At 72.7% G+C, this 230,686-nt stretch carries 203 protein-coding genes, 2 tRNA genes, 1 pseudogene and 1 riboswitch (1 of these 207 cut by a window edge); of the genes and pseudogenes, 75 read left to right on the forward strand and 131 right to left on the reverse strand.

Features of this window, described 5'->3' with window-relative positions; translation table 11 throughout:
- From ACXJKF_RS04800 to ACXJKF_RS04830, 7 genes are all read left to right on the forward strand, one after another.
- Positions 1-1,323 (forward strand): hypothetical protein (locus ACXJKF_RS04800; RefSeq protein ID WP_456786597.1); only part of this gene is annotated, 1,323 nt, incomplete at its 5' end.
- Positions 1,323-1,586 (forward strand): hypothetical protein, encoded by a 264-nt coding sequence (locus ACXJKF_RS04805; protein ID WP_456786598.1) that lies wholly within the window; start codon positions 1,323-1,325, stop codon positions 1,584-1,586. The genes ACXJKF_RS04800 and ACXJKF_RS04805, both read left to right, overlap by 1 nt.
- The gene (locus ACXJKF_RS04810) at positions 1,583-2,026 is read left to right on the forward strand and encodes an HD domain-containing protein (protein WP_456786599.1); all 444 of its coding nucleotides are present in this window, start codon (positions 1,583-1,585) and stop codon (positions 2,024-2,026) included. The genes ACXJKF_RS04805 and ACXJKF_RS04810 overlap by 4 nt, the downstream gene beginning before the upstream one ends.
- Before the next feature lie 221 nt (positions 2,027-2,247).
- Entirely contained in the window at positions 2,248-2,742 is a 495-nt protein-coding gene (locus ACXJKF_RS04815) for a TNT domain-containing protein (protein ID WP_456786600.1), read from the forward strand.
- Positions 2,739-3,236, forward strand: a complete 498-nt coding sequence (locus ACXJKF_RS04820) for a hypothetical protein (RefSeq protein WP_456786601.1) — start codon at positions 2,739-2,741, stop codon at positions 3,234-3,236. Before ACXJKF_RS04815 ends, ACXJKF_RS04820 begins: the two co-directional genes overlap by 4 nt.
- Positions 3,237-3,366: 130 nt before the next feature.
- Entirely contained in the window at positions 3,367-5,805 is a 2,439-nt protein-coding gene (locus tag ACXJKF_RS04825; protein ID WP_456786602.1) for a cutinase family protein, read from the forward strand.
- Between the two features lie 234 nt (positions 5,806-6,039).
- Entirely contained in the window at positions 6,040-6,636 is a 597-nt protein-coding gene (locus tag ACXJKF_RS04830) for a hypothetical protein (protein ID WP_456786603.1), read from the forward strand.
- A gap of 296 nt (positions 6,637-6,932) precedes the next feature.
- On the opposite strand, the gene ACXJKF_RS04835 is transcribed toward ACXJKF_RS04830, so the two are convergent.
- The 4 genes from ACXJKF_RS04835 to ACXJKF_RS04850 form a co-directional block, all read right to left on the reverse strand.
- On the reverse strand, positions 6,933-8,528 hold the full coding sequence (locus tag ACXJKF_RS04835; RefSeq protein ID WP_456786604.1) for an AlbA family DNA-binding domain-containing protein: 1,596 nt from the start codon (positions 8,526-8,528) through the stop codon (positions 6,933-6,935).
- Positions 8,529-9,363: 835 nt separating this feature from the next.
- On the reverse strand, positions 9,364-9,600 hold the full coding sequence (locus ACXJKF_RS04840) for a helix-turn-helix domain-containing protein (RefSeq protein WP_456786605.1): 237 nt from the start codon (positions 9,598-9,600) through the stop codon (positions 9,364-9,366).
- A 118-nt stretch (positions 9,601-9,718) separates the two neighbouring features.
- Positions 9,719-10,942, reverse strand: coding sequence for a Fic family protein (locus ACXJKF_RS04845; RefSeq protein ID WP_456786606.1), 1,224 nt, complete (start codon positions 10,940-10,942; stop codon positions 9,719-9,721).
- A gap of 750 nt (positions 10,943-11,692) precedes the next feature.
- Positions 11,693-11,765 (reverse strand) — tRNA-Arg (locus ACXJKF_RS04850).
- 209 nt (positions 11,766-11,974) lie between these two features.
- On the opposite strand from ACXJKF_RS04850, the gene ACXJKF_RS04855 reads away from it, so the two are divergent.
- From ACXJKF_RS04855 to ACXJKF_RS04870, 4 genes are all read left to right on the forward strand, one after another.
- The gene (locus ACXJKF_RS04855) at positions 11,975-13,297 is read left to right on the forward strand and encodes an FAD-binding oxidoreductase (protein WP_456786607.1); all 1,323 of its coding nucleotides are present in this window, start codon (positions 11,975-11,977) and stop codon (positions 13,295-13,297) included.
- 187 nt (positions 13,298-13,484) lie between these two features.
- A complete protein-coding gene (locus tag ACXJKF_RS04860) occupies positions 13,485-13,988 on the forward strand; it encodes a hypothetical protein (RefSeq protein ID WP_456786608.1) in 504 nt (167 codons plus the stop codon).
- A 136-nt stretch (positions 13,989-14,124) separates the two neighbouring features.
- On the forward strand, positions 14,125-14,808 hold the full coding sequence (locus tag ACXJKF_RS04865) for a hypothetical protein (protein ID WP_456786609.1): 684 nt from the start codon (positions 14,125-14,127) through the stop codon (positions 14,806-14,808).
- Entirely contained in the window at positions 14,805-15,638 is an 834-nt protein-coding gene (locus ACXJKF_RS04870; protein WP_456786610.1) for a hypothetical protein, read from the forward strand. Before ACXJKF_RS04865 ends, ACXJKF_RS04870 begins: the two co-directional genes overlap by 4 nt.
- Before the next feature lie 112 nt (positions 15,639-15,750).
- On the opposite strand, the gene ACXJKF_RS04875 is transcribed toward ACXJKF_RS04870, so the two are convergent.
- The 3 genes from ACXJKF_RS04875 to ACXJKF_RS04885 form a co-directional block, all read right to left on the reverse strand.
- Positions 15,751-16,857 (reverse strand): right-handed parallel beta-helix repeat-containing protein, encoded by a 1,107-nt coding sequence (locus ACXJKF_RS04875; protein WP_456786611.1) that lies wholly within the window; start codon positions 16,855-16,857, stop codon positions 15,751-15,753.
- A gap of 115 nt (positions 16,858-16,972) precedes the next feature.
- A complete protein-coding gene (locus ACXJKF_RS04880) occupies positions 16,973-17,161 on the reverse strand; it encodes a hypothetical protein (RefSeq protein ID WP_307489296.1) in 189 nt (62 codons plus the stop codon).
- Positions 17,162-17,171: 10 nt separating this feature from the next.
- Positions 17,172-19,784: a LuxR C-terminal-related transcriptional regulator gene (locus tag ACXJKF_RS04885; RefSeq protein ID WP_456786612.1), complete on the reverse strand. Its 2,613-nt coding sequence runs from the start codon at positions 19,782-19,784 to the stop codon at positions 17,172-17,174.
- A 281-nt stretch (positions 19,785-20,065) separates the two neighbouring features.
- Here ACXJKF_RS04885 and ACXJKF_RS04890 point away from each other — a divergent pair, with 281 nt between their 5' ends.
- The 5 genes from ACXJKF_RS04890 to ACXJKF_RS04910 are packed head-to-tail and all read left to right on the forward strand — an operon-like array spanning position 20,066 to position 23,249.
- Positions 20,066-21,634, forward strand: coding sequence for a phage tail sheath family protein (locus ACXJKF_RS04890; protein WP_456786613.1), 1,569 nt, complete (start codon positions 20,066-20,068; stop codon positions 21,632-21,634).
- 32 nt (positions 21,635-21,666) lie between these two features.
- Positions 21,667-22,146: a phage tail protein gene (locus ACXJKF_RS04895; protein WP_055917234.1), complete on the forward strand. Its 480-nt coding sequence runs from the start codon at positions 21,667-21,669 to the stop codon at positions 22,144-22,146.
- Positions 22,143-22,613, forward strand: coding sequence for a hypothetical protein (locus ACXJKF_RS04900; protein WP_082570802.1), 471 nt, complete (start codon positions 22,143-22,145; stop codon positions 22,611-22,613). Before ACXJKF_RS04895 ends, ACXJKF_RS04900 begins: the two co-directional genes overlap by 4 nt.
- Before the next feature lie 5 nt (positions 22,614-22,618).
- On the forward strand, positions 22,619-22,792 hold the full coding sequence (locus tag ACXJKF_RS04905) for a DUF6760 family protein (protein WP_186813355.1): 174 nt from the start codon (positions 22,619-22,621) through the stop codon (positions 22,790-22,792).
- Positions 22,785-23,249 (forward strand): phage tail protein, encoded by a 465-nt coding sequence (locus tag ACXJKF_RS04910; protein ID WP_456786614.1) that lies wholly within the window; start codon positions 22,785-22,787, stop codon positions 23,247-23,249. The genes ACXJKF_RS04905 and ACXJKF_RS04910 overlap by 8 nt, the downstream gene beginning before the upstream one ends.
- A 403-nt stretch (positions 23,250-23,652) precedes the next feature.
- On the opposite strand, the gene ACXJKF_RS04915 is transcribed toward ACXJKF_RS04910, so the two are convergent.
- From ACXJKF_RS04915 to ACXJKF_RS04925, 3 genes are all read right to left on the reverse strand, one after another.
- Positions 23,653-24,696 (reverse strand): hypothetical protein, encoded by a 1,044-nt coding sequence (locus ACXJKF_RS04915; protein ID WP_456786615.1) that lies wholly within the window; start codon positions 24,694-24,696, stop codon positions 23,653-23,655.
- A 720-nt stretch (positions 24,697-25,416) separates the two neighbouring features.
- Positions 25,417-25,902 carry a hypothetical protein gene (locus ACXJKF_RS04920; protein WP_456786616.1) on the reverse strand — a complete coding sequence of 162 codons (486 nt, stop codon included), beginning with the start codon at positions 25,900-25,902 and terminating at the stop codon, positions 25,417-25,419.
- 132 nt (positions 25,903-26,034) lie between these two features.
- Entirely contained in the window at positions 26,035-26,574 is a 540-nt protein-coding gene (locus ACXJKF_RS04925) for a hypothetical protein (protein WP_456786617.1), read from the reverse strand.
- A 268-nt stretch (positions 26,575-26,842) separates the two neighbouring features.
- On the opposite strand from ACXJKF_RS04925, the gene ACXJKF_RS04930 reads away from it, so the two are divergent.
- The 8 genes from ACXJKF_RS04930 (at position 26,843) to ACXJKF_RS04965 (ending at position 33,802) form a co-directional block, all read left to right on the forward strand.
- Positions 26,843-27,283 carry a hypothetical protein gene (locus ACXJKF_RS04930; RefSeq protein WP_456786618.1) on the forward strand — a complete coding sequence of 147 codons (441 nt, stop codon included), beginning with the start codon at positions 26,843-26,845 and terminating at the stop codon, positions 27,281-27,283.
- Positions 27,283-27,996 carry a CIS tube protein gene (locus ACXJKF_RS04935; protein WP_456786619.1) on the forward strand — a complete coding sequence of 238 codons (714 nt, stop codon included), beginning with the start codon at positions 27,283-27,285 and terminating at the stop codon, positions 27,994-27,996. Before ACXJKF_RS04930 ends, ACXJKF_RS04935 begins: the two co-directional genes overlap by 1 nt.
- On the forward strand, positions 27,993-29,753 hold the full coding sequence (locus tag ACXJKF_RS04940) for a phage baseplate assembly protein V (protein WP_456786620.1): 1,761 nt from the start codon (positions 27,993-27,995) through the stop codon (positions 29,751-29,753). Before ACXJKF_RS04935 ends, ACXJKF_RS04940 begins: the two co-directional genes overlap by 4 nt.
- On the forward strand, positions 29,750-30,172 hold the full coding sequence (locus ACXJKF_RS04945) for a GPW/gp25 family protein (RefSeq protein ID WP_456786621.1): 423 nt from the start codon (positions 29,750-29,752) through the stop codon (positions 30,170-30,172). Before ACXJKF_RS04940 ends, ACXJKF_RS04945 begins: the two co-directional genes overlap by 4 nt.
- Positions 30,172-32,118 (forward strand): putative baseplate assembly protein, encoded by a 1,947-nt coding sequence (locus ACXJKF_RS04950; RefSeq protein WP_456786622.1) that lies wholly within the window; start codon positions 30,172-30,174, stop codon positions 32,116-32,118. Before ACXJKF_RS04945 ends, ACXJKF_RS04950 begins: the two co-directional genes overlap by 1 nt.
- Positions 32,115-32,663: a phage tail protein gene (locus tag ACXJKF_RS04955; protein ID WP_456786623.1), complete on the forward strand. Its 549-nt coding sequence runs from the start codon at positions 32,115-32,117 to the stop codon at positions 32,661-32,663. The genes ACXJKF_RS04950 and ACXJKF_RS04955 overlap by 4 nt, the downstream gene beginning before the upstream one ends.
- Complete coding sequence (locus tag ACXJKF_RS04960; RefSeq protein WP_456786624.1) at positions 32,660-33,136, forward strand: hypothetical protein; 477 nt, start codon at positions 32,660-32,662, stop codon at positions 33,134-33,136. Before ACXJKF_RS04955 ends, ACXJKF_RS04960 begins: the two co-directional genes overlap by 4 nt.
- 186 nt (positions 33,137-33,322) lie before the next feature.
- Positions 33,323-33,802 (forward strand): hypothetical protein, encoded by a 480-nt coding sequence (locus ACXJKF_RS04965; RefSeq protein ID WP_456786625.1) that lies wholly within the window; start codon positions 33,323-33,325, stop codon positions 33,800-33,802.
- Here ACXJKF_RS04965 and ACXJKF_RS04970 read toward each other — a convergent pair.
- The 9 genes from ACXJKF_RS04970 to ACXJKF_RS05010 all read right to left on the reverse strand — a co-directional run bounded on the left by ACXJKF_RS04970 (position 33,777) and on the right by ACXJKF_RS05010 (position 49,518).
- Positions 33,777-35,099 carry a type II toxin-antitoxin system HipA family toxin gene (locus tag ACXJKF_RS04970; RefSeq protein WP_456786626.1) on the reverse strand — a complete coding sequence of 441 codons (1,323 nt, stop codon included), beginning with the start codon at positions 35,097-35,099 and terminating at the stop codon, positions 33,777-33,779. The genes ACXJKF_RS04965 and ACXJKF_RS04970 overlap by 26 nt on opposite strands.
- A complete protein-coding gene (locus ACXJKF_RS04975; RefSeq protein WP_456786827.1) occupies positions 35,086-35,376 on the reverse strand; it encodes a helix-turn-helix transcriptional regulator in 291 nt (96 codons plus the stop codon). Before ACXJKF_RS04975 ends, ACXJKF_RS04970 begins: the two co-directional genes overlap by 14 nt.
- Positions 35,377-35,637: 261 nt before the next feature.
- Positions 35,638-36,936: an ABC transporter substrate-binding protein gene (locus tag ACXJKF_RS04980; protein WP_456786627.1), complete on the reverse strand. Its 1,299-nt coding sequence runs from the start codon at positions 36,934-36,936 to the stop codon at positions 35,638-35,640.
- Positions 36,937-37,225: 289 nt separating this feature from the next.
- Complete coding sequence (locus ACXJKF_RS04985) at positions 37,226-43,213, reverse strand: carboxypeptidase regulatory-like domain-containing protein (protein WP_456786628.1); 5,988 nt, start codon at positions 43,211-43,213, stop codon at positions 37,226-37,228.
- 12 nt (positions 43,214-43,225) lie between these two features.
- Positions 43,226-45,748 carry a carboxypeptidase regulatory-like domain-containing protein gene (locus tag ACXJKF_RS04990; RefSeq protein WP_456786629.1) on the reverse strand — a complete coding sequence of 841 codons (2,523 nt, stop codon included), beginning with the start codon at positions 45,746-45,748 and terminating at the stop codon, positions 43,226-43,228.
- A 1-nt stretch (position 45,749) separates the two neighbouring features.
- Entirely contained in the window at positions 45,750-47,960 is a 2,211-nt protein-coding gene (locus ACXJKF_RS04995; protein ID WP_456786630.1) for a carboxypeptidase regulatory-like domain-containing protein, read from the reverse strand.
- The gene (locus tag ACXJKF_RS05000) at positions 47,957-48,529 is read right to left on the reverse strand and encodes a DUF4255 domain-containing protein (RefSeq protein WP_456786631.1); all 573 of its coding nucleotides are present in this window, start codon (positions 48,527-48,529) and stop codon (positions 47,957-47,959) included. Before ACXJKF_RS05000 ends, ACXJKF_RS04995 begins: the two co-directional genes overlap by 4 nt.
- Positions 48,530-48,647: 118 nt before the next feature.
- Complete coding sequence (locus ACXJKF_RS05005) at positions 48,648-49,040, reverse strand: DUF4280 domain-containing protein (protein ID WP_456786632.1); 393 nt, start codon at positions 49,038-49,040, stop codon at positions 48,648-48,650.
- Positions 49,041-49,044: 4 nt separating this feature from the next.
- Positions 49,045-49,518 (reverse strand): septum formation family protein, encoded by a 474-nt coding sequence (locus ACXJKF_RS05010; RefSeq protein ID WP_456786633.1) that lies wholly within the window; start codon positions 49,516-49,518, stop codon positions 49,045-49,047.
- A gap of 119 nt (positions 49,519-49,637) precedes the next feature.
- On the opposite strand from ACXJKF_RS05010, the gene ACXJKF_RS05015 reads away from it, so the two are divergent.
- Both ACXJKF_RS05015 and ACXJKF_RS05020 read left to right on the forward strand, forming a co-directional pair.
- Positions 49,638-50,096, forward strand: a complete 459-nt coding sequence (locus tag ACXJKF_RS05015; protein ID WP_456786634.1) for an OsmC family protein — start codon at positions 49,638-49,640, stop codon at positions 50,094-50,096.
- Positions 50,096-50,848: a hypothetical protein gene (locus ACXJKF_RS05020; RefSeq protein ID WP_456786635.1), complete on the forward strand. Its 753-nt coding sequence runs from the start codon at positions 50,096-50,098 to the stop codon at positions 50,846-50,848. Before ACXJKF_RS05015 ends, ACXJKF_RS05020 begins: the two co-directional genes overlap by 1 nt.
- A gap of 3 nt (positions 50,849-50,851) precedes the next feature.
- Here the strand turns inward: ACXJKF_RS05020 and ACXJKF_RS05025 are convergent, their stop codons facing one another.
- Positions 50,852-51,841 (reverse strand): aldo/keto reductase, encoded by a 990-nt coding sequence (locus ACXJKF_RS05025; RefSeq protein ID WP_456786636.1) that lies wholly within the window; start codon positions 51,839-51,841, stop codon positions 50,852-50,854.
- A gap of 35 nt (positions 51,842-51,876) precedes the next feature.
- Here ACXJKF_RS05025 and ACXJKF_RS05030 point away from each other — a divergent pair, with 35 nt between their 5' ends.
- The 3 genes from ACXJKF_RS05030 to rocD all read left to right on the forward strand — a co-directional run bounded on the left by ACXJKF_RS05030 (position 51,877) and on the right by rocD (position 54,509).
- The gene (locus tag ACXJKF_RS05030) at positions 51,877-52,359 is read left to right on the forward strand and encodes an SRPBCC family protein (protein ID WP_456786637.1); all 483 of its coding nucleotides are present in this window, start codon (positions 51,877-51,879) and stop codon (positions 52,357-52,359) included.
- A gap of 105 nt (positions 52,360-52,464) precedes the next feature.
- The gene (ddaH, locus tag ACXJKF_RS05035) at positions 52,465-53,310 is read left to right on the forward strand and encodes a dimethylargininase (protein ID WP_456786638.1); all 846 of its coding nucleotides are present in this window, start codon (positions 52,465-52,467) and stop codon (positions 53,308-53,310) included.
- The gene (rocD, locus tag ACXJKF_RS05040; RefSeq protein WP_456786639.1) at positions 53,307-54,509 is read left to right on the forward strand and encodes an ornithine--oxo-acid transaminase; all 1,203 of its coding nucleotides are present in this window, start codon (positions 53,307-53,309) and stop codon (positions 54,507-54,509) included. Before ddaH ends, rocD begins: the two co-directional genes overlap by 4 nt.
- Before the next feature lie 158 nt (positions 54,510-54,667).
- Here rocD and ACXJKF_RS05045 read toward each other — a convergent pair whose 3' ends face one another.
- The gene (locus ACXJKF_RS05045; protein ID WP_456786640.1) at positions 54,668-55,825 is read right to left on the reverse strand and encodes a CAP domain-containing protein; all 1,158 of its coding nucleotides are present in this window, start codon (positions 55,823-55,825) and stop codon (positions 54,668-54,670) included.
- 192 nt (positions 55,826-56,017) lie between these two features.
- On the opposite strand from ACXJKF_RS05045, the gene ACXJKF_RS05050 reads away from it, so the two are divergent.
- The gene (locus ACXJKF_RS05050; protein WP_146845954.1) at positions 56,018-56,500 is read left to right on the forward strand and encodes an Lrp/AsnC family transcriptional regulator; all 483 of its coding nucleotides are present in this window, start codon (positions 56,018-56,020) and stop codon (positions 56,498-56,500) included.
- Here ACXJKF_RS05050 and ACXJKF_RS05055 read toward each other — a convergent pair whose 3' ends face one another.
- From ACXJKF_RS05055 to ACXJKF_RS05070, 4 genes are all read right to left on the reverse strand, one after another.
- Entirely contained in the window at positions 56,501-57,439 is a 939-nt protein-coding gene (locus tag ACXJKF_RS05055; RefSeq protein WP_456786641.1) for a universal stress protein, read from the reverse strand. It abuts the gene before it with no gap.
- A 128-nt stretch (positions 57,440-57,567) separates the two neighbouring features.
- Positions 57,568-58,029, reverse strand: a complete 462-nt coding sequence (locus tag ACXJKF_RS05060) for an HNH endonuclease (RefSeq protein ID WP_456786828.1) — start codon at positions 58,027-58,029, stop codon at positions 57,568-57,570.
- A gap of 291 nt (positions 58,030-58,320) precedes the next feature.
- Positions 58,321-59,091, reverse strand: a complete 771-nt coding sequence (locus ACXJKF_RS05065) for a C40 family peptidase (RefSeq protein ID WP_456786642.1) — start codon at positions 59,089-59,091, stop codon at positions 58,321-58,323.
- A gap of 2 nt (positions 59,092-59,093) precedes the next feature.
- Positions 59,094-59,259, reverse strand: a riboswitch (cyclic di-AMP (ydaO/yuaA leader).
- A 324-nt stretch (positions 59,260-59,583) separates the two neighbouring features.
- A complete protein-coding gene (locus tag ACXJKF_RS05070) occupies positions 59,584-60,288 on the reverse strand; it encodes a metal-dependent transcriptional regulator (protein WP_456786643.1) in 705 nt (234 codons plus the stop codon).
- Positions 60,289-60,443: 155 nt separating this feature from the next.
- Here ACXJKF_RS05070 and serC point away from each other — a divergent pair, with 155 nt between their 5' ends.
- The gene (gene serC, locus ACXJKF_RS05075; RefSeq protein ID WP_456786829.1) at positions 60,444-61,559 is read left to right on the forward strand and encodes a phosphoserine transaminase; all 1,116 of its coding nucleotides are present in this window, start codon (positions 60,444-60,446) and stop codon (positions 61,557-61,559) included.
- Between the two features lie 76 nt (positions 61,560-61,635).
- On the opposite strand, the gene ACXJKF_RS05080 is transcribed toward serC, so the two are convergent.
- The 4 genes from ACXJKF_RS05080 to ACXJKF_RS05095 all read right to left on the reverse strand — a co-directional run bounded on the left by ACXJKF_RS05080 (position 61,636) and on the right by ACXJKF_RS05095 (position 66,077).
- Positions 61,636-62,316, reverse strand: a complete 681-nt coding sequence (locus ACXJKF_RS05080) for a peptidase (RefSeq protein ID WP_456786644.1) — start codon at positions 62,314-62,316, stop codon at positions 61,636-61,638.
- A 117-nt stretch (positions 62,317-62,433) separates the two neighbouring features.
- Positions 62,434-64,248: a DUF4012 domain-containing protein gene (locus ACXJKF_RS05085; RefSeq protein WP_456786645.1), complete on the reverse strand. Its 1,815-nt coding sequence runs from the start codon at positions 64,246-64,248 to the stop codon at positions 62,434-62,436.
- A 78-nt stretch (positions 64,249-64,326) separates the two neighbouring features.
- Entirely contained in the window at positions 64,327-65,658 is a 1,332-nt protein-coding gene (locus ACXJKF_RS05090) for an MFS transporter (RefSeq protein WP_456786646.1), read from the reverse strand.
- Positions 65,655-66,077 carry a MarR family winged helix-turn-helix transcriptional regulator gene (locus tag ACXJKF_RS05095; protein WP_456786647.1) on the reverse strand — a complete coding sequence of 141 codons (423 nt, stop codon included), beginning with the start codon at positions 66,075-66,077 and terminating at the stop codon, positions 65,655-65,657. Before ACXJKF_RS05095 ends, ACXJKF_RS05090 begins: the two co-directional genes overlap by 4 nt.
- A gap of 59 nt (positions 66,078-66,136) precedes the next feature.
- On the opposite strand from ACXJKF_RS05095, the gene ACXJKF_RS05100 reads away from it, so the two are divergent.
- Positions 66,137-66,547: a VanZ family protein gene (locus ACXJKF_RS05100; RefSeq protein WP_456786648.1), complete on the forward strand. Its 411-nt coding sequence runs from the start codon at positions 66,137-66,139 to the stop codon at positions 66,545-66,547.
- A complete protein-coding gene (locus tag ACXJKF_RS05105; RefSeq protein WP_456786649.1) occupies positions 66,544-66,984 on the forward strand; it encodes a VanZ family protein in 441 nt (146 codons plus the stop codon). Before ACXJKF_RS05100 ends, ACXJKF_RS05105 begins: the two co-directional genes overlap by 4 nt.
- Here ACXJKF_RS05105 and ACXJKF_RS05110 read toward each other — a convergent pair whose 3' ends face one another.
- The 10 genes from ACXJKF_RS05110 to ACXJKF_RS05155 form a co-directional block, all read right to left on the reverse strand.
- A complete protein-coding gene (locus ACXJKF_RS05110; RefSeq protein ID WP_456786650.1) occupies positions 66,985-67,479 on the reverse strand; it encodes a CAP domain-containing protein in 495 nt (164 codons plus the stop codon).
- 2 nt (positions 67,480-67,481) lie between these two features.
- Positions 67,482-68,807 (reverse strand): UDP-glucose dehydrogenase family protein, encoded by a 1,326-nt coding sequence (locus tag ACXJKF_RS05115; protein ID WP_456786651.1) that lies wholly within the window; start codon positions 68,805-68,807, stop codon positions 67,482-67,484.
- An 89-nt stretch (positions 68,808-68,896) separates the two neighbouring features.
- Positions 68,897-69,766: a hypothetical protein gene (locus ACXJKF_RS05120; RefSeq protein ID WP_456786652.1), complete on the reverse strand. Its 870-nt coding sequence runs from the start codon at positions 69,764-69,766 to the stop codon at positions 68,897-68,899.
- Positions 69,763-71,022, reverse strand: coding sequence for a lipopolysaccharide biosynthesis protein (locus tag ACXJKF_RS05125; RefSeq protein ID WP_456786653.1), 1,260 nt, complete (start codon positions 71,020-71,022; stop codon positions 69,763-69,765). Before ACXJKF_RS05125 ends, ACXJKF_RS05120 begins: the two co-directional genes overlap by 4 nt.
- On the reverse strand, positions 71,019-72,317 hold the full coding sequence (locus tag ACXJKF_RS05130) for an O-antigen ligase family protein (protein WP_456786654.1): 1,299 nt from the start codon (positions 72,315-72,317) through the stop codon (positions 71,019-71,021). Before ACXJKF_RS05130 ends, ACXJKF_RS05125 begins: the two co-directional genes overlap by 4 nt.
- 129 nt (positions 72,318-72,446) lie before the next feature.
- The gene (locus ACXJKF_RS05135) at positions 72,447-73,562 is read right to left on the reverse strand and encodes a glycosyltransferase family 4 protein (protein WP_456786655.1); all 1,116 of its coding nucleotides are present in this window, start codon (positions 73,560-73,562) and stop codon (positions 72,447-72,449) included.
- 23 nt (positions 73,563-73,585) lie between these two features.
- Complete coding sequence (locus tag ACXJKF_RS05140) at positions 73,586-74,542, reverse strand: glycosyltransferase family protein (protein WP_456786656.1); 957 nt, start codon at positions 74,540-74,542, stop codon at positions 73,586-73,588.
- Between the two features lie 101 nt (positions 74,543-74,643).
- Positions 74,644-75,522, reverse strand: a complete 879-nt coding sequence (locus tag ACXJKF_RS05145) for a glycosyltransferase family 4 protein (protein WP_456786657.1) — start codon at positions 75,520-75,522, stop codon at positions 74,644-74,646.
- A 146-nt stretch (positions 75,523-75,668) separates the two neighbouring features.
- Positions 75,669-76,820: a glycosyltransferase gene (locus ACXJKF_RS05150; protein ID WP_456786658.1), complete on the reverse strand. Its 1,152-nt coding sequence runs from the start codon at positions 76,818-76,820 to the stop codon at positions 75,669-75,671.
- Positions 76,821-76,874: 54 nt separating this feature from the next.
- Positions 76,875-78,344, reverse strand: coding sequence for a sugar transferase (locus ACXJKF_RS05155; protein WP_456786660.1), 1,470 nt, complete (start codon positions 78,342-78,344; stop codon positions 76,875-76,877).
- A 251-nt stretch (positions 78,345-78,595) separates the two neighbouring features.
- On the opposite strand from ACXJKF_RS05155, the gene ACXJKF_RS05160 reads away from it, so the two are divergent.
- Positions 78,596-80,116: a polysaccharide biosynthesis tyrosine autokinase gene (locus ACXJKF_RS05160; RefSeq protein WP_456786661.1), complete on the forward strand. Its 1,521-nt coding sequence runs from the start codon at positions 78,596-78,598 to the stop codon at positions 80,114-80,116.
- A 620-nt stretch (positions 80,117-80,736) separates the two neighbouring features.
- On the opposite strand, the gene ACXJKF_RS05165 is transcribed toward ACXJKF_RS05160, so the two are convergent.
- The 4 genes from ACXJKF_RS05165 to ACXJKF_RS05180 all read right to left on the reverse strand — a co-directional run bounded on the left by ACXJKF_RS05165 (position 80,737) and on the right by ACXJKF_RS05180 (position 86,103).
- Entirely contained in the window at positions 80,737-81,240 is a 504-nt protein-coding gene (locus ACXJKF_RS05165; RefSeq protein WP_456786662.1) for an LPXTG cell wall anchor domain-containing protein, read from the reverse strand.
- 62 nt (positions 81,241-81,302) lie between these two features.
- Complete coding sequence (locus tag ACXJKF_RS05170) at positions 81,303-83,102, reverse strand: DUF4012 domain-containing protein (RefSeq protein ID WP_456786830.1); 1,800 nt, start codon at positions 83,100-83,102, stop codon at positions 81,303-81,305.
- Between the two features lie 244 nt (positions 83,103-83,346).
- A complete protein-coding gene (locus tag ACXJKF_RS05175; protein WP_456786663.1) occupies positions 83,347-84,426 on the reverse strand; it encodes an NAD-dependent epimerase/dehydratase family protein in 1,080 nt (359 codons plus the stop codon).
- A 138-nt stretch (positions 84,427-84,564) separates the two neighbouring features.
- Positions 84,565-86,103 (reverse strand): sugar transferase, encoded by a 1,539-nt coding sequence (locus ACXJKF_RS05180; protein ID WP_456786664.1) that lies wholly within the window; start codon positions 86,101-86,103, stop codon positions 84,565-84,567.
- Positions 86,104-86,225: 122 nt separating this feature from the next.
- On the opposite strand from ACXJKF_RS05180, the gene ACXJKF_RS05185 reads away from it, so the two are divergent.
- A complete protein-coding gene (locus ACXJKF_RS05185; protein WP_456786665.1) occupies positions 86,226-87,749 on the forward strand; it encodes a polysaccharide biosynthesis tyrosine autokinase in 1,524 nt (507 codons plus the stop codon).
- Between the two features lie 63 nt (positions 87,750-87,812).
- Here the strand turns inward: ACXJKF_RS05185 and ACXJKF_RS05190 are convergent, their stop codons facing one another.
- Both ACXJKF_RS05190 and ACXJKF_RS05195 read right to left on the reverse strand, forming a co-directional pair.
- Complete coding sequence (locus ACXJKF_RS05190; RefSeq protein WP_456786666.1) at positions 87,813-88,349, reverse strand: peptidase; 537 nt, start codon at positions 88,347-88,349, stop codon at positions 87,813-87,815.
- A gap of 58 nt (positions 88,350-88,407) precedes the next feature.
- Complete coding sequence (locus ACXJKF_RS05195) at positions 88,408-90,294, reverse strand: DUF4012 domain-containing protein (protein WP_456786667.1); 1,887 nt, start codon at positions 90,292-90,294, stop codon at positions 88,408-88,410.
- Positions 90,295-90,443: 149 nt separating this feature from the next.
- Between ACXJKF_RS05195 and ACXJKF_RS05200 the strand changes: the two genes are divergently transcribed.
- On the forward strand, positions 90,444-91,070 hold the full coding sequence (locus tag ACXJKF_RS05200; protein WP_456786831.1) for an arsenate reductase/protein-tyrosine-phosphatase family protein: 627 nt from the start codon (positions 90,444-90,446) through the stop codon (positions 91,068-91,070).
- 59 nt (positions 91,071-91,129) lie between these two features.
- On the opposite strand, the gene ACXJKF_RS05205 is transcribed toward ACXJKF_RS05200, so the two are convergent.
- Positions 91,130-92,629 carry an NCS2 family permease gene (locus ACXJKF_RS05205; RefSeq protein ID WP_456786668.1) on the reverse strand — a complete coding sequence of 500 codons (1,500 nt, stop codon included), beginning with the start codon at positions 92,627-92,629 and terminating at the stop codon, positions 91,130-91,132.
- Positions 92,630-93,030: 401 nt separating this feature from the next.
- On the opposite strand from ACXJKF_RS05205, the gene ACXJKF_RS05210 reads away from it, so the two are divergent.
- The 4 genes from ACXJKF_RS05210 to ACXJKF_RS05225 all read left to right on the forward strand — a co-directional run bounded on the left by ACXJKF_RS05210 (position 93,031) and on the right by ACXJKF_RS05225 (position 96,801).
- Positions 93,031-93,576, forward strand: coding sequence for a hypothetical protein (locus ACXJKF_RS05210; RefSeq protein ID WP_456786669.1), 546 nt, complete (start codon positions 93,031-93,033; stop codon positions 93,574-93,576).
- Positions 93,577-93,586: 10 nt separating this feature from the next.
- Positions 93,587-94,306, forward strand: coding sequence for an IspD/TarI family cytidylyltransferase (locus tag ACXJKF_RS05215; protein ID WP_456786670.1), 720 nt, complete (start codon positions 93,587-93,589; stop codon positions 94,304-94,306).
- Positions 94,290-95,516, forward strand: coding sequence for a CDP-glycerol glycerophosphotransferase family protein (locus ACXJKF_RS05220; RefSeq protein WP_456786671.1), 1,227 nt, complete (start codon positions 94,290-94,292; stop codon positions 95,514-95,516). Before ACXJKF_RS05215 ends, ACXJKF_RS05220 begins: the two co-directional genes overlap by 17 nt.
- 112 nt (positions 95,517-95,628) lie before the next feature.
- Complete coding sequence (locus ACXJKF_RS05225; protein WP_456786672.1) at positions 95,629-96,801, forward strand: hypothetical protein; 1,173 nt, start codon at positions 95,629-95,631, stop codon at positions 96,799-96,801.
- On the opposite strand, the gene ACXJKF_RS05230 is transcribed toward ACXJKF_RS05225, so the two are convergent.
- From ACXJKF_RS05230 to ACXJKF_RS05240, 3 genes are read right to left on the reverse strand one after another with little or no spacing between them, the layout of a single operon-like run.
- The gene (locus ACXJKF_RS05230) at positions 96,713-98,122 is read right to left on the reverse strand and encodes a hypothetical protein (protein WP_456786673.1); all 1,410 of its coding nucleotides are present in this window, start codon (positions 98,120-98,122) and stop codon (positions 96,713-96,715) included. The genes ACXJKF_RS05225 and ACXJKF_RS05230 overlap by 89 nt on opposite strands.
- On the reverse strand, positions 98,115-99,248 hold the full coding sequence (locus ACXJKF_RS05235) for a glycosyltransferase (protein ID WP_456786674.1): 1,134 nt from the start codon (positions 99,246-99,248) through the stop codon (positions 98,115-98,117). The genes ACXJKF_RS05230 and ACXJKF_RS05235 overlap by 8 nt, the downstream gene beginning before the upstream one ends.
- A 2-nt stretch (positions 99,249-99,250) precedes the next feature.
- The gene (locus ACXJKF_RS05240) at positions 99,251-100,285 is read right to left on the reverse strand and encodes a glycosyltransferase family protein (protein ID WP_456786675.1); all 1,035 of its coding nucleotides are present in this window, start codon (positions 100,283-100,285) and stop codon (positions 99,251-99,253) included.
- Between the two features lie 159 nt (positions 100,286-100,444).
- Between ACXJKF_RS05240 and ACXJKF_RS05245 the strand changes: the two genes are divergently transcribed.
- On the forward strand, positions 100,445-100,690 hold the full coding sequence (locus tag ACXJKF_RS05245; RefSeq protein ID WP_456786676.1) for a DUF2530 domain-containing protein: 246 nt from the start codon (positions 100,445-100,447) through the stop codon (positions 100,688-100,690).
- Between the two features lie 10 nt (positions 100,691-100,700).
- Here ACXJKF_RS05245 and ACXJKF_RS05250 read toward each other — a convergent pair whose 3' ends face one another.
- Genes ACXJKF_RS05250 through ACXJKF_RS05265 form a run of 4 tightly spaced genes read right to left on the reverse strand, consistent with a single transcriptional unit; the run spans position 100,701 to position 106,105 of the window.
- Positions 100,701-101,456, reverse strand: coding sequence for a CAP domain-containing protein (locus ACXJKF_RS05250; RefSeq protein WP_456786677.1), 756 nt, complete (start codon positions 101,454-101,456; stop codon positions 100,701-100,703).
- A 37-nt stretch (positions 101,457-101,493) separates the two neighbouring features.
- A complete protein-coding gene (locus ACXJKF_RS05255; protein WP_456786678.1) occupies positions 101,494-104,496 on the reverse strand; it encodes a sacsin N-terminal ATP-binding-like domain-containing protein in 3,003 nt (1,000 codons plus the stop codon).
- Complete coding sequence (locus tag ACXJKF_RS05260; protein WP_456786679.1) at positions 104,493-105,719, reverse strand: DUF3027 domain-containing protein; 1,227 nt, start codon at positions 105,717-105,719, stop codon at positions 104,493-104,495. The genes ACXJKF_RS05255 and ACXJKF_RS05260 overlap by 4 nt, the downstream gene beginning before the upstream one ends.
- Before the next feature lie 2 nt (positions 105,720-105,721).
- A complete protein-coding gene (locus tag ACXJKF_RS05265; protein ID WP_056019542.1) occupies positions 105,722-106,105 on the reverse strand; it encodes a cold-shock protein in 384 nt (127 codons plus the stop codon).
- Positions 106,106-106,229: 124 nt separating this feature from the next.
- On the opposite strand from ACXJKF_RS05265, the gene ACXJKF_RS05270 reads away from it, so the two are divergent.
- A complete protein-coding gene (locus ACXJKF_RS05270) occupies positions 106,230-106,577 on the forward strand; it encodes a TraR/DksA family transcriptional regulator (protein WP_456786680.1) in 348 nt (115 codons plus the stop codon).
- Positions 106,578-106,633: 56 nt separating this feature from the next.
- On the opposite strand, the gene ACXJKF_RS05275 is transcribed toward ACXJKF_RS05270, so the two are convergent.
- Positions 106,634-107,854, reverse strand: a complete 1,221-nt coding sequence (locus ACXJKF_RS05275; protein WP_456786681.1) for a M20 metallopeptidase family protein — start codon at positions 107,852-107,854, stop codon at positions 106,634-106,636.
- Positions 107,855-107,971: 117 nt separating this feature from the next.
- Between ACXJKF_RS05275 and ACXJKF_RS05280 the strand changes: the two genes are divergently transcribed.
- Positions 107,972-110,377, forward strand: coding sequence for a helicase-associated domain-containing protein (locus ACXJKF_RS05280; RefSeq protein WP_456786682.1), 2,406 nt, complete (start codon positions 107,972-107,974; stop codon positions 110,375-110,377).
- On the forward strand, positions 110,374-112,035 hold the full coding sequence (locus tag ACXJKF_RS05285; RefSeq protein WP_456786683.1) for a DNA repair helicase XPB: 1,662 nt from the start codon (positions 110,374-110,376) through the stop codon (positions 112,033-112,035). Before ACXJKF_RS05280 ends, ACXJKF_RS05285 begins: the two co-directional genes overlap by 4 nt.
- 54 nt (positions 112,036-112,089) lie before the next feature.
- Here ACXJKF_RS05285 and ACXJKF_RS05290 read toward each other — a convergent pair whose 3' ends face one another.
- Positions 112,090-112,851: a type 1 glutamine amidotransferase gene (locus ACXJKF_RS05290; protein ID WP_456786684.1), complete on the reverse strand. Its 762-nt coding sequence runs from the start codon at positions 112,849-112,851 to the stop codon at positions 112,090-112,092.
- 180 nt (positions 112,852-113,031) lie between these two features.
- On the opposite strand from ACXJKF_RS05290, the gene ACXJKF_RS05295 reads away from it, so the two are divergent.
- From ACXJKF_RS05295 to ACXJKF_RS05305, 3 genes are read left to right on the forward strand one after another with little or no spacing between them, the layout of a single operon-like run.
- Entirely contained in the window at positions 113,032-113,766 is a 735-nt protein-coding gene (locus ACXJKF_RS05295; protein WP_456786685.1) for a response regulator transcription factor, read from the forward strand.
- Positions 113,763-115,271, forward strand: a complete 1,509-nt coding sequence (locus ACXJKF_RS05300) for a sensor histidine kinase (protein ID WP_456786686.1) — start codon at positions 113,763-113,765, stop codon at positions 115,269-115,271. Before ACXJKF_RS05295 ends, ACXJKF_RS05300 begins: the two co-directional genes overlap by 4 nt.
- 43 nt (positions 115,272-115,314) lie before the next feature.
- On the forward strand, positions 115,315-116,082 hold the full coding sequence (locus ACXJKF_RS05305; protein WP_456786687.1) for an HD domain-containing protein: 768 nt from the start codon (positions 115,315-115,317) through the stop codon (positions 116,080-116,082).
- Positions 116,083-116,098: 16 nt separating this feature from the next.
- Here the strand turns inward: ACXJKF_RS05305 and ACXJKF_RS05310 are convergent, their stop codons facing one another.
- Positions 116,099-116,539, reverse strand: coding sequence for a hypothetical protein (locus ACXJKF_RS05310; protein WP_456786688.1), 441 nt, complete (start codon positions 116,537-116,539; stop codon positions 116,099-116,101).
- A 152-nt stretch (positions 116,540-116,691) separates the two neighbouring features.
- Between ACXJKF_RS05310 and ACXJKF_RS05315 the strand changes: the two genes are divergently transcribed.
- Both ACXJKF_RS05315 and ACXJKF_RS05320 read left to right on the forward strand, forming a co-directional pair.
- The gene (locus tag ACXJKF_RS05315) at positions 116,692-116,982 is read left to right on the forward strand and encodes a WXG100 family type VII secretion target (RefSeq protein ID WP_456786689.1); all 291 of its coding nucleotides are present in this window, start codon (positions 116,692-116,694) and stop codon (positions 116,980-116,982) included.
- Between the two features lie 29 nt (positions 116,983-117,011).
- Entirely contained in the window at positions 117,012-117,287 is a 276-nt protein-coding gene (locus ACXJKF_RS05320; RefSeq protein WP_456786690.1) for a DUF4031 domain-containing protein, read from the forward strand.
- A 91-nt stretch (positions 117,288-117,378) separates the two neighbouring features.
- Here ACXJKF_RS05320 and ACXJKF_RS05325 read toward each other — a convergent pair whose 3' ends face one another.
- From ACXJKF_RS05325 to urtA, 9 genes are all read right to left on the reverse strand, one after another.
- The gene (locus ACXJKF_RS05325; RefSeq protein WP_456786691.1) at positions 117,379-117,891 is read right to left on the reverse strand and encodes an SRPBCC family protein; all 513 of its coding nucleotides are present in this window, start codon (positions 117,889-117,891) and stop codon (positions 117,379-117,381) included.
- A 180-nt stretch (positions 117,892-118,071) separates the two neighbouring features.
- A complete protein-coding gene (gene atzF / locus ACXJKF_RS05330; protein WP_456786692.1) occupies positions 118,072-119,934 on the reverse strand; it encodes an allophanate hydrolase in 1,863 nt (620 codons plus the stop codon).
- A gap of 20 nt (positions 119,935-119,954) precedes the next feature.
- Complete coding sequence (gene uca, locus ACXJKF_RS05335; protein ID WP_456786693.1) at positions 119,955-123,560, reverse strand: urea carboxylase; 3,606 nt, start codon at positions 123,558-123,560, stop codon at positions 119,955-119,957.
- A 380-nt stretch (positions 123,561-123,940) separates the two neighbouring features.
- A complete protein-coding gene (locus tag ACXJKF_RS05340) occupies positions 123,941-124,645 on the reverse strand; it encodes a GntR family transcriptional regulator (RefSeq protein WP_456786694.1) in 705 nt (234 codons plus the stop codon).
- 25 nt (positions 124,646-124,670) lie between these two features.
- Complete coding sequence (gene urtE / locus ACXJKF_RS05345; RefSeq protein ID WP_456786695.1) at positions 124,671-125,363, reverse strand: urea ABC transporter ATP-binding subunit UrtE; 693 nt, start codon at positions 125,361-125,363, stop codon at positions 124,671-124,673.
- On the reverse strand, positions 125,356-126,222 hold the full coding sequence (urtD, locus tag ACXJKF_RS05350; RefSeq protein ID WP_456786696.1) for an urea ABC transporter ATP-binding protein UrtD: 867 nt from the start codon (positions 126,220-126,222) through the stop codon (positions 125,356-125,358). The genes urtE and urtD overlap by 8 nt, the downstream gene beginning before the upstream one ends.
- Positions 126,219-127,322, reverse strand: a complete 1,104-nt coding sequence (urtC, locus tag ACXJKF_RS05355; RefSeq protein ID WP_456786697.1) for an urea ABC transporter permease subunit UrtC — start codon at positions 127,320-127,322, stop codon at positions 126,219-126,221. The genes urtD and urtC overlap by 4 nt, the downstream gene beginning before the upstream one ends.
- Positions 127,319-128,203, reverse strand: a complete 885-nt coding sequence (urtB, locus tag ACXJKF_RS05360) for an urea ABC transporter permease subunit UrtB (protein ID WP_456786698.1) — start codon at positions 128,201-128,203, stop codon at positions 127,319-127,321. The genes urtC and urtB overlap by 4 nt, the downstream gene beginning before the upstream one ends.
- 69 nt (positions 128,204-128,272) lie before the next feature.
- A complete protein-coding gene (gene urtA / locus ACXJKF_RS05365) occupies positions 128,273-129,532 on the reverse strand; it encodes an urea ABC transporter substrate-binding protein (protein WP_456786699.1) in 1,260 nt (419 codons plus the stop codon).
- Positions 129,533-129,757: 225 nt separating this feature from the next.
- On the opposite strand from urtA, the gene ACXJKF_RS05370 reads away from it, so the two are divergent.
- On the forward strand, positions 129,758-130,984 hold the full coding sequence (locus ACXJKF_RS05370; protein WP_456786700.1) for a pyridoxal phosphate-dependent aminotransferase: 1,227 nt from the start codon (positions 129,758-129,760) through the stop codon (positions 130,982-130,984).
- A gap of 225 nt (positions 130,985-131,209) precedes the next feature.
- Here the strand turns inward: ACXJKF_RS05370 and groL are convergent, their stop codons facing one another.
- Positions 131,210-132,835 carry a chaperonin GroEL gene (gene groL / locus ACXJKF_RS05375; protein WP_456786701.1) on the reverse strand — a complete coding sequence of 542 codons (1,626 nt, stop codon included), beginning with the start codon at positions 132,833-132,835 and terminating at the stop codon, positions 131,210-131,212.
- 273 nt (positions 132,836-133,108) lie between these two features.
- Between groL and ACXJKF_RS05380 the strand changes: the two genes are divergently transcribed.
- Positions 133,109-134,599 carry a glycoside hydrolase family 15 gene (locus ACXJKF_RS05380; RefSeq protein WP_456786702.1) on the forward strand — a complete coding sequence of 497 codons (1,491 nt, stop codon included), beginning with the start codon at positions 133,109-133,111 and terminating at the stop codon, positions 134,597-134,599.
- 52 nt (positions 134,600-134,651) lie between these two features.
- Here the strand turns inward: ACXJKF_RS05380 and ACXJKF_RS05385 are convergent, their stop codons facing one another.
- The 3 genes from ACXJKF_RS05385 to ACXJKF_RS05395 all read right to left on the reverse strand — a co-directional run bounded on the left by ACXJKF_RS05385 (position 134,652) and on the right by ACXJKF_RS05395 (position 135,958).
- Complete coding sequence (locus ACXJKF_RS05385; RefSeq protein WP_456786703.1) at positions 134,652-134,855, reverse strand: cold-shock protein; 204 nt, start codon at positions 134,853-134,855, stop codon at positions 134,652-134,654.
- Positions 134,856-134,956: 101 nt separating this feature from the next.
- Positions 134,957-135,547 carry a LytR C-terminal domain-containing protein gene (locus tag ACXJKF_RS05390; protein ID WP_456786704.1) on the reverse strand — a complete coding sequence of 197 codons (591 nt, stop codon included), beginning with the start codon at positions 135,545-135,547 and terminating at the stop codon, positions 134,957-134,959.
- A 105-nt stretch (positions 135,548-135,652) separates the two neighbouring features.
- Positions 135,653-135,958 carry a DUF3263 domain-containing protein gene (locus ACXJKF_RS05395; protein ID WP_456786705.1) on the reverse strand — a complete coding sequence of 102 codons (306 nt, stop codon included), beginning with the start codon at positions 135,956-135,958 and terminating at the stop codon, positions 135,653-135,655.
- 182 nt (positions 135,959-136,140) lie between these two features.
- Between ACXJKF_RS05395 and ACXJKF_RS05400 the strand changes: the two genes are divergently transcribed.
- Together ACXJKF_RS05400 and ACXJKF_RS05405 are read left to right on the forward strand one after the other, a co-directional pair.
- Complete coding sequence (locus ACXJKF_RS05400) at positions 136,141-136,818, forward strand: uracil-DNA glycosylase (protein WP_456786706.1); 678 nt, start codon at positions 136,141-136,143, stop codon at positions 136,816-136,818.
- Between the two features lie 15 nt (positions 136,819-136,833).
- Positions 136,834-137,643, forward strand: coding sequence for an SGNH/GDSL hydrolase family protein (locus ACXJKF_RS05405; protein WP_456786707.1), 810 nt, complete (start codon positions 136,834-136,836; stop codon positions 137,641-137,643).
- 58 nt (positions 137,644-137,701) lie between these two features.
- On the opposite strand, the gene ACXJKF_RS05410 is transcribed toward ACXJKF_RS05405, so the two are convergent.
- From ACXJKF_RS05410 to ACXJKF_RS05425, 4 genes are all read right to left on the reverse strand, one after another.
- Positions 137,702-138,523, reverse strand: a complete 822-nt coding sequence (locus tag ACXJKF_RS05410) for a hypothetical protein (protein WP_456786708.1) — start codon at positions 138,521-138,523, stop codon at positions 137,702-137,704.
- A complete protein-coding gene (locus ACXJKF_RS05415) occupies positions 138,520-139,068 on the reverse strand; it encodes a S24/S26 family peptidase (protein WP_456786709.1) in 549 nt (182 codons plus the stop codon). The genes ACXJKF_RS05410 and ACXJKF_RS05415 overlap by 4 nt, the downstream gene beginning before the upstream one ends.
- A gap of 43 nt (positions 139,069-139,111) precedes the next feature.
- Entirely contained in the window at positions 139,112-139,522 is a 411-nt protein-coding gene (locus tag ACXJKF_RS05420) for a hypothetical protein (protein ID WP_456786710.1), read from the reverse strand.
- A gap of 240 nt (positions 139,523-139,762) precedes the next feature.
- Positions 139,763-140,923 carry a sensor histidine kinase gene (locus ACXJKF_RS05425; protein WP_456786711.1) on the reverse strand — a complete coding sequence of 387 codons (1,161 nt, stop codon included), beginning with the start codon at positions 140,921-140,923 and terminating at the stop codon, positions 139,763-139,765.
- 79 nt (positions 140,924-141,002) lie between these two features.
- Between ACXJKF_RS05425 and ACXJKF_RS05430 the strand changes: the two genes are divergently transcribed.
- The 4 genes from ACXJKF_RS05430 to ACXJKF_RS05445 all read left to right on the forward strand — a co-directional run bounded on the left by ACXJKF_RS05430 (position 141,003) and on the right by ACXJKF_RS05445 (position 144,985).
- Positions 141,003-141,674, forward strand: a complete 672-nt coding sequence (locus ACXJKF_RS05430; protein WP_456786712.1) for a response regulator — start codon at positions 141,003-141,005, stop codon at positions 141,672-141,674.
- Between the two features lie 52 nt (positions 141,675-141,726).
- Positions 141,727-142,332 (forward strand): pentapeptide repeat-containing protein, encoded by a 606-nt coding sequence (locus tag ACXJKF_RS05435; RefSeq protein WP_456786713.1) that lies wholly within the window; start codon positions 141,727-141,729, stop codon positions 142,330-142,332.
- A gap of 65 nt (positions 142,333-142,397) precedes the next feature.
- The gene (locus tag ACXJKF_RS05440) at positions 142,398-143,315 is read left to right on the forward strand and encodes a hypothetical protein (RefSeq protein WP_456786714.1); all 918 of its coding nucleotides are present in this window, start codon (positions 142,398-142,400) and stop codon (positions 143,313-143,315) included.
- 50 nt (positions 143,316-143,365) lie between these two features.
- Positions 143,366-144,985: a protein kinase domain-containing protein gene (locus ACXJKF_RS05445; RefSeq protein WP_456786715.1), complete on the forward strand. Its 1,620-nt coding sequence runs from the start codon at positions 143,366-143,368 to the stop codon at positions 144,983-144,985.
- A gap of 25 nt (positions 144,986-145,010) precedes the next feature.
- On the opposite strand, the gene ACXJKF_RS05450 is transcribed toward ACXJKF_RS05445, so the two are convergent.
- From ACXJKF_RS05450 to ACXJKF_RS05540, 19 genes are all read right to left on the reverse strand, one after another.
- Positions 145,011-146,903 (reverse strand): hypothetical protein, encoded by a 1,893-nt coding sequence (locus ACXJKF_RS05450; RefSeq protein WP_456786716.1) that lies wholly within the window; start codon positions 146,901-146,903, stop codon positions 145,011-145,013.
- A gap of 37 nt (positions 146,904-146,940) precedes the next feature.
- On the reverse strand, positions 146,941-147,429 hold the full coding sequence (locus ACXJKF_RS05455; RefSeq protein WP_456786717.1) for a hypothetical protein: 489 nt from the start codon (positions 147,427-147,429) through the stop codon (positions 146,941-146,943).
- 168 nt (positions 147,430-147,597) lie between these two features.
- On the reverse strand, positions 147,598-149,832 hold the full coding sequence (locus ACXJKF_RS05460; RefSeq protein ID WP_456786832.1) for a transglutaminaseTgpA domain-containing protein: 2,235 nt from the start codon (positions 149,830-149,832) through the stop codon (positions 147,598-147,600).
- Positions 149,832-151,013 (reverse strand): DUF58 domain-containing protein, encoded by a 1,182-nt coding sequence (locus ACXJKF_RS05465; RefSeq protein ID WP_456786718.1) that lies wholly within the window; start codon positions 151,011-151,013, stop codon positions 149,832-149,834. Before ACXJKF_RS05465 ends, ACXJKF_RS05460 begins: the two co-directional genes overlap by 1 nt.
- Before the next feature lie 21 nt (positions 151,014-151,034).
- Positions 151,035-152,003 carry an AAA family ATPase gene (locus tag ACXJKF_RS05470; RefSeq protein ID WP_456786719.1) on the reverse strand — a complete coding sequence of 323 codons (969 nt, stop codon included), beginning with the start codon at positions 152,001-152,003 and terminating at the stop codon, positions 151,035-151,037.
- Positions 152,000-154,858 carry a fibronectin type III domain-containing protein gene (locus tag ACXJKF_RS05475; protein ID WP_456786720.1) on the reverse strand — a complete coding sequence of 953 codons (2,859 nt, stop codon included), beginning with the start codon at positions 154,856-154,858 and terminating at the stop codon, positions 152,000-152,002. Before ACXJKF_RS05475 ends, ACXJKF_RS05470 begins: the two co-directional genes overlap by 4 nt.
- Positions 154,855-159,225, reverse strand: a complete 4,371-nt coding sequence (locus ACXJKF_RS05480; RefSeq protein ID WP_456786721.1) for an FtsK/SpoIIIE domain-containing protein — start codon at positions 159,223-159,225, stop codon at positions 154,855-154,857. Before ACXJKF_RS05480 ends, ACXJKF_RS05475 begins: the two co-directional genes overlap by 4 nt.
- A gap of 64 nt (positions 159,226-159,289) precedes the next feature.
- Positions 159,290-159,556 carry a hypothetical protein gene (locus tag ACXJKF_RS05485; RefSeq protein WP_056589673.1) on the reverse strand — a complete coding sequence of 89 codons (267 nt, stop codon included), beginning with the start codon at positions 159,554-159,556 and terminating at the stop codon, positions 159,290-159,292.
- A 55-nt stretch (positions 159,557-159,611) separates the two neighbouring features.
- Positions 159,612-160,079 (reverse strand): hypothetical protein, encoded by a 468-nt coding sequence (locus ACXJKF_RS05490; protein WP_456786722.1) that lies wholly within the window; start codon positions 160,077-160,079, stop codon positions 159,612-159,614.
- Positions 160,076-161,155 (reverse strand): hypothetical protein, encoded by a 1,080-nt coding sequence (locus tag ACXJKF_RS05495; RefSeq protein ID WP_456786723.1) that lies wholly within the window; start codon positions 161,153-161,155, stop codon positions 160,076-160,078. Before ACXJKF_RS05495 ends, ACXJKF_RS05490 begins: the two co-directional genes overlap by 4 nt.
- 132 nt (positions 161,156-161,287) lie before the next feature.
- Positions 161,288-161,563, reverse strand: a complete 276-nt coding sequence (locus ACXJKF_RS05500) for a WXG100 family type VII secretion target (RefSeq protein WP_456786724.1) — start codon at positions 161,561-161,563, stop codon at positions 161,288-161,290.
- 58 nt (positions 161,564-161,621) lie between these two features.
- Positions 161,622-162,494, reverse strand: a complete 873-nt coding sequence (locus ACXJKF_RS05505) for a hypothetical protein (protein ID WP_456786725.1) — start codon at positions 162,492-162,494, stop codon at positions 161,622-161,624.
- 135 nt (positions 162,495-162,629) lie between these two features.
- Positions 162,630-163,979, reverse strand: a complete 1,350-nt coding sequence (gene hisS / locus ACXJKF_RS05510) for a histidine--tRNA ligase (RefSeq protein ID WP_456786726.1) — start codon at positions 163,977-163,979, stop codon at positions 162,630-162,632.
- Positions 163,980-164,029: 50 nt separating this feature from the next.
- Positions 164,030-164,106 (reverse strand) — tRNA-Thr (locus ACXJKF_RS05515).
- A 56-nt stretch (positions 164,107-164,162) separates the two neighbouring features.
- On the reverse strand, positions 164,163-165,068 hold the full coding sequence (locus tag ACXJKF_RS05520) for a DsbA family protein (protein WP_456786727.1): 906 nt from the start codon (positions 165,066-165,068) through the stop codon (positions 164,163-164,165).
- A gap of 43 nt (positions 165,069-165,111) precedes the next feature.
- Positions 165,112-165,615, reverse strand: a complete 504-nt coding sequence (locus ACXJKF_RS05525) for a hypothetical protein (RefSeq protein ID WP_456786728.1) — start codon at positions 165,613-165,615, stop codon at positions 165,112-165,114.
- Positions 165,616-165,656: 41 nt separating this feature from the next.
- Positions 165,657-166,073 carry a hypothetical protein gene (locus tag ACXJKF_RS05530; protein WP_456786729.1) on the reverse strand — a complete coding sequence of 139 codons (417 nt, stop codon included), beginning with the start codon at positions 166,071-166,073 and terminating at the stop codon, positions 165,657-165,659.
- Positions 166,070-166,240: a hypothetical protein gene (locus ACXJKF_RS05535; RefSeq protein ID WP_456786730.1), complete on the reverse strand. Its 171-nt coding sequence runs from the start codon at positions 166,238-166,240 to the stop codon at positions 166,070-166,072. Before ACXJKF_RS05535 ends, ACXJKF_RS05530 begins: the two co-directional genes overlap by 4 nt.
- A gap of 105 nt (positions 166,241-166,345) precedes the next feature.
- The gene (locus ACXJKF_RS05540) at positions 166,346-168,043 is read right to left on the reverse strand and encodes a protein kinase domain-containing protein (RefSeq protein WP_456786731.1); all 1,698 of its coding nucleotides are present in this window, start codon (positions 168,041-168,043) and stop codon (positions 166,346-166,348) included.
- Positions 168,044-168,137: 94 nt separating this feature from the next.
- Here ACXJKF_RS05540 and ACXJKF_RS05545 point away from each other — a divergent pair, with 94 nt between their 5' ends.
- From ACXJKF_RS05545 to ACXJKF_RS05570, 6 genes are all read left to right on the forward strand, one after another.
- A complete protein-coding gene (locus ACXJKF_RS05545; RefSeq protein WP_055916982.1) occupies positions 168,138-169,586 on the forward strand; it encodes an alpha,alpha-trehalose-phosphate synthase (UDP-forming) in 1,449 nt (482 codons plus the stop codon).
- Positions 169,579-170,352, forward strand: coding sequence for a trehalose-phosphatase (gene otsB / locus ACXJKF_RS05550; RefSeq protein WP_456786732.1), 774 nt, complete (start codon positions 169,579-169,581; stop codon positions 170,350-170,352). Before ACXJKF_RS05545 ends, otsB begins: the two co-directional genes overlap by 8 nt.
- Before the next feature lie 55 nt (positions 170,353-170,407).
- Positions 170,408-171,997: an outer membrane protein assembly factor BamB family protein gene (locus tag ACXJKF_RS05555; protein ID WP_456786733.1), complete on the forward strand. Its 1,590-nt coding sequence runs from the start codon at positions 170,408-170,410 to the stop codon at positions 171,995-171,997.
- A gap of 2 nt (positions 171,998-171,999) precedes the next feature.
- Positions 172,000-173,493, forward strand: a complete 1,494-nt coding sequence (locus ACXJKF_RS05560; protein WP_456786734.1) for an outer membrane protein assembly factor BamB family protein — start codon at positions 172,000-172,002, stop codon at positions 173,491-173,493.
- 190 nt (positions 173,494-173,683) lie between these two features.
- A complete protein-coding gene (locus tag ACXJKF_RS05565; protein ID WP_456786735.1) occupies positions 173,684-174,811 on the forward strand; it encodes an ABC transporter ATP-binding protein in 1,128 nt (375 codons plus the stop codon).
- 121 nt (positions 174,812-174,932) lie between these two features.
- The gene (locus ACXJKF_RS05570) at positions 174,933-176,219 is read left to right on the forward strand and encodes a DUF4032 domain-containing protein (RefSeq protein WP_456786736.1); all 1,287 of its coding nucleotides are present in this window, start codon (positions 174,933-174,935) and stop codon (positions 176,217-176,219) included.
- Positions 176,220-176,270: 51 nt separating this feature from the next.
- Here the strand turns inward: ACXJKF_RS05570 and rlmB are convergent, their stop codons facing one another.
- From rlmB to ACXJKF_RS05595, 5 genes are all read right to left on the reverse strand, one after another.
- A complete protein-coding gene (rlmB, locus tag ACXJKF_RS05575; RefSeq protein ID WP_456786737.1) occupies positions 176,271-177,278 on the reverse strand; it encodes a 23S rRNA (guanosine(2251)-2'-O)-methyltransferase RlmB in 1,008 nt (335 codons plus the stop codon).
- Positions 177,279-177,416: 138 nt separating this feature from the next.
- Entirely contained in the window at positions 177,417-178,850 is a 1,434-nt protein-coding gene (gene cysS, locus ACXJKF_RS05580; protein WP_456786738.1) for a cysteine--tRNA ligase, read from the reverse strand.
- Positions 178,851-179,157: 307 nt separating this feature from the next.
- Positions 179,158-180,342 carry an alanine racemase gene (locus ACXJKF_RS05585; RefSeq protein WP_456786739.1) on the reverse strand — a complete coding sequence of 395 codons (1,185 nt, stop codon included), beginning with the start codon at positions 180,340-180,342 and terminating at the stop codon, positions 179,158-179,160.
- Positions 180,339-181,580 (reverse strand): MFS transporter, encoded by a 1,242-nt coding sequence (locus ACXJKF_RS05590; protein ID WP_456786740.1) that lies wholly within the window; start codon positions 181,578-181,580, stop codon positions 180,339-180,341. The genes ACXJKF_RS05585 and ACXJKF_RS05590 overlap by 4 nt, the downstream gene beginning before the upstream one ends.
- Positions 181,577-182,209 (reverse strand): TetR/AcrR family transcriptional regulator, encoded by a 633-nt coding sequence (locus ACXJKF_RS05595; RefSeq protein WP_456786741.1) that lies wholly within the window; start codon positions 182,207-182,209, stop codon positions 181,577-181,579. The genes ACXJKF_RS05590 and ACXJKF_RS05595 overlap by 4 nt, the downstream gene beginning before the upstream one ends.
- A gap of 162 nt (positions 182,210-182,371) precedes the next feature.
- On the opposite strand from ACXJKF_RS05595, the gene ACXJKF_RS05600 reads away from it, so the two are divergent.
- Positions 182,372-183,724, forward strand: a complete 1,353-nt coding sequence (locus ACXJKF_RS05600; RefSeq protein ID WP_456786742.1) for a D-arabinono-1,4-lactone oxidase — start codon at positions 182,372-182,374, stop codon at positions 183,722-183,724.
- Positions 183,725-183,787: 63 nt separating this feature from the next.
- On the opposite strand, the gene ACXJKF_RS05605 is transcribed toward ACXJKF_RS05600, so the two are convergent.
- A complete protein-coding gene (locus ACXJKF_RS05605) occupies positions 183,788-184,783 on the reverse strand; it encodes a LacI family DNA-binding transcriptional regulator (protein ID WP_456786743.1) in 996 nt (331 codons plus the stop codon).
- Between the two features lie 325 nt (positions 184,784-185,108).
- Here ACXJKF_RS05605 and ACXJKF_RS05610 point away from each other — a divergent pair, with 325 nt between their 5' ends.
- The 5 genes from ACXJKF_RS05610 (at position 185,109) to ACXJKF_RS05630 (ending at position 191,254) form a co-directional block, all read left to right on the forward strand.
- Positions 185,109-186,422, forward strand: coding sequence for an ABC transporter substrate-binding protein (locus ACXJKF_RS05610; protein ID WP_456786744.1), 1,314 nt, complete (start codon positions 185,109-185,111; stop codon positions 186,420-186,422).
- A gap of 74 nt (positions 186,423-186,496) precedes the next feature.
- Positions 186,497-187,399, forward strand: a complete 903-nt coding sequence (locus ACXJKF_RS05615; protein WP_456786745.1) for a carbohydrate ABC transporter permease — start codon at positions 186,497-186,499, stop codon at positions 187,397-187,399.
- A gap of 10 nt (positions 187,400-187,409) precedes the next feature.
- Positions 187,410-188,312: a carbohydrate ABC transporter permease gene (locus tag ACXJKF_RS05620; RefSeq protein ID WP_456786746.1), complete on the forward strand. Its 903-nt coding sequence runs from the start codon at positions 187,410-187,412 to the stop codon at positions 188,310-188,312.
- Entirely contained in the window at positions 188,309-190,222 is a 1,914-nt protein-coding gene (locus tag ACXJKF_RS05625) for a glycoside hydrolase family 127 protein (protein WP_456786747.1), read from the forward strand. The genes ACXJKF_RS05620 and ACXJKF_RS05625 overlap by 4 nt, the downstream gene beginning before the upstream one ends.
- 81 nt (positions 190,223-190,303) lie before the next feature.
- Entirely contained in the window at positions 190,304-191,254 is a 951-nt protein-coding gene (locus tag ACXJKF_RS05630) for an NADP-dependent oxidoreductase (protein ID WP_456786748.1), read from the forward strand.
- 57 nt (positions 191,255-191,311) lie between these two features.
- Here the strand turns inward: ACXJKF_RS05630 and ACXJKF_RS05635 are convergent, their stop codons facing one another.
- On the reverse strand, positions 191,312-191,527 hold the full coding sequence (locus tag ACXJKF_RS05635; RefSeq protein WP_456786749.1) for a hypothetical protein: 216 nt from the start codon (positions 191,525-191,527) through the stop codon (positions 191,312-191,314).
- Positions 191,528-191,609: 82 nt separating this feature from the next.
- The gene (locus ACXJKF_RS05640) at positions 191,610-192,515 is read right to left on the reverse strand and encodes a LysR family transcriptional regulator (RefSeq protein ID WP_456786750.1); all 906 of its coding nucleotides are present in this window, start codon (positions 192,513-192,515) and stop codon (positions 191,610-191,612) included.
- A gap of 73 nt (positions 192,516-192,588) precedes the next feature.
- On the opposite strand from ACXJKF_RS05640, the gene ACXJKF_RS05645 reads away from it, so the two are divergent.
- Positions 192,589-193,620 (forward strand): EamA family transporter, encoded by a 1,032-nt coding sequence (locus ACXJKF_RS05645; protein ID WP_456786751.1) that lies wholly within the window; start codon positions 192,589-192,591, stop codon positions 193,618-193,620.
- Here the strand turns inward: ACXJKF_RS05645 and ACXJKF_RS05650 are convergent.
- The 3 genes and pseudogenes from ACXJKF_RS05650 to ACXJKF_RS05660 form a co-directional block, all read right to left on the reverse strand.
- Positions 193,542-193,961 (reverse strand): annotated as a pseudogene (locus ACXJKF_RS05650) (2-C-methyl-D-erythritol 2,4-cyclodiphosphate synthase); the annotation flags it as partial. The gene ACXJKF_RS05645 and the pseudogene ACXJKF_RS05650 overlap by 79 nt on opposite strands.
- On the reverse strand, positions 193,958-194,704 hold the full coding sequence (ispD, locus tag ACXJKF_RS05655) for a 2-C-methyl-D-erythritol 4-phosphate cytidylyltransferase (RefSeq protein ID WP_456786752.1): 747 nt from the start codon (positions 194,702-194,704) through the stop codon (positions 193,958-193,960). The pseudogene ACXJKF_RS05650 and the gene ispD, both read right to left, overlap by 4 nt.
- A gap of 13 nt (positions 194,705-194,717) precedes the next feature.
- Positions 194,718-195,200 (reverse strand): CarD family transcriptional regulator, encoded by a 483-nt coding sequence (locus tag ACXJKF_RS05660; RefSeq protein ID WP_055916922.1) that lies wholly within the window; start codon positions 195,198-195,200, stop codon positions 194,718-194,720.
- Between the two features lie 243 nt (positions 195,201-195,443).
- On the opposite strand from ACXJKF_RS05660, the gene ACXJKF_RS05665 reads away from it, so the two are divergent.
- Entirely contained in the window at positions 195,444-195,953 is a 510-nt protein-coding gene (locus ACXJKF_RS05665) for a hypothetical protein (RefSeq protein WP_456786753.1), read from the forward strand.
- Positions 195,954-196,015: 62 nt separating this feature from the next.
- On the opposite strand, the gene pstB is transcribed toward ACXJKF_RS05665, so the two are convergent.
- From pstB to ACXJKF_RS05705, 8 genes are all read right to left on the reverse strand, one after another.
- Entirely contained in the window at positions 196,016-196,795 is a 780-nt protein-coding gene (pstB, locus tag ACXJKF_RS05670) for a phosphate ABC transporter ATP-binding protein PstB (protein ID WP_146931095.1), read from the reverse strand.
- 11 nt (positions 196,796-196,806) lie between these two features.
- Entirely contained in the window at positions 196,807-197,757 is a 951-nt protein-coding gene (gene pstA / locus ACXJKF_RS05675) for a phosphate ABC transporter permease PstA (protein ID WP_456786754.1), read from the reverse strand.
- Entirely contained in the window at positions 197,757-198,779 is a 1,023-nt protein-coding gene (gene pstC / locus ACXJKF_RS05680) for a phosphate ABC transporter permease subunit PstC (protein ID WP_456786755.1), read from the reverse strand. The genes pstA and pstC overlap by 1 nt, the downstream gene beginning before the upstream one ends.
- 92 nt (positions 198,780-198,871) lie before the next feature.
- Entirely contained in the window at positions 198,872-199,987 is a 1,116-nt protein-coding gene (gene pstS, locus ACXJKF_RS05685; RefSeq protein WP_456786756.1) for a phosphate ABC transporter substrate-binding protein PstS, read from the reverse strand.
- A gap of 185 nt (positions 199,988-200,172) precedes the next feature.
- Positions 200,173-200,895: a response regulator gene (locus ACXJKF_RS05690; RefSeq protein ID WP_456786757.1), complete on the reverse strand. Its 723-nt coding sequence runs from the start codon at positions 200,893-200,895 to the stop codon at positions 200,173-200,175.
- The gene (locus ACXJKF_RS05695; protein ID WP_456786758.1) at positions 200,892-202,094 is read right to left on the reverse strand and encodes a sensor histidine kinase; all 1,203 of its coding nucleotides are present in this window, start codon (positions 202,092-202,094) and stop codon (positions 200,892-200,894) included. Before ACXJKF_RS05695 ends, ACXJKF_RS05690 begins: the two co-directional genes overlap by 4 nt.
- Positions 202,095-202,226: 132 nt before the next feature.
- The gene (locus ACXJKF_RS05700) at positions 202,227-202,709 is read right to left on the reverse strand and encodes a DUF1269 domain-containing protein (RefSeq protein WP_456786759.1); all 483 of its coding nucleotides are present in this window, start codon (positions 202,707-202,709) and stop codon (positions 202,227-202,229) included.
- A 27-nt stretch (positions 202,710-202,736) separates the two neighbouring features.
- A complete protein-coding gene (locus ACXJKF_RS05705) occupies positions 202,737-203,138 on the reverse strand; it encodes a DUF7144 family membrane protein (protein WP_456786760.1) in 402 nt (133 codons plus the stop codon).
- Positions 203,139-203,642: 504 nt separating this feature from the next.
- Here ACXJKF_RS05705 and phoU point away from each other — a divergent pair.
- On the forward strand, positions 203,643-204,308 hold the full coding sequence (phoU, locus tag ACXJKF_RS05710; RefSeq protein WP_456786761.1) for a phosphate signaling complex protein PhoU: 666 nt from the start codon (positions 203,643-203,645) through the stop codon (positions 204,306-204,308).
- 127 nt (positions 204,309-204,435) lie between these two features.
- Here phoU and ACXJKF_RS05715 read toward each other — a convergent pair whose 3' ends face one another.
- From ACXJKF_RS05715 to ACXJKF_RS05750, 8 genes are all read right to left on the reverse strand, one after another.
- A complete protein-coding gene (locus ACXJKF_RS05715) occupies positions 204,436-206,247 on the reverse strand; it encodes an alkyl/aryl-sulfatase (RefSeq protein WP_456786762.1) in 1,812 nt (603 codons plus the stop codon).
- Positions 206,248-206,366: 119 nt separating this feature from the next.
- The gene (locus ACXJKF_RS05720) at positions 206,367-207,107 is read right to left on the reverse strand and encodes a phosphoglyceromutase (protein ID WP_456786763.1); all 741 of its coding nucleotides are present in this window, start codon (positions 207,105-207,107) and stop codon (positions 206,367-206,369) included.
- A 56-nt stretch (positions 207,108-207,163) separates the two neighbouring features.
- Positions 207,164-208,504, reverse strand: a complete 1,341-nt coding sequence (locus ACXJKF_RS05725) for a glycosyltransferase (RefSeq protein ID WP_456786764.1) — start codon at positions 208,502-208,504, stop codon at positions 207,164-207,166.
- A 62-nt stretch (positions 208,505-208,566) separates the two neighbouring features.
- Positions 208,567-208,950, reverse strand: a complete 384-nt coding sequence (locus tag ACXJKF_RS05730; RefSeq protein WP_456786765.1) for a hypothetical protein — start codon at positions 208,948-208,950, stop codon at positions 208,567-208,569.
- A 91-nt stretch (positions 208,951-209,041) separates the two neighbouring features.
- Positions 209,042-214,072, reverse strand: coding sequence for a glycoside hydrolase family 3 N-terminal domain-containing protein (locus tag ACXJKF_RS05735; protein ID WP_456786766.1), 5,031 nt, complete (start codon positions 214,070-214,072; stop codon positions 209,042-209,044).
- Between the two features lie 141 nt (positions 214,073-214,213).
- Positions 214,214-214,393, reverse strand: a complete 180-nt coding sequence (locus tag ACXJKF_RS05740; protein WP_456786767.1) for a hypothetical protein — start codon at positions 214,391-214,393, stop codon at positions 214,214-214,216.
- Between the two features lie 238 nt (positions 214,394-214,631).
- Positions 214,632-215,123 (reverse strand): hypothetical protein, encoded by a 492-nt coding sequence (locus ACXJKF_RS05745; protein ID WP_456786768.1) that lies wholly within the window; start codon positions 215,121-215,123, stop codon positions 214,632-214,634.
- A 145-nt stretch (positions 215,124-215,268) separates the two neighbouring features.
- Complete coding sequence (locus tag ACXJKF_RS05750; RefSeq protein ID WP_456786769.1) at positions 215,269-216,294, reverse strand: lactonase family protein; 1,026 nt, start codon at positions 216,292-216,294, stop codon at positions 215,269-215,271.
- 170 nt (positions 216,295-216,464) lie between these two features.
- Between ACXJKF_RS05750 and ACXJKF_RS05755 the strand changes: the two genes are divergently transcribed.
- Positions 216,465-216,623 carry a heme biosynthesis protein HemY gene (locus ACXJKF_RS05755; protein ID WP_456786770.1) on the forward strand — a complete coding sequence of 53 codons (159 nt, stop codon included), beginning with the start codon at positions 216,465-216,467 and terminating at the stop codon, positions 216,621-216,623.
- Positions 216,624-216,873: 250 nt separating this feature from the next.
- Here the strand turns inward: ACXJKF_RS05755 and ACXJKF_RS05760 are convergent, their stop codons facing one another.
- The gene (locus ACXJKF_RS05760; protein ID WP_456786771.1) at positions 216,874-218,079 is read right to left on the reverse strand and encodes an ROK family protein; all 1,206 of its coding nucleotides are present in this window, start codon (positions 218,077-218,079) and stop codon (positions 216,874-216,876) included.
- A gap of 89 nt (positions 218,080-218,168) precedes the next feature.
- Here ACXJKF_RS05760 and xylA point away from each other — a divergent pair, with 89 nt between their 5' ends.
- Both xylA and xylB read left to right on the forward strand, forming a co-directional pair.
- On the forward strand, positions 218,169-219,356 hold the full coding sequence (xylA, locus tag ACXJKF_RS05765; RefSeq protein ID WP_456786772.1) for a xylose isomerase: 1,188 nt from the start codon (positions 218,169-218,171) through the stop codon (positions 219,354-219,356).
- Positions 219,357-219,504: 148 nt separating this feature from the next.
- Positions 219,505-220,908 (forward strand): xylulokinase, encoded by a 1,404-nt coding sequence (gene xylB / locus ACXJKF_RS05770; RefSeq protein WP_456786773.1) that lies wholly within the window; start codon positions 219,505-219,507, stop codon positions 220,906-220,908.
- 73 nt (positions 220,909-220,981) lie between these two features.
- Here xylB and ACXJKF_RS05775 read toward each other — a convergent pair whose 3' ends face one another.
- From ACXJKF_RS05775 to ACXJKF_RS05825, 11 genes are all read right to left on the reverse strand, one after another.
- Positions 220,982-221,314, reverse strand: coding sequence for a histone-like nucleoid-structuring protein Lsr2 (locus ACXJKF_RS05775; RefSeq protein WP_456786774.1), 333 nt, complete (start codon positions 221,312-221,314; stop codon positions 220,982-220,984).
- 70 nt (positions 221,315-221,384) lie between these two features.
- Positions 221,385-221,573: a hypothetical protein gene (locus ACXJKF_RS05780; protein WP_456786775.1), complete on the reverse strand. Its 189-nt coding sequence runs from the start codon at positions 221,571-221,573 to the stop codon at positions 221,385-221,387.
- Positions 221,570-223,090: a lysine--tRNA ligase gene (gene lysS / locus ACXJKF_RS05785; protein ID WP_456786776.1), complete on the reverse strand. Its 1,521-nt coding sequence runs from the start codon at positions 223,088-223,090 to the stop codon at positions 221,570-221,572. Before lysS ends, ACXJKF_RS05780 begins: the two co-directional genes overlap by 4 nt.
- 47 nt (positions 223,091-223,137) lie before the next feature.
- Positions 223,138-224,025, reverse strand: a complete 888-nt coding sequence (gene nadC / locus ACXJKF_RS05790; RefSeq protein ID WP_456786833.1) for a carboxylating nicotinate-nucleotide diphosphorylase — start codon at positions 224,023-224,025, stop codon at positions 223,138-223,140.
- Positions 224,026-224,057: 32 nt separating this feature from the next.
- Positions 224,058-225,752 (reverse strand): L-aspartate oxidase, encoded by a 1,695-nt coding sequence (locus ACXJKF_RS05795; RefSeq protein WP_456786777.1) that lies wholly within the window; start codon positions 225,750-225,752, stop codon positions 224,058-224,060.
- Positions 225,749-226,192: an aspartate 1-decarboxylase gene (gene panD / locus ACXJKF_RS05800; RefSeq protein ID WP_456786778.1), complete on the reverse strand. Its 444-nt coding sequence runs from the start codon at positions 226,190-226,192 to the stop codon at positions 225,749-225,751. Before panD ends, ACXJKF_RS05795 begins: the two co-directional genes overlap by 4 nt.
- The gene (gene panC / locus ACXJKF_RS05805) at positions 226,189-227,094 is read right to left on the reverse strand and encodes a pantoate--beta-alanine ligase (protein ID WP_456786779.1); all 906 of its coding nucleotides are present in this window, start codon (positions 227,092-227,094) and stop codon (positions 226,189-226,191) included. The genes panD and panC overlap by 4 nt, the downstream gene beginning before the upstream one ends.
- On the reverse strand, positions 227,091-228,068 hold the full coding sequence (locus tag ACXJKF_RS05810) for a Rossmann-like and DUF2520 domain-containing protein (RefSeq protein WP_456786780.1): 978 nt from the start codon (positions 228,066-228,068) through the stop codon (positions 227,091-227,093). The genes panC and ACXJKF_RS05810 overlap by 4 nt, the downstream gene beginning before the upstream one ends.
- Positions 228,065-229,813: a PH domain-containing protein gene (locus tag ACXJKF_RS05815; protein ID WP_456786781.1), complete on the reverse strand. Its 1,749-nt coding sequence runs from the start codon at positions 229,811-229,813 to the stop codon at positions 228,065-228,067. Before ACXJKF_RS05815 ends, ACXJKF_RS05810 begins: the two co-directional genes overlap by 4 nt.
- Complete coding sequence (locus ACXJKF_RS05820) at positions 229,810-230,319, reverse strand: PH domain-containing protein (protein WP_456786782.1); 510 nt, start codon at positions 230,317-230,319, stop codon at positions 229,810-229,812. The genes ACXJKF_RS05815 and ACXJKF_RS05820 overlap by 4 nt, the downstream gene beginning before the upstream one ends.
- Before the next feature lie 20 nt (positions 230,320-230,339).
- A protein-coding gene (locus tag ACXJKF_RS05825; RefSeq protein WP_456786783.1) for a DUF3180 domain-containing protein crosses the window boundary here: on the reverse strand, positions 230,340-230,686 show its 3' portion. It continues 145 nt past the right edge of the window; 347 of the gene's 492 nt are visible here — the last part of the coding sequence; its start codon lies off the right edge, out of view; it ends in the stop codon at positions 230,340-230,342.

Consider the following 230,686-nt stretch of genomic DNA (forward strand, 5'->3'; position numbering starts at 1 on the left):
GAGGACCGTTTCGACGACCTCGGCGCAGCGGTCCAGGACGGCACCGACTGGCTCGCTGACACCTGGGACCAGGCCGTGGACACCGGCGCCCGGATCGGCGACTGGTGGGAGCAGACCAGCGCGGACCTGGGCGGCTGGATCGACGAGAACCTCGGTGACGTCCGAGAGTTCATCGGCAAGCACGTCGCAGTCTTCCGGTTCCTGGCCGACGCCTGCCGGGTCGTCGCGTGGGTCGTGATGGCCTTCGGGGTCGTCCTGACCGTCGCCCTGGCCGTCATCGGCGCGATGGGCGGCTCCGCGCTCGGAGCCGTGTTCGGACTCGGGGTCGGAGCCGTGCCCGGTGGCGGCGCCGGCGCGATCGCCGGCGCCTCGATCGGCCTGAAGATCCTCGGCGCCGGGGCCGCCCTGTACTCGGTCGGGGACTTCCTGGACGTAGCCGCGGACTGGGGCGAGGGCACGATCGACGGCCAGGACCTCGTCAAGGAGGGCAGCCTCCAGATCGCCCTCACCCTCGGCTCCCTGGTCGGCGTCGGTGCCATCGGCAAGCTCCTGCAGAAGACCTGGACACACCTGCCCGAGTCCTGGGTGACGGCCATCGACAATCTGCTCGAGCCCCGCACGTCGGTGCCGAGCACGACCAAGGACGTCTACAGCGACCTCAGCGACACAAAGAACCTCCGGCCCCCTGTATTTCGCCCGTGGCACGGGCCAGGCGGGCTCTATCTGTCGCCCGACGAGACCGCCGCGGTGGACCACCTCCTGCTTTCGGCTGCTCGGTCGGAGCCTGCGATCACCGCGGAGCTGCAAACGATCCTCGGACGCGTGGACGGCGCGACGATGCCCGGACTCGAGTTCCGGTTGAAGGGAGACGACTCGCTATACCGCAAGATCGCCACCGACCTTGCGGAAGACATCGATCGGCCACGTGACATCGCGTCCGCGATCTCCAAGATCAAGGACTCGGTCCGGTACACAGCACAAGTGCCAGACGTCGCGTTCACGGATGGAGTGGAGTCCGTGACCCGGAAGCTGACCGAGGCGGGATATCAGCCGGTCTCGTGGAAGAACTCCTTCGGTCAGCCTGGTTACCAAGGCATCAACAGCGCGTGGCGGTCGCCCGACGGCCAAGTGTTCGAGCTGCAGTTCCACACACCGGAAAGCTTCGAGACGAAAATGAGCGGACATGACCTTTACGAGGAGGCCCGCCTACCAAGTACTACTCCCGAGGAGAAGGATCGGCTCAGGGCTGAGATGGCACGTCTCTTCGGCGAAGTCCCGACACCGCCAGGTGTCCAATCGATCAAGGCACCGGAGGTGAACTGATGGCCGAGACTGAGTACTTCGCCCTCTTGTGGGACGGTGACGACGTTTCCCGACCTCGCACCGTCGTCAGGCGGCGCCCAACGCCTGAAGGCACGGCCGAAGAGATCCTCCGCGCGGACGGTGCGTGGGATTCCACGAACGTCCTCATGCTTGCGGAGTTGAACATGTACGAGAAGGAGCTCCGGCCCATCAGCGCCACCGCCGCGCTGGAATTCGAACGACGGATCGCAGCCCGCCGTTCGAGCGAGGAAGGTCGCGCGTGAGCGAGCCTGTGTTCGATCTCGATGCAGCGGTGGCGCTTGCGACGACGGCGCACGAGGGTCAGACCGACAAGGCCGGCGCGGCGTACATCGGGCACCCGCTGCGGGTGATGGCGCGTGTTGACGGCGACGAGGCGCGCAAGGTCGCAGTGCTGCACGACGTCATCGAGGACACCCCGGTGACCGCGGCGGACCTGCTTGCTCTCGGCTGCCCGGCGGCTGTCGTCGATGCCGTGGAGGCTCTGAGCAAGCGACCCGGCGAGACCCTCGAAGCAAGCACGCGCAGGGTGGCCGACCATCCCCTTGCGGTCGTCGTCAAGCATGCCGACCTCGACGACAACTCCGATCCTCAGCGACTCGCGCTCCTGCCGCCCGACGTGGCCGACCGCTTGCGGGACAAGTACCGCCGGAGCCGCGAGCTTCTGGAGGCATTCGCGCGGTGACGTCGGCGTAGCTCGTCCCGACGCGTGTGCAACCTCGGCGGCACGGATATCCAAGCCGGCGGGACCGACCGGACGGACCATGACGAGAGAACGTCATGCGGGGGCCCTTGCGGAACGGATTCCCAGCCGGACCGGGCTGGTCCCGGCACCCAGACATCGAACCGGACGCGGCCTACGGTCAGGCCCGACCCGACTTCGGACCGCTCAACGCGAGGAACCAGGTGCCGACGACGATCAGCCCCGACATCCAACGCATCGGTGGCGATCTGTTCGACCCGTGGGGCATCAACCCCGACACCGGCCGGCCGTTCAGCCAGACCGAATGGACCGAGCGATTCACCACGGCCACCGGCGGAGTGCGCTGGCCACCCAACCGAGGCGCCGTGCCGGGATCGCGCGTGGAGTTCACCGACGCCCGACGCTTCCTGGAGATCTATGGGGAGATGTTCGACCGGGTCGGACCTCCAGACGGTGCGTTCCTCGGTATCCCGCCAGGTGCGTCGTTAGGCAGCAGAGCTCTCCCCCCGGGCAACATGGCCCACTCGGTGTCCAACTACACGTTCAACCGCCGATCCCTTCCCGAGGGTATGACGATCGAGGTGTCCGAGATCGCCCCCGCGTTTGGTCGACCTGGCGGCCCCATACAGGCTCGCTTCATCCAGAACGGCAAAGCAGTCACCGTTCAGAAGCTCGTGGATTGGGGAGTGCTCAGGTGACGATGCGTATCGATCCAGCAGTCGTGGCATTGATCGAGGAGGGCGGTCGATGGCTGGAGCAGCCTCAGCCGGGTGAGGCATTCCGGATCAGCGACATCCAGGTGCAGGACGTCGGTTACGAGGAGGCCGGTGTGGTCACGGTCGAGTCGATCGAGCGTGGGGCATCGAATGGCGTGCAGCTCGTGACGTCAGATGTGCGTGTGATTGAGACGTTCCTGGCCCTTGAGGCGGCGCACGCCTGGCGAATGCCGCGGGGTCTGGCGGCGCTGACGAACGACCGTCTGACCAGCCCTGCCGGCTACGTGGTAGTCGACGAAGGCCGCGGCGGGGCGAGCGTTCGACACCCGAACGGGACCATCGTCGCGAGAGGGCTGTGGCCGGGAGATGCCAAGAAGCTCGCTGTCGCCCTGTCCTACTCGCTGGACGTCGTCGTAGCAGCGATCAAGCACCCGACCGGGGATCCCATCTGGGCACCCGGCTCGAGCCGACGGTGAGCGGACGTTCGTCCGTCGGGAGTCCGACCTGAAGCGGCATACGGAGAGCCGCCTCGTAGCGCCGAATGCCCACCGTTCGGGTGACCCAGAGCCCCACCGAGCAGCAGCACCACGCCGATAGGCTGACGCCGTGCCGGCCCCGCGCTCAGGTATCGCCTCGGTCCTCGCAACGCTGTTGCTCGTCGGCATCCTGCTCGTGGTGCCGACGGCACCCTCGTCCGCGCTCGAGGCCACCGCGCCTACGGTCGCCGCTGAGCCCGCGGCACCTCAGGGCGCCTGCACCGACCTCCTCGTCGTGAGCGTGCGGGGCTCGGGTGAGAGCGTCTCCGAGTCGCTGACCAACGCCGTTCGCGACGCGGTGCTGGCTGGCGTCGGTGACGATCGCACCGTGACGTCCGAGTCGCTTCCCTATACCGCCGCAGCCATGGACGTCCTGGGCGCCGACTTCCAGCACCTGGTCGACTTCGGCTGGCCGCTCACCAGCGACTGGGACTACTTCGCCTCGGTCAACGACGGAGCCGCGGCCCTGCTCGACCGCCTCCTCGACGCCGAGGCCGACTGCCCCGACCAGAAGTGGGTGCTGATCGGGTACTCGCAGGGATCGATGGTCATCAGCCAGGTGCTCCAGTACTTCCTCGACCCGGAGCGCTTCGCGGGCATCGCGCTCGTCGCCAACCCCTCGCGCCAGAGTTCCGACGAGCAGACCAACCTCGGCACGGCCCGCGTCGGCAACGGGCTCAACTTCTGGGTGCCCGGCGACCTCGGTTATGGCGCCCTCCCCCGCGAGCTGGCCTCCGTCACGACCGACCTCTGCAACACGGAGGACCTGGTCTGCGACAGCACCCACACGTTCCAGGACCTTGCACTGGCCGCTCCGGGGCTGCCGTGGGTCGCGCCGCTCGGCCTCCCGCTCGCCATCGAGCACGGATTGTCCGTCCACACGACGTACGACCCCGCTGCACTCGCAGCACTGGCCCAGCCGTCGGTTCAGCGCGCACTGACCTTCGCGGTTCCCAAGCATGCGACGACGACCGTCCTAGTCTGCGGCGCGGCCGGCACGGTCACCGGTACGGCCGAGATCAAACCACTCACCGCGACGAGCGCCGGTGCCCAGGCCTGGCGGCTGAACCAGACCCTGCTGGGGGGCACCCTGTCGGGCGCCGTCTTCACCGCTCGTGGCTTCACCAAAGGCACGTACTGGCTGAACGTCGACGAGCGCGGCGTCCTGACGGGCGCCCTGCCCGCCGGCCGGTGGGAGCTCGACGTCACCGTGACCACCGGGCTGGAACCCGCCCGCACGATCCACCTCGTCGTGCGGGTCATCACGAGCGGCACCTGCGGCGCCGTCACCGGCTACATCACCGACCGCGACGGCGAACCCGTCAAGGACGTCGAGGTCTGGCTCGAGAAGACGACCCTGAACTGGGACGGCGAGAGCGATCGCCGCCTCGCCATGAACCGCACCGACACGCACGGCTACTTCTCGATCGCCGGTGCCTATTCGGGCAACTTCCTCCTCTACTTCACCGACGGCCCCGCCGCCGCGTCGGCGCAGGAGGGTGCGGCAGAGGGGTATCTCGACTACTTCGACCAGTACTACTCGACCGCCGCGACCGCTCGCGACTCGGACCTGCCGGAACGAGGCTCCGTGGTCGCCCTGGGATCCGGCGTCACGCGCATCGACCAGGCTCTGCAGCAGTCAGCGACGCAGGTCATGCACATGCGCGACGCCGCGACGGGTGCGCCGCTCGCGGGGATCCACGCCACGGGCTACCACTGGGACGCAACGACGGGTACGGACGGTGCGCTGTGGCACGCCGGACGCTTCACCTATCTCGGCTGCCTGTCGTACTACGACCCGGCTCAGGTCTACGTGGAGCGCGGTTGGTACTTTCTCGACTGGCCCGGCGAGGACAGCGTCCGGATGTACCGCGGCAGCTCGATCTCCGGCACGGTGACGGACGCCGCGGGCAAGCCGCTCGCGAACGCCGAGGTCAGCTACGACCGTGACACCCTGCCCACCTGGCCGGTCTACGACTTCGGCGGCGGGAGCGGCTGCTACGGCCAGCTGGGGCTCACCGACGCCGGCCGGACGTTCACCGACGCGAACGGCCACTACCGCCTCGGTGCGCTCTACGGAGGCGAGAACTACCGCGTCTACGCAGCGAACGTGCGGTCCCAGGCGGTCTCGCTGCCCACGGCCCGGAACGGCTACGCCGATGTCGTCATCGACGTGCGCGGAGCGCCGCTCACGCTGACGACGGCGACCCCGACCATCAAGGGCACCGTCCGCGCCGGACAGACCCTCTCCGCCACACCGGGCGCCTGGACGAGCGGCRCGACGTTCACCTACCAGTGGCTCGTCGCCGGGAAGGCCGTGCCAGGTGCGACGAAGAAGACGTTCCTGCTGACCACGACGTCCGTCGGCAATACCGTGACCGTCAAGGTCACCGGAGCGAAATCCGGCTATACGACTGCATCGACGACCTCGAAGGCAACGGCCGCGGTGGCCCCGGGTTCCGTGCTGAGGAAGTCGACGCGGCCCTTCGGCGGCACCGGCGGACGCTGACAGCAGCATCCCTGCTTACTTACAGTTATGAAGAAACTGTTGGTAGACGGAACGACCCGGCAGCAGCGCAGAGAGGMAAGAAGAGTCGGGGCTGTGATCCTTCGCTAGCGAGTTGCCCGTCGCCGAGTAGCCGCTTGAGACTGCGCGGCCCCACGAAGCTCGGCTCTAGCGATGGCAGACAGTCCAGGACGAAAGACGTTGACCACCTCCGGGATGCGGACGAGGGTCGGCCTCATGCACTCGACCCTGGCTGTCTCCAGCGACGCGGACGACGTCGCGCAGGCGAGATCGCGGTTCGAACCGCCGGACAACCGAGCCCGCTCCGCTCTCGGCGTGAGCGGCGTCATCCGGCGGCCCGCGGACGTGTTGAACGTTCTCGTCGGCTTCACTCGCTACACCGCCGGACTGCAGATCGAGCTGGCAATCCGGTGTCGTCTCGATCCCGACCTCGGCGCTCGCGTGCACTCGGCTGTCGACGCGGGGCTCTTCGCCGGAGTGGAGAACGCCGATGGACGTTCCGCCGCCGTGGCCGGGCGCCACATCCGGAGCAACTGGCCGGCACCAGACCAGCCGGTGCTCACCAACTGGGCCGGCGGCGGAGAGTGGTCGAGCGCCCTGTGGCTGACCCCAGCGCCGGTACTCGTCGTCGCCGACCCGGCCTCGGCGTGGACGAGGCAAGGCTCACCGTGGATGTCGAAGCATTTCGAGCCGCGGCCGAAACGGTGGAGATCGTGTGGCCGAGCGAGCCTGACCAGGCGTATGCGGCCGCTCAGCCACCGCCGCTCGACGTACCGCCCGGGGGCTATCTCGCACGGGTACTTCCGGCGGTAAGTACCAACGAGACTGGCTGACCCTGCGGCGGAGTGGGGTCGGTCTCGACGCGGCTAGATCGGCGTACACGCTGAGAGAGCCTGCTGACCACGAGGCCCTGCAAGCCCGCAGCAGACTCAGCCGCGCTGGAGCCACCAAGCCGCTGACCTCTAACAACACACTGTGCGCCTGGGCAGATTCGAACTGCCGACACCCACTTTAGGAGAGCGGCTCATTCGCCATGTTTATGCGGGTCAGCCCGTTAGACCTTCGCTCTGGCGTCCCTGTGGCGTCTCGCGGCCTCCCGGACGACGCCCCTACGCATGCGTGTGCGCCTGCACGAACGCCTGCACCGGACCGTGGATCACCGACCACGGCCGCCAGCCACCAGCCTCCGACGAGGCGGCCCGGTTCACGATGACGAGCGACGCCGCGACCGTCCCATCCGGCCCGCCGGCAACCTCTCGACGCATCGGCTCGTCGCGAGTCATGAGGACCGCGAACGGGTACACCCGGTGGTCGAAGAACGCGCCGCACGAGGGGTAGAACTCCTTCGTGTCGTCCTCCGCCCCGCTCGCCACCGACGCGATGACGCACCACGCCCAGTCCGCCTGGCACAGGGAGTCGAGGAGCGCGTCTTGATCCGGCGGCGTTTCATCGAACCCCTGTGTCACCAGCTCGAACGGCACATCCTCATGGAGAGCCGGCACGCCGGCGACGGCCTGACGGGCGAATCGGATGACGGCGCCACGCGACGGCTTCCCTGTCTCGGCGGATACCAGGACGCCAGCTCTCGCGGCCTCCGTGATGCCGTGCCGCAGCCACGACAGGTAGACCCAGTCGCCGCCGATCGGCCGGAGCACCGCCGGGCGCATGAACGACCACGCCTGCTCCCGGATGGCCAGCGCGAGGAGCCCGAGCACGCGGGCGGCTACGTCGCGCCAGAACGTGGTGACGGCCAGCCGGTGGCCGTACTTCGCCTCGGTGGTCGACGGCGACGCGAGGCCGTCGGTGTACGAGCGGTAGAGCACCTCGAACGCGAGCTCGTAGGCGTCCATGTTCCGTTGAAGGAGAGCGATTGCGGCGACGGACGTCACCCGGTCCAGAGTTTCGGCCACGTCCTCGGACGGGGTGTCGCTCCAGACCGTCGACAGGACGCCACGCACGGGCCGCAGGGCCCGGCGAACGGCCGCGACGTTCCCGGCCGTCAGTGCGGCGTCGATCGCCTCCTCGAAGTCGCTGGCGCTCATGCCGAGGTCGATCACGGCCGGCTTGCCACCCGCGCCGAGTGCGCCGTCTTCCCGCAGCGCGGCCGCCACCCGGGCGATGACCTCTTGGGTGTCGGCGGCAACCTGGCCGCGCACGAGCTGCCGGTATCCGGCGAGCACGTCGCCCCAGCCGTCGTGGGTGATCCGCTCGACGGACGTACCGACCCGACGGAAGACGTCACCGCGCCTGAACACGCTCCGGGGCGGCCCCTCAGCGGCCTTGTACGAGCCCTCCCGGGTCATGACGGGCGGAAGCCCGTCGAGGGCCGCAGCGACGTACAGGACGACGACGACGCGGCCGCCAGCGAGCGTGTGGGCCTTCGACGTGAGGGCGATCTTGCCGTCCATGTAGCTCGCGGCGATCTGCCGCAGCGTCGCTTCGTCGAAGTGGGCCGGGTTCGGGTTGGCGAGTTCCGTCTCGACGCGGCCGTGCCCATCGACGCCGATCACTATGTACCCGCCGGACGGCAGGGTCGAGAACCCGGCGATGTCCTTGACCAGCTCGACCCGGTCCTTCTCGACGCCCTTCGACAGGTCGAGCGTCCGCTTGTAGTCGAGGACCGTCAGCTCGGTGCCGACAGCGAGAAGCTCGTCGAGTTTCTCCTGGTCGACGGCGCCGTCCACGGCGAAGGGCTCCTCGGGCATGCACGGAGCATGGCAGGCCGGTCACGTGGCTGCCGGGCGTGCCCGCATGGATGCGGCAGGGCGGGGACGTCGACTTGGCGTGGGTGCCGGCGMGTGGATCGTACGCTGCCCCCGCGGATCGGCCGCGCGTGTTGGCGTCGAGGTTCGTGCCGTTCGCTGCGTGTGCGCGAGGTTTGACGGCTCGCGCCTGCCGGCCGCTAGGGCGGAGCATCACGATGAGCGCGATGATGACGATGGAGAGCACGACGATGTGCATGATGAAGAGCATGAAGATCAAGAGGATGACGAAGAGGTAGGAGAAGGCGCGCGCACGGTCCGCCCTTCGCCCGCACGTCAGCCGGCCGCCCGCGAGCTCACGCACTTCGCACAAGCGACCACCGGCCGCCCACCGGCTTCCATGCCCTCTGCTGTAGCGCTCCCCCTGCACCAAGCCTCACGAGCCGACGGCATCCGCCACGGGCACCGCCCCGCACGCCGCTCAACGGAACTCGAGCCCTCCGAACCGCCCCGCGAGCATTACAACCTGGCCCGCCAGCGAAGCGGTCGACGTCGACCACACGCCACTGCCCCGCCGAGGAACGCCGCACCCGACAGCCGGAAGCCCCCGAGCGCAGCGCCACCACCAAGACCACATTGAAGAGGCGCCATCGCGCGCCGTTCCCAGACGGCCGGAATACGGGTAGCAGATTCGGCTCGCTGAGACCTCCCGCATCCGGCCATGTGCGCACGCCCGGGAGCGTTCAAAGTCAGGGCTGTGGAACGCGACAAGGCCCCGCCCGCACCCCGGTAGGGGCTTCGGGCGAGTCCGGTGTGACACCTGAACAGACCGCGATCGTCAGGCGGCGAACCTCCGCGCGGTGCGCTGTTCAGCCGCTGCAACGAACGCGTCCGGTGCGGAGCGCCGGAACAGCATCTTCGCGTTCCGTGACGTTCCGAGCTGCACGCAACGCAGGTAGCCGAGGTGGACCTCCTTGCGGACGGTCGCCTTGCAGATGCCGAGGTACAGGGCCGCCTCCCCGACGCTGAGCAGGTGGCCAGCGGGTGCGGCTGGGGCCGGGTGGACGGTGGACATGTTCGGTGCTCCTGGTGGCATGGACGGGTTGGTTCGACTCGTCCAGCGTCCAGCGTGCGGGTGTCTCGCCTCATCGTCCGGTCAGGCAGGCTGGCATCTCTGACCGGCTAGTTGCGCGTCAGGCGCGTCGGCCGGCCCTGGTTGCGAACGCGTCCATCGCCGCGAGGACGGACGGTGCCTGCCACACCTTGTAGCGGAGTGCTGACGTCGACGCGTTCAGGATCCCCGCGCTTTCGAGGACCTCGATCGCGTTGCGGGCGCCACGGTCGGAGACGCCGAGGGCTGTCGCGACGTACTCGGCGTTGACGACCGGCTGGGCGAATAGTGCGTCGGCAAGCCGCCACGCGGCGGAGTCGGATCGAGCCTTGATCTGGTCGCGCCATTTTGTGCGGAGTCCCATGACGTCGTCGGCGAGGTGGCGACCGTTGATGGTCGCTGCGACGGCCGCGTAGGCGACCTGTTCGGCAATGTCGTTGAGGTCTCCTTCCCGGTAGGTCTTGAGGGCGGCGAAGTACCGGTCGGGGTCGCGCAGTAGGCCCGCCGAGACTGGGACGGTCGTATGCCGGGTGAGGCCGCGTCGCCTGAGTACCTGGTGCAGGACGACACGGCCGGTGCGCCCGTTGCCGTCAACGAACGGGTGGATGGTCTCGAACTGGGCGTGGACGAGCGCAGCGTGTGTGAGTGCGGGGATGTCGTCGCGCGCAGCGAACGTAACGAGGTCGTCGATCGCCGCCTGGACGTGTTCGTGGTGCGGCGGGATGAAGTCTGCGCCGTGCGGGCTGACCGCTGAGCTGCCGACCCACACCTGTTCGGTGCGCCATTTGCCGGCGACGTCGGGGTCCGATTCGGAGAGCAACGCGTAGTGGACGGCGAGGATGGTGGGGGCGGTGATGTGGTCGCCGACGGCGAGTGCTTCGTTCATGGCGCGTACGTTCGCGGCGACGAGTTCGGCGTTCTGTTTCGCTCCGACACCGAGGCTTGCCATGGCGAGGTTGCGTGCGTTGGTGGTCAGGTGCTCGATCTGTGAGCTGGACGCTGACTCGGTGCGTAGCAGGACGGCGGGCATGGGGACTGGCATGGAGGCGACGCTGCTGTCGAAGCGTGCGACGTCGGATGTGGCGTCGTCGACGAGGCCTTGGACGCGGCTGCTGATGGTCGGTGTGCGCTTGGCGATCGGTGGGAGTACGGACGCGTGGTAGGGCCGCGAGATGCGTTGGCGTTCCCAGATGGTGAGGCGTCCGTCGTCGACGTTGGATGTCCACTCGCGCGGTTCGCTTCCGAGTGCGGGCCAGGCGTCGTTGCTACTGGCGGCGGGGACGGTGGCCGCTTGCTGGTCGGTCATTAGGCTTCAACACCTCCGGGTCTTATTGAAGCCTAGCCATTTAAACTTCACCAAGAGCCACGCGGGTTGAAGGCTCCGTAATCGGAGACAGGCGTTACGCCCCACATAACACGAACCTCACACTAGCTCGCTGGGATGCTCGTAACCGGCGGCCACCGTTACCGCTCGCGCGCACGACTGGTCGCAGCGTCGCGCACCTCGGCATCCGGATCGGCTCGCAGGACGTCGAGGGCCGTGCCCGAGCACGACGGATGTTTAGCAGTGATTAGCCGGATGGACCGGTCGCGTGCCGTGGCGTAGCGAGCGACGACACCTTCGGGTACGGCCGGGTGCGCCAACACCGCCCGCACGAGCTCGATGTTCGGAGACGGCTCCTGGTAGCCCGTGCTGATCGCGGCCAGAGAGCCTCCGCCGTCGACGCCGGGTCGAGCGCGATCGCCATCCGGTCTGCGTCCGTGCCCGAGAGCGAGATTGCCCAGACCGCCCGGCTGGCCTGGCGTGCCCGCGTCCATCCCATGGCTCGCACGGTAGGCATCGCCACCGACAGCCCGCACCTGCGCGAGCGGCGACCTTTCGCGAGCCGGCCGAGGCGAGCCCTGGCGACCCGTTGGCGTCCCACAGGATTGAACGCTTTGCATCGTTCCTGGTCACGGCGTTGCGATCTGGGACGCCATCCGGAYGCCAGAAGGCGGCGGCCAGACGCCCTCGGCCGGGGCCGAAAACAGTGCCTGAACTGCACTTTCATCTGTGTGCGCCTGGGCAGATTCGAACTGCCGACACCCGCTTTAGGAGAGCGGTGCTCTATCCCCTGAGCTACAGGCGCGCAGGACGTGACAGAGAGAGGGGCAGTAACCGGAGCATCGCTCCGACGGCTGCCGTGTCCTGCCATCGCGTCCTGGCGAGCGCCGCGCGGTCCTCGAAAGCGAGGGCCTCACGGACGCAGGCAGCCTACCGGAGACGATGTCGAGGTGACCGCAAAGAGCAGCGTCAGGACCCTTGGCAGACTCGCCCGGAAGCCGTCAGAGTCGTGTGATGCCGATCGCCGGAGCACTGCCCGCCAGATTCGAGGGCGAGGTCCTCGTCCCTGACTCCCCCGAGTACGACGCTGCGCGCGTCGTCTGGAACGGTGCCGTCGATCGTCGCCCGAAGTACGTCGTGCGGTGCGCCGGGACCGAGGACGTGCGCTCGGCGGTCCGGGTCGCGCGTGAGCTGGGTCTGCCGATCGGTGTCCGAGGCGGTGGGCACAGCGCGGCGGGCTGGGCGGTGCCCGACGGCGGGCTCATGATCGACCTGTCGCGGATGCGGGGCGTCGTCGTCGACCCACAGGAACGCACGGCGCAGGTGCAGGGGGGCGCGTTGCTGGGGTCGCTCGATGCGGCGACGCAACCGTTCGGGCTGGCGACGACGGCGGGGATCGTGTCGCACACCGGCATCGGTGGGCTGGCGCTCGGTGGCGGTGTTGGCTGGCTGGGTCGGCAGGTGGGTCTGACCTGCGACAACGCGGTCGGCTACGAGGTGGTGACCGCCGACGGCGAGCTGGTCCGTGCGACGGCCGACGAGAACCCCGACCTGTTCTGGGGGTTGCGGGGTGGTGGCGGGAACTTCGGGGTGGTGACGCGCTTCGACCTGACCCTGCACGACGTCGGCACGCAGGCTCTCGTAGCCGAGGTGGATCTCGACCCGAAGCAGGGTCTCGGCCCGCTCCAGGAATGGCTGGCGGCGTCGGACGACGCTCCGCGGCGCGCGACCTTCATCGCCGAGGTGCGCGCCGGGGGTCCGCTCACGCTGGGATTCGTCTGGGTCGGGCCGCCCGACGACGCCGCACCGCTGATCGCGCAGCTCGACGGGCTCGGCGACGTCCTGGCTCGACGGATCGCGCCGATCAGCTACCTCGACCTGCCGCGTCAGTCGGACGTCGGCGCGGCGTACGGCTACCGGCGCTACGCCAAGAGCCACTACGTCCAGGACCTGCCCGACGCGGCGCTCGAGGCGTTCCTCGCCCACACGGAGGCGGAGGTGGGGGCGGCGAGCCTCGTCGCGTACGGCGGCGCCATCGCAGACGTCGACCCGGGGGCGACGGCGTTCGCGCACCGTGGCACGCGGTTCGAGTACGACGTCGGCGCCAAGTGGGCGGACCCCGCCGACGACGAGCGCCACACGGCGACGTGCCGACGGCTCGCGGCGACGATCGCGCCGTGGAGCGTCGGGGTGTACGTGAACGCGCTCGGGGTCGAGGGTGCCGCCGGGGTCCACCGGGCGTACGGGGAGGAGACGTACGCGCGCCTGCAGGGGCTGAAGTCGGCGTGGGACCCCGACAACACTTTCCGGCTCAACCAGAACATCCCGCCTGCGTAGGCGGTCGCGAGCCGGTGCGGTGACGGCCGTGCCCTTCGGCGTTTTGCGGTCGTGGGCTGGGTGACTCCCTCCTCCCCATCCTCAGCAAGGACATCAAGGCCTCGGCTGTGGATGGACCGTCTGGTGAATCTCCCGTGAGCGATACGGTCCACCCCGATCAGCCGGATCGAGCGAGGGTGGTGAGCGAGTGCCGCAGCTGGTGGAGATCAGCGCGGAGGCGGTCGCCGGCGTGCGCGCGGACCTCGAGGCGACGCGGAGCGCGATCGAGGACGGGATGGGGCCGCTGCGCTGGCGGGCCTCGGGGCTCGGCGTCTCGACGGCGGGTTTCGACGAGGCTCTGGCGATCGCGGACCGTCTGGGCACAACTGTTCTGCCGGTGGTCGACGCTCATCTGGCGCGCGCTCGAGACCTCGCCAACCTGCGGTACGGAGGCGCACTGGGGCCGGCGATCCCTGTCGTGGACGACGACTCGTACCCGTTCACGCAGGAGCCTCTCTTCGGGCAGTCTCGCCTCGGTGACGGCTCCACTGCACTGAGCTGGCCAGCGGCCCCCACGCTGGAGCGACATGCCGACGAGGCCGCGACCCGGGAGTCGCAGAGCATCGGAGCGTGGTTCTCCGACCGCTGGGACGACGTCACCGAGGGACGACCGGCTCGTGGCACGACCCCTGCACCGGGAACGGATTCCTGAAGTCTGCCGACCTCATCCCGGAGTATCGGTTGCCCGACCGTGACCTCACGGACGCGGGCGAGATCTGGGAAGTAGGCGCTGACGGGGCCCAAAAACTGATCGCGATATTCAAGAATGGAACGTGGGTGAAAGTCGAATGACCGAGGAACCTGATGAGCGGTTGCACACCTACGGTCAGTGGGCGCGGATCGGTGAGGTCGTCATGCGTGCAGGCGGGTCGTCGTTCGGGATGGTCCTTCTCTACCCACGCAGCGACGCGGAACGTGAAGCGGCGCTTCGGAGCAAATTCATCGAGGTCAGCCCTCCGGATCGTCATCCGCCGTGGTTCAAGGTCAGTGCCGATGACGTCGACGCCTGGTACTACAACGAGGTCGTCGTGACATGGCGCGGCCAGACGATGCACGTCATCGAGGATCCGGATGAGTTCACGGGTCTGGTCGAGATTGACTATTCGTCCGACCCGAACTTTGCGGCTGCGCAGGGCTGGCTCGGCGATCGCTACTCCGGCTGGCGCGCAAAGATCCCGTTCGCCGAGATCACGGACATCGAGGTGAAGTCGCACGACCACATAGCCCGGCGCGACGAGATCCGGGAACGCGAACGACAGGCGGCGAACGGCAAGTCACGCACGTCTCGATCGTCGACCACCGGCTCGGCTGGTGTCCGGCGCGCCGTCGGTGCACAGGGAACGACAGAGCCACCCTCGCCTGAGGGTCGAGGATCGCGTCTCCGCAGGTGGACGCGTACATGGCGGTCCGACGACGCGACGCCGGAGTCAACGACGGAAGGCGAGGCGGATGCCTCGGAGAGGGAGTCATGACGGTTCTGCAGAAGCTGCTCGTCGGCGCCGCGTCGGAGGACGTGCGGACGAACGGTCGGGGGGACGTGGGCGGTGTGGTTGCCCCGTTGCCTGATGCGTTCGCTCTGGGCACGCCGGCGCAGGTGAGGGCGGTGTATCAGCTCGATGACAGCGCGGACACCGCAGGTGCACCGGCCGACGTGGTGCGGTTCCCGCTGCTGCCCCTCATGACCCTCGACGCGGTCCCTCCGGCCGACGACCTCCCGTGGCCGACGTACCCCTCGGGCTTCTTGCGCTCGGAGCAGCTCGTCCGTGTGTGGGTCCTTCAGAGGACTCGGTGGCCGCGGGGCGCGGAGCTGTGGCGCATCGAGGCGGACGGGTCCCAACGCCCGCTGACGGTCTACGACGGCGCTGCGCGCGGGTGGCGGGGGGCTACCGCGTACCGCCCCCCGAACCGGTTCGTCGGGCCGACGGCGACCTGGAACGGCACGGAGTACCCGGCGGACCTGCTCGACGAGAGCGGCTCCGCGCTGGAGCTCGTTGCGGTGGGTCCGACCCCGCCGGCGGGGTTCGAGGCGGTGCGCCCGATGGTGTCGGTCCGGACCGTCGACAGGGCCGACTGCGAGGAGGTCCAGGCCCTGGTCGTGACCGCGAGCTGGCGAGGGCTGCCGTGCCGGGTCGTGGACAGCGACGGGACTCAGGCGCGCATTCTCATCGAGCCGACGCGTCGCGAGGACGTTGCGGCACTGCGGGACGGGGCCCAGATCGAACCGGGGATCTTCGAGCTGACCGTCCCTGTGGGTGAGCTCGCGGACGGCGGCGGCCGAGCGGACGTCCTGCCGCGTAGCTGAGCCCGACMGGGCGGCGCGGCCGGGCTGACGTCCTGCCGCGCGGCTGAGCACGACCGGACGCGGCGGTCGCGCGGACGCGCTGCCGGGCGACTGCTCCGGGCGGCAGCGTGACTCACGACCCCGGGCTGCACACCACGCCGACGCACTGGGGCTCGCTGCCGTTGTTTCGGGCGACGTTCCCGCCGAGGTCGAGCGCGCCGGGGGCGTAGATGCCCCACCCGGTGCTGCGGCGGACGTCGTTCCCGCCGACCTGGACGTACTCGGGTGCCACCGGCGGCAGCGTGACGATTCCCTCGCCGTTGAGGCGCAACGTGTTGTTGGTGATGATCACGCCGCCGTACGCGTCGTCGAGCTGCACGATGGCGACGCCGTTGGAGCGGAAGGTGTTGCCGTCGAGGGTCGCGGGTGCTCCTCGCTGCAGCAGGACGCCGATGTCCGCGCCGGTGACGACGCTGGACCGCAGGGTGACGCCGGCGTTGTCGAACAGGGAGATGCCGACCTCGCCTCCGGTGATCTTGATGTCCGTGGCGTCGATGCTGCCGATGTCGAGGGTCCGCATGCCGTTGGTGTTGTCGACGAACCGGGAGCGCTCGACCGTCGCGGTGCCGCTGTTGACCCGCAGGCCCGCGGTGTTGCGCAGGAAGTCGCTGTCCGTGATCGTCGCGCACGCTTCGTCGACCCAGACGCCGACCACGTTGTCCGCGAACGTCGTGCGGACGACGGTGAGGTTGCAGCGGAACCAGGCCTGCGTGATGCCGATGTCGTTGCCCGTGAACGTCGACCGGCTGATGGTCGTCGTCTTGGGGAAGCGCCCGGTGGTGCTCTCACCGGACGTGTCGATGCCGACGCGCATGTCCCGGAACGCCACCCTGTCGACCTTGAGCGTGCCCTCCCCCGTCAGGTCCTCCGGGTAGTTGTACGTGTCGACGCCCAGCCCCCAGCCGGTCAGGGTGCCGTTGATGATCACGTTCGCGCCGGCGGCGTCGACCTCGATCCCCACGTTGCCGGGGGTGCCGGTGAGGGTGTGGCCCTTCAGGTTGAGCGTGACGCCGGGCGCGAGCCGGAGGCCCGGGCCGGGGCAGGTGAGGTCCTGCGTGAGGGCGGTGCTGACCAGCAGCGTCGTGTCGCAGGTGACCGCGACGGGGCCGGCCGACGCGGACGTGGGGACGACGAGCGCGGCCAGCACGGCCGTCACGGTGAGAAGGACTCGAGCTCGCACGATGGTCTCCGGTCGGACGTCGGGACACGCCTGCGACATCGAGCCTGCCGGGCAGATGCGTCCGCTATCAACCTTTTCGTCCGATTTCGCCCGATGAGGCCGTGAACGCCGCGGACTACCCGTAGAAGCTCTTCAGCGCCTCGAAGACGAGGATCGCCGGCCAGACGATCGCCTTCGGGATGGCCAGGACGAAGTCCCAGAAGTTGTCACCGGCCGAGAAGTAGTAGATCGCGGCACCGAAGAACCCGATGCCGTAGACCGCCCCACCTCCGGCAGCGCCGCCGGCTGAGCTCTTCGACGTCATCTCGATCCCCTCATCGGAGCACCGCCGACAGTCCCTCGCGCGAGTGGACGCCGGTCTTGGCGAACACCCTAGCCAGGTGCGAGTCGACGGTGCGGACGGACAGGGTCAGGCGCGACGCGATGGCGCGGCTGGTCAGCCCGCCGGCGGCGAGGGAGGCGATCTCCTGCTCGCGGCGGGTGAGGGACACGTTGGACTCGACGGGCGGCAGCCACAGGCCGCAGCGGTTCAGCTCGCGCTCGGCGATGCGGACGAGGTCGTCGTCTCCGGCGTGCTGGGCCTCCACGTGCCGGACGATCGCGGCGGCGCGGGGGCCGTCGACGAGCGGGGCGAGCTCCCGGACGCGGCGCAGGACCTCGGGGTCGACGCCGCGGGGGCGGGTGCCCGGGCGGCGGCGGTCGGCGGAGCGGTGCAGGGCTTCGAGCTCGACGCGCAGGAGCCCGCGGTCGCGGGCCCAGCCGGCGAGCGCGCGGGCCTCGTCGACGGCGCGAGGGTCCCGGAGCCAGGCGAGGGTGTCGGCGCGCAGGAGCTGCACCTCCCCGTCGACACCGGCCATGGCGCGGGCGGTGGCGTCGGCGTGCTCGGCGAGGAGGGCGCGCGCGGTGGCGGCGTCGCCGGTGGCGGCTGCGGCGAGGGCCTCGGCGGCGAGGTTGTAGACGGCGACGCCACCCGGGTCGGCGTGACCGCGGCGGGCGCTCGCGGCGTGCAGGTCGGCCTGCGCCTGCATCCAGGAGCCGCGCGCGACGCCGATGAGGCCGCGCGCCACGTGGACGGCGACCCAGTCGACGGCGGCGTTGCCCTCCTGGTCGAGGGCGTCGACGACACGTTCGGCGGCGGGGACGTCGCCGGACCAGAGCGTGGACAGGAACGCGGCGACGGCGACCTCGCCGCGGCCCCACCGGTACCGGTCGTGGTGGGCGCCGGCCAGCTGGGCGCAGCGGGTGGACAGGTGGGCGGCGTCTGCGAACCGGCCGGACTGGGCGAGGCCGACGATCGTGGGGGCTGCCAGCGGGATCGCGGCGCTGCCGGCGGACGAGTCGAGCAGCACGGCGAGGGCGTCGTCGAGCCGCGGCCGTCCCCCGTACCCCAGCCGGGCCAGCCGTGCGCTCTCGAGCTCCTGGAGCCCGCGGGCGGCGTGCTCGCCGCCGCGCTCGAAGATCCACCGCGCGGCGATGTCGAACGGGACGAGCGCCTGGTCGAGGTCGCCGTCGCGGTGGTACGCGATCCTGGCGCGCAGGGCCGACGCCGCGACCATGAGCCCCACGGTGGGCGCGTCGGGCCGGGCGGTCGCCCAGAGGGTCTCGAAGACGTCGGTGAGGTCCCGTGCCGCCCGCCCGGCGTCGTCCAGGTGCCACCACGCGTCGGCGCGCTGGAGCGCCAGCGTCGCGTGGCGCAGCTCGCCGGGTCGGGTCTGGCGCAGGGCCGAGGTCAGCAGGCGGGTGGCGGTGTCGGGCTGCTGGAGCTCGAACGCGGCGTCGACGGCGGCGTCGAGCCGGGCGGGTTCCACCGCGAGGTCGCAGTCGAGCGCGAGCGCCACGGAGCGGACCAGCGCGGCGCCGGTCCGGTGGCCCCTGTTGGCCAGGCCGGCGACGCGTTCCAGCACCTCACGACGACGCGCCCGAGGCACCCCGGATCGGACGGCCTCGGCGTACAGCGCGTGCGCGAGGTCGACGGTGACGTCCCCCTCGCCCGCGACCGTCAGCCGGGGAGACAGGGAGATCAGCCCGACGCGGGACAGCTCCTCGACGACCGGCCGGGACACGAGGTCGAGCAGGACGCTCAGCGAGACGGGGCAGACGAGGGCCGCGATCTCCAGGGCCACGCGCGCGTCCCCGCTGAGCCGGGACATGTCGTGCGCGACGACGTCGAGGAGCCGTCGGCCCGGCGTCGCGCCCCCGACCCACACCCACGCCCCGCCCTGCTGCTCGAGGGCACCCACCACCTCACCGAGGTGGAACACGTTGCCGGCGGTCTCGGACCAGACGCGGCGGACCGTGTCGAGGCTGACCTGCCCGCCCATCTCGCCGACGAGCCACTGCTGCACCTCGGCGAGCGTGAAGGGCGGCACGTCGATGCGCTCGACGACGTCGTCCTTCCACAGCTCCAGCCACGGCGACTGCGACACGGCCGACGACCGGGCCGTCGCCACCAGCTGCACCTCGTGCTGCTGGACCATCCACGCGAGCGCCTGGCTGCTGGCCCGGTCGAGCAGGTGCGCGTCCTCGACCCGCAGGATCACCGGGCCGCCACGGGAGCGCGCACGCAACGAGTCGGCCAGGGCGTCGACGGCCCGCGCGAAGCTCCCCAGCGAGCTGATGGCGACGTCGCCCAGCAGCGGCTCGAGCGCACCCAGCGGGATGCCCGCCGGGCAGGCGGCGCCGGAGACGCTCACGACCGTCGGCATCGGCGACGTCGGCGTGCCGATCCACAGGTGAGCCAGGGCGGCCGTCACCAGGTGCGTCTTGCCCACGCCGGCATCGCCGACGACGAGCACGCTGCGGCCCGACTGCACCTCGGCACGGACCTGGTCGGTCAGGGGTCGGACGACCAGCGTCCGTCGCGACACGACGGTGGGGCTCTCGGTCGGAGCCGACGTCGTCAACGGGACGTCAGTGTCAGCCGCCACAGCCACTCCACTCAGCGATGAGCACCCGGACCCGTCGCCCCCTGCCATGGGTGGTGGCATTGCGTGGGTCACCTTTGAGGCTTGTTCGGTTCGCACCTTATGCGCGGTTTGCGTCCAGTTTCAAACCTCGGTCCGACCCCGAGCAAACCTGGGTAGCGATTACCGATGCCGCACGGTCACCGGCGTTCGTACCGTGGCGATCGACACACCCGCGTCGCAGCGTTCCCGCGCAGGTCAGGTGCAGGTCAGGCCGGCGGGGCGCACCGAGCAGAGGATGGCCAGTGCCTACTTACACCGCGCCCGGCGTCTACGTCGAAGAGATCCCCTCGACCCAGAAGGTGCTGGCATCCGCCCCCACCGCTGTGGCCGCGTTCGTGGGGTTCACGGAGCGAGCGCCGCTGGATGACCCGAACGACCCGCAGGGCCTCGCCCCGCGCCTCGTCACCAGCTGGAACCAGTTCGAGAGCCTGTACGGCGGGTTCGTCGAGGGTGCAGTGCTGCCCCTCTCCGTCTACGGCTACTTCCTGAACGGCGGAAGCCTCGCCTACATCGTCCGCGTGCCCAACGCCGAGCCGTCGGGTGAGCCCGCTCGCCTCGCGCTGCCGGCGGCGGACCGCTCGCTCGGTCTGCCCATCGCGGTGGAGTCCGTGGAGCCTGACGCCCACCTCACGGTGGTCGTCGAGACCTCCGACGTCGCCGACGACCACGACGGGCCTGCCCCGTTCAGCATCACGATCGTCGACGGCGGTGAGGCCGTGGAGAGCTACGACGACCTCACGCTCGGTGGCCCGCGCGACGCTGCGACGGTCATCAACAAGACGTCCACGCGCGTCAAGGTCGAGGTCAAGCTCGCCGACGACGTGGACCTGAAGAGCCAGCTCGAGCTGCTCAAGCCCGGCGCCTACAGCCTGGAGCAGGCGGCCGCCAAGCCGGTCCCGGTCAACGGCCGCAAGTTCGCCGGGTCCGAGTCCGCCCGCACCGGCATCGCCGGCCTCGCGATCGCCGACGACGTGACGATCGTGCTGGTCCCGGACCTGGTCACCGCCGCGACGAAGGAGGACGGGTCCCTCGACCTCGGCCTCTGGAAGGCGGTGCAGACGAGCCTGATCGCGCACTGCGAGCTGCACGCCAACCGCGTCGCCATCCTCGATGCCCCTCCCGGGCTCTCGCCGCAGGCGGTCAAGGAGTGGCGTACGGACACCGCGCAGTTCGACTCCGCGTTCGCCACGCTCTACTACCCGTGGATCAAGGTGGAGAACCCCACCGGCTCCAACGGCAACTCCGAGGTCCTCATCCCGCCGTCGGGCCACGTGGCCGGCGTCTGGGCCCGGACCGACGAGACCCGCGGCGTCTGGAAGGCCCCGGCCAACGACACCATCCGCGGTGTGCTGGACGTGGAGCGGCCCATCACGCAGGCGGAGCAGGGCGTGCTCAATCCGCTGGGCATCAACGCGATCCGACCGTTCGGCCAGCGCGGCATCCGCATCTGGGGCGCCCGGACGCTCACCTCGGACACCGACTGGACGTACATCAACGTCCGCCGGCTGTTCAACATGATCGAGGCGACCATCCTCGAGGGCACCCAGTGGGCCGTGTTCGAGCCCAACGACGTGGCCCTCTGGGAGGGCGTGAAGCGCACGCTCAACGCGTACCTGCGCGGGCTGTGGTCGGCCGGTGCGCTGTTCGGCGCGAGCGCGGACCAGGCGTTCTTCGTCCGCTGCGACGAGACGACCAACCCGCCCGAGTCCGTCGACGCGGGCAAGCTCGTCGTCGAGGTGGGCATCGCGCCCGTCAAGCCGGCCGAGTTCGTGATCTTCCGCATCAGCCAGAACAAGCAGATCGCGTCCTGAGCGCGCCCCCTCACCGACCAAGGAGCACGTAGATGCCGAACGACCTGATCGCCGTCGATCCGATCATCGCCCAGAACTTCTTCCTGGAGATCGACGGTTCCGTCGTCACCATCCTCGCCTCGGTGTCCGGACTGGACGTCGAGATGGAGGTGGCCACCACCCAGCAGGTGGGCAAGGACGGGAAGTCCCAGACCGTCAAGACGCTGGCCGGCCGCAACAAGGCGCCCGACCTCTCGCTGGTCCGCATGGCACCGCCGGACTCCACGCAGGACAAGATGTGGGGCTGGTTCAACGACATCATGAGCAAGGGCATCCTGCAGTCGGACCGGACCAACAACCGCAAGAACGGGTCGATCGTCATGTACGACTCGACCCACGTCGAGGTGGCCCGGTTCAACTTCACCAACGGCTGGCCCAGCAAGATCTCGACCGACCAGCTGAGCGTCGACTCGAACGACCCGGTGAAGGAGACCATCACCCTCACCATCGAGTCGCTCGCCCGGATCAAGTGAGCCTCAAGACCCGCTACGAGTTCACGCTCCCCCGGGGGTACGTGGACCGCGACGGCGGACTCCACCGGGACGGTGTCATGCGCCTGGCGACGGCGCGCGACGAGCTGGAGCCCCTGCGCGACCCCACGATCAGCGGCCCGGACGACCCGCGGCTGACGATCGTGGTGCTCGCGCGGGTGGTGGAGACGCTGGGGTCGCTCGACCTGGTCACGCCGCACGACATCGAGGGTCTCTTCGCGGCGGACCTGGCGTACCTGCAGGACTTCTACGGCGTGATCAACTTCGGGTCGCAGGAGGAGTTCGACGAGTTCGTCGCCGCGCAGCAGGAGGCAGGGCCGCTGCCGGGGTCGGAGCCTCCCGCTCCGGCTCCGGCGCCGCCGCCCTTCGTCTCCGACGAGGTCCCRACCCCGGTGCTCAGCCGTCCCGGCCGGGCATCGATCGAGGAGATCCGGACCGAGGCCCGGTAGGACCCATGCTGCGCTACCCCACCGAGGCGCTCTGGCAGGAGATCGCGTTCCTCGCGTACCACCTGCACTGGCCCATGGACGAGCTGCTCGACCTGGAGCACCTGGACCGTGTCCGCATGGTGCGCGCCGTGTCGGCCATGAACGCCCGAGCGTGGGAGGCGGTGAGGGACAGTGCCTGAGGAGCCTCTGGGTGGCGACGTGCCCGTCGCCGCCAACTTCGTGTTCGAGGTGGACGGGGTCGAGATCGGCGCTTTCAAGGAGATCACCGGCCTCCAGATGACCGTGTCCACCCACGAGTACGTCGAGGGCGGCCAGAACCAGTACGTGCAGCAGTTCCCCGGGGTCATCCGGTGGCCGCACCTGGTGTTCAAGCGCGGGCTGGTGAACTCCGACGCCCTGTTCACCTGGGTGGGCAAGTCTTCCGGCGAGGGGTTCGCCGGCAACCAGAACAAGCTCACGCGCTCGACCGGCGCCGTCACCGTCCTCGGCAACAACGGCGAGCGGTTGCGCTCCTGGGAGTTCGAGGGCGTGTTCGCGGTCTCGTGGAGCGGGCCGACGCTCAGCGCCGACGTCGCCGACTCCCTCACCGAGACCCTCGAGGTCGCGCACAACGGCTTCCGGGCGACGACGCTGTGAGCGCCGACATGCTGTCCTCGTCGAGCTCGTCGCCTCCGGGCTCGTCGGCTCGGTCGCTTCCGTCACCGACGCCCGGCTCGCCCGCCGACGACCCTCGCACCCGGCTGGGCCGGGCCATCGGGGTGCGGCTGCGTCGGCCCGGACCCGTGCTCGGTCACGCACGCCCGTCGCCCATCGGGTCGCTCGCGTCGTCGTCCTCACGGTTCTCCGCCGGGTGGGGGCGGTCGGTCGCGGTCCGCCGGTCGCTGGTCGGCCCCGCCGCCTCGGTGTCGGTCGGCTCCGGACCCGACAACGTGCAGCCGCCGCGCTGGTGGTCGGACGTGTCGGTCGTGCGGTCAGCCGAGGTCGACCCCTCGCCGCGCGGCCTGCCGCGGATGCTCGCGCGAGTCCCCGACCAGGCCAGCTACCGGCCCGGCGGCAGCACCACGCGCCTGGCGCCCACGACCATCCCCGTCCGCGTCTCCGAGGACGTGCGCGCCGCCGGGAAGATGACCATGACGTCCGACGCCCGCGTCATGCGCACCCCCGCGACGCGCGCCGGGCCACCCGCACGACCGGGGAACGACGGGGGGCCCGGACGAGCGTCGTCCGCCGTGACAGGTGACCGGGCTCCCTCCGCTGCGACGCTCCCGCCCAGCCCCGCCACCCGCCCCGCACCCTCCGGCCGCCTGCTGCGCCGACGTGCCCTCGCGACCGCGACGGCCGACTCCCGTCGCGCCGCCACGTCCGTGCGCCCGGCGGCCGGAGGGGCCGCGGCGCGCGCTCGCCCCGTCCCACCGGTCGGTCCGACCGGTCCTGTGGACGCGATCCGACGGTCGCCCTCCCCCGCGGCCGACGTCACTCCGCGCCCAGCGGTGGCACCGGGCACGACGACAGGACCGCGACCGGCCTCCTCAGCGAGCGCCGGGGTCCTGCCGACGGCGCCCTCGGCCGCCGCACGCACTCCATCGTCGACCGCCGCCGTCGACGTCCGGCGATCGACCGCCGACGCGGCCGGGACGGCTCCGGGTGCCCCCGGCTCCTCCGGCACGCCCCGAACCACGGGTACCTCGGATGCGTCCGGCGGCGCCGTTGGTGCGTCGGGCCGATCCACCACCTCGGGCACGACGGGTGCGTCCGGCACCTCGGGTCCGCTTCGCGTGCCGGCCACGGTCGACGCCTCGGGAGTGTCGACCACCTTGGGCGCGTCCGGCGCCGCCAGCGCGCCCGCTCCCGTGAACGCGTCCGGTCCCGCGAGCGCGTCCGGTCCTGTGAACGCGTCCGGTCCAGCGAGCGCGTCCGGTCCTGTGAACGCGTCCGGTCCCGTGAGCGCGTCGGGTCCTGTGAACGCGTCCGGTCTCGTGAGCGCGTCGGGGACGTCTACCGCCTCCGTCCCGCCGGATGCGCGTCGCTCGGCCGCCACGGTCGACGACTTAGGCACCTCGGGCGCGACGGGCACCTCGGGCACGACGGGCACCTCGGGCGTACCCGGTGACACGGGCCCGCACAGCATCTCCGCTGGGGCCTCGAGCGACCCGGCTGACCTGCGACGTTCGGCGAATGGACCGTCAACGGCGTCGGCGTCGGGGGCGTCAGCGGCGTCAGCGGCGTCAGCGGCGTCGGCGGCGTCGGTCGATGGGGGCTCGTCTGCCGGCTCCGACGGATCGACGACGGCCCGCGCCGAGGCTGCCGGGGCCGCCGGGGCGACGATGTCGCTGTTCGCCGGGCCGCCCGTCGGATCGTCGACCGACCCCACGCTGCCCTCCCCCGCCCACCGGCCGCTGGCCAGCGCCGTCCGGCGCACGCTCGCGCGACTGATGTTCCAGTCGCACGGCACTCTGGCTGACCCGACCGCGCGGGTTCGACGTTCGGTCGCACCGACCTCCGCCGCGGTCGCGGCTGTCGCGGCGGACGCGGCCGCATCGACCGCCGCGCCTGCCGGTGCCGGGTCTGGCGGTGCCGGGTCTGGCGGTGCCGGGTCTGGCGGTGCCGGGTCTGCCGGTGCCGGGTCGGGCGGTGCCGGGTCTGCCGGTGCCGGGTCGGGCGGTGCCGGGTCTGCCGGTGCCGGGTCTGGCGGTGTCGGGTCTGGTGCGCGGGACGCGGGATCKGCCAGGTCGGGCCATGCAGACCTGGGCACGTCGGCGACCGGCCGCGCGGACGGTCACGCGGGGCCGTCCTCGACCACCGCTCACGCGGCGACCGCGACCTCGTCCTCGTCCTCGTCCTCGTCCTCGAACGGTGCGTCGCGAACCACCGCGGCGCGTGTGCCGGCGGCGGGCACCTCGTCGCCCGCCGGCGGCACCGCGCCGACGGCATCGGGGAACGTCGCCGGCCCCTCGACCACCCGACCGACCGCGTCGACGTCCGGCACGGGGAGCACGGGGAGCGCGTCGGCCCCGGGCGGGACACCGACGGGGTCCGGGGTCGACGGGACCCGTCCGGTCGACGCGACCGCGGGAACGAGCAGCAGGTCGACCGCCGCACCGGACGCCTCCCGCTCACCGTCCGACGCAGCATCGGCGGGTGCACCTTCCGGTCTCTCCGCGGCGCCGGGGCACGGGGCCGGGGCGTCGGCGGTGCGCCGACGGGCGAGCGGCTCGCGGACGAGCGCGGACGGCTGGTCGAGCGACGGTCTCGCGAGCGCTCCCGTCGCGGAGGGGCGGTTGCCCGGCACCGGTCACCGTCGTGCGAGTCATCGCCGGACGCGCCCGTCGGGGGTCGGGCTGGGCATCGAGGGGGTCGATGTGAGCCGGTCGGCGGGGCCCGTCGGTCCGGGAGCGGCACCCGTCCGTGACCACCGGGGCAGCTACGCACCGCCCACGAGTGCCGCGTCGGCGAACCGTGCTGGGCCTGGTGGGCAGGGCCCGACGAACCCGCCGGTGACCGGCGCGCGGAACGCCGCCACGTCATCGTCAACAGGCACACGGAACTCCGCCACCTCGTCGGCAACCGGCACTCCCACCCTCGCCACCCCGTCGGCGACGGGCGCGCGGAACCCCGCCACCTCGTCGGCGACGGGTACGCGCAACCCCGCCACCTCGCCGACCGCTGGCGCGTGGAGCCCGACGGACGCGCGGGGTGTGGCCGGTGGCGAGCCGCAGCGGCTGCTCGCGGGGCCGGGCCACGCGTTGCGTCTCATGTCTCCGACCGTCGTCGCCGCTGCCGGCGGGGCGTCGGTCGCGGGGGCGTCGATCCTCTCGGCGGCATCGCCGGTCCGCCGCCGGGTGGGATCCCCGTCCGTCAGCACGCCGGGCGCCGACGCCGGGACCTCCAGGGCGAGAAGCGCCGCCGGAGCGACGGCGTCGGCTGCTGTCGGCGCCACGGCGAGCACGACGGCGAGTGCCACCGCCTGGACAGGAGCGACCATGAGGGAGAGAACGGGCTGGGCGTCGAGTCCGGCCGGCTCCGGAGGACGGGCACCTACGGACGCTCCGTGGAACGGCCGTGCGGGAGCCAGCGCGACGAAAGTCGGCACTCCGACGGTCGGCCTCCCCCCGGGCACCGCGGTGCGTCGGTCGACATCAGCACCCGCGACGCGCACGGCCTGGTCGCCGGGCGGCTCTGGGCAGGCGTGGTCCCCGACAGCTGCCGGACGGAACACCTCGCCACCGAAGGTGCCCGCGAGTGGGGCGAACCCGCCGCAGCTGCCGTCGTCGTGGAACGTGCTGCCGCCGCGCACGGTGGTGCGACGCTCGCCGTCCCCCGACGGTCCGGCGGTGGTGACGTCGGCCGTCGCGGACGCGCTCGGCACCGGCACAGCAGCACCCCTGACCTTCGGCGCTCCCGCCGGCTCGCCGCACGTGGTGCGGCGCTTCCACCCACCCGGTGAGGGGAATCCGGACATGAGCATCGACGACGCGTGGCGTGCGAGCTTCGCCGCGTTCGACAACTCGGGCGTCGACAAGAGCATCGAGGGCCTCCACACACCGACGGGATCGGGGTTGGGCTCCTACGACGACCCGGAGTTCCGGGAGGCGGTGCTGCGGATCGTCGAGGAGCGGCTCGAGGAAGAGACCGAGCGCCGGGCGTGGCGTCGCGGGTCGGAGGTGTTCTGATGGCTCCCCCACCAAGCCCTCCGGCAAGTCCCCCAGCGAGCCCGCCCGCGGGCAACCCGCCGTCGAGCCAGAAGGCGTTCCTGGAGACGGAGGACGGCACCAAGGTCCCGTGCCTGTTCAACCCGGCACAGCTGAAGATCACGCGCAGCAACACGTGGGCGGGCGCGGCGCTGCCGGGGCGTGGCGTGACGCGGCTGCGGTACACGGGGGCGAACTCGGGCGTGCTGCGCGTCGACCTGTTCTTCGACACCACCGACACGGGCACGGACGTCAGCGCGCACACGGGCAAGATCGTCGACCTCATGGAGGTGGACCCGACCCTGCCGGGCACGGACGAGACCAAGCACAGCGTCCGGCCGCCGTACGTGACGTTCCACTGGGGCGACCTGCACTCGTTCAAGGCGGTCATCGCGCACCTGGACCTGACGTTCACGTACTTCTCCAGCACCGGCACGCCGCTGCGCGCCCTGATGGGGCTGGTGCTGCGGCAGTACGAGGAGTCGCAGGCGTTCGGCAAGCAGAACCCGACGTCGGGGACTCCGCGGCCGCACCGGGTGCACCGGGTGCAGGCGGGCGAGACCCTCGACCGGATCTCCGCGCAGTACTACGGGGACGCGACGAAGTGGCGTCTGCTGGCGTCCGCCAACGCGATCTCCGACCCGCTCGCGCTGCGGCCCGGGTCGATGCTGACGATCCCGAAGCTCGAGTCATGACGAGCCCCGCGGTCGCCTACGAGGCGGTGAATCTCAAGATCACGGCCGAGGGTGTCGAGCTCCCCGACGCCTACCAGCTGCTGCAGGTGCGGGTGCAGCTGGGGCTGCGTGCGGTCGGGCGCTGCACGCTGGTGTTCGTCGACGACGACTACGCGATCGTGGGGTCGGGCAAGCTGAACATCGGGAAGGCGGTGTCGGTGGCCGCCGGCTACGACGACCTCCTGGGCACCGTCTTCGACGGCACGGTCACCTCGGTGGCCAGCGAGGTGGACGGGTACCGCGGCGCCACCCTGACGGTGACCGTCCAGGACCGCGGGTACGACCTGCTGCGGGACACGAACATCGAGTCGTTCACCAACATCTCCTACAAGGACATCGTGTCGCGCCTGGTCCAGGAGGCGGGGCTCTCGCTCGGGACGATCGACCTGCCGACGGCGCCGGTGAAGTACGCGCTGCGCAACGACACGGCCCTGGGCCTCATCGACGAGATCGCGCAGCGCACCGGCCGGGACTGGTGCATCGCGGGGCACACGTTCTCGATGTGGTCGGCGGTCTCGGGCAGCGCACCCGGCGCCCAGCCCGTCTCGATCACGGTGGGCATGGACGTCATCTCGTTCTCCGCCCGGCAAGTGGGCGACGGCGACACCAAGGTCACCGTGCGCGGCTGGGACCCGGTGGCGCAGTCCGCGGTGGTGGGCACGTCGACCACGCCCACCTCGCGCGCAGGATTCGACGTGAGTACCGCCGGTGCGCCGAAGTACACGCGCGTGGACGCCCGTGCGGCGACGCGCTCCCAGAGCGACGCGACGACGGCCGCCGTGGCGATCGCCGCCCGCACCGGCCGCGTCGTGGCCACCGGGAAGGTGCAGTACACCGCGCTGATGGTCCCGGGCGGTCGCGTGACGGTCGGCGGGGCCGGGCCGTCGAACGGCAACTACTACGTCCGGGAGGTCACCAACACCTGGATGGACGGCAACGCGGTGACCCGGTTCGTGGCCGGCGACCGCGACCCCGTGCAGCTGTCGGACCCGTGGGACACCACTGCGCCCGTGTCGAGCTTCCGGCGCAGCGGTCTCGCCGTCGGCATCGTCGACAACGTCAAGGACCCCGACGGGATGGGCCGCGTCAGCGTCTCGCTGGCCACCGCGTCCGACGAGGCCACCACCACGTGGGCGCGGGTCCTCGGGCTGGGCGCCGGAGCGGGACGCGGCCAGGTGGTGCTGCCGGAGGTCGGCGACGAGGTACTGATCGGCTTCGAGGACGACGACGTGACGCGACCCGTGGTGCTGGGCGGCCTGTACGGGAGCAAGTCGACCACCCCGACGGCCGCCGTGGACCAGAACGGCGCCGTGATCACGCGCGCGCTCACCAGCCGGCTCGGGCACGTCCTGGAGATGAGCGACGGCACCGCCCCGGCGACGCAGCACGTGCTGCTCGCGGCGGCCGGGCTCAAGCACAGCCTGCGCATCGGGAAGGACCGGGCGGACCTCAAGGTGCCCGACGGCATCCCGCTGAAGATCACGGCCGGCTCGTCGTTCATCGAGTTCGACGGCAAGGGCGGCATCACGATCGACGCGACGACGGTGACGATCAAGGCGAAGGCGAAGCTAGAAAGCACAGCGGCAGAGATCAGCAGCACCGCCACGGGTGCGCTGAAGCTGCAGGGCACGCAGGCGTCGCTCAAGGGCACCGGCATGGCGGCCGTCGAGGCGGGCGGCATCCTCGAGGTCAAGGGAGCGATGGTGAAGATCAATTGAGCGAGCTCTCCCCGACGCCGACGTCGGACTTCGTCGGCCGCGGGTTCACCTGGCCGCTGGGCGTCGACCACACCGGCGCCATCGCGCTGACCCGCGCGGGCGGCGACCTCGAGGACTCGATCCGGGTGGTCCTGCTGACCGCCCCGGGCGAGCGGCTCATGCGGCCGCAGTTCGGGTGCCGCATCTGGGACCTCATGTTCGAGCCCGTCAACGCCAACCTGCTGGGCCTGATCAGCGAGGCGGTCCGCGACGCGCTCGCGCAGTGGGAGCCGCGGATCGAGGTGCTGGACGTGACGCCGGTGCAGGACGCGGAGTCCTCCGGGACGGTCCAGATCACCATCGCCTACCGCGTCCGCGCCACCAACGACCGCCGCAACCTGGTCTACCCCTTCTACGTGATCCCCCGCGAGGACACCTGATGCCGCTCGACCCGCCGAACCTCGACGACCGCACCTTCCAGGACATCGTCGACGAGACCAAGCGCCTGATCCCGCGCTTCACGCCGGAGTGGACCAACCACAACGTGTCCGACCCGGGCGTCGCGCTCATCGAGCTGTTCGCGTGGGTGAGCGAGATGGTGCTCTACCGCGTCAACCAGGTGCCGGACCGCATGTACGTGCACTTCCTCAACCTGGTGGGCATCGAGCCGTTCCCGCCGAGCGTCGCGCGCGCGAACCTCACGTTCTGGCTGTCGTCCCCCGCCGACCGGGTGGTCCGGATCCCGGAGGGCACGGAGGTCTCGACGGCCCTCGACGACGCCGACGCGACCGTGTTCTCCACGGCGGGCGAGGCCGTCGTCRGCCCGCCGACGCTGACCACCGCGCACACGTCGGACGCGGCGCACCTCGCCTCGACGGACGTCTGGGACGACCTGACGCTGCCGGGCCAGTCGGCCGTGTGCTTCCCGTCGTCCCCGCTGGCCGAGGGGGACGCCCTGTACCTGGGCACCAAGGAGTCGCTCGCCGGGTTCGCGGTCCGGCTCGACCTGGCCGCCGACGCGCAGGGCATCGGCGTCGACCCCCGCAACCCGCCGCTGGCCTGGGAGGCGTGGAACGGGGAGGCATGGGTGCGGACGCTGGTGGAGTCCGACGGGACCGGCGGCCTGAACAAGGCCGGCTCCGTGGTGCTCCTGGTCCCGCAGAGGCACGAGCCGCTGGTGCTCGGCGGCACGCTCGCGCACTGGCTGCGCGTCCGCCTGCTGCGGCCGCAGCCCGGCCAGCCCACCTACCAGGCGTCGCCGCGCATCGCGTCGATCGCGCTGCAGGCCATCGGCATCACCGTCCCGGCGGAGCACGCCAGCGCGCAGCCGGCCGAGCTGCTCGGACGCTCCACGGGCGTCACCGGGCAGTCGTTCCTCGTCTCGACGACCCCCGTCGCGGCACGTCGCGACGACGAGCACGTCGTGGTCGTCGACCGCCGTGGCACGCACGCGTGGCAGGAGGTGCCGGACTTCTCCGCGTCCGGCCCGGACGACCTGCACGTCGTGTGGGACTCGAACACCGGCGAGGTGCAGTTCGGGCCCGCGATCCGGCACCCCGACGGCGTGGTCCGCCAGCACGGAGCGATCCCGCAGGACGGCGCCGAGATCCGCGTCACGGGGTACCGCTCGGGCGGCGGCGCGCACGGCAACCTGGGTACCCGGACGCTCACCGCGCTGCGCACCGCGCTGCCGTTCGTGGCGTCGGTGACCAACCTGGAGCCGGCGACGGGCGGGGTCGACGCCGAGACGCCGCAGGAGGCCAAGGCGCGCGGTCCCCTGACGCTGCGCACCGGGCAGCGGGCGGTCACCGCGTCGGACTTCGAGGCGATCGCCCGGCAGGCGTCCGTCGAGGTGGCCCGCGCGCGCTGCCTGCCGGCCGCGGAGTCGGGCTCGTCGGTGGTGCGGGTGCTCGTCGTGCCGCAGCTGCGCACCGACCCGCGCCTGCACAAGATCGACGACTTCGCCCTGTCCGACGCGCTGCGCGCGGCCGTCGGGGCGGCCCTCGACGTGCGGCGGATGGTCGGCGTGCCCATCGAGCTGGGCACCCCGTACTACCAGGGCGTCAGCGTCGCTGCGCTGGTCCGCACGCTGCCGGGCCGGCCGGCCGCGATGGTGCGGCAGCGGATCGTCGACGCCCTCACCCGCTTCGTGCACCCGCTGACGGGCGGCGCCGACCGGACCGGCTGGCCGTTCGACACCACCCTGACCGCGACCGCCGTCACGCAGGTGATCGAGGCCGTCGAGGGCGTGCTGTCCGTCGACGAGCTCCAGCTCTTCGAGTACGACCTGCGGACCGGCCGCCGCATCGGCGGCGGGCGCGAGTCGATCGTCCTCGAACCGCACACCCTGTTCCTGTCCGCCGAGCACCGGGTGGTCGTCCGATGAGCCGCGACCAGGACTGGCTGCTGCGTCAGCTCCCGCTGGGGATGGTGTCGGAGGACTTCTTCGTGCGGTTCGTGTCCATCTTCCAGGAGCAGGCCGGCACGCTCGTCGCGCACGCGGACAACCTCGCCCACCTGGCGGACCTCAGGCTCACCCCGCCGGAGATGGTCCGGTGGATGGCCCAGTGGCTGGGGCTGCCCGGGATCGACCCGGAGTACAGCGAGGCCGCGCAGCGCCGCATCCTGGCGACCGCCGCGGCGACCCTCCAGCTGCGCGGCACCACCGCGGGCCTGACCCGGCTGCTCGAGCTGTACTCGGGAGGTCCCGTGATCGTCAGCGAGGGCGGCGGCATCTTCGAGCAGGGCGAGGCCCCCGTCGGACCTGCCTGGGTGGTCATGGAGGTCCCGTCGACCGGGCTCCTGGAGGAGGCGGACTTCCTGTCCCTGGTGCTCGACGAGGTGCCCGCGCACGTCCACGCGGAGATCTGGGTGGCGCAGCGCCGCATCTGGCCGACCCCTGAGCGACTGGCCGAGCGGGAGGCGTCATGACGGACCTCGTCGATCCCCAGACAGACGGMACGATCGTCATCCCGTGCCCCGAGTGCGGCACCCCGTCGCCCGTGCACACCGACCAGCGGCTGGCCACCGACTTCTGCCCGACGTGCGACTACCCGCTGTTCTGGGCCCGCCCGTCGGTCGCGCCGGCGGGGGTGGAGGGCCGTACCGACGACGCCCTGCGCCGCGCACCCGGCGCCTCGGGGACCGCGACGCCCGCGACGCTCGCGTGCCCGGTGTGCGCCGAGCTGAACGTGCCGAACGCCGCGCTGTGCGTCCGGTGCGGCGCGGACATGAACCCGCCCGCGCCCCCGCCGCCTCCGCCGCCACCCGCGCCGCAGCCCGTCATCATCGTGCAGCCCCCGCCACCGCCCGAGCCGTGCGGGCACCCGCGCACGTGGGTCGTGGTGCTGGTCACGGCGTGGATCGTCGTCCCGCTGACGCTGCTGGTGGTCTGGCTCTTCTGAGATGCCGGCGGCGGTTGCTGGTCCCACTCAAGTCGGCGACGTGCGTGCCGATGCCTGCTGGTGACGCGCCCCTGCTCTCCGACCTGGATGTGCCGCGCCGCCGACATCTGGAGTGAACCCATGGTCGACAAGCCGGCCTACACAGAGATCACCGCGAGGGACTGGTCAGATTCGCGCCGAGTCGCGATGGGCGTGCACCCCTACGCGACCTCGTACCTGCTCGACGACGGTGGACACCTTGACGAAGTTCCGCAGCTGGAATGGACCTGGGCGAGCCCCGAACGGGTCGACGACCTGGTGACGACAGCCGACGCCATCCGACTGGTCAGTCCTCGGATGCGGGAGATCTTCGACGCACACCTCGGACCCGACGACGAGATCCAATGGCTGCCGGGCACCGTGACCCGCTCCGACGGGACCACGCTGGCGTACTGGGTCCCGCACTTCCCCGTGCACCACGACCTGCTCAACCGCGAGCACTCCACCTTTGGACCTAGCGGTCTGCCCATCGTCTACGTGCTCTCCCGCGCCAAGCTCGCCGGCCACGCCATCACGGCACTTCCCGGCAACCCGTTGACCACCGTCATCTCCGCGACCGTCGCCGACGCCCTCATCGCACTCGACGTCGTCGGCGTCGACTTCATGAACGTGCCGATCGGACCGTGAGCCGTCGTCGGGCGGGCGAACGGAACCTTMAGGCGGTGCCGTACCCCTCGAACGCGTACGGGTTCAGGATCTGGCGACCCCACAGGTAGCTGCGGTCGTCGAGGGTCAGGTCGGCTTCGTCGGCTGCGTCCGCCCACTGTTCCCGAATGGCCGCGACCTGCGAGTCGATGATCTCGCGCGCCTGTGCACCCGTCAGCCCGTACTCGGGTGCTGCCTGGACCAGGAGCGCGAACTGACTCGCACGACGCCCGTCGGCGRTGATGTCCATGGCCTGGCGTGCCTCGGTCCCCGAGCGCAGCTGTGGGCACAGGTCGTAGGCCGGGGTCAGCTCGAGCTCGGACCCGTCCCAGAACGCTGCGTGGTTGCGTGCGTGGTCGTCGATGTTGCTGATCGCGACGTTGAAGACGATCCGTTCGAACAGGGACCGCCCCGCTCTGTCGCCGTCGCGTCCGAACCGGCGTAGTACGTCGAGCACCTCGACGTAGGAGGAGTACCGCGCGCCCAGGAAGTCGTCGAACCCGAGCATCGTCAGCGCTGAGAGCATCATGCGCCGCCGCCCACCACCGGGCCGGTCGAATCGTTCGACCAGCAGGACGTCGCGCTCGAGCGAGCGGATGACCTTCGTCGCCGGCACGGGGATGCCGACGCGCCGGGCCAGCGACATCGCCACGGCTTCGGCCTTGACCACCGAGTACGTGTCGCTCGACGTCGACAGTTTCGCGATCCACTGACGTTGGCCGTCACGCAGGAGCACCTTCGGCCGAGCCCCGCCGACCGCGGTCCCGTTCACGAACGCGTCACCCAGGACTCCGGTGAGCTCACCGCGGTCCATCGCCTGCGCAGCAGCGTGCAGCTCATCCAGCGTGGCGTCCGCGACGCGCGGCACGTACTCGGTGGCGCTGCGCTGGAAGTCCAGTGCGCCGATGCGGTCCGAGCCGGACTCGAGCAGGTAGGTCAGCTTCGTCGCGTGACTCTGGTCGGCGGCGTCGCCGAATCGTCCACCGGCCAGACGCACGTTGATGACTCGTTGCCCMCACGAGTCCGGGCTGGAGTCCCACAGGCAGCCGGCCATGCCCATGGCCTCACGAGGGTCCTGCCAGCCTGCGGTCAGGGGAAGCTCCGGCCGGTACAGGCTGATCGCGTCCGCGCGATCGAGGTAGCTCCGGCCGTAGATGAACTGGTGCCGTTCGCCGACCTGGCGAACCTGACCGGCCACGACGGGTTCCTTGGCCCCGGGGAGCCACACCCACACGAAGGCGTTCGTCGGTGGTGTCGTGAGGATGTCAGAAGTCGTCATCGGCGTCGCTCCTCACCGCCGCCGCGCGGACCTGCCGAGGGAGCAGGGCAAGGGTCTCCTCGCCGCGGCGCCGCGCCAGGGCCAGGTCGTCCCCGTCCAGCCCGAACAGGTCGACCCCGACCGTGAACGCAGCGTTGAACGCCGTGCCGATCGCGCTGTGGGGTTCGCCGCGCTCCACCGCCGCGAGCGTCCGTGCATCGACACCGATGCGGCCGGCCAGGTCTGCCTGCGTCCAGCCACGCGCCAAGCGCGCGGTCTTGATCTGGGCACCGAGCACGGCCAAGGCGTCACGGGACGCACGGGATACGGCGATCGGGCGCCTCGGCACTGTCATCACCCACAATAGACTGCATCTAAGACCATCTTGGATACATTTTATTGTAGGCGGGGATACCGAAACGTCAACTGTCGCCCCTGACGGATCCTGTCGGAGGAGAGGGAGCCGGCGCCGAGGACGGGATCATCGGCATCGCGCGCGCCGAGTGCGCCGGCAGGGCCGGGCCGACGGATGTCCCTCGGCCCGGCCCTGTGGCGTGCGTCAGCCGAGTGCGTCGACCGCAGAGACGAAGGTGTCCCACTGCGCGGCGGGGTCACCCCCGTTGACGTCGACCTCCGTGATGGACGACTGGATCGCGTCGTGGATCGCGAAGTAGTTCGGGCCCTTGAACGGGGCGACGATGCCCTTGGCGCGGTTGGCCAGGATCTGGCCGGCCGGGGCGTCGTTGAAGAACGCGTTCGTGGAGCTGAGCAGCTCGTCCGAGCCCAGCGCCTCGGTCTGGCTCGGGAACGTGCCCTTGTTCTTGTAGGCCTGGAGCTGCTGCTCCGGGGCCGTGAGCCACGCGGCGAACTTCTTCGCCTCCTCGGGGTGCTTGCTCTGCGCGGGGACCGTCATGAACGAGCCGCCCCAGTTGCCGGCGCCGCCGGGGAAGACGTCCGCGATGTCCCAGCCGGTCACGCCGGCCGAGTTCTGCTCGATGACGCCGAGCATCCAGCCCGGAGCCAGCATSGTCGCGAAGCCGTCCGTCTGGAAGGACGCGGTCCAGTCCTCGCTCCACTGGCCSAGGTGWGCCGASAGGTTGTCGGTSACSGMKGCCGTGGTCAACCTCTCGTAGATGTCCTTCACCTCGGGGTTGGTGGYGGCGATGATCGTGCCGTCSTCCTCCTCGTAGGCGTTCTTGACCTGGTTGATCATGCCCTGGTAGATGSCRYYRGCAGCGTCGAAGAACGGCTTGCCCGTGGCCTCGGTGTARCGCTTGCCGAAGGCGAAGTAGTCGTCCCACGTGGCGTCGGCGCCACCGAGCTCGGCAGCGACCTCCTCACGCGTGGAGGGCAGGCCGGCGGCGGCGAGCAGGTCACCGCGGAACGCGATGGCCTCCGGGCCGATGTCGGTGCCGTAGCCSAGCAGGAYGCCGTCRGGCGTCGTGGCCTGCTGGACCTTCCAGTCGAGCCAGCGGCCGTCGAGGGCCGGGTCCGTCAGGTCGACGAACTTGTCCGGGTACTGCATGAGCTCGGGGAGGAAGTCGATCTCGATCATCTCGACGTCGGAGGTACCGGAACCCGACGCGAGGCGCGTGTTCAGGTTGTCCCGGGCCTCCTGGGCGGTGGCCGCCTTCTTGTTCTGGATCGTGATGCCCGGGTTCTCGGCCTCGTACTGCGCGAACATCTCGTCCGTGTAGCCGGGCTCGTTGAACGTGCCGAGCGTCAGCGTGATGTTGCCGCTGTCCTCGGAGCTCTCGTCGCTCGGCGTGTCGGCGTCGMCGGAGCACGCGGTGGCGAGGAGGGCGATACCCGCCACCCCCGCTGCGGTCGCCCAGATCTTGCTGCTGGTCCTGCGCACAGTGTGACTTCCTTGTCTGTCGTACGGCGTCGTCGCCGCACCCCAAGGGCACCCGACGTCCGCACGCCGACAGGGCGTGCAKACCATCGGGGTCGGGTCGTGTGACCCGGTGCCGTCACGATCTCGTCCGCAGCAAGGCGTGAACGTCCTCCCGCTGCACCTTCGGTCGCGCGCGGGGAGAAGTTGAGGATTGTGGAGGGCTGAACCGGGACGAGTTGCCGACGAGCCGGCTCCCCGCCGGGGGTGCGGCGGACTCAGCCGCCGGCGTCGTCACGCCCCGCCGGTCTCGTCACGGCGTGACGGGCGGCCCGGAGATCGAGACGTTCCCGCTCTGGGAGGCGACGAACGTCGTCGCGCCGGGGTACCGGGCCCGTACGTTCTCGGTGACCCCCGCCGCGGGCGTGTAGGTGCAGGTGGCGACGCCGGCCGTCAGCGCGACCGCCGCGCAGGTGGGGATCGCCACCGCGGCACCGGTCGCCGGGACGACCTCGAACACGACGGTCCCGGTCGCGGCCGCCGGGCTGACGGTCGCGGTCAGGACGCCGGCGGCGGCCGTGAGCCCGGTGGTCGTCGCCCGCTGGACCGTCACGCCGAGGTCCAGGCTGGCCGAGGCCGCCCACGACCCCGCGCCGGAGTACGCGACGCGCAGCGTGACGGCGCCCGTGCCCCAGCCGGCGTCGGCGGTCGCGGTGAGCGTCTGGTCGGCGCCGGTGGCCACCACGTCGGACCCGACGTCGGCCCAGGTGTTGGGGGCTGTCCGTCGCTGGAGCTGGAGCGCACCCGTGCTCACGGTGCCGCTGCCGGACGCCGGCTGGACGCGGGCGGTCACCGAGACGGTCCCACCCACGACGACCGTGGCGGCGGCGACGGTCGCGGTCGTCGTGGTCGGCCGCGCGGCGACGTCCATGGTGACCGCGCGGAACGTGGTGCCCGCGGGGATGGTGCCGCCGGTCACCGTGACCACCCAGCCGCCCGTGACGGCCGCGGTGACCGTGGCGGCGGTGTCCGGCAGGAACAGGACCGAGTCGCCGCCGCCGACGGCCACCGTCACCGGCGTCGCGGTGCCGCCCTGCGTCACGGTCGCCAGCACGGTGGCGGGCGCCCCGCTCACGCTCGACGTGGCGCGCAGCGCGAGCTGCGTCTCGCGCACGGTCACCGCGGCGGGCACCGCCCCCGTGCCGGTCGCGGGGACGTCGACGGTGCCGGTGTGCGTGCCGAGGTGCCCGGACGGGCCGGAGACCGTCACGGTCCAGGGGCCTGTGGGCACCTGGTTGAACGTCGTCGTGTAGGTGCTCGCGCCCGCGCCCGTCCGGACCACCGGCTGCGCGGCCGGTCCCGCCACGGTGGCGCTCGTCAGGCTGACCAGCGCTCCGGTGAGGTCCGTGCCGTTCGCCGACGTCACTGTCACCTGCACCTGGCGGGTCACGTCCTGGAGCACGAGGTCGACGACGATGCCCTGGCCGGGTTGCACCGCGACGGTCCGGGTGGCGCCGAGCCCGTCGACGGTCGTCGACACGGTGTAGGTGCCCGCCACCACGACGGGGAACGCGTACTGGCCGTTGGCGTCGGTGGTCGTGGTCCGGGCGTCACCGGTCTGCGGGGTCAGGGTCACGACGGCGCCCTCGACGAGGTCGAGCCGCCCGCCCGCGCGCTGGTGCTGGACCAGACCCTGGATCGACCCGGACGGCGTCGTCATCGGCACGCTGATGGACGGCGTCTCCCCCGGCGGGATCGTCACGGGCAGCGAGAGCGGCGAGTACGTGGGGCCGGAGATGTTCAGGTTGTAGGTCAGGGGTGGCACGTTGAAGAACACGTAGAGCCCGCCGGGGCAGGGGTCCGTGTTGTTGTCCGGGCCGCAGGTGGGCGTGATGGTCCGCGGACCGGTGGAGTCCAGGTAGCTGAGCTGCATCGTCAGGCCCGGCACCACGGTGGTGCCGTCGTACGCGCGGACCTGGAGCCCTCCGTTCTTCGCCGGGAGCAGGATCAGCGGCACGTCGACATCGAGGCTGCCGAGCGGTCCAACGAGCGGGTCGGGGACGGTGACCGCGGTCGCGGGCACGCTGTCGTGGCCCGGAGCCGTCGCCTCGACCTGCCAGCCACCCCCGACCAGGCCGTCCGTCACGGTGTTGCCGGTGAGGCGGTACGTGCCCGTCGAGCCGGTGGTGCCGACGAACGGCGTCCCGGCGACGCCCTGGCGCACGGCCATCTGGGCGCCCGGTAGGTCCTGCTCGAGCCCTGTGGTCAGCACGGACCTCACGACGCCCTGCACGAGGCCGAGCCGCCGCACGGTCACCAGCTTGTCGTCGTCGGGACCGTCCCCGGCGTCGAGCCGCACCGACGTGGTGACGCGCGCGTGCCCGGGCGCCCGGACCTCGACCGTGTAGTCGTCGGTGGGCAGGTCGCCGAAGTCGACGTGCGTGTCACCCGGGTGGGCCTCGCGCTGCTGCGTCGTCCCGTCCTGCAGCGTGATCGTCACGATCGAGCCCTGCACGAGCAGGGCCGGGTCCTGGGTGGTCCCGACGGTCACCCGCAGGAACCCGAACTTGCGCAGCTCGAAGACGAGGGCCTCCGGATCCGGTGCGCGAGGCATCGCGACGCCCGGGTCGACCGTGAAGGTCTGGGGCTCCAGGTCGTACCCGGGCAGCGTGGCCGTGACCGTGTAGGTCCCCGGCCGGATCAGGCGGCTGCCGGTGGGGCCGGTCGGGTCCGCGCCCTGGGCGGAGTCCGACCACACGACCGTCGGCGTCGAGCCCACCATCACGGCGGTCAGCGACAGCTGGCCGGTCCCGGGCGGCGCCGACTGGACGGCGAACCGCACGTTGCGCACGGCCTCGTCCATGCCGAGGGCGTCGAGACCCGGCACGAACGCGAGGGTCCCCGAGAAGGGCACGCCCGCGGGCGACAGGGTGATCGTCGCCAGCGCGGACGTGGGCACGTCGGCGGCCGAGAACGACTGGAAGCCGGCCGCGGTGACCGTCACGTCCACGCGCGGCTGCACCAGGGGCAGCACCATCGTGCTGTCCGGGCTGGTGGCCTCCTCGGGGCAGGCGCCACCGTCGGTGCAGATGGTGAACGCGCCCTCGATCGGCGTCGTGGCGGTGGCCGACTCGCGGACCGGGGTCAGCCCGTTGAACCGCGTGGTCCCCGTGACCGTGACGACCGCACCCCGCACGGGGGTCTGCTCGCCCGCGACGAGCTGGGTCACCACGCTGCCGGTCAGCTTGGCGACGGGCAGCGTCAGGACGATCTGGACGGGCACCTCCTGGTTGAGGCCGACGGTGACCGGGCTGGACAGCGAGCCGGTGCTGACGCCCGTCGCCGTCACCTGGTAGTCGCCCGGCTCCAGCCCGATGACCTGCGTGAGCCCGTGGACGTCCGTGTCGGGCGTGGGGGTGGGGAGCACGGACGCCGGGTCGGTCTCCACGGACGCACCGACCGCGGGCACGAGCGCGGAGCTGCCGTCCGACCGCATCACGGTGACGTTGAGCCGCCCCAGGCGGTCGAGCACCGCGTCGAACCGTTGCGACGACCCGGGCACGAGAGCGACGGCGCCCGGCGCGGCCGGCAGGTACTCGTCGTCGGCCGGCGGGACCACGAACACGGTGTACGCGCCGGCGGTCAGGCGGTTGATCTCGTACGACCCGTTGAGCCCGAGGAAGCTGCACGCCGCGCCGGTGATCTCGCACGTCGTCACACCCTTGGTGCACGGGGCGGCCGGGACGACGACATCGGGCGTGGTCGGCACGGCGATCACGCAGGTGCCGGTGGGCACGGCATCGACCCGCGCCTGGACGGTCCCGATGATCGACGGGGACCGCTCCAGCGCGACGGGGGTCGCCTCGACCACACGCCCCATCGCCACGGTGACGTTGACGTGACCGTCCTCGTACCCGGGTGCCGCGATGGTCAGCCGGTAGAGGCCGGGCAGCAGGCCCGGGTCGGTGGACGCCGGGAACGTGTAGTCCCGGTCCGGGTCCGTGTACGCGACGTACGAGCGGGTCACGCCCGCAGCGTCGGTGACGTCGCCCGTCACGGTGATCCGGCACTCCTCGCCGGGGCGGATGTTCGGGCAGTCGACCTGGCCGCCGTCGCTGGCGTCGCGCACGCCGCCGCGGATGCGGGAGGTCGCGATGAGCCCGTCGCCGGGGATCGGCGCCAGCACCAGATCCGCCCGCGCGGTGCTCCCGCTGGTCACGGTGACCTGCGCGGACCCCGGCTCGTGCCCGAAGACCGTCGCGGTGAGCACGTACTGGCCGGGGTCGATCCCGGACAGCCGGAAGGTGCCGGACCCGTCGGACGCGGCCATCGTCTTGTAGGTGCCGGTCGGTCCGTCGAGCGTGAGGCCCGCCCCCGCCAGGCCCTCTCCCCCGGTGGACGTGACGGTGCCCTCGACCACCCCGCCGACGGACGTCATCACGATGTCGAGCGGGTCGACGCCCTCGGGCCCGACGTCGACCTGCCGCGTCTGCGTCGCGTACCCGGCCCCGGAGACGGTCACCGTGTACGACGCCGGGACGGGCAGGTCCGGCAGCACGACGGTGCCCGCGCGGTCGCCCGTGACGGTGGTCGCGGTGCGCGTCACCTCGCCCGCCGACGCGGTCACCGTCAGCCCGCCCAGCCCGCCGAAGCCACCGAGCGAGTCGGTGCCGCGCACCGTCCCGGACAGGGTCGCGACCCCGCTGCGCAGCCCGAGGTTCACCGTCCGCGCGCCGTCGGCCTCCAGGCGCAGGAGCACGGACTGGGCACCCAGGCGCTCGGCCGACGCGGTGACCAGGTAGGTGCTCGGCGTGGACAGCCCGTCGACCTCCCAGTACCCCACACGCCCGCTGGTGGCGGTCCGGGTGGTCACCGTCGTCGTGCCGTCGGAGAGCGTGATCTCGACGCCGCCCGCCGCGCCGTCCGGGCCGGTGACCGTCCCGGACATCCGGCCGTTCCCGGGGACCATCTCGAGCGTGAGCGGGGCGACGGCCGCCTCCGCGCCGGTGACCAGGAAGCGCTGCGTCTGGTACCCGGGCTTCGACAGCACGATGAGGTAGCGGCCCGTCGCGGACAGGTCGGCGAACGCCCAGGTGCCCTTCTCGTCCGTCGTCGTGCTGCGGCGCTGCGAGGCCTCGTCCGTGAGCTCGACGGGCAGCGCGGTGCCCAGGACCTTGCCCGCGCCGCTCGACGGCTCCGCGGTCGCCAGAGCCATCGCGGCGGCGCGCCCCGGGGACGTCAGGGCCGCGAGCGCGACGAGCCGCCGGTCGGCGCCCGCGGCGGTCGGCGGCGGCGTCGCGGTCCCCTCGGGGGCGAACGCCGACGCGGGCGACACCTGCACCTGAACGCCCGCAGGCTCCGACCCCGTGACCTGCCCGGCGACGCGGACCCCGGGGACCAGCGGAGCCGGTGCCGGGACGGCGGGGGCCTCCTCCTCGGTCCCGCCGTCGGTCCCGCCCTCCGTCCCCCCGCCCCCCGGCTCGTCGCCGGGCTCCTTCGCCGGCTCCTTCGCCTGCTCCTGCGACCGGTCCGCGACCACCTGCGACACCAGCGGCAGCGCGGCGAGCACGGCCCCGATCCACAGCAGCGACACCATCGTGATCGCGACGGCCTTGAGCGCGGTCGACGTGAGCAGGGGCCGCAGAGCGACGGAGCCGTCGAACCGCTGCGGCGCCCGCGCCCCCGTGGCGACGACGTGGAACGGTGACCGCCGCGTGCTGCCGACCAGGCGCGGCCGCAGCGCCCGGACCTGCCCGGGGATGCGGATGGTCTGGTGCGCGGCCAGGTCCACGTCCGCGGCGTTGAGATCGACGGCGAGGTCGGCGTCGCCGAGCGCGTCGAGCCGCACCCGCACGGGCTGCTCGCCCGTGTTGGCCAGGACCACCTGGATCGGCTTCCTGCGGACCGCCCGGGAGTCCGCCGGCTCCACGCTGAGCACCAGGTCGCTGACGCCGTCGACGCGCAGGACGACGTCGACCAGGGTCGTCGCGCGTGCGGCCCCGGGGCCGCGGGCCTCGACCGCGACGACGAACGGGTAGTCGCCGGGGGCAGCACCGACGGGCGGCATCAGCGGCAGCTCGACCGTGACCGTGGCGTCCGCGGGCACGGCGGGGACGGCGACGGGCGCCGGCAGCCAGCCGCCCTCGAGGCCGATGGCGGAGAACGTGAGCTCCTGTGCCTGCGTCGTGAGGTTGCGCGCGTGCACCCGCAGGACCGCGAGCTGGCCCGGCGACGCGTGCGCGCCGGGTTCGGCGAGGACGCTGGGGGCGCCCTTCGTGGTGCGCTGCGGTGCGACGGCCACGTCGATCCTCGCTCAGTTCGTCGGGATGGACAGGTCGACCGTGAGCTGCTGGCTCGCGCTGACGGTCTGCGGGGTGGAGGTCACCAGCACGGTGCCCGACGGCGTGGTGCGGACCTCGACGATGTACTGCTCGGGGGCGGCGACGTCGCCGAACGTGTAGGTCCCGTCGGCGGCGGTGGTCGTGGTCGCGACCGGTCCCGCGGCCGTCCCGTACTGCGCCGCGAGGTACAGCAGCACGGCGCGCCCGTCCTGCACGGCGCCGCCGGCCTGCGACACCGTGCCGGAGATCGACGCGGGCGCGACGAGGACGGGGCTGAGATCCCGGTTCTGCGCCGCCGCGAGCACGACGATCGTCGAGGTCGGGCGGGTCCCGGCCCGGGAGAACGTCACCGTGTACGTCCCGGGCGGCAGCGAGTCGACGACGTACCGCCCGATCTCGGAGACCGGTGTGGACGCGGTGGTGACCACCCGCTGGGTGGTCCCGGAGCTCACCGTCACGGTCACGTTCCCGACCGGGTTGGTCACCCCGGCGGTCGTGCTCTGCCGGACGACGCCCGAGATCGTGCCGTCGGCTGCCCGCAGCGTGGCGTTCACCTGGGTCGCGCTCGGCGCGCCGGACGTCACGTTCCCGAACCCGTCGATGCTCACGGAGAGCACCTGCGACTCCAGGTCGGCGCGGGAGAACGTCACCGTGTACGTGGACGGGACGCGCAGGCCCGTCACCTGCCAGCCCCCCGCCGGCGCCGACGACTGCGTGACCGTCTGCGCCGTCACGGCCCCGTCGGTCACCGTCACGACGACGCCGCTCGGGTCGCCGCCCGGCACCGTGACCTGACCCCCGAGGCTCGACTGGTCCTGACCGAGCAGCACGGAGACCCCGGTGAGCTCCTGGGCGGGGGTCAGCGTGAGGTTGAGCGTCGCGGGCGCGAACCCTTCGGCGGTCACGACGACGGTGTACGTGCCCGGCGTCGGCAGCCCGCGCAGCGTGAACGAGCCGACGGGGTCCTCGGTGAGCGTCACCGTCTCGACGACCACCTGCCCGGCGCTCGCGACGAYCGTGGCCCCACCGACCGGGCCTGCGGCGCCGCCGACGGAGCCGGCGATGGACCCGTCGCCGGTCAGGAGCGAGAGCTGGATCCCGCTGCGGTCCTCCCCGGCGGCGACATCCACGCGCTGCACCGCGCTGGCGAACCCGGCCTTGGAGACCACCAGGTCGTACACCGCGGGCGACGGCAGGTCGGCCACCTCGAACGTGCCGTCCGCACCGATCGGGACGGTCCGCACGACGGCACCCGTGCTGCCGGTCGCGGTCGCCTCGCCCGCCTCCGGCTCGACGACGTCCGCGAGCGGCGGGATGTCGAGCGGCAGCTCCACGGTGAGCTGGGCGCCGCCGACGTCGGCCCCCGTCACGGTGCCCGACAGGGTGGCCGGGACGCCACCGACCACGACGTTCAGTCCCCCGACGGTCTGCCCGGTGGTCAGCTCGACCGGCTGCGCGTCGGGCTGGGCGACCGCCGACGGGTACCAGACGGGGGCGAACCCGGCCCCGGTCACCTGGATCGTGTACTCCCCGGCGGGCAGGTCCGACATCGCGAACGTGCCGTCCGTGCCCGTGGCCTGCGTCTTCACGGGCTGCGACGGGTCCTCCGCGCCGAACAGCAGGACCGTCACGTCCTGCGCGGGCACCCCCGTGCTCAGCTGGATCACCGTGCCCTCGACGGTCGACGTCCCCGTCTGGGCAGCCGCCTGCCGGGCCTGCGCCACCTGGATCGCCAGGTCGCGGTCGGCGGCCGACCGGCCCACCACGGAGCTCAGCGCGATGGTGATGATGAGGGCGAACGTGGAGATGGCCAGCAGGAGCCCGAGCAGCCCGAGCATGCCGCGGGACAGCAGCGGCTTCTGCACGAAGACGCCCGAGGCGGCCGGGGGTGCGTCCGCTGGTGGCGCCGCGGGACCGTCGAGCCGCAGCTCGAACGGCCGCAGCAGCGGGTCCCCCACGAACGGCCGCTTCGCGCTCGCGGCCAGTGCCACCGACGTGCTCTGGCCCGGCGCCAGGCTGAACCCGTCGGGGTCGAACGTGTACGTCGTGGCGGCCTCGGGGTCCCGCGCGACCAGCCGGGCGTGCTGGACGGTGTTGCCGTCGTTGCGCACCACCGCGGCGAACGCGGCGACCTTGCCGGCCGTCACGGTCGCGGGTTCGAGGCTCACGGTCGTGCGCGGCACGGCGGGGACGTCGATGGTGACGTCCTCGATCGCGATGGCCGACTGGTCCGTGACGTCGCGGACCTGCACGGACACGCGGCGCTCACCGGCCGGGATCCCCTCCGGCAGCGTGAGGATGATGCCGACCGACACCGACTCCCCGGGGAACAGCCGCGGAGACGGGTCCTCGATCTCCACCCACGACGGGTCGGCACCGAGCACCCGCAGCACGTACCCGGAGATGACGTCGGAGCCGTTGGTGACGACGACGCCGAGGGTCGTGGGGGTGCCGGGGGTGGCGACGGCGCGCCGCGGCTCGACCGACAGGCGCATGTCAGCCGCTCCCGGCGATCGGGAGGTCCTGCGACGTCGCCGACCCGGGCCGCACGACGACGACGGCCGTGGCCAGCACCGCCCCACCGTTGGACACCGACACCGTGTAGGTCCCGGCGGGCAGGTCCGGCAGCAGGTACGTACCGGACCCGAACGCGCCGGACGCCGTGGTGGTCGTCGAGCGGGTGATCGTCCCGTCGGTGGCCTGGACCGTCGCTCCCGCCATCCCGGCGCCGTCCTGCGTCACGCGGCCGGTCACGTCGCCCAGCGCCGAGCTGAGCGTCACGGTCACCGGCGCCGGCGGGCCCGAGTCGGTGAGCGTCACCGGCACGCTCGCCGAGGTGTACCCGTCCTTGGTGAAGGTGAGCGTCACCGACCCCGTCGTCAGGCCCGTGAGCGTGAACGACCCGACCGCCCCGGCCGTCAGGGTCGTGGTGGTCACCGTGTTCGCGGACCCGCCCGCGGTCACCGTCACGCCACCGATCCCGGCGCCGCTCGCGTCGACGACGCTGCCCGTGACCGTCCCCGCCCCGCCGGAGAGCACCACCCGCAGGTCGCTGCGCTGCTCGCCCGGACCGAGGTCGACGACGACCGTCTGCGTGCTGAAGCCCTGCTTGGTGAACGTCAGGACGTAGGTGCCGGGCGTCTTGAGGTTCGGCACGACGAACTGGCCGACCTGCCCGATCGTCGGCGTGCCGACCACCACGGGCTTGCCGTCCATCGTCGTACGCACCTCGACCCCGCCGACGGGCGCCGACCCGTCCGTCACGGTCCCCGAGATCTGACCGGCACCCGCCCCGAGCGTCACGTCGAGCGCGAACCGCGACTGCCCGCCCAGGACGCGCTCGGACAGGCTGCTCGGCTGGTAGCCCTCCGCGACGAACGCCAGCTCGTACGTGCCCGGCGCGGGCAGGCCCGCGAACGTGTACGCACCGGCGCCGTCGGTCGAGGTGACGTACTCCGTCGCGGGGTCCGCTCCGGTCCAGGCGGGCTTCGCGGTCACCTGCACCACGACGGTGCCGGGGGCCTCACCCGTCTCGACGTTCCCGCTGATCGACGCGGGCAGGCCGGTCACCGCCAGGTCCACCCCCGTGGTGACCTGCTGGGCGAGGGCGTCGACCTGCGTCCCTGTACCGAACGAGGTGCCCGACTCGTACCACGCGGTGTCGTACCCCTCCGCGGCGACCTCGAGCAGGTACGGCCCGGGGAACAGCCCGGCCAGCGCGTAGCTGCCGTCGGCCTGCGTGGCCGCCGAGGACACCTCCACGGGTGCGTCCCGGCCCTGCCGCCAGGCCGTGACGGTGACCCGACCGACGCCCTGCTGGTCGGTCGCGCCGAGCACCAGCCCTGTGACCGTCGCGCCGGTGCCCGCCGGGACGGGCCCGTCCTTCGGCATCGCGCCCGCGGGCATCCCCTCGGGCAGCGTCCCCTCCGCCGTCTCCGTGTTCACGAAGAACGACGGCGGCGCCACCTTGGCGTACGGGTCGGCGCCGAGCACCTCGCGCATGCCGAGCACGAACGCCAGTGCCCACGCCGCGAGGATCGACAGCAGGACGAGCGCCGTGAGCAGCCCCCGGCTGAACGTCGACTTCTGCCGGAGCACCAGCTCGACGTCGGCGGTCGTGTCGGTCGCCTGCGCCACGACGCGCAGGGGGCGGTCGCGGTCCGAGCCCAGGAGCTGGCGCGGGCCACGCACGAGCACCGTGGTGGTCGCGACCTCGCCCGCCGGCACCGCGAGCGTCGACGGCGTCAGCGACGTGCGCAGGGTCCGGTCGGTGTCGACCGCCCGCAGCGCGACGTCGAGCGGCACGTTCCCCTCGTTGCGCACCTCCACGGTGAACGCCGCCCGCCCGCGGGTGCGCACGCGCGACGGCGTCGCGGTCAGCGCGAGGCGCGGGTGCGGCGGCACCACCAGGTCGAGGTCGTGGAAGGCCTCCGTCGCGCCCGGGGCGCTGCCCGCGATCACGAACGTCAGCGGGTACGTGCCCGCCGGGAACGCGTCCGGCAGGTCCAGGGTCAGGGTCAGCGCGCCGGACGCCTCCGGGAACAGCGCGAGCGCCCKGGGCTCGGACCGCACGAGCGCCTCCGGCAGGCCGATCGCGCGCACCGACAACGACTCGATGACCTCGGAGGTGTTGATGACCTCGAGCGGGACCACCCCGGAGCTGCCCGGCGACACGTCCAGCCGTTCGACCGTGCTGCTGACCCTCACGGGCTGACGCCCGCCCTGATCGGGACCGTCGAGCCGGAGACGGAGGTGACCTCGGGGGCCGCCGTCTCCCAGTCGTACGCGTCGGCGGCGACCGTGACCAGCAGCGTGAACGACGCCTTGAGCGAGCCGCCCAGCCCGGACCACACGTCGCGCGGCCGGTTGTGGTCGTCGGGGGCGAGCGCCAGCTGGACGGTCGACGACAGCGGCCGCGGGAGGTGGTGGCCGGGGAGCACCTGGTGCGCGAGCAGCCGGGTCAGCGCGTCCCCGAGCAGCAGGTGCTCGTCGCGCGACGAGCCCGCCCACGCGCTGACCAGGTAGGACAGCTGCACCATCGGCAGCGCGTGCCGCCGTTCCGTGGACCCGCCGGCTGCAGGCCTGGTCGACGGCCCGCGCGACGGCTGGTTGCTGCGGGACACACCGTACAGGAAGAGGTTGACGGTCAGCCGGTTGACCTGCGCCGACCACGTGCTCGACGGCGCCTCGAACGAGATGTCGCCCTGCTCGGTGGACAGCGGCAGCGTGGTGCGCAGGAGACGCTCCAGACCGTCCTCGACCACCGGGATCAGCACGGCTCCCCCTGCCCTCGGCGCCACCTCGAATTCCGGCGTGACCAGGCACGACGGGACATCCGCAGGCTATGCAGCGGCCCTCCGCGGGAGCATCGGTAATCGCTACCGAAGTTGCCCGTCAGCCTTCGAGGGTCTTCATCGCCCCCGGGTTGAGGATCTGGATGACGCCGCCGTACGCGCACTGGCAGGTGGCGCCCATCGTGAGCGCGGGCTTGCCGCCGATGAGGGTCTGCGTCGCCCCGTTCATCCACGGCGCGACGGTGGCGGGGATGCACGGCATGGGGGTCAGGACGCCGAGCGCGGCAGCTGTCGCCGCCGCGACCATCGGGTTGGCCAGGCTGGTGCACATGCCGAAGGGCGGGATGTTCGCCCCGGGCATCATGTCGGTGATCGCCGCCGCGGGCTTGCCCTCCACGAGGACGCGCGCCAGCGGCAGCACGACGAGGGTCGACGGTGCGACGCCGAAGCTGCACTGCAGCATCGCCGTCGCCGTCGCAGCGGGCTTGCCCATCAGGTCACCACTGCGTCCCCTCGACGGACTGCGTGAGCTGCACCCCGTCGGTCGTCGTGACGAAGCACAGCGTCGTGCGGTCCTCGTCCTGCTCCCAGCTGCGCGGCGACGGCAGCAGGTACGTGAAGAAGAGCTCCGAGTCCCGGTAGTCGACGCCCACGTAGTCCGCGTACTCCTGCGCGCACGCCCCGTCCGCGAACGACTTCAGTGCGGCCTCGCCGGGGAACGTCTCGGGCGTCGAGTCCGTCCCGGGCTCGGTGTACGTCGCCAGCGCGTACGCCTCCTGCTCGTGCGGCACCTCGCACCCCACCCGGTCCAGCGTCGTGAACGTCGTCGTGATCTCCTTCGGCGCCGTGAAGCAGTCGCCCACCTCGACGTCGAACACCGAGACCTGGTCGGTGTCGTCGCGGTCGAACAGCGAGCACCCGGGGAGCAGCAGCACGACCCCCACCCCCAGCACCCCGTGCCACACCCGCATGGAACCCCCTCGTCGCCGCCGTTCGCAGCCTAGGAGCGGCGCCCGGGCCGTCCATCCGTAGTCATTGCGTAACTTGCGTCCGACAAGAGACCTGCGGCGCCCCGTGGCAGGATCGCGGGATGACGACGGAGCAGACGACAGCGCCCGACATCACCAAGAACGCCGGCGACACCGAGCTGTGGGTGGAGCGCACGGGCACGCGCCTGTACACCGGCCGCAACTCGCGCGGCGCCGAGGTGAGCATCGGCGGGGTCGAGGTCGACGGGGCGTTCAGCCCGGGCGAGCTCCTGAAGATCGCGCTGGCCGGCTGCAGCGGGCTGTCCGCCGACTCCAAGCTCGCGCATCGCTTGGGCGACGACGTCGACGTGGTCATCAAGGTCACGGGCATGGCCGACGGGGGCGAGGACCGCTACCCCGCGTTCGCCGAGGAGCTGGTGGTCGACCTCAGTTCGCTCGACGCCGAGGCCCGCGAGCGCCTGATCACCGTCGTGCACCGGGCCATCGACTCGCACTGCACCGTCGGCCGCACCCTCGACGCCGGCGCCCAGGTCCAGCTGACCGTCACCGGGGAGCGCTGATGCCCGCCCTCATCGAGGCGGCCCTCGCGAAGGCCGTCACCATCCCGTCCTCCACCATCCACGCGCACGTCGAGTCGCTGCGCCGCAAGCACCCGGAGGCGACCCCGGACCAGCTGATCCGCCTCCTGGAGAAGGAGTACCTGCTCGTCGTGCAGAGCACGGGCGGCGCGGTCGGTGCGACGGCGGCGGCCCCGGCGGTCGGCACCGGTGTCGCGCTGGCGCTGACCGCGAGCGACATCGCCACGTTCTTCGGGGCGTCGGCGGCGTTCGCGCTCGCGGTGGCCAGCGTGCACGGCATCGAGGTCGAGGACGCGGACCGCCGTCGCGCGCTCCTGCTGACCACGATCCTCGGCGAGTCCGGGACCAAGATCGTCACCGACGGTGCGGAGCTGACCACCGTCAGCGTCGCCCGCGCGCTGCTGACGCGGATGCCGATGGCCACGGTCCGCAAGGTGAACACCACGATGACCCGGCGCTTCGTCCGCACGCAGGTCACCAAGCAGACCGGGCTGGCCATCGGGCGCATCATCCCGTTCGGCATCGGCCTGGTGGTCGGTGTCGCCGGCGCACGCGCGCTCGGCAAGAACGTGATCGAGGGCGCCCGCCGGGCGTTCGGTCCGCCGCCGCTCACGTTCCCGCGGGTCATCGAGGTGGCGGGGCCGGGCGACAAGCCGGTCGTCCTGCCGGCCGAGGAGCCGAAGCGGCTGCCCGGCCGGTTCAAGGCCATCGGGTCCCGGAAGAAGGCGTCCTAGCTCCTACCAGCGGGCGTGCACGTGCTGGCGGATCCGCCCGTCGTACACCCCGCGCAGCCCGTCGAGGGTCTCCTCGTCGACGGGCGGCAACGACGCCGCCTCCGCGTTGGCGACGGCCTGGGCCGCGGAGCGTGCGCCGGGGATGACGACGGACACCCCGGGCTGGTCGATGATCCACCGCAGGGCGAGCTGGGCCGTCGTGGCACCCGTCGGGGTCAGGTCGGCGACCTCCCGGGCGGCCGCGACACCGACCTCGAACGGAACCCCGGCGAACGTCTCTCCGACGTCGAACGCGCTGCCGTCGCGGTTGTAGGACCGGTGGTCGTCGTCGGCGAACTGCGTGTCCTCGTCGTACTTGCCGGACAGCAGGCCGGACGCCAGCGGGACGCGCGCGATGATCCCGACGCCCTCGGCCGCCGCCAGGGGCAGCACCTGCTCCAGCGGCTTGCGGCGGAACACGTTGAGGATGATCTGCACCGTGGCGACGTGCGGCCGGATGATCGCCTCCAGGGCCTCGTCGACGGTCTCGACGGACACCCCGTACGCGGCGATGCGGCCCTCGTCGACGAGCACGTCGAGGGCGTCGTACGTCGACTCGCGACGGTAGACCTCCGACGGCGGGCAGTGCAGCTGCACCAGGTCGAGGGTGTCGACGTCGAGGTTCTCCCGCGAGCGGTCCGTCCAGGCGCGGAACCACGAGAGCGTGTACGCGTCGGCGACGTGCGGGTCCGCGCGGCGGCCCATCTTCGTCGCGACGGTCAGGCCGTGGTTCGGGCCGCGGGCGGCCAGGAACGAGCCGATGAGCTTCTCGGAGCGGCCGTCGCCGTACACGTCGGCGGTGTCCAGGAACGTCACGCCCGAGTCCACCGCGGCGCCCAGCACCTCCAGCGCCGCCTCGTCGGACACCGAGCCCCAGTCCGCACCGAGCTGCCAGCACCCCAGCCCCACGACCCCGACCGACCGACCCGTACGCCCCAGCAGCCTGCTCTCCATGGACAGGGACGCTACCCGCGCGGACGATGGGGCGCGTGACGAGCCTCCCGATCGACGCCGTGGTCCGGTCCTTCCCGGTCGATGCCACCACGGCGTGGTCGCTGGTGGCCGACCTGCGCAACCACGAGCGCTGGATCCCGCTGACGCGGGTGTCGCTCGACGGGCCTGCTGCCGCGGGCGCGACGGTCACCGCCGTGTCGGGACCGTTCGCGCGGCGCGGGTTCCCCGGGCTCGCTGACGTGATGACCGTCGACCGCTACGACCCGCCGGTCGGCGCGGAGCCCGGGATCGCCACGTTCACCAAGATCGGGCACGTGCTCAAGGGCCACGCGAGCATCGTCGTCGTCCCCGCCGGACCGTCCTCCAGCCGCGTGTTCTGGAGCGAGAACGTCTACCTGGCGGGCCCGCTCCCCCGCCGACTCACCGAGGCGGCGCTCAAGCCGTTCCTCGGCGGGATGGTCCGATACGCGCTGATGAAAGCCCGCCACGAGGCTCGCGCAACGAATCGCCACGTCTAGGTTCATCGACGCAACGGATCGTGCCCCAGCGCGCAACCTGAGTTGCACGGTCCGGACCGTACCGACTCGTAGCCTTGTCGCAACGACACGCCACGAGGAGCACTCATGACCCCGATCGCCCCCGGACGTACCGATCGCCGCTACCTCATGTGCGAACCGGTCCACTACACGGTGTCCTACGAGATCAACCCGTGGATGGACAAGACCAAGTACACCGACGCCGACCTGGCCGTCCGCCAGTGGCGCACGCTGCGCGACGTGTACCTCGACCTCGGCCACACCGTCGAGACGATCGACCCGATCCCCGGCCTGCCGGACATGGTCTACGCCGCCAACGGCGCGACCGTCCTGGACGGCGTCGTCTACTCCGCCAGGTTCCGCTACGCCGAGCGCCAGCCCGAGGGCCCCGCGTACCAGAAGTGGTTCGCCGACCGCGGCTACGTCACGCACACCGCCGGCGAGACCAATGAGGGCGAGGGCGACCTGCTGGTCGTCGGGAACCTGATCCTGGCCGGCACCGGCTTCCGCACCGACCGCGCCGCGCACGCCGAGCTGCAGGAGCTGTTCGGCCGCCCGGTCATCTCGCTCGACCTGGTCAGCCCGCACTACTACCACCTCGACACCGCGCTGGCCGTGCTGTCGAGCGACCCGGCGGACCCGCAGATCGCGTACTACCCGCCGGCGTTCTCGGCCGGCTCGCGTGCCGTCCTGCGCCAGCTCTTCCCCGACGCGGTCGAGGCCACCGAGCGCGACGCGGTCGCCCTCGGGCTCAACGCGGTCTCCGACGGCCTGAACGTCGTCGTCGCCCCCGGCGCCGTCGACCTGGCCGCGGCCATCGCCGAGCGCGGCTACAACCCCATCCCGGTGGACACCAGCGAGCTGCTCAAGGGCGGCGGCGGCGCCAAGTGCTGCACGCTGGAGATCCGGCCCGCAGCCGGCTCAGGACGATGACCCTCTCCGAGGTGCATACCTCCGTCCTCGCCCAGAACTACCACCCGCTGCCGGTCACCCTGGTCGAGGGCCTCGGCTCGTGGGTCACCGACGACGAGGGTCGGCGCTACCTGGACCTGCTGTCCGGGTACTCGGCGCTGAACTTCGGCCACCGGCACCCGGTGCTGACGGCCGCGGCGCACGCGCAGCTCGACAGGCTCACGCTCACGTCCCGCGCGTTCGACCACGAGCTGCTGCTGCCGTTCGCCGAGCGCCTGGCCGCCCTGATCGGCCCGCTGGTCGCGGGCCCGCCCATGGTGCTGCCGATGAACACCGGCGCCGAGGCCGTCGAGACCGCCATCAAGGCCGCCCGCAAGTGGGGCTACGACGTCAAGGGCGTGCCCGCCGACCGCGCGACGATCGTCGTGGTCGACGGCAACTTCCACGGCCGCACCACGACGATCGTGTCGTTCTCCACCGACCCGGACGCGCGGAGCGGCTTCGGCCCGTACACGCCAGGGTTCCGGGTCGTCCCCTACGGCTCCGTCGACGCCGTCCGCGAGGCCATCGACGAGACGACCGTGGCCGTGCTCGTCGAGCCGATCCAGGGCGAGCAGGGCGTCGTCATCCCGCCCGAGTCCTATCTGCCCGGTCTCCGCGTGCTCTGCACCGAGCACGACGTCCTGCTCGTCGCCGACGAGATCCAGTCCGGCCTCGGCCGCACCGGCACCACGCTCGCGTCCGAGGTCTGGGGCGTGAAGCCCGACCTGGTCACCCTGGGCAAGGCGCTCGGCGGCGGGATCATGCCCGTGTCCGCCGTCGTCGGTCGCGCCGACGTCCTCGGCGTGCTCACCGCGGGCACCCACGGCTCCACGTTCGGCGGCAACCCGCTGGCGTGCGCGGTGGGCCTCGCGGTCGTCGGCCTGCTGGAGACGGGCGAGCTGCAGGCCCGCGCCACGACGCTGGGCCTGCACTGGGGCGCCCGCCTCGACGCGCTCGTCGACGAGGGTCTGCTCGCGTCGTCGCGCCGCGTGGGCCTGTGGGCCGGTCTCGACGTCACGCCGCCGACGACCGGCCGTCAGCTCTGCGAGCGCCTCCTGGCGCGCGGCGTGCTGGCCAAGGACACCCACGGCAGCACCATCCGCCTGGCCCCGCCGCTCACGATCACGCTCGAGGACCTCGACCTGGCCACCGACCGCCTGACGGAAGCCCTCCGCTGACCCGAACAGCGTCCGCACATTCGCGCAACCGAACGCGCGCACGTCCGCACTCGTGAGGGCTGGGACCTGCACGAGTGCGGACGTTGCGCCACGGCACAGCGCGACGTCCGCACTCGTGGGGGTGGGAGCCCACTCGAGTGCGGACGTCGTGGTGCGTGCTAGCTGAACTTCACTGCGCCGAACAGCCAGCCGTTCAGGCCGGCGCCGCCGACCGCCATGCTCGACACGTCGGTGCGGCGCATCTGGGCGTCGTGACCCGGGGACTGGGACCACGCGGAGACCATCGACGACGCCGAGCCGTTGCTCACGCAGGCCACGATGTTGTCACCGCCGGAGTGCCAGATCCCGCCGGTGTTCGCCATGGTGATCGCGTGCGACACGAGGCTGCCGCTGCGGGAGACCGACAGCTCCGGGAGCCCGAGCGACGACCGGTAGGCGTTGATCGCGGAACCGATCGCGGAGACGCTCGACTCGCCCGCGCCGGATCCGCCGGACCCGTTGCAGACCTTCCCGCCGGCCGGGATGCCGCCGGCCGACTGGACGGGCGCGGAGCCCGGAGCGGCGTTGGAGGCGGGCGGCCGGGCGGTGGACCGGGTCGGCGCCTTGGTGCTGGCGCGTGCAGCGGCTGCGGCCTGCGCGGCGGCCGCGGCGGCGGCCTGCTCGGCGGCGATGCGGGCGTTCTCGGCTGCCTGCCACGCGGCCTGCGCGTCGAGGGCGGCCTGCTCGGGACCGGCGACGCCCGTCACGAGCGTGAGCAACGACCGCACGCTGACGTCCGGGGCGGCCAGAGCGGCGGCGACAGCCGCGGCCGCGGCGGAGAGGGCCGCCCGGGGGGCGTCGCCCGCGTTCGGGACGGCGGCGAGGGTGGCGTTCGCGTGGTCGACGGCCGCCTGTGCCGCGGACGTCGCGGCGGAACGGGTGCCCTTGTACGCCGCCTGGGCGACGACGAGGTCGGTGCTGCGCCGGACGGCGGTGTCGAGCGACGMGGCGAGCACGTGCTCGTCCACGCGTGCCCCGGCGGCGAGCGCCTCGGCCTCGGCCCGCTGGGCCCGCTGGTCGGCCGCGTAGACGCCACCGCCTGCCGCGACGGCGAGCACGACACCCGCGGCCAGGCCGACCCAGACAGCCCTACGGGCCCGGATCGACCGCGGAGCGGCGGGAGCCTGCTCGGGCTCGACGAGAGGGGAGGGTGGAGCGTGCGGTGTCGGGACGTCGAGGACGGCCGGTGGATCCGCGATCACCGGTGTCGGTGCACTGATCACCGACGGCCGCTGGCTCGGCACCAGATCGAGCCTCTTCTTGGTCTCCTTGACCACGTCGCCTCCCCCTCATCAGACCCCGCTGCTTGGGGCCTCCCCTGATGTCGGCACGTGCGGCGCCCGCCTTGAGGCAAGATGCCGCATTTGTTGAATCCCCCGTTCGGCGTATTGCGTGCACATTGTCATTGTTTGGACCACCCCACCAATCGAGAGCATGTCGAGCGTGCGAGGGCGACGGGGTCCGCGATGATGAGGGACGTGACGGACGACTCCGGGCTCGACGCCCTCGACACCGCGATCCTGCGGGTCCTCGCGCTCGACGCCCGGGCGACGTTCGCGCAGGTCGGGGAGCAGGTCTCTCTGTCCGCGCCGGCCGTCAAGCGGCGCGTCGACCGGCTCCGCGAGCGCGGGGTCATCCGCGGGTTCACCGTCCGGCTGGATCCCGCGGCGATGGGCTGGCAGACCGAGGCGTTCGTCGAGCTCTTCTGCCAGGGCTCCACCAGCCCGGCGACCATGCGTGCGGCCGTCGAGCACTACCCGGAGGTCGTGGCGGCGAGCACCGTGACGGGCGACGTGGACCTCATGGTGCAGGTGCGTGCGCGGGACATGCGGCACCTGGAGCGGGTGGTCGAGCGGCTCGCCGCCGAACCGTTCGTCGCCCGGACCCGCTCGACCGTGGTGCTCTCGGCTCTGGTCCGCCGCCCGGACGTCCCCCCGGCGCCGGCAGGCTGACTACCCCGCGACAGCCTCCGCGGTGGCGCACCGGTTGGTGACCACCATGACCGGGCAGTCGGAATGGTGCAGGACGGCCTGGCTGGTGGAACCCAGCAGCAGTCCCGCGAACCCGCCGCGGCCGCGCGAGCCGACGACGATCAGGTCCGTCGCGACGGAGAACTCCGTGAGCAGCTCCGCGCCCGTGCCGTCGAGCGCGATGCGTCGCACCGTCAGGTCCGAGACGTCGGCCAGGGCGCGGTCCACGACGACGTTCAGGCCCTCGGTGACGTCCCGCAGCACCTGCTCGTGGTCGACGGCGGCCGGCAGCCACGCCAGGACGCCCGACATCGAGCCCACGGGAACCCCCGCGACCGCGGTCAGCTCGGCACCCCACGCCCGGGCCTCACCGATGGCGTACCGCAGCGCGTGCTCCGCCTGCACGGACCCGTCGACGCCCACGACGATCCGCTTCACGGGCCGCGGAGCCGGGATGGGCGCGTCGTCGGGCAACGTCTTGCCGGCCTCCCGCAGGGGCACGACGACCGTCGGGCAGTACGCGTGCGCAGGCAGGGCCGACGACACCGTGCCCAGCAGCCGGTCCGCGAACCCGCCACGCCCCCGCGTCCCGACGACCGCGAGCCGCACGGAGTGCGACATCTCGACGAGGACCCCCGCGGCGTCGCCCGTGAGCACCTTGGCGCTGACGGCGACTCCCATCGAGGACACCCGTTGCGTCGCCTCGGCCAGGACCGCCTTGGCGCCCTCCTGGATCGCCGTGTCGTCCAGCGCCGCGTACCCGCCGTCGAGCGAGGCGGCCGTGAAGGACGGGAGCGAGTAGCTGCAGACCAGCCGGACCGCCCACCCGTGGGTCCGGGCCTGCGCCGCCGCCCAGTCGAGCGCGTGCAGGCTCGCCGCCGAACCGTCCACCCCGACGAGGACCACATCGTCACGCGTCATCCGGAGCCTCCGTGCTCGTACCGAGCCCGCCGTGCGCTCGTCCCAGTGTCCCCCCACGGGCGCGGCTGCGCACCCATGAGTAGCCGGAATGATGCCATACGTTGGTGGATCCTTGACGAAGACGAGAGTCAGGCGACCACGTACGTCGACCACAGGGGCTCGGAGCGCACCGATGTGGTCCCGAACGCCACCGACCACCGCGGAGCACGGGGGACGAACGGCAGCTCCCAGCCGATCTCGTGCAGGAGCCGGTCGGCCTTGCGGTGGTTGCACCGCACGCAGGCCGCGACGACGTTGGTCCACTCGTGCCGGCCGCCGCGCGAGCGCGGGTGCACGTGGTCGACGGTGTCGGCACCGCCCCCGCAGTACGCGCACCGGTGGTCGTCGCGCTGGAGCACCGTGCGACGCGTGGGGGGCACCGGACGGCGCACGGGGACGTGCACGTAGCGGGTCAGGCACAGGACGACCGGCAGGGGCACGGCGACGTGCTCGGAGTGCAGCACGCGGCCGTCGGTCTCCAGCACGGTCGCCTTGCCGGTCATCACGAGCACCACGGCACGCCGCAGGCTCACGATGCACAGCGGCTCCATGCTGGCGTTGAGCAGCAGGGTGCGTGCTCCGGACGCGATCAGCCCTGGTGAGCCGACCTCGGACACTGCCCCACCGACGGCCTCGGTGGACAGCTTCGACGCATTCATGAGCACGGCGTTCTCCCGACCTCGGGGGTCGGACCGGCTGGCTGCCGGCCCGGCGAAGCGAAGCAACTCACGTGGTGCACGGCCAGAGTACGCGCCGCCCCCGACGGAGGGCCGCACCCCGGCCGGAATGCGACGAGGCCCCGACGACCGGTGTCGTCGGGGCCTCGTCAGCGGAAGGCTKGGTCAGCCGATCCGGATGAAGACGGGAGAGCTCTGCCAGATGGCGCGGAACTGGACCGTCTTGCCCGGGCGGGGCGAGTCGATCTGGTCGTTGCCACCGGCGTAGATCGAGATGTGGCCGGGGCTCCAGATGAGGTCCCCAGGCTGGGCGTCCGCCCGCGAGATGACGGTGCCGGCGGCCTTGATCCCGCTCGACGTGCGCGGCAGCGAGATGCCCAGCTGGCCGTACACGTAGGAGACGAAGCCCGAGCAGTCGAAGCCGTCGGGCGACGAGCCACCGGACACGTACGGGGTGCCCACGTAGCGGGCGGCGATCTCCAGGACCGCGTTGCCGGCGACCGACTGCGGCACAGCGGCGCTGGTGGCCTCCGCGGCGACCGGGGTGGTGGCGGCACGTGCGGCGCTGCGCGACGTCACGGTCGCCGTCCGGACCGGCGGCGGCGGCGGCGGCGTCTCAGCCGTGACCACGGGGGCGTCGAACGTCCACGCGGCGTCGACCGGAGCGGTCACCACCGGGGAGGTGTTCAGGACGGCCCGCGCCGAGGCGGTCAGCGCGGCGGTGTCGACGGCAGGCAGGGCTCCGGCGTCACCCCCCGTCGCTGCGCTGGCGGACGAGCCGAGCATCGAGACGACGAGTCCCGACGTGCCGACGACGACAGCAGTACGGCGTCCGACGGTTCCCATCTGGTCCGAGGCAGCCGAAGCGAACTCAGTCAGTGGCGTCGAAGGACGGCGCGCCGCACGATGGCGGGCGCGAGGGGTGCTCACGGTCACGCGTTGCCTCTCCTGATGCCTACGAGGTCAGCTGTCGGGTTCGGGTGGGAGAACACCCGGCCGTGTCCCCGATCGAGATCGGTTCTCCGGCTTCACCCCAAGGACACCGAACTTCCGGTGCCCGCAATTGGGTCCCCCGCCCCTGCCGGCGGTTAGAACGAACCTCGTGGCGGCGGCAGGGTTAGGCGTTCCGCTCGAGGGCTTTCCTGGAGGAGGGTTCCGGGTAAGCAGGTCGAACGTACAGGACGGTCGCAGCGATTGTCACGTTCCGATCACGAGGAATCCGCCTCTTGTTGGACGGCCGTCCTGCACCGGCGCGCGGATCGCCGACGTGACCTGCAAAGACGCCGATCACAGCCGTGGGAGCGCGCGCACGACCCGATCGCGTGGGTCGCCGGAAAGATCACGGTGGGTGCGTCCAGGAGGCTCTCAGGTGGCGGGCAGGTGGCGCACAGACGGACCACGAGGCCCCTCGACAGGGTCCGAACGGGCTCAGCGCGTCCCGACGAAGATGTGCCGCGCGACGTCCTCCGGCAGGTCCAGGAGCGTCTCCGAGCCTGGGCGCGACACCGTCACGGTGCCGTCGCTGCGCTCGATCGCGATCTCCTGGTGCGGCAGCACGCCCGCCTCCGCCAACCGCGTCAGCAGCTCGACGTCGACCTGCAGCGGCTCGGCGATGCGCGCGACCACGGCACGCTCGGAACCGTCGGCCGCCACCTCGCCGCGGTAGACCACCAGGGACGTGACGCCGTCGAGGAACGTCTCCCGCGTGGTCTCCTCGCCGATCTCCCCGAGCCCCGGGATCGGGTTGCCGTACGGGTCGAAGTGCGGGTGGTCGAGCAGCGACGCGAGCCGCTTCTCCACGCGCTCGCTCATGACGTGCTCCCAGCGGCAGGCCTCCTCGTGCACGTACGGCCACTCCAGGCCGATGACGTCCGTCAGGAGGCGCTCGGCCAGGCGGTGCTTGCGCATCACGCGCACCGCCTTGCCCTCGCCCACCGCGGTGAGCTCGAGGTGACGGTCGCCGGTGACCACGACGAGCCCGTCGCGCTCCATGCGGGCGACCGTCTGGGAGACCGTGGGGCCCGAGTGCCCGAGGCGCTCCGCGATCCGGGCGCGCAGGGGGGTGATGCCTTCCTCGGTGAGCTCGTAGATCGTCTTGAGGTACATCTCCGTCGTGTCGATCAGGTCGCTCACTGCTCAGGCCTCCCGCGTCGCGTCATCGTCGCGCGCCGGCACCGCTCAGGTGCAGAACTCAGGCGGGCGGCCGCGCTGTGCACAGGTTAGTTGGTCGCACCGACGGCCGGGGCCCCGCACGGCCTATCCTCGGCCTCGTKCCCGCTGCTCACGACATCACGATCCCCGCGCACCTGCTGCCCGCGGACGGCCGCTTCGGCTCCGGCCCCTCCAAGATCCGGCAGGCCCAGGTCGACGCGCTGGCCGGCCCTGCCGCCGCGCTGCTGGGCACCTCCCACCGTCAGGCGCCGGTGCGGGCCCTCGTKGGCCGCGTGCGGGCGGGCATCGCCGCGCTGCTCGACCTGCCCGACGGGTACGAGGTCGTCCTGGGCAACGGCGGGTCCACGCTCTTCTGGGACGTCGCCACGCTCTGCCTGATCGAGGACCGGGCCGCGTTCGGCACGTTCGGCGAGTTCGGCGCCAAGTTCGCCGCCGCCGCGACGCGCGCGCCGTTCGTCGGCGAGCCCGTGGTCACCTCCGCGGCACCGGGGGGCGTGGCGGTGCCGGGCTTCGCGGACGGCGTCGACACCTACGCCTGGCCGCACAACGAGACCTCCACCGGCGTCGTCGCACCCGTGCGCCGGGTCGCCGGCTCGCGCGAGCAGGGTGCGCTCGTGCTGGTCGACGGCACGTCGGGTGCGGGCGGCCTCGCGGTCGACGTCGCACAGACCGACGTCTACTACTTCGCGCCGCAGAAGTCCTTCGCGTCCGACGGTGGCCTCTGGCTCGCCGTCGCATCGCCCGCGGCGATCGAGCGGGCGGCCCGGGTCGAGTCGAGCGGCCGCTGGGTCCCGGAGTCGCTGTCGTTCACCACCGCGCTGACCAACTCGCGGCTGGACCAGACGCTCAACACCCCGGCCATCGCGACCCTGGTCCTGCTGGCGGAGCAGCTCGACTGGATCCTCGGCAACGGCGGCCTGGCCTGGGCGACGCAGCGCACCGCGACCTCGTCGGGCCACCTGTACGGCTGGGCGGAGTCGCGGGACTGGGCGACGCCGTTCGTCACGGACCCGGCGCTGCGCTCGGACGTCGTCGGCACCATCGACCTCGACCCGGAGATCGAGGCGGCCACGGTCGCCCGGGTGCTGCGCGCCCACGGCGTCGTCGACGTGGAGCCGTACCGCAAGCTGGGCCGCAACCAGCTGCGGATCGCCATGTACCCGGCGGTCGAGCCCGACGACGTGCTCGCGCTCACCGCCTGCGTCGACCACGTGGTGGACCAGCTCCTCTGACGCCTTCCCGGACATGACAGACGCCCGCCCCCCGTGGTCAGCACGGGGGGCGGGCGTCTGTCGTCGGAGCGGCGGCTCAGGACACCGTGCGTCGACGGCGGGCGATCGCCACCAGCGCGACGGCCAGAGCACCGATGACGACGAGTCCAGCGCCGATGGCCGCGAGCGGGCCGGCCTCAGAGCCCGTGGCGGACAGCACGGCCGACGTCGGGTTCGAGGCGAGGGTCTCGTTGCCCGGGGGGTTCGTGTTGCAGCTGGGGCTCGACGGCGGGTAGGCCACCGTCACGGTGTCCTCCGGGTTGACCTTGAAGTTCACGACCACGCTGGGACGGACCCAGTCGAACTCGTCACCCTCGACCCAGGAGCCGTCGGCCAGCTGGCGCCAGCCCGGCCAGTCGATGCCGCGGCCGGTGGAGTCCTCGACGGCGCCCGGCCAGTTGACCGTGCCCTCGAGCGGGAGGTCGGCGTAGACGACGTTGGCACCGGACGGGTTGATCCACGTGATCGTGACCGTGTCCTTCGTGGTGCCCTCAGGAATGACCTTGTACCGGAGCTTCGGGACCTCGTTGTCGCAGATCGGCGAGAGGACCTGGATGTTGAGCGTGCACTCGCGGGGCACCGGGTAGCCGTCGACGATGTCGGAGCAGGTCGCCGGGCTGGGAGACGGTGCCACGGCGGCCTGCGACGGCAGTGCGCCGCCCAGGCCCACGAGGACCGCGATGAGAGCGACGATGGCGCCGCGGAAGAGTCTGGCCATGATGGGATCGCCCCCGTCTAGGAATCGGACATTTCGCTCATTGTTGCCCGCCGGACGACGGAATCAGCACGATCGGTCGGGTGATTTCGTCCGATCTGTCCGTTTCACCCATTTGCCTCAGCAGGTCGCGGTGACGAATCCCGGGCTGGTGAGCGTGGGGGTGGCCCAGACCGAGAGCACKCCGTTCCGCACGGGGACCGTCATGCGGTAGGTCTCGGACTCCCCGGGCTCCAGGAGGGACGTGACCACCTCGACGTCGCGCCCCGCCATCGTGGCGGTCTTGCCTCCGACGTACCCGTCGCCGAGCCGCAGGTCCTGCCGCGGGGATCCGACCGGCAGGTACACGGTGACGTTCGTCGCCAGCACCCCGACGGGCAGGCCCGTGGCTGCGGAGCCGGTCACGTACAGCGGGAGGGACGCGACGTTGTCGGGCGGGTCGTAGGACAGGTCGAGGCGGACCGTGGCGGTCGGGTCGGCACCGCTGCAGCCCAGCTCCTCGACCGTCACCTTCGTCGTCAGGTAGTAGCCGAGCTTGCCTGCCGTGCCGTCGTTGAGGAACACCCCGACGGCGTCGGGGAAGTCGCCCGAGAGGAACGCCGCGCCGATGGTCGTCTCGGCCAGCGTCGCCTGCTCGTCGGGGTGCGCCGACCAGAGCCGGATCCGCCCCTCGCTGCCGGCGCGGGCCAGCGCGGTGACCAGTCCCTGCTGGTCCCCCTGCCCGGCGCCCACCGCGCGGAAGATGGAGACCGCCACGCCCGCGTAGAACGCGTCCGCGGCCGCCGGGTCGGCGATGTCGCGGTAGGCGTCGCGCAGCAGGACCTGGAGCACGTCGACCGCGGTGATCGTGCTGCCGCCGGGCTCCGTCACCGGTCCGGTGGCCTCCAGCACGTAGCGGGCGCCCACGGGGTCGGCGGCGATCACGCCGTCCACCGTCTGCCCCATGTCCTGCGCCCAGCGCGCGGCGAGCAGCTGCGCGCTGCGCGGGAAGTCGGGCGTGATCACCGCGTCCTGCACCCAGCGGCCCAGCCGGTCCGTGTCGACCGCCAGCTCCTCGTCCGTGAGCGGCAGGATCGGCGCGTCGATGCTCTTCAGGTCGATGGTCGAGCGCTGGTCGGTCAGCGACACGGCGCCGTCCTGCGCGTGCAGCACCGCGAACGCGCCGACGATGCCGCCCGCGCTGCGCAGCTCGGCGGAGTTCAGCGAGACCAGCAGGTACGTCCGCGGCCCGTCGGCACCCAGCATCGGCGGCAGCAGCGTCRCCACCTGCGCGCCGGCGTCGAGGGCGCCCGTCACCTGGCTCATCCCGTCCTTCAGCTGCTCGACGGGCCCGACCAGCTGCGGGACCAGCGCGTCGGTGTCGATCGCGGCCACCGCCGCCTGCGCCCGGTGCGCCCCGGCCGCCGCCGAGACGATGTCCGGACCGGCCGCCACCAGCGGCGCCAGGTCGATGCGACCGTCGGAGTCCGGGGCCTCCCGCTCCGCGAGCACGTCGTCGACTCGCTGGAGCGCCGGCAGCGCGTCCCGCACGACGTCGTCGAGCGACACCGTCACCACCCGGACGGCCTCGAGGTTGGCCCCGGCCCAGGGCAGCTGCTCCGCGACGCGCCAGACCGGGTCCGCGCTCGCGGTGCGCGCCGTCGTGAGGTCCGCCCGGAGCTCCGGGAGGCGCGCCTCGAGCTGGTCGGTGTCCCCGCCCACGACGTCGCCCTGGAGCTCGACGGCGACGTCCTTCGCGGACATCAGGGCGGTGCCCGCCTGGTAGACGCGGAAGGCGAGCCACCCCGCGGCGACGAGCACCAGGGCCAGGACGGCCAGCAGGGCGAACGCGACCCGGCGGCCCGTCACCCGGCGCGCGGCCGGTGCGACGGCCGGCGGCTCGACGTCAGGAGCGCTCGCCTCGGGCGCGCGCGGCTCGTCGACGGAAGCGCTCACCCCCCGAGGGTGACATCTCGGACATCCCGGGCGGGATGCTCGGGGCGCACTTCACCCGGACATCCACCCGGTCGGCCGTCAGGCCGCGGTCTGGCGGTCCGCCGCCTCCTGCGCACCGAGCCGCGYCGCGGTCTGCGCGCGCTGCTGGGGCAGGGCCGGGTACAGCACCTCCAGGTGGGGCCGGGTCCGCACGTGGTAGCGCACGGTGACGTCCMACTTCTTCCACGCCCACAGCGCCGCACCGGTGGCGACGAGGAGGGCGGAGATCGACCCGACGCCGATGGCCCAGCGCGCGCCGTACGTCTGGCCGATCCAGCCGACGATGGGCGACCCGATGGGCGTCGCGCCCAGGAACACCATCATGTACAGCGCCATCACCCGGCCTCGTACGACGGGGTCGGTGCTCATCTGGATGGTCGCGTTGGCGGCCGTCATCATGGTCAGCGACGCGAGCCCGACGGGGATGCAGGCGATCGCGAACGTCAGGTACGTGGGCATGAGGGCCATCACGCCGGTGGCGATGCCGAACCCGAACGCGGCGCCGATGACCAGGCGGACGCGGGGCCGTTCCCGTCGTGCCGCGAGCAGCGCCCCGGTGAGGGAGCCGATGGCCAGCACCGAGCCGAGGATCCCGTACTCCCCCGCCCCCATGCCGAACTCGGTGCGCGCCATCATGGCGCTGGTCAGCTGGAAGTTCAGGCCGAACGTGGACACGACGCCGACGACGACCATGATCACGAGGATGTCGCTGCGGCCGCGGACGTAGGCGATGCCCTCGCGCAGCTGCCCCTTGGCGCGGGCCGTGGTCGGCATCGGGCTCAGCTCGGACTTCGTCATCCGGGTCAGCGAGAAGATCGTCGCGCCGAACGTCACCGCGTTGATGACGAACACCCACCCGGTGCCGACGGCCGCGATGAGCAGACCGGCGACGCCCGGACCGATGAGGCGGGCCGCGTTGAACGACGCGCTGTTCAGACCCACCGCGTTCGACAGCTTGTGCGCGGGCACCAGCTCCGCGACGAACGTCTGCCGCACCGGGCCGTCGATCGCCGTCACGCACCCGAGGGCCAGCGCGAACACGTACACCTGCCACAGCTGCGCGTGCCCGCTGAGCACCAGGATGCCCAGCCCGGCGGCGAGGATCCCCTGACCGACCTGCGTGGCGATCAGCAGCTTGCGCCGGTCCACCCGGTCCGCCAGCAGCCCCGCATACGGGGACAGCAGGAGCACGGGGGCGAACTGCAGGGCCGTCGTGATGCCGACCGCGACGCCGGACTCGTCGGTGAGCTCGGTGAGGACAAGCCAGTCCTGGGCGACGCGCTGCATCCAGGTGCCCACGTTCGCCACCAGAGCCCCGGCGAACCACAGCCGGTAGTTCCGGAACTTCAGCGAGGAGAACGTGGGACTCATGAAGCGGCGATCCTCCGCAGGAGCTCGGCGGCGTCGACGAGCAGGGTGCGCTCGTCCTTGGTCATCTGTCGGAGGCGTTCGGCCAGCCACGCGTCCCGACGGCGGCGGGTCTCGTCGACCTCCGCCACACCGGCGTCCGTGAGGCTGACGACGACCAGCCGGCCGTCCGTCGGGTGCTCAGCCTTCGCGACGAGGCCGATCTCCACCAGCGAATTGACCGTGCGGGTCATGCTCGGCGGCTGGATGCGCTCGCGCTCGGCCAGCTGGCCCGGCGTCAGCGGGCCCTCCTTGGTGAGCCAGGCGAGGACGGTGAACTGCGGGTCGGTCAGACCGGCCACGCCCCGCTCCGCCCGGATCCGTCGTGAGGCCCGGCCGATGGCGATGCGGAGCTCGCCGGCGAGGTCACGGGAGGAAGGCATGTGGTTACTCTAGATCATTACCTTGCGTAAGGAAAATGAGTTTCGCGTACGCTGGCCCGATGAGCGGACGCAAGCGGGTGGTGGTGGCGCTGCTCGCCGCCGTCGGCGTCGCCGCCGCGGTGCTGGTGCTCAACCCGTGGGCGCTGCAGGACCGCGCCATCGTCTCCCTCGCCGGCCTGACCTCCGTCGACCTTCCTCCCGTGCTCACCTTCCGCACCGCGGAGGTGGCCGCGAACGTCGCCCTCTTCGTGCCGCTCGGCCTGCTCAGCGCGCTGCTCGTCCCGCGGAACCGGTGGTGGGCCGTGCTCCTCGCCCTGGTGACGCTCTCCGTCGGCATCGAGACGCTCCAGGCGCTCGGCCTCCCCTACCGGACCGCATCGGGCATGGACGTCGTCACCAACTCGCTCGGCGCCGCCATCGGGGTGGGGCTCGCGACGCTCGTCCGTCGGGTGGACGTCGCGCGCGCATGAGCGTCCGGTCGCGACGGGTCACCGTCGCCGCGCTCGTGGTCTACCTGGCCCTCGTCGCCCGGATCACCCTCTGGCCCGAGCCCGCGCCCGACGAGACGTTCGACCTGGTGCGCGCCGCCCTCGACTTGCTCCGGTCGCTCGGGCTCCCGCTGACCTACTCCGGGCTCGAGTTCGCCGCCAACATCGCGATGTTCGTCCCGTTCGGCGTCCTCGTCGGACTGCTGACGCCGCCCCGGCGAGTCTGGCTCGTGATCGGCGCCGGCGCCGCCACCTCGGTCGCCATCGAGCTCGCCCAGCTCGCCTTCCTGCCCGAGCGGGTGTCCGACCCGCGGGACGTGGTCGCCAACACGCTCGGCACCGCGATCGGGGTGGGCCTGCTCACGCTCACGCGGCTCGCGCGGGTGCGTGCCGAGCCGGTGGGCGCGGCCGCGTCGTAGCTACGGGCCGAGGAACACCTGCGAGCAGAGCATCTCCCCGTCGTCGAGCAGGCAGCCGATCCCCACCTGGTCGAGGCTCGGGTCCAACAGGTTGGCGCGGTGGCCCGGCGACCCGAGCCAGGCCTGCACCACGTCGTGCGGGGTCGCCGCCGCCCGCGCCAGGTTCTCCGCCGCCGTCGTCGAGGGCGCGCAGTCCCGCAGCACGGCCGTCATCGGGGCATGCTCCAGCTCCTCGCCCACCAGGTCCTCGGCGCGCTGGGCCCCCGCGGTCGTCGCGCACGACGAGACGGTCAGCGCCGGGAGGTCCTCGTCGGCACGCACCTTGTTGGTCTCCGCGATCAGGTCAGCCGCGTACGCGGCCGGGTCCGCACCGTCGGCGGACCAGGGCTGACGCGACGCCGACCCGTCCGGCCGCAGCACCAGCAGCACGGCGACGACGGCCAGAGCCGCACCGACCGCGACCAGCACCCAGCCGAGCCGCGCCCTGCGGGCCACCGTCAGGGACGGCCCAGCGCGCGGTACGTCCAGCCGGCCGCGCGCCACACCGCCGGCTCGAGGACGTTGCGACCGTCGAGGATCCGCTTGTGCGCGACGACCTCCGCCAGGGCGTCCGGGTCGATCTCCCGGTACTCCGCCCACTCCGTCGACAGCAGCACCACGTCGGCGTCCTGCGCAGCCTCCAGCGCCGTCGCAGCGAAGTGCAGGTCCGGCCACTTGGCCTCCGCGTTCGCCACGGCCTGCGGGTCCGTCACCGTGACATGAGCGCCCTGCAGCTGCATCTGCGCCGCCACCGACAGCGACGGCGAGTCCCGCACGTCGTCCGAGTCCGGCTTGAACGCCGCCCCGAGCACCGCGACCTTCTTGCCGACGATCGAGCCCTCGCACACCTCTCGCGCCAGGTCGACCATCCGCACCCGACGACGCATGTTGATCGAGTCGACCTCCCGCAGGAACGACAGCGCGTCACTGACCCCGAGCTCACCGGCCCGCGCCATGAACGCCCGGATGTCCTTGGGCAGGCACCCACCACCGAACCCGAGACCCGCGTTCAGGAAGCGGCGACCGATGCGCGCGTCGTACCCGATCGCGTCCGCCAGGCGCGTCACGTCCGCACCCGTCGCCTCGCACAGCTCTGCCATCGCGTTGATGAACGAGATCTTCGTCGCCAGGAACGAGTTCGCCGCGACCTTCACCAGCTGCGCCGTCGCGTAGTCCGTCACCACCAGCGGGGTGCGCTCCGACAACGGCGTCGCGTACACCTCGTCCAGCACCTCCTTGGCCCGCGCGCCCTCCGCGGTCGGCTCGCCGTCGGCATCCGTCGGCACGCCGTAGACCAGCCGGTCCGGGTGCAGCGTGTCCTTCACCGCGAACCCCTCCCGCAGGAACTCCGGGTTCCAGACGAGGACCGCGCCCGTGCCCTCGAGCTGCTCGGCGATCGCCTCAGCCGTCCCGACGGGGACCGTCGACTTCCCCGCGACCACGTCACCCGGGCGCAGGTGCGGTTTCAGCTCCGCGGTCGCCGCGTTGACGTACGTCAGGTCCGCGCGGAACTCACCGTGCACCTGCGGGGTCCCCACGCAGATGAAGTGGACGTCCGCACCCGCCGCGTCCGCCATGTCCGTGCTGAAGCTCAGCCGGCCCGTCGCACCCGCCTCCGTCAGCAGCTCCGGGAGGCCCGGCTCGTAGAACGGCGCGCGGCCCGCACGGAGGGCGTCGATCTTCTTGGCGTCGACGTCGATGCCGATGACGTCGTGGCCCAGCTGGGCCATGCTCGCGGCGTGGACGGCACCGAGGTAGCCGCAACCGATGACAGAGAGACGCACAGGCTCGCTCCTTGGGTACTCGGGAAACGCCGACTCTATCGGCCGGGGTAGGTCAGATCTCCGTCCGATGTGGGCGAAGATGCGTGCCGTCAGCGCAGCCGCTCCCACAGGTCGAAGTGGTCCATGACCGCCGAGAACTGTGTGTCGTTCGCCCCGGACTCGACGTTCACCGACCGCAGGCTTACGCGCTGGGCTGAGCGATCAGAGGGGAAGTCTCTCGCGCCCAGCGTGATGCATCGCGAACCCGTCCCGTGCAGAAGTCCCATCGCCTTGAACCAGATGTCGTCGGCGGTCGGGCACAGCTCGGTCGCCAGTTCCTGGTCCGTCACGACGGACGACAACGACCCGACCGGGTACAGGATCCCGCCGACGCCCGTGAGGAAAACTCGATGTGGCTCCGTCGCGAGCGCGGCCCTGGGCCAGTCGACATACGGCGCCGCTGCGCGATCCCCGTCTAGGAGGATCTCCGTCCCACGATGCCCGACGATCATCTCCGGAGTGCTGCGGTGGGCAGACACGAGCCTGTCCAGCCACCACCGCGGATAGAGCACGTCGTCATCTGCGGTGACGATGACCTCGTCGGGGTAGGCGTCGAGCACAGGGACGAGCTTCTTGTAGCTCCTCGCGTTGCCCTCGACGAAACGGATCTCCAGGCCTCGCGACTGGAGGCGCTGGAGGCGTCTCGGAAGGTCATCGGTCGGGAACTCGGGTCGTGACAGCACCAGGACGACCTTCTGGGGGCGCTCCGTCTGGTCGAGGAGGCTGCACACGGTCAGCCACACCCGCCCGACGCGAGCTGGAAACGACGTGAGGCTAACGACGACGCCTTCCTCGATCGTCGTCCCCGCCGAAGTGCGACCGAAGTAGAAGAAACGCACCGCGCGTAGGTGTCCGACGGCTCGGTCCAGTCGATCGCGCAACGACCCCATGATCCGGCGCGATACCGCAAGAAGTGTCATAGCCGTGAACTCTCGCTTCGCTCGAGGAGGCCGGGCGCCAGGGTCGCCTCGTCCCGACTCCCCCGCCGGTACGCGCGGATCTGCACGACCAACGCGGATGCCTCCGCGACAAGCTCACCGCACATCGCGCCGAGCGCTCCCCCTGCAGAACCCAGGAGCAGGATCGCAGGCACTCCTGCGATCAGGCCCACCGTCGCACTCCGGCTCAGGTCACCGAGTCGGCGAAGCACCACGAGACCGATGCCGCCAACGCCCCGCGACACGCACGAGAGCGCGATGACCAGGCCGGCGACTGCCGTCAACGGGTAGGAGAGGTGCACCGAGTCGGAGAACAGCACGCCACTGACCCACGGCGCCAGGAGGGCGAACGCGACACCGGCGGCGACGCCCATGCACAGGCAGATCAGGATGGCACGACGAGATCGCTGGATCCGGTCCGACCGCCCTACCGGTAGGCCGACCCAGCTCTGGAGCGCGCTCGGCACGGACTGAAGAATGGTGTGAACGATCCGCTGGAGGCGATCGGTCGCAGCAAATGCGGCTACGGCTCCCGGGGCGACGACTCCTAGGAGGATCGTCGGAAACGCCAGGTAGATCGCGCCTGCAACCCTTCCTCGGGTGGGAACCGATTGGGCGAGCAGCACCGTGATGACACGACGTCGCCCCATTGACAACACGAACCGGAAGTCGGCGCGCACCAGTGCGGCGCCGAGCAGAGGCGACACCAGGCTCGACAGCAGCAGTGCGGCTCCGTAGCTGGCCAGGCCGCCGCCGTCACGGATCCAGATGGCAGAGAGCGAGACCAGCACGAGCCTGGGGAGCGCGTCCGTGGCAAGAAGGACGTGCGGCCGTCCGCGACCGACGAAGAACCACGTCGAACTGAGGCCTGCCGCCACGGACGCGGACGCGCAGAGGAAGGCAGTCCCCTGGTGGTCGACCACGACGATCAAGGCGAGAGCCCCTGCCACCAGCATCAACGGCAGTGCGACGAGTGCTCGCGTGATGACGGCGAGGCCGAAGGTCCTCCGCGCACTGGCAGCGCCCGACCGCGCAACTGCTTGCGGCCCGTTCACACCCCATCCGAGCTCCGCAATGACGCCGAACGCGCTCCCGACTGCCTGTGCGATGGCGATCGACGCCCACGCCGTAGCCCCATAGCTCGCCGTGACCGCGGGGAGCGCGATGAGCGGCGAGACACCGGCGACGGCTGAGACCAGGATCAGGCTCGCAACCCGCTTGTGCCCTCGGAAGTTCACAGTCGACCGCCCATCGTCAGGGCGGTCTGGCGAAGCACCGGTGCGGGTGCAGTCTCCGCGGTGTCCACGGTCGCGGCGGGCGCCCGCAGACCTCTCGACGTCAACCCCAGTCCGACGAGTATCCAGAAGAGTGCAGCGGCGAAATGCCACCAGAGGGTGTCGTAGAAAAGGAAGGAGCAAGCGCTTGCGGCGATGGCTCCACGTAGCTGGGGCGTCGCGACGACGAGCGCGCGGACGATCACAGTCACGAGCGCCGCAAGTCCGACCAGACCGCCCGTGATGAGCGACATGACGTACGCGTTGTCCGGTGCACTGGTACCCGTCGTGACAAGCACACCGGCCGCGAAGAGCGAGTTGTGCGCGTCGTAGCCGGATCCCAGGAGAACCTGCAGCACAGGCAGGCGGGCCATCCCAAACACCGACTCGACGACCTCCAAGCGGTGCACGAGCGAGAAGTCGGAGCTCGACTGCGACGCCCGGAAGAACGCATAGCCCATCCAGCCCAGTGCGACAGCGATCCCTGTAACGATCAGAGCGCGCGCGGCCGAGCTTCGACGGAGTTGCATCCCGACGACGACCCCGACAGCGGCGGTGATCATCGCCGACCGCGAACCGGTGCACAGCATGCCCAGCAGCAGGACCGGAACGGCGACGGCCTTGAGCCCGGGCCGAAGGTCCCGGTCGTGTACTGCCAGGGCGGCGAGGATGGCCAGGATATGGCCGAGCGGCAGTGGGTAGCCAAGGGTTCCCTGGCCGCGGTTGCCCGCCATCGGCAGCACGGTGTTGTCCCGCAGGCTGTAGATACCGTCGACGTCTGCCGAGACGCGCGTGCGCAGGGCGTCCAGCGCACCGATCGTCTCGGCGACGCAGATCACAGCCTCGGCAACCCCGAGAGCGATGAGGAACACGAGGAGCCTTCGCCGGTCCTCGCGGCCGAGGGACGCCGCGGCGACGACCATGACGACCCACGCCGAGCAGATACCGATCATCCTGGCGAACCGGATGCCGTCACCCGTGAGCGCTGTCGCGACGACCAGGCTCGAGCACAGGACGAGGATGGCGACGAAGCCTCGCGGGATGACCAGTCGGCCGCGGTCGAGCACCATGCCGCCGAGGACGACGAGCGTCGCCACGACGGGGGCGTTGCTCACCAGCAGGTCGGGCGCTATGACCGAGCGGGAGACAGCCAGCAGACCCATGGCCAGGATCAAGCCACCGAGCGCGAAGTTGACCGAGGCGCGCAGCGCGCACGCAGCGACGACCACGCCGACGACGACGATCGCGACCTCGGTCATGCGCGCTCCCGTCACGCCGACGAGGACGAGCGCGACGAGGGCGATCAGCCCGCCGAACACGGCCGACGCATCGCGGAGAGCGAACCGATCACCCATGGCGCACCGCGCTCGAGGACCCGGTCAACGGCGTCACTGGTCGACTCCGAATGCCCGACGCAGGCCATCGAGCCAGCGCCGGAGGCTGTACCCCTCGACCCATTCGACAGCAGCGTCGCGATACTCGTGCCCACCGTCGACGACTCGCTGGATCGCGGCCGCGAAGTCGACCGCTGTCGCGCCGGCGACGACGCCGCACCCCTCCTCAGCCGTCTCCTTCGACCCAGAGTCGGCGGCCACGACACTCGGGACCCCATGCAGGGCTGCCTCCAGGAGAACCGTCGGGAAGCCTTCGCCCCGACCGTCGGAGGGGAACAGATGGACGTCCGACGCCTGGTAGACGACGCTCGCGTCCGGGAGTTGTCCGAGGAACATCACCGGACGGCCAGCGAATGCGGCCTCGAGGTCGCCGCGGAGCGCTCCCTCGCCGGCGACCAGCACGGTTGCGCCCGCGAGCAGCGCACCCTCGATCGCCGTGGCGGGCCGCTTTCCCGGCTCGAGACGACCGACGTACGCGGCGACAAGGCCGTCCGGAGCACCGAGCAGAGCGCGAGCCGCCGCACGGGTGGGCGGATCGGTCACCGCGCGGCGCGAGACGTCGAGCCCTGTCGGGACGACGACCACGGGGCCGCGATCGCCGACGACGGCCCGGATGCTCGTCGCGGTGCGCTCCGACACGCACACGATGACGTGGGCATGTCGGGCTGCCCGCCGATAGAACGGGGTGAGGAACGTTCCGAAGAGCCCGGCCGGGAAGGTCCCGTGCTCGACCCACGCCACCTTCGCGCTCCGGGCGAGCGCCCGGGTGAAGAGGACCTGCTCACGCTTGAAGTGCACGTTGTAGGCCTGCGTCGTCGTGGTGGCGGCGAGGCGGTGGACTCGACGCAGCTCCATCGGCGCACGGGCGAGGCCACCGAGCATCGCTCGGAGTCGCCACTTGGGCCCGAGCTCGAGGGGAAGCTGGACGACGGCGCCCGACACGTGAGGAACCAGCGAGCCGGCCAGGGCAGCGTCCGCCCCGATGGCGGCCATGCCCTCGAGCATGCGGACGATGTAGCGCTCCGCGCCCCCGTCGAACTCGGTGGCGGCGACGACGACGAGATCTGCGCCGCTGCGCGACGACGACGGCTCGGCGCGGGCTGACGTCATACCGACGTGGTGCTGACTGCTCATCAGGACAGCCCTTCCAGGAAGTCGACCAGTCGGCCCGCGACCCGCGACCAGTCCTGCTCTCGTGCGGCCAGGACGTTGTCGCTGCTGGGTTCGGCGCGATCTAGCGCTGCCAGGACGTGCCGCGCCGCGTCGGAAGGGCTCTCGTAGGTCGCCACGTCGTGGGCACTGCGGGTGCCGAGCTCTGCCGTGCTGCGAGCGACGATGTGCAGCCCCGCCGCGCAGTACTCGTAGAACTTCATCGGACTGCGACCGCGGTTGACGTCGGAGTCGTTAAAGGGCAGCAGACCCACGCGTGCGCCGGCCAGCAAGGACGGGACGTTCGCATAGTCCACCGCTCCGAGCAGCTCCACATTGTCCGGGAGTCGCGGTACCGGACCCACGACGGGGCCTGCGAGACGGACTGCGTGCTGCTGCGAGGCGTTCGCGATGGCCACGACCGCGTCCCAGTCGAACCTGTGGTCGATGGCGCCCACGTAGACCGACCCTGTGCGCTGCTCAGCGGAGGCCGCGACGAACGGCTCCAGCTCCACGCCGTTCGGCAGCACCAGCGTGGGGACGCGGGCGGGAATCGTTCCCAGGCTGGTCAGGACATGCTGCGAGGTCGCGACGATCCCGTCCGCAGAGTCGCGCAGGATCGACTGACGTCGGAGCTGAGGGTCCCCGTGGTAGGTGTCCGTCGGGCGGTAGACGAGCTTGGCGGTCGGCGCGGCCGACGTCGCGGCCGCCATGAGCGGCTGGTCGACGAGCAGGACGTCCGCGTCGCGGAACCCGATGTGCGCGACCGCACGCTTGAGCGCCGATCTTCCGCTCGACATCGTCAGGGGCACCGCGATCCGCGGCACGTACTGGAGCACGCCATCCTCGTCGCGCAGGGGCCCCTGGAAGGCGAGGCGCAACCGTGCGACGTCCTCCTCCCGGCCGCGCGCGCGGTGCACCGGCGAGACAGGCGTCGACATGTGTCCCACCTCGTGCCCCGCCCGAGCGAGCTCGCGGGAGAGATGGTGGCTCCCGACGCGAAAGATCCCGCCAGAGGCCGTGTGGCTCACGAAGAGGACCTTCATCGATTGAGCCCGCTCTCGATCGCAGAGCCGACCCGTGCGGCAACCCTGTCCCAGTCGAACGTGAGTGCGCGGGCGGTCAGCCGGGATCCCAGGTCGTCCCGCGCACCGATCGCGCGGGTGACGGCGCCCGCGAGCGCGGCGGCGTCCGGCTCGGCCCGGAACCCGAGGTCGCCGACGACTTCGCCGACAGCGGTGCAGCAGTAGACCACCGCCGTTCGACGAGCCATCGCCTCGAGTGCTGGCAGACCGAACCCCTCGAAGTCCGACGGGAACAGCAAGCAGTCCGCCGCGTCGTAGACATCGCGCAACTCGCGGTCCGTCAGCCCCGACCGAAGTTCGAACCTCGACGTGCTCACCCCGACGGCCGAGCAGTGCTCCGCGAGCGCTCGCTCGCTGACCCCGACCACGACCATCCGCACGTCAGCGGGTAGCAGGCTTCCGACGGCGACCAGGAGGTCGACCCGCTTGTGCGGACGATCGTTGCCGACGAAGAGCACCGTCGGCCGGGCCGCCGAACGGTTCGAGGACGCCGCGTCGTCGACGGCGACGGGCATCGAGCAGCCATTCCCGACGTTCACGACCTGGGCCGGGTCCAGACCTGTCCAGTCGAGGATGTCTGCCCGTGACGTTTCCGAGACCGTCATCACCAGCCCGGCGCGCACGACGGCGGGCCGGACAATGCGCTCGTAGTACGTCGCCTTGAGCTTGCCGGACTCGTCGGCGTACCGGACATGGATCAGGTCGTGCAGTGTGAGGATCTGTCGGACACCGGCCCCGGGGACGGCGTTGAACCCCGGCGTGACGAACAGGTCGTGGCCGAGTCTCGCGGTGGCAAGCCGAAGATAGACAGGGTCGAACGGGCTCGCGGGCCGCACGCGCTCCGAGGTGAGCCTGCGAGCGGGCTGGAGCCGACTCGCGACCTCGGTGCTGAATCGGGCGATGCCATGGTGACCTCTCCACCTGTCGTCCCAGAGGTACGTGCCTGAAAGGACGCCGACGGGACGCACCTCGTCAACGGCCGTCACGCGGCAGCCCCGCTCAGCGCCGTCGCACGGTCGACGTCGATGACCCCGCCGGCGAGCCAACGTCCGAGCTCGGCGTCGAACCGCGCCGCCGAGAAGCGGCGTGCGTGCGCAGCGACGAGACGGCGGTCGAGGCCGGCCGCAGCAGACACGGCGCGGGACAGCTCGGCCGGGGAGAACGACTCCACCACGGCACCGCCGAGTGGTGCCGAGACGCTCTCGGGCGCACCGCCGAGTGCGTTGGCGACGACGGGCGTGCCGGTGGCCATGGCCTCGACAGGGATGATCCCGAAGTCCTCGACGGCCGGGAAGACGAAAGCGACGGCCTGCTGGAGCAGCGCGAACAGGAGCGCGTCGGACGGGCGGTGGACGAACACGACCGGCACGGTCGACCCGGCGGCACGCTCACGGAGACGCGCCTCCTCCGGTCCRGAGCCGGCGATGACCACCGGGAGCCCGGACGCCTCTCCCGCGGCGATCACGAGGTCGAGCCGCTTGTAGGCAACGAACCGCGACGCCCCGACGAGGTACACGTCAKGCAGCGAGTCCAGCACGGCGAGGTCGTCGGCGCCGAGCTCGTCGCGCCAGTCGGCGACGGCCTGGATCCGCTCGACGTCGACGGGCGGGTAGATGACGTCGGCGTCGCGGTCCCAGGCGTCGCGGATGCGATCCCGCACATAACGGCTGTTCGCGGCGATGGAGCTGGGCTCGCTCGCCCGGCGTCGGTCGATACCGCGCAGCAGGGGTGAGACCGCACGCACAGCGGTGCCCGAGCCTCGCACGTCGAGCTCGGGCGCCCACAGGTAGCGCGCAGGGGTGTGCACGTACACGAACTTCTGCGCGCCGGCCGCGCGCCGCAGGGGACGGGCATGATGCGCGAAGGCGTGCGAGCTGACGACGATCCGGTCGACCTCACCGACGTCCAGCGTGCGCCAGGCTGCGAGCGACGCCGGGATGGAGAGCGCCTTGCGCCCGCGCAGCGGCGTCTTGGCTACCCACGACTCGGCGACGTCCCTGCCGGGGTAACGGCCCGGGTCGTCGTCCCAGAGGCACACCACCTGGGCATCGGGAAGGACGCCCACCATCCGGTCCAGAACCTTCTCCGAACCGCCGGTCGGCGAGATCCACTCGTGCACGATCAGGTCACGCATCTGCTGGCTGTCTTCCTTGCTGAGGGGTTGGGGGCGTGTCGTCCGCGGGGCGGATCAGAACGCGCCGTCGCCGCGGACGATGGCCTTCGCGGTGCGCGCGAGGATCGTGAGGTCGCCGACGAGGGTCCAGTTCTCGACGTAGCTGACGTCGAGGCGGATGCCGTCCTCGGGGGTGAGGCCGGACCGGCCGGAGACCTGCCACAGCCCGGTCAGGCCGGGCTTGACCAGGAGTCGCCGGTGCGCGGTGCGGTCGTACGTGGCGACCTCGGCGTCGATCTGCGGGCGAGGGCCGACGAGGCTCATGTCACCGAGGAGGACGTTGAACAGCTGCGGGAGCTCGTCGAGGGACGTGCGGCGCAGGAACTTGCCGACGGGGGTCACGCGGGGGTCGTTCTTCGGCTTGTAGAACATGCCGACGGAGGTGACGCCTTGGTCGGCCAGCACCTGGGCGAGGCGCTTGTCGGCGCCGACGACCATGGTGCGGAACTTGAAGATCCGGAACCGCTTGCCGTCCTTGCCGATGCGCTCCTGCCGGTAGAGCACCGGCCCGGGGCTGGTGGCGCGGACGCAGATCGCGACGCCGGCGAGCACGGGGAGCAGGACGAGGGTGATCAGCACGGCCATCACCCCGTCGAACAGCGACTTGGCGATGTACTTGCCGCCGGTGAAGCGCGCCTCGTCGACGTACATCAGCGGGAGCCCGCTGACGGGCCGCATCAGGACGCGCGGTCCGGCGACGTCGACGAGGGCCAGGGTCAGCGCGAGGTCGATGCCCTTGCCCTCGAGGTCCCAGCCGAGCTGGCGGACCGTGTCGGCGGTGATCGCGTCGGAGCCGGTGACGGCGACCGCGGACGCACCGATGGTCGCCGCGACGTCGGCGGCACGGTCCATCGAGCCGAGCACGGGGACGCCACCGATGAGCTCGCCGGGGACGATCTCCCCGCTCGGCACGCAGACGCCGAGGACGGCGTACCCGGCGCTCGGGTTCTGGTGCAGCTGGCCGATCAGGCGGGCGGCCTGGTCCCGGTGGCCGATGACGAGGATGCCGGACTGGTACGACCCGGCCTCGCGCTGCTGGTGCAGCCACCGCCGCCAGAACGCGCGCCCGGCGAGCAGGAGGCCGAGGCCGAGCGGGGCGGCGAAGCCGAGGTAGCCGCGGCCGATCTCCATGCGGAGCAGGTAGGCGATCACGGCGACGGTCGCGAACAGGCGCCAGGTCACGTCGAAGACGCGGGCGAACTCCGTGGAGCCGCTCCCGAGCACCCGGCGGTCGCGGGTGCGGCCCAGCGCCAGCGCGGCGAGCCACGCGACGGCGAGCGTCACGGACACGGACAGGTACGACGGCGAGAAGGAGCCGGAGACGGAGGGCAGGCCCTGGACGTCGAACCGGACGAGGTAGGCGACGGCTACGGAGACCGTGACCGCGGCGAGGTCGGTGACCCAGAGGCGTCCCGCGACCTCATGCCAGCGGGGATTTGTGACGATAGTCGGGGGGACGGTCGAACGGGTCAGCTGCTGGGGCACGAATGCCAGCGTGCTGGCGCGCGTGTCTGATTCCGTCACGTAATTCCCCCGATGTCCGTTTTACCGACGTCAGGCGCCGTGAGAAGACTGCGCCCGAGAATACATCGGCGCGCCGGACCGATAACTGAGCGCTCAGCGCTTATACGTGCGTCACGCACGACGGCCGGCTCAAAATTCACCCGGAGCATGCGGGTGATCATGCGCATGAGACACTGTTTTACCGGGTAAAGCAAAGCAGGGAGAAAAGGGCCGTGGAGCTACAGGACTATTGGGGCATTCTGCGCAAGCGCTGGCTGTCCATCGCCGTATTCGCTGTGCTGGGCACTGCGCTCGCCGTGGCGGCCTCGCTGGTGACCAAGCCGCTGTACGAGGCCACGACACAGCTCTACGTCTCTGTCAAGGCGGGCGAATCGTCGGGCGACCTCCTCCAGGGCTCCAACTTCACCCGCCAGCAGGTCAGCTCCTACACGCAGCTGGTCACCAGCCCGCTCGTCCTGCAGCCCGTGATCGAGGAGCTCGCCCTCGCGCCCCGGACCGAGGCCCTGGCGTCCCGGGTCAGCGCGAGCTCCCCGCTCAACACCTCCCTCATCAACGTCACGGTGAGCGACGAGAGCCCGGCGATGGCAGCCGCGACCGCCGACGCGATCGCGCGGCAGTTCAAGGACGTCATCGCCGAGCTGGAGACCCCGAGCACCGGTGAGCCCTCCGCGGTCAAGATCTCGGTCGTCCGCGACGCCGTCTCCCCGGAGGCCCCGTCGTCGCCGAACCTCAAGCTCAACATCGCGCTCGGCCTGCTGGTCGGGCTCGCGCTCGGCGTGGGCGTCGCCGTGCTCCGTGCCGTGCTGGACACCCGGGTCCGGTCCGACGTGGACGTCGCGCGGGTCACCGACACCTCCGTGATCGGCACGATCCCCGACGACCAGGACGCCGCCCTGCAGCCGCTCATCGTGCAGAGCAGCCCCCACAGCCAGCGGTCCGAGGCGTTCCGACGCCTCCGCACCAACCTGCAGTTCCTCGACATCGCCGACCGTCCGCAGTCGATCGTGGTCACGTCGTCGCTGCCCGGTGAGGGCAAGTCCACGACCTCGATCAACGTCGCGATCAGCCTCGCCGACGCCGGGACGCGCGTGGCCCTCGTCGACGCCGACCTGCGTCGCCCGTCGGTCGCCAAGTACATGGGGCTCGAGGGCAACGTCGGCCTCACGACGGTGCTCATCGGCCGCGCGAGCGTGGAGGACGTCATCCAGCCCTGGGGCAACGGCTACCTGCACGTGCTCCCGTCGGGTCAGGTGCCGCCCAACCCGAGCGAGCTGCTCGGGTCGCTGGCCATGGCCCGCCTGCTCGAGAAGCTCACGGAGCTGTACGACGTCGTCATCGTCGACACCGCTCCGCTGCTGCCCGTCACCGACGCGGCGATCCTGTCCAAGCTGACCGGCGGCGCCCTGCTCGTGGTCGGCGCCAACAAGCTGCACCGCAACCAGCTGGCGGAGTCGGTCGGTGCGCTGGAGACCGTCGGCGCCCGGATCCTCGGCATCGTCGTGAACCGTCAGAAGCGCAAGCAGAGCGACCAGTACGCCTACTACGACTACTCCCCCACGCCTGCGACCTCGGCAGATGCCGGTCGTGGCGGCGGCAGGCGACGCAAGCCGGCGCCCCGGACGCCCAAGGCCCTGGAGGGCACGCAGGCGGGTCCGACGACGGCCCTGTGGCCGGGCGACTCGCTCAGCGAGACCCAGCTGCGCGAGTTCCAGCAGCAGCAGCCCCGCGTCTGAGCTCCACGAGACAGCAGCCCCGGACCCTCCACGGGTCCGGGGCTGCTGTCGTTTCTCCGGGCCGTCCTCGTTCGCTGGGCTGACCAGGAACGGCGGCTGAGGGTGCCGTGACGTCCGCGGCGGTCCGGCTGCACGACGTCAGGGTGCGGCCCCGCACGGGCCGTCCGGAGCGCTCGGCGGACGGTGCGCACGCGGCTGCTCGGAGCGACCACCACGGTGCGGTCCAGCGCGGGGCAATCCCCCGGGTGCGCCGCCGGCCGCTCGGAGCGGTCCTCACGGTGCGGTCCCTGCACGCGGTGGTCCCCCTGGCTCAGCGCCGGGTGACGGGGGTCGGCCAGGCTTCTCGGGCACCCAGCGGCACGGCGCCGAGACCCGGCTAGCGGTTGTGCGGGCGGCGTCACGCCGGCGCTGTCCGCAGCATCCCTGCCGGCCTCGCCTGTCGACCGCCCGGTAGACCCGTGGGGATCCGCAGGACCGACCKGGGCCTGTGCCCCCTGCGGTCCGCAGCCGCCGGGCTGGGCCGCACGTAGCTTCCGGGTCGGGTGGCCACCTGGACCGCCCCGGACAGCAACGAGCCCCGCACCCAGAAGGGTGCGGGGCTCGTCGAGGAGCTGGGTCGGTCAGGCGGCCTGGACGGCCCCACGACGACGCGCCAGGACGACGCCACCGGCGCCGACGAGGACGAGCGCACCGGCGCCGAGGGCGATCGGGAGCGCGTTGCTCCCGGTCGAGCTCAGCTGGCCGGCCGTGCCCGTGGAGGTGCCGGCCTGCACGGTCTGCGAGCTGAGGATCGCTCCGGCCGGGTCGGTGGCGACGACGGTGTAGGTGCCCGCGGCGCCGACCGTGACCTGGAACGACACGTTGCCCGCAGCATCGGTCGTCTTGGTCAGCGTCTTCGAGCCGGCGATGTTGATGTCGGCGCTGGCCACGGTCTCGCTGCGAACCTCGAGCGCGACCGGGGCGTTGGCCGGGCCCTTCAGGGAGACCGTGAAGCCGCCGGACGACGCGTTCGACACGGTGCCGGTGTTCGAGTAGTCACCTGCGCCGTACGCCTGCGCGGCGGTCGGGGCAAGGACGAGTGCAACGGCAGCGACAGCAACCAGAGCGGTGCGACGGATATTCATGGGTGTCCCCCTGGAAGTGGTGTGACTGGAGTTGCACAAGGTGCTGGGGGAAACCATAAGGCCTAGTCAATGCACGCGGAAGCAACGACTGCGTCACCCGATTGCCGGGCGGTCGGCGTCGATCGAATATGCACGGAACCCGGCTGTCGCATTCCTGTGGTGATCTCCATCTCCAGGGTGGCGCTCTCGCCCGGTTTCAGCGTGAATGTCCGAGCACCTAATGCCAGACCGTCGTGCACCTGCGAGAACAGCCCTTGAGTCTCTGAATTCACCCGCACGCCCGAGAAGGCACCCGCGAAAGGCGCGTAGATCATCACGTTCGTCCGAATATCTCCGAGCGGGACGAGGTCGTCGAGCCCGACGAGGTAGGCCGGAAGGGTGGCCGCGTCGGCGGGTGCGGTCGACGTCAGCGACACCGACAGGTGCACCACCTGCGACCCGTCGGGACGGCACTCGGTCGCCTCCGCGGCCACGTCGAGGTCGAGGTAGTAGCCGAGCTTGGCCTGCGTCCCGTCGTTCAGGTAGACGCCGATCACGGGCGAGTCACCGTCGACACCACGCAGCTCGCCGCTGAGGACCGTGCCGCGCAGCCGCTCCTGCTCGCCCTCGTCGGCCGACCACACCAGGAGCCGCCCCTGGCGGGCGGCCTCCGCGAGCGCGTCCATGACYGCGGTGGGCGACCCCTGGCCGGACACGAGGGCACCGAACGCGGCCTGCGCAGCATCGGCGAAATACGCGTCCTGGTCCGCCGGGTCGGGCTTGTCGAGGTAGACGGTGTTGAGCAGCGTCGCCACGGCGTCCTCGCCCGAGAGCGTCGAGCCGTCGGAGAGCGTCACGGGTCCGGTCGCCGAGAGCATCAGCGCGAGCGCCCCGGGGTCCACGGACAGCACACCGTCGATGTGCCCACCGACCTCGGCCTCCCAGATGCCCTTGGCCAGCGCCCCCGACCGCGGGAAGTCCGGCGTGAAGTTCACGTCGCGCATGTCGGTGCCGAGCTCCGGGCCGTACACGGCACCCTCGGCCTCGCTGAGCGGCAGCACCGGCTCCGCCAGCCCGCTGAGGCTCCCCGCCGCGCGGGCGTCGACGACCTGGACCGCCCCGTTGTCAGTCCGCAGGTGGAGCACCGATCCGGGCATGCCGCCCGTCGCCCGCTGCTCCGCGTTGTTCTGCACGAGCACCAGGTAGTCGCGCGGGCCGTCGGCACCCAGCATCGCCGGCACCAGCTGCGCCGCGCGAGCCGCGGTGGCCGTCGTCGAGGCCACGTCCGCGAGCTGGTCCCGGAGCAGCTCGACGGGCTGTGCCACCACCCCGAGGAGGGTCGAGGTGTCGATGGCGTCCAGCTGGTCCGTCGCGCCTCGCACCGCGTGGTCCGCGGCCACGACCGCGGGGGCCGCCGCCGCCAGCGGTGCGATGTCGATCCGACCGTCCACGGGCGCGAGCGCCGAGGGGTCGACCATCGACGTCGCCTCCATGAGGGCGGGCAGCGCGTCCTGGGCGAGGTCGTCGACCGCGTCCGCGACCGACTGGACCGCGCGCGAGTTCACACCCACCCAGGGCAGGACCCCGGCGACGCTCCACGCCGGCCCGGTCGTCGCACGGGCCGCCCGCGCGGCGTTGCTCTGCAGTCGCACGAGCGAGGCGTCGGCGGCCGCGCGATCGCCGGCCGTGACCTCGGCCTGGAGCTGCTGCACGTCGCCCTTGGCCGCCTGGAGCGCGTCGGCGGCCTGCACGGCGTCGACCGCGAGCCACCCGCCGAGCCCGAGGACGGTGACGCCTGCGGCTGCGCACACGAGGCCCGCCGTCCGGGCGGCACCACGATCGCCGCGGGCGATCCGGCGGTGGCGGGGCAGGGCAGGGTGCATCACGACACCACCCCCAGACGTCCGGCCATCCGGACGGACGACTGCGGATCGGCATGCTACGCGCCGAACTTGAGGCCGGATGCCTTCCCTGAGAGTCAGGGTGGCTGCTCGCACGATTACGCCGCGACACCTTCACCGACGGCGCACGCGGTGACCCGTGCACCTCCAGCGCGACGAGACTTCAAGTCGGCCTCTCGACTTCGCGCACACACGCAGCCCTCGGCCCCACGGCGTTGATCAGCTATCACGCGGGGGTGTCGCCGCCATCGCCCGTCTGACTGTCGATCCAGGCGACGAGCCGCGCCACACCGGCCTCGAGGTCGAACTGCGGGGTCCATCCCAGAACCTGGTCGGCACGAGAGACGTCCGCCCACGCGTGACGCACGTCGCCCTGGCGGAACTGGCCCGTGACATGTGGGGCGGGCGCACCGTAGTGCGCTGCGATGAGCTCGGCGGCTCTCGCGATCGTCTGCTGCTCGCCCGAGCCGATGTCGATCGGACAGGCCCCGGGCGCATCGGCAAGCACCGCGGAGACGACCGCGCGCGCGACATCGTCGATGAGGACGAAGTCGCGTCGAACCTGACCGTCTTCGTACAGCGAGATGGATAGGCCGCGCTTCGCCTGACGGCAGAAGAGCGACAAGATGCCGGTGTACGGGTTGCTCAGCGACTGCCCGGGCCCGTAGACGTTCTGCAGCCTCAGGATGACGGGCTCGACTTCCACCGCCTTCGCCCAGGCGGTGAGGATGTGCTCCTGCGCGAGCTTGGTGGCGCCGTAGACGCTGACCGGCGCCGGATCGACGTCGGAGGCCGACATGGCGATCGGCTGGGCGTCGTGAAAATCCCACCGCCCGGCCTCGAGGGCGGGGGCCATGCGCTGACCTGGGTAGAAGAGCTGCCCTCCTCGTCGCCGCCAGGCGCCTTCGCCGTAGACCGCGCGGCTGCTCGTCAGGACGATCCGGGCAGGCATCGCGTCAAGGCGCACAAGCGCGTCGAGCATCTGGGTGGTGCCGACGACGTTGACAAGCGCGTGCCGCGAAGCCTCCGTCAGGGACTGCGCAGTCCCTGTCTCTGCCGCGAGATGCACCACGACGTCGGGGCGCACGTCGGCCAGGACTTCGTCCCAGCACGACGGGTCGGTCACGTCTGCAACGTGCAGGTCGACGCGTAAGTCCAGGCCCTGTGGCCGCGCGCTGCTCGCGTGCACCTGCGGGTGGAGACTGTCGACCGCCACCACGCGCTCGAAGCTGTCGGCGAGCGCCGGTGAGATCGCCGAACCTATGAACCCGGCGCCTCCGCTGACGAGCACCGTGTTTCGTCGCATCCGCACGCCTTCCTGGCTCGATTATCCACAGGCGAGATCAGAGCTCCGGAAGCCCCGGACTAGAGCTGCGCGACCCTCGCTGGACACCCGGCGCCGAGACCGCGCAGCGGCAGTCTTCTGGAGACGGCGCTGATCAGGTCAGTACGCCCCTCGACCCGCAAGCACTGCGCGCGCAGTGCGCGCCACGATCAGCACGTCCCCAAAGAGGGTCCAGTTCTCTACGTAGTAGACGTCCTTGCGAATTGACTCGTCTGGCGAGAGCTCAGACCTGCCAGAGACCTGCCAGAGCCCGGTCAGGCCCGGCTTCACCAGAAGCCTCCGGTGCGCCGTCCGGTCGTAGAGCGCAACCTCGCTGTTCACCTGCGGGCGCGGTCCAACCAGGCTCATCTCCCCCTTCAGCACGTTGAACAGCTGGGGGAGCTCGTCCAATGAGTACCGACGCAGGACAAGTCCGACACGAGTCACACGAGGGTCGTCGCGACGTTTGTAGTACAGCCCGGAACGCCCGCCCTCCATCGCCTCCTCGACGTGGAACGACGCGTCCTCGACCATCGTGCGGAACTTGAGCATCCGGAATGTGCCACCAGCTCGACCGACGCGATCTTGACGGAAGAGGACGGGACCGGGACCGCTGAGCCGCACGGCCAACGCGACCCCGAGCAGGACGGGGCTCAGCACGATCGTCAGGATCAGGGCGCCGATCCAGTCGGACGTCGTCTTCACGACGTACTTGGGACCCGTGAACCGAGGTGCGTCGATCTGCATGAGTGGCAGGCCGGCGACGGGTGTCACATGGATGCGCGGCCCGGCGATGTCGGTCAGGGCGCCCCCGACCAGGAGATCGGCGCCGCTGTCCTCCAGGTCCCAACCCAGCTGGCGGACGACACCTGCCGTGAGCTCGTCTGCGCCGGTGACGGCCACGACGCGCGCGCCGACCGCAGCCGCGCTCTCGGCCGCGTGCTCGAGGTCACCGACCACCGGCACACCTAGCAGCTCCTCGCCCGGCCGCGACTCACCCCCAGGCACGCAGACGCCGACAACTCCCAGGCCGGCTCCGGCATCCGCATCGAGCTCTCGGATGAGCACCTCGGCCTGCCGACGGTGGCCGATCACGAGAACAGGGGTGAGACACCGGCCGCGCGCACGCTGCACGTGCAGCCATCGCCGCGAGGCCAACCGCTCGAGCAGGAGCAGCGAGAGCCCGAGCGGGAAGGCGATGGCGAGGAAGGCGCGGCCGACCTCCATCTTGGCGAGGTAGGCCACGATCGCGACGACCGCGAACAAGCGCCACGTCGCTCCGAAGACCGCCGAGAACTCAGCCGACCCGACCCCGAGCAGCCGCCGGTCCCAGGCATGGGATGCCGCGAGCGCAAGGAACCACAGCCCGATCAGGACGACGGAGACGACCAGGTAGCTCGGCGAAAAGTCGCCATCGACGGTCGGCGATCTCGCACCCATCTCGTACCGGACGAGGTACGCCACCGCGATGGCGACGGAGATCGCCAGAAGGTCGGCCAGCCGCAGTCGCCGGACGTACCGATGGATCCACCCGCGCCCGGCCGCGTCCCCGCGTCTCACCACGGTGACAGGCGTGTTCTGGATACCGACCATCGACGTGCCCCCGAACGGCTGCGTTTCCCCCGACGAACAGCGCGAGCCCATGGTCAGGCTAGCCATGATGCTCTGAATGCGACACCAGAGTCGCTCGATCGTGACCGGGACACGCCCGACGGCCCGTGAGACAGTGGGCCGACCAACGGGGCTGGTCGGTGTCGACCACGGGGGCGGGGAGCGACCGAGTGGAGCTGCACGAGTACCTGGCGATCTTGCGCAAGCGCTGGCTCACCATCGCCCTCCTCACAGCGGTCACGTTCGCCTTCGCAGTGCTCGCGACAGCCCTGGCGACGCCTCTGTACACGGCGACCGCGAAGACATTCGTCTCCGTCCAGCTCGGGGACTCTGCGGGAGATCTCGTGCAGGGCTCGGCGTACTCGCAGAGCCAGGTTCGCTCCTACGCGCAGCTCGCCACCATGCCGGCGGTCCTCGACCCGGTGATCGAGGATCTGGGACTTGACGTCAGTGCAAGCACGTTGGGAGCGAGCGTCACCGCCACTGCGCCCCAGAGCACCGTCATCATCGAGATCGCTGCGACCGACCCCGACCCCGAGCAAGCCGCCACGATCGCAAACAGCGTCGCTGACCAGCTCTCGGCAACAGTCACAGGCCTGTCGCCGGCTCGCACGGATGGCGCGGACCCGATTCGCATCTCCACCGTCGCCGAGGCAGAGGTGCCGTCTGCGCCCAGCTCCCCCAATGTCACGGTTGCTCTCATCATCGGCCTCATCGTGGGAATGACGGCGGGGGTCGCGGCCGCGATCGGTCGAGAGATGCTCGACACGAAGGTGCGCAGCGAGGACGACGTCCGGCGCCTGACAGAGGCCTCTGTCATCGGGTCGATCCCGCTCGACGGGGACGCAGAAGCCCACCCACTCATCGTCCAGTCGAGCCCGCACAGCCCTCGCTCTGAGGMGTTCCGCCGACTGCGGACCAACCTGCAGTTCCTCGACGTGGGCAACCGGCCGCGAGCGATCGTCGTGGTGTCGGCGCTGCCCGCCGAGGGCAAGTCGACGACCGCCATCAACCTCGCGATCACCCTCGCCGACGCGGGCTCGCGCGTGGTCCTGGTCGATGCCGACCTGCGCCGGCCGAGTGTCGCCAAGTACCTCGGGCTCGAGGGAGCGGTCGGGCTGACGACCGTGCTCATCGGGCAGGCCCAGCTCGAGGACGTCGTCCAGCCCTGGGGGAACGGCAACCTCGACATCCTGACCTCGGGTCAGGTCCCGCCGAACCCGAGCGAGCTCCTGGGCTCCCAGGTGATGTCGTCGCTGCTCAAGGAGCTCACTGACTCTTACGACTGGGTGCTCCTGGACACGGCACCGCTCCTGCCCGTCACGGACGGGGCCGTCCTGGCCAAGCTGGCTGGCGGCGCGCTTCTCGTCGTCGGAGCGGGGAAAGTCCACCGCCAGGAGCTGCACAGCGCGATCGGCTCGTTGGAGTCGGTCGGTGCGAGCACCCTCGGGATCGTGGTGAACCGGCTGGAGCGCAAGCCTGGCGAGCAGTACCCGTACTACCAGTACGGCGGCCCGCCGTCGGGCGACGAGAACGTCTCACGGGAACGCGCGACGACCGCCCCTCGGCGGCACGCACGTGACTTCGGCGGATCGCCGAGCAGCTCGTGGCCCGGTGCGCGGATCTCCGACGAGAAGCCATCGAGCGCCGAGATGACATCGAGCGCCGACGCCTCGCGGAGCGCCGAGGTCTGACGCGCCGAACGGCGCCCTCCGTGATGCTGGAGTGCGCCGCTCGGGCCTGGCGAGCTGGACGGATCAGGCTGTGTTCTTGCGACGGACCAGCACGACGGTGCCGATCCCGGCCGCGAGCAGCGCACCTGCGCCGAGTGCGATCGGCAGCACGTCGGTCCCCGTGGAGACCAGGCCGGCTGCTGCGGGTGCGGCCGCTGCCGGCTGCACCGTGACGGTCTGGCTGGCGAGGGTGGCCCCCGCCGCGTCCGTGACCGCGATGGTGTACGTCCCGGCCGCCGAGAAGCTGACGTTGCCGGCGACTGACCCGTCGGCAGCGACTGTCTTCTCGGCAGACTTCGTGCCGGAGATCGTGATCGCGCCGTCGGGGATCGCCGGGTCCACCGACGTGACGACGATGATGACGATCGTGCCCGGGGGGAGCCCCGTGCAGCTGACCGTGATGGTCTGCCCGACCGTGGTCGTCGTGACGGACACGGTGCAGGTGAACGGCGGTGGCGGGTATGGGCTGGCTGCCGCGAAAGCCGCGGGCACCGCGACCGGCGCGAGCGCAAGAACCGCGGCTGCGGCGCCCGTGGTCAACGTGCGTGTGACGATGTTCATTGGCAATCCCCCGATGGAAGTCCGTGCTGTGAGAGCCGGTTCGTCCCTGCCAGAACACTCACGATAGCGACGAATCCCCGCATCGCCCACCCCGAGAAGTCGGCGGTTCCCCGAGGGTGGTCGGCGTCGTCCGCAGGATCGACGGGCCGCTGAGACCTGGACCTGTGACCAGGTCGAGGTTCAGTGTGACTTCCGCACCCGGCTCGAGCTTCACCGTGCGGGCAGCGACAGCCAGCCCGTCGTGGGTGTGCGACGCCAGACCGACGACGCCGTCGCTCGCGCTGTGCTCGGCGACCCACCCTCCGCTCGGCGCGTAGACCAGCACGTTCGTCCAGATCTCGCCCGGCGGGAGGATCCCGTTCATCGTCCCGATGAGATAGCTCGGCAGGTCCCCCGCGTTCTCGGGCGCGGTCGACCGGAGGGTGATGTCGAGCGCGAGCTCCTGCGAGCCGTCGGGGCGGCACGTCGTCTGGGTCAGCTCGATCGTCGGCTCCAGGTAGTAGCCGATCTTCGCTCCCCCGGCGTCCTCGAGGTAGACGCCGACCACGGGCGAGGTGCCCTGCCGGCCGCGCAGCTCGCCGCTCAGCACCGTGCCGGAGAGCAGGGCCTGCTCCTGCGGGTCCGCCGCCCACACGAGCAGCCGACCCTGGCGCGCGGCCTCGGCGAAGGCGTCCAGCACCGCCGCCGGCTCGGCGCCCCCCGCCAGGAGCGAGTCGAACACCGCGTGCGTCGCCGAGACGAAGAACTGGTCGTGCACCAGGTTGTCGTCGGAGTCCAGGTACACCTGGTTCATCAGGCGCTGCTCGGCGTTGTCCGCGGTGAGCTCCGTGTCGTCGTCGAGCCCGACCGGCCCGATCTCGGCGAGCACGAGCGCGAGCGTCCCCGGGTCGACGGAGAGGACCCCGTCGATCTGCGTGGGTCCGACCTTCCGGTTCCACAGTGCGGCAGCAAGCTGCGCGGTGCGGGGGAAGTCGGGGGTGAACGTCACGTCGAGCATGGTCTGACCGAGGTTGTCCCCGAAGAGCGTCTGCTCGTCCGTCGTGAGCGGGAGCACCGGGTCGGTCAGCCCGCCGAGCGCGTTGCCGGCGTGCTGGTCGACGATCGACACCCGACCGTCCTCGGTGCGCAGCAGGAGCACGGACCCGGGGATCCCGCCCGTCGCCCGCTGCTCCGCGTTGTTCTGCACCAGCAGGAGGAACTGCTGGGGACCGTCGGCGCCGAGCATCGCGGGGAGCAGCTGGGCGGCGCGCGCCGCGGTCGCGGTCGTCATGGCGACGGTGCCGACCTGCTCGCGGAGCTGCTCGACCGGACCTGCCACCACGGGCAGGAGCTCGGTGGTGTCGAGGCGCTGCAGCCGGGCGGAGGCCGTCGCGACGGAGGCGTCCGCGGTGACGACCTGGGGTGCGACCGCGCGCAGCGGTGCGGGGTCGACGCGGCCGTTGACGGGCGCGAGGGTGGACGGGTCGAGGACCTGCGTCGCGTCGACGAGCGACGGCAGCGCGTGGGTGGACAGGTCGTCGACGACGTCGGTGACCGTCTGCAGCGCGCGGATGTTCGGCCCGACCCACGGGAGGGCGGCCGCCAGCGCCCAGTGGGGTCCGGTCGTGGCCGCGGCCGCGGCGCCGGCGTGCTGCTGCAGCGTGGCGACGGTCGCATCGGCGTCGGCGGCGTCCCCGTCGGCCACCTGCGCGCGCAGGGTGTCGACCGCCGCGGCCGACGCCTCCATCTCGTCGCGGGCCGTCAGCGCGTCGGCAGCCACCCAGACMCCGGCGCCGACCAGGACGAKGAGCGCACCGGCCACCCCGAGCACCGTGAGCCGGATCGTCCGGCGCCGGCGACCCCGCCGGCGCTCGACCTCACGGACGTCCTCGGCGACCGGGTGCGTCMTGGGCCGCTCGGGCACCGTGACGGTCGACCACTGCGAACCCCACCCCGGATGCGTCATCGCGCCCCCTCTGCGCCCAGTACGGCGATGCTATCTGCACCTTTCGTCCGATCGGGGGGTGGCCGGACGCGCGACGGGGCGGCCGTCGGGTGACGCTGCTGCGCCGATCGGGTCACCCGATGCTCCGTTCGGGCATCCTTGACGCCAAGATGAACCCCGTGAACCCCACCGACCTGGCCGAGCCMTTCCGCGTCCTCGTCGTCTGCACCGGCAACATCTGCCGGTCGCCGGCGGCGGAGCGGCTGCTGGCTGCCGGCCTGGGCGCGGCGTACCGGGGTCGGGACGCCGCCGGAGGGCTGGCGCCCGCGATCGAGGTGGGCTCGGCCGGCACCGGCGCGGTCGCCGGCTACCCGATGACCGACGAGATGGCACGGCTGGTCGCAGGGCAGGGTGTCGACCCGCAGAACTTCGAGGCCCGGCAGCTGATGCCCGACATGGTGAAGCAGGCGGACCTGGTGCTCGCCCTGACGCGCAAGCACCGCTCGGCGATCGTCGAGCTGGTCCCTGCGGCGGTGCGTCGCACGTTCACCCTGCGGGAGCTCGCCCGCCTGATCGCGGACGTCGACCCCGCGACGCTGCCCGGCGCCAACGCCACCACGGCCGACCGCCTCCGCGCGCTGGTGCCCCTCGCCGCGAGCCGGCGCGGGCTCGTGTCGCACCGGCCGGTGGACGACGACGTGGTGGACCCCTACGGCGGTGGCCAGTCGCTCTACGACAAGTCGTTCGGCCTGATGCTCCCCGCCATCGAGACGATCGTCACGGCTGCCCGCCGCTGACGGACGAGCGCACGAGAKGCCGGGTCCCGTGAKGGACCCGGMCTCCGTCGTGTGCGGCGCTAGATGCCCAGCACGCTCTTGATGGGGCCGATGAGGAAGTAGACGACGAACATCGCCGACGCCACCCACATGAACGCGTGGATGTCGCGGACCTTGCCGAGGCCGAGCTTGATGACCACGAACGTGATGATGCCTGCGCCGATGCCCGCGGTGATCGAGTACGTGAACGGCATCAGGATGATGGTGAGGAACGCCGGGATGGCGAGCTCCCAGTTCTTCCAGTCGATGCCGGTGATCTGCGTGACCATGAGGAAGCCGACGACGACGAGCGCCGGGGTGGCCGCCTCGAACGGGACCATGGAGACCAGCGGGGCCAGGAACGTGGCCAGCAGGAACGCGATGCCGGTCACCACGGAGGMCAGACCGGTGCGCGCACCGTCGCCGACGCCCGACGCGGACTCGATGTAGCTGGTGTTGGAGGAGACGCTGCCCGCGCCACCGRCCGCCGCCGCGATCGAGTCGACGACGAGGATCTTCTGCGTGCCGATCGGGTTGCCGTCMTCGTCGAGCAGCTTCGCCTCCGAGCCGACGGCGACCATCGTGCCCATCGTGTCGAAGAAGTCGGCGAGCAGGAGCGAGAACACCAGCAGCAGGACGGCGACGATCCCGATCGACTCGATGGAGCCGAAGAGGGAGAACTGGCCGACCAGCGAGAAGTCGGGCGTCGCGAAGATCCCGCCCTCGGGCCAGGCGGGGACGTCCAGGGCCCACCCGGCGGGGTTGACCACGGCACCGGTCTCGTCGGTCTTGCTGCCGATGTTGCCGACGAGCTCGATGATGAGCGCGAGGATCGTGGACGAGACGATGGAGATGAGGATCGCGCCCTTGACGTTGCGGACCATCAGGACGATCGCCAGGAGCAGGCCGAACACGAACACCAGCAGCGGCCAGCTGCCCAGCGACCCGGCGATGCCCAGCTCGACGGGCGTCGCCATGCTGGCGGGGATGCGCACGAAGCCCGCGTCGACCAGACCGATGAACGCGATGAACAAGCCGATGCCGACGCTGATCGCGGTCTTCAGCTCGACGGGGACCGCGCGGAACACCGCCGCCCGGAAGCCGGTGAGGACCAGGACCAGGATGATCAGGCCCTCGAGCACGACGATGCCCATGGCGTCCTGCCACGACATGTCGGGCAGCGCAGCGATCGAGTAGGCGACGACGGCGTTGAGGCCGAGGCCCGCGGCGAGCGCCAGGGGGAAGTTCGCGACGACGCCCATGAGGATGGTCAGCACGCCCGCGACGAGCGCGGTGGTGGCTGCGACGGCGGTGAGGTTGGGGACGTCCCCGCCGCCGAGGAAGAGGCCGTCGCCGGAGCGGACGGTGCCGATGATCAGGGGGTTGAGCACGATGATGTAGCTCATCGTGAAGAAGGTGACGAGACCACCGCGGATCTCGGTACCGATGGTCGAGCCGCGCTCGGTGATCTTGAAGTAGCGGTCGACAGCGTTCGTCGGGGGCGCAGGACGCTCCGTCTGCGCAGTGGGGGTCGTAGACATGCGCGCAGTGTTGCAGACGCATGTTGCACGCCGGTGACCGGCGCAGGAGGGTGGAGTCCGAGGTGACGCATGCCATTGCGACGACGCGAGCCGAAGGCCTGCGGCCGTGGACCTGACGGCACGCCTTGCGCTCCGCAGACGATGCCGGAGAGGATTCGCGTGGCCGGGCGTGCACCGACCAACCGAGAGCTGGCCGGGGGGCGCGCTTGCTGAGAATTCTGCTGACGGCCGCCGTCACGCCCCAGAGCACCGACAGGCTCCACCTCGTCGACCCGACTGAGCGCCGCCTGCAGTATGTGACCTCCCTCCGGAGCTGGTGGGCCTGGGCTGCACCGAGGCGCGTCCGCGTCACGTTCGCAGAGAACAGCGGGGAGGACCTCGATCAGCTCGCACACGATGCCTTGGGGCTCGTCCCGTCCGGGCTCGACCTGCTGGCGCTTCCCGTCCCGCCGCAGGGCATCGTCACGCGGGGCAAGGGTGCCAGCGAGGCGCTCATGATGGACGCGTTCGCCGCTGCGCACCCCGATGACGAGGGCCTCTGGCTCAAGGCGACCGGCCGGCTCTTCGTCCGGAACGCCAGCCGCATCGTGCCCGACGTCGGCAGCTCGGCCGCGGTCGTCGCGCGGCTCTCGCTCGATCTGCGGCACATGGACACGCGGTTCTTCGGGGCGTCCCCGGCAGTGTGGCTGCGCCACCTCGTCGGGGCGGCGAGCGAGGTCGACGAGGCATCGGGCACGCGGATCGAGCACGTGCTGTGCCGTCGCGTCCTCCGCTCCCTCGGCGACGGCGCKACCCTCGTGCGCATGCGAGGGCAGCCGGCGTTCGTCGGGCGGTCGGGCACGTGGTCGCGTCGCCGGTACGACGGGACGCTCGCGGACGGTCGTCGGCTCGCAGCCGACTCGGTCGACGCCCTGCTCCGTGGGCCTCTGCGAAACAAGCACTTCTAGGAGGTGGCACATGGGCGGGTCTGGCGCGGTCGCGGTGGTCCTGGCTGGCGGGATGGGGTCGCGCATGCGCGGCCCGCTCCCGAAGCAGCTGATCGAGCTGGGCGGGGAGCCGATCCTGCTCCACACGCTGCGCAGGTTTGCGGATCCCGGCACCTTCACACGGGTGGTCGTGGTCGCGAACCCGTCGTGGCGTGCCGAGATCGAGGAGCTCGCGACGTCGGCGACAGGAGCGCGGGACCGGTTCCTCGTCGTGGCCGGAGGCAGCAGCCGAAACGCCTCGATCTGGTCGGCGGTCCGCGCTCTCGACGAACCCGACCAGACCCGGTGCCTGATCCACGACGGCGTCCGTCCGCTGGCTACCGGTGAGCTCTTCCAGCGCGTGCTCGAGGCCCTCGACGTCGCCCGGAGCGTCGTCCCGGTGATCGACTCGATCGACCCGCTGTTCCGGGTGTCCGGCGACGATGTGCTCGAGGTCGAACTGCGGTCCACGGTGCTTCGCGGACAGTCGCCGCAAGGATTCTGGCTCGGAGATCTTCGACGCGGGCTCGCATCCGTCGGGTCACCGGGGATCGACTCCTACGCCACGGTCTACGAGGTGATGCGTCGGGCGTTCGGCGAGTTCGAGATCCGCACGGTTCCCGGCGAACGGAACAACCTCAAGATCACCGAGCCCGTCGATCACGCGACCGCGGCCCTCATCCTGGGGGACCTGCGTGAAGCGCGCACTTAGGTCGGCGGCCTCCCGGCTTCTCGAACGGCTCGCCGCGGCCGTGCGGGCACAGCCGGTCGTCGTCGTGCACGGTTTCCCGGCGGACGAGGGGAACGCGGTCGAGGTGGTGCGAGGTCTGCTCGAGCGGTACCGAGGAACGGTGTGCTGGCTCGTCGACGACCCGACCGCGTGGCGACCCACGACACAGGACCTGCGGCTCGAGGTTCGCGCCAAGAGCTCGCTCGGCGGCGTTCGCCGGTACCTGCACGCCGAGTGCGTGCTGTTCACCCACGGCCTGTACGGCGACGCACGGCCCGCGTCGGGCCGGACGTTCGTCAACCTGTGGCACGGCGACGGGTTCAAGATCAAGCGCGACGCCGAGGCCTCGCGGACGTCGCTCTACCCCGCCCACTTCGTCGTGGGCAGCACCCGACTGTTGACCGAGCGCAAGGCGCGCGACTTCAAGATGCCGGCGAGCGCGGCAGTCGTCACCGGGAACCCACGGGTCGACCAGTTCGCGCACCCGATCCCGTCGTCGGTGCGCTCCGTGCTGGTCGGCAGCGACGCCCCGTTCGTCGTCTGGCTCCCGACCTTCAGGCACGCGGTCGGCATCGGGACCACCAGGTCCTGGTCCGACGTGGACCCGCTGGTGGACGACGGACTGACCAGCTCGATCGCCCTGGTGGTCCGCACGCTCAACGCTCGCGGCATCGAGGTGCTGATCAAGCCACACCCCCTGGACGCGCAGATGCGCTCCGCGCCCGGGGCGCGACTGATCGACGACGCGATGCTGGACCGGGAGTCGACGACCCTCTACTCCTTGCTGGGCACCGCCGCGGGGATCATCACCGACTACTCGAGCGTCTGGACGGACTACCTCCTCCTCGACCGGCCCATCGGATTCGTGACGCCGGACCGGGACGCCTACCGCGCGGGCCGAGGGTTGTACCCGGCGGACGTGCTCGACTGGCTCCCGGGCCCCGAGCTGTGCGACGAGGTGGCACTCGGCTCCTTCGCCGACGAGCTCGTCGGGGCGACGACCACGTCCGCACCCCTCCGGGCGGCCGCCGCCGAGCGGCTCGGGCTCGCCGCCGTCCCCCGCGCGACGGATGCGCTCCTGGATCGCCTCGAGGCCGAGGGGGCCTTCGCCCGCTCCGGTCGGCTGCTGCCGCGGCCGCAGCGGTCCGTCGCGCCTCCCCGACTCATCGAGCGGTCCGCCGGTGCACCCTGACGACCGCGGGCCGGCACGCGGCCCAGGCAACGCGTGGCGCTCCGGCGCTATGCGTGGAGCACGGGGGCTAGGGGGATTCGCCGGGTCCGCAGCGATCGCGGGCGCGGCGAGCGTGCTGACCATCCCCTTCGTCACGAGCGCGGTCGGCGCCTACTCGTGGTCCGCCATGGCGACCGGGCAGGCGGTCGGAGGCATCGGGAGCCTCGTCGTCGCCCTCGGCTGGGGAGTGACCGGTCCTGCGGAGATCGCCGCCGAACGAGATGCCCGGGCTCGTCGCCGGACGTACCGCGAGTCGCTCGTGGTACGCGCCGTCGTGGCCGTACCCATCGTGCTGATCTGCGCGGTCGTCGCCGGCCTGACCGTCCCGGCGACGTACGCGGCCGAGACGATCGTCTCGGCGATCGGTGCGGCGCTCACCGGGATGAGTGCAGCGTGGTACTTCGTCGGGACACGCGATCCGCGTGGGCTGATGCTGGCCGAGACGCTTCCGCGGGCGGTGATCCTCATCGCATCGGCAGCCCTGCTGCAGATGGTTCCTCAGCCGGTGCTCTTCGCCGCCGCCGGCGTGCTCAGCGCGTTGGTGGCCCCCCTGCTCGCCAGCCGTCGGGTGCTCGGCTCGCACCCGGGCGACGAACCCTCGGCGCGGCTCGATCTCCGCACGGTCGCTGCGACCGCGAGGCGCCAAGGCGCGGCGGTGACGACGTCGCTGGTGGCCGGCAGCTACAAGTACGCGCCGCTGATCGTCCTGGCGATCATCGCGCCGGCGGCGACCCCCGCGTACGCGCTCGCCGACAGGTTGTTCAAGTTCGCGAACGCCGCGATGCGCCCTGTCGCGCAGGTGCTGCAGGGATGGGTTCCGGCCGCGCCCGACGGCGAGCTGGGCCGTCGGATCTGGACCGCGGTCCGCATCGCCATCGGCTTCGGTGTGATGGCGGGCCTCGCGTTCGCTGTGCTGGCCCCGCTGGTGAGCGAGCTTTTCGGGGCCGGCGCGCTCGCCATCCCGCTCGCCMTCTCCGTKCCCATGGGTCTGACGATGCTGTTCTCGACGGTCTCCCAGACCACAGGGCTCGCCTGTCTCGTGGCGCTCGATCGCGTCCGGGTGGTCGCCGTCAGCGCCGTCCTCGGCGCGGTCACCTGCCTCGCCCTGCTGTGGCCCGCGATCACGGCCTTCCAGGCCCTCGGCGCGGCGTGGAGCGTCACGGCCGCTGAGCTCGCTGTCCTGTCGTTGCAGTGCGTGGTCCTGCTCCGCGTGGTGCGGCGTCGACCGCGTCCCACCGCTGGGTAGGCGTCATGGGCGCCCATCGACCTCCGCCGCGTCGGCCGGCGCCTGCGCGGGGGGCCCGGTGCCTGCCGCCCGCTGCGATCGCGAAGGTGAGGGCGATGTAGAAGTAGATCTCGTTGTGGCTGCTGTACAGCGTCGTGGCGGCGAGAAAAGGAAGGAAGAAGAGCATCGTGGTCACGTCCCGGCGGCGCACGAGAGCCCGGAGGATGCCGACCAGGAGTGCGACGTAGAAGACGGCGACGAGGACGGAGAACTCGACGAGCACCGAGACGTGGCTCGAGTGCATCGGTGCCGTGCCGTCGACCAGCTGCGCGTAGCCGTGCGGATCGATCGCCGCGTAGTCCAGTGTGTCGACCCTGCTCCGCATGACGACGCTGGCGAAGCCACCCGGGGTGATGCCGAAGACGACGTTCGCCCAGCTCTCGGCCTTGAGCTGAAGGGCGTAGTCGATGAGCCGAAGGTGCGCTTCCGTCGACGCGTCCGAACCTAGTGGACCGGTCGCGAAGCGAGCGAAGACCGTGAACAGTGCGCCCGCCCGCGCGGCGACCAGGAACGGGAGCGCGACGATGATGGCGAGCAGCAGGTGGCAGGTGAACACGTCCCACGCGGTCCGCGCTGCGCGGCGGGCCTGGACGTACTCCGCAAGCAGGGCCACGACGAGGAACGGCGCGAAGATCAGCGGCAGCCGCGAGATGGTCAGCAGCGCGACGGCATAGAAGGCCAGCGCGACGAGCATCCGTGCCCTGCCACTCATCAGCCGGAGCGCGAGAAACGCGTAGATGCAGCACACGAGGGCGGCGTGCGACTTGTCGTCAAACCCGAGGGCCGAGCTCGACTGGTCGAGCATGACTAGATCGAGGGCCAGACGCACCACGACGTACGCCAGCACCGGGAAGACGGTGGCACGGAGCGCAGCGAAGATCGTGTCAGCGGCCGTGGCGACGTTCTGCACGATCCTGACGATCACGACGATGTACAGACCTGCGACCGCGAAGAACGCGGCGTGCTCGATACGCATGACGTAGCCGTAGCCGAGCGCGACGTTCACCGCCCCGACGAGCACGGACGCGCAGCAGACGATGTACCACGTGACGTCGCGGGCGCGGAGCACGCGGGGGAAGCCGACCAAGAGGATCGCGAGCGCCACGACGAAGAACACGTTGGAGAGCGCGAACCKGCCGGTCAGCTTCACGCTGAAGAACATGCCGACGGCGGCGAGCAGCACCGCCCGGAAGAGTGCTTTGCGCTCCGCACCCGACAACTCGTGGGCGCCGAGATCCGCGTCTGCGTCCGGCGCCGCCCGTCGTGTCTCCAGGTCAGTCATCGTCCGGCCTCGTAGCGCCAAGGGCGACGTGCTGGCCCTCGGTCCGTACGCTCTTCGCGCCACGACGCACCACGGAACCGGACAGCACCACGTCGCGCAGCTCACGGGCGACGCTCGTCCACGGCCGGGCAGCGGTCGGAGGCACGTGCCGACGCGCGCATAGCCCGGTCTCGATGGCCTGCGCGAGTGCTGCCGGCGTGGGCTCGCTCTCGATGAGGCTGTCACCGTGGACGGCCGAGAGGCCACTGTCGGACGTCACGACGACCGGGATGCCGAAGAATGTCGCCTCCGCGACCGGGAGTCCGAACCCCTCGTCGGTCGAGGCCATGACCACGACTGCGGCCCCGGCGACCGTGGTCTGGTAGTCCTCGGCCGATACGAATCCGGGAAGCTCGACCCGGCCCAGGTCGGCAGCACCCCCTGCCCGGCTTCGGAGCGAGTCCGCGTACTGGCCGCTCGCGCCCAGCACGACGAGCCGTACACCGTCCAGCACGTCGGGTGGGAGGAGCGCGAGCGCGTCGATCACGAGCTCGGGCCGCTTGTGGGATAGGTGGCCGAACGTGACGACCGACCGAAGTCCTGAGCTGTCGCCCGGCGGCGCGACTTTCCAGCGCCGTGCATGATCGCCCCCGTTCGCGACGACGACGATCCGACCTGCCGCCGCCGGCACGATCTTCCTCGTCTCTGCAGCCGTCTTCTCCGAGATGGCCACCACGTGACCGGCCCGCCGCACCGACCACCGCCATAAACGCCTGTAGGCGCGCTGCCACACGGGAAACTCGTGCGGGACTCTGACGTGACGCCAGTCGTGGACGACGCACGTCCGCGCCGACCGCGCGACGAAGGGCGTGACGATGGGGCTGACGGAGACGACGGCATCTGCGTGTTCACGCCGGAACAGCGCCGCGGAGAGCACGAGCTGTCCCAGCGCGCGGCCGGCAACCGCGTCATCTCGCGCAACGTGGACGGACACATGATCGAGGTCCGCGAAGGCTGCTTTCGCCCACGGACCAGCCAGGATGACCAGCTCGTCCTCGGCTGTGCGCGACCATGCTCGCACGAGCTCGAGAGCGTAGAGGTGCATCCCACCGGACCCGGAAGGTGCGCCGAGCAGGTCGAGAACCACCCTCACGGCGCCCTCATGTCGGGCTGCCGTGCAGAGACGGTTCGGTCATCGGCCGGGACCGCGTCGTCACGGCTCAGCAGGAGCAGTTCCTCGACCCACGCACCGACCGAGAACCGGTCGAAGCCCGGTGGTCGCCGGCCGTCGAGGTCTCGGCCCAATAGCTCGCGCACCGCGGCAACCGCGCCCTCGACGTCGTCGACCGTGATCACCGCGACGCGGTCGTCCGCGCTCAGGTCCTCGTCCAGCGTCCTTCGGTTCGTCGTGACGAGCGCCGCACCTGAGGCGAGAGCCTCGAACGTCCTCATGGTGAGCCCGGACTGACCTGGCTTCTGGTGGTCGAGGACAACCCGCGCGGACCGGAACCGCTCCGCCACCTGTGCTCGGCTGAGCTTCTCCGTCCGGACGTCCGCGACGTCGACATAGCGGTACTCGGGGCTCACCGCGCGCCGGAGTCGGAGGTACCAACGAGCGGGCACGTAGAAGTAGGTGTGCGCGCGGGGAAAGTGCGACGCGATCGCCCGCAGGACCGCGTATCGCGTCGGGCTCACCGTCCCGACGAACGCCACGTCGAGCGTCCGCTCGGCGTGCGGGGCGCCAGGCTCGAACTCCGCCGTGAAGAACAGCGGCTTGTAGCGGAGGCCCGGGTAGGCCTCCACATCGTCGCGGTCGAACGAGTAGGCGTGATCGAAGAGGTCTGCCTGTTGGGGATACACGGCCGAGGTTCGTACCGAGTCGTAGGCGTAGAAGACCAGCAGCGCGTCGGGGTGATCACGGACGATGCTGCGAAGGAATGCCACGGGGATCGCCTCGCCCTTGACGACTAGAACCAAGTCGACGCCCGTTCTGCGGAAGCGAGCTGCGACCCGTCGGAAGTGGAGGCTGGTGAACATGTGCAGGAGCGTGGGTGACACCCGCGCCACCGCTCGGACGAACGAGCGGTTCCAGACCCGTTCGTCGATGAACTTCGCCTGTGCACCCGCCGCACGGAATGCGTCGACGATGGCGTCCTCGTATCCGAAGAATGCCGGTCCGATCACCAGGACACGACGACTCCCCCGCGCATCTGCCACTAGCCCCCCCAGGATCGGCACTCAGAGCGAGAGTACCCACCTTCCGAACGCCCGGTTCGTCTCGAGGATGGCCTCGGCGGGGCGAGCGCGGTCCAGCGCTACGGCCTCGGGCCTTAGGCTCGTCGCGTGCCGTCCGTGATAACCCGCCTGCTGCACCCGACCCGGACCCCGCCGCCACCGGTGGACGTCGACCTGGGACGGGTCATGCTCGTCGGCACGGGCGTCTGGGCCGTCGCGTTCGTGGTCGCCGCCGTGCTGGCCTGGGGCGAGGACGACGCGTCGTGGATGCCCGCGTGGGTGTGCGCGACCGGGGTGCTCCTCGGGCTGCTCGGCGTGCTGTGGGCCCGTCGGAACACCGCGCGCCGACGCTGACCGACGCGGGTCAGGCCACGAACACCTGAGCGCACAGGAAGCCCCGCGGTCCCTTGGTGCACCCGACGCCGATCTGGGTGTACCGAGCGTTGAGGATGTTCGCGCGGTGCCCCTCGGACCCCATCCAGCCGGCCACGACGGCGTCGGCCGTCGGGTAGCCCAGGGCGATGTTCTCGCCCACCGCGCGCGCGGCGCACGCCTCCAGGATCGGCTCCAGCGGGTCGTGCTCGAACCGGCCCTCGGCGACGAGCAGCGCCGTGCGCGCGACCGCCTGCTGGGCGGCGCAGTCCGAGACGGCCAGGGCGGGCAGGCCGGCCGCGGCCCGCTCCTCGTTGGTGCGGGTGACGATCTGCTCGACCATCGTCGGCTCGGTGGGCACCGGGTCCGGCGCGGGCTCGGGGGCCGGTTCCGGGACGACAGGTGCGGCGGCGGCCGGGGCTGACGGCTCCTGGGCCGGGACGCTCGGGGCCGCTGTCGTGGACGGGTCCGCCGTCGGCTCTGCCGGGGTGGGGCTGGTGGTCGCCTCCGCCGCCCGGTCGCCCGAGCGCGACGCGGGGTCGCCGACGCGCGGTCCGGCGAGCTCCAGGGCGTCCGGCGCGTGGAACGGGATGACCACCGACGGCCCCAGCACGAACGGGGCTGCGACCAGCAGGAACGTGGCGGCGAGCGCCAGGCTGACCGTGCGGAGCCGGTGCGGTCGAGGCCTGCCGACCCTCCCGGCACGACGTCGTGGACGAGTGTCCGGGACGGCGGGGAACGGGTGCACCTCCGGGACGCTATCGGGTTCCGGACAGATCGGACAGTCAGCCGTCGGCGCGGACACCCTCGACGACGTCCAGGGCGATCTCCGCGGCCCGGTCCGGAGCGGTGAGCAGGACCTCGACGGCGTAGCGCAGGTCCCACCGGCCGGCCGCCTGCGCGAGACCTGCGGCGAGCCCTGCGAGGTGGACCGCGTGCACGACGGAGTCCTGCACCCACCAGTCGACGGGGGCGCCGTCCACCAGCAGGTCGTCGTGCTGCACCCAGGTGTCCGGGGCGTCCGGGAGCAGCGCGCGCACGCCTGCGGGGACGTCGTCGACCTCGCCGCCCGGGTCCACGGAACCGTCGGCGAGGTCGCTGGCGAACGGCAGGTCGAGCAGGGCCGCGGTCGCCTCCGTGCCCGGCACCAGCGCGGCGACGTCGGTGCGCTGGTACCACATCGGGTGGTCGGCGACGGCGGCGTCCTCCGCGTGCACGACGGCCACGCGACCGGGCCCGACGACCGCGGGCAGCCGCTCCGGCGGCTCGTCGGGAGCCATCGACCGCCACACGCGCACGGCGAGCTCCGGGTCGACCGGAACCCCGACCGGCCCCCAGGCGTCGAGCAGCTGCGTCCAGCCGGGTCCGTCGAGCTCCTCGAACGAGGCCACCCCGCCGAGTGCGCGCTGCACCGAGGCGTCCAGGGGCGCGACGGCGTCCGGCGCGGCGGGCAGGAGAGCGCCCAGCAGGTCCCCGACCGCGAACGGTCGCCCGAGGCCCAGCTCCGAGCGCTCGCGCAGCCACCACGACGTGTACGACGACGCGAGGGCCGACGACTCGTCGCGTACCGGGTCGACGAGCGCGCGACGCAGGGACGGCTCCCCGGCGATGCGCCCGAGCACCCGCGGCCACGCCTCCGGGTCGACGGCGTCCAGGTCCGCGACGGCGACGACCTCCCCGACGTACGCGCCGCGACCGAGCCGCTCGCCCAGGTGCACGAGGTAGTCGTCCCAGCCGTCCAGCGACTGCGCGGCCAGCGTCGCCGAGTCGGTCGCGCCGTCGCGCACGGAGGTCGGGTCCGCCATCACGTCCGGGACGCGGACCAGCACCAGGTCGGCGCGCACCCCGACCGCGGTGAGCGTCTGCGCACCCCACCGGTCCACCGCCTCGGCGGACACCGTGCCGAGCACCCGGTCGTCGAGCAGCTGCGCCGCGGGCGAGCCGGGCAGGACGAGGCTGTCCGCCGGGGTGCGGTCGCCGTCCGCGGCCGGGAGCGGGAGGAGACCGAGCCACGGCAGCGCGTCGCTCGGCAGCGCCGTGCCCTGGGCGGCGTCGACGAGCGCGAGGACCGTCTCGACGACGTCGTCCGTCTCGCTCTCGTCGTCGGCGAGGTCCACGACGGCCCGCCGGACCGCGTCCTGCGCGAGGAGGCCCACGGCGTCGGGCGCCTGCGCTCCGAGGCGCTCCAGCACGGGGTGCGCCGCGTCGGGGCCGACCACACGCAGACCCCACCGGCCCAGCGTCTCCAGCGCCCGCTCGCCGAGGCGCTCCGCGAGGTCGGGGTCCAGGACGACCGTGCCGCGCGCACCCCGCACCACCCGGCCGTCGGCCAGCGGCACCGGCACCGCGCCGAGCGCCTCGCGCGACTGCGGGTCGTCCGCCAGGAGCGCGAGGGCGTCGTAGAGCTCGACCCAGCCGCCGTCGCTCGCGGCGGGCAGGTCCTCGACCACATCCGCCAGCGAGCGGATCTCGACGCCGACCGCGCGCGCCTGCGACTCCCGGCCGGTCGGCAGGACCACCAGCGCCGCGACCCGTCGGCCCAGGGCGGCGAGCGCACCCGTGTCGTGCACCGACGAGCCCGCAAGAGCCACKGCCCGCTCGGGGACGACGAGAGCGCCGTCGTCGGCGGGCGCCGCCGGGGCGAGCAACGGGGTGCGGGTCAGACGGTCGACGATCCGCTCCCGCAGCGCGGCGTCCAGGGCCCCGGCCGCCAACCCCGTCGGGACGAGCGCCAGCGCGTCGTGCCCCGCCGCCGCGCGGCCGTGCGCGAGGCGCGCGTAGACGTCCGCCGCGTGGTCCAGCACGGCCTCGGTGAGCGCCCCCGGCGCGACGTGGCGACGGGACGGGTCCAGCGGGAAGGTCGCGACGAGAAGCGCGGGCACCGTGCACGGCTCGTCCGTCGGCGTCGGCGCGTGCACCACCTGGTCCGCGCGGACCAGCCCGGCACCGCCGCGCGGCAGCGCCCACGTGACCCGCCACGCCCGGGCCGAGCGCTCCTCCACCGGGCGGTCCGCCATCAGCGCCAGCGGCAGCTCGCCCTCCCCCGTCGCGACCGTCCACCGCTCCGCGACGTCCGCCAGCCGACGGGGCGGACCCGTGTCGTCGTCGACCACGATCTCGACCAGACCCGGCAGGGCGAGCAGCAACGGGTCGCCCACGTCGTGCAGCAGCGAGCGCACCTCGTCGGCAGCCACCTCGTCGCGCAGCTCCAGGACCACCGCGGTGTCGTAGCCGGTCGGCGGGGTGCCCTCCGTCGAGAACGGCAGACGCAGCGCCGGCAGCGAACGGTCGCGACGGCGCACCTCGTCCGCGAGCGCCGGGGCGTCCTGGGCCGTCTGCGCGAGCAGCTCGGCCGCGTCGGCCACGCTGAACCGCAGGCCGCCCGTGGTGGACAGCACCGAGATCTCGTCGGACACCGACCGCACCGCGGCGAACCCGACGCCGAACCGGCCCACCGCCCGGGCGTCGTCACGCTTGGCCGACGCCCGCATCGACACCAGCGACGCGACGCCGTCCGCGTCCAGGGGTGCGCCGGTGTTCGCGGCGACCAGCACCAGCCGGTCACCGTCGGTGCGCGCCAGCCGCAGCAGCAGCCGACCGGGCACGCCCGCGCGGGTGGCCGCGTCCGCGGCGTTCTGCGCGAGCTCGACGACCACGCGGTCGCGGTAGTAGCCGCGGGCGTGGTCCTCCTCCGTGTTGGCGTCCTCCCGCAGCCTCGCCGGGGAGACCCGCCACGCCCCCAGGACGGCCGCGCGCAGGGCGGCCGTCCCGAAGGCGTCGACGGTCACGGCTCCGGGTCGGGGCGCGCCGGCGACTCGTCGGCGGAGTCGGAGGGGGTGATGCCGTCCGGGACGTCGGGGATGTTCGTCGGGTCGTGCGACACGTCGGAGATCTCGACGGACACGACCTCGGCCACGGCGTCCGCCGTCGGAACCTCGTCGGACACGACCTCGTCCGTCGCAACCTCGTCAGCCGTCGCCACCTCGTCGGACACGACCTCGTCGGACGCGACCTCGTCGGTCGCGACCTCGTCCGGCGCAACCTCGTCCGTCGCGACCTCGTCAGGCGTCGCTACCTCGTCGGACACGGCCTCGTCAGTCGCAGCCTCGTCGGACACGATCTCGTCGGTCGTCGCGACCTCGTCGGTCGGAGCCACGTCGGTCGTCGCCACGTCAGCCGTGACCTCGTCCGTCGTCGCGACCACGTCGGTCGCAGCGTCGTCGGCCGGGGCCTCGGCCGTCGCGACCTCTGCCACGGGCTGGGTCAGCTGGACCAGCTCGAGGCTGAGCTCGTCGATGAGCGGGTCCGGGGCGGGCCAGTCGGTCGGCGGGGCCTCGGCCTCGGTCTCGGAGTGGGCGCCGCAGCCGTGGTCGACGCTGACGACGACCCCGTCGTCGGGCGACCACTGGTTGGCGCAGACGCCGAAGACCGTGCCGAGCGACCCCTGCAGCGGCACCAGGAACCCGCAGCTGCCGCACGCGGCGGCGGAGGCGAGCGAGCCGGCGCTCGTCGGACCGTGCGGGCCGCGGTACCAGCGCTCGGCGGCCTCGTCGCGACCCTCCGGCGACAGCACCCGCAYGCGGGCCAGGGCGAGCTCGTCGATGGCGACGTCGTCGAGCTCGGGGTCCCCGGTCGGGGTCCAGCCGGGCTCGAGACGCGGGTCGTCGGCCTTGAAGGGCAGGACGTCGCCGGGGCCGATGTCGCCGGGGCGGATGCGCTCGGACCACGGCAGCCACGCCTGGCCGAGCACCGCGTCGGGACCGGGCAGCAGCTCGGCCTCGCAGACGGTGGCGGTGCGGCCGCGCGGCACGCGGGCGACGGTGACCGTCCACTCCCAGCCGCGGTAGCCGCGGGCGGCGGAGGCGAACCGGTGGGACACCAGCCGCTCGCCCTCGACGACGAGACCGAGGTACTCGCCGACGTCAGAGGGGTCCTCGGCCAGGCCGACCGCGACCTCGCGGGCGAGGTCGACGGCCGATCCGAGGACCGCGTCCTTGGTTGCTGCAGGCATGCTCAGGCCTCGATGTCGTCCGCGACGGCGCGCAGCAGGGCGGCGTACTGCACCCCACGGGCCTTCTCGGGGTAGCGGCCACGACGCAGGTCGTTGCCGACGCGGTCGAGGACCTTGATGAGGTCCTCGATGATGACGGCCATGTCGTCGGCGGGCTTGCGCGCCGCCTTCGCGACAGAGGGCACGGGGTCCAGCAGCTTGACGGACAGCGCCTGGGGGCCGCGACGGCCGTCCGCGACGCCGTAGTCGACCTTGGCGCCGGGCTTGGGCGCGTTGACGCCCTCCGGCAGCGCCGACGCGTGCAGGAAGACCTCGCCGCCGTCGTCGCCGGCGATGAACCCGAAGCCGCGCTCGGTGTCGAACCACTTGACCTTGCCGGTAGGCACGGTGAACCCCGTTCATGAGAAGAAGACGTACTGGCCACCAGGTTACCGGCCGCGGCCCGCGAAAATCCCCGCGGCACCCGCACCCGTCGGGAAGGCTCACCGGCCGACCCGCGTTGTCCTGGTCATGACCGCGACCGCAGACGCACGGTCCCGCCTGGAGGACCTGCGTGCGCAGACCCTGGAGCGCCTGTCCGCGCTGCAGGGCGAGCACCGCGCGGTCGTCGACGCGTCCCGGGACAGCAACGCCGACGACGAGCACGACCCCGAGGGCGCGACGATCGCGTTCGAGCGGGCGCAGGTGGACGCGCTGGCCCGCGACGCGGAGGCGCGGCTGCAGTCGGTCGACGACGCGCTGGCCCGGATCGACGACGGCACGTACGGGACCTGCACCCGTTGCGGCCACCCGATAGCGGCAGGCCGCCTGGAGGCCCGCCCCACAGCAACGACCTGCGTGCCCTGCACACAACCCTGACCCACCCCGGACCGCCCCCGGCCCGCCCTCGGTTCCGCGCCCGGTCCGGGAGGTTGTTAGGGGGCCTCCGTCAGGCGGTCCAGGGCCAGTGCCGCGAGGACCGCCGGGCCGACGGCGAGCGACTCCTCCGCAAAACGGGCCTGCGCGGAATGGTTGTACGCGGCGGTCGCAGGGTCCTCGCCGGGGGGCGTCGCGCCGAGCCCGAAGTACGTGCCGGGCACCTCCTGCAGGACGTAGGAGAAGTCCTCGGCGCCGGACAGCGGTTGCGGGGCGGTCAGGAACGCCTGCTCGCCGAGCATTCCCCGGACCAGGCCGGACAGGCGGTCCACCTCGGCGGGCGTGTTCGAGGTGACCGGGTAGCCGCGCCGGTAGTTCACGGTCGCGGTGAGCCCGTGCGCCGCCGCGATGCCGTCGACCACGCGGGCCAGCCGCTCCGGGACGATCGCGTGCGTCGCCTCGGAGAACGACCGGACGGTCGCCTCCAGCACGGCGGTCGACGGGATGACGTTGTTCGTCGTGCCGGCCTCGATCTTGCCGACGGTGACGACGACAGGGTCGAACACGTCGAACTGGCGCGTGACCATGGCCTGCAGCGCGAGGACGATCTCCGCGGCGACCGGTACCGGGTCGGCGGCGAGGTGCGGCATGGACCCGTGGCCGCCGCGGCCGTGCACGGTGACGACGACGGAGTCGGCGGCGGCCAGCATGGTGCCGGCCTTCGACGCGACGAGACCGGTGGGCAGCACGGACGACATCACGTGCAGCCCGTACGCGGCGACGACGCGGGAGCCCGCCGCGTCGAGGACGCCCTCCTCGATCATCAGGCGCGCCCCGTGGTCACCCTCCTCGCCGGGCTGGAACATGAGGACGACGTCGCCGGCGAGCTGGTCGCGACGGTCCGCCAGCAGCCGCGCGGCGCCGACGAGCCCGGCGACGTGCAGGTCGTGGCCGCACGCGTGCATGACGCCGTCGCGCTCGGACGTGAACGGCTCGCCCGAGTCCTCCGTGACGGGGAGGGCGTCCATGTCCCCGCGCAGCAGGACCGCGGGGCCGGGTCGGCCACCGCGCAGCACCGCCACGACCGAGCTCAGCCCGGTGCCGGTGCGGACCTCCAGGTCGAGCGGCGCGAGCGCGTCGAGCACGAGCTGCTGGGTGGCCGGCAGGTGCAGACCGATCTCCGGGGTGCGGTGCAGGGCGCGGCGCAGCTCGACCAACGAGGGCAGCTGCGCGGCGGCATCGGACCGCAGGGCGGCGAGGGTGTCGGGCGAGAGGGTCACGCGGCTGACCTCCGGGGTGATCGGGGCGGGTGCTCGCGTCGAGCGTGCCAGAGCCGACCTGTTACTGATCGGTAGCCAGCCCCCCGTGCGCGTCCCGCGCCGCGTAGGGTTGTGCGGATGCCCACGTTCACCGGTTACCTGCGCGAACGGAGCGACGACGAGCTCGTCGCGCTCCTGCGCAGCCGACCGGACCTGGCGTCACCGTCGCCCGCGACCCTGTCGTCGCTCGCGGTCCGCGCCACGAGCCGGTCCAGCCTCGAGCGCGCGCTCGCCGGTGTCGACGCGAGCGTGCTGCAGGTCCTGGAGGCGGTCGTCGCGCTCTCGGACCCCGGCCCGGTGACCGCGGCGGACCTGCCCGGAGCGGTCGGCGCGACCGACGAGGCCGGGGTCGAGCTGGTCGAGCGCGCGCTGCGGCTCGCGGTCGTCGGCACCCTCGTCTACCCGGACTCCGACGCCGCCGACGCACCGCTGCTGCCGTCGCCCGGCCTCGCCGAGATCCTGGGGCCCTACCCGGCGGGCCTGGCGTCGGCCGACGCGGGCATCCGCCGCGGCACCCCGCCGGAGCCGGTCGACCTCGACGACCTGCCGGCCCTGCTCGCCACGGCACCCACCGGTGCGCAGCCGGTGCTGGACGCCCTGCTGTGGGGTCCGCCGATCGGCCTCGCACCGTCCAACAACACCGCGGCCGCCGCGGCCGTCGACTGGCTGGTCCGGCGTCAGCTGCTCCTGCCCGGCGACTCGCGCCACGTCGTCCTGCCCCGCGCGGTCGCCCTGGCGCTGCGCGGTGGACGCACCCACCTGGCCCCCGCGTTCCCGCCGCCGCTCCCCGACGACGTCCCGCACCGCAGCCACGCGCTGGTCGCTGCGGAGTCGGCGGCCGCGGGCGAGCGGATCGTGCTCCTCGTCGCCCGGCTGGTCCGCCTCTGGGAGCACACCCCGCCCGGTGTCCTGCGCGGCGGCGGCCTGGGCGTGCGCGAGCTGCGGCGGGTCGCCGCCGCGCTGGAGACGGACGAGGCGGAGGCGGCCTTCGTCATCGAGCTCGCCGGTGCTGCGGCGTTCGTGGCCGACGACGGCGAGGACAGCCCGTCGTTCGCCCCGACGGTCGCGGTCGACGAGTGGGCCGTGCGCGACGTGCCCGACCGCTGGGCGGCCCTGGCCCGGACGTGGCGCTCGACGATCCGCACGCCGTGGCTCGTCGGCAGCCGCGACGACCGCGGCGGGGTGCGCGCGGCGCTGGACCCCGAGCTGCAGCGCACCTGGGCACCGCGACTGCGTCGGGCCGTGCTCGACGTGCTCGCGGAGACCCCGCCGGGGACCGCCCTGGACGCCGCGCACGTCGTCGCGGTGCTGCGCTGGCGGAGCCCGCGGTCCGTGCCACCGCCCGCCGCCGTCCACGCGATGCTCCTCGAGGCCGGCCGCCTCGGCATCCTCGGCGCGGGCGCCCTGTCCGACGCGGGCCGCGCCCTGCTCCTGGAGACCGCGCCGCTGGTCGGCGCCGTCGCCGCGGACCCGGCCGACGCGCTCGCCGCCGCCCTGCCGCCGGCGGTGGACGAGATCCTGCTCCAGGGAGACCTCACGGGCGTCGTCCCCGGGCGCCCCAGCCCCGAGCTGGAGGACCTGCTGGACCGGACCGCCCACATCGAGTCCCGCGGCGGCGCGCTCACGGTCCGGTTCACGCCGGAGTCCGTCCGCCGCGCCCTCGACGTGGGCTCCACCGCCGACGGGCTGCTCGCGGAGCTGGCCGCGCACAGCCGCGCGGGCGTGCCGCAGCCGCTCGAGTACCTGGTGCGCGACGCCGCACGCCGCCACGGTCGGCTGCGCGTCGGGTCGGCCTCGGGCTACGTCCGCGCCGACGACCCGTCGCTGCTGGCGGGGCTGGTCGAGGACCCGCGGCTCGCGGCGCTCGGTCTGATCCGGCTCGCGCCGACCGTGCTGGCGGCGCAGGCACCGGCACGGGAGCTGGTCGAGGCCCTGCGCACCCACGGCCTCGCGCCCGTCGCGGAGGGGCCCGACGGGCAGGTCGTGCACGTGGTGTCGTCGATCCGGCGGGTCGGCCGTCGCGCCACCGCGGGTGCCCGGCGCCGGGCGTCCGACGCGACTCCCCCGGGCACGCGGGAGGCCGCCACCGACGACCGGCTGCTCGCGCTGGTGCCGCAGCTGCGGCGGGCGGAGGCGGAGCGCAAGGCCGACGAGGCCGAGCGGGTGCCGGGCACGATCCTGCCGCCGCCGACGCGTCGTGCCCCGGCCGCGGCGAGCGCGCCGGCGCCGAGCGCGGGAACAGCCGACCCCGTCGACGCGTTGGTGCTCCTGCGTGAGGCGGCGGCCGAGAAGGCCGAGGTGTGGGTCGAGCTGGTCGGCTCGCACGGCGTCCCGCAGCGGCGGCTGCTGCGACCCCTGCGGGTCGAGGGTGGCCGGTTGCGGGCCATCGACACCGCTCGGGAGTCCGAGCTGACCGTGGCGGTGCACCGGATCGCCACCGTCACCCGTGCGACACCGTCAGACGAGCATCAGGAGACTTCGTGACCAACGGCCCCCTCATCGTGCAGAGCGACAAGACGCTCCTGCTCGAGGTCGACCATGACCAGGCGGAGGCCTGCCGTCGCGCGATCGCCCCGTTCGCGGAGCTGGAGCGCGCCCCGGAGCACGTGCACACGTACCGGCTGACGCCGCTCGGCCTGTGGAACGCGCGCGCCGCGGGTCACGACGCCGAGCAGGTGGTCGACGTCCTGCTCGAGTACTCGCGCTACCCCGTGCCGCACGCCCTGCTGGTCGACGTCGCCGACACGATGTCCCGCTACGGCCGCCTGCAGCTCATCCAGGACCCGGTGCACGGCCTGATCCTGCACGCGCTGGACCCGGCGGTGCTGGTCGAGGTGGTCCGCTCCAAGCGCACCGCCGGCCTGCTCGGCGCGCGCATCGACGCGACCGACGTCATCGTCCACCCGTCCGAGCGCGGCCACCTCAAGCAGGTGCTGCTCAAGCTGGGCTGGCCCGCGGAGGACCTCGCCGGGTACGTCAACGGCGAGGCGCACCAGATCGACCTGCTCGAGGACGGCTGGGCGCTGCGCCCGTACCAGCAGCAGGCCGTCGACGGCTTCTTCCACGGCGGCTCCGGCGTCGTGGTCCTGCCCTGTGGCGCCGGCAAGACGCTGGTCGGTGCGGGGGCGATGGCGCGCTCGTCGACGACGACCCTGATCCTGGTGACCAACACCGTCAGCGCCCGGCAGTGGCGCGACGAGCTGGTCAAGCGCACGTCGCTCACCGAGGACGAGATCGGCGAGTACTCCGGTGCGCGCAAGGAGATCCGACCGGTCACCATCGCGACCTACCAGGTGCTGACGACCAAGCGGAAGGGCGTCTACACGCACCTCGAGCTGCTCGACGCGCGCGACTGGGGCCTCGTGGTCTACGACGAGGTCCACCTGCTCCCGGCGCCGATCTTCCGCATGACCGCGGACCTGCAGGCGCGGCGACGGCTCGGCCTGACCGCGACCCTGGTGCGCGAGGACGGCCGCGAGGACGAGGTGTTCAGCCTCATCGGCCCCAAGCGGTTCGACGCGCCCTGGAAGGACATCGAGGCCCAGGGGTACATCGCGCCGGCGGACTGCGTCGAGGTCCGCCTCACGCTCCCCGACGCCGACCGCATGGCCTACGCGACCGCCGAGCCGGAGGAGCGGTACCGGCTGGCCGCGACCGCTCGCGGGAAGAACCGGGTGGTGGAGCAGCTCGTCGCCAAGCACGAGGGCGACCCGACGCTCGTGATCGGTCAGTACCTGGACCAGCTGCACACGCTCGCGGAGCACCTGGACGCGGACCTCATCACCGGCGAGACGACCGTGCACGAGCGCCAGCGGCTGTTCGACGCGTTCCGGTCCGGGGAGATCACCAAGCTCGTCGTCTCCAAGGTCGCCAACTTCTCGATCGACCTGCCCGAGGCGTCCGTCGCCATCCAGGTGTCCGGCTCGTTCGGCTCCCGCCAGGAGGAGGCGCAGCGGCTCGGCCGGATCATGCGCCCCAAGGGTGACGGGCGGACCGCGCACTTCTACACCGTCGTCGCGCGGGACACCGTCGACCAGGACTTCGCCGCCCACCGGCAGCGGTTCCTGGCCGAGCAGGGGTACGCGTACTCGATCGTGGACGCGGAGGACCTGGGGCTCGACCCCGCGGCCGAACCCTCCTGACATGACGAGAGCGCCCGTTCCCTGCGACAGGGGACGGGCGCTCTCGTGCGTGCGTCAGACGGAGACGGCCTCGGGCTCGTCGGCGCTCGCGCGCACGTGGGCCGCGAACGACTCGGCCAGCGCGCGACCGACGGCTACGACCTCGTCCTCGCGGGCGGCGTAGGCGGCCAGCACGGCGTCGGTGTCGACGTCGTCGTGGCTGTCGGCCCAGCCGCGCAGGGTCTCCGCGCCCGCCTCGGGGTGGAACTGCACGCCCCACGCCGAGCCGATGCGGAACGCCTGGTACGGGTACATGGCAGACGAGGCCAGCCAGACCGCGCCGCGGGGCAGGTCGACGACGGCGTCCGCGTGCATGCTCGGCTGGGGGGTGCTGTGGCGGCTGTCCGCGAGCGCGGCGACCGCGCCGACGACGGCGTCGCCGGCGGCCTCGGGGCGCCAGCGCACGTCGACGATCCCGGACTCGCGCCCGGGAGGGGCCGCGATCTGCACGCGTCCACCGCGCGCGGCGGCGAGCAGCTGGGCGCCGAGGCAGATGCCGAGCGTGGGGACGCCCTGGGTGCTCGCGTCGGCGAGCAGCGCGCGCAGCTCCGGCAGCCACGGCGCTCCTGCGTCGTCGTACGTCGACATGTGTCCGCCGAGGACGACGAGGCCGTCGCCGACCTCGCCCGCGACGGGGACGCTCTCACCGGCGAACGCCGCGACGATGCGCAGCTCGACGTCGCCGAGCCACTCGCCGAAGCGGTCGAGGGGGACGTCGGGAGAGCTCTGGATGACGGTGACGACCGGGCGACGGTCGCCGTGCAGGGGGGTGGTCACGCGGAGACGGTACCCCCGCCGGGAGGTCGGTTGACAAGGAACGGCGGACCGATCTGTCACCTTGCAGGTCAGTCGTCCATATTTGCGGCCAGGTGAAATCTGTCACGCGTGCGCGTCACGACGCGTCGCCGTCCGGCATTCATCCAGCGAACTCCCAGTGTCCAGGTGGACACTCGACCCATGTCGACCTCCCACCCGTCCGGCACGCCCGAGGCGCGTCTGCTCGTCGTCGACGACGAGCCGAACATCCGCGAGCTCCTGGCGACCTCCCTGCGCTTCGCCGGCTTCGAGGTCTACGCCGCCGCCGACGGGGGCTCCGCGCTGCGCCTCGCGCGCGAGGTCGAGCCGGACCTCGTGGTGCTCGACGTGATGCTCCCCGACATGGACGGGTTCACCGTCACCCGGCGGCTGCGGGAGAAGGGCCAGCACGTCCCCGTGCTCTTCCTCACCGCGCGCGACGACACCGCCGACAAGGTCCAGGGCCTCACCGTCGGCGGCGACGACTACGTCACCAAGCCGTTCAGCCTCGAAGAGGTGGTGGCCCGGATCCGTGCGGTCCTGCGCAGGACCCGGCCGGGTCTCGACGACGACAGCAGCGTGCTGCGGTACGCCGACCTGGAGCTCGACGAGGACTCCCACGAGGTCGTCCGCGCCGGTCACCCCGTCGACCTGTCCCCCACCGAGTTCAAGCTCCTGCGCTACCTCATGCTCAACCCCGGCCGCGTGCTGTCGAAGTCGCAGATCCTCGACCACGTCTGGCAGTACGACTGGGGCGGCGACGCGAACATCGTCGAGTCCTACATCTCCTACCTCCGGCGCAAGATCGACCACCTCGACGACCCCGACGGCCGGCGCCTGCCCCCGCTCATCCACACCAAGCGCGGGGTGGGCTACCTGCTGCGCGAGTCGTCGTGACGGCTGAGGTCACCGTCGAGGAGGACCAGCCCGCCCCCCGCCGCGTCGGTGCGCTCCGCGGCTGGTGGGCGGGCACGACGCTCGTCTCCCGGCTCGTCGGCATCGTCACGGTGCTGCTGGCCGTCGGCCTCGTGCTGGCGGGGGCGATCAGCGCCGCGCTGCTCTGGGGCACGCTCGTCGGGCAGGTCGACACCAAGCTCCAGACCGAGGGCTCGGAGCTGGCCGAGAGCACGGTGAACTCCCTCAGCCGCGGCTTCGGCAGCAGCATGACGCCGAGCGACTACTACGTGCGTCTCGAGGTCGGCTCCGTCGACCAGGAGACCATCTCCCCGTCCGCGGCCGACCGGTACGGCACCCCCACGGTCCCCGACCTGACCACCGCGCAGCTCGAGGCCAGCGAGGGCGAGCCGTTCACGGTCGACTCCACGCGCCCCGGCTCCACCTGGCGGGCCGTCGCCTACCCGATCTACACCGGGGACGGCACGCCGGCCGGCTCGATCGTCGTGGCCCTCCCTCTGGGAGACATCGAGCGCACCGTCCGGCACATGAGCCTCGTCCTGCTCCTCAGCGGCCTGGGCATCGTGCTCCTCGGCGCCGCCGCCGGCACCTGGGCGGTCCGCCGGTCCCTGAAGCCGCTGCGCGAGATCGAGACCACCGCCGCCGCGATCGCCGACGGCGACCTGTCCCAGCGCGTGCCCGCCGCGTCCGAGCACACCGAGGTCGGCCGGCTGTCCGCCGCGCTGAACGGGATGCTCGCGCAGATCGAGCAGGCGTTCGGCGCGCAGACCGCGTCCGAGGCCCGCATGCGCCGGTTCGTCGCCGACGCCTCGCACGAGCTGCGCACCCCGCTGGCCACCATCCGCGGCTACGGCGAGCTGTACCGGATGGGGGCGCTCACCACGACCGACCAGGTCGACGACACGATGCGCCGCATCGAGCAGTCCGCCACCCGCATGGGCGCGCTCGTCGAGGACCTGCTCGCGCTGGCGCGGCTCGACGAGGGCCGTCCGATGAGCACCGCTCCCGTCGACCTCACCGTGCTCGCCGCCGACGCGGTCAGCGACCTGCACGCCCTCGACCCGTCCCGTGCCACCCGGCTGGTCCCCCTCGTGGACGGCGTCCCGTCCGGCCCGTGCATCGTCGTCGGCCAGGAGTCGCGACTGCGTCAGGTGCTGGCGAACCTCGTCGGGAACGCCGTCCAGCACACGCCGCCCGGCACCCCCGTCGAGATCGCCGTCGGGTACCTGCCCTCCGGCGAGGGGGCGATCGAGGTGCGCGACCACGGTCCCGGGATCGACCCGGAGCACGCCGCGCGGGTGTTCGAGCGGTTCTACCGGGTCGACGCCAGCCGCGGACGCGACTCCGGTGGCGCCGGCCTGGGCATGGCGATCGTCGCCGCGATCGTCGACGCGCACGACGGCACGGTGCGTCTCGCGCAGACACCCGGGGGCGGGACGACCGTCCAGATCGCACTCCCCGTTCCGGCCCACGACCCTCAGGCCTGAGGGCTACCATGGCGGGTTCCTGCCGTCGGAGTAAGGCTGATCCATGGGCGTCCATGACGCACCGCAGTGGTTGTTGTCCGCGTTCGTGCGCAGCGCAGTCGGGGCCGGTGCCACCGCCCCGACCGAGCAGATCCGCGACGCCGGTCAGGCGCTCGTGGACCGCTGGGGCTCGCCCGGGCGCTCGTTCCACAACCTGAAGCACCTGGTCGACGTGCTCATCCGCGTCGACGAGCTGGTCGAGGAGACCCACCAGCCCGACGTCGTGCGGCTCGCGGCCTGGTACCACGGCGCGATCTTCGACGCCGCCGACCGCAAGGCCTACGCCAACCGCGGCGGCGAGGACGAGATCGCCAGCGCACGCCTCGCCTTCGACGAGCTGATCGCGCTCGGCGTCCCCGAGGCCCGCGCCCAGCGCGTCCACGACCTCGTCGTCGCCCTCGTCCGGCACGCCCCGAACCCCTCGGACTTCGACTGCGCGGTGCTGTGCGACGCCGACCTCGCGATGCTCGCCACCGAGCCGCAGAAGTACAAGGCGTACGTGCAGGACATCCGCACCGAGTACGCGCACCTGCCGCTCGAGGACTACGTGCGCGCACGCGTCCGCATCATCCACAAGCTCCTCGCCCGGCCGTCGCTCTTCGTCAGCCCGCTCGGGTCGGCGTGGGAGGAGCCCGCGCGGCAGAACCTGTCGGGCGAGCTGCAGCGGCTGGAGAAGGAGCTGCGCGGCATCGACGCGGCCGCCGCCGAGGCCGCCGCGACGAACACCTCACGCGGGAACGCCGACGAGGGGTCGAACGCCGCCCGCACCTGACGGTTCCGGGCCGCCGTCAGGCCGCGTCGAGCAGGTGACGGGACGGCACGTAGTCGATCTTCCAGTCGGTGTAGACGCCGAGCCGACCGTCCGCGTGACAGCGCAGGGCGACGCTCACCCACCTGACCTCGCCGTCGTCCAGGAGCGAGTAGCCGACCGCGACGTCGAACAGGTCCCCGCCGCACGGACAGGTCGCCTCACCGAACTCGCAGTCCTCGACGTGGTCCGCGGTGTCGAGCATGTCGACCTCGTCCCCGCAGCCCGGGCAGGCGCGCGCCGCTGCGCCCTCGTCGTCGTCGACGAGCACGTGGAACCCGAGCGCCTCACCRCACGACCCGCACACGGGGTGGACCGTGACCGAGACCGGGTAGCCGCCCGCCGCGTACTCGCCGAGATAGGTGTCCAGATCAGCGGCCTCGGTACCCCGCCAGACCGCCCCTCGTCGCCTGATCGTCACGCGCGCACCGTAGCGGACCCCGAGCCGCCCACAGCCTTCCGACGCGTGCCGGCCGTCCACCGCGCGACCGTCCGGTGGTCGCGCCCACCGCCGCTCCCCCTAGCGTCCTCGGACATCAGCCGGGACCACCCGGCCCCAGCGACGGAGGTCCCATGAGCAGGTACGAGGTCGACAGTGCGCAGGTCGCGGCGGCGGCGGCGAGCGTGCAGGCGCGCGCCGGCACGATCCGCAGCGAGGTCGCGGCGATGCACCGGCAGCTCGCCGAGCTGCAGGGATCGTGGCGCGGCGCGGCCGCCACGGCGTTCACCGGGGTGCTCGCCGACTGGACCGCCACCGAGACCCGGCTCGACGCGTCGCTCGGGCAGATCGTCGCGGCCATGCAGTCGGCCGCTCAGACGTACGCCGAGGCCGAGACACAGGCCTCCCGCCTGTTCACCGTGTAGCCGGGCGTCGGCGTGCCTACGCTCGGGCGGTGACCGTGCTCGTGGACCCCCCGATGTGGCCGAACCACGGCATGCTCTGGGGGCACCTAATCAGCGACTCCTCGCTGGAGGAGCTGCACGCGTTCGCCGCCCGGGCGGGGATCCCGGAGCGCGGGTTCGACCGGGACCACTACGACGTGCCGGACCAGCGGATCGAGGAGCTGGTCGCGCTCGGCGCGGAGCTGGTGAGCGCCAAGGAGCTGATCCGCCGGCTGCGGGCCTCAGGACTGCGGGTGCCTGCGCGGGACCGCGTGCGGCGCCGGTAGGCGCGCGGGTCCGGCCCGCCGCCGCTCTCGTCCCGGGCTCGTGACGGCGCCGACCCGCAGGTCGTGCCGTCACGGAGGTGGGAGGCACGCCCTAGGTGCGCTGCGCGATCTCTTCAGCCACCCGGGCGGAGCTCTTGACGCCACGGATCATGTAGCGGCGCCACAGGGGTGCGACGACGTAGCGCACCACGACGTGCCTGCGCGGGAGCGGTGCGAACTCGTACGTCCACCGGATCACCGTGCCATCGCCGTCGGGTGTGAACGTCCACTCGCCGCGGACACCGGAGACCAGGTGCCTGACGGCGTTGGTGAACCCTGTGAGCTCGTACGCGAACGAGTGCGGCGCGGTGCACTCGGTGAGCTGTTCGCTCGCCGTGCTGCCGTCGCTGAGGGCGGGGCTGCGGGACTGACCCGCCGCGTCCCACGCGCCGGTCTGGTTGCTCACTCCGCGCACCGCGGGAAAGGGACCCCACCCGGTGAACACGAGTGAGAGGTCGATCGGCAGGATGATGCGAAAGGCGTCGTCGGGGGACAGTGCCGTGCGCGTCTGGACGGTGACGGGCACCGTGACGGCCGCGCTGCCGATGAGCGGCGTCGCCGTCACCACCGAGCCATGGCGATCCGGTCGACGACGTGTCCGGTGCAGGCGACGTCCCGTCTCGCCTCGTCGTACCCGTGGGCGCCAGTGGGGAGCGTGATCATGGCTCGAGTCTGGTGGAAACCACAGGCCGACGTCTCAGGGCACGACACCCAGTCGTGCCCGTCGGGCTGTCCGACCCGGTACTCAGAGCCCCTGCCGCAACGCCGCCACCCAGCCGCCCGTCGAGGTGATGTCGGCCCCCGCGGCCCCCGACTCGGCCGTGCAGCCGAAGCCGACCACCCAGGTGCCGTCGGCGAGCTCCACCTGGCCCAGCGACATCGGGGCGGGCAGGTCGGCGAGCAACCGGCCGAGCGCACCGGGCGAGAGCCGCCAGACCTCGCCGGCGATCGGAGCGCCCCCACCCGGGCCGACGCGCACCAGCCCTGGCTTGCGGGGCTGGGTGTCGAGCGCGACCAGGCGGTACGCGTCGGACGTCCGGACCTCGCGGAGGAACCGTGCACCGAGCTCGTCGAGCTGGCCGTTGAGCGGCTGCCCGCGCAGGTGGGCGCCGACGACGAGGACGTCGACTCCCGCCTCGACGAGCAGGAGGTCGGAGTCGGCCGGCTCGTCGGCGTGCACGGTCGTTGCGTCGGGCTGCGCCCGGAGCAGGCGGGCTGCGAGGTCGAGGGCCAGCTGGTCGTCGAACGCGCGGGACAGGACGGTGATCCCGAACGGGCCGCCGTCGGCCTCCCCGGCGGGGACCGCGACGGCCGCCATGTCGAGGAGGTTCACGAAGTTCGTGTAGGTGCCCAGCCGGCGGTTGATCGCCACCGGGTCGGCCTGGACGGCGGAGATCGTCGGGTGCTCGGTGGTGGTCGGCAACAGGAGCAGGTCGCAGCCGTCCAGGACCGCGGCAGCCTCGACCTTGGCGACCGCCAGCCGTGCGCGGTCGGCGACGTACTCGTGGGCGGTGGTGTCGCGACCCGCGAGGATGATCGAGCGGACCGTGGGGTCGGCGTCGGCGGCTCCGGCGAGGAACGCGCCGACGGCCTCGTACCGCTCGGCGACGATCGCGCCGTCGTAGAGCAGCCGCGCAGCGTCGAGCATGCCGGAGATGTCGACCGTCCTGACCTGCGCACCCGTCGCACGGACGGCCTGCACCGCGGTGTCGAACGCCGTGCGCCACCCGGGCGAGAGCAGCCCGAGGTCCTCGTCACGTGGCACCGCGACGACGGGGACGGACCGCAGCCCGACGCGCACGTCGACGGGCCAGGACCGGCCGGCGGGGTCCGTCGGGTCGGCGCCGATCATCGTGCGGGTGGCGGCGACCCCGAGGTCGAGGTCGCGCGTGAAGGTCGTGACGACGTCGTAGTTGCGGCAGGCGGGGACGACGCCGGTGGTCGGGACGAGGCCGAGGGTCGTCTTGATGCCGACGAGCGCCCCGAACGCCGCCGGGACGCGACCGGAGCCGGCCGTGTCGGTGCCGATGCCGATGTCCGCGATGCCGAGGGCGACGGCGACCGCCGACCCGGAGCTGGACCCGCCGGAGACACGCTCCGGGAGCGTGGCGTGCCGGACCGCGCCGAACGGGCTGCGGACGCCGACGAGCCCTGTGGCGAACTGGTCGAGGTTGGTCTTGCCGAGGACCACGGCCCCGGCGTCGACCAGCGCCTGGACAGCCGGCGCGCTGACCGGAGCCGGCCCGGGTCGGCCCGCGGGGTCGGTGGCGAACGACGGGCACGCGGCCGTCGTCGGCAGCCCGGCGACGTCGACGTTGTCCTTCACGGCGAGGGTCAGCCCTGCCAACGGGAGCACCGCCCCGGCGGCGAGCCGGGCGTCGACCTCCCGGGCGGCGGCGATCGCCGAGGCCTCGGGCAGGAGGGTGATCCAGACCTCGGGTCGGTCGACCTCGGCGATCCGGGCGTAGGCGCGACTCACGCGGGTCTCCGCGACACCGACGGAGGTGGGCGACGAGGCACTCACCGGAGCACCGGCCACCAGGTCGTCACCCGCGTCGGGCATCGTCGGGATCATCGCCTCACCGGTCACGCCGTCCTTGCTCGTCACGTCGCTCATCGTCGCCCGGTTCACGCGCCCACCGCCAGGATCGCCAGCGGCGCGCCGGGTGCGACGTGCTGCCCCGGTTCGACGAGGACCTTCAGGACGGTGCCGTCGGCCGGCGCGGTGACGCCGAGCTCGAGCTTCATGGCCTCGAGCGCGATCAGCAGGTCACCCTCCCGGACCTGCTCGCCGGCCTGCGCCTCGATCCGCCAGACGCTCCCGACCATCGGCGCCTCGACCAGGATGCAGCCGTCGAGCAGCTCGATCTCGCCCGGACCGGAGCCCAGGTCGCCCGCGTGTGCGGGTTCCGCCTMGTCGGCGGAGTCGAGCTCGCCCGCGAGCGCCCAGGCGGCGCGCTCGTCGGCGAAGGCGGCGGCCTGCCGGTACTGGAACTCGGCGATGTCGTCGGCGTGCTCGGCCAGCATGTCGAGGTGCTCGCGGTAGGAGAACGTGCCGTGCTCGACCTCGACGTCCAGGCGTCCGGACGCGAAGGCGTCGCGCTGGGCGAGCAGCTCGTCGGCGGAGACGGGGCGCCAGACGACGCGGTCGAAGAACCGGAGCAGCCAGGGCTTGCCGGGTTCGAACACCCCGCGCTGCCGGTGCCCGGACCAGATGGGCACGGTGCGGCCGACCAGCTGGTAGCCGCCGGGCGAGTCCATGCCGTAGACGCACAGGTACTGGCCGCCGAGGCCGACGGTGTCCGCGGCGGTCCAGGTGCGGGCCGGATTGTACTTGGTGGTCATCAGCCGGTGCCGGGGGTCGAGCGGGACGGCCAGCGGGGCGCCGAGGTAGACGTCGCCGAGGCCGAGCACCAGGTACTCGGCGGCCATCATCGTGTCGAACACGTCGTCGGTGGACGGCAGGCCGTTGATGCGTCGGACGAACTCGATGTTCGACGGCAGCCAGGGCGCGTCCGGGCGGACCCCGGCCTGGTAGCGCGCGACGGCCTCGGCGATCACGGGGTCGTCGAACGAGAGCGGCAGGTGGATACGTCGGCTCGGCACCACGAGGTCCTCGGTGGCGGGCAACGACGCCTCCAGGCCCACCAGCACGTCGACGAGCGCGCGCACGGAGATGACCGCCGGGTCGACGTGCACGTGCAGGCTGCGGACACCGGGCGTGATGTCGATGACGCCGCGGGTGCCCTTCAGCGCCTCACCCAGGGCGTGCACCCGCATCCGCAGTCCGAGATCGAGCACCATCGGGCCGTACTCGACGAGCACGTTGTCGTCGCCGCCGCGCAGGTAGACGACGTCGGGCGTGCCGGCGACCCGGGCGAGCACGCCGTCGTCGCCGTCGGGGCCGGTGAGCACGTCCGGGCCGAGGTGCGACGACGCGCGCAGGGCGTCGTCGGTGCGCAGGGCGTCGGCGGTCGCGTCGGGCACCGGCACCAGCCGCACGGTGTCACCGGGGCGGATCTGGCCCATCTTCCAGCGGTGGCCGACGACGACGGTCAGCGGGCAGGCGAACCCGCCGAGGCTCGGACCGTCGGGGCCGAGCAGGATCGGGGTGTCGCCGGAGACGTTGAGCGCGCCGACGGAGTACGGGTTGTCGTGCAGGTTCGACGGGTGCAGCCCCGCCTCGCCGCCGTCCGGCCGGGCCCACTGCGGCTTCGGTCCGGTCAGCCGGATGCCGGTGCGGTTGGCGTGCGTCTGCACCTGCCACGTCGCGGCGTAGAACATCTCCATGTCCGCGGGCGTGAAGTACGACGGCGCCGGCTGCGGTCCCTCCTGGACCGCGACCTCCCACTCGTGGACCAGCTGCGGGCGCACGTCCTCGGGCACCGCGACCGGCGGCGGGCCGAGCGGGACGCCGGGCACCAGGGTGTCGCCGACGACGAGCGCGCGGCCGGTGTACCCGCCGAAGCCACCCATCGAGAAGGTCGACGCCGACCCGAGGTAGAGCGGGACGTCCAGTCCGCCGCGCAGCAGGACGTAGGTGCGCAGCCCGGCGTCGTGCGGTGCGCCGACATCGAGGACTCCCCCGGCGGGCACGGTCACGGGCTCCCACTGCGGCACTGCAGCACCGTCGACGGTCACCGGCGCGGGTGCACCCGTCACGCAGACGACCGTCTCGTGGCTGAACCGCAGGCGCGGTCCGGTCAGCGTGCACTCCAGCCCGGGAGCGCCCTCGGCGTTGCCCAGCGCGCGGTTGCCGAGGCGGAACGAGAGGTCGTCCATCGGCCCCGACGGGGAGATGCCGACGTCCCAGAACCCGAGGCGGCCCGGCCAGTCCTGCACGGTCGTCATCACGCCCGGGCGGACGACGTCGATGTAGGGCTCGTCGTCGGTGACGCCCGAGAGCGTCCCGGTGGTGTGCGTCGCGGCGAGCACGTCGGGCAGGGCGACGGCCTCGCGCAGCAGCGGGAGGTTCGTCTGCACCCCGGTGAACCGGGTGGCCGCGAGCGCCCGGCGCGACGCCGCGAACGCCTCGGTGCGGCCCGTCGCGTGCACGATGACCTTGGCGAGCATCGGGTCGTAGTGGCTGGTCACCTGCTGCCCGGTCTCGGCCCACGCGTCGACGCGGACGCTCGGGTCCTCGGGGTAGACGACCTCGGTGAGCAGCCCCGCGCTGGGCTGGTAGTCCTTGCGGGGGTCCTCGGCGTACACGCGCACCTCGACGGCGTGCCCCTCGATGGCGGGTCCCTCGTCGGGAACCTCGTCGAGGAACGACGAGTCGCCCTGCGCCAGCTGGAGCATCCAGGCCACCAGGTCGACGCGCGTCACGGCCTCGGTCACGGGGTGCTCGACCTGCAGGCGGGTGTTGACCTCGAGGAACGACGCCTCGCCGCGGTCGACGTCGTACACGTACTCGACCGTGCCGGCCGACCGGTAGGACACCGAGGCGGTGAGCGCCCGGGCGGACTCGTGGAGCATCGCGCGGACGTCGTCGGGAAGCGCGGGAGCCGGGGCCTCCTCGACGACCTTCTGGTTGCGCCGCTGCAACGAGCAGTCGCGGTCGCCCAGGCTCACCACGCGACCGGCACCGTCACCGAACACCTGCACCTCCAGGTGCCGCGCGCGGGACACGAACCGCTCCAGGAACACCCCGGCGCTGCCGAAGCTCGCCGCCGCGAGCCGCTGCACGCGGTCGAACGCCGCCACCAGCTCGTCGGCGTCGGCACACGCCTGCATCCCGATGCCCCCACCGCCGCCGACGGCCTTGACCATGACGGGGTAGCCGACGACGGACGCGGCCGCGAGCGCCTCCTCGACGGACTCCAGCAGCCCGCTGCCGGCCACCAGCGGGACACCCGCCGCCTGGGCCGCCTCGCGCGCCTGGTGCTTGTCGCCGAACACCGACAGGTGCGCGGCCGTCGGCCCGACGAACGCGATGCCCGCCGCCTCGACCTCGCGGGCGAACTGCGCGTTCTCGGACAGGAACCCGTACCCGGGGTGGATGGCGCCGGCGCCGGTCTCCGCCGCCGCGTGCAGCACGAGCTCGGGCCGCAGGTAGCTCTCGCTCGCGGCGGAGGGACCGAGCCGCACGGCGACGTCGGCCAGCCGCACGTGCGGGGCTGCGGCGTCGGCGTCGGAGTACACGGCGACGGTCTTGAGGCCGAGCTCGCGCGCGGTGCGCAGGATGCGGACGGCGATCTCGCCGCGGTTGGCCACGAGCAGGGTGTCGAACACGGCGTCCCCCGGATGCGGTCGTGCGTGGGCCGGGCTCGTCGTCTGGGCCGCCCGGCGCGGGATGTATACACCCCGGTATCCGGCACGCTACGGAGGCCGTGTTTCCCACCCCGCGCGCTCGCGTAAACGGTGCGTTACGCCTGCCTGTGCCGCAGCAGTCCCCGCCCAACCCCCGCCCGAGCGCCCCCGTCGGACAGGACCCAGCGTCCGAACGTCCCGACGACCGAATCTGCGGACGTCGCCACCGACGGGTGCATGCGTCCGAGGAAGAGGTCGCCCCGGCAACCAGATGCTCGGACGCTGCGGATCACCTCACCAGGACGTCCGACGAAGTGGTCGCCCAGGCAACCAGATGCTCGGACGCTGCGGGATGGGGCTAGTCAGCCTGCGAGCGCCATGCGGGTCATCGACTGCGTCGCGCGCTCCATGACGACCTCGAGCGACTCCCCCACGTGCTTGTGCAGCGCGGTCAGGGCCGACGGCAGCTCCCGCGCGAGCACGAGGGTGAGGATCTCGAGGTGCTCGTCGATGGTCGCGGTGATGCGGTCGGTCTCTACGAAGTCGTGCATGCGCACGGCCCGGATCTTCTGGTTCACGGTGACCAGGGCGCCGGTGAGCTGGGTGTTCCCCGACGACCGCGACAGCACCTGGTGGAACCCCTCGTCGAACAGCACGAAGCTGGCGTCGGGCTCGGGCGGGGCGTCGCGGAGCTCTGCCCACTTCTCCTGCTCCGTGCGCAGGAGCTCCTCGTCGTGCCGGACCTGCGGGTTCTCGATGGCCCGCGCGATACCGCGCAGCTCGAGGGTGATCCGCAGCTCGTAGAGGTTGCGCAGGTCCTCCAGGCTCGGCACGACGACGGCGTACCCGAAGTCGGTCCGCTCCACGAGCCCGTCGGACAGCAGCCGGGACAGGGCCTCCCGGACGGGGGTGCGGGACACGTCGAAGAGCTTGCCCAGCTTGGGCTCCGTGAGCCGTTCCCGCGGGGAGATGCGTCCGTTGAGGATCTCGTCGCGCAGCTGCTGATAGACCACGTCACGCAGCGATCGCGGATCCTCGGACAGCCCGGTCGTCCCACCCGTGCTCATGGTCACGAAGCGTAGACCTCCCACGTCATAGGGCCATCGCGGCGCGCACGTCGGCCTCCTGGTCTGCGCCACCAGCGCCCGACTGCGTCACCCGCCCGGACTCGAGCACGTAGTACTGCCCGGCCGCGCCGAGCGCGAACMCGACGTGCTGCTCGACCAGCAGCACCGACAGCCCCCCGGCGCTGAGCGTGCCGATGGCGTCCTCGATCTCCTGGACGACGGACGGCTGGATGCCTTCGGTGGGCTCGTCGAGGATGAGCACCTTCGGCCCGGTCAGCAGGGCACGCGCGATGGCGAGCTGCTGGCGCTGGCCGCCGGACAGGAGCCCGGCGCGCCGGCCGAGCAGGTCACGCAGGGCAGGGAACAGGTCGAGCGCGTCGGCTATCCGCGAGGCACCCGCGGACCCGGCACCGTCGGCCACGAGCTGGAGGTTCTCCCGCGCGGTGAGCTGCCCGAACGACTGCTGGCCCTGGGGGACGTAGGCCAGCCCCCGGCGCACGCGCTGGTGCGGCCGGAGCTTCGACACGTCCTCACCGAACAGGGTCACCCGTCCGCTGCGCACCGGAAGCAGCCCGACGGCCGCGCGCAGCAGGGTCGTCTTGCCGGCACCGTTGTGGCCCATGATCGCGGTCACGCCGCCGTCGGCCACCTCGATGTCGACCCCGTGCACCACGGACGTGCGGCCGTAGCCGACGTGGACCCCGGTCAGCTCAAGCATCCGCGTCACCCTTCGTTCCTCGTGCACCCGCGCCGCGGCCCAGATACACCTCGACCACCTTCGGGTCCGCCTGCACCTGCGCGACCGTCCCCTCGCTGAGCACAGACCCCTGGTGGAGCACGGTCACCGACKAGGCGAAGCTGCGCAGGAACTCCATGTCGTGCTCGACGACGACCACCGTGCGCTGCGCGCCGATCCGCTGGAGCAGCTGCCCGGTCTCCTCCCGCTCGGCCTGGCTCATGCCCGCCACAGGCTCGTCGAGCAGCAGGAGCCGCGCGTCCTGCACCAGCAGCATCCCGATCTCCAGCCACTGCTTCTGCCCGTGCGCCAGGACGCCGGCCAGCGAGTCGCGCGCGTGCGTCAGGCCGACGGTCTCCAGCGCGGCCTCGACCGCGTCCGGGATCCCGTTCCGCCGCCGCAGCATGACGCGGGCCTTCCGACGGGAGCCAGCCGCGATGTCGAGGTTCTGCAGCACGGTCAGCTCGTCGAACACGCTGGCCGTCTGGAACGTCCGACCGACCCCGGCGCGGGCCACCTTGTGCGACGGCTTGCCCACCAGCTCGACCCCACCGAACCGGATCGAGCCGGTGGCCGGCGCCAGCCCCGTGATGGCGTCGACGATCGTGGTCTTGCCGGCGCCGTTGGGTCCGATGAGGAACCGCAGGTCGCCCTGCGTCACGGTCAGGTCGACGCCCGCCACGGCGACGAACCCGTCGAACACCACGCGCAGGTCCCGGATCTCCAGGTAGTCGTGCTTGAACCGGGCGTCGTCGGCGGCGATCACCTGCTCGAGCGCGTCGGGGTCCAGCGACCCCTCGCCGATCAGGGGGGCGGCGGTCGTGGGCATCTCGTCGCTCATGAGGGTGTCCCGGTGGGTTCGAGGGCGGCGGGTTCKGGGACCGGAACAGGGTCCGGTTCCTTCTTCCGGCGACGGAACAGACGACCGACCGTCGCCAGCCCGTTGGGCAGGAACGCGACGACGAGGATGAACAGCGCGCCCTGGAAGTAGATCCAGAACGACGGGAACGACTCCGAGAGCGAGGTCTCCGCCCAGGACACCCCGATCGCGCCGAGCACCGGCCCGAGGAGGGTGGCCCGGCCGCCGATCGCGACACCGACCAGGAACCCGATGGACGGCACCACGCCGACGTCGGCCGGGGAGATGATCCCGACGATGGGGGTGAACAGGGCGCCGCCGATGGCCGCGAAGCACGCCGCGATCGCGTACGCGACGGTCTTGACGATCGCGGGGTCGTAGCCGAGGAACCGGACGCGGTTCTCCTGGTCGCGCACGGCCACGAGCAGCTCGCCGTAGCGGGAGTTCATGACCAGCCGCACGATCGCGACCATGGCCAGCAGCACGCCCGCGGCGATGAAGTAGAGCATCCGCTTGTTCACCGGGTCCGACAGCGTGAACCCGAAGAACGACTGGAACCCGTTGAGCCCGTTGGTCCCGCCGGTGACCTTCTGCTGGCCGACGAGCAGGATGGCGAACGCCGCCGCGAGCGCCTGCGACAGGATCGCGAAGTAGGCGCCCCGGACCCGCCGCTTGAACACCGCGAGCCCGAGCAGGGTGGCGACGAGGGCGGGCAGGACGAGGATCGCCAGGATGGTGACGACGGGGTCCCGGAACGGCTCCCACCAGGCGGGCACCGTGCCGTCGCCGTAGAGCAGCATGAAGTCGGGAACCCCGCCGGGGCCGGCGTCGGACAGCTTGAGGTGCATCGCCATGAGGTAGCCGCCGAGGCCGAAGAACACGCCCTGGCCGAGCACGAGCATCCCGCCGCGCCCCCAGGCCAGGCCGATGCCGACCGCGACCATGGCGAGGCAGCAGAACTTGGCCAGCAGGTTGAGCCGGAAGTCCGACAGGAGCGCGGGGGCGACCCCGAAGAGCAGTGCGGCGGCGATCGCGAGGCCGCCCCAGAGGCGGACCCGCCGACTCGTCAAGAGGCCGCTCATGCGAGGCTCCGCGTGCGCACCGAGACGAGGCCCTGAGGTCTGACCTGCAGGAACGCGACGATGACGACAAACAGCAGGACCTTGGCGATGCTGGCCGTCGTCGAGTACTCGAAGCCCGCCTGGAGCAGCCCGAGCGCGAACGCCGCGATCACCGCGCCCTTGAGCTGCCCGATGCCGCCGACGACCACGACGAGGAACGCGTCGACGATGTAGTTGGTGCCCAGCGTCGGACCGACCGACCCGAGCAGGGTGAGCGCGACGCCCGCGACCCCGGCCACGCCGGAGCCGACGAAGAACGTCAGCCGGTCGGTGGCGCGCGTCGAGATGCCCGACGTCTCGGCCAGGTCCCGGTTCTGCACGGTGGCCCGGATGCGCCGGCCGAGCGGGCTGAGCTTGAGCACGAGGGACAGCGCCAGCACGCACAGCAGCGCGAGCGCGAGGATGAACAGCCGCGTCTTGGGGATCCCGACGCCGAGGATGTCGACCGCGCCGGACAGCCAGGCGGGTGCGCGGACGTCCACGTTGGGGGCGCCGAACACGTCGCGCGCCAGCTGCTGGAGCACGAGGGCGACGCCGAACGTGACCAGGAGCGTGTCCAGCGGCCGCTTGTACATCCGGGAGATGAGCGTGACCTCCAGGAGCAGCCCGAGCAGGCCGCCGACGAGGAACCCGATGACCAGCGAGACCAGCAGGGAGACGCCCGCGTCGGCAATCACGCCCTGCACCACGAACGCGGTGTACGCGCCCGCCATCATGAACTCGCCGTGCGCCATGTTGATGACGCCCATCTGACCGAACGTCAGCGCCAGGCCGAGCGCCGCGAGCAGCAGCACCGACCCCAGGCTGAGGCCCGCGAAGAGCTGTGAGACGAGGGCGTCCATCCGACCCGTCCTTCCTGTGGAGATGGGGGTGACCCGGCGCCCGTGGAGGGGCGCCGGGTCACCTGGAGGTCAGGACAGGCCCTCGGCCCAGTCGTAGCCCTCGAGGAACGGGTCCGGCTCGATGGGACCGTCCGACGACCACTCGGTGTAGATGAGACCGTCGGGGCCGATCTTCCCGATGAGTGCGGTCTTCGCGATGTGGTGGTTGTCGCCGTTCACGGTGACGGTGCCCTCGGGCGCCTCGAACGTGGTGCCGTCGGCCGCCTCCTGGACCGCCGCGACGTCGAACGACTCGGCCTTCTCGACCATCAGCTTCCACAGGTACAGCGACGTGTACGCGGCCTCCATCGGGTCCGACGTCACGCGGTCGTCGCCGAACTTGGCCTTGAACGCCTCGACGAACGTGGTGTTCTCGGGGCTGTCGACCGTCTGGTAGTAGTTCCAGGCGGTGAGCTGGCCGACGATGTTGTCGATGCCGATGCCACCGACCTCTTCCTCGGCGATGGACACCGAGACGACCGGGAGCGTGTCGGCGGCCAGGCCGACGTTCTTGTACTCCTTGAAGAACGCGACGTTCGAGTCACCGTTGAGGGTGTTGAACACCGCGTCCGCGCCGGAGCCCTTGAGCTTGTTCACGATGGTCGCGAAGTCGGTGTGGCCCAGCGGGGCGTACTCCTCGCCGACGATCTCCACGTCGTTGGCGCCGGCCCAGGCGACGATCTCCTTGTTGGCCGTGCGCGGGAAGACGTAGTCGGAGCCGACCAGGAAGATCTTCGACTTGCCCTGCTCCTTGAGGTAGTCCATGCCGGGCAGGATCTGCTGGTTGGTCGTCGCGCCCGTGTAGAAGATGTTCGGCGACGCCTCCAGGCCCTCGTACTGGACCGGGTAGAACAGCAGGGAGTCCTTGGCCTCGAACACGGGGAGCATGGCCTTGCGCGACGAGGACGTCCAGCCGCCGAACACCGCGGCGACGCAGTCGGACGAGATGAGCTTCTCGGCCTTCTCCGCGAAGACCGTCGGCTCGGAGGCGCCGTCCTCGGCGACGATCTCGAGCTGCTTGCCGAGGACCCCGCCGTCGGCGTTGATCTCCTCGGCGGCCAGGTCGAGGGAGTCCCGGACGGTCTGCTCGGAGATGGCCATCGTGCCGGACAGGGAGTTGAGGAACCCGATCTTGACGGTGTCGCCGGAGGTGTCGACGCAGGACGTCGACGACGCGGTGCCGCCGGCCTCGGGATCGTCGGACGTGCGGGCGCCACAGCCCGCCACCCCGAGGGCGACGGCCAGGGCAGCCGCCGGGAGGGCGAGTGCGCGCGTGCTGAATCTGGTCAACGGAGAGGCCTTTCGCTGAAGAGGAGCTCGGGGGCAGTTCCGGACTCGGGCTGGGGCAGCTCACGACACCGCGCTGTGTCCCGCGCTGTATACATCCCTGTGCCCATGGGTGATGAACCTAGGGACGGGGTGTTTCGGGCAGGGACCGGCCCGCGTAAACGGTCTGTTTCGGGTCGGGCTCAGTTCCGTCACAAGTCGAGTCACAGCGCCGGATACTCTCGACAGATGCCGCTGCACCGTCCGCTGGACCAGTCGTCGAAGCTCAAGAACGTGCTCTACGAGATCCGCGGGTCCGCCCTGGACGAGGTCGTCCGCCTCGAGGCCGAGGGCCACACGATCCTGCGGCTGAACACCGGCAACCCCGCCGCGTTCGGGTTCGAGGCCCCCCACCAGATCGTGCGCGACGTCATCGCGGCCATCCCCCACGCGCACGGGTACACCGACTCGCGCGGCATCCTGTCCGCCCGTCGCGCCGTCGTCACCCGGTACGAGACCGAGCCCGGCTTCCCCGAGATCGACGTCGACGACGTCTACCTGGGCAACGGCGTCTCCGAGCTGATCACGATGGTCATGCAGGCACTCCTCGACGAGGGCGACGAGGTGCTCATCCCGTCGCCGGACTACCCGCTGTGGACCGCCATGACGTCCCTGTCCGACGGCGTCCCCGTGCACTACCGCTGCGACGAGACCGCCAGCTGGGAGCCCGACCTGGAGAACATCCGGTCGCTGGTGACCCCTCGGACCAAGGCGATCGTCGTCATCAACCCGAACAACCCGACCGGCGCGGTCTACTCACGCACCGTCCTGGAGGGGATCGCCGCGATCGCCCGCGAGCACAGCCTCCTGGTGCTCTCCGACGAGATCTACGACCGCATCCTGTTCGACGGCGCCGAGCACATCCCCATGGCGTCCGTCGCGCCGGACCTGCTGTGCCTCACGTTCAACGGCCTGTCCAAGACGTACCGCGTGGCCGGCTACCGCTCCGGCTGGATGGTCGTCACCGGCCCCCGCGAGCACGCGACCGGGTTCCTCGAGGGCATCACCCTGCTGGCGTCCACGCGCCTGTGCCCCAACGTCCCCGCCCAGCACGCCGTCCAGGCCGCCCTCGGCGGGATCCAGAGCATCGAGGCCCTGATCGCCCCCGGCGGCCGGCTGCACGAGCAGCGCGACGTCGCCTACCGCGGCCTGACCTCGATCCCCGGCGTCGACTGCGTCCGGCCCGACGGCGCCCTCTACCTGTTCCCGCGCCTCGACCCGGAGGTGCACGAGATCCGCGACGACGCGCGCCTCGTCTACGACCTGCTCGTCAGCGAGCACATCCTGCTGGTCCAGGGCACCGGCTTCCACTGGCCCACCCCGGACCACCTGCGCATCGTCACGCTCCCGGAGGCCCGCGTCCTGGCCGAGGCGATCGAGCGCATGGGCAACTTCCTGTCCAGCTACCGCCAGTAGCTCCATCGCCCGCCGCCGAGAACGTCATTTCTCCGCGAGAACGGCAGTTCAAAGTGCCGTTCTCGCGGGGAAGTGACGTTTTCGGCGCTGCGGTGTTGGGAGGGGGGTGGGGGAGGTTGAGGGTGGAGAGTGGCGCCTGATGCGGGGTCTGCCGGGACGGCGAACGGGCCGGTCACCCGAAGGTGACCGGCCCGCTCAGTAGCTGCTCAGCGCATCAGCTGCGGATCAGAACCCGCCGCCGAAGTCCTCGCCGCCGCCACCGGCCGGCGCGGGGTTGCGCTCCGGCTTGTCGGCCACGACGGCCTCGGTGGTGAGGAAGAGCGCGGCGATGGACGCCGCGTTCTGCAGCGCGGAACGCGTGACCTTCACCGGGTCGTTGACGCCCGCGGCGAGCAGGTCCTCGTACGTGTTGGTCGCGGCGTTGAGGCCGTGACCCACGGGGAGGTTGCGCACCTTCTCGACGACGACGCCACCCTCGAGACCGGCGTTGATCGCGATCTGCTTGAGCGGGGCCTCGATCGCGAGCTTCACGATCTGCGCACCGGTCGCCTCGTCGCCCTCGAGCTTGAGGCCCTCGAACGCCGTCTTGCCGGCCTGGATGAGCGCCACGCCACCACCGGCGACGATGCCCTCCTCGACGGCCGCCTTCGCGTTGCGAACGGCGTCCTCGATGCGGTGCTTGCGCTCCTTGAGCTCGACCTCGGTGGCCGCGCCCGCCTTGATGACGGCGACGCCACCGGCGAGCTTGGCAAGGCGCTCCTGGAGCTTCTCGCGGTCGTAGTCCGAGTCGGAGTTGTCGATCTCGGCGCGGATCTGCGAGACGCGGCCCTGGATCTGGGCGGCGTCGCCGGAGCCCTCGACGATGGTGGTCTCGTCCTTGGTGACGACGATCTTGCGCGCCGTACCGAGGACCTCGAGGCCCACCGTGTCGAGCTTGAGACCGACGGTCTCGGAGACGACCTGGCCACCGGTGAGGATGGCCATGTCCTGCAGCATCGCCTTGCGGCGGTCGCCGAAGCCGGGAGCCTTGACGGCGACCGACTTGAACAGGCCACGGATCTTGTTGACGACGAGCGTGGCCAGGGCCTCGCCCTCGACGTCCTCGGCGACGATGAACAGCGGCTTGCCGGCCTGGATGACCTTCTCCAGGAGGGGCAGCAGGTCCTTGACGTTCGAGATCTTCGACTCGACGAGCAGGACGTACGCGTCCTCGAGGACGGCCTCCTGACGCTCCGGGTCGGTCACGAAGTACGCCGACAGGAAGCCCTTGTCGAAGCGCATGCCCTCGGTGAGCTCGAGCTCGAGGCCCAGCGCGCTGGACTCCTCGACGGTGATGACGCCTTCCTTGCCGACCTTGTCGAGCGCCTCGGCGATCAGGTCGCCGATCGCCTGGTCGCCGGCGGAGATGGCGGCCGTGGCGGCGATCTCCTCCTTGGTCTCGACGTCCTTCGCCTGCGCGAGCAGGGCAGCGGTGACGGCCTCGACGGCCTTCTCGATGCCCTTCTTCAGCGCGATCGGGTTGGCGCCGGCCGCGACGTTGCGCAGGCCCTCGCGCACGAGCGCCTGGGCGAGCACGGTGGCGGTGGTGGTGCCGTCGCCAGCGACGTCGTCCGTCTTCTTGGCGACCTCCTTGACGAGCTCCGCACCGATCTTCTCGAAGGGGTCCTCGAGGTCGATCTCCTTGGCGAYGGASACGCCGTCSTTGGTGATCGTGGGGGCGCCCCACTTCTTGTCCAGGACGACGTTGCGGCCCTTCGGGCCGAGGGTGACCTTGACGGTGTCGGCGAGGATGTTGAGTCCCCGCTCGATGCCGCGGCGGGCCTCCTCGTTGAAGGCAATGATCTTGGCCATGGGGCTGTGATCCTTCACTGGGTTCGGGTCGGCCGAGGGTGCCCGCGACGGACGAGCACGTCACCCGCGGTCTTGTCCCGCGTGCGACGGCCCTCACCGGACGGCCGTGGTGGTTCTGTCACTCTCCACCGGAGAGTGCTAAGTCCAATGGTTAGCACTCGACCCCCGAGAGTGCAAGCAGCGTTCGCCCAGAGCGCGTCCTGACGGGCCCTTCCCGAGCGTGATCCTCGGCACCCGCGTCCGGCCCGTGCGCGTCGCGACTATCGTGCGCGTGTGCACGATCACGACGAGGACGTCGAGAACCGCGGCAGCCACGCCGCGGTTCCGGTCGTGCACGCGCACCGCCCCCGCCACGCCCGCCGCAGCCGCCGTGCGGGCGCCCTCGCCGCCACCGCGCTCGTCGCCGCCGGGACGGTCCTGCTCGTGACGACCGCACCCACCGGGGCGCTCGCCACCGACGCGACCGCCGAGCCGGTCGTGGTCGACGCGCCGCCGGCCCCCGTCTACGCGACCATCCCGCTGTACCTGGAGGGCCTCACCACGATGCCCGGCGGCCGGCGCGTCCCGCTCGCGGTCGGCACCGACGCGACGTTCCTGGCCGGCACCCACGTCGTCGACCCCGCGGCGTCGACCCTCGCGCGCGTCGTCGCGGGGCCGACGACCGGCGAGCGCGGCGCGACCGTGCGGGCGGCCGCCTMCGTCGCGAGCAAGCAGCGGGCGTGGCTCGCCGACGGCACGGTCCCGGGCGTCGGCGGACCGTACGAGGACATGGCGCGGGCCGCGCTGCTCGACCTGCACGCGCTCCAGCTCCCCGACGGCGCGGCCGTGGCGGCCTGGTCGGAGAAGTGGCGGTACGTGTGGCCGCGGGACGCGTCGTTCGTCGCCGTCGCCCTGGCGCGTACCGGGCACGTCGACGACGCGCTGGAGATCCTCGACTTCCTCGACCGCGTCCAGTCGCCCGACGGGTCGTTCCAGGCCCGGTACCTGCCCGACGGCTCCGGCCCGCCCGACGACCGGGGGGTGCAGACCGACGGCACCGGCTGGGCGCTGTGGGCCTCCGGGCTCGTGCTGGCCGAGGTCGACGACGCCGACGAGCGCGCGGACGCGGCCGAGCGGCTCCTGCCCCTGGTGCAGCGATCCGCCCGGCACGCGATCGCGCTGGTCGCGCGCGACGGTCTGCCGCCGGCGTCACCCGACTACTGGGAGGTGCCCGAGGACGCGCTGACCCTCGGCACGGTCGCCCCGCTGGTCGCCGGGCTGCAGCAGGCCGCCGTCGTCCTGGACCTCGCCGGCGACCACGCGCTGGCGCAGTCGGCGTTCGACGCCTCGATCCGCTCCAAGGTCGCCGTCATCCGCGCGTTCGGCGCCACCGGCTTCGCGCGGTACGCGAGCGGGGGCCACGCGGACGCCGCCAGCGCCTTCCTCATGCCGCCGTTCCTGACCACCGCCGTGCCGGGGGTCGAGGACTCGTGGCGGGCGTCGGCGTCGACGATGGCCCGGCCGGCGAACGGGCTCGCGCCGGGCGCCGGGTGGCGCGACGACGGGGTCTCCTGGACGCCGCAGACCTCGCTCTACGCCTGGGTGGCGGCCGAGAACGGCGACGCCGAGCTCGCCGACGGGTGGCTCGCGTTCCTCGACTCCCATCGCACCCCGTCCGGGTCGCTGCCGGAGAAGGTGCTCGCCGACGGCTCCCCCGCCGCCGTGGCGCCGCTCGGCTGGAGCGCGGCGTGCGTGCTGCTCGCGCTCGACGCGCTCGACTCCTGACGCGCCGACGGGCCGCGCACCGGGGGGTGCACGGCCCGTGCGGACCACGGGGTCAGATGCCGCGGACCTGCTCGGCCTGCGGTCCCTTGGTGCCCTGGCCGACCTCGAACTCGACGTCCTGGCCTTCCTCKAGGGACCGGTAACCGTCCGACTGGATGGCGCTGAAGTGCACGAAGAGGTCCTGGCCTCCCCCGACCGGGGTGATGAAGCCGTACCCCTTCTCCGCGTTGAACCACTTGACGATGCCCTGAGCCATGCGCGCTCCTCGACGTCCGGTGCCGAGCGCTCCGCCGGCGCCCGGTGCGCGAGAGCCTAGTGGCGGCGATCCGGCTCCGACCAGGGCCGATACAGGCGGGATCAGGCGTCGGGATCGGTCACGAGCAGGACGGAGATGCCTGCCTGCGGGTCGGCCTGCAGGACGACCTCGGTCAGGCCGAGGGTCTGGGCGACGAGGTCGGCGGTCGGCCGCAGGTCCTCCGACGTGTAGTACACGGTCGAGGTGTCGGCCGTGGGCTCCGCGTTGCCCGTGGTCACCGCGGTGAACCCGGCGGTGGTGAGCTTCTCCGCCTGCGTCGCGGCGAGGCCTCCGACGCCGGCCGCGTTGAGCACCTCGACGGGAGTGGTCAGCACGGGGGTGGGGGCGGCGGGCTCCTCGGTGGCCGGCGTCTCCGGCTCGGCCGGGGCCTCACCCTCGGTCGCGGTGTCCGACGGGGTGTCCTCCTGCGCCTCGGGCGAGTTCGAGGTGCCCGGCAGCGAGGGGAGGTTGCCGTCGCGCGCCGCGAGGTTCACCAGCGTGAACGCGAGCACGGGCAGGAGGGCCAGGACGACCAGGAACTTCCACCACCTGCTCCACACCGAGCGGGGTGCGCGATGCACCCCGCGGGGGACGTCGGGGTTCGACGGGACGTCGAACTCGTCCTCGGGGTAGGGGTACTCCGCCTTGCTCACGCCGGACAGGCTAACGGCTCAGGTCGTGCGCACGGGTCCACCCGGGGCACGACGTGCGCCGTGTCACGTGCGGGGACGTCCAGCATGACCGCCCACCCGGGACGATCAGGCGTCCCCGAGCCGACGGGCCGTGCGTGCGCGCTGCCGGGAGGAACGCATCCGGCGCAGCCGCTTGATGAGCATCGGGTCGTGCGCGAGGGCCGCCGGGTCGTCGATGAGGGCGTTGAGCACCTGGTAGTACCGGGTGGCCGACATGTCGAACAGCTCACGGATGGCCGACTCCTTGGCGCCCGCGTACTTCCACCACTGCCGCTCGAACGCGAGGACCTGCTCGTCGCGCTCGGAGAGGCCGGCGGAGGAGGAGCCGTGGGGCAGCTCGAGCGATCCGAGAGTGATCGTCGCGGCGTCCATGCGTCCTCCTGTGCTCTCGTGGTGCTTCACGCGTCCGGCCTGGGCGGGGTACCGCCGGCGACCTCGGTCATCGTACGACCGTAATGACACGCATGTCATTCCGCCCGGCGCGTCGTCCCCCGTGTGCCGCGGACGGCCCTCGCCAGGGGCCCGCCCGGCCTCCCTTCGGTACTCTCGCCCGCGTGACCGCCGCGCCCCTGGACCAGCTCGTCGCCGCCGACTGGGCCGTCGCGCTCGCCCCCGTCGAGCCGCAGCTGCGCGCCGCGGGGCGGTTCCTGCGCGACGAGGTGGCGGCCGGGCGCGGCTACCTGCCCGCCGGCGACGCGGTCCTGCGGGCGTTCCGTCGACCGCTGGCCGACGTGCGCGTGCTGGTCGTCGGCCAGGACCCCTATCCCACGCCCGGGCACCCGATGGGGCTGTCGTTCTCGGTGCAGCCCGACGTCCGGCCGCTGCCGAGGTCCCTGACCAACATCTTCACCGAGCTGGTCGCCGACGTCGGCGTCGCACCCCCGCGCAACGGCGACCTGTCCCCGTGGGCCGACCAGGGCGTGATGCTGCTGAACAGGGTGCTGACCGTCCGGCCGGGCGCACCGGCGTCGCACCGTCGGCAGGGGTGGGAGGCCGTGACCGACCGCGCGATCGCGGCCCTCGTCGAGCGGGGTGGACCGCTGGTCGCCGTGCTGTGGGGCCGMGACGCGCAGTCGCTCAAGCCGGCCCTCGGGGACGTGCCGACCGTCGAGAGCGTGCACCCGAGCCCGCTGTCCGCCAGCCGCGGCTTCTTCGGCTCCCGGCCCTTCTCGCGCGTGAACGAGCTCCTCGTGGCGCAGGGGGCGCAGCCGGTCGACTGGTCGCTCACGTGAGCGTCGCGAGGCAGGATGTCCCACGTGCCTGATGAGCTGACCCCCCGCTGGACCCGGTACGTCGCCATCGGCGACTCGTTCACCGAGGGCCTCTGGGACGACCCGGACGGCCGCGAGGCCCCGCAGCGTGGCTGGGCGGACCTGCTGGCCGCGCACCTGTCCGCCCGGCGCAGCGCCGCGGGCGAGCAGCCGCTGGAGTACGCGAACCTGGCGATCCGCGGACGGCTGCTGCGCCCGATCCTCGTCGACCAGGTCCCGGCGGCGCTGACCCTGGGGCCRGACCTGGTGAGCCTCGTCGGCGGCGGCAACGACCTGCTACGGCCGGGCGCCGACGTGGACCGGATGGCGCGCAACCTCGAGGCGGCCGTCGTCCGGCTGCGCGAGGAAGGGGTGGACGTGCTGCTCGGTACGGGTGTCGACGCCGCCGACAGCCCGCTGGTGCGCGCGACCCGCAGCCGCGTCGGGATCTACAACTCGCTCATCTGGTCGATCGCCCGCCGGCACGGCGCCTACGTCGTGGACCTGTGGGGCATGCGCTCCCTGCGCGACTGGCGGATGTGGGCCGAGGACCGCATCCACCTGACCACCGACGGGCACGCCCGCGTGGCGCAGGGCGCTCTGGTCGGCCTCGGCCTGACCCCCGACGACGCCGACTGGGACGACCCGCTCACCCCGCTGCCGCCCACGCCCCGGATGCAGAAGGCCCGCGAGGACGCCGCCTGGGTCCGCGAGCACGTGTACCCGTGGGCGACGCGGCGGCTGCGAGGGAGGTCATCCGGCGACGACCGCGTCCCCAAGCGACCCGAGCTGTCGCCGGTCGAGTAGAACAGCGACGACCGCGTCCCCAAGCGCCCCGAGCTGTCGCCGGTCGAGTGACGGCTGCTCAGGGGCAGTTGAGCAGCATCGTCGTGGGCTGGTTGCTGGCGTACCCGTGCACCTCGAGGTCGCGCGGGTTGCCCGCCGAGACACGGTCGTAGCCGCCCCACGCCGTCGTGCCCTCCACGGTGACGGTCCGCGGGGACGCGCTGCAGCCCGAGGTCCCGACCAGCACGAGGCCGCCCTGCCCGTCGGCCAGCGCCTTCGCGAGGAACGGGAACCCCGGGTCCGAGAGGTTGATCGTGAGCTGCCACCGCACGGGTGAGTTGGAGGTCGAGCTGATGCGGATCGAGCGCAGGAAGTCGGTCGCGGTCGGGTAGCCCCACTCGGTCCCACCGGTGACGGTCGCGTCGCACGTGGAGTTCGGGTTGCCCTGCACCACCGCGCAGGAGAACGCCGGCAGGGTCACCACCGTCGACGTCCACGTCGTCGGCACGCCCCACGTCGCGATGGTCAGTGCGAGGCCGCTCGCCTGCGCGACCGGGTAGGACGGCACGGTGACGGTGGCGGTCGCGCTGCCCGCGGGCAGGGTCACCACGGTGTCCGTCGTCGCGAGCGCGGTGCCCGCGGCGGTGAAGAGCCGCAACGAGGCCTGCTTCCCCCGGCAGGCCGTCGGGATGGCGCTGAGCACGACCTGGGTCGACGCCCCGGCCGAGACCGTGCCCGACGTGGCGGGCAGCGGCCCGTTCGTGCACCGCTCGAGGACGAAGGCACCGAGGTGCCGCGTCGAGAGCGCGAGCTGCGCGGCGGACGCGGGCGAGAGGGAGACGACGGCGAGCAGGGTCAGCAGCACGGCGACCAGCGCGGCCAGGCGGGTGCGGGGCGTCATGGCACGGCCGCCGGGTCCGGCTCGACGTCGGCCGTCGGCTCATCGTGCTCGCGTGCCGGCCAGCACAGGATGCCTGCGGCGACGAGGAGGAGGGACACCCACACGACCGGGCTGAGGAAGAGCGTGCTGAGCGCGCCGGCGCCGCCGACGTGCACCCGCGCGACGCCCACGACCTCGTCACCTCGGGGGGTCCACGGGTCGGTGAAGTCGTTGTTGTCGCCCTGCATCACCCAGCCGTCGTCGGCGGTGCCGCCGATGATCCGGTGGATGATGCGGACACCGCCCATGTCGGCCGGCTGGTAGACGATCACGTCGCCGACCTCGGCCGGGCCGCACCGGGAGATCACGAGGTCGCCGGTCGTGTACGTGCCGTCCATCGAGTGCCCGGACACGATCGTGAGCGTCGTGCAGCCGCCGAGGCTCGACGGCCAGAGGAACCAGGCGCCGACGAGGGCGACGAGGACGACGGCGACCGTCGGGAGCACGCCGACCAGCCGGCGAGAGAGTGTCTCGCCGGCCGGTCGTGCCTGGTCCAGGTCGCTCATGCGTCCACCGGTCCGGCCGCCTGAGGCGGCCGGCGCCGCGGGATCAGCCGGCGATGACGACGGCGAGCTTCGCCACCGCGGAGGCCGGGACGACGGACGGCGCGACGTTGATCGTCGTGGTCAGGGCAGCGGGGGCGGTGAGCTCGGCCCCGATGAGGTTGTCGCCGGTGTCGAGCAGGGAGACCTTGACGGTCTTGCCGACGCAGGTGGCCTCGACGCCCGAGAGGACGACCTGGGTGACCTTGTAGCCGACGGGCGCGGCCGTCGTGTAGCCGGTGGTGTAGGTCGCCGTGATGGGGGCGGTCTGGCAGGGGGCGACGACGGTCGTCGTGGCGCCGAGCGTGCTGCTCGACGCGTTGAGCTGCGCGGCGGCGGCGAGCGAGAGCCCGGCGATGCCGACGACGGCGAGGCCGATCGCGGCGGACTTGCGGGTGGTGGAACGCTTCGAGGCCATGAGATCTCCTGGTGAGGACGAGGTGCGGGCCGGCGGCTGACCCGCTGTGCCCGGGCGGACTCCGTCGCCGAGGAGTGGCGGGGTCCGTGCTGAGGTGACGCTAGGTGGCATCGGCACGACCCCCGGAGGGGCCCGGGGTGGTGGCACCCAGCGCGCCCGGGATGCCGGGTTCTTTCACCCCGCACATAGGCGGCACATCCGTCAAGTCGGACAGTCGTCCAACTCGTGACTCCAGTCGCTCTAGACCAGACCTGCGCCCAGCGGCAGCCACGCCTCGAGATGTGCGCCCTTCTCGGGGCCGGGCGTCAGCGACAGCCGGCCCCCCACCAGGGAGAGCCGGGTGTCCAGCCGCGCGGTGCCCGACGGCACGCCGGCGGACGCCGGGACGTACAGGTCGCCGTCGTTGCGCACGCTCACGTGCAGGACGTCGTCCACCACGTCGAGCAGCACGGCGATCGACGTCGCCGGCCCGTGCTTGAGCGCGTTCGACACGGCCTCCTCGACCACGCGCACCGCGAGCAGCCGCTCGCTGACCGTCAGGCGCGAGCAGGTGGGGTCGTCGAACGACCGGACCGCGTCGCTGACCGTCAGCCGGGTCGCGATGCTGGCGGGCAGGCGGCCCAGCAGGGCACGCAGCGCCGGGACCAGGCCCAGCTCGAGGCGGTCGGGGTACAGCAGCCGGCTCATCTGGCGCACGTCGATGTCCCGGGCCTCGTCCAGCTCCTTGCGCACCCAGGCCAGGGAGTCGGCGGCGTCCAGGCGGTCGGCGCGGGCGAGCACCTCGCCCAGCCGGGCGTCGACCAGGATCAGCTTCGACTGCAGCGTGCCGTGCAGCCCCTCGGCCACCGCCCGGCGCACCCGGATCTCCTCCTGCTCGAGCGCCTTGACCGCGAGCTCCACGTGGACGGCGTCCCSGGTCGCGGCACGGGTCCGGGCGCGGGACATCTGCCGGGTGGTCAGCGCCCACATCCCGATCCCGGCCGAGATGACGCCGAGCAGGAACCCGCTGAGCACCTCGGCGTCGCGCGTCGACTCGGTCGGGACCTCGTAGACCCCGAAGGCGAGCTGGGCCAGGTAGCGGGCGATGCCTGCGACGGCCGCAGCACCGACGACGGTGAGGATCCTCAGCCACCAGCGGCGCGCCCGGTGGGCCTGGACGGCCGCGAGGACCGCGATCAGCACCACGACCGCGGTCGCGTTCGCCGCCAGCCGGGACCCGAGCGACACCGACTCCCACGCCGGGACGAGGTTCGCGTAGACGTAGGTGGACTGGAGCGCTGCGCCGACGCCGTAGCCGAGCGCGATGATCGCCGACCCGCGCAGGAGCACGATCCGGTCCTGCCGGTCGTCGTGCCGCCGCTCTGCGACGACGGCGGCGGAGTCGGTCGACGACGAAGCCACCGTGCCCCCTCCGTCGCGTTCGTGTGATGTTCCGCGCGTACCCGCGCACCGGAACCGGCCGCAGACGATACTGGCAACGATGACTGTTCCTACCACCGGCCCCCTCCGCGTCGCGATCGTCGAGGACCAGCCGCTCTTCCGCTCGATGCTCGAGCACACGCTGTCCGGCACCACCGGCCTGCAGGTCGTGGCTGCCGTCGGCACCGCCACGGAGGCCGCACGCGTGCTGCGTCCCGGGTCCGTCGACTGCGTGGTCCTGGACATCGACCTCCCCGACGGCAACGGCATCGCCCTCGGTGTCACGCTGCGCCGCACGACCCCCACCCTCGGCATCCTGCTGCTGTCCGCCCACGACGCGATGGACCTCCTGCTGGACCTGCCCGCGGACGTCGCGGCCGGCTGGGGCTACCTGTCCAAGACCTCGTCGACGAGCGAAGAGGTGCTGGTCAACGCGGTGCGCGCCGCCGCGGTCGGCGAGACGGTGCTCGACCCGGCGCTCCTGGCACGGATGACGCCCCGCGCCGGTTCCGACGTCGCGCGGCTCACCGACCGCCAGTACGAGGTGCTCCGCCTGCTGGCCGCGGGGCTGTCGAACGCGGGCATCGGCGACCGGCTGGGCATCACCGAGAAGTCTGTGCAGAACCACGTCAACGGCATGTACGCGACGCTCGGGATCGACGCCGACCCCCAGCGCAACCCGCGCGTCAGCGCGGCCCTCCGGCTGCTCGAGGAGACCGGCCCGGCCGCGTGACCGGTCCCGCCAGATTCACCCGGCCGTCGGCGGCGTCCTCCATGATCGACGCATGACTCCCCCGACCCCGCCGACCACCACGACCGTCCGCGGGGAGGACTGGTACGCCCGGGACCTGTCCGGCCAGGAGTTCCGCAACGTCGAGCTCGTCGACCTCGACCTCACCGAGACGTTCGGGGTCGGGGCCGTGTTCGAGGAGTGCGTGTTCCGGCACGCGAAGCTCAACGCCTCCGTGCACACCGACGCCGCGTTCATCAACTGCACGTTCACGCGGTCCACGTTCTTCGACGTGCGGTTCGAGCGGTGCAAGCTGATCGGCTCCCGGTTCGAGGACTGCACCTGGGACATCGCCAAGGTCGAGGGCGGCAACTGGTCGTTCGTCTCGATGACCAAGGCGGACCTGCAGTCCGCGTCGTTCACCGGCGTGCGCCTGCGCGAGGCCGACCTGACCGGCCTGCGGGCGGCGGGCGGGACCCTGCGCGACTGCGACCTGGCCGGCGCCTGGCTGGACCGCGCCGACCTGACCGGCTGCGACCTGCGCGGCAGCGACCTCACGGGCATCGACCCGACGACCGTGACGCTCGACCGGGCGATCATCACGCTCCCGCAGGCCGTGACGATCATCGAGGCGATGGGCCTGGACCTGCGCGTGGACTGACGTGCCGGAACCTTCCACCCCGGCGCGGCTCGACGCGTCGTGCGGCGCTCCGGGAGGCTCGGCGCATGACCACCCAGGTGCACGGTGCCGACACCGACGCGCTGCGGGCGCAGGCAGTCGCCCTGCACGACGCAGCCGAGACGCTGACCGCGTGCGCGCAGCGGACCGGACAGACCCTCGACGCGATCGCGTGGCGCGGCGCGGACGCGGACCGCACCCGCGAGCAGTGGCGCACGGAGCACGCGCGGTCGCTGCTCGCCAGCTCGGCCGCCATGAACGACGCGGCCGGCCGGCTGCTCGACGAGGCCGAGGCGCAGGACCGCGCGAGCGGCGTGGCCGGCACGGCTCCGGCGGGTCAGACCTGGGCGGACGTGCGTGCGGCGGTCGACCGCGGGCACGACGTCGCCGTCGAGCTGCTCGGGCGGGTAGGGCTGGTGAGCGCCGTCGCGGACGGGGTGGCGATGGCCGGTGCCGCGCAGCGGTGGACCAACGTCACGACCGGCGCGCCCTACCGGGTGCTCGACCAGGCGTTCGGCATCGTCCAGAACGCGCAGATCGGCCCCGTCGTCGGCGGCGCGCTGAAGGGCGCGGCCGCGCTCGGCGTCGCCTCGAACGTGTACGGGGTGTACCGCGCCCACACGACGGGCGACCTGCACGGGACGGTCGACAACGCCGTCGGCGCGGTGTTCGGTGCCGGCAGCTTCGTCCCCGGTMTCGGCCTCGCGAGCACCGCGCTCGGTGCGTCCTGGCAGGCCGGGACCGCGGTGGGCACGGMCGCGAGCACGGCGATGCAGGGCACCGCGTTCGGCGACCGCTTCGCCGCGCGGATGGACACCGCGTTCGAGCTGGGCGGTGCGTGGGGCATGCTCAACACCCCGGGCGCGCTGCTGGTGACCGCAGGTGAAGAGGCCGGCCTCGCGGCGCAGGGGCTCTGGGACGGTGTCACCGGAAAGGGCACAGGCTCCGTCGGCCCGCCCCAGTAGTCTCGCTCGCGGGCGCGCGGACGTGCCCGCCGCCAGGGGGACAGGGAGCGATGGACGACGACGAGCTGTGGGCGCCCGCTCCGACCCGGCCGACCCCTCGCTCCGCCGACCCCGCCGTCGACCTCGGCCTGCCCGGCTACACCGATCTGCGCGAGGTCGCCCGGGGCGGCGACAGCGTCGTGTACCGCGCGCGGCAGGCCGCGCTCCACCGGGACGTCGCCATCAAGGTGCTGCTCGAGACCGACCAGGCGACCGTCGCCAGGTTCGCCCGCGAGCTCGAGCTGACCGTGCGCCTCGGCCGCCAGCACCCGCACATCGTCACGGTGCTCGACACGGGCACCACCGCCCAGGGCCATCCGTGCCTCGTCATGGACTTCCACGACCTCGGGTCGCTGCACGACCGGCTGCGCGGGCACGGTCCGCTGCCCGTCGCCGAGGTGGTCGCCGCGGGGACGGACGTCGCCGACGCGCTCGCGTTCGCGCACGCGCAGGGCGTGCTGCACCGGGACGTCAAGCCGCAGAACGTCCTGCTGCTGCCCACGTCGTACGTGCTGACGGACTTCGGCATCGCCCGCATGGCCGACGCCGGGCACACCGCGTCGCTCGAGCGGTTCAGCTATCGGCACGCGTCCCCGCAGGTGCTCGACGGGCTCGAGCCCGTCGCCGCCGACGACGTCTGGTCCCTCGGCTCGACGCTGCACACCCTGCTCGACGGCCGCGCGCCGTTCGCCTCGCCCGACCCGGCCGACGACACCGCGCTCGGGTACCTGCGCAGGGTCCGGACGGGCGAGCGCCGGCCGCTCGACCGTGCCGACGTCCCCGACGGCCTGCGCACGATCCTCGACCGGTGCCTCGCCCCGGCGCGCGAGGACCGCTACCCGTCCGCCGACGAGGTGCACGACGCGCTCGTCGGACTGCCCACCGAGACGCGGTCGTGGACCCCCGGGCGCGTCACGACGACGCCGGAACCGCTCGCGAAGTCCCCCGTCCMCGCCCCGCTGCCTCGCATCGAGCTGCCGCCCGTCCAGCCGGAGGACGACCACGTGCTCGCCCCCTCGGCGCTGGCCCTGCTGGCTCCCCCACMTGCCCTGCCCGAACACGACGACGAGGCGACCGGCCTGCACCCCGAGGCCGGCCGAGCGACGCGCCCCACGGACGAKCCCGACGTCGACGGCGGACGCGGCCGGTGGGTACGCGTCGTCGGGTTCGTCGGCGGGGCGGTGCTCCTCGGCAGCGCGCTCGGCGGGGGTGCCACGCTCTGGGCGTCGAGCCGCACGCCGGCGACGACGGCGACCTCGCCGAGCCCGCAGCCGACCGCCGCCGGCGTCCCGACGGCCGATGCTCCGACGGCGACGACGAGCGACCCCGGGGCGGATCCCGCGACCTTCGACCCGGCGATCGCGCCGACGGACGTCGTCGCGGTCGACCAGGGCACGAGCCTCGACGTCAGCTGGACGGACCCGACCGGTGGCACCGTGCAGTTCGTGATCGTGGACCCGTACGCCCCCGGTCAGCCGCGAGCGCTCGCACAGGTCGCCGCCGGGATCACTCAGCACACCGTCGAGGGCGTCGACCCGGGGGCCGTGGCGATCTGCGTCCAGGTGCTCGCGATCGCCGTGGACAACATCGAGCACCGCGGCGTCTCCCCCGAGGCGTGCGTGCAGCGCTAGGAGCTCTCCTCATCCCTGGTCGTCGTTACGGCCCGAGGAAGCGCTTCGCGAGCTTCGGTCGCACGAGGTCCCACGAGCCGGGGCCGAGGAGTGTGCGGAGGGCGAGAGCTGTCGTCGTTCGTATCGCGCGCACCTGAACGTCGAACGGGTGCTTGAGCTCGTACCACGAGCTCGCGCCGAAGGCCKTCAGAGTGAGGCCGATCACCACCTGGGGCGCCGCTGCGAGCAGTCTTTGAAGGGGCGTCCCGCCCGCGACCGCCGCCACGACCACGGCACCTAGCAGCACCGGAACCACTCTGTTCCACCCAGCAACCCGCACTGCTTCGACGCCGAAGCAGGCGGTGATCAGCACGGCCGCGGCCATCAGAGCGGGATCGGGCGCGGTATCCAGGGACAGACCGACCGAAGCCGCGAGAGTCACCGCCAGGACGTACGCCGCGGCCCAGGGCGCTCTCAGTCGAGCTCGACCACCCGTCACCCGCCACAACTGAGGATTCGGCACCTCCGGGGCCACCATCCCGGGACGCGTGCTCGACGGGGCGTCGGTGAACCACGTCGCGAGAAGGGCGATGTGCGGACCCGCGTCGACGGCAGTCGGGCCCACCGTCGATGCGGGCCCTGGAGTTCCCGGCCGGATCCGCGACGTCGCTTCGAGGGTCCAGGTCTGGGTGACGAACTGGATCCCGAAGCACCACAGCGCCAGCGCCAGTCCGGCAAGCAGCCACGGGCTGCGCTCTCCCGCGAGGAGAGCGCCTGCGACTCCCCGCACCGCGTATCCCACGCCGACCACCAGCCAGAGGCAGCGCCCGTGCCATCCGTCCAGTCCCGAGTCCAGCTCGCGAGTCCGTAGCCGTTCGTAGAGCCAGCCGGAGGCGCCCACGACCACCAGCAGAATCAGCACCGGCCACAACAGTGTGGGGACCGCCAATCCCACGAGAACCGCCGCAATCACGCGCGCAAGGGCCACCGTGCCGCTGACCAGGAAGCGTCGCCCCGCCACAATGGGCGGCCCAGGCAGACGCCGTCGGTTCGCCTTATCGGGGTGCGCCTGGTCCTCGGCGAACCCACGGATGTCGTTGAGCTGGTAGCGGGCGGAGTAGATGAGGTACTCGAGCGTCACCCAGAGCAGTGCGGCTTCCGCAAGGGTGGTGGACGACCCGTCCTGGCTGCCGCTCAGGTAGAACAGGAAGAAGGCGACAGGCAAGAACACCCACTTGATGAGGTCCTGCGGGCGTGGCAGCAGCAGGTATCCCAGCATCGAGCGCTCACCCGGGGCACGCCCGTCGCCGTGCCAGTCGGTGCTGTCCGGTGCTGCGAGGCGGCKTTCGAGGAGCGCCTCGAAGCGCCGCCGACCGCCGACCGTGACGCGCGCCGTCTGCACGACAAGCACGGCGACGCAGGTCGCGTAGAACACTGCCGCCCCCACCAGGAGGCCTCCGTCCAGGGCGGACACGAAGGACGCGCAGGCGACGCCGAACAGGATGACGATACCGGCGAAGATCACGGCGATCGTCGCGCGGTAGATCAACGGACCTCGACGGAGGCTGACCTCGTCGGCGGTGAGCTCGAACAAAACGGGAACGTGCAGGCCGTCGAGCTTGCCCACCCTCACAGACATGCGTCGGCGCACCTCACGCTCCAACGAGCGGATGTAGTAGGTGCGGATGCTCGCCGCGACCCCTTGCATGAGCAGGTACGCCCACAGCATCAGGGGCAACAGCGGCAACGCTGCCAGCAGGATGTCAGGCACTCGCCGCGCCTCACCGTCGGCCCCCTGCTGAGGCCCACCCTCGACCAGCTCGGGACCGACGAAGACCAGCACCGCACCCAGGACAGCGACCACGACGGCAGTCAGCTGCGCCTGCGCCTCGATGAACACCCGCTCGTCGTCACGTGCCGACTCCAGGTCGGCCAGCAAGACCTGGACCTCCGCCGGGAGCTCCGACGAGCCGCGGTCACGCACGACGGGCCGACGAACCGTCCCAGGTTCGCCACCACCAGACGAGGGGCGCACCCGCGAACGCCTGGACTGTCGGCCACCATGGGCGACCGGGCGCTCCGCGGAGATGGACGAAGCACGCACCGAGGCGTGCCGCCAGCAACCCATCAGTCAGGGCGGTGTCACCGACGACGACGTCGACCCGGCGGGGTAGGAGCCCTCGACGCGTCCAAGGCTTGTGTGCGCGGGTGACGTAGCGCCACGGGACCGTCGCGTCCGCAGCAGTGGTGTGCCGACCATTGGTGGCGAACGTGACCTCGACCGGGCCGCGGGCCTGCAGCTCGCGATACACCCACGTGATCCGGTCGGTCCCGACCGCACCCAGCGCTCCCCAGGGTCGGACGAGCGGCTCGATGTCGACGACCGCTCCTCGCGGGAGGAGCCCGGCGGCGACCGCGATGGCACTCTCGGCGTCGGGAGCCGAGAAGTAGCGTCGAGTCGTCACGCGATGATCATGTCGGCGCTGGCCAACGGCCACAAGAGCCGTTCCAGGGGCCTCGCAGCGAGGCGTCGACGGGCAGCTGGCGGCCTCGCCGACCCACACCACCTCGACGAGAGTCGGCCCGGGTGCCGGCCGTGCGGGCGTGGTTTGCGGGACGATCGCCAGGTGCGGTCAGCGACGCGTCCGGCGCACGTGCCACGGTGCCGGGCCCACCCACCACACGGCCCGCCGTCGCCACGGCACACCGGCGCGCAGCCCGCGCTCCACGTCGAGCGCCGCCTGCCACGCCGAACGGTCCGCCCGTGCGACGAGCACACCCCCGCCGAACGCCTCCTCCTGCGCGGAGTCGGCGAGCGGGCGTGCCGGGACCCCCGCGAGGTTCTCGATCCGAGCCGCGAGAAGATCCACGGTGTCGGCGGCGTCAGCACGACCCACCCGCAGCGCGAGCGCCTCGGCGGCGTGCTGCCAGGCGCCGACCGCGCCGGAGCCGCGCAGCCGGCGGCGGTGGACCAGCCGGGCGAGCACGGTCACGGTGAGCACCAGGACCGACCCGACCAGGAGCATCGTCGTCACGGCGAGCCCGACGAGGCCCCACGGGACCTGCCAGGTCACGCCGTCGTCCTCGTCCTGCGCGCCGGGACCCGTCCCGGCCCCGAGCGCGTCCGACCCGACGGGGTCCGTCGGCACCTCCTGCACCGGCGCCGGCGCGACCTCGCGCGCGGGTGCGACGAGCCCGGTCACGCTCGCCGCGTCGGGCGCTGGGTCGAACCGCACCCAGCCGGTGCCGGCGAGGTACACCTCGGCCCACGCGCGCACGTCCTGGCCGTGCACGTCGCGCAGCGCACCGCCCGCGGCTGCGCCCCCGGGCACGCGGAACCCCACCACCACGCGCGACGGGAGGCCCACGGCGCGGGCGAGGACGGCGAACGACCCCGCGAACTGCTCGGTCGTGCCCACCTGCCCGCCGGCCGTCGCGTCGGCGAACAGGAACTCCTGCAGCCGCGCGTAGGACGACCCGCTCACGGCGTCGACGGCGAGCGTCCGCTCGCCACGGACGACCTCGGCCAGGCGGTTCGCCTGGTCCAGGCGCGAGGGTGCGCCGGCGACGGCGTCCTGCGCGAGAACCCGCAGGTCCGCAGGTACCCGGTCGACCTGCAGGTAGCGGGCGACCTCCGGACCACCGGGCACGCCGGCGCGGGCGGCGCGGGTGGCCTCCGGCAGGTCCACCGTCCCGCTGACCCGGTAGGCCAGACCGGCGGGGAGGCGCCCGTCGGAGGTGGCGGGAGCGGCGAGCACCCCGGTGTCGACGTCCAGCAGCGCACCCCGCACGGTCGTCGCGCCGGTGTCCCCGACGGACGGCAGCCACGTCCCGGGCGACCCCGACGGCCCGGCCAGCCCGACCAGCTGCACCTCGACGTCCACCCGGCCGCGCACGACGCCGGGCGCGAGGGACGGCTCGACGACCGTGCCGAGCTCGCGCAGCTCGAGGTCCGCGGACCAGCCGGCGCCGTCGAAGTCGGGCAGCGCGACCCAGCTCAGGTAGCCGGGGTGGGTGCCGCCGACGCGCAGGACCRTCGCGTCGGCGTCGGACTGCCAGCGGGAGACCTCCGCGAGCGGGTGCACCGCGTCGACCGGGACCTGCGGCGGTGTGACGAGCGTGCGCGGCTCGAACGCGGCACCGGTGACCGCGGCGGCGCTGGCCAGTCCCGCCGTCGAGACGAGCGCCACGAGGACCAGACCGGTCACCCCGCTCGCCCGCCACCGGGCGCGCTGGGCAGGCGCCGCGCGCCCGAGCACGGGCCGGCCACGTTCGGGCACGAGGGCGTCGCCGTCGAGCAGGAGCCAGCCCGCGACGGTCAGCGCGACCAGGCCGACCCCCACCGGGCCACGGTCCGCGGTGCCGGCGGTCAGCAGCAGAGCCGCGCCGTAGAGCACGGCGGCCCCGACGAGGGGTGCGACCCGGGCGGGTGCCCGCCGGCCGAGGGCCAGGGCGACCCCGAGCGTGACGATCGTCGCGAGCAGGACCACCGGCAGCACCAGGGCCGGCGACGCGGGCCGCGGCGCGGTGAGCAGCTGGGCGACCGTGTCGACGACCGGCCCGAGGAGCTGCCCGGCGCCCGTCGTGGCGCGCCAGGACTCCGCGTCGACCGTCGGCGGTGCTGCCGTCGTGCGCGCCGTCGACGTCGCGGCGACGAGCGCGCACGCCACGACGGCGACGGCGGCAGCCGTCTCCGGGATGCGCCAGCGCCGCGCGAGGGCCAGCACGGCGAGGACGACGACCACGGCTCCGCCGACGGGGAGAAGCACGACCGGGGAGGTGAAGGCCGCGGCGAGCGGCACGCTGGCGACGAGCAGCAGCGACGCGGACCACAGCGTCAGGGGCAGGCCGGGTGCGGGTCGGGACATCACGCGCTCACCAGGTCCCAGCCGCGCAGCAGGTCCTCCGCACGGGGTCCCCGCACGACGGTCGCGGCATCGGCGGCACCGAGCACCCGGTCCGGCGCGGGGTCCACGACGAGCACGACGACCGTCGCCGCCCCCTGCCCCGCGAGCAGCAGCGGCGCGACGGTCGCGTGCGGGCCGGTCACGACCGCGAGCACGTCGACGGCCGTCGGGCCGTGCGCGGGCAGCGACACGGCACCGGTGGGCGGCGCGCCCGCCTCCCCGGTCGTGCCGACGAACGTCAGCGTGTCGAGCGACCGGCCGGCCGCCCAGCTCGGGCCGTCGCCGCCGGGCAGCCCGGCGGGGACGTCGAGATCCACCGACCCCGACACGGTGGCGCAGCGCACGGGAACACCCGCGTCGGCACAGGCCCGCACGAGCGACGCGGCCACGTCGACCGCCTCCTCGAAGCCGTCGTCCGCGGGGCCGCCGAGGTACGCCGCGGCCCGGTCGTCGAGCAGGACGGTCAGGTGCGGCTCCGCCGGGTCGGCGTCGTCGCGCACCATCGGGACGCCCGCCCGGGCGCTGCCGGCCCAGTGCACGCGGCGCAAGTCGTCACCCGAGACGTACTCGCGCAGTCCCACCAGGTCGGTGCCGCCCCGCTCGACGCGCCCGAACCCGCCGACGTGCCCGCGCCGGCGGCCCAGCGGCGGCCCGTCGACCGGGAGCACGCGTGGGGTGACGTGCAGGGTCGACGACCTGCCCAGGAGGTCCCGGGAGCGCACGAGGTCCGCGGGCGCGCGCCGCTCGAGCACGAACGGGCCGACGGTGACCAGCCCGCGCCGGTCGGTCGGCACGGACACCTCGACGTCGCCGGACTCCCCGGGCGCCAGCCGCCGCGGCACCAGGACGACGTCCCGTCCCCCGACGCGCTCGACGCCCGCGACCACGAGGGGCATCCACCGGGACGCGTTCCGCAGCCCGACGTGCGCGACGGCACGCGACCGCCGCGGCGTGCTCGTCTCCAGGAGCCGGTGCGTGACGTCGAGCGGGGCCGGGGCCAGCAGCGCGACCGTCGCGGCGCCGACGAGCCCGATCGCCGCGACACCGAGCGCCACCAGCCCCGGGTACCCGGCGAGCAGCCCCAGCCCGAGCGCGACCAGCCCGACGAGCGCCAGCCCGGCGCCGCGGGGCGTCGGGCGCAACCTCCTGACCCTCACGCGAGCTCAGACCGCGACCGGGCGAGGCACCTCGACGGACTCGACCGCCGAGGCGACGACATCCGCGGCACGCACCCCGTCGAGCGCCGCCTCGCGGGTCAGCACCAGGCGGTGCTCGAGCACCGCGTGCACGACGCGCTGCACGTCGCTGGGCACGACGTAGTGCCGGCCCTGCGCCGCGGCCTGCACCTGCCCCGCGCTGACCAGCCCGCGCAGCGCCCGGGTGCTCGCCCCCAGCCGGACCCGCGAGTCGAGCCGCGTCGACTCGCCGATCGCGCGCACGTACCGCAGCAGCGGGTCGGCGACGTGCACGGCCTGCAGCGCGAGCATCGTGCTCGCGACCTCGTCGGGGTCGGTCACGGCGGGCACGGCGGCGATGTCCCCGGCGGTCGACCCGGGGCGCAGCACCGCGACCTCGTGCTCGGCGTCGGGGTGGCCGAGCGCCACCCGCACCAGGAACCGGTCGAGCTGGGCCTCGGGCAGCCGGTACGTGCCGTCGAGGTCGACGGGGTTCTGCGTCGCCACGACGAGGAACGGGTGCGGCACCTGGTGGGTGGTGCCGTCGACGGTGACGGTCCGCTCGGCCATGACCTCCAGCAGCGCGGACTGGGTCTTGGCGGCCGCGCGGTTGATCTCGTCGGCGAGCAGGACGTGCGTGAAGACCGGGCCGGGCCGGAACCGGACGTACCCGCGTGCCGGGTCGAGCACCGTCGTGCCCGTCACGTCCGCCGGAAGCAGGTCGGGCGTGAACTGGATGCGTCGCGACGACCCGCCGAGCGCCGCCGCGACCGCGCGGGCCAACGTCGTCTTGCCCGTGCCCGGCACGTCCTCCAGCAGCACGTGCCCGCCGCTGAACAGCGCGGCGACCACGAGCTCGACGACCGGCCGCTTGCCGTGCACGGCCTGCTCGACCGCGTCGACGACCCGGTCGTGCAGGACCCGGAAGTCCGCGACGGTGGTGGTGAGATCGGTCATGCGGGGTTCTTCTCCTCGACGAGGCGGGACAGGTTCCGAGCGCCGCGCCACCGGCTGAGCCGCAGCGCCCCGGCCACGAGCAGGAGCCCGGCACCGCCGGCGACCAGCGGGGGCCGCTCGTCGCCGTGCGGGAGCCGCGGCGTCCACGGGACCGGCACGACGACGACGTCCGCGTCGACCGCGGCCGCGGGGGCGTTGCAGACGCCGGTGTCCGCGAAGCAGAGCACCCACTGGTTGCGCGGCGGCACGATCGCCGTCACGGGTGCGGCGGCGGCGATGGTGCGACCGCCCGCGTCCTGCGCGAAGACGCGCACCGTCACCGACCCCGCCGAGCTGAACAGGCCGAGGGAGTGCGAGCCCTGACCGCAGCCGACCGACCCGGCGGTCTGCGGACCGTTCGACCGTTCGACCGTCATCGTGCACTCGCCGGTGTGCGCGGCCCAGCTCGCCGGCGGGTCGAAGTGCGCGGTCATCTCGACAGCAGGCTCGTACTGCCCCGGCGTCTCCGCCTCGACGCTCACGACCACCACGTCGCCGTCCGCGGGCAGCACCGGGCCCAGCGGGACGACCGTGGCCGTCGCGCTCCCCGACGGGCCGTCGCCGAGGGCGTTGCGGGGCGTGACGCTCACCGTCAGCTCGCCCCCGTCGGTGCACAGCGGCAGCCCGGCGCAGGGCTCCTGGATCGTCCAGGACGTGCCGGCCGTCGACACCGACCCGGCCGCTCCGCCGCCCGACCACGACACGAGGTACCCGGTCAGCGGGGACCCGTTGTCGTCCGCTGCCGACCACGCCACGTCGACCGTCAGCTGGGTGCGGCTGAGCTCGACCCCGACGACGGCGACCCCGCCTGCCGGTCCCGGAGGTCCCGCGACGGTCACCGGCGCCGACGGCTGGGACGTCGCCGTGAGGGCGCCACGGAYCGCCTGGACGACGAACTGCACGCCGTCCGCGGGCTGCAGCGAGCGCAGCACCACGCTCGTCGCGTCGCCGGGGGCCGTCGTGGTCGAGCCACCGAGCGGTCCGACGAGGTAGGAGTCGACGTCGGTGCTCGTCGCGGTCCACGAGACCGTCACCGACCCGTCGGGGTGCGCGGTGGCGGTCACGTCCGTCGGCGCGGTCAGGCCCGGGCACGCGCCGGTGTCCACCGCCGGCGCCTGCGCGGACGCCGACGCTCCCTCGTCGGTCACGGCCTCGACCGTGAGGACCACCCGCTCGCCGCAGCCGAACCCGGTCACGGCCGCGGTCGTCGCGTCGCCGGMGACCTCCGCGCGCACGGCGCCGCTGGCGTCGCGCACGACGTGCCCGACCGGTCGGGGGGACCCGACGTTCCACGTGAGCACGACCTGGAGGACGTTCTTGGGCAGGTTCGGCCCCAGCCGCGCCGTCACCCCGTACGGGCGTCCGACGGTCGGCGTGGACGGCGAGGGTGACGGACGCGCCGTGCCGGTGACGACCGGGAAGGGGCTCGTCGGACCCCGGCTGGCGACAGGGGTGGCGACCGCGGTGGGCGACTCGCCGGGCACCGCCGGGACCAACGGCTCGCGCACCACGGGGTCCGGGAGGATCGGCTCCGTCCCGCCCGCGCCCGCCGAGGGCTCGTCGGGAGCCGGCGCGTCCCCGGGCTCGTCGGCGGGCTCGTCGTTGCGGTCGGCGTCGCCGGACCCCTGCCCCCGGCCCGGCACGTGGGCGCCGCCCGGGCCACCGGAACGGTCGTTCGGGTCGTGCGCGCCCACCTGGCCGCGACCGGTGTCGATCACCCGGGTGGTGCCGTCCGTCTCGACCATGACGGCGCGGCCGCCGTCCTCGGTGTGCACGATGAGGCGGCCGTCGTCGACCAGGAGCCGCGGGTCCCGACCACCGGGCACCACGATGTCCGGCCGGGCCCGGGTGCCGTCGGGGCGCAGGACGACGACGCGGCCGGCACCCATGCACGGGACGTAGACGAGGCCGCCGAAGACGGCCGGCCGGCCGGGGCGCTCGCAGCCGAGGGCCCCGACTCCGACCTCGCGGACCTCGTCGCCGGTGAGCAGGACGACCGTCGAGCTGTCGGGCAGGCCGGCGGGGGCCAGGTCCGTCGGCKACCCCTCGGCGGGCAGGACCTCACCCTCGAGGTGCGGCACCGCCACCGTGAGGTCCCGGCCGCCACCCACCTGGAGCACCGCTCCGCCGTCGGGGGCGAACACCGTGATGCCGTGGTCGTGCGGAAGCAGGCGCGTCCCGGGGCCGCCGCCGCGCACCGTGGTCCTCCCCACGTCGAAGGCGCGGTCGTCGGGACGCCAGGTCAACGACACCAGCAGGCCGTCCGCGGTGACGGCCCAGACGGTGCCGCCGCGGTCGACGACGACGTCGACGAGCTCGGCTCCGACCCGGTACGGCGCCCCGAGGTCGCGCAGGGTCAGCGGGTCGACGGCCCGCACCACGCCCGTCGACGGGGTGACCAGGTACGCCTGGCCACCGCCGACGAGCACCCGCATCGGCACCTCGGACCGGCGCTGCCCGCCCGTCAGGAGGGTCGACAGGTCGATGCTCGTGATGGTCCCGGTGCGGGTGTCGCCGACGACCAGGTGACCGTCCTGCTGGCTGATCTCGAGGCCTGCACCCGGTCCGGCGACCGTCAGCCGTCGCTCGGCGCGTCCCGTGCCGGGGTTCACCTGGACCAGCTGGCCGGTCTGCTCGTCGGGCAGCCACGTCACGCCGTCGGACATCGTCACGACGGAGCTCGCGGCCCCGGAGCCGAGCGCGGCGCCGAGCACGAGGGCAGCACCGAGCACCGCGACCCCGGCCTCGGTGTAGCCGCGGTCACCCCCCGCGATCCGGCGCATGAGCGAGCGCGGCCCTGCGGTCGAGCGGTTCAACGGACTACCTCCCGGTCGACTGCGGGCGATAGTACCTGGACAACTCGGACAGATCCGGCACTGACCAGGAGGCCGCGACCGACCCCAGAGGACGGCTCGTGCGTGTGCATCGGGACCGTCGCCCCGACGAGCGAGCCGTCCGCGAGCTCGGGCGAGAGCAGGACCGCGCGCCGCGCCCGGCGGGCGACCGCGACCGGTCCGGCGACGTGCTGGCGCGCCCGGGCCTCGTCGGGGTCGGCGGCGACCACGACCGCGAGCCGGAGGGTCGCGGCGCTCTCGACGACCCGCGCGAGCAGCTCGACGAGGCTGCGGTCGTCACCACCGCGCTCCCAGCCCCGCTCCCACTCGTGCGCGTCGTCGATCAGCAGGACGCGCCAGCCGCCGTCGGGCGGGACCGGTCCGCCGAGCAGCCCGTCGAGCAGCTCCACGACCGCCGTGGGCTCGCTCGCGACGACGTCGACGCCGGGCGCGGGCACCGCGCGGGGCCCCACGAGGTGCACGGCGTCGGGCCGGTGCGCCGCACGGCCGGTCACCTCGGCGAGGCCCAGCAGGAACGACGTCCGGCCCGAGGACCGTCGACCGAGGACGAGCAGCGGGCCGCCCAGCAGCGGCAGCACCACGCCCGTCGCGAGGTCGCCGTCGACGCCCACGCAGACGTCGTCACGCCCCGGCGCCGGGACGAGGTCGACGGGCACGCGCGTCGGCATGGCGGGCACCGCCACCGGCGGCTGCGCCGCGTACCGCTGCGCCTCCCGTGCGGCCACCGCGCGCAGCAGCGCCGCGTGCCGCGGGCTCCCGGCACCACCGACGGTCGCGACCTGCACCTCGGTCCGCCCGAGCAGGCCGCGGCCCGCCGGGGTGCGGTCGTCGAGCACGGCCTGCGGGACGCCGAGCACCTGGTAGTCGTCGACGGTCGCCATCCGCAGCACCAGCCGCTGGCCGAACGCGGCCGCGAGCGCCGACGGCAGACCGGTGCGGCGTGGCGTCGTCGCGGTCACGTGCACGCCGCAGCGGCGGCCGTCCTGGAGCACGGCGAGCAGGTGGTCGACGTGCCCACGGCGCAGCGGCCCGCCGCCCTCGAGGTGCTCGACGAGCTGCGGCAGGTTGTCCACCAGCACGTGCACGCGGGGCAGCACGACGCCCACCGCGGCGAGCGCCTCGACGTCGGCGGCACCGTGCCGCACCAGCAGCGCGTTCCGCTCCATGAGGGTGCGGTGCAGCATGCGCAGCAGGCGGGTGACGCGCTCGGGCTGCTGCTCGACGACGACGGAGCCGACCGACGGCAGCACCTCGACGGCCGTCAGGCCACCGCCCGCCGCGTCGATCCCGTACACGAGCGCGGGTGCGTGGTCGTGCGCGAGCGTCGCGGCGACGGCGACGGTCCGCAGCAGCTCGGTCTTGCCGCTGCCCGACGCGCCGTGCACGAGCAGGTGGCCGGCGCGGGCGTAGTCCACGAGCAGGGGGTGCTGCGCCTGCTCCCCCGGCAGGTCGGCGATGCCGATCGGGAGGGTGCCGGGAGCGGGGACGCACGCGTGCACGTTCTCGGTGGCGCCGGGCACGGCCGCCTCGTCGCCCGCGTCCGCGCCGAGCAGCAGGGCGCCGGGTGCGCCGCCGGCGAACACGACCTCGTCGGGCAGGGCGGGCAGCCACGGCCGCTTGGGAGCAGGGTGCCCGGACCGCGTGAACGCCTCGCCGACGGTGAGCACGAGGCGCTCGAGGTCGGAGCGCTCGTGCACGCGGCCGGTCCCGGTCGTCGCCGTGGCGTCGGCGCGCGCCGAGAACGCCCGGACCTGCACGGCGGCGGTCTCGTCGAGCGCCGCCTCGTGCGCCCCGACCCACGCGACCTGCACGAGCTCGCGGGTGCCGTGCCCCGTGCGCCGCAGCCACGCCCGGCCCGGGGTGCGGCGCGAGAGGTGTGCGGCGTCGGGGGCCTCGACGACGTCCGTCGAGTCGTCCGTGGACGCCATCCGCAGCGCGATCCGCAGGTCGGTGTTCGCCTTGATCTGCGGCGTGACGACGCCGGACGGCCGCTGGGTGGCGAGCAGCAGGTGCATGCCGAGCGACCGCCCGCGCTGCGCCACGTCGACGACGCCGTCGACGAACTCCGGGACCTCGGCGAGCAGCGCCGCGAACTCGTCGACGCAGATGAGCATGCTCGGCGGTGCGACGTCGGGGCGCAGGCGCTCCAGCGCGACGAGGTCCTTCGCACCGTGCTCGGCGAGCAGGTGCTCGCGCCAGGTGAGCTCGGCGCGCAGCGACACCAGGGCGCGCTGCACGAGCGCGGGCGTCAGGTCCGTGATGTAGCCGACGGTGTGCGGCAGGTCGGCGCACTCGCGGAACGCGGCACCGCCCTTGTAGTCGACGAGCAGGAACGTGATCCGGGACGGCGGGTTGTTCGCGGCGAGCGAGCACAGCAGGGTCTGCAGCAGCTCGGACTTGCCGGAGCCCGTGGTCCCCGCGACGAGGCCGTGCGGGCCGTCCTCGCGCAGGTCCACGGTGACGACGCCGTCGGCGCCCGCGCCGAGCTGCGCCCGCAGCCCGGTCGACGAGGCCCACCGGCCGACGACGGCGGACACGTCGTCGGGGTCGTGCAGGTCGGAGCCGAGGTCGGGCAGCCGCACGGAGTCCGGCAGCGCGGAGTCCGGCGGCACCACGGCGGCCTCGTCGCGGAAGGCGGTCAGGGTGCGCGCGGTCTGCCACGCGGCGGCGAGGTCCAGCTCGTCCGCCTCGACGACGACGTCGTCGCCGCCCCGGTCGCGACGACGCACCAGTCCCGCGTCGAGGTCGAGCAGGACGTCGGTGGCGGCCGGCACCCGGTCGGCGTCGTCGCCGACCCACAGCAGGTGCACCCCGCGCTCGGCGGCGGCCTCCGCGACGGCCTCGACGGCGCGCCGCGGGACGCCCGCACCCTCGTCGACGAGGCACACGACGTGGCCGCGCGTCCCGTCCGGCGCCACGAGCGCGTCGAGGAGGGCGCCGCCGTCGGTCGCGCCGACGGCCACGGGCGGGAGACCCGCCACCCGGTTCGCGGTGTGCGGCAGCCAGCGCAGCCACGTCTCCACGTGCGCGGCGTCGGGCCCGAGGACGGCCGCGAGGGTGACGTCTGTGGGCGAGTGCGCGGCCGCGAGACGCACGAGCAGCGCCCGGACGGCGGCGTCGGCCCGGTCGCGGTCGGCGCACGTCACCGCGACGACCCGGTGCCCGCCGAGGACGAGCGGGACGGGCTGGCGGGGCAGCACGGACAGCGCGTCGAGCTCCCGGACGGCCAGGTCGCGCTGCACGCGGTCGCCGCCGCGCGCCACGGAGCCGGTCACGACGGCCGGGCGCGGTCCCCGGCCGACGCGCACGTGCAGGAAGTCGGCGTCGTCGACCCGCCGTGCCCAGGTGCCGGGGTGGCGCCCGGCGACCCGCTCACGGACAGTCACCAGGTCGGGCTCGTCCTGCTCCGCCCGCTCCTGCTGCACGACCGCCGCCGCGTCGAGACGGGCGGTCACCCCGTCGAGGTCGTGGCGCCACGCCGTGAGCTGCCCGTCGTGCTCCGCACGTTGCTGGCGGCGCTGCACGACGTGCTGCACGGCCATCATCGTCGGGAAGCCGAGCATGAAGACCAGCGAGAACGGGCTGCGGTTCATCGCGAACATCGCGCCGCCGAGCACGACGGGCATGAGCATCATCGGCCAGGGCATCGGCACCGGGCGGGGTGCCGTCGGCGGTGCGGGCACCTCCAGCGCCGCGGGCTCCAGCCGCGCACCGAACCGCGGCGGGCGCAGCACACCGGCGTCGGCGGGCAGCGGCGTGCCGTCGCCCCGGTGGACCTCGAACGTCGTCCGGCCCACCTCGACGCGCTCGCCCCACCCGACCGAGGTCGCCCGCAGCACGTGCCGGCCCCCGACCCGCGTGCCGTGCGCGGAGCCCTCGTCGCTGACGACGACACCGCCGGAGAGCAAGATGCGGGCGTGCACGCGGGAGACCAGCTGGTCCGTGAGCCGGACGGTCGCGGACGACCCGCGTCCCACGGTGAACGCGTCCGACTCGATGTCGACCTCGCGGCCCGCGTCCGGCCCGGCGACTACCCGCACGCGGGCGCGGACGGGCTGGCGCCCACCCGGGCGGTCGAGCCAGGACGCGGGCACGGTCGCCACCGGCACGACGGCGCCGGTGCTCAGCGGCGCCTGCGAGAGCGGCAGGGACGCCGGCCACGCGGTGCCGTCGGTGGTCGGCGCGAGCAGGGCTCCCGTGCCGGCGCCGAGGTGTGCCGCGAGCGCCCGGGCCAGGTCGGCCACCCGGGCGTCCGGGCGGGCGACGACCTCGACGTCGACGGGCCGCAGCCCGCTCTCGCGGGTCGGCTGGAGGGTGAGGCGCCACATGGTCGATCGCTCCGGGGGCTCGTGAGGTGGTSCGCGCCCGAGCGGCGCGGACCACCGGGGTGGATCAGGAGGAAGCCGTCTCCTGGTCGTCGGCCTGCTGCGCGAGCGCTGCGGCGTTGGCCTGCAGCGCCTCGACGACGCGCTGCAGCGCGGGGACGTACTGGCCGCTCCAGTCGGAGGTGAACCGCTGCGCGTCCGGGCCGTACCACGGCGTCGACTGGAGCTGCTGCGTGAGGCGGCTCGTGATCTGCGTGATCGAGTCCGCGTCGACGTTCATGATCCGAACGAGGTCACGGGCGGCGGTGATGTCCATGCCGAGGACGTTGCTCATCTGTCTCTCCTTGGGTCGTGCTCGGGCAGGTACCCGTGCAGGTCAGGTGTGGCCGTCAGGCCGGGACCGGGTCGGCGGAGCCGAGCCGGACGGAGGTGTGCGCGTCGGCGAGCGAGTCGCGCAGGTCGGTGGGGGTGGTGTCGGACCAGCTCGACACGACGGTCACCGCGTGCTGGTGCCCGCCGGGCAGGAGGGTCGGGTCGACGAGCACGTCGACCCGCTGGCGGACCGTGCCGCTGCCGTGGTCGCGGGTGAGCAGCGCACCGTCCCCGGCACCGGCGGCGGGGCCGCGAGTCCCCGGGTACTCGGCGAGCATCGCGTCGAGGACCTGGGTCGGCGTCGTGCCGACCGGCACCAGGTCCGCGGTCACGGTCAGGTTCGGCACGAAGCCGGGCAGGTCCGTCGTCGGTCGGGCGACCGCGATCGCCCGCGGTGCGGGGGCCACCTGCCAGCCGTCCGGCACGTCGAGCCGCAGGTGCGGGCCGCCGGGCAGGAGCGGTCCGGGGTGCTGGACGGTGCTCATCGGGCCGACCGCCCGTCGATCGCGACGTCCGCGGCGACCGGGGTGCCGGTCTCGTCGGTCTCGTCGTCCTCGCGGCCCCGCAGCGCGCCGAGCGCCGAGGCGCCGAGCGCGGCGAGGCCGAGCKGGGCGGCCGCGAGCGCGACGGGGGCGCCCGAGCCGCGGGTGCTCCCCTCGAACGCGGGGATGGCGACGGCCTCCTCCGCGAGCGGGCCGCCGAGGCCGACGGGGATGGTCGAGACGGGCGGGTCGCCGGCGACCGCACCGGCGTCGACCGGCGACGGCGTGGGTGCGGGGGTGCCGATGGCGGGCGTGGCCGAGCCGACGGGACCGCCCCCCGACCCCCCGCCGGTGCCACCGCTGCCACTACCCGTGCCACCACCGGTACCGCCACCGATGCCGGTGCCGCTGCCCCCACCGACAGGGCTCGAAACCTCGCCGCCGCCGAACGCCTGCCCTACGGCCCCACCGACGATCGGACCCTCAGGGCCGGCAGCGACCGGACCGACCGACCCGCCTCCCACGACACCGCCGGCGGTGTCGGTCCGGACGGCCGGCGCGGTGGGTGCGGCTGCGTCCGCTCCCCCACCCTCGGCGCCGTGGATGTGGACCGTGACCGACCCGATCGACACCGGCACGACGACCTGCGCACCGGCGCCCGCGGCACCACCGCCCTGCGCCGACGGCGCCGCACCGGGCTCCGGGGCGGCGAGCACCGGGGCGTTCGCCGTGGACGTCGCGGGGAGGATGACGGGCGCGAACGACGACTCGGGGATGTGCACGGTCGGCCGGTCGGAGCTGGTGTCCTTCTGCGTCTGCGAGATGAGCGCGAGCACCTTGGCGAAGCCCCGCAGGTACTGCGCGACGGTCTTCACCCACGGGATCACGACGGCTCGCAGGTACCGGGCGAACGCGGCGGCCCAGCCGGTCCAGGACATCAGGTCCAGGGCGGTCGCGAGGGMCTGGAGCGCCGTGACGACGTCGTCGGCGAAGTCGGCCGCGTCGGTCATCCTGCCGACGACCCGGTCGAGCCCGTCGACGTCCGAGCCGCGGAACKAGCCGGCCTGGAGCTGGGTCATCGGTTGCCTCCTGCGGTGGGCCGGACGTGTCCGGCGAGGGTGGGTCGGGGGGTGCGTGGTCGAAACTAGGGAGCAGGTCGGGCGCAGGGCGAGGGCGCCGGGGGTGGAAGGTTCCGCCCCGTGCCGCCTCGACTACCGGCTCGCGTCCTCCTGCAGCTGCGCGCGCCGGTCGAGCTCGACGGCGTTGCTGTGGATGTTCTCCGCGGCGGCCTGGAGCTGGGGGCGCAGCGCACCGTCCCACTCGCCGAGGAACCGCTCGGCCCCGGGGCCCGTGAAGGTGACCTGGCTCAGCATCGAGCCGATCTGCCCGACGATCCCGTCGAGCTGGCCTGCGCCGGTGCGCATCGCACGGGCCTGCTGGCGGCTGTACTGGGGGTCGATGCCGTGGAACGTGCTCTTGTCGTACATCGCGTCTCCTGAGGTCGTCGTGGCCGTGTGGCCGCGACGCTAGGAGTACGGAGAGCCGTCAGGACAGCGCGTCGGGGGTGGAACGTTCCGGGTTGAGACCCTCGCCCCGGGCCCGCGCGGCTTCCACGACCACCAGGTCGTCGGCGGTGACGAGGCGCACCTCGGCCGCGCGCCGGCCGACGGCGAACCGCACGTTCTGCACCCGCCCGGCCTTCTGCGCGAACGGGTCGTCGGCGGGTCCGAACGCCATCCGGGCGACGACGCGGATCGCGTCGTCGACGCGCTGCGCACGTTCGAGGTTCCAGGCGTGCCCGCGCCAGGTGAGCACCCGCTCGTAGATCTCGCGGTTCGACGCCGGCCGCGGGTAGTCGTCGGCGCCGGCGAGCCACGGCTCGGCGAGGGCGAGCGCGACGTACCACTCCCGCGACCACCGTTCGAGCCGGGGCGCGGGTGCGGTGACGGCTCCGTCCGGGTCGTGCTCCGGCAGCCACGCGGGCGAGGCACCCGGGGCGACGGGCGCGACGGGCACGGCCACGTCGACCACGAGCACCAGGTCGGTGAACACCCCGGGGGCGGACTGGCGGCCGCGCAGCAGCAGCACGTGGTTCTCGCCCTCGTCGAGCAGGGCGGCCATGCCGTCGGTGAGCGCAACCCGGCGGGCGCCGCCGGGGGCGTCGAACAGGCTGGACAGCTGCGCCTCGGTCGACCCGCGCCAGCGCAGCCGCACGACCTCCTCGCCGACCACGATCTCCCCGACGACGCGCGACACGTGCGGCGCCGCCCGCGGCAGCGTGAGGGCCGTGCTGCGCAGCGCGGTGTCCGCGTCGACGTCGGGCAGGGCCGCCTGCGGGTCCCGCCCGACCAGGAGCGTCTCGCCGGTGCCGAGGACCACGGTCGGCACGCCGGCTCCCCGCAGCGTCACACGCAGCACGAGGACCTCCACGACGCGTCGTCGGTCGGTCGTCGTCCCAGGTCACGCATGTTCGGCCCCCATCGTCACCGTCGCGGACCTCGGTCCGCCCCCCGTGCCACGGCCCACCGCCTCACGGGCAGCGGGGTCCGCCTCTCAGTAGCTGGTGACCACCGTCGGTCGCAGGTCACCCTCCGGCGGGACCCAGGTGTCCGGGTCGAGGTCCACCTGCTCGCCGGAGCGGATGTCCTTCACCTGGTGGCCACCGTCGCCCACGCCCGGGAACACCACGAACGGGATGCTCCGGCGGTCGGCGAAGCGGATCTGCTTGCCGAACGGCGTCKCCGACGGCGCCACCTCGCACGCGATCCCGCGGGACCGCAGGCGGCCGGCGAGGTCGATGCTGACCTGCCGCTCCTCCTCCGAGACGAGCGCGACGAGCACCGCGCTGGGCACGGGTCGCGAGCTGGCCAGCAGACCCTTCGCCACCAGCGGGACGACGCTGCGGGACACGCCGAAGGAGATGCCGACCCCGGGGTAGGTGGTCTTCCCGTCGGTCGCGAGGGCGTCGTACCGCCCACCGCCGCCGACCGCCTTGAGGTGCTCGAACCCCTCCATGTAGATCTCGACGACGGTGCCCGTGTAGTAGTCCAGGCCGCGCGCGATCCGCAGGTCCGCGACGACCCGCACGTTCTCCGTCGTCACCGCGCGGGACGCGCTGATCACCGCGGCCAGCTCCTCGAGCCCGGTGTCCAGGAGCTCGGACGTGACGCCCAGCGCGCGGACCTGGTCCACGAACGACTCGTCGGCGCTCCGGATGGTGGCCAGCGCGAGGCACCGGTCCGCGGTCGACTCGTCGAGACCGACCTGCTCGACGAGCAGCCGGACCACCTCGGCCCGGTCGACCTTGTCCAGCTTGTCGAGCATCTTCAGCGTCGAGGGGATGTCCGCGACGCCGATCCCCTCGAGGTAGCCCTGGATGAGCTTGCGGTTGTTGAAGCACAGGGTCAGCGGCGGCAGCGGGAGCCGCGCGAGCGCCTGGACCATGACCGTCACCACCTCGACGTCGTGGTGGAACGGCAGGTGGTCGACGCCGATGATGTCGACGTCCGCCTGCGTGAACTGCCGGAACCGTCCCTCCTGGGGACGCTCGCCCCGCCACGCCGGCTGGATCTGGTAGCGGCGGAACGGGAACGTCAGGCGGCCCGCGTTCTCCACCACGTACCGCGCGAGCGGCACCGTGAGGTCGTAGTGCATCCCGAGCGCACCCCGCGAGCCGGCAGCGTCGTCGACACCCTCGGCGCTCAGCCGGTTCAGCAGGTAGATCTCCTTGTCGATCTCCCCGCCCTTGGCCAGCCGCTCGAGCGGCTCCACGACGCGCGTCTCGATGTTGGCGAAGCCGTGCAGCTCGAACGTGGACGCCAGGGCCTCGATCACGGAGCGCTCGACGATCCGGCCGGCAGGCAGGAACTCGGGGAACCCGCTGAGCGGGTCGATCTTGGCCATCTGGTCCTCACGGCGTCGATCCCACCCTCACCGGGCGGGGTTCTCACGGATGGAGCCCCCTATCGGATTCGAACCGATGACCCCCTGTTTACAAGACAGGTGCTCTGGCCGACTGAGCTAAGGAGGCGGGCGCGCCCCAGGATAACCGGGCGCCCCGCACGGGGGCGCCCGGTGATCACAGGGTCAGGACTTGGCGGCGTCGACGGCCTGCTTCAGGACGCCGGGCGTCTGCCACTCGGTGAACGGCTCACCGTTGATCAGCACGGTGGGCGTCGAGAACTCGGGCACGTCGGTGCCCGCCTGGTTGGTCGCGGCGGCGCTCCACGGGGCGAACGTCCGCCAGGTGCCCTCGAGGCCCTTCTCGTCCTGGGTGTCGAACGTGCCGGACACGGTGTCCATGAACGTCGCGGTCACCTCGGCCGGGACACCCAGGTCCTCGGCGATCTTCGCGATCTCGGCGTCGGAGCGACCCGAGGTGCCCTCCGCCGGCTGGTCCTTGTACATCGCGGTGACGAAGTCCGTGAAGTGCTCCGGCGACTTGTCGGCGACGATCGCCGTGGCGTTGACGGCCCGCGTCGAGTACGAGCTGCCGGCGGACAGGCGGTCGAGGATCGAGACCGGGTGGTACGTGATGGTCACGCCGCCCTCCTCCAGCATCGCGTCGAGGTCGCCCGCGTTGGCCTCGTCGAACTGGCCGCAGTACGGGCACATGTAGTCGAAGTAGATCGTCAGGTCGACGTCGCCGTCGCCGGCCACACCGACGTCGTCGCCGCCGTTGCCGCTGACGGGGATCCCGCCCTTGTCGTTCGCGGGGGCGGGCGCCGTGACGTCGTCGAGCGCGGGCGCGACCACGTTCTCGGTGCCCTGGCCGTAGGCGACGTTCGAGTTGGCGGCCTCGTTGGCCTTGTTCTGGTTGAGGATCGAGAAGACGACGGCGACGAGCGCGAGGACCGCGACGACGAGACCGCCGATCGCGAGGATGCGGTTCCGCTTGGCCTTGCGCTCCTGCTCCTTGCGCATCTGCGCGGCCTTGGCGCGGGCTTCGTCGCGGCGGACTGCCTTGGTGGGACGCGGGTCGTTGGTGGGCATGGGTGCTCCTGGGACGTGGGTCGGGCGACAGGTGGGCTGGGCGTCAGGCCACAGCCGGCGGACCCCGTCGCGCGATGCTGCCCACGAGCACCCGCTCCGTCCACGCCGGGACGGCCTGCCCCAGCGGGACACCGACCCCGCCGCGAGCCTCGACCGGCAGCGGACGGACGGCCAGCAGAGCGCCCCGCAGGGTCCGGCCGACCAACGCCCGGACCTGCCGGGCCGCGCGCACGAGCAGGCCCGACAGGCCGACGCCGCACACCGTGAGCAGGAGGTACAGGGCCGCGACCGGCGCGGCCACGCTGAGCAGGACGACGGCACCCTGGGACATCGTGCCGAGCCCGTAGGTGCCCTCCGGGCAGTCCGCGGCGTCCTGCAGGACCGCCAGGCGCAGCCCGAGCGGGCCGAGGACGCCGCTCGCGCTGACGCAGTCGTGCAGCAGGACGCGACCGTGCGCGGCGACGACGCCGGCGAGGCCGGCGAGCGCGACCGCCGCGACCAGAGACAGGCGCGGGCCGGCGCGGTGCGGCCCTCGTCGCGCGGTCATGCGGCACAGCGTAGGGGGCAGCGCTGTGAATCGGGGCGCCCTCACGAGACCCGGGGGTGCCTGACCACCTCGACGTCGAACCCGAACGACCGCTTCCAGTCCTGCGCCAGCCGTCCACCGGCCCGGCGCACGATCCCGCGCAGCCACCACTCCTCGGCGTCGATCCCCGGGAACGCGTGCTCGACGAGCAACGGCTGGAACCGCGCGTCGATCGTCGCGACCCGGCGCCGGAACCCCGCCAGCTCCGGGAAGTTCGCGAGGCTCGGGTGGCGCAGCGCCGCCTCGATCGTGGTGCGGGCCATCGCCTCGTTGCCGTACGCGAACTCGTCGCCCCGGTACCCGCGCTCGCACTCGGCCACGAAGCTCGCCCAGCGGTCCAGCAGGTCCGCCGGGGTGTCGTCGCGCCACACGCCGCGAGCGCGGACCACCGCGGTGAACGCGTCCTCGAACGCCGTCACTTGGCGATCTCGCGCAGGAAGTACTCGTACCCCTCGTCGGGACGGAAGTAGGCCACGATCACGTCTCCGCGGAACACCCCGAGCGCCCCGTTGCGGTGGTCGAAGCGGACGACGTCCCCGTTGCTGCGACGCCCTGCGACGACCTCGGCCTCTGTCTCTGCAGACATCCGTGCACCCTCCCCCCGGTCATCGAGCCTTCACCCAAGAGGGTGAGCGGACGACACGCCAGCGGGGTCCCGCATGGCGAGACGGGGACGGTCCGACCGAATCGGTTAGGGCAGCACCGGGGTGGGCAGCGGTGCCCACGTGATCGGGGCGCCGGTGAGGATCTGCACGACGAACACGGCCGACGCGGCGAGCAGGACGACGGTCGCGACGAGGGCGCCGAGCGGCCCGGGGGCCACGACGGCCAGCACCCGCCGGGCACCGGTGCGGGTCATCAGCGACAACGGCCCCCACCAGACGACGGCCGCGCCGACCAGCACGAGCACCCCGACCAGGACCGTCGCCGTCAGGCCCTGCGGCTCCTGGCCGGACGGCGAGTCGCCCACCACCCAGTGGTCGTTGTCGACCAGCCACCAGGACAGCCCGAGCAGGATGACCAGGACGCTGCCGGCGACGACGAGGGACGGCACCAGCCCGACGACCGAGCGCAGCAGGTGCCACGGAGCGGTCGCGACGGCGACCGCCCGGTCGGAGCGCCGGACGCCGGCCCGCTCCCGCCGCCCGTACATGGCCTCGACCGTGGACCCGATCGTCCGCACGACCACGACCACCAGCACGAACACGACGAGCGCGACCCCCGGGTACAGGGCTCCCGCCGAGCCGAGGAGCAGCGCCGCCGCGAGCAGGGTCCCCCAGCGCCGCAGCGCCGGTGGGCGCTCGTACCCGGACCCCTCGGGCTCGGGCTCCTCGGACGCGTCGAGGTCCTCCTCGATCCAGTCGACCCCGTCGGGGTCCTCGTCCCAGTCCTCGTCCTCCGGCTCGTCGACCGCGCCCGGGTCGAACGCGCGCGTCTGCCCGTCGTTCGCGGCCACCACGGGGGCCGCAGCGACCACCGGCGCCACGGCCACGGTCGCCGGCTCCGGACCCAGCACCGTCGTCCCGACGACGTCGTCGGCGCTCAGGACGGTGGTGTCCGCCTCGTCCGCGACCGGCTCACCCTCCGCGACCACCAGCGTGAGCGCGGCCACGACGTCGTCCGGGGCGGTGCGGTCGGCCGGGTCGGCCGCGAGCGCACGACGCAGCGCCTGGGCGGTCAACGGTCCGAGGCCGTCGAGGTCCACGTCGCCGGAGCGGGCCCGCGCGAGCACGGCCTCCAGCGGCCGGGAGCCGAACGGGGGGCGCCCGGTGGCGGCGAACACCAGGACCGCGGCCCAGCCCCAGAAGTCGGACGCCTCGTCGGGCTCGGCGCCGTCCAGCAGCTCGGGCGCCAGGTACCCGGGGGTGCCCAGGACCAGGCCGTCGGCGGTCAGCTTCGAGTCGTCGGCGGCCTGCGCGAGGCCGAAGTCGATGAGCACGGGGCCGTCGTCGCCGATGATGACGTTGGACGGCTTGAGGTCGCGGTGCACCACGCCGGCACCGTGCACCGCGACGAGCGTGTCGCGCAGGCCCTCGGCCAGGTCCAGCAGCTCCTCGGCGTCCAGCGTGCCGCGCTCGCGCACGTGCTCCTCGAGGTTGTCGCCCGCCACCAGCTCGGTGACCAGGAACGCCTCCGTGGAGTCCGCCTCGGCGTCCAGGACCGCMGCCACGCCCGGGTGGCGGAGCTTCTGCAGGGCGTGCACCTCGCGGCGCAGGCGGTCCCGCGTCACCGCGTCGGACCCGACGTGCGGGTGCAGCAGCTTGAGCGCGACGGCGTCGCCGCCGCCGTCCACGGCGCGGTACACGGTCCCCATGCCGCCCGAGCCGAGGGGGGCGACGACGGTGTAGCCCCCGATCTCCGAGCCCGGCTCCAGGCCGATCCGTTCCATCCAGGCACCGTAACCGGCGGTCTGCGGGGACTGCCCGGCAACGCGCGGTACGACCTGCACGGATAGGGTCGGACCGACCCGAGGAGTTGATGTCTTGCCTTCCGACGCGCCCGCGCACGGCTACGACTTCGTCGTCGTCGCGAACCGTCTCCCCGTGGACGTGAGCCTGGACGACGACGGCGAACCCACCTGGACCCGGTCCCCCGGCGGCCTCGTCACGGCGCTCGCGCCGGTGATGGCGAGCACGAGCGGCGCCTGGGTCGGCTGGGGCGGCTCCCCCGACCTGGAGCTCGAGCCGTTCGACGTGGACGGCACGGAGCTGATCCCGGTCGTGCTCACCGAGGACGACCTGGAGAAGTTCTACGAGGGCTTCTCCAACGACACCCTCTGGCCGCTGTACCACGACGTCATCGAGCCCCCCGCGTTCCACCGGCAGTGGTGGGACTCCTACCAGAAGGTGAACCGGCGCTTCGCGCAGGCCGCCGCGGACCAGGCGGCCCAGGGCGCGACCGTCTGGGTGCACGACTACCAGCTGCAGCTGGTCCCGAAGATGCTGCGCGAGCTGCGCCCCGACCTGCGCATCGGGTACTTCCACCACATCCCGTTCCCGCCGCTGGAGCTGTTCGCGCAGCTGCCGTGGCGCGTCCAGGTGATCGAGGGGCTGCTCGGCGCGGACCTCGTCGGCTTCCAGCGGGCGGGCGACGCGGCGAACTTCGTGCGCATCGTGCGTCGGCTCACCGACCTCACGACCCGCGGTCAGATGGTCACCCTCAACGAGGCCGAGGGGCACCGAGGACCCGGGCGGCACGTGCGCGCCGCGGCGTTCCCCATCTCGATCGACTCGCACGCGTTCGACGAGCTGGCCCGTACGGACGCGGTCCGCGAGCGCGCCCTGCAGATCCGCCGCGAGCTGGGCGACCCGGAGTTCCTGCTGCTCGGGGTGGACCGCCTCGACTACACCAAGGGCATCCGGCACCGCATCAAGGCGTACGGCGAGCTGCTCCTGGACGGCCGGCTGTCCCCGCAGAGCACGACGCTGGTCCAGGTGGCCAGCCCGAGCCGGGAGAACGTGGGTGCGTACCAGCAGCTGCGCGACGACGTGGAGCTGCTGGTCGGCCGGATCAACGGCGACTACGGGCAGGTGGGCCACGCCCCCGTGCAGTACCTGCACCAGTCGTTCCCCATGGAGGAGATGGCGGCCCTGTACCTGGCGGCCGACGTCATGCTCGTCACGGCTCTGCGCGACGGCATGAACCTCGTGGCCAAGGAGTACGTCGCGGCCCGGTCCGACGACCGCGGCGCGCTGGTGCTCTCCGAGTTCACGGGCGCCGCCGACGAGCTCACCGGCTCGGTGCTGGTGAACCCGCACGACATCGACGGGATGAAGGACGCGATCACGTACGCCGTGCACATGGACGCCCGCGAGTCCCGCAAGCGGATGCGCCGGCTGCGCCGACGCGTGCTGGGGCACGACGTCGTCGCCTGGTCCGAGGACTTCCTGGCCGCCCTCAACGCCGTCCCCGTGCGGGCCTCCCGTGACTGACGCGCTCCGGACCGCCCTGACCGCGCTCGCGCAGGACCCGGCACGCCGCCCGCTCCTGGTCGCCCTCGACTTCGACGGCACCCTCGCCCCGCTGCAGGACGACCCGTCCGCGTCGCGCATCCTCCCGGCAGGGGTGGAGGTGCTCGCCCGGCTCGCGGGGACGCCGGGGGTCGCGCTCGCGCTGGTGTCCGGGCGGGCCATGCACGACCTGCACGTCCTGGCGCAGGTGCCCGCGGGCACGTTCCTCATCGGCAGCCACGGCGCCGAGCGGGCGCGCGTCACCACGTTCGGGCTCGACCGCGACGTCGTCCAGCTGACCGACGAGCAGGCGGACCGCCTGGCGTCGCTCGGCGCGGAGGCGGCGCGGATCGCCCGCGGCCGGGACGGCGTCTGGGTGGAGACCAAGCCGACCGCCGTCGTGGTGCACACCCGGCTGGCGGAGGCGGTGGACGCCGAACCGGCCGAGCAGGAGGCGATCGCCCTCGGGGAGCGCCTCGGTTCCGGTGTCCTGCACGGCAAGGACGTCGTGGAGATCTCGGTCCTGCGCGCGAGCAAGGGCGAGGCGCTCACGGCGCTGCGCGACGAGCTCGGTGCACCGGTGGTCCTGTACGCGGGCGACGACGTCACCGACGAGCACGCGTTCGAGGCGCTCCTCGACGAGGACGTGACCATCAAGGTCGGCCACGGGACGACCACGGCGCGGTTCCGGGTCGAGGACCCGGACGAGCTCGTGGCCGCTCTGGCGACGCTCGCCGACGGCCTCTAGGACCTCACCCTCCCTCTGCTGGTCGGTCGTGGGGTCGAGGCGTAGCGTGCGCCTCATGCCCGGCCGGATGCGCGAGGTCGAGCTCGTCGAGGCTGTGGACGAGCTCGAGCGCACGCGGCCTCGCCCGGGTATCCCGCTGGCGCCGGCCGAGCCCGTCCGGGACCCCGGGGACGACGTCCTCGCCGCCCGCACCTGGGTGCGGCGGCACGCCCCCTGGCTCGTCGCGTCGGCCGCGGTCGTCGTCGGCTCGCTCGCCGTCACCCAGGTCGTCCTCGACCGGCGCGAGGACGCCCGGGTCGCCGCGCTCGCCGCCGTCCCGGGGATCGTGCCGCCCATCGACTCGTCCGTCGGCGTGCTCTGGTGGGCCGACCCGGAGCTCGCGCCCGCGCTGCAGTCGGGCGCCGTGGTGGACGGCCTGCTCGTCGGCGGCGTGCAGGACGCGTCGGGCGACCCGGTCATCGTCGGACTCGACCCCGGCACAGGGCGCGTCGCGTGGCGGACCCCGGTCGACCTGCCGACGCCCCAGCCGACCCCGACGAGCGCGTCCCCGGAGCTGTGGATCTCCTGCGCCGCGGTGCCACGGACGGACGCGGGCGACGACGAGCCCGTGGCGGCCTGCATCTCCCAGCAGTACGGCGAGGGCGTCGAGGGCATCCCGCGGTCGTCCGTGTGGGTGCTCGACCCGGCTGCCGGCACCCTGCTGGCGGACCGCGAGGTCGACGGCAGCTGGGGACTGACGTTCGTCGACGACGCCCTCGTGGTCGCCCAGCCCGTCGACGAGGACGGCGCCCCGGCACGCACGGACGCGGGTGCGGTCCGGTGGCGGGTCAGCGCCGACGACGTCGTGAGCGGCGAGCCGCGCTGGACCTGGACCACGCCGCTGACGGACGTCGTCGGCCGCGAGGACGGGCCCGAGAGCGCGTACGCCACCCGCAGGGCGTCGCTGGAGTCGACCGGCGACCACGTCGTGCTCGGCGTCGACGGCCACGGCTGGGTCCTCACCGCCGACGGCGAGCCCTTCCTCGACGTCCCCCTCGACCCTGCGTCGTGGCTCCAGCCCGCCCGGGCCGACGTGTTCATCGAGAGCACCTGGACGTCGTCGGCCTACAGCGGCACGCTCCTGCTGCCCGACGGCACCCGGGTCCCCATCGACGAGACCGCGAGCTGGCTCGCCGTCGACGACGGGTCGGCACCGGGCGTCGTCCTCACCGTCGGCCAGGCGCCCGGCGGTGCCGACGGGCTCAGCGGACGGTCGGCACGGACGGGTGCGCGGCTCTGGCACGTCGACGGCACCATCGTGACGAGCCTCCTGCTCGACGGGACCCTGTACGTCGCCACGTCCGACTCGCTGCTCGCCGTCGACGCCGTCAGCGGTGACCTGCTCTGGCGGACCGAGATCGACCACATGCCCCAGCAGCTGTCGACGGACGGCCGGTACCTGCTGCTGCCGGGCCTCGGCGTGACCCTCGAGGCGTACACGCTGACCGACGGCGAGCTGGCGTGGACCGTCGACCTCGCCGACCAGGTCCGCGCGGACGCCGGCGGGGACAGGTCGACGGTGTTCGTCGGGGGCTTCCAGTCGGGCTGGCACGACCCTCGGCTGTACGTGTGGATGGACACCGGCGCGGTCGCGGTCCTGGGCTGACCATGGGCGCCACGGTCGTGCACGCGCACCTCGCCCCCGTCGAGCTGGTCGACGGGGAGGACGCAGCCGAGGTCGACCGTCGCGCACCCGCCGACCGGCCGCCCTCGTGGCTGCGACGGCACGCCGCGTGGGTGGCCGGCGCGAGCGCTGCCGCCGTGCTCGCGCTGGTGGCCGTCCAGGGGGTGCTCGACGCGCACGAGCGGGAGCGCCTCGAGTACCTCGCGGACGTGCCCGGCGTGCTCAGCCCGCTGCACGACCCCCCGGGGACGCTGCGGACGTGGACGCCGAGCGCGGGCTCGCTCGTCGCCGCGGACTCCGCCGGGCACTGGGCCATCGGCGCCCGGTACCACCTCGGCGGGGTCGACCTGCGCGCGACGGACCCGGACTCCGGCGACGTCCTGTGGTCCGTGCCGTTCTCCCTCGACGACGCCCTCCCGCCGGGCGGCCGCTCCGAGTTCCCGTCCGTCTGGGTCCGCTGCACCACGACGACCTCCCCCGACGGACCCCGGGCGGTCTGCGCCGCGGAGGTCTCCCCGGCGCGCCCCGGGGGTGCCGTGACCCCGCTGCTGGTGCTCGACCCCGAGTCCGGCACGACCCTGGCGACGACCAGCCTGGCCCCCGGCTCGCTGTGGTCCGTCACGGCGGCGCACCTGGTCGTCGCGACCCCGCAGCGGGACTCCGCCGGCGCCGTGCGGTGGACGCTCACCGCGACCGACCCCGCCACCGGGGACGTGCAGTGGCGGCAGCGGACCCCGCGCGTGCCCGAGGTCCACGCGGTGCGCCTCGGCGACCGGGTGATCCGCTCCGCGGCCGACCTGGCCAGCGACGACGACCGGGTGCTCCTGACCGACAGCGGGCACGCCTGGCTGTTCGGCGCCGACGGAAAGTCCCGCGGTGACGTGACCGTCGAGACCGACGGCTGGGCGGAGCTGGCCCGCGCCGGCACGGTGGTGTGGTCACCCTGGCAGGCGTTCGCGTTCTCCGCGGGCGTCCTCGTCACCCGGGACGGCACCCGCACCCCGGTGGCCGAGCGACCCGCCCGGCTCGCGGTCGACGACGGCAGCGCGCCCGACGTCGCACTGCTCACCGACAGCGAGGATGCCGGGCTGGCGTCGCTGGTCGGGCGGGACGCCACCACGGGCGAGGAGCTCTGGCGCCTCACCGGCACCACCGGCCAGGCCCTGCTCGTCGACGGGGTCGTGCACGTCGCCCAGGGCCGGGACGTCCGCGCGCTCGACGCCCGGACGGGCGCCACCCACTGGGTCACGCACGTCGACGCACCGCCCGTCTACCTGGGCACCGACGGCTCGCTCGTCGTCGTCGTCACCGCCGATCGCACGCTGCGCGGGCTCGACCGGTCCGACGGGAAGCTCGCCAGCGTGGCCGACGTCGCACGTCATCTCGCCCGCGACCCGGGCGGTGTCGACCAGGTCAGCGAGTACGCAGGTCGGCTCCTCGTCCGGTTCCGGGACGGGTCCGGGATCCTGGTCGGGTGACCGTCGAGTGACCGCCGGGTGACGTGTCATCCGTCACAGCCGGGTGTGGTCCGTCCACGGCGGTGTGGCATGATGACCGCGGGCCACCGGAGGAACCCTTCTCCAGCGGCCCGTGTCATCGAGGACACTCTTGACACTCTTCACTACGGATCGTCCGGCACGTACCTGCCGGTGAAGGGATTGATCAGCCATGGCAACGGTCACTTTCGACAAGGCCTCCCGGGTCTACCCGGGCACGGAGCGCCCCGCGGTCGACGCGCTCGACCTGCACATCGAGGACGGCGAGTTCCTCGTCCTCGTCGGCCCCTCCGGTTGTGGTAAGTCCACCTCGCTCCGCATGCTCGCGGGCCTCGAGGACGTCAACGCGGGCCGGATCCTCATCGGCGACCGCGACGTCACCGACGTCCAGCCGAAGGACCGGGACATCGCGATGGTGTTCCAGAACTACGCGCTGTACCCGCACATGACGGTCGCCGACAACATGGGCTTCGCGCTCAAGATCGCCGGCACCCCGAAGGCGGAGATCCGCCAGCGCGTCGAGGAGGCTGCCAAGATCCTCGACCTGTCCCAGTACCTCGACCGCAAGCCGAAGGCCCTCTCCGGTGGCCAGCGTCAGCGCGTCGCCATGGGCCGCGCCATCGTGCGTTCGCCCCAGGTGTTCCTCATGGACGAGCCGCTGTCGAACCTCGACGCCAAGCTCCGCGTCCAGACCCGTACGCAGATCGCGTCGCTGCAGCGTCGTCTCGGTGTCACCACCGTCTACGTCACGCACGACCAGACCGAGGCCCTCACCATGGGTGACCGCATCGCGGTCCTCAAGGACGGTCTCCTGCAGCAGGTCGGCACCCCGCGCGACATGTACGACACCCCGGCCAACGTCTTCGTCGCCGGCTTCATCGGCTCGCCGGCCATGAACATCGGCACGTTCCCCGTGCTCGACGGTGTCGCCAACCTGGGCCGCGCCCGCGTCGCCGTCCAGCGCTCGGTCATCAGCCAGTTCACCGACGACGACAAGAACCACGTCACCGTCGGCTTCCGCCCCGAGTCGCTCGACGTCGTGCCCGCCGGCACGCCGGACGGCATCCCGGTCATCGTGAACATCGTCGAGGAGCTCGGCTCCGACGCGTTCGTCTACGGCTCGCTGACCAACGAGTTCGGCCACGCCGACGCGGTGCACTCCGGTGCCGGCGACGCTCAGGTCATCGTGCGCGTCGACCCGCGCCAGGTCCCCGCCAAGGGCGAGACGATCTACGTCCGCATCCGCGAGGGCGAGACGCACCTGTTCCACGCGGGCTCGGGCCAGCGCATCGAGGCCTGACCTTCGCACCACCCGACAGGGCGGTCCCGGCTTCGGCCGGGGCCGCCCTGTCGGCTTTCGCGCGCCCCGTTGTCGCTTTCGTCAGGCTGCCGCGTGGGCGTTCTCTGAGAGGATCGAGCCCATGAGCCCGACGCCGCAGCGCCTGCAGATCACCGCGGCCTCGCCCGACCCCGCCCTCCTCGACCTGCCGTGGCACATCCCGCTGGAGGAGTGGCCGGCCGAGACGCTCGCCGCCCTGCCCCGCGGCATCTCCCGGCACATCGTGCGGTTCGCCAAGATGTCCGGCCGCGTCATCGCCGTCAAGGAGATCGGCGAGACGGTGGCCTACCGCGAGTACGAGCTGCTGCGCCAGCTCCGACGCCTCGACGTCCCGAGCGTGGAGCCGGTCGGCGTCATCACCGGCCGTTCCGACGCCGACGGCGAGCGGCTGGAGGCGGTGCTGATCACCAAGCACCTCTCGTTCTCGCTGCCCTACCGCGCGCTGTTCAGCCAGTCCCTGCGCCCCGACACCGCGACCCGGCTCATCGACGCGCTCGCGGTCCTCCTGGTCCGGCTGCACCTGGTCGGCTTCTACTGGGGCGACGTGTCGCTGTCGAACACCCTGTTCCGCCGGGACGCCGAGACGTTCGCCGCGTACCTCGTCGACGCCGAGACGGGCGACCTGCACGACAAGCTGTCGGACGGTCAGCGCGGCTACGACCTCGAGGTCGCGCGCGTCAACATCATCGGCGAGCTCATGGACCTGCAGGCGGGCGAGTTCCTCGAGGAGGACGTCGACGCCGTCGCCATCGGGGACGCTCTCGCCGAGCGGTACGGCGAGCTGTGGCGTGCCCTGACGGAGTCCGAGTCGTTCACCTTCGGGGACCGCTGGCGCGTGCAGGCCCGCATCGACCGCCTCAACGACCTCGGGTTCGACGTCGGCGAGCTCGACATCACCACGGACGTCGACGGCACCAGCGTGCGGATCCAGCCGAAGGTCGTCGACGCCGGTCACCACTCGCGCCGGCTCATGCGCCTCACCGGGCTCGACGTGCAGGAGAACCAGGCCCGCCGGCTGCTCAACGACCTGGACGAGTACCGCGCGGCCACCGACCGGCAGCGTGAGGACGAGTCGTTCGTCGCGCACGACTGGCTGACCGAGATCTTCGAGCCGGCCGTGCGCAGCGTCCCCCGGGACTTGCGCGGCAAGCTGGAGCCCGCGCAGATCTACCACGAGCTCCTCGACCACCGCTGGTACCTGTCCGAGCAGCAGGGCCGCGACGTGCCCATGAAGCAGGCCGCGAAGAGCTACGTGAAGAACATCCTGCCGACGCGCCCCGACGAGCAGGCGATCCTCGGCGTGCAGGCGGGCGAGATCCCGGACACCGACATGTTCCCCCAGGTCGACCCGGACCAGATCATCGGCTGAGCGCCGGCACCGACGTGCTGGTGCCGGCCGCTGCCTGCGGCCCCGGCCGGCTCAGACGGCGCGCTGGCGGGCGACCTCGAACAGGGCGATGCCCGCGGCGACACCGGCGTTGAGCGACTCGACGGCCGACGCGATCGGGATCGACGCGATGGCGTCGCACTGCTCGCGGACCAGCCGCGACAGACCCTTGCCCTCGGAGCCGACCACCAGCACGAGCGGGTCGGTCGCGTACGGCAGGTCGGTGATCGACACGTCGCCGCCACCGTCCAGCCCGACGACGAAGACCCCCGCCGACTTGAGCCCCTGCAGGGTCCGCACCAGGTTGGTCACCCGGGCGACCGGCACGCGCGCCGCAGCACCCGCGGACACCTTCCACGCCGACGCCGTGACGCCCGCCGCGCGCCGCTCCGGCACCAGCACACCGTGCGCGCCGAACGCACCGGCCGACCGCAGGACCGCCCCGAGGTTGCGAGGATCGGTCACGCCGTCGAGCGCGACGATCAGGGCCGGGCGGTCGGTCTCGGCGGCGGCGTCCAGCAGGTCGTCGTCGTCCGCGTACGCGTACGGCGGCACCTGGATGGCCACGCCCTGGTGCACGGACCCGTCGGTGAGGCGATCCAGCTCGGCGCGGCTGACCTCGAGCAGCGGGTAGTTCGAGTTCCCGGCGGCGCTGATGATCTCGCGCGTGCGGTCGTCACCCTCCAGCCGGGACGCGATGTAGACGGTCGAGACGGGGATGCCCGCGCGGAGCGCCTCGACCACCGAGTTCCGACCGGACACGATCTCGTGCGTCGAGCTCTTCCGACCACCCTTGGAGCCGGCGGCGCTGCGGCTCGCGCCCGCCGACTGGCGTCCCGACGTGCCGCGGGTCCCGGCGACCGCCCGGCGCTCCGCGGCGACCTTCGCCTTGTGCGCGGGGTGGTACTCGCGGTCCTCCGCCTTGGGCGTCGGCCCCCTGCCCTCGAGGGACCGGCGGTTCTTGCCGCCCGTCCCCGCGCTGGCGACCTTCTTGGAGCCGCCCTTGCGGACGGCGCCGCGGCGCTCAGAGTTTCCGGCCATGTTCAGTTCTCCTGTCTTCTGAGCGACCCGAAGGTCGGTCAGCTGTCCTCTGCAGTGTCGTGCCTGTGGTCGGGCTGCTCCTGCGCTCCGCTGCGGGTGAGCGCCGCGCCGCGCCCCTCACCCTCCGCTGCACCCGGATCAGTCCTCGGTGCGCGCGGCGAGTGACCAGCGCGCTCCCGTAGACGAGTCCTCGACGACGATGCCGGCCGCGGCGAGGCGGTCCCGGATCGCGTCGGACGTGGCGAAGTCGCGGGCGGCACGGGCCTGGGCACGGGCCTCCAGCTCGGCGGCGACGACGGACTCCAGCGCCCGGGCGTAGCGCGCGTCGCTGCCGTGGGCGCGCCACTGGCTGCCGCCGGGGTCGAGGCCCAGGACGTCGAGCATGGCCCGCAGCACCACCATCGCGTCGCGGGACTCGCCGAGGTCGCCGCGCGCGAGCGCGGAGTTGCCGGTGCGCAGGTGCTCGTGCACGACGGCGAGCGCGGCGGGCACGTTGAGGTCGTCGTCCATCGCGGAGACGAACTCGGCGGGCAGCTCGACCCCGGCGACCTCGGCGTCGTCGGCGACCCCGACCTTCTCTGCCGCGCGCTCGACGAACCCGGCGAGCCGGTCCCAGGTGGCCTCGGCCTCGCGCAGGGTGTCGTCGGTCCACTCCAGCATCGAGCTGTACTGCACCGCGGTCATGGCGTAGCGCAGCACCGCGGCGCGCTCCTTGGCCAGCACGACCGTGACCAGCAGCCCGTTGCCGAGCGACTTGCTCATCTTGGCGCCACTCTGCGTGACCCAGCCGTTGTGCAGCCAGTACTGCGCGAACCCGTAGCCGGCGGCCCGCGACTGGGCCTGCTCGTTCTCGTGGTGCGGGAAGCGCAGGTCGAGCCCGCCCCCGTGGATGTCGAAGGACTCCCCGAGGTACCGCTGCGCCATCGCCGAGCACTCCAGGTGCCAGCCCGGGCGGCCGCGACCGAACGGGGTGTCCCAGGACGCCGTCTCCGGCTCACCCGGCTTGGCGGCCTTCCAGAGGGCGAAGTCGCGGGGGTCCCGCTTGGCGGCGTCGTCGACGGTGCCGTCCGGCGCGGGGATCATGTCGTCGACCCGCTGGTTGGTCAGGGCGCCGTACTCCGGGTAGCTGCGCACGTCGAACCACACGTCGCCGGGGCCGGTCGTGTAGGCGTGGCCGGTGTCGACGAGGCGGTCCATCAGCTCGATCATCGCGGGCACGTGACCGGTCGCGCGCGGCTCGTAGCTGGGCGGCAGCACGCCGAGGGCGTCGTAGGCGGCGGTGAACGCCCGCTCGTTCGTGGCGGCCCACCCCCACCACGGCTCACCGGCATCGGCGGCCTTGGCCAGGATCTTGTCGTCGATGTCGGTCACGTTGCGCACCAGCGTCACGCGGTGCCCCGTGCGGCGCAGCCAGCGCACGAGCACGTCGAACGCGATGCCCGAGCGGAGGTGCCCGATGTGCGGCGGCGCCTGCACCGTGGCCCCGCACAGGTAGATGCCCACCTCGTTCGGCACGAGTGGGACGAAGTCACGCACCGTCCGGGTCGCGGTGTCGAAGAGGCGCAGGGTCACCGGTCAAGGCTACCGGCGCAGGGCCCTCGCGCCTTCCGCACCCCCGCAACCCCTGCCACCCACCCCCGAACCCCCGCGACCGGCCCCCACGACCTCGCCACCACACGCCCGGAACGCCTGCACAGATCCGGCCTCGAGCACGTCCTGCCACGGCCGGCTGCACCAACGCCCAGAACGTCCGAGCATCCGAGCGCCATGGCAACCGGATCCTCGGACGTTACGGGTGGACCTTCGGGACGTCCGAGCATCCGAGCGTCATAGCGACCGGATGCTCGGACGTTGCACCTGGGGTGGACGCAGCGCTGGGTCAGCCGAAGGTGTGGTGCTCGCCGCGGTACGTGGGGACCGTGGACTCGATCGTCGTGTCGCGGACGAGGTGGACCTGCTCGAAGCGCTCCATGACCTCGCCGGACTTGGCGTGCCGGAACCATACCCGGTCCCCCACGCGCAGGTCCGCGCCGCTAGACAGCCGCAGCGGCGTCTGGACCTCGCCGGCGCCCTCGCGGCTGGTCAGAGCCAGCCCGGCGGGCCAGACCGGCCGTGGCTGGCGCGACTTGGTGGCGGGGCCGGACGCGATGTACCCACCGCCGAAGGCCGTCGCGAAGCCAGGTGCGGGGATGCGGACGACGTCGAGGCTGAAGAACGCGGCGGGGCGCGGGGTGAACGAGCGGTAGGCGTCGAAGAGGGTCGGCACGAACAGGCCGGAGCCGGCGGTGACCTCGGTGACGACGGGGTCGGCGGCGCTGGAGGCCACGGAGCCGGAGCCCCCGGAGTTGACCAGCGTCAGCTCGTGGCCGACGGCGGACTGCACGGCGTCGACGACGGCGGCGCGGCGGACGGCCAGGTCCCGGATCGAGAGCCGCTTGACCGCGCGGACGGCGGGCGAGGAGTCGGGCAGCCCGGCCACCTGGGCCTCGTAGAACATGACGCCGACCACGTCGACCCCGGACCGTCGGGCGATCGCCGCGGCGAGCGCTCCTGCGTCGGCGGCGGAGTGCACCGGCGAGCGCCGGACGCCGAGGTGCGCGGCCAGCGGACCGAACCGGACCTTGAGGGAGGCGTCGACGTCGAGGCAGAGCCGCAGCGTGGTGCCGTGGGCGTCGGCGGCGCGGGCGGCCAGCTCGACCTGCGCGACGTCGTCGACCATGAGGGTGACGGCCCGGGCTGCGACCGGGTCCGACGCGAGGGCGTCGAGCGCCCCGGTGTCGACGCTCGGGTAGCCGAGCAGGACGTCGTCGACGCCCTGCGAGACCAGCCAGAGCGCCTCACGCACGTTGTAGCCCATGACTCCGGCGAACCCGGGGAGCGCCAGGACGCGTTCGAGCACGTGCCGGACGCGGACGGACTTGCTGGCCACGCGGATCGGCGTCCCACCGGCCCGGTCGACCAGGTCGGCCGCGTTGGCGTCGAGGGCGTCGAGGTCCACCACGACGAGCGGCGCGGGCAAGCCGTGCGTCGCCTCGTCGAGACGCTCGCCAAGGGTGCGGGTCATGCACCGGCTCCCGCGGTGACGGGCGAGTCGGTGTGCCGGGTGACGCCGAAGCGACCGGCGAGCACCGCCACGACGACGATCAGCACGATCGGCACGACGAACCCGTAGTGCAGCGAGGACGTGCTGCCGATGGCGCCGACGAGCACCCCGCCGAGCACCGCGCCGACGTAGTTGAAGACGTTGAGCCGCGCCACGACCGCGTCCGTGTGACCCGGCGCGAGGTCCCCGGCGGCCGAGAAGCACAGGGGCGCGATGACGCCGAGGCCGGCGCCGGCCACCGCGAACCCGGCGAGGCCCGCCCACGGTCCGGGTGCCGCGACCACGAGCACGAGCCCGGCGGCGCCGATCAGCGCCCCGGTGCGCAGCACGACCACGCGACCCCACCGCCGTACGGCCGGGTCACCCGCCAGCCGCGAGGCGAGCGTCGTCGTGAGGTAGGCGGCGTAGCCCAGGGGCGCGAAGGACGCGGCCGCCAGGAGGACGTCACCGAGGTAGATCGTGCTCCAGGTGGAGATGGCGGTGTCGGCGACGTAGAACGCGATCACGCCGAGCCCGAGCAGGAGCACGGCTCCCCACGGCACGACGGCCTTGCCGCCACCGGTGGCCGGCAGCGCCAGTGCCTCGTCGGGCGTCGCGACGCCGTCCGCGTGCACCGGGACCGTGACGCGCCACCCGGCGCGCAGCACCCCGACCGCGGCGAGGACCGCGACGAGCGTGCCGGCCAGCAGCGCGACGGCGACGGGGTCGGTCGGCGTGCGGCCGACCGTGCTCGCGACGAACACGGCGCCGGCGATGCCACCGACGGACCAGGACGCGTAGAACCCGGTGAGCAGGGACCGGCCGTACTCGCGCTGGATGGCCACGGCCTGCATGTTGGTGCCGGCGTCGACCATGCCGAGCCCGACGCCGTACACCGCGAACCCGAGCGCCAGCACGGCGAAGACAGGGGCCACGGCGGCCACGACGACGGCGGTCGCGACAACGAGGAGCCCCGCGCCGAGCACGATCCGGCTGCCCCCGGGCGTGCGGGCCACCCGGTCGGCGACGAGGGTGCCCAGCGCGGCCATGACGCAGACGCCGAGCACGACGAGCGTGACCTGCCCGTCGTCGATGCCGTAGCGGTCCTTGAAGCCTTCGAGGCTGGTCAGCACCGTGGCGTAGGCGAACCCCTGTCCGGCGAAGCCGGCGGAGACCGCGATCCGCGCGCGACGAGCCGACTCGGCGACCGTGGTGCTCACGCGAGCGTCGCGGCGGTGTCGGCCTCGAGCGAGGTCGGGACGGCCACCGTGGCGAGGAAGCGCCCGAAGCCCTGCAGCCCGGCGCGGGCCGCCTCACTGTCCCCGTCGACGAGCCAGGCGAGGGAGAACCCGTCGATGACCGCGACGACCGTGCGCGCCAGGGTGCCGCGCGGGACCGTCCAGCTGACGTGCGCGGACCGCTCCACCAGGTCCAGGACCTGCTCGGCGGCGGCCCACTGGCCGCGGTACTGCTCGATGGCGACCTGGTTGAGCTCGGCGTGCCGCAGCGAGGACGTCGTCAGCTCGTAGCTCAGCAGCTGCGGGCCGCGGGACTCGCGGATGCCCGCCCAGAGGGCGTCGATGACGCCCTCGATGACGGACTCCGGGTCGACCGCCTCCGGGGGGAGCTCGCCCAGGCTGCGTTCGAGGTTGGCCGACGTGATGGCGTGGGCCATGGCGCGAAGGAGCTCGTCCTTGTCCTGGAAGCAGTAGTGCACGACCCCCAGGGAGACTCCGGCCTCGGCGGCGACGGCGCGCACGGTGGCGGCATCGATGCCGTCCCGGCTCGCGACGGCGAGAGCGGCCTCGATGAGCTGCTCGCGCCTCTCGGCCACGGGCAAGCGGTTCATGACAGGGTTCCCCTCCCTCTAGCGACGGCCCCACCGGCCGACCACCGCCCGGTGGGCGAGGCCGACGCCTCCCCCAGTGCACAGTTCAATAGCACTTGTCACGATAGTCAAGGACTTGACGCACTTGACTTGGACAACCGACCAGGACAACCTGTCACTATTATGGGACGACTGCACGCATCTGGCGACTGGCAAAACTGGGCACGCACCGCACGTGCGACGCCCGTCAGGGTGCTGCACCCCCGTGACCTGGGAGAACTCTCCTCCGCAGTGCGTTCGGGAGCGGTCGACGGGCTCCGCGTCCGGGCTGTCGGCGGCGGGCACTCTTTCACCCCCGTGGCGGTCACGGACGGGGTCCACATCCGTCTGGACTCGTTGGACGCGGTCGAGCGTGTCGAGCCTCAGACCGACGGCACGACGCACGTCACCGTCGGCGCCGGCATCCGTCTGGGCGCTCTGAACACCCTCCTCGCGGACCGCGGTCTGGCCATGCGCAACCTCGGGGACATCGACAAGCAGTCGATCGCGGGTGCCATCTCGACCGGCACGCACGGCACCGGGGCGAGGCTGGGTGGGCTGGCCACGCAGGTCGTCGGCGCCCGGCTGGTCACGGCCACCGGCGAGGTCGTCGAGACGTCCGCGACGCAGCAGCCGGAGCTGTTCGAGCTCGCCCGGCTGGGGCTGGGCAGCGTCGGCGTGCTCGCCGCCGTCACCCTCGAGGTGGTCCCGGCGTTCCGCCTGGAGGCCCGCGAGGAGCCGTGGCCGCTGGACGAGGTCCTCGAGCAGCTCGACGGCCCCGACGGGCTGGTCGAGGGCAACGACCACTTCGAGTTCTACTGGTTCCCGCACACGCGCCGCGCGCTGACCAAGCGGAACAACCGCGTCGCCGACGAGGTCGACGTCCCCCTGCCGCGGCTGCGCGGGTGGGTGGACGACGAGCTCCTGTCCAACGCGGTGTTCTCCCTGGCCAACGGGGTCGCCACCCTGGCCCCGTCGACCACGGCGTCGATCAACGGGTTCGCGGCCCGCGCGCTGTCGTCGCGCCGGTACACCGCCCCGTCCGCGGAGGTCTTCGTCTCGCCCCGGCGGGTGAAGTTCCGGGAGATGGAGTACGCGGTCCCCCGCGACCGGCTGGTCCAGGTGCTGCAGGAGATCGATGCCTGGATCGAGTCGAGCGGCGAGCGCGTGCCGTTCCCCGTCGAGGTGCGGTTCGCCGCGGCGGACGACCTGTGGCTCTCGACCGCGCACGGTCGCGCGACGGCGTACGTCGCGGTGCACCAGTACCTGCGGCTGCCGTACGCGCGGTACTTCGCGGCCGTCGAGCGGATCGTCGCCCAGGTGGGCGGGCGGCCGCACTGGGGCAAGATGCACTGGCTCGAGGCCGAGCAGCTCGGCGCGCTGTACCCCCGCTTCGCCGACGCCCAGCGCGTGCGTGCCGAGGCCGACCCCGGCGGCGTCTTCAGCAACCCGTACCTGGACCGGCTCCTCGGGTCCGGTCACCGCCGCGCGGCGTAGCCCTGCGCGGGTAGACAGCGACAGCGGCGTAGCCTGCGCGGGTAGACAGCGACAGCTGCGTACCTACCGCTTCGCGACGGTCGAGCCGCGGATCACCAGGCGGCCGGCCACGTACTCGGTGCCGGACCCGGTGTCCACGCCGTCGAGCGCGGCGAACACCCGCTGGGCAGCGGTGCGTCCGAGCTGCTGCAGGTTGGCGTCGATGCTGGTGAGCTCGGGGCGGGAGTTGGTGGTCAGCACCTCCCAGTTGTCGAACCCCATGACCGCGAGGTCGTCGGGGACGGTCCGGTGCAGGTCCCGGGCGGTGTCGAGGGCGCCGCGCGCGATCTGGTCGGAGCCGCACAGGATGGCGTCGATGTCGGGGTGCCGGGCCAGCAGGACGGCGGCGGCGTCGCGCCCCCAGCCCTCGGACCACTCGCTGTACATGACGTCGCCGACGAGCTCGAGCCCGGCGGCGCGCAGCCCGGCGACGACGCCCTCGGCACGGTCGCGGGCGGCGGCGTAGGCGGGCTCGCCGGTGATGTGCGCGATGCGGGTGCGGCCGCAGGCGATGAGGTGCTCGACGGCGACGCGGCCGGCGTGGGCGTTGTCGGGGGTGATCGAGAGGTCGGACGGGTCGTCGGACGGCGCGTACGCGTACACGACGGGGACGGGGATCGCGTGCCCGAGCGAGGGGCGCGGGTCGGTCTGCCGACCGACGACGATGAGCCCGTCGACGCGGCGGCTGAGCAGGGCGCGCAGGTGGTACTGCTCGCGGATGGAGTCGCCGCGGGCGTCGCAGAGGAAGACGTTGACCTTGCCTGCGCCGAACGCGTCCTCGGCGCCCATGAGGATCGGGATGACGAACCGGCCCTCGAGGTCGCTGGTCAGCAGGCCGACGGTGCCGGTGCGCCCGGCCAGCAGTCCCCGGGCGAGCGGGTTGGGGCTGAACGAGAGCCGTTCGGCTGCCTCCACGACGCGCTGCCGGGTGCTGTCCTTGACCTGGTCGCGACCGTTCAGGGCCTTGGAGGCGGTCGCGACGGAGACCCCGGCGAGGCGCGCGACGTCGGAGAGCGTCACGGCGCGGGCTTGTTCGGCGCGGGCCACCGGGACCACCTCCTCGTCGGCGAGTGTCGTTCGTGATCGAACTGTAACCGCAGCAACCCGTTGACGCGCCACCCCTCGCCGCCCTATCTTCAGAAAACCTTTTCGGCATGTTTCGGGATCGGGTCGGCTCCTCGGGGATCGTCCAGGCGTGCACGTCAGCGCGCCATGGACGCCCCGTCGGACCGACCGGTGCGCCCCATCCGATCCGCGGGCACCGACAAAGGGTTTCGCCCCAGAACAGATCCCCCAGGGGTGCCGACGACGGCACCCGCTCGACGAAGAGCACGAGGAGACGCCCATGAGGATCACCCGCACCCGGTCGGCAGGCACCCGCCTGGCCGCCGGGATCATGACGGCCGGCTTGCTGGTCGGACTGGCGGCGTGCAGCAGCGCAGATGACGGCGGCGACGACGGTGCTGACGCCGCCGTCAGCGCCGGCCCGGACGGGACGGACGACGGCACCACGCTGACGCTCTGGACCCGCGCACCCCTGGAGAAGCAGGCCAAGCTGCTGGTCGAGGCCTACAACGAGAGCCACGAGAACCAGGTCGAGCTGACCGTCGTCCCCAACGACGACTACGTCGCCAAGGTCGGCGCCGCCGCCGGCTCGGACGGCCTGCCCGACCTGTTCGCCGCCGACATCGTCTACGTGCCCAACTGGGTGCAGCAGGGCCTGTTCCAGGACCTGACCGAGCAGATCGACGGCCTCAGCTTCAAGGACGAGATCAACAAGGGCCACCTCGCCGCCGGGACCGCCGACGGCAAGGAGCACGTCCTGCCGTTCGTGCTCGACCTGTCGATGCTGTTCTGGAACAAGGACCTGTTCGCCGAGGCCGGGCTCGACCCGGAGAAGGCGCCGGCCAACATGGCCGAGTACGCCGAGGCCGCCAAGGCGGTCCAGGCGCTGAACAAGCCCGACACCTACGGCACCGCCACCGGCCTGAACTGCGGCGGCTGCCTGGTCTTCACCTGGTTCCCCTCGGTCTGGGCCGACGGCGAGCAGGTCATGAACGAGGACGGCACCGAGTCGCTGCTGAACAGTGACACGGCCAAGGACATCTACTCGACGTGGAAGGACCTCTGGGACTCCGGCGCGGTGCTCCCGTCGTCCGAGGACGAGGCCGGTCCGACGTGGACCGCCGGCTTCACCGAGGGCAAGGTCGGCCTGATGTTCTACCCGGCGACGCTGCTGTCGTCGACCACGGGCTTCGACGTCGGCGTGTCCGGCATCCCCGGCCCGGAGGGCGGCGCCTCGACGTTCGTCGGCGGTGACGGCATCGGCGTCTCCAAGGACTCGGAGAACGCGGCACAGGCGTGGAACTTCCTGTCCTGGATGATGTCCGAGGACGCGCAGGTCGACGTGCTGGCCAAGAACAACGACGTCGTCTCGCGCGCCGACCTGGCGGACAACGAGTACGCCGCCAAGGACCCCCGCCTGGTGACCATCAACGAGGTCGCCGGCCAGGGTGACACCCCCGTCGCGCTGAACTTCCAGCAGGCGTTCAACGCACCGAGCAGCCCGTGGCTGACCCTGGTGCGCGACGCGGTCCTCGGCGACGGAGCGAACGTCGACGCGGACAACGACGAGATCACGGCGGTGCTCGGGCAGTAGCTCGTGACCGGTGGGGTGCCGTCACGCCACGGCACCCCACCTCCCGCCCTGGAACTCCGCACGAGAGGCACCCCATGACCGTCCAGACGGCCACACCCGCACCGCCCCGCAGACGCGCCAACGGCCACCGCCTGCGCGGCTGGGCCTACGCGTCGCCGACCGCCCTGTTCGTCCTCGTCCTGTTCGTGGTGCCACTCGCGCTGGTGTTCCGGATGAGCGCGTCGAAGTGGCCGCTGCTCTCGGGCGACCAGGGGATCAACTTCCCCGACAACTTCACCGCCGCGGTCGACAACCGGTTCTTCGTCGACTCGGTCGTGTTCACGCTGAAGTACACGATCCTGGCGACGATCCTGCTGATCGCCCTCGGCCTCGGGCTGGCGCTGATGGTGCAGGAGTCGTCGCGCTGGAAGGGCCTGCTGCGCACGTCGTTCCTGGTGCCGAGCGCCCTGGGCCTGGCGTCGGCGTCCCTGCTCTTCTACGTGCTGTACTCCCCGCTGGCCGGACCGCTGGCGCCCTTCATGGAGCGCATGGGCTGGAGCTTCCTCGGCTCGCCCGACGCCGCGCTGGCCTCGACGCTGTTCCTCATCGTCTGGCGGTACGCGGGCTTCTACATGCTGCTCATGCTCGTCGGCCTGCAGGCGATCCCCGGGGACATCTACGAGGCGGCCCGCATGGACGGCGCCAACCGGTGGCACACGTTCTCCAAGATCACGATCCCGCTGCTCAAGCCCACCCTCGCGCTGACCACGATCCTGTGCGTCACGGGGTCGCTGCTGGCGTTCGAGCAGTTCTACATCCTCACCAAGGGCGGCCCGGACAACAGCACCATCACCGTGGTCCAGCTCATCTACTCGGTCGCGTTCCAGGGCCAGAACGACCTGGGCGTCGCCGCGGCGCTCTCCGTGCTCGTCCTGGCCGCGCTCGTGGTCATCAACGTCGTCCAGCTCCGCGCGTTCCGCGGCTCGGACGAGAGCTGAGGGGCCGACGATGACCATCGCCAGTGTCCAGAACCACCCCGACGCCGACGTCCCGGAGATCCTCCCGACGCACCGGACCGCCCCGCCGACGACGATCGCCGGCCTCGCGCTGCGCACGCCGTTCTGGGTGTTCTCCGGCGCGCTCGCCGTGATCTTCCTGTTCCCGCTGGTCTGGACGTCGGTGGCCTCCGTGTCGCCGCACCCGGGCACCGGGCAGGTGGACGGCTGGGGCTTCGGCAACTACCGCACCCTCGCGCACTACCAGGCCGGCATCTGGCAGTACCTGTTCAACTCGGTGTTCGTCTCCGGGCTCTGCGTGGTGCTCACGCTGCTGATCTCGACGCTCGGCGGATACGCGTTCGCGCGGTTCCGGTTCCCCGGCCGCAACGCGCTGTTCCTGCTCACGCTCGCGATCCTCATGGTCCCCTACGCCACCCTGCTGATCCCGCTGTACGTGCTGCTCAACACGATCGGCCTGCAGAACTCGCTGGTGGGCGTGGCCCTGGTGCTCACGATGTTCCAGCTGCCGTTCTCGACCTTCATGATGCGGATCTCGTTCGAGTCGGTCCCGCGGGAGCTGGACGAGGCCGCGATGGTCGACGGCTGCTCGTCGTTCTCGGCGCTGTGGCGGGTGCTGCTCCCGGCGGTCCGCCCGGGCCTGATCACGGTGGGGCTGTTCGCGTTCCTCGCGGCCTGGAACGACTTCTTCGCCCCGCTGATCCTCATCAACGACTCGAACAAGATGACGCTCCCGCTCGCGGTGTCGAACCTGCGCGGCCAGGTGCAGGGCGTCGTCGACTACGGCGCCACCGAGGCGGGCGTCGTCGTGCTGGCGCTGCCCTGCATCGTGCTCTTCCTCCTGCTCCAACGACACTACGTGCGCGGCTTCATGTCGGGTGCGCTCAAGGGATGACGATGACGACCACCACCACGACCGCCGCAACCCCGGTCGCACCCTCGCACGGCACCCTGCGCCCGCTCGGGCTCGACGACGTGCGGATCACCGGCGGCTTCTGGGCGCAGCGGCAGGCCGTCAACGGCACCGCGAGCCTCGCGCACATCGAGCACTGGATGGAGCGCGAGGGCTGGATCCCCAACTTCGACGTCGCGGCGGCGGGCACCCTGTCCGACCTCGACCGCGGTGGCCGCGAGTTCTCCGACTCCGAGGTCTACAAGCTGCTCGAGGCCATGGCGTGGGAGATCGGCCGCACGGACGACACCGCCCTCGACGGGCGGTTCCGCGCGCTCGTCGGGCGCATCGCCGCCGCCCAGGAGGCCGACGGCTACCTGAACACCAACTTCGGCCGGCCCGGGCAGCGACCCCGGTACTCCGACCTGGAGTGGGGCCACGAGCTCTACTGCTTCGGCCACCTCTTCCAGGCGGCCGTGGCCCGGGCCAGGACACGTCCCGACGCCGACGACGGCCTGCTCGCGATCGCCCGCCGCGCGGCCGACCACGTCGTCGAGGCGTTCGGCCCGGACGGCATCGCGTCCGTCTGCGGGCACGCCGAGATCGAGCCCGCGCTCGCGGAGCTGGGGCGCGCCACCGGGGAGCGCCGCTACCTCGACCAGGCCGCGCTGTTCGTCGAGCGTCGCGGCACGGGGACCCTCGCGGACATCGAGCTCGGCCGGGCGTACTACCAGGACGACGTGCCGGTGCGGGACGCGACCGTCCTGCGCGGGCACGCCGTGCGGGCCAACTACCTGGCCGCGGGCGCGGTCGACGTCGCGGTGGAGACCGACGACGACGACCTGCTCGACGCGCTGACCACCCAGTGGGAGAACACCGTCGCGCGCCGCACCTACGTCACCGGCGGGCAGGGCTCGCAGCACGAGGGCGAGGCGTTCGGGTACGACTTCGTCCTGCCCGCGGACCGCGCGTACTCCGAGACCTGCGCCGGGGTCGGCTCCGTGATGTTCTCGTGGCGCCTCCTGCTGGCCCAGGGTCTGCCGCGGTACGCCGACCTGATCGAGCGCACGCTCTTCAACGTCGTCGCCACGTCGCCGTCCCACGAGGGCACCGCGTTCTACTACACGAACACCCTGCACCAGCGCGTGCCCGGGACCGTCCCGCCGACGGACGTCGCGAGCCCCCGGGCATCGTCGTCGCTGCGGGCCCCGTGGTTCGCCGTCTCGTGCTGCCCGCCGAACGTCGCCCGCACCCTGGCCAGCCTGGCCGCGTACGTGGCGACCACCGACGACGAGGGCCTCCAGCTGCACCAGTACGCGCCGGCCCGCATCCGCACGGCCCTGGCAGACGGCCGCCGCGTCGAGCTCGACGTCGAGACCGCCTACCCGGGCGACGGCGTCGTCCGCGTGACCGTCGCCACCACCGAGGACCGGCCGTGGACGCTCACCCTGCGGGTCCCCTCGTGGGCCGCGGGTGCAGAGCTCCGCACCCCCGAGGGAGTGCAGCCGACGACGCCCGGCACGGTCTCGGTGCACCGGAGGTTCGCCGCGGGCGACGTCGTCGAGCTGCACCTGCCGATGGCGCCGCGGGTGTCGAGCCCCGACCCGCGCATCGACGCGGTCCGCGGCTGCGTGGTGGTCGAGCGGGGCCCGGAGGTGCTGGCGCTGGAGTCCGTCGACGTCGACGGCACCGACGTGTCGCGGGTGCGGGTGGACCTGGGCGCCGGGCTGCGCGAGGTCGACGGGCGGGTGCTGGCGACCCTCGTCACCGTCGCACCGGCCGACGACGCGTGGCCGTACGGCTCCCCGTCGACGGACGCGGACCGGCCCCGCTCCGAGGCCCCCCTGATCGCGTACCACGACTGGGCGAACCGGGGACCGTCGACCATGCGGGTGTGGCTCCCGGTGGCCTGACGATCACCCGGTGGGGTGATCGCCGGATCGGCAGCGGCCTGGCTCTGGCCCTGGGACCTGGGTCAGGTGCAGAGTGTGCCGGTGGCCCTCACCAGCAGGGCCGTCGTCGCGAGCGCGTACGGCGGTCCCGAAGTCCTTCGCCTCGTCGACCTCGACCCGGGAGACCCCGGCCCCGGCAACGTGCTGGTCGACGTCCGGGCGGCAGGGGTCAACCCGACCGACTGGAAGGGCTACGCGGGCGCCTACGGCACCAACCCCGCGAACCTGCCCATGCGGCTGGGGTACGAGATCTCCGGCGTCGTGAGCGCGGTCGGGCCCTCCGTGCGCTGGCTCTCCCCCGGCGACGAGATCATCGCGTGGCGCGTCACGGGCGGCTACGCGGACCGGATCGTCGTCTCGGAGCAGGTCACCGTGCGACGGCCGGCGAACCTCGACTGGCCGGCGGCCGCCGGGCTGCTGCTGGCCGGCGCCACGGCGGTCCACACGCTCAGCGCGACCGGCACCCGGGACGCCGACGTCGTCCTCGTGCACGGCGGCTCGGGCGGCGTCGGCCGCATGGTCGTCCAGCTGGCCGTCCTGCGCGGCGCCCAGGTGATCGCGACCGCGTCCCCGCGGCACCACGACGACCTGCGTGACCTGGGCGCGAACCCGGTGGCCTACGGCGACGGTCTGCTCGAGCGGGTGCACGAGGCCGCCCGGCACACCGGAGCCGTCACGGTCGCCATCGACACCGTCGGCACCGACGAGGCGCTGGACACCTCGGTCGCGGTGGTCACCGACCGCGACCGCATCGCGACGATCGCGGGCTTCGGGCGGGCCGGTGAGCTGGGCATCAAGGCACTGGGCGGCGGACCGGGCGCGGACCCGGGGACGGCCGTGCGCGAGGCGGCGCGGGCACAGCTGGCGGAGCTGGCCTCCGACGGCACGCTCGACGTCCGTGTCGCGCGGACCTATCCCCTCTCGGACGTGGCGCAGGCCCACCGGGACGGCATCGCGGGGCACGCGGCCGGAAAGCTCGTGCTGGTGCCCTGATCCGCCACGCGTCCGCCGTGATGCTCGGGCCGCTGGGAGCGGCTGGCGCAAGGGCTCTCAGAACGGCAGCGGCGGCGGCGTCTCGCTGATCTCGCGGCGGTGCTGGTCGTCGAGCTCGCGCAGTCCGGCGCTGGTCGCCTCGAGCACGTCGAGCGGGACGCGGACGCGGATCCGGATGGCCTGAACCCCGTTGTCCCGGACGGGCAGAAGGGGGCGTGCGAGCGCTCCCACGATGGGGAGCCTCTCGGTCTTGGCATCCGACGACTGTGTCACGCCGGGGACGGTACTGGACTGCGAGACCGGACGCTACCCCTGATTTCGGACACGCCGGTGACCTGCGCGCACACGCCGTCCGCTATGCGGTATCGATTTCCACCGCGAGCGCGCAGAGCTCGTCCAGGACCCGCCGGACCACCAGTCGCTCGGCCCGGTCGCGTCGGAGCAGCGCGTCGATCCGGCGGCCGGCCCGGACCCCCGCCAGAGGCACGAGCCGGACCCGCGACCCGCCGCCGAAGGTGTACCGGGGCAGCAGCGAGACGCCGTGACCGGCCTCGACCAGGGCCTCGACCACGTGGAAGTCGTTGACGCGATGCACGATCCGGGGCGCCGACCCCGAGCGTGCGGCGACCGCGCCGAGCACCGTCGCGACGGGGAACCCCTCCCGCACGGCGATCCACGGCAGGTCGCGCAGGTCCTCGGGACGGACCTCGGTGCGCTGCGCCAGAGGGTGGTCGTGCGGGACGGCCACGTCGAGCGGCTCCCGCAGCAGCGGCACGACCTGGACGGCGCGGCCGCCGGCCCAGCCGAGCCCGTCGTCGGGCCGGTGCGCGACGACGACGTCCATCCGGTCGGTCAGCGCCACGAAGTCGTCCTGGGCGACGTCCTCGTCGGTGCACTCGAGCGTGATGCCCTCGATGTCCTGCACGCGCGTCAGGAGGGCGGGCAGGAGGAGCTGCGCCCCGCTCTGGAACGCGGACACCCGCACGACGCCCTGCGGCCGCACCAGGAACTCGTCGCACGCGGCGCGCGCCCGCTCCAGGGCCACCGCGACGTCCACCGCCGCCTCGGCCAGCGCCTCGCCCGCCGGCGTCAGCCGCAGCCCGCGCCCGACCCGCTCCGTCAGGGGCACACCCACCTCCCGCTGCAGGAGGGCGACCTGCTGGGACACCGCCGACGGCGTCAGGTGCAGCACCGTCGCGGCGGCGGTGACCCCACCCTGGGTGCCGACCGTCCGCAGCGTCTCGAGCGCGCGGGGATCCATGTAGTAACGCTACATCGACATGTCATGACTATTCGCTGGTGCTGCACGATGGGCGGGCCGCATGCTCGGGACCATGCCCACCCGCGACCGCCTGATCGCCGCCTTCGTCGCCGTGCTCTGGGGCCTGAACTTCCCGGCGATCCACCTGTCGCTCGAGCAGTTCCCGCCCTTCTTCCTCGTCGCGCTCCGGTTCGCCCTCCTCGCCGTCCCGACCGTGCTGCTGGTCCCCCGGCCCACCGCACCCTGGCGCTGGATCCTGCTGTACGGCCTCGGCTTCGGCGTCCTGCAGTTCGTGTTCCTCTACCTGGCGATGTCCAGCGGCATGCCGACGGGGCTCGCCTCCCTGGTCCTGCAGTCGTCGGCGCCGTTCACGGTGCTGCTGGCCGGGGTGCTCCTGCGGGAGCGCATCACCGCGCGGCAGGGCGCAGGAATCCTGATCGCCGTCGCCGGTCTGGCGGGCATCGCCGCGCACCGCGCCGGGCTCGCCGGCGGCGCGACCCTGGTCCCCGTCCTGCTGACCCTGTGCGGCGGGCTGGGCTGGGCCGTCGGGAACCTGGGCAACCGCCGCGCCATGCAGGCGCAGCCGGGCGAGCCGTTCCGGCTGCTTCTGTGGATGTCCGTGGTGCCGCCGCTGCCGCTGCTGGCGCTGTCCCTGGTCGTCGAGGGTCCGGCGGCGATCGCCGGCTCGTTCCAGGGCCTGGGCAGCACCCAGGGGCTGCTCGCGCTGGCCGGGCTGTTCTTCACGGTCGTCGTCGCGACGCTCGTCGGCACCGGGCTGTGGACCGCGCTCATGGGGCGGCACCCGTCCAGCACGGTGGCGCCGTTCTCGATGCTGGTCCCCGTGGTCGGCATCGGCGCCTCGTGGCTGCTGCTCCGGGAGCGCACGTCGCCGGTCGAGCTGGCGTGCGGTGCACTGGTGCTCGCGGGCGTGCTGCTCGGCAGCATGCGCCGGCGTCAGCCCGAGCCCACCACCAACGCCGTGGCGATCGCCGCGACGCCCTCCCCGCGGCCGGTGAGCCCGAGCCCGTCGGTGGTCGTGGCCGAGACGCTGACCGGAGCCCCGACGGCCGCCGACAGCACCGCCTCCGCCTCCGCACGCCGCTGACCGATCTTCGGGCGGTTGCCGATCACCTGGACCGCGACGTTGCCGATGGCGAACCCCGCCTCGCGCACGCGTCGGGCGGCCTCGCCCAGCAGCACCGCACCGGCAGCACCGGCCCACTGGGGCTCCGACGTGCCGAAGTTCGACCCGAGGTCGCCGAGCCCGGCGGCGGACAGGAGCGCGTCGGCAGCGGCGTGCGCGGCGACGTCGGCGTCCGAGTGCCCGTCCAGGGGCCGCTCCCCCGGCCACGCGAGCCCGGCGAGGTGCAGGACGGCGCCCTGCGCGGGGTCGGGGTCGTAGGCGTGCACGTCGACGCCGATCCCCGTGCGGGGCAGGGTGCTCACTCGTCGCTCTCCGTCGGCAGGGCGGCGACCGCGAGGTCCCGCGCGGTCGTGATCTTGGCGGCCCGCTCGTCACCCACGACGACCCACACGGGCTCGCCTAGCCGCTCGATCAGTCCCGCGTCGTCGGAGGCGGCCAGCGCCTCGTCGTGCGCGTCGTCGGCGCCGTGCGCGTGGGCCCGCCGCAGGAGGTCGCGGGCGAACCCCTGCGGGGTCTGGACGGCGCGCAGCTCGGCGCGCGGGACGGTCTCGAGCACCGGCTCGACCGTGACGCCGCGGTGGGGTGCGACGCGCTTGATGGTGTCCGTCACCGGCAGGCCGGGGACCACCGCGGGGTGCCCGTCGCGCACCGCCTCGATGACGCGGACGACCAGCGACGGCGGCGCGAGCGGTCGGGCGGCGTCGTGCACCAGCACGACGTCCACGTCGGAGGCACGCGGGTCCGCGTCGAGGGCGGCCAGACCCGCCGCCACGGAGGCCTGCCGGGTGGCGCCGCCGGCGACGACGAGCAGGGCCACCTGGTCCGTCAGGTCGGACAGCTCGCCCGCGATGGCGTCGAGGTGGAACGCGGGTGCGGTGACCACCAGCACCCGGACGCGATCGTCGCCCGCCGCACGCGCCGCCAGCAGGTTCCGGGCAGCGTGTGCGACGAGCGACTGACCTCCCAGAGGCACCAGGGCCTTCGGGAGGGAATGACCGAGCCTGCTGCCGCTCCCGGCGGCAGTCAGCACTGCAGCGACACTCACCGTGGTGGTGGCGTCAGGACGCGAGGACCTCGTCGAGGATCGCTTCGGCCTTCTCCTCCTCGGTGTGCTCGGCGAGTGCGAGCTCCGAGACGAGGATCTGGCGGGCCTTGGCGAGCATGCGCTTCTCGCCCGCAGACAGGCCGCGGTCGGCGTCGCGGCGCGAGAGGTCGCGCACGACCTCCGCCACCTTGATGACGTCGCCCGACGCGAGCTTCTCGAGGTTCGCCTTGTAGCGACGGGACCAGTTGGTCGGCTCTTCGGTGTAGGGAGCGCGGAGGACCTCGAACACCTTGTCGAGACCTTCCTGACCCACCACGTCACGCACGCCCACCAGGTCGACGTTCTCAGCCGGGACCTCGATGGTGAGATCTCCCTGAGCGACCTTGAGCTTGAGGTAGAGCTTGTCCTCTCCGCGGATGGTTCTGGTCTTGATCTCTTCGATCAATGCCGCACCGTGGTGCGGGTAGACAACGGTCTCCCCAACAGTGAAAGTCATCTGCAGGTGTCCCCTTTCGCAGAGGGGTATCTTATCACGCCGTTTTTGGCCTTTTGCCGCGTGATTACGGCCATCTGCGCAGGTCACAGGCAGGTCAACGGCGGGCCGCCCGATGCTCCGCCGCCGAGCCGGTCACGCGTCCTGCACGCCCGGCGCACGCGTGCGCGGCGGCTAGGCTGGGGCCCGACGGAGACGCTCCGTCGCCCAGCCCAGCCCGCAGCGCCCACGTCCCGAGGAGTCATCGTGACCTCGCCCCGCCCCCGCACCCTCCGGGTCGCCGCCCTCGTCGTCGGCGTCGCCGTCGCCGGGCTCACGATCGCGGGCTGCTCCGCGACCAACCAGATCACCACCCAGAACCTGTACTCGGCGTCCGACGGGGTCCGCTTCGTGCTCGGGGACGTCCGCGGCAGCAACCTCCACGTGCTCGTGGAGGCCGAGGGTGACCCCGGGACGCTCCAGGGCGGGCTGATCAACGACAGCAACGAGGACCGGTCCGTCACGCTCGCGATCGGCGACGACGAGTCGGTCGTCCAGCTCGGCCCGAAGGAGACCGTGCTCCTGGGTGTCAGCGACGCCGAGCTCGAGGGCTTCACCGAGGTGACGTTCCCCTCGATCGACGCCCCTCCGGGCGGCCTGGTGCCCATCACCATCTCCACGCCCGAGGACGGCTCGATCGTCGAGCAGGTGCCCGTGCTCGACGGCACCCTGCCCGAGTACGCGTCGCAGGTGCCCACCGCACCCGCCGAGGACTGAGCACGACGCACAGAAGGGGCCGTCCGGACGTCCGGACGGCCCCTTCTGCGTGCTGCGACAGCTCAGCCGAAGCGGCCCGAGATGTAGTCCTCAGTGGCCTGCACGCGCGGCGAGGAGAAGATCGTCGCGGTGTCGTCGATCTCCACCAGCCGGCCCGGCTCACCCGTCGCGGCGAGGTTGAAGAACGCCGTCCGGTCCGAGACGCGCGCCGCCTGCTGCATGTTGTGCGTGACGATGACGATCGTGTAGTCGGACTTCAGCTCCGCGATGAGGTCCTCGATGGCGAGCGTCGAGATCGGGTCCAGCGCCGAGCACGGCTCGTCCATGAGGAGCACCTGCGGCTTGACCGCGATGGCGCGCGCGATGCACAGGCGCTGCTGCTGCCCGCCCGAGAGCCCAGACCCGGGCCGGTTGAGCCGGTCCTTGACCTCGTTCCAGAGGTTGGCGCCGCGCAGCGAGGCCTCGACGACGTCCTGGGCGTCGCCCTTGGAGATGCGCTTGTTGTTCAGCTTGATGCCGGCCAGCACGTTCTCCGCGATCGACATCGTCGGGAACGGGTTGGGGCGCTGGAACACCATGCCGACCTGGCGGCGGACCGCGACGGGGTCGATGTCCGACCCGTACAGGTCGACGCCGTCCATCGCGACGCTGCCCTGCACGTGCGCCCCGGGGATGACCTCGTGCATGCGGTTGAGCGTCCGCAGGAAGGTCGACTTCCCGCAGCCCGACGGGCCGATGAACGCGGTCACCGAGCGGGGCTCGACCGCCATCTCCACGTCGGCCACGGCCCGGAAGTCGCCGTAGAAGATGTTCAGGTCCTTGACGTCGATGCGCTGTGCCATGGGTCTGTCTTTCAGCCGAGGTTCTTGGGGGCGAAGAAGCGGGTGATCAGGCGGCCGATCAGGTTGAGCAGCATGACGATGAGGATCAGCGTCAGCGCCGCGGCCCAGGCCCGGTCGTAGTTGATGGTCGGGATGCACTCGAGGTCGCCGGGCGTGCAGGGCACGAGGCCCTGCGAGTACTGCCGGTAGACGTAGACCGGGAGCGTCATCATCCGGCCCTCGAACAGGTTGAAGTTGATCGAGTCGATGACGCCGACCGTGATGAGCAGCGGTGCGGTCTCGCCGATGATGCGCGCGATCGCGAGCGTGATCCCTGTGCCAATGCCGGCGATCGAGGTGCGCAGCACGACCTTGATGACGACGAGCCAGCGGGGCACGCCCAGCGCGAGGGCCGCCTCGCGCAGCTCGTTCGGCACCAGCCGGAGCATCTCCTCGCAGGAGCGCACCACGACCGGGATCATCAGCACGCTCAGCGCGACCGCGCCGACGATGCCCATGCGGATGCCGGGACCGAGGATCACGGCGAACAGCGCGTACGCGAACAGGCCGGCGACGATCGACGGGATGCCCGTCATCACGTCGACGAAGAACGTGACCGCCCGTGCGAGCGCGCCACGGCCGTACTCCACCAGGTAGACGGCGGTGAGCAGGCCGATGGGCACCGAGATGACCGTCGCGGCGAGGGTGATCTCGAGGGTGCCGATGATGGCGTGGTAGATCCCCCCGGCGTCCATGCCGCCGAACACCCCGCGCATCGAGTRCGTGAGGAAGTACGCGTTGAAGCGCTCGATGCCGTTGATCAGCACCGTCCAGGACACCGAGATCAGCGGCAGCATCGCCAGCAAGAAGGCGCCGTAGATGAGCCCCTTCATCAGGCGGTCMTTGCGGTGGCGGCCCTTGTCCACCTGGCGCAGGAGCGCGCGCAGCTCGGCGTTGCCCTCGGGGAGGGTCGTGGCGGTCATCAGTTGGCTCCCGAGAAGTCCTTGCGGCGCGCGACGATCGCGCGGGCGGCCATGTTGACGACGAGCGTGATGACGAACAGCGCGAGGCCCGTGGCGATCAGCGCCGAGACGCCCAGCGGGTTGGCCTCGGGGAACTGCGCGGCGATGTTGGCCGCGATCGTCTGCTGCTGCCCTGCCTCGAGCAGCTTGAACGAGTACAGGAAGCCGGGCGACAGGATCATCAGGACGGCCATCGTCTCGCCGAGCGCGCGGCCCAGGCCGAGCATGGCGGCGGACACGATGCCCGAGCGGGCGAACGGCAGGACCGCGACCCGGATCATCTCCCAGCGCGTGGCCCCGAGCGCGAGTGCCGCCTCCTCGTGCAGGCGCGGGGTCTGCAGGAACACCTCGCGGCTCACGGCCGTGATGATCGGCAGGATCATCACGGCGAGGACCAGACCCACGGTCATGAGCACGCGAGCGGTCGGTGAGACGGTGCCCGCGAAGAACGGGATGAAGCCGAGGTACTCGTTGAGCCACGCCCAGATCGGCTTGACCATCGGCGCGAGCACCAGGCCGCCCCAGAGGCCGTACACGACCGACGGGATGGCCGCCAGCAGGTCGACCAGGTAGCCGAGGCCCGACGCCAGCCGACGCGGCGCGTAGTGCGAGGTGAACAGCGCGATCCCCAGCGCGATCGGCGTCGCGATGACCAGCGCGAGGGCGGCGGCGAGGACCGTGCCGAAGATCAGCGGGCCGACGAAGTCGAGGAGCGACGTCGCCTCGCCCATCCACGTGACCTTCTCGGTCAGCTCGGCCGCCGGCGTGGTCAGCGCCGGCCACGCCCGCAGGACCAGAAAGGCGGCGACGGCGACGAGCACGACGAGGATGAGGGCGCCGGCGCCGGTGGCGGTCCACCGGAACAGCCGGCTCGCGCCCCTGTCGACCACGCGCGTCCGACGGCGGCGTCTCGGCCGGGGCGACTCGACGTCCTCGGCCGGGCGCACGCCGTCCTGCGTCGGCGGGCTCTGGGTGCTGGTCACTTCTCTCCTGCTGCTCGTGGTGGGTGGTGCACCGCCGGCGGCGGACCCGTCCTCCCCCCGAGGCGGGCCCGCCACCGGCGGGTCGTGGGACGTCAGGCGGCTGCGGTGATCGAGTCGATCGCTGCCTGGACGTCGGTGCGGAGCGTGTCGGACAGCGGGGCGGAACCGGCCGCGCTCTCGGACGCGGACTGGCCCTCCTCGCTCACCACGTAGCTGAGGAAGCCCTTGACCAGGTCGGCCTGCTCGGCCGTGGCGTACTCCAGGCACGCGATCGAGTACGACACGAGGATCAGCGGGTAGGCGCCGGCCTCCGTCGTCTCACGGTCGATCTTGATGACGATGTCGCCGTCGGCGCGCTCCTCGTCCCGCGGGGAGGCGTCGACCGCGGCCGCGGCAGCCTCCTCCGACGGGGCGACCCACTCCTCGCCGACCTTGATGCTGGCCACGCCGAGCGTGCCGACCGCCGAGTTGTCGGCGTACGCGATGGTGCCGTCGCCGCCCTGGACCGTCTGGATGACGCCCGAGGTGCCCTGTGCCGACTCGCCGCCCTCGATGGGCCAGTTGCCGTCGGCCTCGTACGTCCACGCGCCACCCGAGGCCTTGGCCAGGTAGTCGGTGAAGTTCTTCGTCGTGCCGGACTCGTCCGAGCGGTGCACGGGCGTGATGGCCGTCGCCGGGAGCGTGGCGTCGGGGTTCTCCGCCGCGATCTCGGGGGCGTCCCACGTGGTGATCTTGTTGTCGAAGATCCCCGCGATGGTGGCCGCCGAGAGGTTGAGCTCGGTGACGCCCTCGAGGTTGAAGACGACCGCGATCGGGCTGATGTAGACCGGGATGTCGATGGCGCCGGTGGTGCAGACGCCCTTGGCCTGCTCGAGCTCCTCGCTGGTCAGCGCCGAGTCGGTGCCGGCGAACTGGACCGAGCCGTCGAGGAACTGCGTGCGACCGCCGCCGGAGCCCACGGGGTCGTAGTTGACGTTCACGTCGGGGTTGGCGCTCTGGAAGCCGGCACGCCAGGCATCCATCGCCTTCTCCTGCGACGTGGCGCCGGCGCCGTTCAGGTCGCCACTGAGCTCGCTGGCCTGCTCGGGGGCGCCGGACGTGCTGTCGCCGGACCCGGTGGGGTCGTCCGATCCGCAGGCCGTGAGGGAGAGGGCGACGGCGCCGGTGAGGGCGATCGCGCCGATCCGGCCGTGGAGGGAGAGCTTCACTGTGTTCCGTCCTGTCGATCAGGTGCGCACCGATGTGTGCGCGGCGATGCTGACCGTAGGAAGTCGACGTGACCGGGTGGACCGCATCCGGTGAACCGCAGGTGAACGGTGGCCGACGAGTCGGACGCGCGTCCGGGCACGGTGATGCCCCGCACGCCAGGGCGGGCGGGGCATCGTGGTGCGCGCTACTCGCCGTCGTCGGTGAGCTTGTAGCCCAGGCCGCGCACGGTCAGCAGCAGCGTCGGGTTGCCGGGGTCGGTCTCGATCTTGGCGCGGACGCGCTTGACGTGGACGTCGAGCGTCTTGGTGTCGCCGACGTAGTCCGAGCCCCAGATGCGGTCGATCAGCTGGCCGCGGGTGAGCACCCGCCCCGCGTTGCGCAGCAGCAGCTCGAGCAGCTCGAACTCCTTGAGCGGGAAGGCGACGAGGTCGCCACGCACCCGGACGGTGTGGCGCTCGACGTCCATCCGCACCGGTCCGGCGACCAGCAGCTCGTCGTCGTCCTCCACCGGCAGCGGAGCGGGTGCACCGGATGCGACCACGACCGCCTCGCGGCGGCGCAGCACCGCCCGGACGCGGGCCAGCAGCTCGCGCGACGAGTACGGCTTGGTGACGTAGTCGTCGGCACCCAGCTCGAGGCCGACCACCTTGTCGATCTCGTCGTCCTTGGCGGTGAGCATGATGACGGGCACGTCGCTGACCAGGCGCAGCCGGCGGCACACCTCGGTGCCGGGCAAGCCGGGGAGCATGAGGTCGAGGAGCACCAGGTCGGCGCCGAACTCGTCGAACCTGCTGAGCGCCTCCGGCCCGGTGGCGGCCGTGACCACGTCGAAGCCCTCGCGCTCCAGCTGGTAGGTCAGCGGGTCCCGGTAGGACTCCTCGTCCTCGACGAGCAGGATCCGGGTCATGACGCGCTCCGGCGCACGTGCGCTCCTTCGGTCTCGGTGAGGGGCAGCTCTCGCACCGTCGAGGCGGGCTCTTCCTCGGCGCGTGGCAGGCGCAGCGTGAACGTCGAGCCGCGGCCTGGCTGCGACCAGACGGTCACCTCGCCGCCGTGGTCCGCGGCGACGTGCTTGACGATCGACAGGCCCAGACCCGTACCGCCGGTGTCGCGGGAGCGCGCGGGGTCCACCCGGTAGAAGCGCTCGAACACGCGCTCCTGCTCGGCCGGGGTGATGCCGATCCCCTCGTCGACCACGGCGATCTCCACGAGCTCCCCGTCCGTGCGCACCCCGACGCCGACGTGCGACGCCTCCCCCGAGTACGCGACGGCGTTGTCCAGCAGGTTGCGCACCGCCGTGACCAGCAGGTCGTGCTGCCCGAGCACGCGCGTGCCGCGCACCCCGCCGATGTCGAGCCGGACGTGCTTGGCCTCCGCGGTGGTCCGGGCACGGTCGACGGCCTCCGACAGGACCGTGTCCACGTCGACCAGCCCGACCTGACCGAGCGCGCCCGCCACCTGCAGCCGGGACAGCTCGATGATCTCGTGCACCAGCGCCGACAGCCGCGTGGCCTCCGCCTGCATGCGGCCCGCGAACCGGCGGACCGCCTCCGGGTCGTCGGCGGCGTCCTGGACCGTCTCGGCGAGGAGCGCCAGCGCGCCCACCGGGGTCTTGAGCTCGTGCGACACGTTCACCACGAAGTCGCGGCGGATCGCCTCCAGCCGGCGCGCCTGCGTCAGGTCCTCCGCCAGCACCACGAGGTGGTCCGCGCTGACCTGCGCGACCCGCACCTGGACCATCAGCACGCCGGGGCCCACGGGGCCGCGCGGCACCTCGAGCACCTCGTCGCGGATCACCCCGTCGCGTCGCACCAGTGCGATGAGGTCACGGATCGCCGCCGGGGCCACCCGGCCGTCCCGCACGATGCCGAGGGCGTGGGCCGGGGCGCTGGCCCGCACCACCTGGTCGGACTCGTCGAGCACCACCGCGGCCGAGCGGAGCACCGCGAGCGTGCGGACCAGGCCGTCGTCGAGCGCGGGCTTCGGCTGCGCCGGCACGTCGCGCTGCGACGCCTCGCTCCAGCGGAACGCGAGGGTCGCCCACACCCCCACCAGCAGCCCGAGGCCGCCCGCGAGGAGGAGCATGAGCCCGTCGATCCCGTCCACGACACTCACAGTAGGACGCGCCGGGCGATGCACCGCGCCGATGAGGCCCGAGCGCGCCACGCCGCCGTCGAGCGTTCACCGACCGTTCACCCGGGGYCGCTCCAGCGAGCGGCCCCGGGGTCGAGCACGGTCTCAGCCGAACGTCTCCATCAGCAGCGACCGCTCCGCGTCCGTGAGGTTGGTGGCGACCAGCGTGCTGTGCAGGCCGTGCATCCGCTCCCCCAGCCGGTCCATGTCGGCGTTCTCCGTCACCGCGCAGAGCAGCGACGTCCCGACGGTGATCTGCGCGCGGATCTCGTCCAGCTGGCTCTCCGGGATGCCGACCGCGGACACCGCCTTGGTGATCGCCCCGGCGGCGGCACCGACGGCGACGCCGAGCAGCGGCACGAAGAAGAGGCCGCCGAACAGCAGGCCCCAGAACGCCCCCCAGCCGGTGCCGCGCAGCTTGTCGTCGTGCGAGTGGTGCATCTCCGGCTTGTCGGCGCCCTCCGGCCAGCTGATGACCGCGTGGTCCACGATCTTGACCAGTCCGTCACCCTGCGCACCCTTCAGTGCCAGGACGGCCTTCTGGGCCCCGTCGACAGTGTCGAACTTCCACGCCGTGAACGTCGTCATCGTCGTCTCCTCTCCTCGGTTGTCTTCTCAGCGGCTTGCTCGAGCGACCTCATCACCGTGCACCGTCAGGGCCCACAGGATGAAGAAGTCCAGGACGATGGCGATCAGCGACCACCACGGCGTGACGGGCAGCGACACGAACTGCGCGAGCAGGTTCACGATCACCAGCACGACCGCGAACACCCGCGCCCAGCCCCGGCCGGAGAACAGCGCGAACCCGACGAGCAGCAGCAGCACCCCGAGCGCCAGCTGCACCCAGCCCCACGTCGAGACGTCGACGACCGCGATGCCGTCGGGCGACCAGGAGACGACCGTCTTCGGGGAGAACACCGCCACCGCCCCGGAGATGATGTTGAACAGTCCTGCGACGAGGATCGCGAACGCCGCGAACCACACCCAGCCGACCCAGGCTGTGACCTTCTGTGCCATCGTGCATCTCCTTCTGTGGGTTGATCGCTAGAGCCCTGAGATGCCGTCCCCGATCATCTTCGCCCCGATGACCAGCAGCGGGACAGAGATGATGACGGCGTCGTGGTGGACCATCCAGACCTTTGCCGTGCACCGAGGTCGCCGACGCGATGAGCAGCAGGTTCGTGGGGATCAGGAACGCGAACCCGTGGGAGCGGGCACGACCGCTCGCCGGCATCAGGACCCTGGCGACGATCGGCATCGGGCTCAGCAGCGCGCCGACGGCAACCGGCGACGACTGGCCGATGGCTGCTCCCACGGACGACCTCCTGCGCTCGGGTGATCTCCTGGCAGGCTATTGGTCCGACCTCACCGGCGGGGACGAATCGCCCCAGATCCCCGGTACGAGTTCTCCCCCACCGCAACGGCCGTCGTCCGTTCACCTGGCCGCGCCCGGATGTTCACCTGCCGATGGCAGCCTGACGCTGCGCGCGGCACCTGCCGTCGCGGCACGAGAGGGAGCACATGCGGGACATCTTCGACGCCGAGCTGCACCAGCTGGGCGAGGACCTGGCGGCGATGAGCGGCCGGGTCGAGCACGCCATCACCAACGCCGGCATCGCGCTGCTCACGGCCGACCTGGCGCTCGCGGAGTCCGTGATCGCCGACGACCTGGCCATCGACGCCATCGAACGGGACCTCGACGAGCGCTGCGTCCTGCTGCTCGCGCAGCAGCAGCCCGTCGCGACGGACCTGCGGATCGTCGTGTCGGCCCTCCGGATGAGCGCCTCCCTGGAGCGCATGGGCGACCTCGCCCGGCACGTCGCCCAGGTGGCTCGCGGCCGGTACCCCCGGCACGCCGTGCCGCAGGCGCTGTCCGGCACGTTCGCAGAGATGCACGACGCCGCCGTCCGGGTCGCCCGGCGCACCACGACGCTGCTGAACAGCCGTGAGATCCAGCTGGCCGAGAGCATCGAGCAGGACGACGACCTGCTCGACGAGCTGCACGAGGACACGTTCGCGGCGCTGCTGGGCGGCTCCTGGGCCGGCACCACGCAGGAGACCATCGACGTCACGCTGCTCGGCCGGTACTACGAGCGGTTCGGCGACCACGGCGTCTCGGTCGCCCGCCGGGTGACCTACCTGGTGACGGGCGCCGCCCGCCCGGAGCTGGACCGCACCGCCAACTGACGAACCCCACGACGTCCGAGCATCTGGTCGCTGKAGCGCTCACTTCCTCGGACGCAACGGGGCAAGACACGACAACGTCCGAGCAAGTGGTTGCCAGGGGGCTCACTTGCTCGGACGTTGCTGTCTGTCAGGGGGTGACGATCGGGAACGTGTTCGACGTCGAGTCGACGTAGGTGAGCAGGCGGCCGAGGGCACCCTGGTCGCCGGCGAACTCGATGCCGTCCTTCTCGTGCACGAACAGCAGCTGGATGAGCAGCGCCTTGGTGAGGGTGACGGTCAGGTCGGCGGCCGCGGCGCGCTCGCCACGGACCGCGTGGATCAGGGCGCCGTTGGACAGCTCCGTCCGGTAGGTGAACCCCTCGTCCGTGAGCACCCAGTCGATCGCCAGCTTCTCCGACCCGGCGCGAGGGCCGTCGATGCGGACGCCGATCGAGTCGAACAGCTGCGTGATCGTCAGGCCGCCCAGGGTCGACGGGGTCGACAGGTCGGGCGGCGGCGCGGCGATCCCCTCGGTCAGCTCCTCCGCGCCGCGCAGGTAGAAGTTGCGCCAGGTGGCGTTCTCGGAGCCATGGCCCAGCGTGGTGAGCGCCTGCGCCAGCAGGCCGCGCGCACGGTCGGTGTCACCGCCGCCGAACACGACGTGGCTGGCGAGCGTGGTCGCCCAGCGCAGGTCGTCGGTGTCCCCCGTGGCCAGCAGGGACTCGACCGTGTCGAGCGCGTTGTCGGCACCGCCCGCGAGCGCGATGATCCGCGCCCCCTCCTTCTGCGGCGGCAGCTCCCACAGGTGGGCCGGGTTGCCGTCGAACCAGCCGAGGTAGCGCTGGTAGATCGCCTTGACGTTGTGGCTGACCGAGCCGTAGTAGCCGCGCGCGCTCCACGCCTGCTCCAGACCGGGTGACAGCTCGAACTCCTCCGCGATCTCGATGCCGGTGAGGCCGTGGTTGATCAGGCGCAGCGTCTGGTCGTGCAGGTACTGGTAGAGGTCACGCTGGGTCGACAGGAAGCTCGTGATGCGCTCGGTGCCCCACGTCGGCCAGTGGTGCGACGCGAACACCACCTCCGCCTCACCGCCCCAGAGCTCGAGCGCCTCGTGCATGAACCGGGACCAGGCGCGCGGGTCGCGCACCTCGGCACCGCGCAGCGTCAGGAGGTTGTGCAGGGTGTGCGTCGCGTTCTCGGCCATGCAGAGCGCCTTGTGGTCCGGGAACCAGATGTTCATCTCCGCGGGCGCCTCGGTGCCCGGGGTGAACTGGAAGACCATGCGGACGCCGTCGACCGTCGCCTCCGTGCCCGTCTCCGACACCGAGACCGTCGGCGCCGCGAGCCCCAGGGAGCCGTTCGACGTCGCCATGCCGAGCCCGCAGCCCACCTGCCCCGTCGGGCCCGCCGGCAGGTCCATGGCGTACATGTAGACGGCGCGACGGGACATCGCCGGACCCGCGTAGACGTTCTCGGAGACCGTGTGCGCGAGGAACCCCTCGGGCGCGTAGACCGGGATGTCCGGCCCGGTCAGGGCGAGCATCCCGCCGTAGTGGTCCGCGTGCGAGTGCGTGATGACGATGCCGGTCACCGGACGGTCGCCGCGGTGCGCGCGGTACAGGGCCAGTGCGGCTGCCGCGGTCTCCGTGCCCATGAGCGTGTCGACGATGACGACGCCGGTGTCGCCCTCGATGAACGACATGTTCGACAGGTCGTACTGCCGGACCTGGTAGACGCCCTCCACCACCTCGAACAGCCCGCCTGCTGCGGCGAGCTTCGCCTGCCGCCAGAGGCTCGGGTGCACGGTGTCCGGGGCGTCGCCCTCGAGGAAGTCGTACCGGTGCGGATCCCAGACCAGCTGGCCTGCGGAGCCGAGAAGGGGCTCGGACGGGATGTCGGCGATCTTCCCCCGTGCCACGTCGTCGAAGTCGGACGTGTCCTCGAAAGACGGAAGTGTCATGTTTCGGAGTCAATCAGAACCCTGTTGTGACGGCACGGCGACGTAGAAAGAACGCAACGTCCGAGGAAGTGAGCGCTGTGACGCGCACTTCCTCGGACGTTGCGGGAAAGGGCAGAGGGTTAGCGGCCCTGGTTGGCGACGGCCTTGATGGCTTCCGCCGCGGCCTCCGGGTCCAGGTACGTGCCACCCGGGTTGGTGGGCTTCAGCGTCTCCTCGTCGAGCGTGTACAGCAGCGGGATGCCCGTCGGGATGTTGATGCCGGCGATGGTGCTGCTGTCGACGTCGTCGAGGTGCTTGACCAGGGCGCGGATCGAGTTCCCGTGCGCCGCGACCAGGACCGTCTTGCCGGACCGCAGGTCGGGGACGATGTCCGACTCCCAGTACGGCAGCGCGCGGACGAGGACCTGCTCGAGCGCCTCCGCGCGCGGGATGGGCTCACCGGCGTAGCGCGGGTCGGCGTCCTGCGAGAACTCCGAGCCCAGCTCGATGTCCGGCGGCGGGAAGTCGTAGGAGCGGCGCCAGAGCATGAACTGCTCCTCGCCGTACTCGTCCAGCGTCTGCTTCTTGTCCTTGCCCTGCAGCGCGCCGTAGTGCCGCTCGTTCAGGCGCCACGAGCGCTTGACGGGGATCCAGTGGCGGTCGGCGGCGTCGAGCGCGAGGTTGGCGGTGGTGATCGCGCGGCGCAGCAGGGACGTGTGCACGACGTCGGGCAGCACGCCCGCGTCGGTCAGCAGCGTCCCGCCGCGCACGGCCTCTGCGGTGCCCTTCTCCGAGAGGGGCACGTCCACCCAGCCGGTGAACAGGTTCTTGGCGTTCCACTCGCTCTCGCCGTGGCGGAGCAGCACGAGGGTGTAGGTCATGGGTCCATCCTGCCGCAGGGGTCAGCGGACGTCCCGGGACGTCCGACCCACGGTCATTACGACACGACGCGGGACGCCCGGACCTCGCCCGCCACCGAGTACACCTTGAGCATCTGGTCGGCGGTGGTCTCCCAGCCGAACCGCTCGGCCACCTGGCGCGCGCCCACCGCGTACCGGGCGCGGTCCTCCGACGAGGCCAGCACGTCGGCGATCACGTCGGCCCACACCTCCGGGTCGTGCCCGCGGACCAGCCGGCCGGACACGTCGTGGTCGACGATCGTGCGCAGCCCGCCGACGCACGCCGCGATCACCGGGACCCCGCTGGCCTGGGCCTCGGCGGCGACGAGCCCGAACGACTCGCTGCGCGACGGCATCGCGACCACATCCGCCGCGTGGTACCAGCGCGCGAGGGTGTCGCGGTCGGCCGGCGCGTGCACGAGGACGTCGTCGGGGACGCCGTTCATGGCCGCGAGCGCCTGGAGCTCCTTGACGGCACTGGACCGGCCCGACGGCCCGCCGAGCACGACGAGCAACGGGACCGGCCGGCCGGACGCCCGCAGCACGCCCAGCGCGCTGACCAGCACGTCCGGTGCCTTCAGGGCCTGCACGCGACCGGCGAAGAGCACGATCTGGCGGTCGGTGGGCAGCCCGAGCTCCCGACGGGCCGACAGCTGGTCCCCCGGCACGAAGCGGTCCAGGTCCACGCCGGGCTCGACCACGTGCACGCGGGCGGGGTCGGCGCCGTAGAGCTCGACCAGCTCCTCGGCCTCGACCGGGGTGCTGGCCACCAGGGCGTCGGCCTCCTCGACCAGCTGCTCCTCGCCGACGACGCGCGCCGTGGGCTCGGCGGTGTCGCCGGGGGCCAGGGACGCGTTCTTCACGCGGGCCAGCGTGTGCGCGGTGTGCACCAGCGGCACCTCCCAGCGGTCCGCCGCGATCTGGCCGACCTGCCCGGACAGCCAGTAGTGGGAGTGCACGACGTCGTACCAGCCGGGCCGGCGCGCGGCCTCCCAGCGGAGCACCCCCGCGGCCATCCCGCACAGGACGCCCGGCAGGTCGTTCTTGTCCAAGCGCTCGAACGGGCCGGCGGGCACGTGGTGCACGAGGATCGGCGGCGTCACACCGGGACCGACCTCGTCGGCCAGCAGCACCGTGCGGGCGGCGTCGCCGACGATGGGGCGGCCGAGCGCATCGACCCCGGGCAGCAGCACGGTCTCGGGCTGGTCCGACGACGTCGCGCGCGTGAAGATCTCCACGCGCGCGCCACGGGCCGCCAGGGCCCGCGCCAGCTCGATCACGTACACGTTCATGCCCCCGGCGTCACCGGTCCCGGGCTGGTCCAGCGGGGACGTGTGCACCGAGAGCATGGCGACGCGCGGGGCGTGCTCGAGGGTCACGGGTGCTCCTGTTCGCGGACGGGTCTGACCCCATTCTCACGCACAGAGCGCACCCGGGCGCGTCACGGCTGGGTGGCGGCCTCCGCGGCGTGCGCTCCGGACGAGCGCTTGCCGAACCGGCCCTTGAGGGCGCTGAGCCCGCTCGGCGGCTTGTAGTCCCCGCGGATCGGGAAGATGTTGCCGTCGGGCAGGAAGCCACCGGCCGTCGAGGGGTAGAACGACAGCTCGGGCCAGAGCGACACGATCTCCATCAGCTTGGCGCCGCGCGCGAACGCCGCGGCCAGCTGCGGGTCGTTGCCGGTGTACGTCAGCGTGTAGTCGTGGTCCTGCACGACCGTCTCACCGGTGGGCACCTCACCGCGGCGGGGCGTCCATCCCCAGGGGCTCTGTGGCTCCTGGTGGTTCCGGTCCGGACCCACCCGGTAGATGTCGAAGCCGTTGCGCATCGCGGAACCTCCTTGTTCGTCGTCGACGACCAGAGGATCGGCACGTCCGTGCAGGTCCTGGAGGTTTCCGGGCTCATGTCACCCGTTGGAGTCAGCGCACGACGAGCAGGTGCGGCGGTGCGATCCACGGCAGGTAGGTGCGATCACCCGTATAGGTGACGACGACGAGCGACGTCCGGGTGCCCTTGGGCAGCGCCACGACCGCCGTGCCGCGGGCGTCCAGGGTGGCCGACCCCTTGCGCGCGCCGTTGACCCAGACGTCGACCGTGCCGGTGGGGACGACCCCCGCGACGCCCGTGACCTGGACGTGCACGTCCTTGGGGTCGGTGCGCCGCACCGTCCAGTCGGTGCCGTCGGTGCGGACGGTCGGCAGCGTCTTCGTCACCGTCAGCGAGACGGCCGACGACGTCGACCCGAGGACCGGCGGGTCGGCGGCCGGGGCGCCCCCGTACACCGCGGTGACCGTGTGCCGGCCGACGGCGACGTCGGCCGGCAGCGCGACCTTCGCGGTGCCGTCCGCCGCCAGCGGCACCGTGGCCACCGACGTGCCGTCGACGAGCACCTGCACCGACCCCGACCCGCCCTGCACCGAGACCCGGGCGGTCACCGGCTTGCCGAAGATCGCGATCGCCGACGAGAGGGAGAGCCTGGTGGTCGACGCGACGGGGGGTGCGGTGGAGACACCGAGGACGTCGGCCAGGAGATCGACGGCGCCGGACGCGTCGCCGGACATCAGGGCGTGCTCGGCGTCAGCCGTGGTGGCGGCGTCGTCGGGCCCCGAGGCATCCTGCGCGAGGTCCCGGACGAGCGAGACGACGACGCCGGCCGCGGCGGCCGTGTCCCGGTCGGTGCCGTTCAGCTCCTCGGCCGCCGCGGCCAGGAGCCGGACCGCCTGACCGGTGCGCGCCGGGTCGAGCGCCGAACCGTCCCAGACGGGCGCGTCGAGCACGGCCTGCACGGCGTCCTGCGCGTCGCCGTCGGGCAGGGTGGCGACGAGCGCCGTCAGCCGGTCGCGCTGCGCATCGGTGCGCAGACCCCAGCCGTACGGGAACAGCGGCGCGTACGTGTCGTCGCCGACGTTGACGGGGACCTGGTCCGCGCTCGCGGGCCAGGTGACGGGCAGCCGGCCGGTTGAGGGCTGCGTGCCGAACAGGACGTCGGCGACGCCCGCACCCTCGGTGCCCGGCAGCCACGAGGCCACCAGCGCATCGATCGCGCCGAGCTGGTCGGTGACCAGCTGCGGGCGGCCCGACACGACGAGCACCGCGCACGGCAGCGCGCCGCAGACGGTGTCGATCGCGGTCCGGTCCGCCGCGCTCAGGCTCAGCGACCTCCCGTTGTTGCCGACGTCGCCCTGCCCCTCCGCGTACGGCGTCTCGCCGACCACGACGACGCCGACCTGCGCGTCGCCGACGGGCGCGGACGCGTCCTTGGAGTACGTGACGGACGCGTCCGCCGCCTGGATGCCTTCCAGGATCGACGTCCCGGTCGTGATGTCGCCCGAGCCGCCCTGCCACGAGATCGTCCAGCCGCCCGCCTGGTTGCCCAGGTCGTCGGCGTTGGAGCCCGCGACGTAGACCTTCGTGTCGGCGGCCAGCGGCAGCAGGCCGTCGGCGTTCTTCAGCAGCACCTGCGACCTCGCCGCCGCCTCGCGGGCCACCGCGCGGTGCTCCGGAGAGCCGACGGCTGCCGCCTGCGAGCGGTCCGCGAGCGGGGCGTCGAACAGCCCGAGCGCGAACTTCTGCGTCAGGATCCGCCGCACGGCGTCGTCGACCCGCTCCTGCGCGACGTCGCCGTCGTCGACCGCCCCGGTGATGGCCGTGATGAACGCACCGAAGTTGTACGGCGCCATCGCCATGTCGAGGCCTGCGTTCACCGATCGCGCCGCCTTGTCGGCGTACGTGCCGCCGGGCAGCTTGTCGATGCCCTCCCAGTCGCTGATGAGGAATCCGTCGAAGCCGAGCTCGCCCTTGAGCAGGTCGGTGTTCAGGGCGCCGTTCTCGTGCATCCGGACCGGGTCCGCCCCGTCGATCGAGACCGCCGAGTACGACGGCATGATGGAGCCGACGCCCGCCTCGATCGCGGGCACGTACGGGTCGACGTGCAGGCGCTCCAGCTCGGCCAGGCTGCCGACGCGCGTGATGCCCTGGTCGATCGGGTAGCCCGAGCCCGCGAGCGCCGGGTCGTAGGTGGTGCCGCCGTCGCCGACCCAGTGCTTGGCCGTCGCGAGGACCTTGTCGGGGCCGGACAGGTCGCTCGGGTCGGCGCCCTGCAGGCCCACGATCGCGGCGTCCGCCATCGCCGTCACCAGCGCCGGGTCCTCACCGAACGACTCGTACGAGCGGCCCCAGCGCTCGTCGCGCGTCACGCACAGGCACGGGGAGAACGCCCACGGGACACCGGTCGCGCGGACCTCCTGCGCGGTCGTGCGCTGGACCTCCTCGACCAGGTCGGCGTCGCGCGCGGCGCCCAGCCCTTCGTTGTGGGGGAAGATCGTCGCCCCGACCACGTTGTTGTGGCCGTGCACGGCGTCGACGCCGTAGAGGAGCGGGATCTGCAGCCGCGTGGACAGGGCCTGCCGCTGGAAGCCGTCGATCATGTCCGCCCAGCCGGTGGCCGTGTTCTGCGACGGGACCGAGCCGCCGCCCGAGAGCACCGAGCCGAGGCCGAGGTCGGCGATCTGCGCGGGCGACTGCAGGCCCAGGCGCTCGGCCTGGGTCATCTGGCCGATCTTCTCCGCCAGCGTCATCCGGCCCAGCAGGTCCTCGACCCGCTCGTCGGTGGCGTTCGTCGGGTCGAGATAGGCCGCGCCGACCGCGTTGAGGACGACCTTCGGGCTGGTGCCGACGGCCGCGCCCGTCGAGTCGAGGTCGATGGTCAGCGTGCGGGCGTCGTCGGCGGCCTCGGTCGCGTGCGTGACCACGTCGATCGTCTGGGTCGCGCCGGACGCCGTGCCCGCGGGGAACGTGAGCGTGCCGGAGAACGCGTCGTAGTGGGTGCCGGCGACCGCGGTGCCGGTGCCGTTCGCGTACTCGACGGTGACGTCCGCGGGCAGCGGCTGGCCGTCCGTCGTCGTCAGGGTCACCGGGACCTGCGCGGTCTCGCCCGGGTCGACGAGGACGACGTCCGGTGTCCCGACGGTCGCCGTCGGCGCCGGGACCGCCGAGCCGTAGAGCTGCACGTCGTCGATCGCCCAGGAGACGGGGGTCGCCGTGCCGGGCACGAACGTGACGGCGTACCCCCACGCGGACGTCAGGTCGAGGATCCCGTTGCGCGTCGCCGCGTCGCCCGGCTGGTAGCCGCTCAGCGTGAACTGCGAGAACGGGAGGTCGACGATCTTCCAGCGGCTGCCGTCGCTGGACCAGTTGTCCTTGAACGTCGCCGCCCAGACCTCGGAGTGCTCGCCGTCCGGGCCGCCGTCCTTGAGCTCGACCTTGATGTCGTCGCCGGCGGTCGGGGACGCCGGGCGCGTCGGCTGCGAGGCGTACCAGGCCAGCCGGATGCCCCGGAACGAGCTCCAGTCCTGACCGGCCGCGAGGTTCTGGCTGTACCCGCCCCAGCCGCCCGACGGGATCTGGTAGTCGCCGGACAGCACGTGGTTGCCCGCGGGGAGGCCGTCGCGCTCCTGCTCCGTGACGCCGAGGCGCACCAGGTCCGCGACCGAGCCCCACGTGAAGATGCCGACCGTGGAGCCGGGCGCTGCGATCGGCACCTCACCCTCCGCGTCCTCGATCATGCTGACCCGGTCGTACAGGCCGAGGTCGTCGAACGTCCACGCGCCCGCACCCAGGTCCGTCAGCGTGACCGCGAACCCGGTGCTCGCCGACGGGTCGAAGCGCGCGTCGGAGGCCGGGTTCCCCTTGAGCCGCAGCTGCGAGAACGCCACGTTGACCTGGCGCCAGCCGGCCGCGTCGTCGGTGATGCTGCGCTCGAACAGCTGGCCGCCGCTCTTCAGCTCGTACCGGAGCAGCCCGCCGCCGCCGGTGCCCAGGAACCAGAACGTGAAGCCGTCGTGCGCCGACCAGTCGGTGGCCGCGATGTCGTGCGTGAACCCGAACCAGTCGCCGGCCGCGGGGGTCCCGCCGACCGTCGCGACGAGCGCGCTGCCGCCACGGTCCACCGGCTCCGTGCTGAGCACCGGTGTCACCGGCGCGCTGATGCCCCACGTGGTGTAGCCGGCCGGCACGCCGGACTCGTAGTCGTCGAGCACCGTGACCCCGCCGACGTCCGGGAGGTCGCCGTGCGGGGTGATGGTGACCGTGCTCGTCGTGCGGCCGCCCAGCACCAGTCCGTCGGAGGGCTCCGAGAGGGTCAGCTCGACCGTGCGGACCTGGCCGAGCGGACCGTGGTCGACCGTCGGCACCGTGACGGTCGCCTCGGTCGTGCCCGCCGGGAAGGTGACCGTCTCGTCGACGGCCGTGTAGTCCGTGCCGGCCACGCCGGTGCCGCCCGTCGAGCGGACGCGGACCGTGGTGTCGGCGTCCGCCGCCGTCGCCAGGATCAGCGGGACGGTCGCGTCGTCACCTGCGGGGACCGTCGTGCCGGACGCCGCGAACGCGACCGCCGACTGCGTCGCCGTGCCGTAGACCTCGAACGAGAACAGCGAGTAGCCGTACCAGTGCGGGCGGGCGGGGTCCCAGTCGAAGCTGGTCCGCTGGTTCATCTGCAGCCGCACGTACCGGGCGTCGGTGGCCGCGAACGTGACGTCGTCCGTGCCGCCGTCGCCGGCCGCCTCGGTGTGCACGGTGGTCCACTCGTCGGGCACGGTGGCCACCTGGAGCTCGTAGCCCGCGGCGAACGCGGCCTCCCAGGCCAGGACCACTTGGTCGACGGACGCCTCCGCGCCCAGGTCGACCTGGAGCCAGGCGGTGAACTCGACGTCCTCGTCCGGACCGTTCCCGCTCGCCCACCGCGTGGCCGGGTCGCCGTCGATCGCCGCGTCCGGCGGGAACGTCCCGTCGCCGTCGGACTGGCTCCTGTCGGCCGTCGCCGTCCCGGTGCGCGCCAGGTCGCCCGGCGCCGCGACCGCGGGTGCGGCGAGGCCGACCAGCGTCAGCGGGACCACCAGCGCCAGGGCGGCGAGGCCGGCGGGAAGGGCGTTCAGACGGTCGGCACGGCGCACGGTCACTCCCCTGGTGACGTGGCCGGGCCCCGTTGCACGGCCACTGTCCGCGCGGGTCGGGTCAGTGCCTCGTTGCACCGCCGACGCGTGCGGTTCTCGCCAGACAATCACAAGCACTTACTGGGCGGTAAGTCGAGAAGATCACGATTCGGTAACGGGCTTTTCGGAGCATTCCAGACGCGGCAGCACGCGCGTCAGCCCGTCCCTGCACTCCCGCAGGTAGCGCTCGACGAGATCGGGCCGACGGTCCACCGCCCACCGCGTCACGTCGACCAGCTGCAGGACTGTCATCCGCGCGATGGTGACCTCGTCGTCCGCCACCCCCGCACCGCGCGCGAACTCCTCGTACTCGCCCCACGAGATCGTCCGGTCGCAGACGGCCCACTGGTAGACCTGCTGCGCGTCGGTCCACGGTGCCGGGCCCGTCTTGGCGTTCCCCAGTCGATCAGCACCGGTGCGACGCCGCGGCCGCGCGCGACGACGTTCCGCGGCGCCAGGTCACCGTGCGCGAGCCCGAACGAGAACGACCGCCCACCGAGCGCCTCGATCGCGTGCCGGATCAGCGCCGCGTCCTGCGGGCGGTAGGCCTGCCCGGCCAGGTCGTCGTCCTCCAGCGCAGCCAGGTTGTAGTCGACGTGCGCGCGCCAGGCCGCCCCCAGGTCGGCCCCGAACCGCGAGTAGAGCCCCGGCGGAGCACCGGCCAGACCGATCCGGCCACGCGCCGCGCGCACGTGCCCAACCACGTCCACGGGACGTCGACCTCGTCGTCCGCCGGCGGCACATATCCCGCCACCATGTACGGCACCMCGTCGACGGTCCCCGTCGCGACGAGCTCCGGCGTCGCGATGCCCACGCCCTCCGCCGCGGCCATCGCCCACGCCTCGACACCGAACACGTCGTCCCGCAGGTCGACGGGCAGCCGCACCACCCAGTCCGCCTCCGGTCCTGACACCCGGTAGACGCGGTTCACCACACCGCCGAGGCGCGTGACCGACCGCGGCGCCATCCCGTGCCGACGGGCGACGCTGCGCACGAGGTCGTCGTCGCTCACGTCGGCGATGCTGCCACCGGCTGCGCACGCCCCGCGAACAGATACTCGCGCCTGGCGCGCGCCGGTTCGCGACCGCCGCCCGTCCGCCGGTTCGCGACCCGCACCGGTGCAGTCCGGGAGCGCGGCCGCGCTGACCACCGTGCCGTCAGGCCGGCAGCACGCAGGTCGGCGACGGGAGCGCGAGCGTGCTGACGACGGTGCCGTCGGCATCGAGGACCGCCAGCCCGCTGGACACCTGCTCCGCGACGACCGTCCACCCGTCGACCACCTCGAGGTGCCGCGGCCACGCCCCGGGCAGCGCGTCGTCGGCGACCGGCTCGAGCAGACCGTCCGCGCGGATCGCGAACCGCGCGAGCACGTCCGACGACCGCACGCCGACCAGCAGCCGGTCGCCGTCCCGGACGATGTGCGAGGGCAGCCGACGCTCCGCCGCGGGCACCGTCGTCGCGGGCAGCGTCTGCACCAGCGTCCCGACGCCCGCCTCCCACGCCAGTACCCGGACCGTGACGTCGAGCTCGCCGACCACGTACGCGAAGCGTCCGTCGTCGCTGAACGTCACGTGCCGCGGACCCTTGCCGGCCGGGAGCGCCGCGGCGATCCCGTCCTCGACCAGCCGCCCGTCCTCGCGGCGGTAGCGACGGATCTCGTCGGTGCCCAGGTCGACCACCAGGACGAACGCGCCGCTCGGGTCGAGGGCGACGAAGTGCGCGTGCGGCGACTCCTGCCGGTCCTCGTCGGGACCCGACCCCACGTGCCCGAGCACCTGCGCGGGCCCGTGCGTCGCGAACCCGCCGTCCTCGTCCAGCGGCAGCACGCCGAGCGTGCCCGAGGAGTAGTTGGCGACGAGCAGCGTGCCACCGTCCTCGTCCAGCACCAGGTGGCAGGGATCCGCGCCGCCCGACGGCACCGTGTCCCGGTGGACCAGCGTGTCGCCGACCACGTCGAACACGCTGACCGTGCCGTCCGTCTGCTCGTTGACCGCGTACAGGACCGTGCCGCGCAGCGCGAGGAAGCTCGGCGACGGCGTCTCGACGACCTGCCGCGCGTTGCTCAGCGCACCCGTCTCGGGGTCGAGGTCGACCCGCCAGATCCCCTCCCCGAGCCCGACGGGCGTCCCCGCACCGGCGACGGGGTAGGTACCGATCCACAGGGGTGTCTGCTGCGCGCTCACGATCCCGGAGCCTACGGCGCGCACCCGACCACGGCCCGCGAACGTCCACACCCCACCCCCTCCACGAACGTCCGAGGAAGTGAGCGCTCCGGCGACCAGATCCTCGGACGTTCGTGGGGGTGGGGGCCTACAGTCGGGGCAGCACGTGCGGCTCCAGCGAGGTGGCGACGATGACCGAGCAGAACTCCCCTGCGACAGCCCGGTACGCCGTGCTCCCGGAGCCGGTGCGGCTGGAGGACACCATCGCGAGCGTGGAGACCGAAGCCGCGCCGGACCCGTTCATGGGCCGCGACACCGAGACGGAGTTCATGCTCCGGAACGCCGGCTGACCGCGGGAGTCCCACGTCCTACGGGGTCGTAGGCCACGCACCCAGCAACGTCCGCACATCCGCGCGTTCTAGCGACCGAGCGTGCGGACGTCACGCCCAGCTCCCCGCAGCGTCCGCACATCCGCGCGTCCCAGCAACCACATGTGCGGACGTTGCGTCACGAACGCGAGAGGTCCGCGCATTCGGATGTGCGGACGTCAAGCCACACACCCCAGGACATCCACGCGTCCGAACAGCCGCCTGTGCGGCGTCAGGGTTGTTCGTGGGTGCGGAGCCACTCCGCCGGGTCCGTGAGGACCGTGGACAGGGCGGCCAGGGCGCCGCCGGTCATCGCCGGGTACCGACCCGCGCGGGCCGAGGAGACCTCCAGCGGCGACCACGGCGCGAAGATCACCAGCTCGTCGAGCCGGGCAGCGACCTCGTCGTGCACGTGGTCGAAGAGCTGGCCGAAGGTGCCACCGAGCACCACCTCGCCGACGTCGACCACGTTGGCCACGCTCGCGAGGGCGACGCCGAGCGCTCGGGCGGCCTGCGCGACGGCGGTGGTCGCCCGGGGGTCCTCGGCAAGGAGCGCGTCGAGCAGGGCGTCGAGGCGAGCGGTCGGCGGCAGGCCCGCGGCGCGGAGCATGGCGTCCTGGCCGGCGAGCGCCTCGAGGCTCCCGTCGGAGGCGCGCGGCCCCCGGAAGGCATCGACGACGATGTGCCCGATCTCGCCGCTCCAGCCGTGCCTGCCGGGGAAGATCTCGCCGTCGAGGACGATCGCGCCACCGATGCCGACCTCGCCGGAGACGTACGCGAAGCTGGGTGACCCGCGGCGGGCATGGGCCTCTGCGCGGGCGGCGAGGTTGGCCTCGTTGGCGACGCGCGGCGGGAAGCCGGTCGAGGCCGAGAGGGCGCCCACGACGTCGACGTCCCGCCACCCGAGGTTGGGTGCGATCCGGAGCGGGCCGGTGACGCGGTCGACCAGTCCCGGCAGGGCCAGGGCGGTGCCGGCGACGCGGACGCCCGTGCCGTGCAGCCCGTCGATCACGGGGCCGACGAGCGCGGCGAGGCGGTCGAGGACGGCGGCGGGCTCGGCCCCCCGCAGGTCGTCGAGCTCGACGTGCTCGGCCAGCACGTCCCCGGCGAGGTCGATCGCGCGGACGCCCAGGTAGTCGACGTTGACCTCCATGCCGACGCCCGCGACGGTCCCCTGCGCGGGGGCCAGCGGGACGGCCGGACGCCCCGCGCGCTGCGTCTGCGTCGGGTCGAGCTCGCGCACCAGGCGCGCCTCGATGAGGTGGTCGACGAGCCCGGAGACGGTCGCCCGGGCCAGCCCCTCGGACGCGGCGAGCTGGGCGCGTGAGGGAGGCTGCGCGGCGTCGACGATCCCCCGCAGCGCGACCCCGAGGTTCTGGTCGCGCATCTGGGCCTGCCGGGCCACGCGCGACGGGTCGCGAGGCTCGGGCTGGGGCATGCGCTTGACCCTACCGGCTTCGCGGGATAAATTCATCCGGCAAACTAAACTCTCGCTAGTTCAAATTCATCTCGATGAGGAGACGCGTGATGGCAGCGCAGCCCACCCGTGCAGACAAGTTCTCGTTCGGCCTCTGGACGGTCGGCTGGAACGCCCAGGACCAGTTCGGCTCGGCCTCGCGCCCGTGGCTGGACCCGGTCGAGTCGGTCCACAAGCTGGCCGAGCTGGGCGCCGCGCACGTGACGTTCCACGACGACGACGTCGTCCCGTTCGGCTCCGACGACGCCGAGCGCGACAAGATCCTCGCCCGCTTCAAGGGCGCGCTCGACGAGACCGGCATCACCGTCGAGATGGTCACCACCAACACGTTCAGCCACCCGATCTTCAAGGACGGGGCGTTCACGTCGAACGACCGCCGAGTGCGTCGCTACGGCCTGCGCAAGGTGGTCCGCAACGTCGACCTCGCCGCCGAGCTCGGCGCGGACACGTTCGTCATGTGGGGCGGCCGGGAGGGTGCGGAGTACGACTCCGCCAAGGACCTCAACGCCGCGCACGACCGCTACGCCGAGGGCATCGACACCGTCGCCGCGTACATCAAGGAGAGGGGCTACGGCCTGCGCATCGCGCTCGAGCCCAAGCCCAACGAGCCCCGCGGCGACATCCTGCTGCCGACGATCGGTCACGCGATCGCACTCATCGACCGCCTGGAGCACTCGGACATCGTCGGCCTGAACCCCGAGGTCGGCCACGAGCAGATGGCGGGCCTCAACTACACGCAGGGCATCGCCCTCGCGCTGTGGGCGGGCAAGCTCTTCCACATCGACCTCAACGGCCAGAAGTCCATCAAGTACGACCAGGACCTGGTGTTCGGCCACGGCGACCTGTTCTCCGCGTTCGCCACGGTCGACCTGCTCGAGAACGGCTTCCCGTCGGGCGGCCCGACGTACGACGGCCCCCGCCACTTCGACTACAAGCCGTCGCGCACCGAGGACTTCCAGGGCGTGTGGGACTCCGCGTCGGCCAACATGGCGACGTACCTGCTGCTCAAGGAGCGCGCCCAGGCGTTCCGCGCCGACCCCGAGGTCCAGGCGGCGTTCGAGGAGTCCGGCGTGCTGGAGCTCGCGCAGCCGACGCTGGCCGCCGGCGAGACCCTGGCCGACCTGCTGGCCGACCGCTCCGCCTACGAGGACCTCGACGTCGACGCCGTGGCCGAGCGCGGCTTCGGCTTCGTCCGCCTCAACCAGCTGGCCCTCGAGCACGCCCTCGGCGCCCGCTGACCGTCACTGCCCCCGCAACGTCCGAGGAAGTGAGCGTCCTGGCGCGCACTTGCTCGGACGTTGCACATCACTCACTCATTGCGTCCGAGGAAGTGAGCGTCCTGGCGCACACTTCCTCGGACGTTACGGGTTCACCTGGAGGTAGACCATGGCTCTCGTCGCCGGCATCGACTCGTCGACGCAGTCCTGCAAGGTCGTCGTGCGCGACGCCGACACCGGGGCCCTCGTGCGCTCCGGTCGCGCGTCGCACCCCGACGGCACCGAGGTGGCGCCCTGGTACTGGTGGGACGCCCTGCAGTCCGCGATCGTCCGCGCGGGCGGTCTCGACGACGTCGACGCGGTCTCGGTCGGCGGGCAGCAGCACGGCATGGTCGCGCTCGACGCACGGGGCGAGGTGGTCCGCGACGCGCTCCTGTGGAACGACACCCGCTCGGCACCGGCCGCGCTGCAGCTCATCGAGGAGCTGGGCGGACCGCAGGCGTGGGCCKACGCGGTGGGCTCCGTGCCCGTCGCGTCCCTGACCGTCACCAAGCTGCGCTGGCTGCGGGACGCCGAGCCGGAGAACGCCGCACGCGTCGCCGCCGTCGCCCTCCCCCACGACTGGCTCACCTGGCGCCTCGCCGGGGCTCCGGGCCTCGACGCGCTCGTCACCGACCGCTCGGACGCCTCCGGCACCGGCTACTGGTCACCCGCCACGGAGGACTACCGGCACGACCTGCTCGAGCTGGCCCTGGGGCACGACGCGCTCGTCCCCCGCGTGCTCGGCCCGTCGGCGGCCGGCCCCCGGACCACGGGCGGCGCCGTCCTCGGACCCGGTGCCGGCGACAACGCCGCCGCGGCCCTGGCCCTGGGTCTGCTGCCCGGAGACGTCGCGGTGTCGATCGGCACCTCGGGGGTCGTCTCGGCCATCGCGTCGGCGGCGACGGCCGACGGCTCCGGCCTGGTCACCGGGTTCGCCGACGCGGCCGGCGGCTTCCTCCCGCTCGCCTGCACGCTGAACGCCTCCCGCGTGCTCGACGCCGCCGCCCGGATGCTCGGCGTCGACCACGCCGGCCTGTCCGCCCTGGCCCTGTCCGCTCCCGCGGGCGCCGACGGGCTCGTCCTCGTGCCCTACCTGGAGGGCGAGCGGACCCCGAACAAGCCCGACGCGACCGGTGCGCTGCACGGCCTGCGCCTGGGCAACACGACGCCGGCGCACGTGGCGCGCGCCGCGGTCGAGGGCATGCTGTGCGCGCTCGCCGACGGGATCGACGCGCTCCGGGCCCAGGGCGTCGCGGTCGAGCGGCTGTTCCTCATCGGCGGCGGCGCGCAGTCCGCGGCCGTGCGGGCCATCGCGCCGTCGGTGCTCGGGCTCGACGTCTGCGTCCCGACCCCCGGCGAGTACGTGGCCGACGGAGCCGCCCGCCAGGCCGCGTGGGTCCTCTCCGGATCGGCGACGCCCCCGTCGTGGAGCTCGGCCTCCGAGGCGACGGTGTTCCGCGGCGCGCCGGTCGCCCAGGTCCGCGAGCAGTACGCGGCGGTGCGCGAGCTCACGGGTGTACGACCCGCCTGAGCAGCGCGAGCAGGAACACGACGAGAGCCCGGCATCCCCCCCGGGGCCGGGCTCTCGTCGTTCGTGCGGTGTGTCAGTGCGACGCGTCGTACGCGGCCTTGACCTCCGCGGAGATGCGGCCGCGCTCGGACACGTGGTGCCCGTGCTCCTTGGCCCACTCACGGATCGCCTGGGCGTCGCTGGACGACGAGCGCCGCCCGCGGGCCGCCGTCGACTTCGCGGCCGTGCGGCCGCCGACCTTGCGTGCGTGACCGACCCACTGGGCAAATGCGTCACGGAGCTCGTTCGCGTGACCGGAGGTGAGGTCGATCTCATAGGTGACGCCGTCGAGCCCGAACGTCACGGTCTCGTCCGCAGTTCCGCCGTCGATGTCGTCGACCAGCAGGACCTGAACCTTCTGCGCCATTGTGTTCTCCATCATGCAGATGCGGGGGGAATGCTTGTCGCGTTCACTATCGCATCGGTGCATTAAGGCGTCAAACGGACGGGCCGGATTGATCTTTATTTGCGGCCAGTTCCGCCTCACGCTCGGCAAGATCCATTCTGGCCAATGCCTGGCGTTCGGTGCGGTCGGCATTGATGAGCGCACGGATGGCGAACCAGAACAGCAATCCGACGCCGATGGACGGCAGAAGGGCGGCGAGGGCCGTGAACAGGGGGTTCATGAGCCCAGCGGCTTCACGAGGGGAAACAGGATCGTCTCTCGGATGCCCAGACCGGTCAGTGCCATGAGCAACCGGTCGATCCCGAGCCCGATCCCACCCGCGGGCGGCAACGCGTACTCCACTGCCATGAGAAAGTCCTCATCTACGCGCATCGCCTCGTCGTCGCCCGCCGCTGCCAGCAACGCCTGAGCCTCGAAGCGCTGGCGCTGGATCACCGGGTCGACGAGCTCGGAATAGCCCGTCGCAAGCTCGAAGCCGCGCACATAGAGGTCCCACTTCTCGACGACGCCCGAGATGCTGCGGTGATCGCGCACGAGCGGGCTGGTCTCCACCGGGAAATCACGCACGAATGTGGGCGCAAACAGATGGTCACCCACCTGGTGCTCCCAGAGCAGCTCGACCAGCTTGCCGTGGCTCACGCCCTTCGGGTCGGTCTCGACGCCGAGCTTGTCCGCGTACGCCGACAGGACGTCGCGGGACGTCTGCGGGGTGATGAGCTCACCGAGCGAGTCCGACAAGGACCCGTACATGCTCACCTGGGCCCACTCGCCGCCGAGGTCGTACTCCTCGCCGTCGGGCATCACGACGACGGAGGTGCCGAGCACGTCCTGGGCCGCCGTCTGCACCAGGTCCTTCGTCAGCGCCGCCATCGTGTCGTAGTCGCCGTACGACTCGTACGCCTCGAGCATCGCGAACTCCGGCGAGTGCGTGGAGTCGGCACCCTCGTTGCGGAAGTTGCGGTTGATCTCGAAGACCCGCTCGATTCCGCCGACCAGCGCGCGCTTGAGGAACAGCTCGGGCGCGATCCGCAGGTACAGGTCGAGGTCGAACGCGTTCATGTGCGTGACGAACGGTCGCGCCGCGGCACCGCCGGGCTGCGTCTGCAGCATCGGCGTCTCGATCTCGATGAAGTCGCGGCCGTGGAAGTTGTCCCGCAGCGACCGCAGGAGCGCCGGGCGCTGGCGAGCCGTCTCCCGGGCCTTCGGCCGCACGATGAGGTCGACGTAGCGCTGCCGGACGCGGGCCTCCTCGGAGAGCTCCACGCCCTCGTACAGGTTGGGCAGCGGACGCAGCGACTTGGCCGCGATCTGCCACACGTCGACGAACACCGACAGCTCGCCGCGCCGGGAGGCGATCACGCGACCGTGCACGAACAGGTGGTCGCCCAGGTCGACGTCGGTCTTGAACGCGGCCAGCCGCTCCTCGCCGACCGCCGCCAGGCTGAACATGGCCTGCAGCCGGTTGCCCTCGCCGTCCTGGAGGGTGGCGAAGCAGAGCTTGCCGCCGATCCGGACGAACACCACGCGGCCGGCCACGCCGACCTCGTCGTCCGTCTCCTGCCCCGGCTCGAGCTCCGGGTGCTCGGCGCGCACCTGCGCGATCGTGTGGGTGCGTGGCACCCCGACGGGGTACGCCTCGACGCCTGCCGCGAGCAGCCGGTCCCGCTTCTCGCGCCGCACCCGGATCTGCTCGGGGGCGTCGTCGGGTGCAGGGGCGCTCTGGGGGGTCTCGCTCACCGGGCGATCTTACCGGCGCACGTCTCGTGCACCCGCTGGCATATCCGTCACACCGGCCGCAGCGGCTCCAGGTCGAGCGCCAGGTCGAGGATCGGCGACGAGTGCGTGAGCCCGCCCACCGACAGGTAGTCGACGCCGGTGGACGCGACCTCCCGCGCACGGTCGAGCGTGAGGTTGCCGGTGGCCTCGAGCTCGACCCCGTCGGCGKCCGCCCGGACCGCCGCGACGACCTCGATGAGCAGCGGGGTCGGCATGTTGTCGAGCAGCAGGAAGCGCGCCCCCGCGCCTATGGCCTCCAGCGCCTGGTCGAGCGTGTCCGCCTCCACCTGGATGGTCACGTCGGGGAACCGGGTCCGCACGGCGTCGATCGCGGCCGCCACCGACCCCGCGGCGACCACGTGGTTGTCCTTGACCATCGCCACGTCGTACAGCCCCATGCGCTTGTTGGTCCCGCCCCCGCAGCGCACCGCGTACTTCTCCAGCGCCCGCAGGCCCGGGGTCGTCTTGCGGGTGTCCAGGACGAGCGCGCCCGTCCCCTCCAGCGCGTCCGCCCAGCGGCGCGTGTGCGTGGCGACGCCCGACGCCCGCGACGCGAGGTTGAGCAGCGTCCGCTCCGCGACGAGGAGCACCTGCACGTGCCCGGTCAGCACGGCGAGCACGTCGCCCCGGGCGACCCGGGCGCCGTCGGCGACGCGCTGGTCGACGGACGGGACGGCCAGCCCGAGCCGCGCGGCGACCTGGCCGACGACCTCCGGGATCACCACCAGGCCCGCGACGACCCCGTCCTGCCGGGCCACCAGGTCCGCGGCGCCGACCGTCTGCGGCGAGATCGTCGACTGCGTCGTCACGTCCCGGCCCGGCGCCGGACCGAGGTCCTCGTCGAGGGCGGTCGTCACGATCCGCGCGATCCATGCGGGGTCCAGTCCAGGCTCGATCACGCCGTCACGCTAACCCGTCCGCGCAGCCGTCAGGTCAGAGGTGCGCGGCGCGAGACGAGCGTGCCCTTGGGGTCCAGCGACATCTCCAGCCGCACCCGCCACGACTGCTCCGTTCGGGGGAAGTCGCTGCGCGCGTGCCCGCCGCGGCTCTCCTCCCGCTCGAGCGCGGCCGCCGTCAGCACCGTCGCCACCTGGTGCACGTTGGTGGTCTCCCACTCGGCCACCTGGGGTGCGGCCAGCCGCCGTCCCTCGTCCGTGCGCAGGTGGGCGTCCGTGGGCACGGCCGCGAGCGCCGCCACCGCCCGGCGCAGTCCGTCGCCGGAACGCAGCGGGCCGGGGCCGTCGGACGCGATCCGCTGGACCCGGGCGCGCGATGCGGCCGCGACCAGGGCCTCGTCACCGGGCCGCGCGACGGGCTCGAGCGGACGCAGCGCGCCCTGCTGCACCTGTGCGGCGATGTGCCGGGCCGCGCGGGTGGCGAACACCAGCCCTTCGAGCAGGGAGTTCGACGCGAGCCGGTTGGCGCCGTGCACCCCCGTGCACGCGGTCTCCCCGACGGCATACAGGCCCGGCAGGCTGGTGCGGCCGACGAGGTCCGTGACGACGCCGCCCGAGTGGTAGTGCTGCGCGGGGGCGACGGGGACCAGGTCGGTGGTCATGTCGATGCCGTGCTCGAGCAGACGCTCGTTGATCGTCGGGAAGCGCGAGCGCAGGAAGTCGTCGCCGAGGTGCCGGGCGTCCAGCCAGACGTGGTCGGACCCCGTCTCCTGCATCCGCCGGACGATCGCGTGCGCGACGACGTCCCGCGGCGCCAGCTCGGCCATCGGATGGACGTCGGGCATGAACCGCACGCCGTCCGTGTCCAGCAGCAGCGCACCCTCGCCGCGCACCGCCTCGGACACCAGGGTGAGCTGCCCCTTCACGCCCGAGCCCAGCCAGAGCACCGTCGGGTGGAACTGCACGAACTCGACGTCGCCCAGCACCGCCCCGGCGCGCAGGGCCGCGGCGATCCCGTCGCCGGTCGCCTGCGCGGGGTTGGTCGACGACCGGTAGACCTGGCCGATGCCCCCCGTGGCCAGCACGACCGCGCGGCCCAGGGCGGCGCCGACGCCGTCGCGCTGCCCCTCGCCGATCACGTGCAGCGTCACGCCGCACGCGCGCCCGGGCTTCCCGTCCGGTCCTGGCGGACCCGTGAGCACGTCGAGGACGAGCGCGTGCTCGATGACCTCGATGCCCGGGTCGTCGCGCACCGCCTCGATCTGCGCGACGAGCGCGCGGGAGATCTCCGCTCCCGTCGCGTCGCCGCCCGCGTGCGCGATGCGGTCCGCGTGGTGCCCGCCCTCACGCGTGAGCGAGATGCTGCCGTCGGCGGTCGTGTCGAACACCGCACCCCGCGCGACGAGCTCGCGGACGCGCCGCGGGCCCTCGGTGACCAGCACCTCGACCGCGCGCGGGTCGCACAGGCCCGCGCCCGCGACCAGCGTGTCCTGCAGGTGCGCGGCGGGCGAGTCCGACGGGTCCAGCGCCGCCGCGATGCCGCCCTGCGCCCAGACGGTCGACCCCGACGCGAGGATGTCCTTGGTGACCAGCAGGACGCGGGGCACGCGGGTGCGCAGCTCGAGCGCCGCGGTCAGGCCCGCGATGCCGGAGCCGACGACGACCGCGTCGGCCTCGACCGTCCAGCCCGGTTCCGGGGCCGCCAGTCGCGTCGCGAGCCGGGTCACGTCGTCCGGCCTGCGGCGAACGGGATCCCGCTCGACTGCAGCCCTGACCACCCGTCGGGCACCTGGCCGGGATCATCCCCCACGGACACGATCCGGTTGTCCCCGTCGACCAGGACGACGTGCGGCTCGTACGTGCGGGACTCCGCGTCGGACAGCTGGCCGTACGCGATGAGGATGACGACGTCCCCCGGGTGCACCAGGTGCGCGGCGGCGCCGTTGATGCAGACCTGCCCCGACCCCGGCTCCCCCGCGATGGCGTAGGTGGTCAGCCGGGCGCCGTTGGTGACGTCGACGACGTCCACCTGCTGGCCGGGCAGGACGTCCGCCGCGGTGAGCAGCTCCGCGTCGACCGTGATCGACCCGACGTAGTGCAGGTCCGCCTGCGTCACGGTGGCGCGATGGATCTTGCCGGTCATCATCGTGCGCACCAACGACGTCACGCGCCCACCTCCACCAGTGCGTTGTCGATGAGCCGCGTCGTCCCGACGGTCKCCGCGACCAGCAGCAGCGCCTCGCCGACGAACTCCGCCGGCACCTCCGCGAACGTCACCGGGTCCACCAGCCCCACGTAGTCAACGTCGGTCCCCGCGAGCGCGGCACGTGCGTCCGCGCGGATCTGGTCCGCACCGCCCCGGGCTCGCAAGGCCCGGGAGAGCCCGAGGGCCCGGCGACGCTCGTCGGCGCTCAGGTAGGCGTTGCGGCTGGACAGGGCGATCCCGTCGTCGTCGCGGATGATCGGCGCGGCCTCGACGGTGACGGGCACGTCGAGGTCGCGGACCATCCGGCGCACCGCGGCGAGCTGCTGCGCGTCCTTGGCGCCGAACAGCGCGACCCCGGGACGCGTCAGGTGCAGGAGCTTGAGCACGACCGTGAGGACGCCGTCCAGGTGGCCCGGCCGGCTGACCCCTTCCAGCACGTCCCCGATGTCCCCCGCGCTGACCCGCACGATCGGGTCGCCGTCGGGGTACACGACCTCGGGACCGGGCGCGAAGACGATGTCGTCGGGACCCAGCAGGCCCGGACCGGACAGCAGCGCGAGGTCGCGCTGCAGGTCACGCGGGTACCGGGCGAGGTCCTCGGTGGGCGCGAACTGCAGCGGGTTGACGAAGATCGTCACGACGACGGCGTCCGCCAGCTCCCGCGCCCGCGCGACCAGCGAGAGGTGTCCGGCGTGCAGCGCACCCATCGTCATCACGACCGCCCGCCGGTGCGGACGTGCGGAGTGCGCGGTCCCCGCGAACCCCTCGGTGCGCGGCACCGCCTGCACGTCCTGCACGGCGAGCGCCGCCGCCAGCGCCTCGCGCGTGTGCACGAGCGTCGGCGTGTGGGTCTGCGTGGTCATTCGTCCTCCTGCGGGTCCGGCCCGTCCTCCACCTGCAACGCACCGGCATCCTCGTTGATGCCGTCCAGAAGCTCCTGCGCGGCGGCCGACGAGATCAGGCCCGCCGCCAGCGCCCGCCCGGTCGCCGAGCGCGCCAGGGCACGGTATCCCGCGACGACGTCCACCGCCCMCGTGGATGCCGCGAACGTGGTGAGCGCCACACCGTGCTCCCGGACGGTCCCCGCGTCACCGCGGCGCACCGGACCGGTCAGGGCGGCGATCGCCCCGGACCCGCCGGCCGACTCGGCGCGCAGCGCACCGTCCAGCGCTGCMTCCAGCAGCGGGCCCAGCATCCGGCCGGGGTCGCCGACCCCCGCCGCGGCCAGCGCCTGCGCCGCCTGCGCGACCAGGACGACCAGGTGGTTCGCGCCGTGCGCGAGGGCCGCGTGGTACAGCCCGCGCGCCTCCTCGGCCAGAACCACCGGCTCGCCACCGATCTCCACGACGAGGGCCTGACCGATGGGCAGCACCGGCGACGGGGCCGTGACCGCGAACGAGCAGCCGACCAGCCGGGCCAGGTCCAGCGACGTGCCCGTGAACGTCATCGCGGGGTGCAGCGCCAGCGGGATGACCCCCGCGGCACGCGCCGGCGCCAGCACGTCGACCCCGAACCGGCCCGACGTGTGCACGACGATCTGGCCCACCTGCCACGCACCGAGGTCGGCCAGACCGCGCACCAGGTCCGCGAGCGCGTCGTCAGGAACCGTGAGGAGCACCAGCTCGGAGCGGCGGACCACCTCCGGGATGTCCAGCACCGGCACGCCCGGCAGCAGCGTCGCCGCGCGCTCGCGGGACGCCTCCGAGATCGCCGACACCGCCACCACCGGGTGGCCCGCACCCCGCAGCGCGCTGCCGAGCACCGCGCCGACCCGGCCCGAGCCGACGACGCCCACGCCCAGCCGGCCCGGGCGGGTCGCCGGGTCCGGTGGGGTCACGCGTCCGCTCCGGCAGTCGGCGGCACCCGGTGCTCGGGCCGTTCCGTCGGCCACTCCGGCGCCACCGGCTCCGCGGTCGTCGTCGGCTCCGTGGTCGTCGTGGGCACCGTGGTCGTCGTGGGCACCGCGGCCGTCACCGGCTCCACGGTCGTCGCCTGATCCGCAGGCGGGAGGTCCCGCGGGGGGGTCGTCGTCGGCTCCGGGGACGGGGCCGCCGGGGTCGGGGCCCCCACCGCACGCATCCACTGCTCCGGCGTCGCGGTCGCCCGTGCGGTCCGGGCCCGCTCGGCCTGCTCGTCGAGCAGCGCCGCGGCGACCCCCGCATCGAGGTGGTTCACGCGCGGGGCGACGGGCCCGGGGGTGGAGTGCAGGACGAAGGACGCCAGACCGAGCCGACGCTGGACCGGGCCCTGCTCGAGCCCGAGCGACTGCGTGCGCTCGTGCGGCACGACGTCGACGCTGCGCCAGATCCGGCCCGACCGGGTCACCAGCGCCCGTTCGGTGACGCGCACCCCGTGCCGGCGCCAGCCCACGGGGTCCACCCAGCGCGCCCGGCGCGGGGCTGCGGTGAACCCGCCGTCGTCGTCCATCCCCGCCAGGGCCGCGTCGACGAGCGCCGTCGGGTCCTGCACCCCGAGGTCCGGCAGGACCAGCCAGAGCGCGGTCATGGCCTCACCGCGGGTCGCCACGGGGTGCAGCACGGTGTCGCGCTGCTGCTGGTCGCCCTGGCCGTAGCCCGCGACGTTGATCTCGACGCGCCACCAGTCCGGACCACGCCACAGCGGGCCCTGCCGCAGCCGGATCGCCTGCACCCGCCCCGGCGGCACGGTCTGCGCACGCGACTCGGTGAGCCCGTGCCGCAGCCGGATGCCGTCGGGCGAGATCGCGGCACGGAAGTTGGCGCCCTGGTTGATCCGGCTCCACACGAACGTGACACCGGCGAACAGGGGCGCGACGAGCACGAACGCCGCACTGATGTCCCGGGACACGACGGCCAGCGTGATCGCGCCCGCGACGAGCAGCAGCATCATCGGCACGACCCCGGACCGCAGGGTCGCGCTCACCAGCCGGCCCATCGGCAGCTCGTAGACCTGCCGCTCGGGGGCGACCTCGAACGGCACGGGGACGGCGGGCGCGACGGTCCCGGCGGTCCCGTCGACGGGTGCGGGCGCCGCCACCGCTCCGGGCCGCTGGAGGCCCGCGGAGAGCGCGAGCAGCTCGGCGCGCAGGGCCTCGGCGTCCGACTCGCGCAGGAACGCCAGCGACACCGCCGACCCGCTGCCGCCGGCCACCTCGAGCTTGAGCTCGGCCAGACCGACCAGCCGGGCGAGCAGCGGCTGCACCACGTCGACGGCCTGCAGGCGGTCCAGCCGCGCCTGGCGCTGCTGCCGGAACAGGATGCCGGTGCGCAGGTGCACGGCCTCGTCGGTGACCGCGAACCGGGTGACCCGCCACGCGACCGCGGAGTACCCGAAGCCGATCAGGCCGATGAGCAGGATGCCGCCGATGAGCGCGAGGAACGCCGGCCCGTGCAGGAGGTCGATCGCCTGCTCGATGTTCTCGCCCACCTGGAACCAGCCGATGGCCAGCACCGCGACCAGGACCTTCCAGCCCTTCAGCGCCGGGGTGACCGGGTGCATCCGCCGCCAGCCGGTGACGTCCTCGTCGCTCGCGGTCTCGACGTCGGGAGCGCCGGGTGCACTGGGCGCGCTGGATGTGCCGGGCGTGCTGGGCGTGCCGGTCACAGCCCCGCCAGCCGCGCCTCGCCGCGGGAGGCCATCCGGTCGCGCAGGCGCGCGGCCTCGTGCGGCGGGAGGCCCTCGATCGACGCGCTCGTGGCGGCCGAGGCGGTGTGCAGCTGGACCGACGCGATCCCGAACTTGCGTGCGATCGGTCCCGCGTTGACGTCCACGTACTGCATCCGGCCGTACGGGACCACGACGAGCGAGCGGAACATGATGCCGCGGCGCACGAGCAGGTCGTCGGCACGCTCCGCGTATGCCAGCGCCCGCACCTGCCGCGGCACCAGCCAGAGGATCCACCCGACCAGCAGCACCACCACCGCCGGGAACGCCCAGAGCCAGGCCGCGCCGACGAGCACCGCCAGGAGCACGAGCAGCGCCAGGATCGGCCCGAGCACGATCGCCGTGACCGTCAGGCGTGCCGCGACGAGCCGGCTCGACACCGGCGTCCACGTGACGTCGGTCGGGTCGAACGGCTCGCGGGTGCCGGCGACGGCGTCGGGGGTCATGCGGTCATCCTCCCACCCGCTCAGGGAGCGCTGGGATCCGGCGCAGGTCGCTCGTGCGCCGCCTCAGCCCCTGCCTCGGGTGGAGGCACCCGGCAGAACCACTCGACGAGGAGACCCACGCCGGCGAGCACCACGGCACCGGCCGTCGCGATGCCGGCGGCGATCGCGCGTGACCCGTTCCCCGGCACGCTCAGGTCGCCGACCAGCGCCAGCACCTGACCCCCGTACCAGCCGGCGAGCAGGGCACCGGTGTAGCAGGACGCCTTGGCCAGCACCGCCGTCCGTGCCGCCCGGATCGGGTTCAGCATCGGCCGCTTGCCCCGCAGGAACTGCCGGACGGCCCAGCCCATGGAGAACACGATCCCGG

Source organism: Cellulomonas sp. P5_C5 (genome assembly GCF_054049655.1).

What these genes read in the sequence shown, in the direction of transcription:
- ACXJKF_RS04805 (WP_456786598.1), top strand. Translation starts at nt 1,323, where the DNA reads ATGGCCGAGACTGAGTACTTCGCCCTCTTGTGGGACGGTGACGACGTT.
- ACXJKF_RS04830 (WP_456786603.1), top strand. Translation starts at nt 6,040, where the DNA reads ATGCACTCGACCCTGGCTGTCTCCAGCGACGCGGACGACGTCGCGCAG.
- ACXJKF_RS04835 (WP_456786604.1), bottom strand. Translation starts at nt 8,528, where the DNA reads ATGCCCGAGGAGCCCTTCGCCGTGGACGGCGCCGTCGACCAGGAGAAA.
- ACXJKF_RS04840 (WP_456786605.1), bottom strand. Translation starts at nt 9,600, where the DNA reads ATGTCCACCGTCCACCCGGCCCCAGCCGCACCCGCTGGCCACCTGCTC.
- ACXJKF_RS04845 (WP_456786606.1), bottom strand. Translation starts at nt 10,942, where the DNA reads ATGACCGACCAGCAAGCGGCCACCGTCCCCGCCGCCAGTAGCAACGAC.
- ACXJKF_RS04855 (WP_456786607.1), top strand. Translation starts at nt 11,975, where the DNA reads ATGCCGATCGCCGGAGCACTGCCCGCCAGATTCGAGGGCGAGGTCCTC.
- ACXJKF_RS04865 (WP_456786609.1), top strand. Translation starts at nt 14,125, where the DNA reads ATGACCGAGGAACCTGATGAGCGGTTGCACACCTACGGTCAGTGGGCG.
- ACXJKF_RS04870 (WP_456786610.1), top strand. Translation starts at nt 14,805, where the DNA reads ATGACGGTTCTGCAGAAGCTGCTCGTCGGCGCCGCGTCGGAGGACGTG.
- ACXJKF_RS04880 (WP_307489296.1), bottom strand. Translation starts at nt 17,161, where the DNA reads ATGACGTCGAAGAGCTCAGCCGGCGGCGCTGCCGGAGGTGGGGCGGTC.
- ACXJKF_RS04895 (WP_055917234.1), top strand. Translation starts at nt 21,667, where the DNA reads ATGCCGAACGACCTGATCGCCGTCGATCCGATCATCGCCCAGAACTTC.
- ACXJKF_RS04905 (WP_186813355.1), top strand. Translation starts at nt 22,619, where the DNA reads ATGCTGCGCTACCCCACCGAGGCGCTCTGGCAGGAGATCGCGTTCCTC.
- ACXJKF_RS04935 (WP_456786619.1), top strand. Translation starts at nt 27,283, where the DNA reads ATGGCTCCCCCACCAAGCCCTCCGGCAAGTCCCCCAGCGAGCCCGCCC.
- ACXJKF_RS04940 (WP_456786620.1), top strand. Translation starts at nt 27,993, where the DNA reads ATGACGAGCCCCGCGGTCGCCTACGAGGCGGTGAATCTCAAGATCACG.
- ACXJKF_RS04955 (WP_456786623.1), top strand. Translation starts at nt 32,115, where the DNA reads ATGAGCCGCGACCAGGACTGGCTGCTGCGTCAGCTCCCGCTGGGGATG.
- ACXJKF_RS04965 (WP_456786625.1), top strand. Translation starts at nt 33,323, where the DNA reads ATGGGCGTGCACCCCTACGCGACCTCGTACCTGCTCGACGACGGTGGA.
- ACXJKF_RS05005 (WP_456786632.1), bottom strand. Translation starts at nt 49,040, where the DNA reads ATGGGCAAGCCCGCTGCGACGGCGACGGCGATGCTGCAGTGCAGCTTC.
- ACXJKF_RS05010 (WP_456786633.1), bottom strand. Translation starts at nt 49,518, where the DNA reads ATGCGGGTGTGGCACGGGGTGCTGGGGGTGGGGGTCGTGCTGCTGCTC.
- ACXJKF_RS05015 (WP_456786634.1), top strand. Translation starts at nt 49,638, where the DNA reads ATGACGACGGAGCAGACGACAGCGCCCGACATCACCAAGAACGCCGGC.
- ACXJKF_RS05020 (WP_456786635.1), top strand. Translation starts at nt 50,096, where the DNA reads ATGCCCGCCCTCATCGAGGCGGCCCTCGCGAAGGCCGTCACCATCCCG.
- ACXJKF_RS05025 (WP_456786636.1), bottom strand. Translation starts at nt 51,841, where the DNA reads ATGGAGAGCAGGCTGCTGGGGCGTACGGGTCGGTCGGTCGGGGTCGTG.
- ddaH (WP_456786638.1), top strand. Translation starts at nt 52,465, where the DNA reads ATGACCCCGATCGCCCCCGGACGTACCGATCGCCGCTACCTCATGTGC.
- rocD (WP_456786639.1), top strand. Translation starts at nt 53,307, where the DNA reads ATGACCCTCTCCGAGGTGCATACCTCCGTCCTCGCCCAGAACTACCAC.
- ACXJKF_RS05050 (WP_146845954.1), top strand. Translation starts at nt 56,018, where the DNA reads ATGAGGGACGTGACGGACGACTCCGGGCTCGACGCCCTCGACACCGCG.
- ACXJKF_RS05055 (WP_456786641.1), bottom strand. Translation starts at nt 57,439, where the DNA reads ATGACGCGTGACGATGTGGTCCTCGTCGGGGTGGACGGTTCGGCGGCG.
- ACXJKF_RS05060 (WP_456786828.1), bottom strand. Translation starts at nt 58,029, where the DNA reads ATGGAGCCGCTGTGCATCGTGAGCCTGCGGCGTGCCGTGGTGCTCGTG.
- ACXJKF_RS05080 (WP_456786644.1), bottom strand. Translation starts at nt 62,316, where the DNA reads ATGGCCAGACTCTTCCGCGGCGCCATCGTCGCTCTCATCGCGGTCCTC.
- ACXJKF_RS05095 (WP_456786647.1), bottom strand. Translation starts at nt 66,077, where the DNA reads ATGCCTTCCTCCCGTGACCTCGCCGGCGAGCTCCGCATCGCCATCGGC.
- ACXJKF_RS05100 (WP_456786648.1), top strand. Translation starts at nt 66,137, where the DNA reads ATGAGCGGACGCAAGCGGGTGGTGGTGGCGCTGCTCGCCGCCGTCGGC.
- ACXJKF_RS05105 (WP_456786649.1), top strand. Translation starts at nt 66,544, where the DNA reads ATGAGCGTCCGGTCGCGACGGGTCACCGTCGCCGCGCTCGTGGTCTAC.
- ACXJKF_RS05120 (WP_456786652.1), bottom strand. Translation starts at nt 69,766, where the DNA reads ATGACACTTCTTGCGGTATCGCGCCGGATCATGGGGTCGTTGCGCGAT.
- ACXJKF_RS05130 (WP_456786654.1), bottom strand. Translation starts at nt 72,317, where the DNA reads ATGACCGAGGTCGCGATCGTCGTCGTCGGCGTGGTCGTCGCTGCGTGC.
- ACXJKF_RS05135 (WP_456786655.1), bottom strand. Translation starts at nt 73,562, where the DNA reads ATGACGTCAGCCCGCGCCGAGCCGTCGTCGTCGCGCAGCGGCGCAGAT.
- ACXJKF_RS05140 (WP_456786656.1), bottom strand. Translation starts at nt 74,542, where the DNA reads ATGTCGACGCCTGTCTCGCCGGTGCACCGCGCGCGCGGCCGGGAGGAG.
- ACXJKF_RS05165 (WP_456786662.1), bottom strand. Translation starts at nt 81,240, where the DNA reads ATGAATATCCGTCGCACCGCTCTGGTTGCTGTCGCTGCCGTTGCACTC.
- ACXJKF_RS05175 (WP_456786663.1), bottom strand. Translation starts at nt 84,426, where the DNA reads ATGCGACGAAACACGGTGCTCGTCAGCGGAGGCGCCGGGTTCATAGGT.
- ACXJKF_RS05180 (WP_456786664.1), bottom strand. Translation starts at nt 86,103, where the DNA reads ATGGCTAGCCTGACCATGGGCTCGCGCTGTTCGTCGGGGGAAACGCAG.
- ACXJKF_RS05190 (WP_456786666.1), bottom strand. Translation starts at nt 88,349, where the DNA reads ATGAACATCGTCACACGCACGTTGACCACGGGCGCCGCAGCCGCGGTT.
- ACXJKF_RS05215 (WP_456786670.1), top strand. Translation starts at nt 93,587, where the DNA reads ATGGGCGGGTCTGGCGCGGTCGCGGTGGTCCTGGCTGGCGGGATGGGG.
- ACXJKF_RS05270 (WP_456786680.1), top strand. Translation starts at nt 106,230, where the DNA reads ATGACCGCGACCGCAGACGCACGGTCCCGCCTGGAGGACCTGCGTGCG.
- ACXJKF_RS05280 (WP_456786682.1), top strand. Translation starts at nt 107,972, where the DNA reads ATGCCCACGTTCACCGGTTACCTGCGCGAACGGAGCGACGACGAGCTC.
- ACXJKF_RS05295 (WP_456786685.1), top strand. Translation starts at nt 113,032, where the DNA reads ATGTCGACCTCCCACCCGTCCGGCACGCCCGAGGCGCGTCTGCTCGTC.
- ACXJKF_RS05305 (WP_456786687.1), top strand. Translation starts at nt 115,315, where the DNA reads ATGGGCGTCCATGACGCACCGCAGTGGTTGTTGTCCGCGTTCGTGCGC.
- ACXJKF_RS05315 (WP_456786689.1), top strand. Translation starts at nt 116,692, where the DNA reads ATGAGCAGGTACGAGGTCGACAGTGCGCAGGTCGCGGCGGCGGCGGCG.
- ACXJKF_RS05340 (WP_456786694.1), bottom strand. Translation starts at nt 124,645, where the DNA reads ATGAGCACGGGTGGGACGACCGGGCTGTCCGAGGATCCGCGATCGCTG.
- urtB (WP_456786698.1), bottom strand. Translation starts at nt 128,203, where the DNA reads ATGGACGCCCTCGTCTCACAGCTCTTCGCGGGCCTCAGCCTGGGGTCG.
- ACXJKF_RS05370 (WP_456786700.1), top strand. Translation starts at nt 129,758, where the DNA reads ATGCCGCTGCACCGTCCGCTGGACCAGTCGTCGAAGCTCAAGAACGTG.
- ACXJKF_RS05395 (WP_456786705.1), bottom strand. Translation starts at nt 135,958, where the DNA reads ATGGACGCCGCGACGATCACTCTCGGATCGCTCGAGCTGCCCCACGGC.
- ACXJKF_RS05410 (WP_456786708.1), bottom strand. Translation starts at nt 138,523, where the DNA reads ATGACGCCCCGCACCCGCCTGGCCGCGCTGGTCGCCGTGCTGCTGACC.
- ACXJKF_RS05415 (WP_456786709.1), bottom strand. Translation starts at nt 139,068, where the DNA reads ATGAGCGACCTGGACCAGGCACGACCGGCCGGCGAGACACTCTCTCGC.
- ACXJKF_RS05420 (WP_456786710.1), bottom strand. Translation starts at nt 139,522, where the DNA reads ATGGCCTCGAAGCGTTCCACCACCCGCAAGTCCGCCGCGATCGGCCTC.
- ACXJKF_RS05430 (WP_456786712.1), top strand. Translation starts at nt 141,003, where the DNA reads ATGACTGTTCCTACCACCGGCCCCCTCCGCGTCGCGATCGTCGAGGAC.
- ACXJKF_RS05435 (WP_456786713.1), top strand. Translation starts at nt 141,727, where the DNA reads ATGACTCCCCCGACCCCGCCGACCACCACGACCGTCCGCGGGGAGGAC.
- ACXJKF_RS05470 (WP_456786719.1), bottom strand. Translation starts at nt 152,003, where the DNA reads ATGACCGATCTCACCACCACCGTCGCGGACTTCCGGGTCCTGCACGAC.
- ACXJKF_RS05480 (WP_456786721.1), bottom strand. Translation starts at nt 159,225, where the DNA reads ATGTGGCGCCTCACCCTCCAGCCGACCCGCGAGAGCGGGCTGCGGCCC.
- ACXJKF_RS05485 (WP_056589673.1), bottom strand. Translation starts at nt 159,556, where the DNA reads ATGAGCAACGTCCTCGGCATGGACATCACCGCCGCCCGTGACCTCGTT.
- ACXJKF_RS05490 (WP_456786722.1), bottom strand. Translation starts at nt 160,079, where the DNA reads ATGAGCACCGTCCAGCACCCCGGACCGCTCCTGCCCGGCGGCCCGCAC.
- ACXJKF_RS05500 (WP_456786724.1), bottom strand. Translation starts at nt 161,563, where the DNA reads ATGTACGACAAGAGCACGTTCCACGGCATCGACCCCCAGTACAGCCGC.
- ACXJKF_RS05520 (WP_456786727.1), bottom strand. Translation starts at nt 165,068, where the DNA reads ATGCCCACCAACGACCCGCGTCCCACCAAGGCAGTCCGCCGCGACGAA.
- ACXJKF_RS05525 (WP_456786728.1), bottom strand. Translation starts at nt 165,615, where the DNA reads ATGACCGCGCGACGAGGGCCGCACCGCGCCGGCCCGCGCCTGTCTCTG.
- ACXJKF_RS05535 (WP_456786730.1), bottom strand. Translation starts at nt 166,240, where the DNA reads ATGTCTGCAGAGACAGAGGCCGAGGTCGTCGCAGGGCGTCGCAGCAAC.
- ACXJKF_RS05555 (WP_456786733.1), top strand. Translation starts at nt 170,408, where the DNA reads ATGCCCGGCCGGATGCGCGAGGTCGAGCTCGTCGAGGCTGTGGACGAG.
- ACXJKF_RS05560 (WP_456786734.1), top strand. Translation starts at nt 172,000, where the DNA reads ATGGGCGCCACGGTCGTGCACGCGCACCTCGCCCCCGTCGAGCTGGTC.
- ACXJKF_RS05565 (WP_456786735.1), top strand. Translation starts at nt 173,684, where the DNA reads ATGGCAACGGTCACTTTCGACAAGGCCTCCCGGGTCTACCCGGGCACG.
- ACXJKF_RS05570 (WP_456786736.1), top strand. Translation starts at nt 174,933, where the DNA reads ATGAGCCCGACGCCGCAGCGCCTGCAGATCACCGCGGCCTCGCCCGAC.
- rlmB (WP_456786737.1), bottom strand. Translation starts at nt 177,278, where the DNA reads ATGGCCGGAAACTCTGAGCGCCGCGGCGCCGTCCGCAAGGGCGGCTCC.
- ACXJKF_RS05585 (WP_456786739.1), bottom strand. Translation starts at nt 180,342, where the DNA reads ATGACCCGCACCCTTGGCGAGCGTCTCGACGAGGCGACGCACGGCTTG.
- ACXJKF_RS05595 (WP_456786741.1), bottom strand. Translation starts at nt 182,209, where the DNA reads ATGAACCGCTTGCCCGTGGCCGAGAGGCGCGAGCAGCTCATCGAGGCC.
- ACXJKF_RS05600 (WP_456786742.1), top strand. Translation starts at nt 182,372, where the DNA reads ATGGGACGACTGCACGCATCTGGCGACTGGCAAAACTGGGCACGCACC.
- ACXJKF_RS05610 (WP_456786744.1), top strand. Translation starts at nt 185,109, where the DNA reads ATGAGGATCACCCGCACCCGGTCGGCAGGCACCCGCCTGGCCGCCGGG.
- ACXJKF_RS05615 (WP_456786745.1), top strand. Translation starts at nt 186,497, where the DNA reads ATGACCGTCCAGACGGCCACACCCGCACCGCCCCGCAGACGCGCCAAC.
- ACXJKF_RS05620 (WP_456786746.1), top strand. Translation starts at nt 187,410, where the DNA reads ATGACCATCGCCAGTGTCCAGAACCACCCCGACGCCGACGTCCCGGAG.
- ACXJKF_RS05625 (WP_456786747.1), top strand. Translation starts at nt 188,309, where the DNA reads ATGACGATGACGACCACCACCACGACCGCCGCAACCCCGGTCGCACCC.
- ACXJKF_RS05640 (WP_456786750.1), bottom strand. Translation starts at nt 192,515, where the DNA reads ATGGATCCCCGCGCGCTCGAGACGCTGCGGACGGTCGGCACCCAGGGT.
- ACXJKF_RS05645 (WP_456786751.1), top strand. Translation starts at nt 192,589, where the DNA reads ATGCCCACCCGCGACCGCCTGATCGCCGCCTTCGTCGCCGTGCTCTGG.
- ACXJKF_RS05660 (WP_055916922.1), bottom strand. Translation starts at nt 195,200, where the DNA reads ATGACTTTCACTGTTGGGGAGACCGTTGTCTACCCGCACCACGGTGCG.
- pstB (WP_146931095.1), bottom strand. Translation starts at nt 196,795, where the DNA reads ATGGCACAGCGCATCGACGTCAAGGACCTGAACATCTTCTACGGCGAC.
- ACXJKF_RS05690 (WP_456786757.1), bottom strand. Translation starts at nt 200,895, where the DNA reads ATGACCCGGATCCTGCTCGTCGAGGACGAGGAGTCCTACCGGGACCCG.
- ACXJKF_RS05700 (WP_456786759.1), bottom strand. Translation starts at nt 202,709, where the DNA reads ATGACGACGTTCACGGCGTGGAAGTTCGACACTGTCGACGGGGCCCAG.
- ACXJKF_RS05705 (WP_456786760.1), bottom strand. Translation starts at nt 203,138, where the DNA reads ATGGCACAGAAGGTCACAGCCTGGGTCGGCTGGGTGTGGTTCGCGGCG.
- phoU (WP_456786761.1), top strand. Translation starts at nt 203,643, where the DNA reads ATGCGGGACATCTTCGACGCCGAGCTGCACCAGCTGGGCGAGGACCTG.
- ACXJKF_RS05715 (WP_456786762.1), bottom strand. Translation starts at nt 206,247, where the DNA reads ATGACACTTCCGTCTTTCGAGGACACGTCCGACTTCGACGACGTGGCA.
- ACXJKF_RS05720 (WP_456786763.1), bottom strand. Translation starts at nt 207,107, where the DNA reads ATGACCTACACCCTCGTGCTGCTCCGCCACGGCGAGAGCGAGTGGAAC.
- ACXJKF_RS05730 (WP_456786765.1), bottom strand. Translation starts at nt 208,950, where the DNA reads ATGCGCAACGGCTTCGACATCTACCGGGTGGGTCCGGACCGGAACCAC.
- ACXJKF_RS05755 (WP_456786770.1), top strand. Translation starts at nt 216,465, where the DNA reads ATGACCGAGCAGAACTCCCCTGCGACAGCCCGGTACGCCGTGCTCCCG.
- ACXJKF_RS05760 (WP_456786771.1), bottom strand. Translation starts at nt 218,079, where the DNA reads ATGCCCCAGCCCGAGCCTCGCGACCCGTCGCGCGTGGCCCGGCAGGCC.
- xylA (WP_456786772.1), top strand. Translation starts at nt 218,169, where the DNA reads ATGGCAGCGCAGCCCACCCGTGCAGACAAGTTCTCGTTCGGCCTCTGG.
- ACXJKF_RS05775 (WP_456786774.1), bottom strand. Translation starts at nt 221,314, where the DNA reads ATGGCGCAGAAGGTTCAGGTCCTGCTGGTCGACGACATCGACGGCGGA.
- ACXJKF_RS05780 (WP_456786775.1), bottom strand. Translation starts at nt 221,573, where the DNA reads ATGAACCCCCTGTTCACGGCCCTCGCCGCCCTTCTGCCGTCCATCGGC.
- ACXJKF_RS05820 (WP_456786782.1), bottom strand. Translation starts at nt 230,319, where the DNA reads ATGACCCCCGACGCCGTCGCCGGCACCCGCGAGCCGTTCGACCCGACC.